The 229950-nt window shown below is 61.5% G+C and carries 216 protein-coding genes, 12 pseudogenes and 1 riboswitch (1 of these 229 only partly in view); of the genes and pseudogenes, 130 read left to right on the top strand and 98 right to left on the bottom strand.

Annotated features, from left to right (window positions below):
- From EFR00_RS08045 to EFR00_RS07975, 15 genes are all read left to right on the top strand, one after another.
- A protein-coding gene (locus tag EFR00_RS08045) for a TRAP transporter substrate-binding protein (RefSeq protein ID WP_077989611.1) crosses the window boundary here: on the top strand, positions 1–521 show its 3' portion. It extends 487 nt beyond the left edge of the window; only the last 521 of its 1008 coding nucleotides appear in the window; its start codon lies beyond the left edge, outside the window; its stop codon occupies positions 519–521.
- Positions 522–547: 26 nt separating this feature from the next.
- On the top strand, positions 548–1078 hold the full coding sequence (locus EFR00_RS08040; RefSeq protein WP_077989612.1) for a TRAP transporter small permease: 531 nt from the start codon (positions 548–550) through the stop codon (positions 1076–1078).
- Positions 1075–2334 carry a TRAP transporter large permease subunit gene (locus EFR00_RS08035; protein WP_077989613.1) on the top strand — a complete coding sequence of 420 codons (1260 nt, stop codon included), beginning with the start codon at positions 1075–1077 and terminating at the stop codon, positions 2332–2334. Before EFR00_RS08040 ends, EFR00_RS08035 begins: the two co-directional genes overlap by 4 nt.
- A gap of 10 nt (positions 2335–2344) precedes the next feature.
- Positions 2345–3847 carry a sugar ABC transporter ATP-binding protein gene (locus tag EFR00_RS08030; RefSeq protein ID WP_077989614.1) on the top strand — a complete coding sequence of 501 codons (1503 nt, stop codon included), beginning with the start codon at positions 2345–2347 and terminating at the stop codon, positions 3845–3847.
- Positions 3844–4854 (top strand): ABC transporter permease, encoded by a 1011-nt coding sequence (locus EFR00_RS08025; protein WP_077989615.1) that lies wholly within the window; start codon positions 3844–3846, stop codon positions 4852–4854. The genes EFR00_RS08030 and EFR00_RS08025 overlap by 4 nt, the downstream gene beginning before the upstream one ends.
- 40 nt (positions 4855–4894) lie before the next feature.
- Complete coding sequence (locus EFR00_RS08020; RefSeq protein WP_040111660.1) at positions 4895–5872, top strand: substrate-binding domain-containing protein; 978 nt, start codon at positions 4895–4897, stop codon at positions 5870–5872.
- 65 nt (positions 5873–5937) lie between these two features.
- Entirely contained in the window at positions 5938–6831 is an 894-nt protein-coding gene (locus EFR00_RS08015) for an amidohydrolase family protein (RefSeq protein ID WP_077989616.1), read from the top strand.
- A 259-nt stretch (positions 6832–7090) separates the two neighbouring features.
- Positions 7091–8224 carry a transporter substrate-binding domain-containing protein gene (locus EFR00_RS08010; RefSeq protein WP_077989770.1) on the top strand — a complete coding sequence of 378 codons (1134 nt, stop codon included), beginning with the start codon at positions 7091–7093 and terminating at the stop codon, positions 8222–8224.
- Between the two features lies 1 nt (position 8225).
- On the top strand, positions 8226–8849 hold the full coding sequence (locus EFR00_RS08005; RefSeq protein WP_077989617.1) for an ANTAR domain-containing response regulator: 624 nt from the start codon (positions 8226–8228) through the stop codon (positions 8847–8849).
- A 188-nt stretch (positions 8850–9037) separates the two neighbouring features.
- Positions 9038–9883, top strand: a complete 846-nt coding sequence (locus EFR00_RS08000; RefSeq protein ID WP_077989618.1) for a nitrilase family protein — start codon at positions 9038–9040, stop codon at positions 9881–9883.
- 30 nt (positions 9884–9913) lie between these two features.
- Positions 9914–11062: a substrate-binding protein gene (locus EFR00_RS07995; RefSeq protein ID WP_077989619.1), complete on the top strand. Its 1149-nt coding sequence runs from the start codon at positions 9914–9916 to the stop codon at positions 11060–11062.
- Between the two features lie 50 nt (positions 11063–11112).
- Positions 11113–11946 (top strand): branched-chain amino acid ABC transporter permease, encoded by an 834-nt coding sequence (locus EFR00_RS07990; RefSeq protein ID WP_077989620.1) that lies wholly within the window; start codon positions 11113–11115, stop codon positions 11944–11946.
- Entirely contained in the window at positions 11933–13696 is a 1764-nt protein-coding gene (locus tag EFR00_RS07985; protein ID WP_077989621.1) for a branched-chain amino acid ABC transporter ATP-binding protein/permease, read from the top strand. Before EFR00_RS07990 ends, EFR00_RS07985 begins: the two co-directional genes overlap by 14 nt.
- Positions 13689–14396 carry an ABC transporter ATP-binding protein gene (locus tag EFR00_RS07980; RefSeq protein ID WP_077989622.1) on the top strand — a complete coding sequence of 236 codons (708 nt, stop codon included), beginning with the start codon at positions 13689–13691 and terminating at the stop codon, positions 14394–14396. The genes EFR00_RS07985 and EFR00_RS07980 overlap by 8 nt, the downstream gene beginning before the upstream one ends.
- Positions 14397–14409: 13 nt before the next feature.
- Positions 14410–15570: an amidase family protein gene (locus tag EFR00_RS07975; RefSeq protein ID WP_077989624.1), complete on the top strand. Its 1161-nt coding sequence runs from the start codon at positions 14410–14412 to the stop codon at positions 15568–15570.
- 29 nt (positions 15571–15599) lie between these two features.
- On the opposite strand, the gene EFR00_RS07970 is transcribed toward EFR00_RS07975, so the two are convergent.
- The 3 genes from EFR00_RS07970 to EFR00_RS07960 all read right to left on the bottom strand — a co-directional run bounded on the left by EFR00_RS07970 (position 15600) and on the right by EFR00_RS07960 (position 19407).
- Positions 15600–17594 carry a glycosyltransferase gene (locus tag EFR00_RS07970; RefSeq protein ID WP_077989625.1) on the bottom strand — a complete coding sequence of 665 codons (1995 nt, stop codon included), beginning with the start codon at positions 17592–17594 and terminating at the stop codon, positions 15600–15602.
- Positions 17576–18808: an HlyD family secretion protein gene (locus EFR00_RS07965; RefSeq protein ID WP_077989626.1), complete on the bottom strand. Its 1233-nt coding sequence runs from the start codon at positions 18806–18808 to the stop codon at positions 17576–17578. Before EFR00_RS07965 ends, EFR00_RS07970 begins: the two co-directional genes overlap by 19 nt.
- Before the next feature lie 398 nt (positions 18809–19206).
- Positions 19207–19407 (bottom strand): hypothetical protein, encoded by a 201-nt coding sequence (locus tag EFR00_RS07960; RefSeq protein ID WP_040111531.1) that lies wholly within the window; start codon positions 19405–19407, stop codon positions 19207–19209.
- Positions 19408–19931: 524 nt separating this feature from the next.
- Between EFR00_RS07960 and EFR00_RS07955 the strand changes: the two genes are divergently transcribed.
- Both EFR00_RS07955 and EFR00_RS07950 read left to right on the top strand, forming a co-directional pair.
- A complete protein-coding gene (locus tag EFR00_RS07955; protein WP_077989627.1) occupies positions 19932–21074 on the top strand; it encodes an AraC family transcriptional regulator in 1143 nt (380 codons plus the stop codon).
- Positions 21075–21262: 188 nt separating this feature from the next.
- Positions 21263–21454 (top strand): annotated as a pseudogene (locus EFR00_RS07950) (helix-turn-helix domain-containing protein); the annotation flags it as partial.
- Positions 21455–21543: 89 nt separating this feature from the next.
- On the opposite strand, the gene EFR00_RS07945 reads toward EFR00_RS07950, so the two are convergent.
- On the bottom strand, positions 21544–22140 hold the full coding sequence (locus EFR00_RS07945) for a TetR/AcrR family transcriptional regulator (RefSeq protein WP_077989629.1): 597 nt from the start codon (positions 22138–22140) through the stop codon (positions 21544–21546).
- Between the two features lie 118 nt (positions 22141–22258).
- Between EFR00_RS07945 and EFR00_RS07940 the strand changes: the two genes are divergently transcribed.
- Positions 22259–23482: an MFS transporter gene (locus EFR00_RS07940; RefSeq protein ID WP_009991029.1), complete on the top strand. Its 1224-nt coding sequence runs from the start codon at positions 22259–22261 to the stop codon at positions 23480–23482.
- A 98-nt stretch (positions 23483–23580) separates the two neighbouring features.
- On the opposite strand, the gene EFR00_RS07935 is transcribed toward EFR00_RS07940, so the two are convergent.
- Positions 23581–23988 carry a carboxymuconolactone decarboxylase family protein gene (locus EFR00_RS07935; protein ID WP_040141237.1) on the bottom strand — a complete coding sequence of 136 codons (408 nt, stop codon included), beginning with the start codon at positions 23986–23988 and terminating at the stop codon, positions 23581–23583.
- 298 nt (positions 23989–24286) lie between these two features.
- Between EFR00_RS07935 and EFR00_RS07930 the strand changes: the two genes are divergently transcribed.
- A complete protein-coding gene (locus tag EFR00_RS07930; RefSeq protein WP_009983708.1) occupies positions 24287–25216 on the top strand; it encodes a TauD/TfdA dioxygenase family protein in 930 nt (309 codons plus the stop codon).
- A gap of 46 nt (positions 25217–25262) precedes the next feature.
- Here EFR00_RS07930 and aspA read toward each other — a convergent pair whose 3' ends face one another.
- From aspA to EFR00_RS07900, 6 genes and pseudogenes are all read right to left on the bottom strand, one after another.
- Positions 25263–26690 carry an aspartate ammonia-lyase gene (gene aspA / locus EFR00_RS07925; RefSeq protein ID WP_077989630.1) on the bottom strand — a complete coding sequence of 476 codons (1428 nt, stop codon included), beginning with the start codon at positions 26688–26690 and terminating at the stop codon, positions 25263–25265.
- Positions 26691–26790: 100 nt separating this feature from the next.
- Positions 26791–27888 carry an asparaginase gene (locus EFR00_RS07920; protein ID WP_077989631.1) on the bottom strand — a complete coding sequence of 366 codons (1098 nt, stop codon included), beginning with the start codon at positions 27886–27888 and terminating at the stop codon, positions 26791–26793.
- Between the two features lie 62 nt (positions 27889–27950).
- Entirely contained in the window at positions 27951–29423 is a 1473-nt protein-coding gene (locus tag EFR00_RS07915; RefSeq protein ID WP_077989632.1) for an amino acid permease, read from the bottom strand.
- A gap of 232 nt (positions 29424–29655) precedes the next feature.
- A complete protein-coding gene (locus tag EFR00_RS07910) occupies positions 29656–30363 on the bottom strand; it encodes a FadR/GntR family transcriptional regulator (protein WP_077989633.1) in 708 nt (235 codons plus the stop codon).
- Between the two features lie 51 nt (positions 30364–30414).
- Entirely contained in the window at positions 30415–31134 is a 720-nt protein-coding gene (locus EFR00_RS07905) for a FadR/GntR family transcriptional regulator (protein ID WP_077989771.1), read from the bottom strand.
- A gap of 72 nt (positions 31135–31206) precedes the next feature.
- Positions 31207–31491 (bottom strand): annotated as a pseudogene (locus tag EFR00_RS07900) (cupin domain-containing protein); the annotation flags it as partial.
- Between the two features lie 3 nt (positions 31492–31494).
- Here EFR00_RS07900 and EFR00_RS07895 point away from each other — a divergent pair.
- A pseudogene (locus EFR00_RS07895) lies at positions 31495–31702 on the top strand (ISNCY family transposase); the annotation flags it as partial.
- A 174-nt stretch (positions 31703–31876) separates the two neighbouring features.
- Here EFR00_RS07895 and EFR00_RS07890 read toward each other — a convergent pair.
- Both EFR00_RS07890 and EFR00_RS07885 read right to left on the bottom strand, forming a co-directional pair.
- Entirely contained in the window at positions 31877–34831 is a 2955-nt protein-coding gene (locus EFR00_RS07890; RefSeq protein ID WP_245435258.1) for an autotransporter family protein, read from the bottom strand.
- A gap of 28 nt (positions 34832–34859) precedes the next feature.
- Positions 34860–35300 (bottom strand): hypothetical protein, encoded by a 441-nt coding sequence (locus EFR00_RS07885; protein ID WP_077989635.1) that lies wholly within the window; start codon positions 35298–35300, stop codon positions 34860–34862.
- Between the two features lie 218 nt (positions 35301–35518).
- Here EFR00_RS07885 and EFR00_RS33295 point away from each other — a divergent pair, with 218 nt between their 5' ends.
- Positions 35519–35680, top strand: a complete 162-nt coding sequence (locus tag EFR00_RS33295) for a hypothetical protein (RefSeq protein WP_208655944.1) — start codon at positions 35519–35521, stop codon at positions 35678–35680.
- 125 nt (positions 35681–35805) lie between these two features.
- On the opposite strand, the gene EFR00_RS07875 is transcribed toward EFR00_RS33295, so the two are convergent.
- From EFR00_RS07875 to EFR00_RS07845, 7 genes are all read right to left on the bottom strand, one after another.
- Positions 35806–36627: a bifunctional allantoicase/(S)-ureidoglycine aminohydrolase gene (locus tag EFR00_RS07875; protein WP_077989636.1), complete on the bottom strand. Its 822-nt coding sequence runs from the start codon at positions 36625–36627 to the stop codon at positions 35806–35808.
- A gap of 79 nt (positions 36628–36706) precedes the next feature.
- A complete protein-coding gene (locus tag EFR00_RS07870; RefSeq protein ID WP_077989637.1) occupies positions 36707–38542 on the bottom strand; it encodes an ABC transporter ATP-binding protein in 1836 nt (611 codons plus the stop codon).
- A 34-nt stretch (positions 38543–38576) separates the two neighbouring features.
- On the bottom strand, positions 38577–39773 hold the full coding sequence (locus EFR00_RS07865; RefSeq protein WP_009993394.1) for an aminotransferase class V-fold PLP-dependent enzyme: 1197 nt from the start codon (positions 39771–39773) through the stop codon (positions 38577–38579).
- A gap of 70 nt (positions 39774–39843) precedes the next feature.
- Complete coding sequence (locus EFR00_RS07860) at positions 39844–40356, bottom strand: RidA family protein (protein WP_037144659.1); 513 nt, start codon at positions 40354–40356, stop codon at positions 39844–39846.
- Between the two features lie 54 nt (positions 40357–40410).
- Positions 40411–41280, bottom strand: a complete 870-nt coding sequence (locus EFR00_RS07855; RefSeq protein ID WP_077989638.1) for an ABC transporter permease — start codon at positions 41278–41280, stop codon at positions 40411–40413.
- Complete coding sequence (locus EFR00_RS07850) at positions 41280–42221, bottom strand: ABC transporter permease (RefSeq protein WP_077989639.1); 942 nt, start codon at positions 42219–42221, stop codon at positions 41280–41282. Before EFR00_RS07850 ends, EFR00_RS07855 begins: the two co-directional genes overlap by 1 nt.
- Positions 42222–42302: 81 nt before the next feature.
- Positions 42303–43829, bottom strand: coding sequence for an ABC transporter substrate-binding protein (locus EFR00_RS07845; protein WP_077989640.1), 1527 nt, complete (start codon positions 43827–43829; stop codon positions 42303–42305).
- Positions 43830–44059: 230 nt separating this feature from the next.
- On the opposite strand from EFR00_RS07845, the gene EFR00_RS07840 reads away from it, so the two are divergent.
- The 12 genes from EFR00_RS07840 to EFR00_RS07785 all read left to right on the top strand — a co-directional run bounded on the left by EFR00_RS07840 (position 44060) and on the right by EFR00_RS07785 (position 54944).
- Positions 44060–44644 (top strand): DUF1349 domain-containing protein, encoded by a 585-nt coding sequence (locus tag EFR00_RS07840; protein WP_077989641.1) that lies wholly within the window; start codon positions 44060–44062, stop codon positions 44642–44644.
- Between the two features lie 95 nt (positions 44645–44739).
- Positions 44740–44836: riboswitch (TPP riboswitch) on the top strand.
- A 42-nt stretch (positions 44837–44878) separates the two neighbouring features.
- A complete protein-coding gene (gene thiM, locus EFR00_RS07835) occupies positions 44879–45682 on the top strand; it encodes a hydroxyethylthiazole kinase (protein WP_077989642.1) in 804 nt (267 codons plus the stop codon).
- On the top strand, positions 45679–46314 hold the full coding sequence (gene thiE / locus EFR00_RS07830; RefSeq protein ID WP_077989643.1) for a thiamine phosphate synthase: 636 nt from the start codon (positions 45679–45681) through the stop codon (positions 46312–46314). Before thiM ends, thiE begins: the two co-directional genes overlap by 4 nt.
- Complete coding sequence (thiD, locus tag EFR00_RS07825; RefSeq protein WP_077989644.1) at positions 46311–47144, top strand: bifunctional hydroxymethylpyrimidine kinase/phosphomethylpyrimidine kinase; 834 nt, start codon at positions 46311–46313, stop codon at positions 47142–47144. The genes thiE and thiD overlap by 4 nt, the downstream gene beginning before the upstream one ends.
- Positions 47145–47366: 222 nt before the next feature.
- Positions 47367–47846 (top strand): GNAT family N-acetyltransferase, encoded by a 480-nt coding sequence (locus tag EFR00_RS07820; protein WP_077989645.1) that lies wholly within the window; start codon positions 47367–47369, stop codon positions 47844–47846.
- Between the two features lie 24 nt (positions 47847–47870).
- Positions 47871–48893 carry a glycoside hydrolase family 3 N-terminal domain-containing protein gene (locus EFR00_RS07815; protein ID WP_077989646.1) on the top strand — a complete coding sequence of 341 codons (1023 nt, stop codon included), beginning with the start codon at positions 47871–47873 and terminating at the stop codon, positions 48891–48893.
- Positions 48894–48936: 43 nt separating this feature from the next.
- Positions 48937–50583, top strand: coding sequence for an ABC transporter substrate-binding protein (locus EFR00_RS07810; protein WP_077989647.1), 1647 nt, complete (start codon positions 48937–48939; stop codon positions 50581–50583).
- Positions 50584–50639: 56 nt separating this feature from the next.
- Complete coding sequence (locus EFR00_RS07805; RefSeq protein ID WP_077989648.1) at positions 50640–51617, top strand: ABC transporter permease; 978 nt, start codon at positions 50640–50642, stop codon at positions 51615–51617.
- 1 nt (position 51618) lies between these two features.
- Positions 51619–52497: an ABC transporter permease gene (locus EFR00_RS07800; protein ID WP_077989649.1), complete on the top strand. Its 879-nt coding sequence runs from the start codon at positions 51619–51621 to the stop codon at positions 52495–52497.
- Positions 52494–53297: an ABC transporter ATP-binding protein gene (locus EFR00_RS07795; RefSeq protein WP_077989650.1), complete on the top strand. Its 804-nt coding sequence runs from the start codon at positions 52494–52496 to the stop codon at positions 53295–53297. Before EFR00_RS07800 ends, EFR00_RS07795 begins: the two co-directional genes overlap by 4 nt.
- Positions 53294–54193 carry an ABC transporter ATP-binding protein gene (locus EFR00_RS07790; protein ID WP_077989651.1) on the top strand — a complete coding sequence of 300 codons (900 nt, stop codon included), beginning with the start codon at positions 53294–53296 and terminating at the stop codon, positions 54191–54193. Before EFR00_RS07795 ends, EFR00_RS07790 begins: the two co-directional genes overlap by 4 nt.
- Positions 54194–54263: 70 nt before the next feature.
- Positions 54264–54944 (top strand): spermidine synthase, encoded by a 681-nt coding sequence (locus EFR00_RS07785; protein ID WP_077989652.1) that lies wholly within the window; start codon positions 54264–54266, stop codon positions 54942–54944.
- Between the two features lie 6 nt (positions 54945–54950).
- Here EFR00_RS07785 and EFR00_RS07780 read toward each other — a convergent pair whose 3' ends face one another.
- From EFR00_RS07780 to EFR00_RS07770, 3 genes are all read right to left on the bottom strand, one after another.
- Complete coding sequence (locus EFR00_RS07780; RefSeq protein ID WP_077989653.1) at positions 54951–55745, bottom strand: HpcH/HpaI aldolase family protein; 795 nt, start codon at positions 55743–55745, stop codon at positions 54951–54953.
- Positions 55746–55800: 55 nt separating this feature from the next.
- Positions 55801–56001, bottom strand: coding sequence for a hypothetical protein (locus tag EFR00_RS07775; protein ID WP_010032807.1), 201 nt, complete (start codon positions 55999–56001; stop codon positions 55801–55803).
- A gap of 90 nt (positions 56002–56091) precedes the next feature.
- Positions 56092–56997: a choline sulfate utilization transcriptional regulator gene (locus EFR00_RS07770; protein WP_077989654.1), complete on the bottom strand. Its 906-nt coding sequence runs from the start codon at positions 56995–56997 to the stop codon at positions 56092–56094.
- Positions 56998–57091: 94 nt separating this feature from the next.
- On the opposite strand from EFR00_RS07770, the gene betC reads away from it, so the two are divergent.
- Positions 57092–58606 (top strand): choline-sulfatase, encoded by a 1515-nt coding sequence (betC, locus tag EFR00_RS07765; protein WP_077989655.1) that lies wholly within the window; start codon positions 57092–57094, stop codon positions 58604–58606.
- A gap of 15 nt (positions 58607–58621) precedes the next feature.
- Here betC and EFR00_RS07760 read toward each other — a convergent pair whose 3' ends face one another.
- Complete coding sequence (locus EFR00_RS07760) at positions 58622–59482, bottom strand: sugar phosphate isomerase/epimerase family protein (protein WP_077989656.1); 861 nt, start codon at positions 59480–59482, stop codon at positions 58622–58624.
- 66 nt (positions 59483–59548) lie between these two features.
- On the bottom strand, positions 59549–60919 hold the full coding sequence (locus EFR00_RS07755; protein WP_077989657.1) for an amidase: 1371 nt from the start codon (positions 60917–60919) through the stop codon (positions 59549–59551).
- 270 nt (positions 60920–61189) lie between these two features.
- On the opposite strand from EFR00_RS07755, the gene EFR00_RS07750 reads away from it, so the two are divergent.
- On the top strand, positions 61190–61468 hold the full coding sequence (locus EFR00_RS07750; protein ID WP_170961481.1) for a hypothetical protein: 279 nt from the start codon (positions 61190–61192) through the stop codon (positions 61466–61468).
- A gap of 90 nt (positions 61469–61558) precedes the next feature.
- Positions 61559–61996 carry a DUF1810 domain-containing protein gene (locus tag EFR00_RS07745; RefSeq protein WP_077989658.1) on the top strand — a complete coding sequence of 146 codons (438 nt, stop codon included), beginning with the start codon at positions 61559–61561 and terminating at the stop codon, positions 61994–61996.
- Here EFR00_RS07745 and EFR00_RS07740 read toward each other — a convergent pair.
- A complete protein-coding gene (locus tag EFR00_RS07740; protein WP_077989659.1) occupies positions 61980–62177 on the bottom strand; it encodes a hypothetical protein in 198 nt (65 codons plus the stop codon). The two genes, EFR00_RS07745 and EFR00_RS07740, sit on opposite strands and share 17 nt — an antisense overlap.
- Before the next feature lie 65 nt (positions 62178–62242).
- Positions 62243–62866 carry a TetR/AcrR family transcriptional regulator gene (locus tag EFR00_RS07735; protein ID WP_009994566.1) on the bottom strand — a complete coding sequence of 208 codons (624 nt, stop codon included), beginning with the start codon at positions 62864–62866 and terminating at the stop codon, positions 62243–62245.
- A gap of 129 nt (positions 62867–62995) precedes the next feature.
- Here EFR00_RS07735 and EFR00_RS07730 point away from each other — a divergent pair, with 129 nt between their 5' ends.
- Positions 62996–63211: a hypothetical protein gene (locus EFR00_RS07730; RefSeq protein ID WP_009994565.1), complete on the top strand. Its 216-nt coding sequence runs from the start codon at positions 62996–62998 to the stop codon at positions 63209–63211.
- Positions 63212–63264: 53 nt separating this feature from the next.
- Here the strand turns inward: EFR00_RS07730 and EFR00_RS07725 are convergent, their stop codons facing one another.
- Complete coding sequence (locus EFR00_RS07725; protein WP_077989660.1) at positions 63265–63792, bottom strand: winged helix DNA-binding protein; 528 nt, start codon at positions 63790–63792, stop codon at positions 63265–63267.
- Positions 63793–63880: 88 nt separating this feature from the next.
- Between EFR00_RS07725 and EFR00_RS07720 the strand changes: the two genes are divergently transcribed.
- Positions 63881–67492: a hydantoinase B/oxoprolinase family protein gene (locus tag EFR00_RS07720; RefSeq protein WP_077989661.1), complete on the top strand. Its 3612-nt coding sequence runs from the start codon at positions 63881–63883 to the stop codon at positions 67490–67492.
- Positions 67493–67582: 90 nt separating this feature from the next.
- Here EFR00_RS07720 and EFR00_RS07715 read toward each other — a convergent pair whose 3' ends face one another.
- The gene (locus EFR00_RS07715; RefSeq protein WP_077989662.1) at positions 67583–68440 is read right to left on the bottom strand and encodes an SDR family oxidoreductase; all 858 of its coding nucleotides are present in this window, start codon (positions 68438–68440) and stop codon (positions 67583–67585) included.
- Positions 68441–69122: 682 nt separating this feature from the next.
- Between EFR00_RS07715 and EFR00_RS07705 the strand changes: the two genes are divergently transcribed.
- A complete protein-coding gene (locus EFR00_RS07705; RefSeq protein WP_040111482.1) occupies positions 69123–69962 on the top strand; it encodes an IclR family transcriptional regulator in 840 nt (279 codons plus the stop codon).
- A 64-nt stretch (positions 69963–70026) separates the two neighbouring features.
- Positions 70027–70275 (top strand): FitA-like ribbon-helix-helix domain-containing protein, encoded by a 249-nt coding sequence (locus EFR00_RS07700; protein WP_077989663.1) that lies wholly within the window; start codon positions 70027–70029, stop codon positions 70273–70275.
- 65 nt (positions 70276–70340) lie between these two features.
- Here the strand turns inward: EFR00_RS07700 and EFR00_RS07695 are convergent, their stop codons facing one another.
- A complete protein-coding gene (locus tag EFR00_RS07695; protein WP_077989664.1) occupies positions 70341–71549 on the bottom strand; it encodes an amidohydrolase/deacetylase family metallohydrolase in 1209 nt (402 codons plus the stop codon).
- Between the two features lie 261 nt (positions 71550–71810).
- Entirely contained in the window at positions 71811–72677 is an 867-nt protein-coding gene (locus EFR00_RS07690) for a sigma-70 family RNA polymerase sigma factor (protein ID WP_077989665.1), read from the bottom strand.
- A gap of 108 nt (positions 72678–72785) precedes the next feature.
- On the opposite strand from EFR00_RS07690, the gene EFR00_RS07685 reads away from it, so the two are divergent.
- Entirely contained in the window at positions 72786–73244 is a 459-nt protein-coding gene (locus EFR00_RS07685) for a carboxymuconolactone decarboxylase family protein (protein ID WP_077989666.1), read from the top strand.
- A 60-nt stretch (positions 73245–73304) separates the two neighbouring features.
- Here EFR00_RS07685 and rhaI read toward each other — a convergent pair whose 3' ends face one another.
- Positions 73305–74597 carry an L-rhamnose catabolism isomerase gene (gene rhaI, locus EFR00_RS07680; RefSeq protein ID WP_077989667.1) on the bottom strand — a complete coding sequence of 431 codons (1293 nt, stop codon included), beginning with the start codon at positions 74595–74597 and terminating at the stop codon, positions 73305–73307.
- 77 nt (positions 74598–74674) lie between these two features.
- Between rhaI and EFR00_RS07675 the strand changes: the two genes are divergently transcribed.
- On the top strand, positions 74675–74833 hold the full coding sequence (locus tag EFR00_RS07675) for a YqaE/Pmp3 family membrane protein (protein WP_003547831.1): 159 nt from the start codon (positions 74675–74677) through the stop codon (positions 74831–74833).
- Between the two features lies 1 nt (position 74834).
- Here the strand turns inward: EFR00_RS07675 and EFR00_RS07670 are convergent, their stop codons facing one another.
- Positions 74835–76931 (bottom strand): bifunctional rhamnulose-1-phosphate aldolase/short-chain dehydrogenase, encoded by a 2097-nt coding sequence (locus EFR00_RS07670; protein WP_077989668.1) that lies wholly within the window; start codon positions 76929–76931, stop codon positions 74835–74837.
- Positions 76932–77128: 197 nt separating this feature from the next.
- On the opposite strand from EFR00_RS07670, the gene EFR00_RS07665 reads away from it, so the two are divergent.
- From EFR00_RS07665 to fhuB, 13 genes are all read left to right on the top strand, one after another.
- Positions 77129–77941 (top strand): DeoR/GlpR family DNA-binding transcription regulator, encoded by an 813-nt coding sequence (locus EFR00_RS07665; RefSeq protein ID WP_011428144.1) that lies wholly within the window; start codon positions 77129–77131, stop codon positions 77939–77941.
- A gap of 46 nt (positions 77942–77987) precedes the next feature.
- Entirely contained in the window at positions 77988–78983 is a 996-nt protein-coding gene (gene rhaS, locus EFR00_RS07660; protein WP_077989669.1) for a rhamnose ABC transporter substrate-binding protein, read from the top strand.
- Positions 78984–79055: 72 nt separating this feature from the next.
- On the top strand, positions 79056–80591 hold the full coding sequence (locus tag EFR00_RS07655; RefSeq protein WP_077989670.1) for a sugar ABC transporter ATP-binding protein: 1536 nt from the start codon (positions 79056–79058) through the stop codon (positions 80589–80591).
- Between the two features lie 9 nt (positions 80592–80600).
- Positions 80601–81602, top strand: coding sequence for an ABC transporter permease (locus EFR00_RS07650; protein WP_077989671.1), 1002 nt, complete (start codon positions 80601–80603; stop codon positions 81600–81602).
- Positions 81599–82609, top strand: a complete 1011-nt coding sequence (locus EFR00_RS07645) for an ABC transporter permease (protein ID WP_009994056.1) — start codon at positions 81599–81601, stop codon at positions 82607–82609. The genes EFR00_RS07650 and EFR00_RS07645 overlap by 4 nt, the downstream gene beginning before the upstream one ends.
- Positions 82606–82926 carry an L-rhamnose mutarotase gene (gene rhaM, locus EFR00_RS07640; protein ID WP_040111472.1) on the top strand — a complete coding sequence of 107 codons (321 nt, stop codon included), beginning with the start codon at positions 82606–82608 and terminating at the stop codon, positions 82924–82926. The genes EFR00_RS07645 and rhaM overlap by 4 nt, the downstream gene beginning before the upstream one ends.
- Positions 82923–84302: an FGGY-family carbohydrate kinase gene (locus tag EFR00_RS07635; protein ID WP_077989672.1), complete on the top strand. Its 1380-nt coding sequence runs from the start codon at positions 82923–82925 to the stop codon at positions 84300–84302. Before rhaM ends, EFR00_RS07635 begins: the two co-directional genes overlap by 4 nt.
- Positions 84303–84390: 88 nt before the next feature.
- Entirely contained in the window at positions 84391–85149 is a 759-nt protein-coding gene (locus tag EFR00_RS07630) for a fumarylacetoacetate hydrolase family protein (RefSeq protein WP_009992196.1), read from the top strand.
- A gap of 130 nt (positions 85150–85279) precedes the next feature.
- Positions 85280–86164 carry a helix-turn-helix domain-containing protein gene (locus EFR00_RS07625; RefSeq protein WP_077989772.1) on the top strand — a complete coding sequence of 295 codons (885 nt, stop codon included), beginning with the start codon at positions 85280–85282 and terminating at the stop codon, positions 86162–86164.
- A gap of 160 nt (positions 86165–86324) precedes the next feature.
- Positions 86325–88490: a TonB-dependent siderophore receptor gene (locus EFR00_RS07620; protein WP_077989673.1), complete on the top strand. Its 2166-nt coding sequence runs from the start codon at positions 86325–86327 to the stop codon at positions 88488–88490.
- 94 nt (positions 88491–88584) lie between these two features.
- Positions 88585–89364 carry an ABC transporter ATP-binding protein gene (locus tag EFR00_RS07615; RefSeq protein WP_077989674.1) on the top strand — a complete coding sequence of 260 codons (780 nt, stop codon included), beginning with the start codon at positions 88585–88587 and terminating at the stop codon, positions 89362–89364.
- Between the two features lie 2 nt (positions 89365–89366).
- Positions 89367–90353 carry an ABC transporter substrate-binding protein gene (locus EFR00_RS07610; RefSeq protein ID WP_077989675.1) on the top strand — a complete coding sequence of 329 codons (987 nt, stop codon included), beginning with the start codon at positions 89367–89369 and terminating at the stop codon, positions 90351–90353.
- Positions 90244–92220: a Fe(3+)-hydroxamate ABC transporter permease FhuB gene (gene fhuB, locus EFR00_RS07605; RefSeq protein WP_077989773.1), complete on the top strand. Its 1977-nt coding sequence runs from the start codon at positions 90244–90246 to the stop codon at positions 92218–92220. The genes EFR00_RS07610 and fhuB overlap by 110 nt, the downstream gene beginning before the upstream one ends.
- Positions 92221–92704: 484 nt before the next feature.
- Here the strand turns inward: fhuB and mmsB are convergent, their stop codons facing one another.
- The 7 genes from mmsB to EFR00_RS07570 form a co-directional block, all read right to left on the bottom strand.
- Positions 92705–93586, bottom strand: coding sequence for a 3-hydroxyisobutyrate dehydrogenase (mmsB, locus tag EFR00_RS07600; protein WP_077989676.1), 882 nt, complete (start codon positions 93584–93586; stop codon positions 92705–92707).
- Between the two features lie 9 nt (positions 93587–93595).
- A complete protein-coding gene (locus EFR00_RS07595; RefSeq protein WP_077989677.1) occupies positions 93596–95191 on the bottom strand; it encodes a GMC family oxidoreductase in 1596 nt (531 codons plus the stop codon).
- A gap of 131 nt (positions 95192–95322) precedes the next feature.
- The gene (locus tag EFR00_RS07590) at positions 95323–96312 is read right to left on the bottom strand and encodes a branched-chain amino acid ABC transporter permease (RefSeq protein ID WP_009990055.1); all 990 of its coding nucleotides are present in this window, start codon (positions 96310–96312) and stop codon (positions 95323–95325) included.
- 1 nt (position 96313) lies between these two features.
- Positions 96314–97201, bottom strand: a complete 888-nt coding sequence (locus EFR00_RS07585) for a branched-chain amino acid ABC transporter permease (RefSeq protein ID WP_040111461.1) — start codon at positions 97199–97201, stop codon at positions 96314–96316.
- 4 nt (positions 97202–97205) lie between these two features.
- Positions 97206–97907 carry an ABC transporter ATP-binding protein gene (locus tag EFR00_RS07580; RefSeq protein WP_077989678.1) on the bottom strand — a complete coding sequence of 234 codons (702 nt, stop codon included), beginning with the start codon at positions 97905–97907 and terminating at the stop codon, positions 97206–97208.
- On the bottom strand, positions 97907–98689 hold the full coding sequence (locus EFR00_RS07575) for an ABC transporter ATP-binding protein (RefSeq protein ID WP_040111459.1): 783 nt from the start codon (positions 98687–98689) through the stop codon (positions 97907–97909). Before EFR00_RS07575 ends, EFR00_RS07580 begins: the two co-directional genes overlap by 1 nt.
- A 5-nt stretch (positions 98690–98694) precedes the next feature.
- Positions 98695–99900, bottom strand: coding sequence for an ABC transporter substrate-binding protein (locus tag EFR00_RS07570; protein ID WP_040141129.1), 1206 nt, complete (start codon positions 99898–99900; stop codon positions 98695–98697).
- A 174-nt stretch (positions 99901–100074) separates the two neighbouring features.
- Here EFR00_RS07570 and EFR00_RS07565 point away from each other — a divergent pair, with 174 nt between their 5' ends.
- Positions 100075–101025 carry a LysR family transcriptional regulator gene (locus EFR00_RS07565; protein ID WP_040111457.1) on the top strand — a complete coding sequence of 317 codons (951 nt, stop codon included), beginning with the start codon at positions 100075–100077 and terminating at the stop codon, positions 101023–101025.
- On the opposite strand, the gene EFR00_RS07560 is transcribed toward EFR00_RS07565, so the two are convergent.
- Positions 101026–101364, bottom strand: coding sequence for a cupin domain-containing protein (locus EFR00_RS07560; protein ID WP_003594586.1), 339 nt, complete (start codon positions 101362–101364; stop codon positions 101026–101028). It abuts the gene before it with no gap.
- A gap of 173 nt (positions 101365–101537) precedes the next feature.
- On the opposite strand from EFR00_RS07560, the pseudogene EFR00_RS07555 reads away from it, so the two are divergent.
- The 4 genes and pseudogenes from EFR00_RS07555 (at position 101538) to EFR00_RS07540 (ending at position 105161) form a co-directional block, all read left to right on the top strand.
- A pseudogene (locus tag EFR00_RS07555) lies at positions 101538–102663 on the top strand (acyl-CoA dehydrogenase).
- Between the two features lie 90 nt (positions 102664–102753).
- The gene (locus tag EFR00_RS07550) at positions 102754–103194 is read left to right on the top strand and encodes a DUF4126 family protein (protein WP_077989679.1); all 441 of its coding nucleotides are present in this window, start codon (positions 102754–102756) and stop codon (positions 103192–103194) included.
- Positions 103191–104552: an FAD-containing oxidoreductase gene (locus tag EFR00_RS07545; protein ID WP_077989680.1), complete on the top strand. Its 1362-nt coding sequence runs from the start codon at positions 103191–103193 to the stop codon at positions 104550–104552. The genes EFR00_RS07550 and EFR00_RS07545 overlap by 4 nt, the downstream gene beginning before the upstream one ends.
- 39 nt (positions 104553–104591) lie before the next feature.
- The gene (locus EFR00_RS07540) at positions 104592–105161 is read left to right on the top strand and encodes a DedA family protein (RefSeq protein WP_077989681.1); all 570 of its coding nucleotides are present in this window, start codon (positions 104592–104594) and stop codon (positions 105159–105161) included.
- Positions 105162–105179: 18 nt separating this feature from the next.
- Here the strand turns inward: EFR00_RS07540 and EFR00_RS07535 are convergent, their stop codons facing one another.
- Positions 105180–106223: an NAD(P)-dependent alcohol dehydrogenase gene (locus EFR00_RS07535; protein ID WP_077989682.1), complete on the bottom strand. Its 1044-nt coding sequence runs from the start codon at positions 106221–106223 to the stop codon at positions 105180–105182.
- A 295-nt stretch (positions 106224–106518) separates the two neighbouring features.
- Here EFR00_RS07535 and EFR00_RS07530 point away from each other — a divergent pair, with 295 nt between their 5' ends.
- The 8 genes from EFR00_RS07530 to EFR00_RS07490 all read left to right on the top strand — a co-directional run bounded on the left by EFR00_RS07530 (position 106519) and on the right by EFR00_RS07490 (position 115993).
- Positions 106519–106881, top strand: a complete 363-nt coding sequence (locus EFR00_RS07530) for a copper resistance CopC family protein (protein ID WP_040141436.1) — start codon at positions 106519–106521, stop codon at positions 106879–106881.
- A 298-nt stretch (positions 106882–107179) separates the two neighbouring features.
- On the top strand, positions 107180–107269 hold the full coding sequence (locus EFR00_RS07520) for a K(+)-transporting ATPase subunit F (RefSeq protein ID WP_003547774.1): 90 nt from the start codon (positions 107180–107182) through the stop codon (positions 107267–107269).
- 69 nt (positions 107270–107338) lie between these two features.
- Positions 107339–109042 carry a potassium-transporting ATPase subunit KdpA gene (gene kdpA, locus EFR00_RS07515; RefSeq protein ID WP_077989684.1) on the top strand — a complete coding sequence of 568 codons (1704 nt, stop codon included), beginning with the start codon at positions 107339–107341 and terminating at the stop codon, positions 109040–109042.
- A 63-nt stretch (positions 109043–109105) separates the two neighbouring features.
- Positions 109106–111166 (top strand): potassium-transporting ATPase subunit KdpB, encoded by a 2061-nt coding sequence (kdpB, locus tag EFR00_RS07510; RefSeq protein WP_077989685.1) that lies wholly within the window; start codon positions 109106–109108, stop codon positions 111164–111166.
- A 60-nt stretch (positions 111167–111226) separates the two neighbouring features.
- On the top strand, positions 111227–111796 hold the full coding sequence (gene kdpC, locus EFR00_RS07505; protein ID WP_009990983.1) for a potassium-transporting ATPase subunit KdpC: 570 nt from the start codon (positions 111227–111229) through the stop codon (positions 111794–111796).
- Between the two features lie 291 nt (positions 111797–112087).
- A complete protein-coding gene (locus EFR00_RS07500) occupies positions 112088–114796 on the top strand; it encodes a sensor histidine kinase (RefSeq protein WP_077989686.1) in 2709 nt (902 codons plus the stop codon).
- Entirely contained in the window at positions 114793–115485 is a 693-nt protein-coding gene (locus EFR00_RS07495) for a response regulator transcription factor (protein ID WP_040141106.1), read from the top strand. The genes EFR00_RS07500 and EFR00_RS07495 overlap by 4 nt, the downstream gene beginning before the upstream one ends.
- A 52-nt stretch (positions 115486–115537) precedes the next feature.
- Positions 115538–115993, top strand: a complete 456-nt coding sequence (locus EFR00_RS07490) for a PTS sugar transporter subunit IIA (RefSeq protein WP_077989687.1) — start codon at positions 115538–115540, stop codon at positions 115991–115993.
- A gap of 49 nt (positions 115994–116042) precedes the next feature.
- Here the strand turns inward: EFR00_RS07490 and EFR00_RS07485 are convergent, their stop codons facing one another.
- Entirely contained in the window at positions 116043–117059 is a 1017-nt protein-coding gene (locus tag EFR00_RS07485) for a porin (RefSeq protein WP_077989688.1), read from the bottom strand.
- A gap of 359 nt (positions 117060–117418) precedes the next feature.
- Here EFR00_RS07485 and EFR00_RS07480 point away from each other — a divergent pair, with 359 nt between their 5' ends.
- The 5 genes from EFR00_RS07480 (at position 117419) to EFR00_RS07460 (ending at position 122268) form a co-directional block, all read left to right on the top strand.
- Positions 117419–118444 carry a sulfate ABC transporter substrate-binding protein gene (locus EFR00_RS07480; RefSeq protein WP_077989689.1) on the top strand — a complete coding sequence of 342 codons (1026 nt, stop codon included), beginning with the start codon at positions 117419–117421 and terminating at the stop codon, positions 118442–118444.
- 8 nt (positions 118445–118452) lie between these two features.
- Positions 118453–119310: a sulfate ABC transporter permease subunit CysT gene (gene cysT / locus EFR00_RS07475; RefSeq protein ID WP_040111444.1), complete on the top strand. Its 858-nt coding sequence runs from the start codon at positions 118453–118455 to the stop codon at positions 119308–119310.
- Positions 119300–120172 (top strand): sulfate ABC transporter permease subunit CysW, encoded by an 873-nt coding sequence (cysW, locus tag EFR00_RS07470; protein WP_040141098.1) that lies wholly within the window; start codon positions 119300–119302, stop codon positions 120170–120172. The genes cysT and cysW overlap by 11 nt, the downstream gene beginning before the upstream one ends.
- Positions 120173–120182: 10 nt before the next feature.
- Positions 120183–121223: a sulfate/molybdate ABC transporter ATP-binding protein gene (locus EFR00_RS07465; protein ID WP_040111442.1), complete on the top strand. Its 1041-nt coding sequence runs from the start codon at positions 120183–120185 to the stop codon at positions 121221–121223.
- 229 nt (positions 121224–121452) lie between these two features.
- Complete coding sequence (locus EFR00_RS07460) at positions 121453–122268, top strand: cell wall hydrolase (RefSeq protein ID WP_040111441.1); 816 nt, start codon at positions 121453–121455, stop codon at positions 122266–122268.
- Positions 122269–122301: 33 nt separating this feature from the next.
- On the opposite strand, the gene pepT is transcribed toward EFR00_RS07460, so the two are convergent.
- The 4 genes from pepT to EFR00_RS07440 form a co-directional block, all read right to left on the bottom strand.
- Positions 122302–123534 carry a peptidase T gene (pepT, locus tag EFR00_RS07455; protein WP_077989774.1) on the bottom strand — a complete coding sequence of 411 codons (1233 nt, stop codon included), beginning with the start codon at positions 123532–123534 and terminating at the stop codon, positions 122302–122304.
- Positions 123535–123629: 95 nt separating this feature from the next.
- Complete coding sequence (locus tag EFR00_RS07450) at positions 123630–124688, bottom strand: ABC transporter ATP-binding protein (protein ID WP_077989690.1); 1059 nt, start codon at positions 124686–124688, stop codon at positions 123630–123632.
- Between the two features lie 4 nt (positions 124689–124692).
- Positions 124693–125523, bottom strand: coding sequence for a carbohydrate ABC transporter permease (locus EFR00_RS07445; RefSeq protein ID WP_040111438.1), 831 nt, complete (start codon positions 125521–125523; stop codon positions 124693–124695).
- Positions 125524–125527: 4 nt separating this feature from the next.
- Positions 125528–126463, bottom strand: coding sequence for a carbohydrate ABC transporter permease (locus tag EFR00_RS07440; RefSeq protein WP_077989691.1), 936 nt, complete (start codon positions 126461–126463; stop codon positions 125528–125530).
- 40 nt (positions 126464–126503) lie between these two features.
- Here EFR00_RS07440 and EFR00_RS34185 point away from each other — a divergent pair.
- A pseudogene (locus tag EFR00_RS34185) lies at positions 126504–126643 on the top strand (endonuclease domain-containing protein); the annotation flags it as partial.
- Between the two features lie 25 nt (positions 126644–126668).
- On the opposite strand, the gene EFR00_RS07435 reads toward EFR00_RS34185, so the two are convergent.
- The 7 genes from EFR00_RS07435 to EFR00_RS07405 form a co-directional block, all read right to left on the bottom strand.
- Positions 126669–127928, bottom strand: a complete 1260-nt coding sequence (locus tag EFR00_RS07435; protein ID WP_077989692.1) for an ABC transporter substrate-binding protein — start codon at positions 127926–127928, stop codon at positions 126669–126671.
- Between the two features lie 33 nt (positions 127929–127961).
- A complete protein-coding gene (locus tag EFR00_RS07430) occupies positions 127962–129131 on the bottom strand; it encodes a PLP-dependent transferase (protein ID WP_077989693.1) in 1170 nt (389 codons plus the stop codon).
- Complete coding sequence (locus EFR00_RS07425) at positions 129128–129850, bottom strand: FadR/GntR family transcriptional regulator (RefSeq protein ID WP_077989694.1); 723 nt, start codon at positions 129848–129850, stop codon at positions 129128–129130. Before EFR00_RS07425 ends, EFR00_RS07430 begins: the two co-directional genes overlap by 4 nt.
- 190 nt (positions 129851–130040) lie before the next feature.
- Complete coding sequence (locus tag EFR00_RS07420; RefSeq protein ID WP_077989695.1) at positions 130041–131699, bottom strand: ABC transporter permease; 1659 nt, start codon at positions 131697–131699, stop codon at positions 130041–130043.
- Positions 131700–131754: 55 nt separating this feature from the next.
- Positions 131755–132750, bottom strand: a complete 996-nt coding sequence (locus EFR00_RS07415; protein WP_086156565.1) for an extracellular solute-binding protein — start codon at positions 132748–132750, stop codon at positions 131755–131757.
- 162 nt (positions 132751–132912) lie between these two features.
- A complete protein-coding gene (locus tag EFR00_RS07410; RefSeq protein ID WP_077989696.1) occupies positions 132913–133944 on the bottom strand; it encodes an ABC transporter ATP-binding protein in 1032 nt (343 codons plus the stop codon).
- A 254-nt stretch (positions 133945–134198) separates the two neighbouring features.
- Positions 134199–134717, bottom strand: coding sequence for a Spy/CpxP family protein refolding chaperone (locus EFR00_RS07405; RefSeq protein ID WP_009990332.1), 519 nt, complete (start codon positions 134715–134717; stop codon positions 134199–134201).
- A gap of 85 nt (positions 134718–134802) precedes the next feature.
- Here EFR00_RS07405 and EFR00_RS07400 point away from each other — a divergent pair, with 85 nt between their 5' ends.
- The gene (locus tag EFR00_RS07400) at positions 134803–135342 is read left to right on the top strand and encodes a Crp/Fnr family transcriptional regulator (RefSeq protein ID WP_225887905.1); all 540 of its coding nucleotides are present in this window, start codon (positions 134803–134805) and stop codon (positions 135340–135342) included.
- A gap of 72 nt (positions 135343–135414) precedes the next feature.
- Here EFR00_RS07400 and EFR00_RS07395 read toward each other — a convergent pair whose 3' ends face one another.
- Positions 135415–136089, bottom strand: coding sequence for an adenylate/guanylate cyclase domain-containing protein (locus tag EFR00_RS07395; protein ID WP_077989698.1), 675 nt, complete (start codon positions 136087–136089; stop codon positions 135415–135417).
- Between the two features lie 166 nt (positions 136090–136255).
- Complete coding sequence (locus EFR00_RS07390; RefSeq protein ID WP_077989776.1) at positions 136256–136696, bottom strand: YqaA family protein; 441 nt, start codon at positions 136694–136696, stop codon at positions 136256–136258.
- 149 nt (positions 136697–136845) lie between these two features.
- Here EFR00_RS07390 and EFR00_RS07385 point away from each other — a divergent pair, with 149 nt between their 5' ends.
- The 8 genes from EFR00_RS07385 to EFR00_RS07350 all read left to right on the top strand — a co-directional run bounded on the left by EFR00_RS07385 (position 136846) and on the right by EFR00_RS07350 (position 142459).
- Positions 136846–137253, top strand: a complete 408-nt coding sequence (locus EFR00_RS07385) for a hypothetical protein (protein ID WP_179363945.1) — start codon at positions 136846–136848, stop codon at positions 137251–137253.
- 92 nt (positions 137254–137345) lie between these two features.
- On the top strand, positions 137346–137573 hold the full coding sequence (locus EFR00_RS07380) for a hypothetical protein (RefSeq protein WP_077989699.1): 228 nt from the start codon (positions 137346–137348) through the stop codon (positions 137571–137573).
- Complete coding sequence (locus EFR00_RS07375) at positions 137570–139036, top strand: TolC family protein (RefSeq protein ID WP_077989700.1); 1467 nt, start codon at positions 137570–137572, stop codon at positions 139034–139036. Before EFR00_RS07380 ends, EFR00_RS07375 begins: the two co-directional genes overlap by 4 nt.
- Before the next feature lie 14 nt (positions 139037–139050).
- Positions 139051–140397 (top strand): multicopper oxidase family protein, encoded by a 1347-nt coding sequence (locus EFR00_RS07370; protein WP_077989701.1) that lies wholly within the window; start codon positions 139051–139053, stop codon positions 140395–140397.
- A gap of 34 nt (positions 140398–140431) precedes the next feature.
- The gene (locus EFR00_RS07365) at positions 140432–140911 is read left to right on the top strand and encodes a cupredoxin domain-containing protein (protein WP_077989702.1); all 480 of its coding nucleotides are present in this window, start codon (positions 140432–140434) and stop codon (positions 140909–140911) included.
- A gap of 22 nt (positions 140912–140933) precedes the next feature.
- Entirely contained in the window at positions 140934–141221 is a 288-nt protein-coding gene (locus tag EFR00_RS07360) for a copper-binding protein (protein ID WP_077989703.1), read from the top strand.
- 55 nt (positions 141222–141276) lie between these two features.
- Positions 141277–141735, top strand: coding sequence for a DUF411 domain-containing protein (locus tag EFR00_RS07355; RefSeq protein WP_077989704.1), 459 nt, complete (start codon positions 141277–141279; stop codon positions 141733–141735).
- A 76-nt stretch (positions 141736–141811) separates the two neighbouring features.
- The gene (locus tag EFR00_RS07350; RefSeq protein WP_225887903.1) at positions 141812–142459 is read left to right on the top strand and encodes a hypothetical protein; all 648 of its coding nucleotides are present in this window, start codon (positions 141812–141814) and stop codon (positions 142457–142459) included.
- Positions 142460–142587: 128 nt separating this feature from the next.
- On the opposite strand, the gene EFR00_RS07345 is transcribed toward EFR00_RS07350, so the two are convergent.
- Together EFR00_RS07345 and EFR00_RS07340 are read right to left on the bottom strand one after the other, a co-directional pair.
- Positions 142588–143403, bottom strand: a complete 816-nt coding sequence (locus EFR00_RS07345) for an endonuclease/exonuclease/phosphatase family protein (RefSeq protein ID WP_077989777.1) — start codon at positions 143401–143403, stop codon at positions 142588–142590.
- 94 nt (positions 143404–143497) lie between these two features.
- Positions 143498–144961 (bottom strand): phospholipase D-like domain-containing protein, encoded by a 1464-nt coding sequence (locus EFR00_RS07340; RefSeq protein WP_040111651.1) that lies wholly within the window; start codon positions 144959–144961, stop codon positions 143498–143500.
- A 167-nt stretch (positions 144962–145128) separates the two neighbouring features.
- On the opposite strand from EFR00_RS07340, the gene EFR00_RS07335 reads away from it, so the two are divergent.
- The 5 genes and pseudogenes from EFR00_RS07335 to EFR00_RS07315 all read left to right on the top strand — a co-directional run bounded on the left by EFR00_RS07335 (position 145129) and on the right by EFR00_RS07315 (position 149543).
- Positions 145129–145770: a UdgX family uracil-DNA binding protein gene (locus EFR00_RS07335; protein ID WP_077989778.1), complete on the top strand. Its 642-nt coding sequence runs from the start codon at positions 145129–145131 to the stop codon at positions 145768–145770.
- Positions 145771–145912: 142 nt separating this feature from the next.
- Positions 145913–146188 (top strand): DUF2934 domain-containing protein, encoded by a 276-nt coding sequence (locus EFR00_RS07330; protein WP_009993120.1) that lies wholly within the window; start codon positions 145913–145915, stop codon positions 146186–146188.
- Positions 146189–146327: 139 nt separating this feature from the next.
- Entirely contained in the window at positions 146328–146510 is a 183-nt protein-coding gene (locus tag EFR00_RS07325) for a hypothetical protein (RefSeq protein ID WP_009993121.1), read from the top strand.
- Between the two features lie 9 nt (positions 146511–146519).
- A complete protein-coding gene (locus EFR00_RS07320; RefSeq protein WP_009993124.1) occupies positions 146520–146693 on the top strand; it encodes a hypothetical protein in 174 nt (57 codons plus the stop codon).
- Positions 146694–146912: 219 nt separating this feature from the next.
- Positions 146913–149543, top strand: a pseudogene (locus EFR00_RS07315) (hybrid sensor histidine kinase/response regulator).
- Here the strand turns inward: EFR00_RS07315 and EFR00_RS07310 are convergent.
- On the bottom strand, positions 149515–149907 hold the full coding sequence (locus tag EFR00_RS07310; RefSeq protein WP_009990880.1) for a hypothetical protein: 393 nt from the start codon (positions 149905–149907) through the stop codon (positions 149515–149517). The pseudogene EFR00_RS07315 and the gene EFR00_RS07310 overlap by 29 nt on opposite strands.
- Positions 149908–150081: 174 nt before the next feature.
- Between EFR00_RS07310 and EFR00_RS07305 the strand changes: the two genes are divergently transcribed.
- The 3 genes from EFR00_RS07305 to EFR00_RS07295 are packed head-to-tail and all read left to right on the top strand — an operon-like array spanning position 150082 to position 151470.
- Positions 150082–150396 (top strand): plasmid stabilization protein, encoded by a 315-nt coding sequence (locus EFR00_RS07305; RefSeq protein WP_077989706.1) that lies wholly within the window; start codon positions 150082–150084, stop codon positions 150394–150396.
- Positions 150397–150447: 51 nt separating this feature from the next.
- Positions 150448–150738, top strand: a complete 291-nt coding sequence (locus EFR00_RS07300) for a DUF3175 domain-containing protein (protein WP_077989707.1) — start codon at positions 150448–150450, stop codon at positions 150736–150738.
- A gap of 6 nt (positions 150739–150744) precedes the next feature.
- Complete coding sequence (locus tag EFR00_RS07295; RefSeq protein WP_077989708.1) at positions 150745–151470, top strand: glutathione S-transferase; 726 nt, start codon at positions 150745–150747, stop codon at positions 151468–151470.
- Positions 151471–151479: 9 nt separating this feature from the next.
- Here the strand turns inward: EFR00_RS07295 and ligD are convergent.
- The 11 genes and pseudogenes from ligD to EFR00_RS07235 all read right to left on the bottom strand — a co-directional run bounded on the left by ligD (position 151480) and on the right by EFR00_RS07235 (position 163205).
- Positions 151480–152358 (bottom strand): annotated as a pseudogene (ligD, locus tag EFR00_RS07290) (non-homologous end-joining DNA ligase).
- Positions 152355–153362, bottom strand: coding sequence for a DNA topoisomerase IB (locus EFR00_RS07285; RefSeq protein WP_077989709.1), 1008 nt, complete (start codon positions 153360–153362; stop codon positions 152355–152357). The pseudogene ligD and the gene EFR00_RS07285 overlap by 4 nt, the downstream one beginning before the upstream one ends.
- Before the next feature lie 15 nt (positions 153363–153377).
- The gene (glgX, locus tag EFR00_RS07280; protein WP_077989710.1) at positions 153378–155534 is read right to left on the bottom strand and encodes a glycogen debranching protein GlgX; all 2157 of its coding nucleotides are present in this window, start codon (positions 155532–155534) and stop codon (positions 153378–153380) included.
- 100 nt (positions 155535–155634) lie between these two features.
- Complete coding sequence (locus EFR00_RS07275) at positions 155635–156429, bottom strand: SDR family NAD(P)-dependent oxidoreductase (RefSeq protein WP_077989711.1); 795 nt, start codon at positions 156427–156429, stop codon at positions 155635–155637.
- A gap of 150 nt (positions 156430–156579) precedes the next feature.
- Entirely contained in the window at positions 156580–158496 is a 1917-nt protein-coding gene (locus EFR00_RS07265) for a bifunctional sugar phosphate isomerase/epimerase/4-hydroxyphenylpyruvate dioxygenase family protein (RefSeq protein ID WP_077989712.1), read from the bottom strand.
- A gap of 23 nt (positions 158497–158519) precedes the next feature.
- Positions 158520–158969, bottom strand: a complete 450-nt coding sequence (aroQ, locus tag EFR00_RS07260) for a type II 3-dehydroquinate dehydratase (RefSeq protein WP_077989713.1) — start codon at positions 158967–158969, stop codon at positions 158520–158522.
- 1 nt (position 158970) lies between these two features.
- Positions 158971–160080 carry a Gfo/Idh/MocA family protein gene (locus tag EFR00_RS07255; RefSeq protein WP_077989779.1) on the bottom strand — a complete coding sequence of 370 codons (1110 nt, stop codon included), beginning with the start codon at positions 160078–160080 and terminating at the stop codon, positions 158971–158973.
- 123 nt (positions 160081–160203) lie between these two features.
- Complete coding sequence (locus EFR00_RS07250; RefSeq protein ID WP_164519062.1) at positions 160204–160965, bottom strand: amino acid ABC transporter ATP-binding protein; 762 nt, start codon at positions 160963–160965, stop codon at positions 160204–160206.
- Between the two features lie 31 nt (positions 160966–160996).
- Positions 160997–161839, bottom strand: coding sequence for a transporter substrate-binding domain-containing protein (locus EFR00_RS07245; protein WP_040111410.1), 843 nt, complete (start codon positions 161837–161839; stop codon positions 160997–160999).
- A gap of 41 nt (positions 161840–161880) precedes the next feature.
- On the bottom strand, positions 161881–162531 hold the full coding sequence (locus tag EFR00_RS07240; protein ID WP_040141044.1) for an amino acid ABC transporter permease: 651 nt from the start codon (positions 162529–162531) through the stop codon (positions 161881–161883).
- Between the two features lie 5 nt (positions 162532–162536).
- The gene (locus tag EFR00_RS07235; RefSeq protein WP_040111647.1) at positions 162537–163205 is read right to left on the bottom strand and encodes an amino acid ABC transporter permease; all 669 of its coding nucleotides are present in this window, start codon (positions 163203–163205) and stop codon (positions 162537–162539) included.
- Positions 163206–163604: 399 nt separating this feature from the next.
- Here EFR00_RS07235 and EFR00_RS07230 point away from each other — a divergent pair, with 399 nt between their 5' ends.
- The gene (locus EFR00_RS07230; RefSeq protein WP_051649946.1) at positions 163605–164312 is read left to right on the top strand and encodes a TetR/AcrR family transcriptional regulator; all 708 of its coding nucleotides are present in this window, start codon (positions 163605–163607) and stop codon (positions 164310–164312) included.
- 42 nt (positions 164313–164354) lie between these two features.
- Here EFR00_RS07230 and EFR00_RS07225 read toward each other — a convergent pair whose 3' ends face one another.
- The 5 genes from EFR00_RS07225 to EFR00_RS07205 form a co-directional block, all read right to left on the bottom strand.
- Positions 164355–165569, bottom strand: coding sequence for an MFS transporter (locus EFR00_RS07225; protein ID WP_077989714.1), 1215 nt, complete (start codon positions 165567–165569; stop codon positions 164355–164357).
- 126 nt (positions 165570–165695) lie between these two features.
- Positions 165696–166178, bottom strand: a complete 483-nt coding sequence (locus EFR00_RS07220) for a GNAT family N-acetyltransferase (protein ID WP_077989715.1) — start codon at positions 166176–166178, stop codon at positions 165696–165698.
- A gap of 43 nt (positions 166179–166221) precedes the next feature.
- A complete protein-coding gene (gene pcaF, locus EFR00_RS07215) occupies positions 166222–167427 on the bottom strand; it encodes a 3-oxoadipyl-CoA thiolase (protein WP_077989716.1) in 1206 nt (401 codons plus the stop codon).
- A gap of 10 nt (positions 167428–167437) precedes the next feature.
- Positions 167438–168127 (bottom strand): CoA transferase subunit B, encoded by a 690-nt coding sequence (locus tag EFR00_RS07210; protein ID WP_040141038.1) that lies wholly within the window; start codon positions 168125–168127, stop codon positions 167438–167440.
- The gene (locus EFR00_RS07205; protein ID WP_077989717.1) at positions 168124–168831 is read right to left on the bottom strand and encodes a 3-oxoacid CoA-transferase subunit A; all 708 of its coding nucleotides are present in this window, start codon (positions 168829–168831) and stop codon (positions 168124–168126) included. Before EFR00_RS07205 ends, EFR00_RS07210 begins: the two co-directional genes overlap by 4 nt.
- 129 nt (positions 168832–168960) lie before the next feature.
- Between EFR00_RS07205 and EFR00_RS07200 the strand changes: the two genes are divergently transcribed.
- A complete protein-coding gene (locus tag EFR00_RS07200) occupies positions 168961–169719 on the top strand; it encodes an IclR family transcriptional regulator domain-containing protein (RefSeq protein WP_077989718.1) in 759 nt (252 codons plus the stop codon).
- A gap of 52 nt (positions 169720–169771) precedes the next feature.
- Here EFR00_RS07200 and EFR00_RS07195 read toward each other — a convergent pair whose 3' ends face one another.
- Positions 169772–171316 (bottom strand): acid phosphatase, encoded by a 1545-nt coding sequence (locus tag EFR00_RS07195; RefSeq protein WP_077989719.1) that lies wholly within the window; start codon positions 171314–171316, stop codon positions 169772–169774.
- Positions 171317–171512: 196 nt separating this feature from the next.
- Between EFR00_RS07195 and EFR00_RS07190 the strand changes: the two genes are divergently transcribed.
- Positions 171513–172796 (top strand): cytochrome-c peroxidase, encoded by a 1284-nt coding sequence (locus EFR00_RS07190; RefSeq protein ID WP_077989720.1) that lies wholly within the window; start codon positions 171513–171515, stop codon positions 172794–172796.
- Positions 172797–172853: 57 nt separating this feature from the next.
- Here EFR00_RS07190 and EFR00_RS07185 read toward each other — a convergent pair whose 3' ends face one another.
- The 3 genes from EFR00_RS07185 to EFR00_RS07175 form a co-directional block, all read right to left on the bottom strand.
- Positions 172854–173534: a hypothetical protein gene (locus tag EFR00_RS07185; protein ID WP_077989721.1), complete on the bottom strand. Its 681-nt coding sequence runs from the start codon at positions 173532–173534 to the stop codon at positions 172854–172856.
- 46 nt (positions 173535–173580) lie between these two features.
- The gene (locus EFR00_RS34180; RefSeq protein ID WP_106795862.1) at positions 173581–173736 is read right to left on the bottom strand and encodes an Imm8 family immunity protein; all 156 of its coding nucleotides are present in this window, start codon (positions 173734–173736) and stop codon (positions 173581–173583) included.
- A gap of 302 nt (positions 173737–174038) precedes the next feature.
- A complete protein-coding gene (locus EFR00_RS07175) occupies positions 174039–174323 on the bottom strand; it encodes an immunity 53 family protein (protein WP_077989722.1) in 285 nt (94 codons plus the stop codon).
- 321 nt (positions 174324–174644) lie between these two features.
- On the opposite strand from EFR00_RS07175, the gene EFR00_RS07170 reads away from it, so the two are divergent.
- The 8 genes from EFR00_RS07170 (at position 174645) to EFR00_RS07135 (ending at position 184431) form a co-directional block, all read left to right on the top strand.
- Positions 174645–175571 carry an ArsR/SmtB family transcription factor gene (locus tag EFR00_RS07170; RefSeq protein ID WP_179363833.1) on the top strand — a complete coding sequence of 309 codons (927 nt, stop codon included), beginning with the start codon at positions 174645–174647 and terminating at the stop codon, positions 175569–175571.
- A 210-nt stretch (positions 175572–175781) separates the two neighbouring features.
- Complete coding sequence (gene arfA, locus EFR00_RS07165; RefSeq protein WP_077989723.1) at positions 175782–177290, top strand: arabinosylfuranosidase ArfA; 1509 nt, start codon at positions 175782–175784, stop codon at positions 177288–177290.
- A 183-nt stretch (positions 177291–177473) separates the two neighbouring features.
- Complete coding sequence (locus tag EFR00_RS07160) at positions 177474–179378, top strand: ABC transporter substrate-binding protein (RefSeq protein WP_077989781.1); 1905 nt, start codon at positions 177474–177476, stop codon at positions 179376–179378.
- Between the two features lie 117 nt (positions 179379–179495).
- The gene (locus EFR00_RS07155) at positions 179496–180500 is read left to right on the top strand and encodes an ABC transporter permease (RefSeq protein WP_040111397.1); all 1005 of its coding nucleotides are present in this window, start codon (positions 179496–179498) and stop codon (positions 180498–180500) included.
- A gap of 2 nt (positions 180501–180502) precedes the next feature.
- Positions 180503–181360, top strand: a complete 858-nt coding sequence (locus tag EFR00_RS07150) for an ABC transporter permease (protein WP_077989724.1) — start codon at positions 180503–180505, stop codon at positions 181358–181360.
- 1 nt (position 181361) lies between these two features.
- Positions 181362–182351 (top strand): ABC transporter ATP-binding protein, encoded by a 990-nt coding sequence (locus tag EFR00_RS07145; RefSeq protein WP_077989725.1) that lies wholly within the window; start codon positions 181362–181364, stop codon positions 182349–182351.
- Between the two features lie 47 nt (positions 182352–182398).
- Positions 182399–183157, top strand: a complete 759-nt coding sequence (locus EFR00_RS07140; RefSeq protein WP_077989782.1) for an ABC transporter ATP-binding protein — start codon at positions 182399–182401, stop codon at positions 183155–183157.
- A gap of 572 nt (positions 183158–183729) precedes the next feature.
- Positions 183730–184431 carry a DUF2971 domain-containing protein gene (locus EFR00_RS07135; RefSeq protein WP_020923070.1) on the top strand — a complete coding sequence of 234 codons (702 nt, stop codon included), beginning with the start codon at positions 183730–183732 and terminating at the stop codon, positions 184429–184431.
- Between the two features lie 126 nt (positions 184432–184557).
- Here EFR00_RS07135 and EFR00_RS07130 read toward each other — a convergent pair whose 3' ends face one another.
- The 8 genes from EFR00_RS07130 to EFR00_RS07095 all read right to left on the bottom strand — a co-directional run bounded on the left by EFR00_RS07130 (position 184558) and on the right by EFR00_RS07095 (position 193281).
- A complete protein-coding gene (locus EFR00_RS07130; protein WP_077989726.1) occupies positions 184558–185922 on the bottom strand; it encodes a PIN domain-containing protein in 1365 nt (454 codons plus the stop codon).
- Positions 185923–185966: 44 nt separating this feature from the next.
- The gene (locus EFR00_RS07125; protein ID WP_077989727.1) at positions 185967–186551 is read right to left on the bottom strand and encodes a hypothetical protein; all 585 of its coding nucleotides are present in this window, start codon (positions 186549–186551) and stop codon (positions 185967–185969) included.
- The gene (locus EFR00_RS07120; RefSeq protein ID WP_041679066.1) at positions 186532–187104 is read right to left on the bottom strand and encodes a hypothetical protein; all 573 of its coding nucleotides are present in this window, start codon (positions 187102–187104) and stop codon (positions 186532–186534) included. The genes EFR00_RS07125 and EFR00_RS07120 overlap by 20 nt, the downstream gene beginning before the upstream one ends.
- A gap of 309 nt (positions 187105–187413) precedes the next feature.
- Positions 187414–189258 carry an ATP-binding protein gene (locus tag EFR00_RS07115; RefSeq protein WP_077989728.1) on the bottom strand — a complete coding sequence of 615 codons (1845 nt, stop codon included), beginning with the start codon at positions 189256–189258 and terminating at the stop codon, positions 187414–187416.
- A 52-nt stretch (positions 189259–189310) separates the two neighbouring features.
- Positions 189311–189817, bottom strand: a complete 507-nt coding sequence (locus EFR00_RS07110; protein ID WP_051252118.1) for an ABC-three component system middle component 5 — start codon at positions 189815–189817, stop codon at positions 189311–189313.
- Positions 189814–191013, bottom strand: coding sequence for an ABC-three component system protein (locus tag EFR00_RS07105; RefSeq protein ID WP_077989729.1), 1200 nt, complete (start codon positions 191011–191013; stop codon positions 189814–189816). The genes EFR00_RS07110 and EFR00_RS07105 overlap by 4 nt, the downstream gene beginning before the upstream one ends.
- A gap of 487 nt (positions 191014–191500) precedes the next feature.
- Positions 191501–192331, bottom strand: a complete 831-nt coding sequence (locus tag EFR00_RS07100; protein ID WP_089152696.1) for a GGDEF domain-containing protein — start codon at positions 192329–192331, stop codon at positions 191501–191503.
- 23 nt (positions 192332–192354) lie between these two features.
- The gene (locus tag EFR00_RS07095) at positions 192355–193281 is read right to left on the bottom strand and encodes an AraC family transcriptional regulator (protein ID WP_077989731.1); all 927 of its coding nucleotides are present in this window, start codon (positions 193279–193281) and stop codon (positions 192355–192357) included.
- A gap of 243 nt (positions 193282–193524) precedes the next feature.
- Here EFR00_RS07095 and EFR00_RS07090 point away from each other — a divergent pair, with 243 nt between their 5' ends.
- The 11 genes and pseudogenes from EFR00_RS07090 to EFR00_RS33485 all read left to right on the top strand — a co-directional run.
- Positions 193525–194955, top strand: coding sequence for an extracellular solute-binding protein (locus EFR00_RS07090; RefSeq protein WP_077989732.1), 1431 nt, complete (start codon positions 193525–193527; stop codon positions 194953–194955).
- A gap of 126 nt (positions 194956–195081) precedes the next feature.
- Positions 195082–195960, top strand: coding sequence for a carbohydrate ABC transporter permease (locus EFR00_RS07085; protein ID WP_077989733.1), 879 nt, complete (start codon positions 195082–195084; stop codon positions 195958–195960).
- Positions 195957–196790 carry a carbohydrate ABC transporter permease gene (locus EFR00_RS07080; protein WP_077989734.1) on the top strand — a complete coding sequence of 278 codons (834 nt, stop codon included), beginning with the start codon at positions 195957–195959 and terminating at the stop codon, positions 196788–196790. Before EFR00_RS07085 ends, EFR00_RS07080 begins: the two co-directional genes overlap by 4 nt.
- Positions 196791–196794: 4 nt before the next feature.
- A complete protein-coding gene (locus EFR00_RS07075) occupies positions 196795–196998 on the top strand; it encodes a DUF2160 family membrane protein (protein WP_207241065.1) in 204 nt (67 codons plus the stop codon).
- Between the two features lie 4 nt (positions 196999–197002).
- The gene (locus tag EFR00_RS07070; protein ID WP_077989735.1) at positions 197003–198043 is read left to right on the top strand and encodes an NAD(P)-dependent alcohol dehydrogenase; all 1041 of its coding nucleotides are present in this window, start codon (positions 197003–197005) and stop codon (positions 198041–198043) included.
- A 97-nt stretch (positions 198044–198140) separates the two neighbouring features.
- Positions 198141–198254 (top strand): annotated as a pseudogene (locus EFR00_RS33285) (SDR family oxidoreductase); the annotation flags it as partial.
- Between the two features lie 47 nt (positions 198255–198301).
- Positions 198302–199372 (top strand): ABC transporter ATP-binding protein, encoded by a 1071-nt coding sequence (locus EFR00_RS07060; RefSeq protein WP_077989737.1) that lies wholly within the window; start codon positions 198302–198304, stop codon positions 199370–199372.
- Between the two features lie 25 nt (positions 199373–199397).
- Entirely contained in the window at positions 199398–200126 is a 729-nt protein-coding gene (locus EFR00_RS07055) for an SDR family oxidoreductase (RefSeq protein ID WP_077989738.1), read from the top strand.
- A 23-nt stretch (positions 200127–200149) separates the two neighbouring features.
- A complete protein-coding gene (locus EFR00_RS07050) occupies positions 200150–200878 on the top strand; it encodes an SDR family oxidoreductase (RefSeq protein WP_077989739.1) in 729 nt (242 codons plus the stop codon).
- Between the two features lie 71 nt (positions 200879–200949).
- Positions 200950–201391: pseudogene (locus EFR00_RS07045) on the top strand (adenylate/guanylate cyclase domain-containing protein); the annotation flags it as partial.
- Positions 201366–201529 (top strand): annotated as a pseudogene (locus EFR00_RS33485) (ABC transporter ATP-binding protein); the annotation flags it as partial. The pseudogenes EFR00_RS07045 and EFR00_RS33485, both read left to right, overlap by 26 nt.
- 72 nt (positions 201530–201601) lie before the next feature.
- On the opposite strand, the gene ssuD reads toward EFR00_RS33485, so the two are convergent.
- Genes ssuD through EFR00_RS07020 form a run of 4 tightly spaced genes read right to left on the bottom strand, consistent with a single transcriptional unit; the run spans position 201602 to position 206810 of the window.
- Positions 201602–202771 carry an FMNH2-dependent alkanesulfonate monooxygenase gene (gene ssuD, locus EFR00_RS07035; protein WP_086156561.1) on the bottom strand — a complete coding sequence of 390 codons (1170 nt, stop codon included), beginning with the start codon at positions 202769–202771 and terminating at the stop codon, positions 201602–201604.
- 60 nt (positions 202772–202831) lie between these two features.
- Positions 202832–204094, bottom strand: coding sequence for an SfnB family sulfur acquisition oxidoreductase (locus tag EFR00_RS07030; protein ID WP_077989740.1), 1263 nt, complete (start codon positions 204092–204094; stop codon positions 202832–202834).
- A gap of 6 nt (positions 204095–204100) precedes the next feature.
- Positions 204101–205369, bottom strand: a complete 1269-nt coding sequence (locus tag EFR00_RS07025) for an SfnB family sulfur acquisition oxidoreductase (protein ID WP_077989741.1) — start codon at positions 205367–205369, stop codon at positions 204101–204103.
- Between the two features lie 31 nt (positions 205370–205400).
- Positions 205401–206810: an LLM class flavin-dependent oxidoreductase gene (locus tag EFR00_RS07020; RefSeq protein WP_077989742.1), complete on the bottom strand. Its 1410-nt coding sequence runs from the start codon at positions 206808–206810 to the stop codon at positions 205401–205403.
- Between the two features lie 386 nt (positions 206811–207196).
- On the opposite strand from EFR00_RS07020, the gene EFR00_RS07015 reads away from it, so the two are divergent.
- The 12 genes from EFR00_RS07015 to EFR00_RS06960 all read left to right on the top strand — a co-directional run bounded on the left by EFR00_RS07015 (position 207197) and on the right by EFR00_RS06960 (position 221227).
- Positions 207197–208537, top strand: a complete 1341-nt coding sequence (locus tag EFR00_RS07015) for an ABC transporter substrate-binding protein (RefSeq protein WP_077989784.1) — start codon at positions 207197–207199, stop codon at positions 208535–208537.
- 116 nt (positions 208538–208653) lie between these two features.
- Positions 208654–209595, top strand: a complete 942-nt coding sequence (locus tag EFR00_RS07010) for a carbohydrate ABC transporter permease (RefSeq protein WP_179363832.1) — start codon at positions 208654–208656, stop codon at positions 209593–209595.
- Positions 209592–210407 carry a carbohydrate ABC transporter permease gene (locus EFR00_RS07005; protein ID WP_077989744.1) on the top strand — a complete coding sequence of 272 codons (816 nt, stop codon included), beginning with the start codon at positions 209592–209594 and terminating at the stop codon, positions 210405–210407. The genes EFR00_RS07010 and EFR00_RS07005 overlap by 4 nt, the downstream gene beginning before the upstream one ends.
- Positions 210408–210468: 61 nt before the next feature.
- Positions 210469–210816 (top strand): ArsR/SmtB family transcription factor, encoded by a 348-nt coding sequence (locus EFR00_RS07000; RefSeq protein ID WP_077989785.1) that lies wholly within the window; start codon positions 210469–210471, stop codon positions 210814–210816.
- Positions 210809–211312, top strand: coding sequence for an SRPBCC family protein (locus EFR00_RS06995; protein ID WP_009993786.1), 504 nt, complete (start codon positions 210809–210811; stop codon positions 211310–211312). Before EFR00_RS07000 ends, EFR00_RS06995 begins: the two co-directional genes overlap by 8 nt.
- A gap of 125 nt (positions 211313–211437) precedes the next feature.
- Positions 211438–214047, top strand: coding sequence for an AMP-binding protein (locus tag EFR00_RS06990; RefSeq protein WP_077989745.1), 2610 nt, complete (start codon positions 211438–211440; stop codon positions 214045–214047).
- Between the two features lie 108 nt (positions 214048–214155).
- Positions 214156–217152: an ATP-binding protein gene (locus tag EFR00_RS06985; RefSeq protein ID WP_077989746.1), complete on the top strand. Its 2997-nt coding sequence runs from the start codon at positions 214156–214158 to the stop codon at positions 217150–217152.
- A gap of 9 nt (positions 217153–217161) precedes the next feature.
- Positions 217162–218319, top strand: a complete 1158-nt coding sequence (locus tag EFR00_RS06980) for a YcaO-like family protein (protein WP_077989747.1) — start codon at positions 217162–217164, stop codon at positions 218317–218319.
- A complete protein-coding gene (locus EFR00_RS06975) occupies positions 218309–219073 on the top strand; it encodes a TfuA-like protein (protein WP_077989748.1) in 765 nt (254 codons plus the stop codon). Before EFR00_RS06980 ends, EFR00_RS06975 begins: the two co-directional genes overlap by 11 nt.
- Positions 219074–219115: 42 nt before the next feature.
- The gene (locus EFR00_RS06970) at positions 219116–220336 is read left to right on the top strand and encodes a gluzincin family metallopeptidase (RefSeq protein WP_077989749.1); all 1221 of its coding nucleotides are present in this window, start codon (positions 219116–219118) and stop codon (positions 220334–220336) included.
- A 19-nt stretch (positions 220337–220355) separates the two neighbouring features.
- Entirely contained in the window at positions 220356–220829 is a 474-nt protein-coding gene (locus tag EFR00_RS06965) for a hypothetical protein (protein WP_077989750.1), read from the top strand.
- Between the two features lie 29 nt (positions 220830–220858).
- Positions 220859–221227 carry a hypothetical protein gene (locus tag EFR00_RS06960; protein ID WP_077989751.1) on the top strand — a complete coding sequence of 123 codons (369 nt, stop codon included), beginning with the start codon at positions 220859–220861 and terminating at the stop codon, positions 221225–221227.
- Between the two features lie 22 nt (positions 221228–221249).
- On the opposite strand, the gene EFR00_RS06955 is transcribed toward EFR00_RS06960, so the two are convergent.
- The 5 genes and pseudogenes from EFR00_RS06955 to EFR00_RS33480 form a co-directional block, all read right to left on the bottom strand.
- Positions 221250–222146, bottom strand: coding sequence for a sensor domain-containing diguanylate cyclase (locus EFR00_RS06955; protein ID WP_009986653.1), 897 nt, complete (start codon positions 222144–222146; stop codon positions 221250–221252).
- A 129-nt stretch (positions 222147–222275) separates the two neighbouring features.
- Positions 222276–222770: a GNAT family N-acetyltransferase gene (locus EFR00_RS06950; RefSeq protein WP_077989752.1), complete on the bottom strand. Its 495-nt coding sequence runs from the start codon at positions 222768–222770 to the stop codon at positions 222276–222278.
- A complete protein-coding gene (locus EFR00_RS06945; RefSeq protein ID WP_077989753.1) occupies positions 222767–223063 on the bottom strand; it encodes a type II toxin-antitoxin system TacA family antitoxin in 297 nt (98 codons plus the stop codon). Before EFR00_RS06945 ends, EFR00_RS06950 begins: the two co-directional genes overlap by 4 nt.
- Positions 223064–223169: 106 nt before the next feature.
- Positions 223170–225287, bottom strand: coding sequence for a carboxy terminal-processing peptidase (locus EFR00_RS06940; RefSeq protein WP_077989754.1), 2118 nt, complete (start codon positions 225285–225287; stop codon positions 223170–223172).
- Positions 225288–225414: 127 nt separating this feature from the next.
- A pseudogene (locus EFR00_RS33480) lies at positions 225415–225651 on the bottom strand (hypothetical protein); the annotation flags it as partial.
- Here EFR00_RS33480 and EFR00_RS34030 point away from each other — a divergent pair.
- From EFR00_RS34030 to EFR00_RS06905, 4 genes are all read left to right on the top strand, one after another.
- Positions 225595–226050, top strand: a complete 456-nt coding sequence (locus EFR00_RS34030) for a hypothetical protein (RefSeq protein ID WP_164519060.1) — start codon at positions 225595–225597, stop codon at positions 226048–226050. The pseudogene EFR00_RS33480 and the gene EFR00_RS34030 overlap by 57 nt on opposite strands.
- A gap of 766 nt (positions 226051–226816) precedes the next feature.
- Positions 226817–227590 carry a hypothetical protein gene (locus EFR00_RS06925; protein WP_077989756.1) on the top strand — a complete coding sequence of 258 codons (774 nt, stop codon included), beginning with the start codon at positions 226817–226819 and terminating at the stop codon, positions 227588–227590.
- Positions 227591–228137: 547 nt separating this feature from the next.
- Positions 228138–228404, top strand: a complete 267-nt coding sequence (locus EFR00_RS06910) for a DUF1488 family protein (protein WP_009992482.1) — start codon at positions 228138–228140, stop codon at positions 228402–228404.
- Between the two features lie 38 nt (positions 228405–228442).
- A complete protein-coding gene (locus tag EFR00_RS06905) occupies positions 228443–228709 on the top strand; it encodes a BON domain-containing protein (RefSeq protein WP_009992481.1) in 267 nt (88 codons plus the stop codon).
- On the opposite strand, the gene EFR00_RS06900 is transcribed toward EFR00_RS06905, so the two are convergent.
- Entirely contained in the window at positions 228704–228997 is a 294-nt protein-coding gene (locus tag EFR00_RS06900) for a hypothetical protein (RefSeq protein WP_077989757.1), read from the bottom strand. The two genes, EFR00_RS06905 and EFR00_RS06900, sit on opposite strands and share 6 nt — an antisense overlap.
- A gap of 454 nt (positions 228998–229451) precedes the next feature.
- On the opposite strand from EFR00_RS06900, the gene EFR00_RS06895 reads away from it, so the two are divergent.
- The gene (locus tag EFR00_RS06895; protein ID WP_009996326.1) at positions 229452–229817 is read left to right on the top strand and encodes a hypothetical protein; all 366 of its coding nucleotides are present in this window, start codon (positions 229452–229454) and stop codon (positions 229815–229817) included.
- Positions 229818–229841: 24 nt separating this feature from the next.
- Here EFR00_RS06895 and EFR00_RS06890 read toward each other — a convergent pair.
- A pseudogene (locus EFR00_RS06890) lies at positions 229842–229950 on the bottom strand (IS5/IS1182 family transposase); the annotation flags it as partial.

Genomic DNA, 229950 nt, shown 5'->3' with positions numbered 1-229950 from the left:
AGCGGAAGGTGACTTCGCCTGCTGAGCTGGCGGGCATGAAAATCAGGACGCCGGCCGATCCGATGACCATCGATATCTTCCAGGCATTGGGAGCAGGCACTGAACAAATCGCCTTCGGCGAGCTCTACATCGCCCTGCAGCAGGGCGTTGTCGACGGGCAGGAGAATCCGCTCGCCAATATCGAAAGCTCGAAACTTCACGAGGTCAACAAATACATCAGCCTGACCGCCCACAAATGGGAATCCACACCGTTCCTGATGTCGAAGATCGCTGAGGCCCGCTTGGGGTCTGATTTAGAGGCGGTCAAGGCCGCGGCAAAGGAGGCGGGTGCTCTGCAGCGGAAGCTCTCGAGCGAGAAGGCCGCTGAAGTGCTCGAGAACTTCAAGAAGAACTCCGCCGTCGAGGTGGTGGACGTCGACCACGACGCTTTCGTCAAGGCAACCGCGTCCGTCGCGGACACCTGGAAGAAGAAGCCTTTCGGCGATTTTGTCACCCAGGTGGAAGCGGCTGCGAGGGGCTGAGGCTCCTCTCACGATCCGGAGGCCCCATGAGCAGGTTTTATTCAGCCGTCGATCTGGTCGCCGGTATCATCGTCTTATTCGCCCGTTTGGTGATCATCGTCAGCGGCATCGCGCTGACGGTGGTCACCACGGCCAACGTCGTGGCTCGATACGTTTCGGCGAGCGGGGGACTGTCGTTCGCCCAGGAGCTGCCGATGCTGATGTTCCCTTGGTTCATCATCGCGGGGATCATCATCGCGGCCCATGCGGGTGGGCACATGGCCGTCGAATGGCTCTACGAAAAGCTCGACGGCAGTGCTCGGACGTCGGCCCTGATCGTCGCGAACGCGATCAGCGTCGTCGCATTTCTGGTGCTGGCATACCAGGCGACCATGGTGGCCGAGATCGCCGGGGCTGAGCGCAGCCCCGTTCTGCAGCTTCCGAACAGCATCGGCTACTACTCGCTGTCGATCGGCGCGGTGCTGGTGTCCATCGTCACCATCGCCGCGACCGTCCGCGTTCTCCGCCTGGGCTGGGATCACCGCCTCGAGATCAAGCCCGAGGAGATCGCGCTATGACACTCGTCATGATCATTTCCTTCTGCATCCTCATGGTCCTCGCCGTTCCCGTCGGCTATGGGCTGATCATTGCAGCGGGGCTTGGAGTCCTGTTCAACGGTTACGTTCCGCTCTCGGTGGTCGCCCAGCAGGTCTACGACCAGACCCAGTCCTTCCCGATGCTGGCGCTTCCGTTCTTCATGCTTGCAGGCACGCTGATGCTTGGCGGCGAGTTGGGGCGTCAGCTCCTTGAACTCGCCTCGCGCGCGATGCAGCGGTGGCGGGGCGGGCCGCTCTCGACCACGGTCGTATCCTCGGTCGTGTTCGGCGGCGTATCCGGCTCGGCGGTGGCGAATGCGAGCGCGCTCGGCTCCGTTCTCATCCCCTGGCAGAAGAAGCACGGGTTTCCGCCGGCGCTCTGCGCCGCCAACAACGCGACCTCCGCTGTCATCGACGTCCTCATCCCGCCTTCGATTCCGATGATCCTTTACGCTCTGATCAGCGGCGTCAGCGTTGGCGACCTGTTCATCTCCGGCATTGTTCCGGGGCTGATCATGGCGGCGAGCTTCGTGTTCGTCTGCTGGTACGTGTCAGTAAGGCGAGGGTATGCCATTGCGGCCGTGAAGGTCCGCAAGCGCGAACTGGCGCGGCTGGCAGTGCAAAGTTTCCCGGCAATCCTGCTGCCGATCCTGATCATCGTCTTTCTGCGATCCGGCCTGGCGACGCCGACAGAGGTCTCGGTCCTGTCGGTCGTCTACTCGCTGCTGCTCAGCATCCTCTTCTACCGTGACCTGACCTGGAAACGCTTCTGCGAGAACATGGTGGAGGCGGGCGTCGCGACGGGCGTCGTCATGCTCGTGATCATGGGCAGCGCGGCGGTCGGCTGGGTGCTGACATTCGATCAGGCTCCGCAGCACATGGCCGAATGGGTTTCGACGCACATCTCCAGTCCGATCGTCATCATTCTGATGATGAACCTGATCATGCTGGTGGTCGGCATGCCGCTCGATATGCCGCCGGCGATCCTCCTGCTCGGGCCGATCTTCGTTCCTCTGGCCGATTCCATCGGTCTCGACCGGGTCCAGCTTGGACTGATGATGGTGATCAACCTCGGGATCGGGCTTTACACGCCGCCGATCGGCACGACCCTGTTCATCTCGTCGTCGATCGCAAAGGCGCCGCTGGGAACGACGACCAACGAACTATGGCCGTATTTCGGCATGGCCATGCTCCTCCTCCTCGCAGTCAGCTTCGTGCCCGCGCTGACGATCTACTGAGGAGCGTTCGATGAGTGAAACGTCGAAGAACATCATCACCGTCCGAGGACTTACAAAGTCCTACGGTGCAACCTCGGTCCTCAAAGGCGTCGACTTCTCCGTTGCGCGAGGGGAGGTTCATGCGTTGCTTGGCGGCAACGGGGCCGGCAAGTCGACGATGATCAAGATCATCACGGGCGCGGCCGCGCGCAACGATGGAGAGATCCGCTTCTTCGACAGCGAGGGCAGCGAACGGAGCGAAGCCGAGGGCAGGGCGAAGGTCGCGGTCGTGCACCAGGAACTTGCGCTCCTGCCGCATCTGACTGTCGCCGAAAACATTATCCTGCCGCATCACCGGAGAGGTGCGGCCGTGTTTCGGCGTACGACCGCAGCGGGACAGGCCTACGACGCGCTGCGGATGATCGATCAGGACTTTGCCGCCAGGTCCTTACACAGCCTGGTTGGGAGCCTCAGCCTCCACGAAGCTCAGATGGTTGAAATCGCCAGGGCTCTTTCATCGGGTGCGGAATTGATCCTCCTCGACGAGCCGACTGCCAATCTCACAGCTCTAGAGACAGAGAGGCTGTTTGCGGTCCTGAGGCGGCTGACCCGGGATACCGGTCTGTCGGTCGTGTTCGTCTCGCACCGAATGAAGGAGATCAGGCAGATCGCCAATGTCTGCACGATCATCCGCGACGGCCGCACAGTGGTCGACCGCCAGCCGATGGAAGAGCTGACGGACGCCGGCATCATCGAAAGGATGGGGCAGGTGGCAGCCTCTCATGCACCGCAACGGGCGCCGCGGCCCGACTACCGGTCGGACGCCTCCGCTGCGACGGACACTATTGCCATCGAGGAGGCAGGTTTCAGACTGGAACTGCTGCCGGGCACCGTGCTCGGCGTGGCCGGCGCACCGGCTGGACCGGCGGCACTGATCGAAGCGCTGACAGGCGCCGCCCGGAAGAAGCGATGGACGGTTGCGCGTGCGGGATGGCCGGACCAGCTCCGATCGCCGCGCAAAGCCGCCCGCCTGGGAGCGGGATATGTGACCGGCGATCGGGCACACAAGGGCGTCCTCCACAGTCTTCCGATCATCGATAACGTGATGGCGTCTCGCCGTGTGACCAGAGGCGCGCTCCTCGCCGGCGGCTCTGAAGGGGGCGAATGCCTCGATCTGCTGAAGGCCTTGAAGGTGAAGGCCGGTTCCGTCTGGGATCTGCCGAGCACGCTGAGCGGTGGCACCCAGCAGAAGCTGCTGCTTGCCCGCTGGCTGGGCGTGCCCTCCCGGCTGCTGGTCCTCGAGGAGCCGACCAGAGGCGTCGATATCGGAACCAAGCGTGAGATCTATCAACTCATCAGACAGATGGCCGCGTCCGGGACAGTGATCATCTGGTGGTCCACCGAAAATGTCGAACTGCTGGAAGTCTGCGACCGCGTCATTGCCTTCGACACCGAGGGACGGTGTGCCGGCGTGCTGGACCGCGATGACTTCAGTGAAGAGAAACTTGTTACCTTGACTGGAATGGCCGCATGACTGGGACCAGGGCACACATCGCGCCGACTAAGGCGCCGGCAAAACAAATCAGACAGAGAGAAAGCCTTTTTAGCGCCTACAGGACCGAGATTGCGATCGCTCTGGCCATCGTGCTGCTGGCCCTTGCGGTCGGCTCGCAGGTTCCCCAGGCGCTCACCTGGGGCAACTTCGCCAATATCACGCAGGCCGGTGCGCCTCTTATCATCATGTCGCTGGGCGTCCTGCTCGTCGTTATCACCGGCGGTATCGACCTATCCGTCGGCTCGGTCTTCTCCTTGACCGGCATGGTGACCGCGCAGGCGATGGCAAATGGATTTGGCGGAATCTCGGCAAGCCTGATCGGTCTCGTCGTCGGACTTGTTTTCGGATCGATCAACGGCTTCCTCGTCACGATCGCCGGCCTGGCGCCGTTCGTCGTAACCCTCATCACCTTTGCCGTTGCCGGCTCGCTCGCTTTCATCGTTACCAACGGGCGCTCGATGCCGATTGGCGATCCGGACTTCTGGCTCCTCAACAGCGGCAGCCTGATACCGGGCGTTCCAAATTACATCCTCTTCTGCGTGATCCTCCTGATCGCGATCGAGCTGTTCCTGAAGAAGATGGTGGCGGGCCGCTGGTTCTATGCCGTCGGCAGCAGTTCGACGGCAGCCTATCTGCTCGGCATCCCGGTCAAGCGCACGAAATTCATGGCCTATGTCGCGTCTTCGTTGCTCGCGTCGTTCTCCGGCCTCCTGACGATCTCCTACATTCTCAACGCGGAATCCACGGCGGGATCAAGCCTGATGCTCCAGGCCATAGCGGCGGTCGTAATCGGCGGTGCAAGCCTGCTCGGCGGCACGGGCACCGCGGTCGGCGCGGTACTGGGGGCTCTGATGATCACCGTCATCCAGAACGGCGTCAATCTCATCGGCATCAACAGCTTCTGGCAGGGGTCGGTCACCGGCGCCGCCATTCTCATCGCGGTCCTCATCGACCGCTTCAGCAAGTCGCGGCGGGGGGCCGTTTGACATCAACCCGGCAAAGCCGGTCTTTGGAGGAGGAATGAAAATGAAAAGCACGAAACACGCAGTGAGGTTGATTGCCGGCGTTGCAATGGTGGCCCTTTCACTTTCGGCTGCCGCCCAAGCTGAGGAAAAGAAGACCGTGGCGTACCTGGCGCCGTCGCTTGACATCTCCTACTGGCAGTGGGTCGGCTACGGCGTGAAGGAGAAGGCCAAGGAACTCGGCATGGACTATGTCGAGTACACGTCGGAAAATTCGCCGGCCAAGCAGATGGACAATGCCCGCACCGCCGTGACCAAGGGCGTCGATGCGATCGTGATCGGCCCCGTGAGCTCGACGAGCACGCCGCCGCTTCTCGCCTACTTGAAATCGCAAAACATCCCGATCGCGTTCGCCGGCATCGGCCCGCAGCCCGGCCAGACCGACTACACGTCGTCGGTTACGGCAAACAATTACGAGACCGGCAAGGCGCAGGGCGAATTCGTCTGCAAGCTTGCCAAGGACCGCGGCGGCAACCAGGTCGGCATGCTCTCATTGCCGCAGGATCGCGAGAATGCCCAGAAATATCTGAAGGGGGCGGAAGAGGCGTTCAAGGCGAGCGGCTGCGATCTGGCGCAGATGCTGGAGACCAGGGGGCTTACCGTCAACGAGGCGGTCACGCAGGCCAATGACATGCTCACCGCCCATCCTGATATCAAGGCCATTTACGGCATGTATGATGAGGCCGGGACAGGTGCCGCGAAAGTGCTTCAAACCCGCGGTCTTACCGGCAAGGTCGGCATTGCGGTTGCAGACGGCAGCCCGACGACGATCTCGCTGCTGAAGTCGAACGCGATCCAGGGCATCTTCTTCCAGGAGGCGGTCGGACAAGGAATCGACGGGACTCAGCAGGTGTTCAACGCGCTTTCCGGTGCGCCGGTCAAGAAAGACCTCGCTCTCGTGATGCCGCTGGTGACGGCCGATAAGGTCGACGCGCCGGAAGCGAAGGCCGTCATCGCACGGGTGTTCCCGCCCGCCAACTAAGGTGGTTCGGACGCCGGCTGTTCTGGCCGGCGTCCTTTTCGGCAATCTCTTGAAGGGCCGCAGGCATGAAAGACCTCCCGATCATCGATCCGCATTTTCATCTGTGGGATCTCGACAACAACTATTATCCGTGGCTGTCGGACGGCGTGAAACCGTCTGCCTTCGGCGACTATACCGCCATCAACAAGACCTACCTCATCGACGACTTTCTGGCCGACGCCAAAAATCAGAACCTCGTAAAGGCAGTCCATCTTGACGTTGGATACGATCCTGAGGATCCGGCCGGTGAGACGCGGTGGCTGCAGGGCGTGGCCGACAAGCATGGTTTTCCTCACGGCATCGTCGGATATGCGGACCTCCGCAAGCCCGACGTCGCCGATCTGCTCGACGAGCACATGTCGTACGCGAACTTCCGCGGCATCCGGCAGTCGATGAACTATCACCAGGATCCCGCCAAGACCTATCTTACCGAAGCTGGCGTTAGCCGCACGCCGGAATGGCGCAGGGGCTTCAAGGAACTTGCCCGACGGGATCTCAGTTTCGACCTTCAGCTCTACTACTGGCAGATGGAAGAATTTCTCGATCTCGCCCGCGATTTTCCCGACGTGCAGATCATCCTGAACCACACAGGCATGCAGGTTGACGGCCCAAGCCATTTCGAGGGGTGGCGAAGTGGGATGCGCATGCTTGCGCAGGCACCCAATGTGGCCTGCAAAATCTCAGGCCTCGGAATGGGCGACTGGACCTGGACGGTCGAAAGCATCAGACCCTATGTGGAGGAGGCGCTTGCAACGTTCGGTGTCGAGAGGTGCATGTTCGCTTCGAACTTCCCGGTCGACAAGCTGTTCGGCAGCTACGACAAGATCATGGACGCTTTCAAGGTGATCACGGCGAACTATACCGGCGACGAGCAGCTTGCCCTTTTTCATCATAACGCCGCTCGCCTATACCGGATTTGATGCAGGTGTATGAGAATGGGGAGCGGCCATAGATAGGGGTCGATGGTTTCCGACATTCGTTGGGTTGCACTCAGCAAAATTTGTACCGCGATTTCCGGGCCGGATTCCGATGTCGTCCCGTCTCCGTCCATTGGAACAGCAACCTGCGTGGTACCCGCTTGCAGCATCCCATTAAAAAGCACTAAGGGTATGGAAGTCGAAGGCGTGGAACTGAGGCATTCACCGCTTTCGAACCTCCAACATGTCGGAAAAGGCAAAGATGACAAGCTCCGAATGGCGGGTGGGAGTGCTGTTTTCCAGAAGCGGAATTAGCGAAGTCACGGAAACCGAGCACTTTCTTGGCACTGCGCTTGCGATCGAGGAAGTCAATGCGGCCGGGGGCGTGCTTGGCAAGCCCATTGTCCCGATCGCCTATGATCCAGGCGGGGACCAAACCGCTTATCGCAATCTGGCACGGCGCCTGCTGGCGGACGATGACGTCAACATCATTTTCGGTGGCTCGATGTCGGCCAGCCGGAAGGCCGTGCTGCCGATCGTCGAGCGGCACAATGGACTGCTGTTTTATCCGTCGATGTATGAAGGTTTCGAATATTCGGAGAATGTGGTGTATACCGGCGCCACCCTCAATCAGAATACTTTCGCGCTCGCAGAATACCTTCTCCGCCACCATGGACGCCGGATCCTCTTCGTCGGCGCGGATTATATTTATCCGCGCGAATCCAATCGGGTGATGCGCGATGTGGTAGAAGCAAAGGGCGGCGAAGTCGTCAGCGAGCGATACCTTCCTCTTCATGCCGACGAACAAACCTTGCGTTCGGTTATTTCCGATATCGTCCGTCTTCAGCCCGACGCCATTTTCTCGACGATCGTCGGCAGGCCTGCGCAGCGCTTTTACCGCATGTATGCCGAAGCCGGAATCGATCGCAAGAAGGTTCCGATCGCCAGCCTGACCATGGCCGAGAGCGAGATTCGTGAGATCGGCGCCGACGCTTGCACCGGTCATATTCTTTCGGCGACGTATTTCCAGACGGTCGAGAACGAGGCGAATGAGCGCTTCGTAAGCGCATTCAAAGCCCGTTTCGGCCAGGAGTTCACCACGAGCGTCTGGTCGCAGCCGGCCTATGCTCAAGTTCACCTCTTCGCCCGTGCGCTTGCCCGGGCCGGCTCGCTCGATACCCATCGGATTTCCGAAGAAATTCTCCTGGAAGACTTTCTTGCTCCAGAGGGCCGGATCAACTTCGACACCGATACCCGTCATCTCTGGCTGCATCCCCGCATCGGCGTGGCGCGGGCCGACGGGCTTTTCGACATTGCCTGGCAGGCGCCCGGCCCCGTCCGGCCGGATCCGTATCTGACGGCGTCGCGGTTCGAAGACGTTTGGTTGGAGGCCTGAGATGGCAGGACCGAGCAGGATCGTTCAGGATCTGCGGCGCGCACGCGTTCTGGTCGTCCATCCGCGCGACGAGGACGGCAACGTGCTGATCGCTCACCTCAAGCGCCTTGGCTGCGAGGTCCGGGCGACCTGGCCGCTTCCGCCATCCTTGCCTCCCGACATAGACACCGTCTTCCTGCATATCGAGGATGTGCATGTCGAGCACGCGCTTGAGATCATCGACCTCCAGCAGACGGCAATCATCGCCATCGTGACATATGAGAGCCCGACCGCCCTCCAGGCCATCATCGATCTCAACGCTCACGGCGTGATCAGCAAACCGCTGCGGCCACTCGGCATCCTGACGCAATTTGCGCTTGCACGCTATCGCCAAAGCTACGAAAAACGGCTCGCCGGCAAGGTGCAAAAACTTGAGGAAACGTTGAAAAGCCGTCGGCTTGTGGAAAAAGCGGTTTCAGCGCTGCGGGCCATGAACGGTCTCGACGAGGAGGCGGCCTACAAGCTCTTGCGCGATCAGGCGACGTCGAAGCGCGTTCCGATGGCGACGATCGCCGAATCCATCATTGCCGCGCAAGACACGATGAAAAGCCTCGGACTTTCCATCGGTGCAAAAAATCAGCCTTAAGTAGCAGCATTTGAACGCTTCGAAAATGCCTGCTAAAGCGGCTTGACGGTTACATTCTTTCGTGCAAGCCTAAAGATAACGAGCGGGTTTGCTCAGCGGCAGGGCTGCCGCATTCACATCATGGCTATGTAGCCTCTGGTCCACGGATTGAATTCCGTGCCAGAGGTTTTTTGCGTTTGGAGACTAGATTGAGCTTCAAGACCTCAACCGCGCGGACGGTAACCGTCGCAACCGTCCAGTTCGAACCGATCGTCGGTGATCGCGGCCATAATCTTGCGGCCATAGAGCGGTTGGCGAGAGCGGCGAAGGCCAAGGGCGCGGAGATCGTCGTTCTGCCGGAACTCGCCGATAGCGGCTACAGCTTCCGTGACAGCGAAGAGGTTGCCGCATTGGCCGGCCCGGTGCCCGGCGGCCCGAGTGCCGAGACGCTCCGCCGCCTTGCCGAGGAGCTTGGCCTTTACCTCGTCAGCGGCATTGCCGAGCAGGATGGCGACCGGTTTTATAACAGCGCTCTCCTCTGCGGTCCCGAGGGATATATCGGCAAATACCGCAAGCTCCATCTGTGGAACAACGAAAACCGTCTCTTCGAAAAAGGTGATCTTGGGCTGCCGGTATTCGACCTGCCCTTCGGCCGCATCGGCATCGCCATCTGCTACGATGGCTGGTTTCCGGAAACATTTCGCGAGTTGGCGCTGGCCGGCGCGGAACTGGTCTGCGTGCCCACCAACTGGGTGCCGATGGCGAGTGCGGAAAGTGCGGCCGAACCGATGGCGAATATCCTGCACAAGGCGGCCGCCCATACCAATGGTCTTTACATCGCCTGCGCCGACCGGATCGGCGTCGAGCGCGGCCAGTCCTTCATTGGCCGCAGCCTTATCGTCGGCCCGCAAGGCTGGCCGATATCCGGTCCGGCCAGCGCCGATCGCGAGGAAATCCTCCTTGCGCAAATCGATCTGTCGCGCGTGACGGAGACCCGCACGCTCAACAGCTTCAATCATCTGCTCGGCGACCGCCGAGCCGATGTCTACGGGTAACATCGACCCACTCAAGAAAGGGGAACAAAAATGCAAATGAAAACCATCATCCTGACACTGGCATCCGCGGCATTCGCCACGGCAGCTTTCGCCGAGGATCCGATCAAGATCGGCGTGCCGGTCGGGCTATCGGGCGCAAACAGCGTGGTTGCGCCGTCCGTCGTCCAGGCTGCGGAACTCGCCGTCGAAGAAATCAATGCCAAAGGCGGCGTTCTCGGTCGGCCATTGGAACTCGAGATCGCCGACGACGCATCAGGTGCTGCCGGCGCGCAAAAGGCCTTCGATTCCCTGGTTTTCCAGAAGGAGGTCAACGTCATCATCTCCATGGAGACGAGCGCTGCGCGCAATGCCGGACTGCCGATCGTTTCCAAAGGTGACGTGCCATACATCTACACGTCGTTCTACGAAGGCAAATCCTGCAACGCCAATCTTTTCGTCGATGCCTGGGTTCCAGAACAGCAGGTGCCGCCTGTCGTCGACAATTTCATCGGCAAACAGGGTGCAAAGAAGTTCTTCCTGATCGGATCGGATTATGCCTTCGGGCGCGGCATGCTGACCTTCGCCAAGGCCTATATCGAAAAAGCCGGCGGAGCGGTCGTCGGCGAAGAATATCTGCCGATGGACGGCAGCGACTGGACGGCCATCATTTCCAAGGTCCGCTCCTCCGGCGCCGATGCCATCATCACCTCAACGGCCGGCGGCGCACCGAACGTGACCTTGACCAAGCAGCTGCGCTCATCTGGCGTCACCCTGCCTTACGGCAATCTCGCGGTCGACGAAGGCACCGCCAAGAGCATGGGCGCGGATGCCAAGGACATCTTTCTCTCCGCATCCTACGTCACCGGCATCGATAGCCCCGAGAACAAGGCCTTTCTCTCGGCCATGGAAAAGAAGTTCGGCAAGGAACTGCGCACGCCGAACGACCTTTCCGTGCCGCAATATGAGGCGATCTACCTTTACAAGGCAGCCGTCGAGAAGGCCGGCAGCACCGATACGGCGGACGTGCTCAAAGCCCTTCCCGACGTCTCCTTCACCGGTCCGCGCGGCAAGATCTCGATGAACAAGCAGCACCATGCGCCGCTGACTATGTATCTTGGGCAGGTGAGGGACGACGGCAGCGTAGCGGTCGTCGATAGCTTCAAGGACGTCGATCCCGGCGATCAGTGCCCGAATCTCTGAAACCAGCGTGGCGGGGCAGGCGCCCCGCCTCCAGCATCGGAGTTCTAGAAATGACGCTCTTTCTCGATATCGTCAGCACTGCGGCCATTCTCTTCATCGTTGCCGCCGGGCTGCTCGCGATCTTCGGCGTGCTGAAGATCATCAATTTCGCGCATGGCGCATGGCTGACGATCGGGGCTTACTGCGCTGTCGTGGTCAGCGGGTTCGGCCTCAATCCTTGGCTTGCCATTCCCTTCGCCTTCCTGGTCGGAGCGATCCTCGGCGGTGTTGCCGAACGGTTCATCGTACGGCCGCTCTATCGCCGCCCGCTCGATGCCATTCTTGCAACCTGGGGCCTTGGCATCGTCATCGGCCAGCTGATCACGCTCTGGTTTGGCCGTGACGTGCAGTTCACGCCGGCGCTCTTGCCCGGCACCTTCGATCTCCTCGGCACCGGCTACTCGTCCTATCGTCTTTTCGCCATCGTCGCGGCGCTCGCCCTGGGTCTCGGCTTCACCTTGCTGCTCGATGGCACAAGGCTTGGTCTTTCAGCCCGGGCAGTCATCATGAACGAAACGCTGGCGCGCGGACTCGGTATCGATACCGAAAAAGTGCGGCTCGCGACCTTCATGATCGGCACTGGCCTTGCGGCCCTTGCCGGCGTGCTGCTCGCGCCGCTGACCAGCGTCGATCCCAATATGGGCGTCGCCTGGCTGACCGGCGCCTTCATGCTGGTGATGGTCGCAGGCTCTTCCTTTGCCGCGCTTGCCGCCGCCTGCCTCATCTTCGGGGCCGCTCAGGTGCTCGTCAGCATCTATCTCAGTCCAATTCTCGGCGGCATCACCGTGGCCGTCCTCTGCGCCGTCACACTGCGCATACGTCCGAAAGGATTTGCCCGTGCCTAATCGATCGAAACTCCGGCTTGTCCTGCTTCTGGCGTTGGCGCTCGCAGCTCTCCTGCTGATCGTCTTCGGACCGATGTTTCTCGGCCGCTTCAGCCTCAACGTACTGACGCGTTCGATGATCTACGCCATGCTGGCGATCACCGTCGACTTGCTCTGGGGCTATACGGGCGTTCTCACCTTCGGGCAGGCGGCATTTTTCGGCGTCGGCGCCTATGCCACGGCCATGGTTCTCACGCATATCGGCGCAAGCCCAGGGCTTTTCATCGTCGCTCTTGCCGCCGCCATCTTCGTTCCGCTCCTGCTTGGCCTCGCCGTCGGCTGGCTGTCGTTCTATCACGGATCGACACCGCTCTATGCCACCGTGGTCTCGCTCGTGGTGCCGATCGTCGTCACCCAACTCGTCTTTTCCGGCGGCACCTGGACCGGTTCGTCGAGCGGCCTTGTCGGTTACGAAACCCTCCCGCTCGGGCTTCCCGGCTATTTCCGCCTGTCGGGCGCCTGCCTGCTGGTGCTGGCCGCTCTTGCCATCGTATTTGTCCGCTCGGACGCCGGCCGTCTGCTCATCGCCATCCGCGACAACGAAGCCCGCGTCGCCTATCTCGGCATGAACCCGGCCCGGTTGAAAATAGTCCTGACCGGCGTTCTCGCCGGCGTATGCGGCTTGGCGGGCTTCCTCTATGCCAACGCATCCGGTGTCGTCGCGCCAGAGAATACCGGTTTCGTTTTCGGAACCGAACTCGTCGTCTGGACGGCGCTCGGTGGCCGGGGAACGATTATCGGACCCTTGTTCGGTGCAATCGGCATCGATTATCTGAGCGCCAGTCTTTCGGGCGATCTGCCCTTCCTCTGGCAACTGATCGTCGGGGCGCTCTTCGTCATCATGATCATCCTTTTGCCGGGCGGCCTAGCCTCGCTTGTGAGACGTTTCCTGCAGTCCGCAAACTCCAGCAACACGCTGACGTCCTTACCCACCCGCATCGTCAACAAGGAGGCTGCCTCGGCAGGCAAAAGCCTTCTGTCGATCCGCGGTCTCGGCAAGTCCTATGGCAGCCTCTCCGTCCTCAAGGGCATCGACCTTGAGATCGGCGCTGGAGAACTGGTCAGCCTGGTCGGCCCGAACGGCGCCGGCAAGACCACGCTGATGCGTTGTCTGTCGGACGGTACCGAGCAGATCGAAGGTCAAGTGGATATCATCGGCACGAATATCGCCGGTCGTGCACCCGAACGGATCGTCGCGCTCGGCGTCGGCCGCAAATTCCAGGTCGCCAGCATCTTCGACAGCATGACCGTCGGCGAATGCCTGAAGATGGCGCGTCTCAGCCGCGAGACACCCAACCCGATGCGATCGGCTGCCGAGATCATGCTGCCGGCAGCGGCGGCCGAAATCCTGACGCTGACCGGCATGGCCGATATGCTGGAAAAGCCGGTCTCGCTGCTGTCGCATGGTCAAAGGCAGGCTCTCGAACTGGCGATGGTCGTCGCTCTGGAGCCACGCATCATTCTTCTCGACGAGCCGACCGCGGGTCTTACCAAGACCGAGCGCATGACCATCGGCACCATACTCAAAAAGCTGACGGACCAGATGGGTTTCGCCGCCATCCTGGTCGAACACGATCTGGATTTCGTGCGCGAAATATCGAGCCGCATCGTGGTCCTTCACCAGGGCAAGCTCGTTCTCGACGGCACGGTGAATGACGTGGTCAATTCCGAAACGGTTCGCACCATCTACGCAGGAGGCGCTCATGGCTGAGGCGTTCAAACTCAAGCTCAGCGGCGTATCGAGCGGATATGGCGCGGTCGATGTCGTCAACGGCGTGTCGCTCGCCATCCGGCCCGGCGAGATCTTCACCCTCATGGGGAAAAACGGCATGGGCAAAACCACGCTGCTGAAGACGATCCTCGGCTTCTTGCGTGTCGGCAAAGGCAAGATCGAGGTCGATGGTGCCCCTATCACCGACAGAAAGCCCGCCGAGCTGATCGCTTCCGGCATTGGCTATGCCCCTCAGGAACTGCCGCTGTTCCAGGATCTCTCGATCCGCGACAATCTGCGCCTGGCGCTTAAAGGCGATCGGGATCTGGCACCCGCCCTGGAGCGGGTCTACGGCTATTTCCCGTTCCTGAAGGACCGGCTGGCGCAGAAGGCCGGCACGCTTTCGGGCGGGGAGCAGAAGATGCTGATCCTCGCCCGGGCGCTGATGCTGCAGCCAAAGCTGCTGCTGATCGACGAAATCTCCGAAGGCCTGCAGCCCTCCGTCGTCCAGAACATCGCCAAGGCGTTGAGGGACGACCGCGAGAAACGCGGCACGACCATCCTGCTGGTCGAACAGAACCTGGATTTCGCCCTTTCGGTGGCGGACCGCTGGGCGATTCTCAAACTCGGGGCAATCGAAGACGAAAACCTCAATCGTCCAGAGAGCCGCGCTCGTGTGCTGCAGCATCTGAAGATTTAGGGAGCCGGGGCAAATGCAGGATCGGTGGAATGCATTCATGCCCTATCCGGATGCAGATGTCGGGCACGCGGCAACCGGTCCGCTTTCCCACTTGCGCCTGGCGGTCAAGGACCTTTTCGATGTTGCCGGATATCCGACCGCGGCCGGTAGTGCCGCGGTGCTCGCCGCCTCCGGCATCAAGCCATTGACGGCGCCCCTGGTCCAGAAACTTCTCGATGCCGGCGCCTGTTTCGTCGGCAAAACCAAAACGGACGAGCTTGCCTATTCGCTGATCGGCGGCAACATCCATTTCGGGATGCCGATCAATCCACGCGATCCCACCCTCATTCCCGGCGGATCGTCGTCGGGCTCAGCCGTCGCGGTCGCCGCTGACCTTGCGGATATCGGCCTTGGAACCGACACATCCGGCTCCATCCGGCTGCCTGCCGCCGTCAATGGCCTCATCGGCTGGCGGCCGACCCATGGAAGCCTCGACGACAAGGCATTGCGTCCGCTGGCGCCAAGCTTCGATGCGCCGGGCTTCGTGACGAGAAGCCTGGAAGCAATGTCCGAGGTCATGAGCGTCGTCGGCACGCCAGCGGCAAATGACCAACCCCAATCTATTGTCATTGCCGAGGATATCTTCGAAACCATCGACAACAGCGTCGCCGACAAAATGGTCGCCAGCCTCAGATCGGCGGGCATGCCTATTCGCAGGACAGGTGCGATCTCCTCGTTCAGCCTTGCGGATCTTGCTTTGGCGTTCACCACCATTCTCCAAAGTGAGGCCTGGGAAAGCAATAAAACGCTCTTCGAGCAGGCCCCGGAGGCCATTGCGCCCGATATTGCCGCGCGCCTTTGGTCAGGATCTCGCCTCGGCGACGGGCAAGTGCGCGAGGCGCGTGCGATTGCCAAGCACTTTTCCCAAGAGATCGACCGATTGCTCGGCGAAAATCTAGTCCTCGCTCTTCCGACCTTGGCCATGAGCCCGCCAAATCGCGATGCCGAACCGGAAAGTCTTGCCGCATTTCGTTCCGCCTGTATCAAGCTTCTGTGTCTCTCGGGCCTTAGCGGCTGCCCACAGTTGGCCTTTCCAATTGCCAATTGCGCGGGAAACGGTTCGCTTTCCCTATTGGGCGTAAGGGGCGGCGATAGCACGCTTATGAATGTGGCCAGGCGACTAAGCGCTGAGTAAAGACAGGACGAACGCTCTCATGAGCCGCGCTACAACGTGCGCGTTCGCCCGAATGACCGCAACAGCAGATTGATAGAGACGGCAACCTTGTCGATGTCGCGAATGTCCCGCGAATATCGGCCAGTGTAGAGCTTGATAATCATGCTGTCGCGCGCTGCGCCGCTGAGTTCGAAATAGAGGTGCAGGTAATAGGCTTGCTTGTCGCCGCTGCGACTGATGCTACTCCGTCGTTGGGTGACCTGTCGGAGCTCTGCTTGGATCGGGGCGAAGCCGGCGAATTTCAGCGTCACCGATTTGGATTGAAATCTGGCCATGCTGGGGACTGCAACGACCGCCTTGTCCAGTGCCAGGCTGACGATTTGGCCGGGGACATCGTCTACGACAGCGGGTTCATCGAGCTTGAACGCATGAAACAGCCGCCGGGGTTTCTCGAAGCAGATGAGCGACGCGATGAGCAGGACGAGGATATTGATCCCTGACCAGCAGGCCGCAACCGGCGAAAACTGGCCTTGTACATGCGACGTTTCCGGTACGATGTTGAGCAGCAGACCGAGGACGGTGATCGTCATTATGCTTGCGATCCAGGCGAAGCTGTAGCGGTCAAAATGGTTCGCCTCGTTGCCACTGCCCTTTGGCGTCACCCTGAACGGCTTGCCAAACGGTCTCACGAGGCTGGAGACCACGGTCGGCAACATGCGGAATGTCGCAAAGGTCCCGACGGCGCTGGAAACCACCGGCAGATAGCGCGTCGGCGTGATCCACAGCATAAGCAGAAAATACGCCGCCAGCAGCGGCACCTGATGCGAGACATAATCGGCTACGTCGGTGAAATAGAGCGGAAGCAGGCCGAACCAGAGATAGACGATGGGGACGAGCAAGATCGTGAAGCGGACCAGATACTGCACCAGCCATGATGCCGGCAGGAACATGATCCGTTGAAAGAGCGTCAATCCCGGGCCGCGCAGCGGGCCGTTGTACAGGTAGAGGGTTTGAATACCCCCCTGACACCACCGTTCGCGCTGCACAAAATAACCGGTCAGGTTTTCGGCGGCCAGTCCCATCGATAGCCGCTCGTTCAGATAGCGGGTCTTGTAGCCCTTATTGAGCATCGAAAGAGTGGTCAGCAGGTCTTCCGTGATCGACTCCGTCGGAAATCCGCCTATTGCGTCGATCGCCTTGCGGCGGGCGATCGAGCATGACCCGCAGCAGAAACTGACGTCCCAGGCGTCTCGGCTGGGGGCGATCTCGTCGAAGAACAAGCGCTGCTCATCCGGCCAGATATTCTCCAGGCCGAGGTTTGATTGCACCGGATCGACATTGAAGAAATGCTGAGGTGTCTGAACGATGCCGATGCTTTCATCGGAAAAGAAGGGCAGCGTCCGGCGAAGGAAATGTCGATAGGGAACAAAATCAGCGTCGAAGATCGCAATAAACTCGCCCGAGCTGACCTTTAGCCCATTGTTCATATTGCCTGCTTTGGCATGGCTGTTGTCGCCGCGCGTGACGTGGATGACGTTCTTTTCCTCGCAATAGGCCTTCAGCCAGTCGCGGCGTTGATCGTCAAGCACATACACATTCAATTTGTCGGCAGGATAATCCAGCGAGCGGGCACCGATGATGGTTCGCTCGAGCACGTCGAGCGGCTCGTTATAGGTGGGAATGAAAACATCGACGGTCGGCAGCTCACGCTTGTCGCGCGCGAAGAAAACACGGCCCAGCCTGTCCGCTTCGGCGCTCCGGTCGACATAGCGGCTCATCAATATAAGAAAAAGGATGACTTCGAAGCAGGCCAGAACCTCGACGATGAAGAGGATCCAGACCCAGTAGATGCTCGGACCGTCACTGGGATAGGGAAGCACTGTCTCCGTCAAGCGCCAGAACATGTATCGCAATGCGAATGCTGCGACGAACGCGCAGGTCACCGCCCTTGTCCAGCTGTGATCGCGCGACCAATTGAACGGCCCCAGGAAAAAGAAGGCCAAAACGACAAAGGTCGGAACCAGCGCTACAAGATACTGAACCACAGGCTTTTGACCCAGTTGGATAGGTTGATGCCGCGTTTGGAAAACCGTACCTGCACTGTGCGCCCCACCTGGCAGGAGTTGGCAAAGTCGTTGTTCATGAAGGATGGATCGAGGCGAACCCGAATGCGGGCATTGCGTTGAGTCGACGGCGGCAAACTGGCGGCAAAGGAATCGGCCTCGACCGAAGCCGAATTGCCTCTGACCGAAATGACCGTGCCCTTGAAGATATCGCTGCGGCCAAACAAGCGCACCTGCGCAACAAGTCCCGGGTAGATCTCGTCGTAATTGACCTCGGGAACAAGGATATCCACGAACAGCTCTCGACAATCGAGGAGGCGCATCAGTTCGTCATTCAGCACGACGTTCGAACCGCTGACGATACTCCTGGTCCAGACAACGCCATCGAACGGCGCGGTTGCCGTTGCGGATTCAAGGCTGTTGACACGGTCTGCCTCTTTGACCAGCTGTTTTTGAACTTCGGTCGCTCGTGTCTCATTTTCCGCTATGCGCGAGTTCAAGTCGTTGATGCGAACGACAACCTCGTCCTCACGCTGCCGCGAATAGGGCACATCATTCTGTCCGTCGCCGAAGACAAAGATACCCTGGCGAACCGCATTGAGCCTCTGTTCCAATTGATCGACAGTCAAGTTGCTGATTTCGACCTCGCCGCCGGTCGCAGCCCCGGCGGCACGCGCGGCATCAACCAGCCTCTGCGTCAGAATGCCCTTAGACTCGAGCTGCACCCGGCGGCTCAGGTCGACCTGCGCGACCAGATCCTGGGCTTGCGACACTTCGACTTTTTTCCTGAGAATTTCGACTTCGCGTTCGAGATTGGCAATGGTGGTCTGCTTGTAGACTTCCAATCTGGCAGACAATTCCTCGCGTAGGGCGGTGAGTTCCTCCCGTTCCTTTTTAAGGGCGGCGACGCGGTCAAGCGCCGTGTTGCGATCTGCCTCGAGCGAAGCGAGGATTGCGCGATTGACACGCGTATTTCTGATTTCTGCGAGGGCTTGTCCCGCTTTGACCGGGCTGCCGGCCTTGAGGGGTTCTTCCGCAATCGTGCCGTCGATCGGGGCATTAACGACAGCAAACCGCGCATTCACCGTGCCATCAAGGCTGGTAAAGCCGGTAATCGTCGGCAATGAGACGACCGCCACGAGTGTCAGCAACAGCAGGCCGACAACGATGCGCGTGATGCGATGGTTCCAGATCATGTTGGCATCCGAAGGTATCGCTTTGCAGCCATCCGTCCCCATCGAGCCGGCACAAACGGATGCAACTCATTCTTGTAATTTAGCGCATCGAAAATTATAGACAAGTGATGGTCGTAAAGCTGCGGCAGAAACGGTTCAGCTCCGGATGAAACGCCGCCGACGGCAGGTCTGGCACCGCATCGATGCGGCGCAGGGAAACATGGTCAAGCCATCGGCGGCGCCGCGACCGACGGGATGGGGTGATGGAAATCACGGCGCGGCGCGACACTGCTGCCATTCTCATTGAGACAGAAACAGCATAATTCCGCGAGCTTTTCTAATGCGCATCGCATGAAACTTGCTTCATGCGATGCGCATCAGTTAGCCCGGAACCGCCCCTCACTTCCGGGCGACATGCATTAATGCGGTCGAAGCTTCTTGGTCGCGATCAGCATGACGAGATCTTCGGAGGCATCTGCAAGCTCCAATGCCAATTCCGCAGCCGACCATCCACGTTTCTGCAAGCTGACGAGCATTTCCACCATCGCGACTTCGACTTCTCGTCTGCAGTTCGAAATCGGCTTCATTTCGATTTGTTTCTCATCACATGCGGTGGTCATCTTAGCCTCCGTTCTGCCATTGGAAAGGCAGCGTTACAAAATTCACCAGTGAGTGGATATGGTTAGGGTTGCGCGCACGCCGGGTCATTACGCATTGACACAGATGACCTCGGCTGCGCGCAACCCTTCGCGCGCTCTCATTGGCCGATGCCGGCCTCAGCAGCGTCTCGCATGAAGGTGAGCAGGGGAACCCGCACGATTGCCGGTGGGAGTTTTCTGGCGCCTGACGATGCTCGCGCAAAGCGCGCACGATTATGGTCCCGATAGTTCACGACTATCCTCCTCTGCTTGCATATTTTGTTTTGATTAGCGTCGTTTCACGGTGACAGTGCTCTGAAACTACATCGCACCGGCAAGTGAGAATTTTGGAATTTCCGAACGTCTTTCGGAACTAACCATTGCTAATTTAAATACAGGAGCAGGAGGCAATTGTCGTTATCGCCGCATCCTGAAAATTATCGGTCCGTCCATTTCTGCTCGTTACGGAATATGATAAGTAGCTTATGCACGTGCTGGAGGAGTGGATGGCTACGGAGTCTGGAGACAAGCCCGCTGCCGGACAGGAATGGCCGGCCCACCTGGAGCGTCGACGCTGGCCGCGCGAACCGTCCCCGCAGAAAGAACATCGGGCGGACGTTCCGCCTGCACTGGCGCCCTTGCGATTTTCGACGCAAGACCTGCCGCCGAAAGAACAGTTCCAGTCCTGGCGCTCACACATGGCGCCGCTAGTCGACGTTCATCTGCCGGACGGAAAATCGGAGGACGACGGTTTTCTTGCGGAACAGACCGGCTGGCATCTCGGCGAAATTCTCATCGTCCAGCAGCGCACGCAGGCCTGCAGCTATATTCGCGATCAGGCCATGCTGCGATCGAGCCCGATCGATCATTGGAACGTCGGCGTACTGCGCAGCGGCCGGGCCTGGACCGAGGCCAATCGGCATGTAACAGAGACCGGCCCGGGTGAGATATTTTTCAGGTCTCTTGGTTATCCCTACCGCGGGCGCATGACCGATTCAGCCGCGGTGCTCGTCTTCCTGCCCTATGAACTGTTGACCCGTGATGCCTCTCTTCTGCAGAACGCCAACAACATCGCCCTTTCCGGCAGCCTGGCCGAATTGCTCGTCAGCTACATCAACGGCCTGGAAGCGAACCTCAGCAATTTGACGGTGGAGGAGGTGCCGCGGATCATACGAACGATCGGCGATATGGTCGTTGCATGCGCTGCCTCGTCCACAAGTTTGGATCGCGGTCAGGAACAGAGCAATATGGGGCTGATGGAGCGGGCGCATCGCTATATTCACCTCAATCTCCATTCAGATAGTTTGACGCCTGACGTCATGTGCCGTGCACTGGGCATCTCGCGGACGCGGCTCTACCAATTGTTCGAAACAAGCGGGGGCGTCTTCAACTACATTCGCAAACGTCGATTGCTGCAGGCCTATGCGGACCTTACCAACCCAACCGACATCAGGCCGATCTCGGAGATTGCCGAGGCCGCCGGCTTCGACGTTGCAGCCAATTTCACGCGCGCCTTCAGCCATGAATTCGGCCTCAGCCCGCGCGAGGTCCGAAAGACCATAGCAACCGAGCACCCGGCCATCCCCGCGACACGTTCCATGCGACGTTTCGGGACAACCATCGGCGATTGGCTGACGCTCGCGCGTTGATGCGGAGACGCACCAATATTGTCGAATATTTTTCAATGCGTTATGCAGCTGCGTTTGCTTAACGCGTTCTAGTTCCATAAGACAGATTACGCCGCTTTGCAATTGTAGCCGCAAAGTTAGAATGTCCTGATTCTGCAAAGTAAGAATGTCACTCTCTCCCCGTTTTCGATGACGGCGGAGATTTGTGGATGGGATTGATAGCGATGAGCGAGCGCGACCTGCAGCGGATCGAGGTTCTGTCGAAGGTGATCGCCGGCCGGATGACGCTGGTGCCTGCGGCGCATGTGCTTGATCTGAGCGAGCGCCAGGTGCGGCGGCTGTTGGATCGCATCAGCACCGACGGCGCGGCCTCGATCCGCCATAAGGCGATCGGCCGACCCTTCGCTTCGAAAGATGACTTGGTGATCAATGCCAGCGAACGGGCGATAGCGGGTTCGTTGCCGTGCACCAACGATTCGACAGCGTCGGCTTAGTCAAACTTATTGGCGCGCAGGCCTTCCAAAAAGGTTCGAAAACTCTCTACAGCCCGCTTCGCGATGGCATCCGGATTTTCGGCATTAGCGATCCATTGCGCCGCACTGCTGCTCGCGGCGTTGATCAGGCGAGCACCGGCTTCAGGGTCGATATCGGCGATGACCCCTTCTTGTTTCAAGATCTCGAGACTTTGGGCAACCGCGGCGATGCAGCCGTTTGCATTCGGCCACTGCGATGGATCACCGAGGACGGCCGGCCCATCACGAAACATGATGCGCTGAAGTTCCGGCTCCAGAGCCATTAGGACGTAACCAATATTCTCATCCACGAAGCCCTGCCAGCGCGTCGATGCCATAGAAGAGATCTCGCACAGTCGGGCCGTCATCTCGCTGTCGATCTCGGCTACAACGGCCGCGAACAGTCCTTTCTTGTCGCCGAAGTGATGATAAAGAGCGCCGCGCGTCAGTCCGGCTTTACCTGTAAAGTCGTCCATGGAAGCTTCGGCGTAACCAGAGGCACCAAATGCTCTTCTGCCTGCAGCCAAGAGCTTAGCCCGAGTCTCGGCAACCATTTCATTACGTGATCTGCGCACAGGTCCTCCATTCATTCTCATACGCACCGTATGTTAATTGACATACGGCGTGCATTTGATTACACGTTTGCATACGCCACGTATGTACGTGACGTTAGCTCTAACACGGAACACGCCGATGCATAATCCATATGTAGAAATTTTCCGCGCGCCCGGCACCAAAAGCTTTTCCGCTGCAGGTTTCTTCGCCCGCCTTCCAATAGCGATGGCGCCGATCGGCATCGTCGCCATGCTTTCTCAGACTCATGGAGAATATTGGCTCGCCGGCGCTGTCTCCGCGACCTTTGCGTTGACCAACGCCGTGATCTCCCCGCAGATTTCGCGGCAGGTGGATCAGCTGGGCCAACGGGCCGTCCTCATCCCCACCACCATCGTCTCGGTGATCGCATTCGGGACGCTGATCGCGGCCGCAAACCAGGATTGGCCTTCGTGGACGCTGTTCCTCTCAGCACTCTTTGCTGCAACAATGCCCAGTATTCCAGCAATGCTGCGTGCTCGATGGACGGAGATCTTTCGCGACAGACCTGAGCTTAATACAGCCTTCGCCTTTGAATCCGCTGCGGACGAACTTGTCTATATCGCTGGCGCGTCGCTTTCTGTCGGCCTGGCCGTCTCGCTGTTCCCGGAGGCGGGCATGATCGTGAGTACTCTCTTCATGGCGCTCGGCAGTTTTGCCTTTCTCGTGCAGCGGTCAACAGAACCGAAAGTGCGCCCGGTCGACATGGGCACCAACCATCGGTCGGCAATCTGGTTGCGCCCGGTCCAGATTATCACGCTCGCGTTGGTCTTTGTCGGCTCTACCTTCGCCACGGCTGAGGTCAGCGCTGTTGCAATTACCAAAGAGCTCGGGCGGCCTGAAGCTGCCAGCCTCGTCATCGGCGTTTATGCCATTGGCTCTTTCATGGTTGGCCTCATAATCGGAGCAATAAACCCCAAGCTGGCCCTCCAGCGCCAACTGCTAATCGCCGTCGGCGTGCTTGCGCTCACCGCTCTACCACTTCTCGTCGCCAGCAGTTCTGTCTGGTTCCTTGCCTTCGCAGTCTTCGTGAGCGGCATCGCCATCTCACCCGTCTTCATCACCGCCTTCGGGCTCATCGAGCGCCGCGTGCCGGAATCGATGCTGACGGAAGGTGTGACCTGGGTTATGACCGGCATTGGGATCGGTATGGCGCTCGGCGCCTTCGTCTCCGGCTGGGTGGTCGACACTTACGGCCCGAGCAATGGTTTTTGGGTTTCGGTCGCAGCCAGCTTGTCTGCAGTACTGATCGTAGGCACGGGTCAGCAGAGTCTCACTGGAGACCGAGCAGTGGCGCCGCTCCCGCTCACGCAACCTGCAGAGTGATACAACCGCGTTCCCCATCTTCGCTTTCGTTCGCCGCGGGTAGAAGTACGCCTTGCGGCGAGCAGTCGCACGCCTTGATGCGAATCGTCCGTTGTTTCCTATCCCACCTCGAATTCCGGGTCGGGTGGAACCTGCATGGCGAGAGCGAGATGATTTGTCTGCGCGGCAAGCCCGATGATCGTGAGGAGTTCGCCATGTTGGGCATCGGTCATCCCTCGCGCTCGGGCGGCTGCGGTGTGGGATTGAATGCAGTACTGGCAGGCATTGGCCGTCGATACCGCTATGTAGATCATCTCGCGCGTCAACGGATCGATGGCGCCTTCGACCGTCATGACCGATTTGAGCGTCTCCCATACGCGCTTGAGGTTTGCGGGGTCGTTTGCAAGAGCACGCCAGAAATTGTTGATGAAATCGGTCTTGCGTGTCGCCCTGATGTCGTCGAACACGGCTTGCACGGCCGGAATGGCTGCGGCCTCTTGATCCGACAGAAGTTTCACTGTTGCCATCGAAAGTTCCTTTCCGGGCGCCGACCTACGGCCTCAAACATGATGTTGCTCGGCGATCCCGCGCCGCCGGCGGAAGATACGGAGAAACGGCAGCGGCCGCCAGCCTCCCGCCAGGCGAGGAAATCGAAGCGGCTGTTTCACGAAAATAGGCAAAATTAGAAATTATTGTCTACAGATTTTGTAGATTATGCGGTTCCATAGCCCTGTCGACTTCAGCGCTGAGATTTTGAACGCCCAATGGATGCATCCTTGGGTGCATGTGACCTGCCGACTTCTTCCAAATCAACAGGAGATTTCCATGAGCAATCCGGTTCTCGTCAATCAGATCATTCCCGAGTCCGATATCGTCCCGCTGACCGGCCGTGTTGGCGCCGAAATCAAAGGTATCCGCCTCGGCGGAGAGCTTTCGGATGCAACGGTGTCCGCCATCAACCAGCTTCTCCTGAAGCACAAGGTGATCTTCTTCCGCGATCAGGGACATCTTGACGATCCAGAACAGGAGGCTTTCGCACGCCGCCTCGGCGACCTCGTGCCGCATCCAACCCAGGGACCGATCGCCGGCACGGCTTCCATCCTCAATCTCGATTCCAGCCGCGGCGGCGGCAGAGCCGACCAGTGGCACACCGACGTCACCTTCGTCGACGCCTATCCCAAATTCTCCGTGCTTCGCGGCGTCGTCATTCCGGCGGCCGGCGGCGACACGATCTGGTCCAACACCCATGCCGCATATGAAAGTCTGGCGGCGCCGCTGAAACTGCTCGCGGACAATTTATGGGCCATTCACAGCAACGCCTATGACTATGCAGCCGTGCGCCCTCGCGCCACCGCCGAAGAGAAGAAGCATTTCGAGGAAGTTTTCACCTCGACGATCTACGAAACCGAGCATCCTGTTGTGCGTGTCCATCCGGAAACCGGGGAAAGATCGCTGCTGCTCGGCAACTTCGTCCAGCGCCTTGTCGGCCTGTCGAAGAGCGACTCGGCGAGACTCTACGAGGTGTTCCAGTCTTACGTCACCGCTCCGGAAAATACCGTGCGCTGGCGCTGGAGAGCCGGCGACGTGGCGATCTGGGACAATCGCGCCACGCAGCACTATGCCGTCAACGATTATGGCGACCAGCACCGCGTCGTGCGCCGCGCCACCGTCGATGGTGACGTTCCCGTCAGCATCGACGGCCGCCGCAGCGTAACCCACGTCAAGGCTGCCAAGCCGCAAGCAAAGGCGGCGTGATCGCGCACATATGAGTGTCGCCCGGAAGCAAAATGCGCCGCATGCCTTACGAGAAGGACAGCTTCTCGCTCGGCCGGGTCAGCGTTTCCGGGCGCAGCACCGCATCGAGATGCTCCTTCTGCATCAACCCGCGTTCGAGAAGGATTTCATAGACCCCCCGTCCCGAATGATGCGCTTCCAGCGCAACCTCGGTGGCATTGCGGTAGCCGATATAGGGGTTGAGCGCCGTCACGATGCCGATCGATTGCTCGACCATGTGCCGCAGCCTTTCGCGGTTGGCGGTAATGCCTCGAATGCAATTCGCCTCGAGCGTCAGGCAGGCATTGGTCAGATGGCTCAGGCTGCGATAGAGGCTGTAGAAGATCACCGGCTCGAAGGCGTTCAGCTGCAGCTGGCCGGCCTCCGCCGCCATGGTGATCGTCACGTCATTGCCGATCACTTCGAAGGCGACCTGGTTGACGACCTCCGGGATAACAGGATTGACCTTGCCGGGCATGATCGAGGAGCCGGCCTGGCGCGCCGGCAGATTGATCTCGTTGAAGCCGGCGCGCGGCCCCGAGGACAGCAGCCGCAGATCGTTGCAGGTCTTGGAAAGCTTGACCGCCACACGCTTGAGAACGCCCGAAAGCTGCACGAAGGAGCCGCAATCCTGCGTCGCCTCCACCAGATCAGGTGACGTCACCAGATCGACGCCGACGATTTCGGACAGGCGCTCGCGCACCAGCGCCGCATAGCGAGGATGGGCGGTGATGCCGGTGCCGATCGCAGTCGCGCCGAGATTGATCTCGCGGATCAACGAGACCGCTTCGGAAAGGCGCGCCTCGTCCTCCGCCAGCATCAGCGCGTAGGTTCCGAATTCCTGCCCGAGCGTCATCGGCACGGCGTCCTGCAATTGGGTACGGCCCATCTTGAGGACGTCGGCGAACTCGACCGCCTTGGCCTCGAATGCCCGGCGCAGGATCGCCATGGCGTCGACCAGACGGTGAACGCCGATCCATGCGGCAAGCTTCAACGCCGTCGGATAGACGTCGTTGGTGGATTGCGAGAGATTGACGTGCTCGTTCGGATGCAGGTGCTGGTAGTCGCCGCGGCGATGGCCGAGGATTTCGAGCGCCCGGTTGGCAATCACCTCGTTGGCGTTCATGTTGGTCGAGGTTCCCGCCCCGCCCTGGATCAGATCGACGACAAACTGGTCGTGCAGCGCTCCGTCGCGGATTTCGATACAGGCCGCAATGATGGCGTCGGCCCGCTCCCGATCCAGAAGGCCGAGGCTAACATTGGCCTCAGCCGCCGCCTGCTTGATCGCCGCCAGCGATGCGATCAGATCCGCCGATTCTTTCAGGGTCTGACCGGTAATCGGAAAATTCTCGACCGCGCGCAGCGTATGCACGCCGTAATAGGCCGAGGCCGGTACGTCGCGATCGCCGATCAGGTCGTGCTCAACGCGGATAGCAGTCATATCGGATGTCGTCATGGCAGGAACTTTCGAAAGGGGCGCTGCAAGCACGCATTGCGGCGACGGGATGAAGAAGAGGATGGGCGCAGACGCGGCGGAATGGCCGCGTCCGGAGGTGTCATCGGGCCAGAGCGGCAGGACGAGGATCGTCCTCGTGCGGCTTCGATCCGCGCAGCTTGAATGGAAAAGACACGCCGCCTGTTGTAACACCCATCGTGTTCACGCGCGGGGGATGATGGAACGGCGCGAGCCGGCTTCGGATCTCAGGCGAACCGATGCCGAGCCGCTCGAGGAGCTCCGTCACGACGGCGTAAAGGATTTCAAGATTGCCGTCCTCGATCTTGACCGAGATGCCGAGCGCCCCGTCCGTTCCCAATCGCCGGGTTTCATCCGAGGCCCGCACACCGATCGCGTAGCTGGCATCGGCTCCAAGCTTGCCGATGAGGGCACCGTTGAATGCGCGCATCAGCAGCGTGCAGTAGCGTCCCTCGCCCGCAACCATGTCAGGATGGCGCGCCATTGCCTGGAAGATGCGGGCAAGTGCCGGCCCCCGCGTCGACGAAGCCTCGCCCGCCTCTTCCCCGTCGGCTGCCGCGGCAAGCTTGGCATAGATGCGGGCCAGGCGGTCCAGGGCAAAGGCGGGGGTCGGGAGATTGCATCCGTCGATCCCCCATTCGACCTCCCGGGCGTCCAGATCGCAGAGTTCGGCGAGCGTGCGCTTGACCCGCCCCTGCATCGGATGATCCGGCAGGTGGTAGTCCTCCATGCCTGCCCCGATCGCCCGGGCGCCGGCAAGCATGCCGACGTGCTTGCCCGAACAATTGCTGCAGACTGCCGTCGGGATAAAGTCCTGCTTGATCCAGACGCGGTTGACCGTTTCCGACAGCGAAGGATGGCCGCCGCAGCGAAGGTCGGCCTCCTCGGCCTTGATCTTCGACAGCATGGTTCGCGTGCGCGCGATATGCCGCTCTTCGCTGCTGTGGGACGCGCACATCAGCGCAATATCCGCATCATCGAAGCCGAAACGCTCGACACCCTCCGTCTCCAGGATGGCAAGCGCCTGGGCCGGCTTGGCGGCGGAGCGGGCAAGCGTCAGGCGCGCCGGATTTCCGAGCGTGTAGAGCAGCCTGCCCTTGGCATCGACGACCGCCGCGTGGACGCGGTGCCTGTTCTCGACGATCCCGCCACGATCGGTGACGACGAAATCCTCACTCATGTCTCTCTCCATTCATGCCGCACCCCGGCGGCGACTGCGCCGCCGGAGAAAGCTTGGGTGTATCAGGCGAGATCGAAACCGCCGCGATCCTCGCCCTGTTCGGCGGCGAGCATGTGGATGCGCTCACGCATCAAGAGCCAGCCGACCACCAGCGCCGGAATGATCAGGGCCAGAGAAGCGACCGTGTAGGTTCCGACCGGATAGTCGAGAGCCATCAGGATCACGACGACGGCAAGGAAGCCCAGGGTCAGCACGCCGGTATAGGGCGCGCCGAACATTCGGAATTCAGGCCGCGCCAGCTTGCCCTGCCGCGACAGCTGCCACAGCTTGAGCTGGCAGAGCACGATCACCCCCCATGCGGCGATGATGCCGAGGGCGGCGACATTCAGGCCGATCTCGAAGGCTTCTGCCGGAACGACGGCGTTCAGCACGACGCCGAAGGCGGTCACGACAGCCGTCACCGCAATGCCGACATAGGGCACGCCGGAGCGGTTCATTTTCGCCAGTGCGGCCGGCGCCGAGCCTGATATCGCCATGGAATGCAGGATGCGGCCGGTCGAATAGAGGCCGGCATTGAGCGACGACAGGACGGCGGTCAGCACCACGAGGTTCATGACGACGTCGGCGCCCTGGATGCCGATCTTGCCGAAGAAGGTCACGAACGGGCTCTCGCCGCCCTTATAGGCGGTATAAGGCAGCAGCAGCGACAGCAGCAGGACCGAGCCGACATAGAAGACCACGAGGCGCAGCACGACCGTGCGGATCGCCCGCGGCATGACCTTGCGGGCATTTTCGGTTTCACCGGCGGCGGTGCCGATCAGCTCGATCGAGGCATAGGCGAAGACCACGCCCTGAATCACCACCAGGGCCGGCAGGATGCTGTTCGGGAACATGCCACCGAAATCGGTGATCGTGCTGATGCCCGGAACATGGCCGTCGATCGGCGTGCCGGTGACGACGAAGTAGACGCCGACGATCAGGAAGACGAGGAGGGCGAGGACCTTGACGAGGCTGAACCAGAATTCCAGTTCACCGAAGACCTTCACCGACAGGAGGTTCATCGAGAGGACGAGGACCAGCGCCACCAGCGCAAACACCCACTGATCGATCATGGCGATCCAGGGGACATAGGCCTTGAAGAAATTCATGTAGAGGGCGACCGCGGTGACGTCGGCGACCGCCGTCATCGCCCAGGTCAGCCAATACATCCAGCCGACCGCGAAGGCGAGCTTTTCGCCGTAAAATTCCCGGGCATAGGAGACGAACGAGCCCGAGGTCGGGCGATGGACGATCAGTTCGCCGAGAGCCCTCAGAACGAGGAAGGCGAAGAAGCCGCACAGGGCATAGACCAGCACAAGTGCCGGACCGGCAGCGGCAAGCCGGCCGCCGGCACCGAGAAACAGCCCCGTGCCGATGGCGCCGCCGATGGCGATCATCTGGATCTGCCGCGGCTTCAGCGCCTTGTGGTAGCCGAGATCCTCCTCGGCAAAGACCTGGCCCTCGGCCTCGCTTCTGTTGGATTGCATCACTGTCATTTCTCCTCCCTATCCGCGGTCGGCAACCTCCAGGCCGCTCCTCCGCGAGATGCCATAAAGATGTTAATCTGCTATGCGGTCTGACAGGTTTGGCGATTAAAAGGAAAACTACCCTTCAGTCAAGGATTTTCCTGCTGCTATCTCAGGATGCATATCCACCGCCTGTGGAAAGCCAGTCTTTGGCGGCTGGATGACGTCGCTTCTTTACGCTTTCGTTCAAGGCGCGACAGACTTAGCGCGGCTCGGCGCCGATGATGCGGCTGACCGCCGCCTCGACCTTCTTGAGATGAATTTCCATCGCCGCCTCGGCCTCGGCCTCCGCGCCTTTGCGGATGGCTTCGACGATGGCGCGATGCTCTTCGTTCGATTCCTCACGCCGTGGGCCAAACGCAGTCAGCAGGCCGGATTGCTGCGCCATCGCCTCGCGGACGTCATCGACAATGTCGCGGAAGACGGCATTCTTCGATGCCTCGGCGATCAGCCCGTGAAAATCCGAATCGAGGCGCACCCAGGCCCCGGTATCTTCTTCCTGCTCCATCCGGTCGCACAGCTGAAGCAACCGGGACAGCTCATCGTCAGTTCGGCGTAGCGCCGCCCAGCCGGCAGCCGATACCTCGACGAAGGCGCGCGCCTCCATCAGATCCCGCGCCGAATAATCACCGTAACGGATATCTCCGTCGCCGGCGGCGGCGAGCACATAGGTTCCGCTCCCGGTCCGCGTCTCCGTCAGTCCCAAAATCTGCAGCGAGCGTAGCGCTTCCCGCACGATCGGGCGGCTCACGCCGTATTTTGCGGCGAGCTTCGCTTCCGACGGCAGCTTGGAGCCGGCGGCAAAGCGGCCGGAAAGAATGAGATTGCGCAACTCCTCGAAGACCAGTTCCGAGGCACTTTTTCGGCTGAGGATCGCGGAGTCGGATAACCAGTTTTCTAGATCGTTCATCGCTTTGCATTCGATCGGCAGCGCAGCCGGATCTCCGGATGCAAATTGACATCATACCTTCAGCGCAGATCGCTTTTCATCGGCAATCCCGATGATGGACCGTTTTACCTCCAGCAGGTGTTCCGCCATGGCGGCGCGCGCATCCGCCTCGCTGCCTGCGGCGATCGCCTCCAGAATCCGGCGGTGCTCGGCGTTGGAGGCTTTGCGCCGGCCGCGAACATGCTCCACCAGTTCCGACTGCGTCGAAAGTGCCCCGCGGACATCGGCGACGACTTTCCGGAAGATCGCATTTCCCGAGGCTTCGGCGATTTCGCCATGAAACTCCGCGTCCATCCGCACCCATGTCTGGACGTCCTCCTCGTCGTCCATCCGGTCGCACAAGGATGAGAGCGACGCCAGCTGTGCGTGCGAGCGCCGCAGTGCGGCCCATCCGGCAGCCGGGATCTCGATGCAGGGGCGCGCCTCCATGAGATCGCGGGCGGAATAGGCGCCGCCGCCGAGCTGCCGCGCCGGGCTCTCCGAAACGACGAAAGTGCCCCGCCCCGTCCTGGTTTGCGTGAACCCCAGCGTCTGCAGCGAGCGAAGCGCCTCACGCACGATGGCCCGGCTGATGCCGTAGCGTTCGGCGAGCTGCACCTCCGAGGGAAGACGGGTGCCGAGAGCCAGTTTCCGATCGATAATGGCCGTGCGGACATCTTCGAAGACCGCTTGGGCAGCGTTTCTCCGGCTTATCTCTTTCTTCTCCGACAGCCATGAATCCATATCCTGCATCGAGAGACGATGCGGGCATTCGAAAGAGCTGTCAAGCAACCGGACAGGTGTGCGATACTGCCTACCAGAGCTTCATATGTTGACATCCTTGTAGAGGAGGTAACGGAAGCGGCCGGGGCCACCGGCGTAGCAGGCCTGCGGGCAGAAGGCGCGCACCCACATGAAATCGCCGGCCTCGACCTCCACCCAGTCCTAGTTGAGGCGATAGACGGCCTTGCCTTCCACCACATAGAGGCCATGCTCCATGACATGGGTTTCCATGAAGGGGATCACCGCGCCCGGCTCCAGCATGACGATATTGACGTGCATGTCGAAGCGCACATCCGCAGGGTCGTTGAAGCGGGTGGTGCCCCAGCGACGGCGATCACCGAGAACAAGCGGCTCAGCGACGTTCTGGCTTTATCAAGGAGCGCCAGGAGCAACAGTCAAGTCCAGTGGTGAAGACCAACAGCGAGAAGAGCGGCTATGTGCGACGGGCTCATGGTCCGGGACGAGGGAGGATTTCATGACCAATCCGGCGACGATCGAACGCCTTAAAGCAGCGCTTGCAAAGCTTGATGCTGCCGACCCCACGCCAATCTGTTCCACGTTTCCCCGCCACGCCTCTCCTCTCACCATCATCGAATGTTGCGCTCAACGGCGAATGAACCTGTGGACAAAAAACGCTGGGGCTTAACCACCGATGGGCGGTTTCACCATAGATCCGTGGCCGTCAGGTTCACAGTTCCGTCGGGACATGTCCTTAGAACTTCACCCGGAACCCGGCAGTCCCAGTGAGGCTGTAGCTGTCCGCGAAGTTGGACAGGCTGGTGTTGATGGAAACCTCGCCATACAGGGAATATTTGTCGTCATTCCAGTTATAGCTGCCGCCCGCGCCGATACCACCCCAGGTGCGGTCGCTCTCGTTGGCAAAGTCCACGCCTGATACTCCAACCTCCGTCCCGTCAAGGAACTCGTAATAAAGATTGGCAATGCCATAAAGAAGCGCGCGGGTCGTCGTTCCTGAAGCGCCCTCCCAGGTATTTTCATAATCCGCCGAAAGTCCAAGACGGCCCTTAAGGCTTTCGCCTCTCCCGAGAGAAACATTGGCGCCGAAGGGATCCGTGAAGTTATCAAAATCGACATTGGAATATGCGAGCTGAGCTTGCGGGGTAAGCGTCCAGCTCTGGTTCAACGCAAATCTTTCACCGGTTTCCAAGCTGAAGGCGTAGCCGAAACCGCCATTCCCTCTCGAGAGCCCACCCAGGAAGTCGGAAGACAGGTCACTATCATACCATGTCGCCTGCGCCTGCCCGTCAAGATAGAAACCATTCTGGCCATACCAGGTCAGCGTAGCGCCAACGCCATAGCCGTCGGTATTGACCGTGCCATCGCCGAAGACGGAGGACACATCTGCGGACGCTTTGCCGTACTGAGCCGTGATGCCTCCCATGAGTGTGCCGCTGCCGCTTTCGTAAAGCTGCTTATCCAAGCCGCCTTGGAACTTCCATGTATCCAAATCGTAATCAGCGGAACTCGTTGACGTTCTCGGGTCAAAGCTTTGATGTGCGCCTTCGACGCGTGCCCACACGCCGCCTCCCTCGACGAGGGTCGGTCCGCCCTCAGACGGCTGCGGGGCCGGCTCGATCGTTCCAGGGCCGTCACCCTGGGACAGCGTTCCGTTGCCAGCTCCTGACCAATAGCGGTTTCCAAGACGCTGTTGCAGCGTTGGCAGCCCGTTCAGGCCCAGCAATGTCTGCGCGTAGGCCTCGTAAACGGGAACACCGGGTTGGTAGAGCGGCGATGATGCGGCGTCAGCCGCATCGCCTAAAGCGGAACGCAGATACCAATCACCATCGTTTGGCGTTGCGATGCCATTCTTGTAGAGCCGGTAGGCATAGGCGCCGCCGACAACGGCTTCTTCGCCCTGAAAGAGATAGTCTCCGTCAAGGGCAAAGCTGCCGGCGGAAGAGCCAGCAACATCGATCACCCGTATCCCTTCCACAGTCAGCGCTCCCTTGCCGCCAACATTGTTCACGACAAGCGTCGTCAATCCTGACGTGTTACCCGCAACCACAAGCCGGTCGGTCGTTGACGCGTCATTGCCCAGCGCCGTATTCAATCGTAAAGTGCCACCCGCGCCCACATAGTTACCGCTGACAGTCAGTGTTGCTCCCGGGGCGCCTCCCACAATGACCGATCCGGCATTGGTGAGCACGCTAAGGGTCTGATCGAATCCGGCCGCATCGAGGGTCCCGCCAGCAAGCACAGAAGTCGACGAAGTGGAGCTAAAGGCGTTCGTGGTCCCAGCCGCAAGCGTTCCAGCCTCGACCGTCGTTGCACCTGAATATGTATTCTGTGCGGTCAGAATTGTCGTTCCGCCGCCGATCTGCCTGACGTTACCCAAGCCGGATATCACGCCGTCGAAATTCATGCTGTCCGAGCGATTGAATGCAAGTGAACCGTCGTTGGCAACATCTCCGACAATAGAGCCCGACGTGCCGCCATTGCCGAGCTGCAGTGTCCCGGCGTTGATGGTGGTTCCGCCAGTGTAGGTATTGTTGCCGGCGAGGACCGTGGTGCCCGAACCGTTCTGTTCCACGGCACCCGAACCGGAAATAATCCCGGGCACTAAAAAAGCGTCCGAGCGGTTGAACGCGAGGAGACCGTTGTTCAACACATTGCCAGAGATCGAGCCGCTCGTTCCGCCGTTTCCAAGCTGGAGGGTGCCTGCTGAGATCACGGTACCACCAGCATAATCGCTGTTGCCCGTCAGGACCAGAGACCCTGATCCCGTCTTCGTAAGTCCGCCGGGCCCGGTTATACCCTGTGCCAAGGTCGAATCGAAGGCCTGTGTATTAATCGTGCCGCCCCCGACATTCAAAGTCACTGCGCGACTGGCCGATAAGTCGCAACTGCTGTTGAGTTGCAAGGTGCCGCCATTGAAACTGACACCGCCCGTCGAAGCACCCAGGGCATTGTCGGCGCCGACCGCGACAACGCCGCCATTGATAAAGGTTCCTCCGGAATAGGTATTGCCCGCCGCGACCGAGGGATCGAGCGTAAGGGTGCCCGCTCCGGTCTTTTCGACGGCACCGGTTCCGACGATCTGACCGACATAGGTGCCATTATCGGGCTGAGTAAACCGGACAAGGCCGTTATTGGTGATGTTGGCGATATTGTTTGCGGGAACAAGCTGCGTCGGGAGAGCCTGCGCACGCGCTTCCAATATGCCGGCAGGATCGATGATAACCTGCCCGGTATAGTTGCTGTTCGTCCCCGTCAGGACAAGCGTGCCGTTCTGAACCGTAGCGACCGTGACGCCGGTAATGGTACCTGTCAGCGTCCACCTTCCGAGATCGTTTTTAATGAGGCTTTCAAACCCGGTGAAGTTGCCGGCCATGGACGATTGCCCATCGCCGCTGAGGAAGATCGCGTCAGTCCCGCCGCCGCCGGTAAAATTGCCAGTGACACTCGATCCGGTATAGAGGCGCAAGATATCATTGCCATTGGCTAGATTGATACTGCCTCGAATTATGCCTTTGTTGGTGAAGTCGAGCGCTCCGGCGCCCGATCCACCGATGACGGTGCTGGTTGTTCCGTTGCCCGCTTCGATAATTCCGGTTTCATTGTTGATGACCGTGTTCAGGCCGGACGTGTTCTGCGACCAGATAGCGACAGCATTGTTCGCATCGATTAGGCCATTGTTGGTAAGCACATTGCCAGTGCCCTGGAAATTTACGGCTTCAGCACTGTTCTGCGACCCAAGGGCAAGTAGCTGCCCCCCCCTGCTCAATCGTCACCGTACCATTGTTGTTGACCTCAATGGCGTTCCCACCCGTGTTGTAATTGCCAAGGGTGGAGACTGCCGTCGCGCTAACAAGGCCCCCACCGGAAATGGTGATCACCGCGCCGTTGCGCAGGCTGATACCATTCATGTCGCCGACGGCAATCTGCGCGCCGGCTCCAACATTGACGGTGATGTTGTCTCCAGCAGCAGAATTGCCGGCGCCGACCGTGGTTGTATAAGGATTGGGAGCAGTCGTGTCGCAGCTGATGACACCCCCAAAGGTGACGCAGTCGGCAAACGCCATCGCCGGCGCCAGGAATGAGCCTCCGATGAATACGGCAGCGAAGATCGACAAACGGGAGGTGCACGAAGCAAAGGCGGAATGAAGTTCCTGCATTCATTATCTCCAAATCTTTTTCACTATCCTTAAACTAGGACGGGCAAAATGCCTGTGTTCGATCGGCAACAAGGAAAAAAAAATTAAAACCACCACGGGCAGATATGCAGGATTAACGATCACAGGTGGTCTGGCAGGCACATTGCGGGCGCGGCGAGTTCTCTTTGAGCCGCTGACCAAACGCCCACAGGTCGCTGCAGAGAAGGCCTAATGTCATGATGATGCGCGATCGCGACGAGCTTCAGCGCGTGCTGAGCCCGCTCGATTTCAAACGAGCCCTGCACAGAACGAATATCAGGCAGCAGCTTCGCTTTGAGCTCGGCGCCAAACCGACGCTGGTCAAAAGTTATGGATTTCATCGTATCAAGGCCGCCCGATGATTGGGTGCAACAGCGAACGACCATTTCTCTGCTGCCGGCCGATTGGCTGCGCCTCTCCCTCTCACGGATCAGCGAAAAGAGGCCCGGGAGCAGCCCATTCGCTCCCAGCGCGAACCGCACCGATGCTACCAGAGCTTCATATGCCGGTTGACATCCTTGTAGAGGAGGTAGCGGAAGCGGCCGGGGCCGCCGGCGTAACAGGCCTGCGGGCAGAAGGCGCGCAGCCACATGAAATCGCCGGCCTCGACCTCGACCCAGTCCTGGTTGAGGCGATAGACGGCCTTGCCCTCCAGCACATAGAGACCGTGCTCCATCACATGGGTTTCCATGAAGGGGATCACCGCCCCTGGTTCCAGCGTGACGATATTGACGTGCATGTCGTAGCGCACATCGGCCGGATCGATGAAGCGGGTCGTGCCCCAGCGGCCGTCGGTGTCGGGCATGGCCCGGATCGGATGGTCGTCCTCATGCGTGACGATCGCCGGCGGCGGCTCCAGCCCCTCGACCTCCTGAAAGGCCTTTCTGACCCAGTGGAAGATTGCTGCGGCCGAGCCGTCATTCTTCAGACGCCAAGCCGAACCGGCGGGAATATAGACGAAGGAGCCGGCGCGCAGCGTATGGCCGACACCTTCGAGCTCCACCGTCATGCCGCCTTCGACGACGAAGACCACTGCCTCGGCCCGCTTGTCCGGCTCCGGCCGGTCGCTTCCGCCGCCCGGCTGAACCTCCACCACATATTGCGAGAAGGTCTCGGAGAAGCCGGAAAGCGGACGGGAGAGAACCCATGCCCGCGTTCCGGTCCAATGCGGAAGGAGGCTGGTGACGATATCGCTCATGACGCCGCGCGGGATGACCGCGTAAGCCGTGGTGAAAACCGCCCTGCCGGAAAGCAGCTGGGTCTGCGGCGGCAGGCCGCCGAGCTTCGAAAAATAATCTGTCTTGTTCATCGATGCGGCTTTCCAGGCAGGTGTCTCTGCATCTGCTTTATGCGCCGCCGGCCCGTTAGGCAACTCCCAACGCCTTTCGCTACCGGTCGGCCATCACCAGATGGCCCGGCCCGACTTCACGATAGAAGGTGGCCGGAGGCTGGTAGTCCACGGCACGCATCGGGCTCTTGATCTCGTCATTCGCCACCATGCGTTTTTCGTGGCGGCGGTCGGGATCGGGCACCGGCACGGCGGCGATGAGTTTCCGGGTATAGGGGTGCTGCGGATTTTCGAAGACGGCGGCGCGTGGGCCGATCTCCACGATTTCGCCGAGATACATCACCGCCACGCGGTGGCTGACGCGCTCGACCACCGCCATGTCGTGCGAAATGAACAGGAAGGCGAGGTTGAGGCTCTGCTGCAGGTCGAGCATCAGGTTGATGACCTGCGCCTTGATCGAAACATCGAGCGCCGACACGCTTTCGTCGGCGACGATGACCTTCGGCTGCAAAGCGAGCGCCCGGGCGATGCAGATGCGCTGGCGCTGGCCGCCGGAAAATTCATGCGGGTAGCGCGAAGCCATATCTGGGGAGAGGCCGACTTTGACCAGCAGGTCGGCGACGACGTCCCTCGCCTGCTGCGAATTGCCCATCCGGTGTTCGAGATAGGGCTCGGCGATCGCAGCACCGACGGTCATCCGCGGATTGAGGCTGGCGAAGGGATCCTGGAAGATCATCTGCACGGATTTGCGCATCTCGCGCAGATCCTTCCTGTCGAGGCCGACCACCTCCCTGCCCTCGACGAGAACGGAACCCGCCTGCGGCTCGATGAGGCGCATGATGGCGCGCCCGGTCGTCGATTTGCCGCAGCCGGATTCACCGACGAGCGACAGCGTTTCGCCGGCATGAAGATCGAAGGAGACGTTTTCGACCGCATGCACCCGGCTGGTCAGCCGGCCGAACAGGCCGGAATGGATGTCGAAACGCTTGGTGAGGTTCTTGACCTCAAGCACCGGCCTCGCGGCGACGGTATCGGCGGCCTCGGCCGGTATGTCCGATTCGCCCGTCGCCGTATTGACCACCGGAAAACGCAGCGGCCGCTGACGGCCCTGCATCGAGCCGAGAACCGGCACGGCCGACAGCAGCGCCCTGGTGTAAGGATGTTTGCCGCGGTGAAAAATATCGGCGGTGGGGCCGCTCTCGACCTGTTCGCCGCGATACATCACCACCGTCCTGTCGGCGATCTCGGCGACGACGCCCATGTCGTGGGTGATGAAGAGAACCGAAGTCCCCTCCTCTTCCTGCAGCATCTTGATGAGATCGAGGATCTGGCCCTGGATCGTCACGTCGAGCGCCGTCGTCGGCTCGTCGGCGATCAAGAGTTTCGGCCGGCTGGCAAGCGCCATGGCGATCATCACCCGCTGGCGCATGCCGCCGGAGAAACGATGCGGATATTCGTCGAAGCGCGTGGCGGCCGAGGGAATGCGGACCTTTTCCAGGAGCCTGATCGTCTCGGCCCTGGCATCGGCCTTGTTCATCGCGGAATGGCAGAGCAGCGCTTCGGATATCTGGTCGCCGATGGTGAAGAGCGGATTGAGCGATGTCATCGGCTCCTGGAAGATCATCGCCACCTCATTACCGCGCACCTGCCGCATGGCCTGTTCCGGCAGGGCCAGCAGGTCGCGCCCTCCGAGCATGACGCGGCCCTCGATGCGGCTGACCTCCGCCTGCAGCAGCCGCATGATCGACAGCGACGTCACGCTCTTGCCCGAGCCGGATTCGCCGACGATCGCCACGGTTTCGCCGGGCGCCACGGTGAAGGAAACGTCGCGCACGACAGGCTTCCAGGCGCCGTCGACCAGAAAGGACGTCGTCAGCCCCTCGACGGAAAGAACGGGGATGGCGGTCTCGATCGATTGTGCTTGGACGCTGCCCATGTCGGCTCCTGTTGCGGCGGATGAGAACGGCGGATCAGTCCGGCCAGCGCAGCAAGCCGTCGAAGCGATGCCTGCTGCGGTTTTCGATCGGGGTTGCGATGATCTCGTTGGAAGCGCGCGCCTTGTCGAGTTCCTCGGCCAGGCGGTTTGCGACGATGACCTCCTGGCCCGGATGCAGGTTGCACGGGTCGAGATAGAAGTAGCGGTGCTCCACTTCATGGTCGCGCACGATGATCGGCGGGTTGCCCCTTGCCAGCGCATCGGCGAGATCCCAGGCGGTGATATGCGCCTGTTCGGGATCGACGATCAGGCGCAGCCGGTCGAGCGGATTGTTGGTCGGGTCGGGTTCGATCAGCGCGGTGATGCCGGGGCGACCGTCAAGCGTGCGTTTCCACAGATTGAGATAGCCGGTCTCGCGCTCCCGGATGCCGGCATGGTCGCGGCTTTCCCAGGCTTCCAGCGCCGCCATGACGCCGAAGATGCTTTCCTTGCCGACCTTCATGCCGCGGCCGATGCCCATATTCTGCAGGAATGCATGGCGCACCAATTCCTTGCGGCCGGCGACGATGCCCGAGGTCGGGCCGCCGAGGAACTTGTGGCCGGAATAGAGCGCGATATCAGCCCCTTGCTCCAGGAAAATCCTCAGATCATATTCCGACGCCGCATCGACGATCACAGGCACGCCCTTGGCATGGGCGATCTCGACGAATTCCTTGAGGTTCAGCAGGCCGTAATCGACGACATGATGGGAGACGACATAGACGGCGGCGGCGGTCTTGTCGGTGATCGCCTTCTCCATGTGGAAACGGTGCGTCGAGGTCGCCTGCCCCACCAGCACGACCTTGCCGCCGGCAAGCCGGATCGCTTGATCGACCGGCGCGCCGTAGCTCACCACATGGCCCATCTGCACCAGCACCTCGTTTTTCTCGGGCACGGCATCCGGCAGCTTCTCGATCGCCAGCAGATCATCGCCGGTAATGGCGCCGGCGACAGCGAGAGAAATGCCGGCCGAGCAGGAGGCGGTGACGAAGCCGGCCTCGCCGCCGGTCAGCCGGGCGATGACGCTGCTTGCTTTGCGCTGCAGGTCGTTGATCTCGACGAAGTGCGGCAGGATCGCGGTCATCGCGGCGATCGCCTCCGGCACGACGATCGAGGCGCCGAGGCTGGTCATCGTGCCGGATACGTTGATGACGGGGCGAAGGCCGAGCGAAGGTCTGATGTCATTGGGCATGAAGGTCTCCGGAAGTCTGGGGCGAGGAACGGGCCGTGGGTGGCAGCTGCTCCAAATATGCAAGCTCTCGTCAGCCATTCAAGGCGACGATCGCCTCGATCTCGACGGTGATGTTGCCGGGCAGCGAGCCGAAGCCGACGGCCGAGCGGGCATGTTCGCCGGCCGCGCCAAATACCGCGATCAGCAGATCCGAGCAGCCGTTGATGACGCTCGGATGATCCTCGAACTCAGGCACGGCATTGACCATGCCGAGCAGCTTGACCACCCGCTTGACGCGGGAGAGATCGCCGAGCGCCTCCTGCATGACGGCAAGCAGGTTGATGCCCGTCAACCGCGCATGCCGGTAGGCCTCCTCGACACCGACGCCGCCGCCGACCTTGCCCGCATGCAGGAAGCCGTCGGCCTCGCGCGGCCCCTGGCCGGAGAGGTAGAGCATATTGCCCTCCACCACATGCGTCACGAAATTGGCGATCGGCGGCGGCGGCGGCGGCAGCTTGATGCCGAGGGCGGCTAACCGTTGGTAAGGCGAGTTCTCGACCTTGCCGGCGGCGTTGGGAAATTGATTCACGCAAACTCCTGTCATGCGAATTTTGGATTGGCGAATTTGGTTTCGGATTGGCCGATTTAGGTCGGCGGATTAAAGGTCCTTACGAAGTCTCGGATCGAGCATGTCCCTGAGGCCGTCGCCGACCATCTGCAGCGACAGCACCGAAAGGATGATGGCGACACCGGGAAACAGCGTCATCCAGTCGGCCTGGCCGATATATTGCCGGCCGGCGGCGATCATTGTTCCCCAGGTCGGGATTTCCGGGCTGACGCCGAGGCCGAGGAAGGAGAGGCCGGCTTCGGCGAGCATGGCGCTGGCGAAAAGGAAGGTGGCCTGCACCAGGATCGGCGAGAGCAGGTTACGCAGCACATGCCGCGTCATGATGTGGAACGTCGAAATGCCGAGCGCCTTCGCCGCCTCGACATAGGGCAATTCGCGAATGACCAGTGTCGAGGCGCGGACGATGCGGGCAAGGCGCGGGGAATAGACGATCGACAGCGCGATGATGACTGTTGTCAAGGAGGGCCCGAGGGCAGCGACGAGGGCGATGGCCAGCAGAATATCCGGAAAGGCCATCATCGCGTCGATCAGACGGGCGATCGGCGTATCGAGCTTCTGGAAGAAGCCGGCCAGCAGGCCGAGGGTGACGCCGATCGCCGCCGACAGGCTGACGACGGCCGCACCGACGAGCAGCGACAGGCGGCCGGCAAAGATCGTGCGCGAGAAGACGTCGCGGCCGAACTCGTCGGTGCCAAAGAAGAAGGTGCCGCTTGGCGGCTTCAGCCGGTTGACGATCGAAAGCTTGGACGGCGAATAGGGCGCGACAACGGGCGCGAAGACCGCCAGCAGCACGAAGATCGTCAGGATCAGCAGGCCGAAGGCCACCGTCTTGCGCTTGAGCAGGCGGCGGACGAATTTGCTGCCTTCGCTCTCGGCGGGCTTGATTGCGATATCGGCCATCAGTAGCGCACCCTCGGATCGACCAGCAGGTAGAGCATGTCGATCGCAAAATTGATCAGCACATAGAGCGCGGCGATGACGAGCAGCGCCCCCTGGATGACGGGATAGTCGCGGCGCAGCACCGCCGAGACGACGAGATTGCCGACGCCCGGCAGGCCGAAGACCGTTTCGGTGACGACGGCGCCCGAAATCAGCACCGCCGCCGTTAGGCCGAGCACCGTCAGGATCGGGATCAGCGCATTCTTCAGCGCGTGCTTGAGGATGACCTTGCGCTCGACCAGCCCCTTGGCCCGGGCCGTGCGGATATAATCGTCACCGAGCACGTCGAGCATCGAGGCACGGGTGAAACGCAGGATCAGCGCCGAGGAGACGATGCCGAGCGCAAAGGCCGGCAGCGTCAGATGATACATCCGGTCCGCGAAGGTCGAGCCCGGCCCGCCATAACCCGAAACCGGGAAGAGATTGAACCGGACGGCGAAGAACTGCATCAGGATGAGGCCGAGCCAGAAGCTTGGAATGCTGGCGGCAAACATGGCGAGCGTCGTTGCCGCCTGGTCGACGAAAGAGCCGCGCCGATAGGCGGCATAGATGCCGATCGGCAGCGCAATGATGCTGGCGATAGCCAGCGAAAATAGCGTCAGGAAGAAGGTCGGCTCGGCGCGGTCGAGCAGCGCCGACGTCACAGGCATGTTGAGAAAGATCGACTGGCCGAGATCGCCCTTCAGCAGTTGGCCGATATAATAGACATATTGCAGGCCGAGCGACTGATCGAGGCCGAGCCTGCTTCTGAGATCAGCAATATCCTGCGGCGTCGCGTCCGGCCCGAGCATGACGGCGGCCGGATCTCCCGGTGTCACGCGCACGATGACGAAGACGATCGTGACGACGAGGAACATCACGACGATCATGCCGACCAGGCGCTGGAGGATGTAACGGATCATCAATGCTGGCCTTCGAGCCCTTGCAAATACGGCAGAAAAAACCGGCGCCGAACCCCGGAGGGCCGGCACCGGCGGCGATGCTTACTTCTTGATCGAAGCATTCCAGAAATACGGCCACGGGGCCGGATCGACACCTTCGAGCTTGACCGATTTCGCCGAGACGGCGTTGAAATCGCCGATCTTCATGAAGGGCGCGTCTGTATAAACAGCCTTCTGAACATCGGCCCAGAGCGCCACGCGCTTCTTCGGATCGACTTCCGAAGTGAAGGCATCGACGGCGGCCTTGCGGGCCGGCGTGTCCCACCAGCCGGGAGAGCTGGTCGAGAGCGAGCCGATCAGCGCCGGCTCCGGCAGGAAGGGGCTGTGGGTGATATAGATATCCCAGAGCTTCGGATCGGTACGGCGCTGCGTCAGCGTCGCCCAGTCCACCACCTGCATATCGACGGTGAAGCCGGCAAGCTTCAGATATTCGGCGGCGACCTGCGCCATCTTGTAGTGGAATTCGTACTGGCGGCTGGTCAGGATGCGGATCGGCTCGCCATTGTAGCCGGCCTTCTTGGCGGCAGCCGCCGCCCCTTCCGGATCGGCGACATTATAGGCGCCTTCGGCGCCGGCATCGGTCGACCAGGAGAAGGTTTTCGGGTAGATGGCGCCGTCGAGCGCATAGAAATCTGTGCTGCCGAAAGCGGCGGCCAGCATGTCTTCCATGCTGAGCGCCCGGCGGATCGCCTTGCGAACCTCGACATTCCCGGCAACACCTTCCTTCGTGTTGAAGACGAAAACAGGATAACCGAAGGGCTTCAGCATGACCGGCTGCGAGGCAGTCGAAGCCTTCAGCTTGTCGTAGGACTCGACCGGGATCGAATCGACATAATCATACTGGCCGGAAACGGCGGCCTCGACCCGGGTGTTCGGATCCGGCACCGGCACGAAGCGGATTTCGTCGAGATATTGATGGCGGGCGCCGCCATACCCATTGCTGTCGCCTTCGCGCGACTTATAGCCGTCGAAGCGGACGAGCTGGATATACTGGTCGGCCTTGCGCTCCTTCAGCATATAGGGACCGGTGCCGATGAACTCCTTCATCGGTTCGTCCTGCTTTTCCGAGGGGATGATGATCGCCGCGGAATTGTTGAAGGCGAGCAGCGAGGTCAGCGGCGCATAGGGCTGCTTCAGCGTGATCGTCACGGTCGCGGGATCGGCAGCAGCGATCTTGTCGATGAAGCCGGCCACCTGCTTGCCGCGCGAGGCGATCTTCATCCAGCGGCCGAGCGAAGCAACGACATCCTCCGAGGTCATGTCGCTATTGTCGTGGAACTTGATGCCGGTCCTGAGCTTGATCGTATAGGTTTTGCCGTCGGCGCTGATCTCGGGCAGGCTTTCGGCGAGAAGCGGCGTGACGTTCCAGCTCTTGTCGAAGGTGTAGAGCGTCTCGAAAATATGCTGGGTGACGATGCCGACGAGATCCGCCGTCGACGACATCGGATCGAGCGTCGGCGGCTCGCCGATCGTCGCGACATTGATGACGCCGCCCTTCTCCTCAGCAAGCAGGGTCGAAGGCAAGGCGACGAGCGCAGTGCCGAGCAGGAATGCGACAAGCGGTTTCATATGAAGGCTCCCGGTTAAGTTCCACAATTATGTAATTCATGTTTTTGTAACAGAATAAGAGATGAAATGATCGTGTCAAGCGGAAGCCGTGGATTATGTCGTGAGACGAGCGTCGCAACGGCGAAAACAGCGCCGCACCATCGGCGGCGGCTAGCCGTCAACGACAAGCTTGCGCATGATGCGGGCGCGAAGAATCGGCAGCGGCAGAGCTTCAACAAAGCGAGGATGGAATGCGCATCGATTTCAACGACGGAAAATGGCTGAACGAACCGGAAAGCTGGCACGCCGACGCAACCGGCCTGACGCTGACAACAGACGAAAAGACCGATTTCTGGCGGGAGACCTATTACGGCTTCACCCGCGACAGCGGCCACTTCCTCGCCTTTCCCACGCCCGATAGCTTCACCGCCCAGATCCGCGTACAAGGCGAGTTCCGCACCCTCTACGACCAGGCCGGCCTGATGGTCCGCCTCGACGAAAGCCGCTGGGTCAAAACAGGCGTCGAATTCACCGACGGCGAAGCCTTCCTCAGCACCGTCGTCACCGACGGCCAATCCGACTGGTCGGTCTCGCAACCCTTCAAGGAAATCGAAGATTTCCACATCCGCGTTACCCTGGCGGCCGGCGCCCTTCGCATCCAGGCCTCCCCCGACGGCCACCGCTGGCCGCTGCTGCGGCTAGCGCCCTTCCCGATCGCTGACCGATACGAGGTTGGGCCGACCGCCTGCACGCCGGAGCGCAGCGGATTGACGGTGCGGTTTTCGGAGTTTTCGATTGGGCCGGCGATTACGACGGATCTGCATGATTTGAGTTGAGGAACGCTGTGATCCGTTCAACCAGCTTTGTCGGAAAGCGGGCGAAACGTCATTTTCGGGATGACAGCCGCGTCCTTCTCTGCGAAAAAGAGCGCGATGAGAGACAGGGGCGTTCGTCGATAGACGGGCTGAGAAGAACCCTTCGAACCTGAACCGGATAATGCCGGCGGAGGGAGTCGCTCGGGGCATCGCCGTAGACGCCGCCCCGCGCCTGCCCCGCCTGAAAGGGGCGCCATGCAGAGCAAGACCACCTCGGGAGCCATGCTGGAGGCGATGCGCGAAAAGCCGCCGCTCGTCCACTGCATCACCAATTACGTCGCCATGAACATCGCCGCCAATGTTCTGCTTGCATCCGGCGCTTCGCCCGCCATGGTGCACGCGGCTGAGGAAGCCGGCGATTTCGCCGGCATCGCGAGCGCGCTGACCGTCAATATCGGCACGCTGTCGACGCAATGGCTCGACGGCATGCGGGCGGCGGCGAAGGCCGCGGCCTCAGCCGGCAAACCCTGGGTGCTCGATCCGGTGGCGCATTATGCGACGGCCTTTCGCCGCCAAGCGGTTGCCGATCTGCTGGCGCTGAAGCCCACGATCATCCGCGGCAATGCTTCCGAGATCATCGCGCTTGCCGGCGGGGAGAGCCGCGGCCAGGGCGTCGACAGTCGCGATCCGGTCGAGCAGGCGGAGGATTCGGCCCGCCGGCTCGCGGAGCGGCAGCAGGCCATCGTCGCCGTCACCGGAGCCGTCGATTTCGTGACCGACGGTGCCAGGGCGGTGCGCATCAAGGGTGGATCGGTGCTGATGCCGCAGGTCACCGCGCTCGGCTGCTCGCTCACCTGCCTCGTTGGCGCCTTCGCCGCCACAGCGCCCGAGGATCTGTTCGGGGCGACGGTCGCTGCGCTTGCGATCTTTGCCGTCGCCGGCGAAGATGCCGCGCTCGGCGCGGCCGGTCCCGGCTCCTTTGCCTGGCGCTTCCTCGATGCGCTGGCGGCGCTCGACGGCGAAGCGCTGGATGCGAGGGCCAGGGTATCGATCGCATGAAGGCTCTCGACCTTTCGCTCTATCTCGTCCTCGATCCGGATCTCTGCGCCCCTATCGGCATGGTCGAGACTGCCCGGCTTGCCGTTGCCGGTGGTGCGACGATCGTGCAGCTGCGCGACAAACGGGCCGGCACGCCGGAGATGATCGAGACCGGCCGCGCCTTGAAGCGGGCGCTCGATGGCACCGGCGCCCGCCTCATCGTCAACGACGACGTCGAGGCGGCGATCGCCATCGGCGCCGACGGGTTGCATATCGGCCAGGAGGACCTGAACGCGCGCGCCGCGCGGGAGATGATCGGTCCCGACATGATCCTCGGCCTCTCGGTCGAAACCGAGGCGCTCGCCGCCGCCGTCGATCCGGGTCTCGTCGATTATACGGGCGTCGGCCCGGTGTTTGCGACGCCGACCAAGGCCGACCACAAGCAGCCGATCGGCTTTGATGGTCTCGCCAGACTGGTGCAGCTCTCGCCGGTGCCGTCCGTCGCCATCGGCGGGCTGAAGGCGGATCATGTGGCCGAAGTCTTTGCCGCCGGCGCCAAGGGGCTTGCCGTCGTCTCAGCCGTCTGCGGCACGCCGGATCCTGCGGCAGCTACACGCCGCATCGCTGCAGAAATCCGAAAGGTTCACACATGATCCGTAACGTCCTCTCCATCGCCGGCTCCGATCCCTCAGGCGGCGCCGGCATCCAGGCCGATCTCAAGGCCTTTTCCGCCCGCGGCGTCTACGGCATGGCGGTGCTGACCGCGCTGACGGCGCAGAACACCCAAGGGGTCAGCGGCGTGCATCTGGTGCCGCCGCCATTCGTCGCCGACCAGATCGATGCCGTCTTTGCCGATGTGCGCGTTGATGCCGTTAAGATCGGCATGATCGCCAATGCCGCCATCGCCGAGGCCGTCGCCGCCGCACTTTCTAGAGCTCTGACCGCAGCAACCGCCAACGGGCGCAGCATTCCTGTCGTCCTCGATCCCGTTATGATCGCCAAAGGCGGTGCCGCCCTGCTCGCACCCGAAGCGGTTGACGTGCTGACCCTGCGGCTGCTGCCGCTTGCCACGCTGCTGACGCCGAACCTGCCGGAGGCCGCCGCGCTGCTGCACCAACCGGTCGCGAGGAACCGGTCTGAGATGGCCGCGCAGGCCGAACAGCTGCGCGCGCTCGGCCCGGCCGCGGTACTGGTGAAGGGCGGCCATCTCGATAGCGACGACAGCCCCGACGTGCTGGCCGCCGCCGACGGCCTGCACTGGTTCGAAGCTCAGCGGGTGCCGACAAAGAATACCCATGGCACCGGCTGTACGCTGTCGAGCGCGCTGGCGGCCGAGCTTGCCAAGGGCGCTTCGGCGCGGGAGGCGGTGGCTGTTGCCAAGGACTATCTCGCCGGCGCCGTCGCAGCATCAGGAAGCCTTACCGTCGGCTCCGGCCACGGCCCGGTGCAGCATTTTCATGCACTCTGGAAAGACGCCGAATAGGTCCCCTCACAGAGACGCAGACATCGCGACTACGATGGAAAACGGCGCCGCCTCCCGGGCCGTTTTTGCATTGCGCCACCTTGCATTGAAACCGCGGCCGTGGGTCGACGGCCGCGGGGCGCGATTTGAAATAGCCTGTTGACAAGACGGGTGAGATGGCCAAGTCTATGACATTAAAAGGGGATATGTTCCGCAATAACGGAATAAGAGGAGGAATGTCGGGTGCCAGACCTGCTTGTGAGCCTGTATTCCGCAAAGCTTGCCGAGCTGAAACAGAGAGCCGAGAACGTCGGCGCCGCCATTCGCCCGGCACTCCCCCCGGAACTGCATCTCGTCGTCAACTGGGTTCGCGAACGGTTCAGCGAGAACTGGGCAAGCGAGGTCTCGGTCGCCTTCTCCCGCCAGCCCGTCGCTTGCCTGATCGCCGTCGAAGGTCGAGAACTGCTCGGCTTTGCCTGCTACGACACGACGGCCCGCGGCTTCTTCGGACCGACCGGCGTTGACCCGCAAGCGCGCGGCAAGGGCATCGGGCTCGCGCTGTTTTCCGCCTGCCTTGAGACAATGAAGGCGCTCGGCCATGCCTATGCCTTCATCGGCGATGCCGGTCCCATCGATTTTTACGCCAGGACCGCAAGCGCCATCACCATCCCGGCCCCCGACAAGGGCATCTACGAAGGCATGCTGAGAAGCATGCCGCAATGACCATCTGATACCGGAGCACTAGACTTGTCCTCGACCCCGCTCGCCCTTTTTGTCGGCCTTCCCAATCCGGTTCTTTCGGATGATGAATTTGCGCTCTTTCGCGAGACCAATCCGCTCGGCCTCTTCGTCGGCCGGCGCAATCAGCGCGAGCCGGAGCAGACCAAGCGGCTGATCGAACGCTTTCGCGAAGCCGTCGGCCGCGACGACGCCCTCGTCTTCACCGACCAGGAGGGCGGCCGCGTCCAGCATCTCGATGCCGGCCCCTGGCCGCTCTTCCGCAGCGTCGGCCAGTTTGCCGAACTGGCGCGCCGCGATTTCGAGCTCGGCAAACGAGCCCTGCGCCTTTCCTCCCAGGCCATGGGCGCGATGATGACGGAACTTGGCCTTTCCAGCGGCTGCTCGCCCGTGCTCGACCTCGTCTTCGAGACGACGAGCGCGGTGATCGGCGCCCGCTCCTTCGGCCCGGATCCCGATGTCATCGCCGCCCTCGGCCGCGAGGTGGTCGACGGCCTGCTCGAGACCGGCAACATGCCTGTGATGAAACACATTCCCGGCCATGGCCGGGCGACGCTCGATTCCCACAAGGAGCGTCCGGTCGTCGACGCCAGCCGCGAGACGCTCGCTGCCACCGATTTCAAGCCCTTCATCGCGCTGAATGACACACCCTGGGCGATGGTCGCCCATGTCGTCTACTCGGCCTATGACAGGGAATTGCCGGCGTCCGTCTCGCCGATCATGCACGACGTGATCCGCAAGGACTTGGGTTACGAGGGCGTGCTGATCTCCGACTGCATCTTCATGCAGTCGCTCTCCGGCACCCTGCCGGAACGCGTCAAACAGGTGCTCGACGCCGGCTTCGACATCGCGCTCCACAGCCATGGCGACGTCAGGGAAAGCGAAGCAGCCGCCAAGGCGGCGCGCCCGTTGACCGCCGCCGCACTGCAGCGGATCGCCGCCGGCAAGGCCCGTCTCGGCAATCTCAAGATCGACTATCGGGCCGCCCATGCCGAAGTCGAAGACATATTTGCAAGCGCGCTGGTCTCCTGACTGGCGCGCCAACTCTCACCGTATAAAAGAAGGGGAATAAAACATGAAAAAATATCTTCTTATCGCCGCCGCGCTGTCGCTGCTTTCCGGCTCTGCCATGGCGCAGACGATCCTGACGGCCAATATCGAACCGGCGACGACCTGGGTTCGCAACTTCAACCCGTTCAACCAGACATCGGCGCGCCAGTCGACGCTCGATTTCATCTACGAGCCGCTGGTTATTTTCAACCGCTTCGACAGCAACAAGCCGGTCTATCGCCTGGCCGAAAGCTTCAAACTTTCTGACGACCTGAAGAGCATCGAATTCAAGCTGCGCCCCGACCTGAAATGGTCTGATGGCAAGCCGCTGACCTCAGCCGACGTCAAGTTCACCTATGATTACCTGAAGAAATTCCCGGCGCTCGACTTCGTCAGCATCTGGACCTTCGTCACCGACGTCCAGGCCGTCGACGGCCAGACGGTGCGTTTCACGCTCGCCAATCCGAGCTCGCTCGCCGCCGAGCAGATCTCGCAGCTGCCGATCGTCCCCGAACATGTCTGGAAGGATGTCGCCGACCCGGTCACCTTCGCCAACGAAAACCCGGTCGGCAGCGGCCCGCTGACCGAGGTGCCGCGTTTCACCGGTCAGACCTACGATCAGTGCCGCAATCCCAACTACTGGGACAATGAGCACCTGAAGGTCGATTGCATCCGTTTCCCGCAGCTTGCCGACAACAACCAGATCCTGACGGCAACGGCCGACGGCACGCTCGATTGGGGCGTCTCCTTCATCCCCGATATTGATAATGTCTATGTCTCCAAGGATCCGGAACATTTCCACTACTGGTATTCGCCGAGCAGCATGGTCGCCTTCCTGTTCAACCTGGAAACCGCGAACGAGAACAACAAGAAGGCCTTCAACGATGTGAAGTTTCGCCGTGCGCTCGGCATGGCGCTCGACCGCAAGACGATGATCGACGTCGCCGGCTACGGCTATCCGACGCTGAACGAAGATCCCGGCCTGATGGGCGAGCTTTACAAAAGCTGGGCGGATCCGTCGGTCAAGGCCGATTTCGGCAAGTTCGCGACGTATGACGCCGACGCCGCCAAGGCGCTGCTCGACGAAGCCGGCTACAAGGACAAGGACGGCGACGGCTTCCGCGACAATCCCGACGGTACGAAGATCTCCTTCTCGATCATCGTTCCGAATTCCTGGACGGACTGGGTCGACACCGTCAACATCGCCGTCGAAGGCATGCAGGCGGTCGGCATCGACGCCAAGATCGAAACGCCGGAGGAAGCCGTCTGGACAGGCAACCTCATCAACGGCAGCTTCGATGCGGCGATCAACAGCCTGCCGGCCTCGGCCTCGCCCTATTATCCCTACAAGCGCGCCTTCAGCGCCTCGGACAAGGGCAAGACCCGCTTCACCGCCCAGCGCTGGTTCAATCCCGATGTCGAGAAGCTCGTCGTCGAATTCACCCATACCGCCGACCTCGCCAAGCAGAAGGACGCGATGAACAAGGCGCAGCGCATCGTCGCCGAAAACATGCCTGTCATTCCGGTGTTCAACAATCCGAACTGGTACCAGTACAACACCAAGCGCTTCACCGGCTGGTCGACCAAGGAAAACCCCTTCGTCAATCCGTCGATTTCGCGCACCAATCCGGCACGCCTGTTGAACCTGCTCGCTCTCGAGCCGGTCAAGTAAGGCATTGATCCCGGGAGCGGTGCTTTCAACGCCGCTCCCGCCACGACGGAGTTTCCATGGCTTTCCTGCTTCGCCGTCTCGTCTTCTATATGGCGGCCTTCATCGCGGCAGCGACGATCAATTTCTTCCTGCCCCGGCTGATGCCGGGCGATCCCGTGCAGATCATGTTTGCGAGCGCCGGCACTGAACTGCCGCCGGAAAGCCTGCAGGCGCTGAAGCTCACCTTCGGCTTCGTCGACGGGCCGCTCTGGCAGCAATATCTCACCTATCTCGGCAGCATCTTCACCGGCGATCTCGGCCGCTCGATCAAATATTTCCCGCTACCGGTCACCTCGGTGCTCGGCCATGCCCTCGTCTGGACGGTCGGCCTGATGGGAACGGCAACGATCATCAGCTTCGCGCTCGGCACCTTGCTCGGCATCGTCGCCGCCTGGCGCCGCGGCAGCAGGTTCGACGTTATCGTCTCCGTCGGCGCGATTTTTGCGACCTCGGTGCCGGCCGTCGTTACCTCCTTGATCGTGCTCTTCATCTTCGGCTTCACGCTCGGCTGGTTCCCGAACGGATATGCCGCCGATCCCTCGCTCGATCCCGCCCTCAGCCTGCAATATATCGGCAGCGTCGCCTATCACGGCATCCTGCCGATGGTGACGCTCTGCACCGTGCTGATCGGCGGCTTCACCGTCACCATGCGCAACAACATGATCAACCTGCTCGGCGAAGACTATATCGTCATGGCCCGCGCCAAGGGCCTGTCCGACCGGCATGTCATGCTCTGGTATGCGGCGCGCAACGCGCTGCTGCCGACGGTCTCCAGCCTTGCCATCGCCATCGGCACCATTCTGGGCGGCTCACTGGTGACAGAGGTCGTCTACAATTATCCTGGCCTCGGCAATATTCTCTACCAAGCGATCCTCGCCCGCGATTACCCGGTCATCCAGGGCCAGCTGCTGATCATGACCGCGACCATGCTGATCGCCAATTTCATCGTCGACGTCAGCTATGTCATGCTCGACCCGCGGCTGAAGGGAGCGTGAGATGAAGACCCTGCTTCGCAACCGCAAGGCGCTCACCGGCCTCGTCATCATCGCTTTCATCGTCATCGTTGCGATTGCAGCGCCGCTGCTGTCCCAATACGATCCCGCCGCCCGCACCGGGCGGCCGCACCAGCCGCCAACGCTCGATCATCTGCTCGGCACGACCCGCATCGGCCAGGATGTCTTCGCCCGCCTGCTCTACGGCGCCCGCACCTCGCTCGCCGTCGGCTTCGGCGCCGGTCTGCTGATCACCCTCGTCGGCACCGCGCTCGGCATCATCGCGGGCTATCGCGGCGGCAAGACCGACGAGATCATCAGCTTCTTCACAAATATGGTGCTGGTCGTTCCCAACCTGCCGCTGCTGCTGGTGCTCGCCGCATTCATCGGCCAAGCGAGCCCGCTGGTCATTGCGCTCATCCTCGGCGCCACCTCCTGGGCCTGGGGCGCCCGCGTCACACGCGCCGAGACGCTTTCCGTCAAACACAAGGATTTCGTCAAATCGGCCGAGATGATGGGCGAGCCGCAATGGCGCATCATGACATTCGAGATCTTCCCCAATGTGATATCGATCGTCGGCATCAATTTCATCGGCAGCGTCATCTTCGCTATCATCACCGAGGCGACGCTGGAATTTCTCGGCCTCGGCGATCCCCGCGCGATCTCCTGGGGCACGATGCTCTACAATGCTCAGAAGGCCTCGGCGCTTTCGGTCGGCGCCTGGTGGGATATTCTCACCCCCTGCTTCGCGCTCGCCTTCCTCGGCATCGGAATGTCACTCCTGAACTTCGCCGTCGACGAGATCGCCAATCCAAGGCTGCGTACCGGCAATCATCTGAAGCGCTGGTCGCTGCTCGTCCGTTCCGGGGAGGGCCGCCTGTGACGCAGCCGCTGCTCTCGGTGAGAAAGCTCTCGATCGACTATATCGGCGAGGAGAAGGATTTTCGCGCCGTCGACGATGTCAGCTTCGATGTGGCGCCCGGCGAGGTCTTCGGCCTTGCCGGCGAATCCGGCTGCGGCAAGAGCACCATCGCCTTCGCCATCAGCCGCCTGCACAGGCCGCCGGCGCTGATCCGCAAGGAGAGCCGCATCCTGCTCGACGGCCGCGACGTGCTCAGCCTCGACCGGCAGGCGCTTGCCGCCTTCCGCTGGCGCGAAGTCGCCATGGTATTCCAGAGCGCCATGAATTCGCTGAACCCGGTGCTGCGCATCGAGGCGCAATTTTATGACGTGTTGCGGACCCATAAAGGCATGAGCCGTGCGCAAGCCCGCGAGCGCACCGCCGAGATGCTGACTCTCGTGGACATCGCGCCGGATCGCATGCGCGATTATCCGCATCAGTTTTCCGGCGGCATGCGCCAGCGCATCGTCATCGCCATCTGCATGGCGCTCGACCCGAAGCTCGTCATCATGGACGAGCCGACGACGGCGCTCGACGTCGTCGTCCAGCGTGAAATCCTGCAGCGCATCAACGAGCTGCGCCGCAGCTTCGGCTTCTCCGTCCTCTTCATCACCCACGATCTCGGGCTGATGGTGCAGTTCTGCGACCGCATCGGCATCATGCTGTCCGGCAGATTGGTGGAGCAAAACACAGCCGAAGCGATCTACCGAACGCCGCGGCACGCATACACGAAGAAGCTGTGGGCTTCCTTCCCCTCGCTGCATGGAGGCGTGTTGCTATGAGCGAAGCCATCCTTGCGCTCGACACGGTGACAAAGACCTTCGGCCACGGTGCATCTGTCGTTTATGCTGCCCGCTCCATCTCGTTTTCGCTGCGCGCTGGCCGGGCGCTGGCGCTCGTCGGCGAATCCGGCAGCGGCAAGACCACCTGCGCCCGCATGGCGATGCGCGAATATCTGCCGAGATCGGGCCGCATCCTCTACAAGGGCCGGCCGGTCGAGACGGCGAATTCCGCTGAAATCGCCCGCTACCGCCGCTCCGTGCAGATGATCTTCCAGGATCCCTTCGCTTCGCTGAACCCCGCCCATACCATCGCGCACCATCTCCGTCGGCCGCTGAAACTGCATCGCCCCGATATCAAGGGGATTGAAATCGACGCGACGATCCGCGAACTGCTGGAGCGCGTCAGGCTCGATCCCGATCTCGTCGCGCCGAAATATCCGCATGAACTCTCCGGGGGCCAGCGCCAACGCGTCAACATCGCCCGCGCCCTTGCCGTCAAACCGGAAGTGATCGTGGCGGACGAACCGACCTCGATGCTCGATGTCTCCGTGCGCCTCGGCGTGCTCAACCTGTTGAACGAGATGAAGCGGGAGATGAATCTCGGTCTGCTCTACATCACCCATGATATCGCCACCGCCCGTTATGTCGCCGAGGACATCGCCGTGATGTATGCCGGCCAGATCGTCGAATGGGGCAGCACCGCCCGAGTGATCGACAATCCGCTGCATCCCTATACCAGGCTGCTGCTCTCGGCCGTGCCCGATCCCGACGTCCGTTTCGACGATCCGAAGGCGCGCCTGAGGCCCGACGAGGTCGAGGATATCCGCCGCCGTTCGGCCGCACCGCAGGACGCTGTCGCCGAGGTGGAGCCGTGTCATTTTATGCGGATGGTCTGACGCCGGTTTGCTGGTTTCGCTCATCTGCCTGTGCTAGGGGAGCCTTTCTTCATTTGAAGGCGAAACTGTCATGCTGCCCTGGATCCAACTCGATTCCGCGACCATTCCCGGCGAAGGCGGCGAGTTGCGCCTGAAGCAGCGCGGCGGCGAGTTCTCGATCATGCTCGGCGCCAACGAGCTGATGAACAGCCGTCTCAGCGGCTCGGAAGAAGCTCTTGCCACGCTTTCCTGGGAGCGGATCAAGACGCATCCGAAGCCGAAGGTGCTGATCGGCGGGCTCGGCATGGGTTTCACCCTGCGCGCCGCTCTTGCCGTCCTTCCCGAAGATGCCGGTGTCACCGTCGCCGAACTGGTGCCAGCCGTCGTCGCCTGGGCGCGCGGGCCGATGGCCGAGGTGTTCAAGGGCTGCCTCGACGATCCCCGCGTCGGCATCCATCAGGGGGATGTCGGCGAGGCAATCCGCGCCGGCAAGAACGCTTATGACGCGATCCTGCTCGATGTCGACAACGGCCCGGACGGGTTGACCCGCAAATTTAACGACCGGCTCTACGATTTCGCCGGGCTGCGCGCCGCCCGCGACGCGCTTCGCTCCGGCGGCGTGCTCGCCGTCTGGTCGTCCGGCCCCGATACGGATTTCACCCGCCGCCTCAAGGACAGCGGCTTTTCCGTCGAAGCGGTCAACACCCGCGCCAACGGCAAACGCGGCGGCGCCCGCCACGTCATCTGGCTGGCGATCAAGCCGGCCCGCTGACGAAGATCAGCTGCCCGAAGCGATCCTGCGGGCGGCATTGATGGCGCGGCGGGCACCGGCGCGCAGCTGTATGGTCTCGGCGCCGGCGGTGACCAGATCAAAGCCGAACTTCAGCAGTTCGCCGGCCCGCTCGCCATCGCCGGCATAGGCGCAGGCGAATTTGCCATGGGCGCGGCAGCGCGCAACCGCGTGCTGCATGGCGCTGTCGATCTCGGCCGCATTCGGCGCCACCTGATCGCCGTTCGACAGAGCGATCGAAAGGTCGGCCGGGCCGACAAAAATACCGTCGATGCCGGTTACACCAAGAATGCCGTCGATCGCGTCGAGCGCCGCGCGGGTCTCGATCATGGCGATAGCGACGGTGAGCTCGTTGGCAGTCTTCAGATAGGCGTCCGCCGCCAGACCGCTATGATTCAGCGCCAGGGACGGTCCCCAGCTGCGCTCGCCGAGCGGCGGATATTTCGTCGTCCTGACCAGGGCTCGTGCATCCTCGGCCGAATTGATCATCGGCGCAATGACACCGGAGGCCCCGGCATCAAGCAGCCGCGATGCGGAGGCAAAATCGCCGACCGGAATGCGCGCGATGGCCGGCTTGCCGGCAAGACGCGCCTGAGCAACGGCATTTGCCGCCGACTGCATGTCCCACATGCCGTGCTGCATATCCAAGACGACGGCGTCGAAAGCTTCCTGCGCCAGATGGTTGACGAGCATGGCGTCGGGGATACCGACCCAGGCCGAGATCATACCGGCCTGGTGCTTCCTGATGCGGTCGGCAAAACCGTCGATTTCAGCTGCGCTCATGCCATTCTCCTCATTCGACAGGCCGTCAGCGGCCGGTTGCCGCCAAGCGGCCAATTCATCCTCTGCGGCGAAGCCGCGAGATGCTGACCATCACGACGATGCCTGCCGCCGCCAGAATGGCGCCCCAGAGCATCCAGATCTTTTGGGCAATCATGAAACTCGATGCCGGATAGGGAAAATAGCCGCTTCCCTGCCCGATCCAGATCAGCCCGAATACGACCATAAGCAGGCCGACGACATATCCGATGGTTCGCATGCTTTAGTCACCTCCGCTAGGGATTCGGCCCACAATGTCGATCGCCATCGCCGATGACAAGGCTTCTTCCGAGGAGAAATGCAACCGTCGCTAATCATTCTTCTTCACCTCATCCGACAGCCATGTGCTGAGCCTTTCGCTGTGGACGTTTGGAGATCGCGGAGGCACCAGCCAGTAACCGCGGTCTCGAGCCTCCAGCGACGGGCCGGCTTCCAGCAGCATGCCTGCCGAAAGCAGTGTGTCGACGAGCCCCATCCAGCCGAGCGCCACGCCCTGCTCGCTCAGCGCGGACTGAACGACCAATGAATAAGTATTGAAGCTGATATCACCGCGGCCGGCATGGGCGCCGCGCAGGATGGAGAATTCGGCAAAATACGTGCGCCAGTCGAACCAGGGCGATGGCAGCGGTGCGTCGAGATGGATCAGCCTCGCCCCGGCCAATTGCCCTGGATCGTCGAAGGGTCCGTTGCGATCGAGGAATCCCCGCGTGCAGACGGGCACGACCCTCTCCGGCAACAGAAGGGTGCCGACGGCTTCGAACTCCGTCCGCGTACCGAAAACGACCGCGACATCGGCTTCGTCGCGAAATCCGGCCGCAAGCCTCTGCGTCGCGACGATCTGTATGTCCGTTTCCGGATGCAGACGTCGAAAGCCATCCATGCGGGGAATCAGCCAAAGCGCCGAGAAAGCATAGTCGGTCCTGAGCCTGACGACCGGCCTCTCGGCTTCGACACGGAAACTGCGGGCGAGCGCATCGATGTCGCCGACCGCCTTGGCAGCGACCGCGAGAAGGCGCTCGCCTTCCGCGGTCAGTTCGACGCCGCGATGCTGGCGGCGAAGCAGGTTGACGCCGAACTGCTGCTCCAGCCGGCGGATCTGGTAGCTCACAGCAGGCTGGGTCAGCCCGAGAAGCGTTGCAGCCGCCGAAAAACTCCCGAGCCGTGCAACTTCGACGAAGAGGCGCATCCATCCGAGCTCAGGTGGGTGATCTGACATAGAAATACCTTTGAGCGGCCATCGAAAAAAGCTGTCTTTACAGCTCTCACAATAGGCGCTTCAATAAAATCTTCAAATAGCAAAGGGAAATGACATGGGGCGCCCGAACATCCTCATCCTGATGGTGGATCAGCTGAATGGAACCTTCTTTCCCGATGGTCCCGCCGATTTTCTTCACGCGCCGCACCTGAAATCACTGGCCGGCCGCTCCGTGCGTTTCGCCAACACCTATACGGCAAGCCCGCTCTGCGCGCCGGCGCGAGCCTCCTTCATGTCCGGGCAATTGCCGAGCCGGACGCGCGTCTATGACAATGCGGCGGAATTTGCCTCCGATATCCCGACCTATGCCCACCATCTGCGCGCGGCCGGATACCAGACGGCGCTTTCGGGCAAGATGCACTTCGTCGGCCCCGACCAGCTTCACGGTTTCGAAGAACGCCTGACGACGGATATCTATCCAGCCGATTTCGGCTGGACGCCCGATTACAACAAGCCCGGCGAGCGCATCGACTGGTGGTATCACAACCTCGGTTCGGTGACCGGCGCCGGTGTGGCCGAAATCACCAATCAGATGGAATATGACGACGAGGTCGCATATCACGCCACGCGCAAGCTCTATGATCTCTCGCGCGGCCATGACGAGCGTCCCTGGTGCCTGACCGTCAGCTTCACCCATCCGCACGATCCTTATGTCGCGCGCCGCAAATTCTGGGATCTCTATGAGGACTGCCCGGCCCTCGACCCGGCGGTCGCGGCAATCCCCTTCGAGCGGCAGGATCCTCATTCTCAGCGCCTGATGAAAGCGTGCGACCACGATGCGTTCGACATCAGCCAAGAGCAGATCAGGCGGGCAAGACGCGGCTATTTCGCCAATATCTCCTATGTCGACGACAAGATCGGCGAGCTTCTCGGTGTGCTGGAACGCAGCCGTATGGCCGAGAACACCATCATCCTTTTCGTGTCCGACCATGGCGACATGCTTGGCGATCGCGGCCTCTGGTTCAAGATGAACTTCTTCGAAGGATCGTCCCGCGTGCCGCTGATGATCGCAGCCCCCGGCTGGACGCCGAAGCGCATCGACCAGCCCGTCTCTACCCTCGATGTGACGCCGACGCTTGCCGGTCTGGCCGGCATCGATATCGCGTCGCTGAAGCCGTGGACTGAAGGCCAGGATCTCGCAAGCCTTGCGAAGGGCACCGGCAGCCGCGGCCCGGTACCGATGGAATATGCCGCCGAAGGCTCCGAGGCGCCGCTCGTCTGCATCAGGGACGGCCGATACAAGCTCTCGCTCTGCGAAAAGGACCCGCCGATGCTGTTCGATCTCGAGGCAGATCCGCAAGAGCGCGAAAATCTGGCAGCCGACCTGGCCCATGCCGAAATTCTGGCAGAGCTTGTCGAGCAGGCGAGCCGGCGCTGGAACCTTGCCGCTTTCGACGCGGCCGTGCGCGAAAGCCAGGCCCGCCGCTGGGTGGTCTACGCGGCGCTGCGCAACGGCGCCTATTACCCATGGGATTATCAGCCGCTGCAGAAAGCATCGGAGCGCTATATGCGCAACCACATGGATCTGAACGTGCTGGAGGAAAGCCAGCGGTTCCCGCGCCAGGAATAACGGGAACGCTCCGGTTCAAGCCGTTCGGCGCGCCGGCGCGTCGCGCAGAAAATCCTCGATGAAGGTCTTTTGCAGCAGGATGCCGTCCCATTCGTCAGCGAAGAAGGTCGAATCGTAGATCAACGTGAAGGGGCCGGCATAACCGGCCCTTTCGCACATCTCCAGGCACATGCGGTAATCGTCTGCATCGAGACCGCCGGCATTGTAATCGGCCTTGGCGTGGCAGATTTCCGCCCGGCGCATGATATCGGCCAGACCGGCATATTTCGCAGGTGCCGACCAGTTGTCGAGGTCGCCGTTGAGCCCGACCTTGCCATCCAGCCGGTCGAGCAGCCAGTTCATTTCGACCGGCGACGGTAAGAGGTCGAACCAGTTCTCGACGACGATACGCACGCCGCTGCCTTCCGCCTTCTCGGCCAGCCAGTTGAGCTGGCGGGCCGCACGGTCAAGGTTTTCCTCAGTCGGCTTCTGCTTGCCGGCGATGACACGCATTCTCTGCGCCCCAAGGGCCGCCGCGATGCCGATCCACTCCGCGATCCAGCCGATGTCGCGCTCGGCCGTCCCGGCATGGCTGGGATCGCCGTCCTCGACGAGCAGTGTCTGGAATAGCACGTTCGACGCCGTCATCGCGTCGCTGAGTTCGCTAAGATAGGCGGGATCGAGGCTCGGCAGATGGAAGGAGCAGATCTCCAGCCGGTTGATGTCGCGCGCCGCCAGCATCGCCGGCACGTCGATCAGTGCCGCGCCGCCGGGACCGTAGGGTTCCTTCGGCGCCGCGCTTTTGTCGGGATCCGGGCTATAGGCATGGACGGCACCGAGCAAACGATGCAGCGACCATGTCGAAACCGCGAAGCGTCCGTTTTGCAAAAGCTGCATCTGCCGTCCTCCCAGGATCTCCTGTTGCCATCAATGGCAATAAACGCCTGTCGGTTCAATTGTCGATCAGGCGAAATCGCCGCGGATGATCGACTCGGCGGCAAGAGCCGCCCCGAGCAGCGCCTCGTCGCGGCGCGCTGTTGCCGACAACAACAGGCCGACCGGCATGCCGGCCTCGCCCGTGCCGCAGGGGACGGAGACGCCGCACCAGTCGAGGAAATTGCCGAACATCGTATTGCGCAACGTCTTGTTGTTCGTGGCAAAAAAGAGCTCGTCATCCTGTTCCAGCGGCGCGATCGGCGGCGCCACATGGGCGACGGTCGGAAAGGCGATCAGTCGGTCGCCGACCAGGCGGTCGACATCGGCGATCAGCCGGCGACGAGCCTCGAGAATCGACATGTAATGCGGCGCCGTCGTCCTCGCTCCCAAGCGGGTGCGCAGGACGACGCGATGATCCATGCGGTCCGCTTCCGGACCTGACAGCCGCTCCTGATGAAGGGCATAGGCTTCCGCAGTCACCAGCGGGCCGTACGTCGTCAGCAGATCGATGATTGCGTCGAAAGCGGGGATGGTGATGCGCAAAACCCGAACACCTGCCCTTTGAAGGCGCTCCAGGGCCGCTTCGAAGGCGACGACGACACCCGGTTCGGCCCCATCGAAGACGATGTTTTCAGGCACGAGCAATTCCTGCCCCTGCAAGCGCCGCTCAGCGACAGCGGGCGCCGTCAGGCCGCGCATCGCCGCATCGATCCAGACCGCATCCTTGACGGTGCGGCAGAGCGGCCCCAACGAATCCAGGCTTTTCGCCAGCGGATAGACACCGTCCATCGCATGGCGGCCGCGTGTCGCCTTGTAGCCGACGATGCCGTTGAGGGCGGCGGGAATGCGCACCGACCCACCGGTATCCGTGCCCATCGCGACCGGGACCAATCCAGCGGCGACGGCCACACCGGCGCCGGAGGAGGAGCCGCCGGGGATGCGCGGGCGGTCGGAACTGCGCGAATTGACCGGCGTGCCGTAATGCGGATTGATGCCGAGGCCGGAGAAGGCGAACTCGCTCATATTGGTGCGGCCGATGGCGATCATGCCGGCATTCCCCAGCAAATCGACGACGGCTGCATCCCGCACGGCCGGCGCATCCCCTGCCAGGACAACAGAGCCTGCCGTCGTCGTCACCCCTTCGATATCGAAAAGATCTTTCCAGGCGATGGGAATACCGTCCAGCAATCCGAGCGAGCGCCCTTCGCGCAAGCGCAAGGAAGCGGCGCGCGCTTCCTTCATCGCCCGCTCTTCGAACAGCGTGGTGAAGACGGCCTTGTCGACGTAATTCGCGATGGCCTCGAAGACGGCCTCTGCCACATCGACCGGATCGGCTGCGCCGCCTTGAATGAGGACGGAAAGCTGGGCGACCGTCATGGCGCCGAAGGATTTGCTCATGGGACCATCCAGAGGAAATATCCCTCCGGATTACCGCGGATCATTTCGACGAGCCAGAGCTTCACGATATTTTGCATCGATTAGTTCGATTTTTTGAACACTGCGTTTGCAGATCGCCCCTTCAATTGCCGCGATTGAAGACACACATGATGCTCGCATTTGGAGTAGGATGCGGCGCGGGGGTGTGAGTTTACTCTCGGGACGCGACTCTGCATGTGTTGCAGGAGTAATTAGATGACAGATTGTGAAACTTTAAGCCGTCACCAAGATATGGTGACCGTCCACGTGAAAGAGGACGAAACGGCCGGCGCCGGCGAGCGCGATTATGCGGAACATGTCAGTGCCCAGAAACTGTCGGGTTTTGAGCGCGTTGTCGTTGTCGGCGCATTGCTTGTCTTGAGCTTTGCGGGTTTTGCCGCATATTCTTCCGGCAATACCGATCCGATGACGACATCGGCGATTGCCGCCCCAGCCGGCGATAACACGCCGCATCATCCGCCTTACGGCCATTGCCGCGACAGCAGCCCCTACGCTGAAAGGGTCTGCTGACAGCCCAGCTACTTCGCCGGGCTGAAAGCTTCGCCGGGCATGGAACCCCTTGGCCCAGGCTGCAAGACAGCAGGAAAAGGGAAAAGAACCATGGCCGGTGAAATCGACTTTAACCTCGACCGCTTCGTCGAAGCCCAGAACGGCATCTACCAACAGGCGCTCTCCGAGCTCAAAGCCGGGCGCAAGACGTCCCACTGGATGTGGTTCATCTTCCCGCAGATATCAGGTCTCGGCACGTCGGCGATGGCGGAGAAATATGCGATCCGTTCGGCCGAGGAAGCCGCTGCCTATCTCGCCCACCCCATTCTTTCAAGCCGGCTGCTGCGCTGCGTCGAGGCGATTTTATCGGTCGACGGCCGATCGGCGCATGACATCCTCGGCTCGCCCGATGACTTCAAGCTGCGCTCATCGATGACGCTGTTTGCCGCGATCAGCGATCACGGCTCGCCTTTCCACCGGGCGATCGAGCGTTTCTATCAGGGACAATTCGACGAGCGGACGATAGAAATCCTCAGCGCCAGGGAGTAGCCGCTCTGTTCTCCAGGGCGGCGATCTCGTCGGAGACCTCGCTCAATCGCTGACGCAGATCGCTGTCAGTGCCGTCATCGACCTCTTCCTCGCCGAAACAATAGCGCGCATCGTGAAGCTCCAGCTTGGCTTCGAGCTCGGCGCGTCTGGTATATAGGCGCTTGAGATAGACGTAGTTCATCTCTGCCTCCACATCGCCTTCCGGTGATGGAAAAACGGCATGGAGGCGGTAAGGTTCCCCGGAGGTCAGGTGAAAGAGGCGATCGCCGCCCTGCAGGCCTTGGCGAAATGACCGCAACAGCTGGCGGCACCCATCGCCTGGCGGCTGACTCGCGCGCCTTCGAGCAGCAGCGTCAGCGTATCGGCAAGAAGTTGAGGTTCGCGCGCACCGGCTGCCGAACAGAGCGCAGCCAGGCGATCGCGCTGTTCAGCCTTGTGCCGCTCGATCATCTCGTGGGCGGGATGGCCCTCGCCCTTGAGTTCGATGGCGGCATTGGCGAGATCGCAGCCGGCGGGCTCGCCGTTCAGACACTGCGCCCGCATCTCGACCCAGACGTCCAGCTGGGCGCTGGGATCGCCGGGATGGGCCGCCTCCAGATCCCGCCAGATGGCATCCGCCTTTTCGGACGCGCGGCGCAGCGTCTCGCAGACGAGCTCGTCCTTCGAGCCAAAATGCCGGTAAAGCGTCATCTTGTTGGTCGATGCCGCATCGGCGATGGCATCGACGCCGATGCCGCGAATGCCGTGTTCGCGGAAAAGCTCCGAGGCGGTCGAGACGATGCGCTCCCGCGGAGGGATGCGATCTTCTGGAACGGCGGCGGAGATTTCACTCGAAGTTTCTGATTTTTTTGCGGACGAAGTCCTTGACATCAATGTGACCGATCGGTAACAACTGCATTGTTACTTACCGGTAACACCACAGGCGGCCAAAGTCAATGCCGAGGGCTTGGCGGCTGCACAGTGGAACACGGGCAACCGCCCACGAAAGGAGGACAAGCCATGAGAAAGACCAGAGACGACCTGACCATATCCGAAGCCCTTCGCGACCCCCTGATCGCCATGGTATTGCGCGCCGACGGCGTGAAGCTTGAAGATTTCAAGCAACTCCTGGAGACGGCTGCCGGCAAACGCGAACCGCGCCCGACGCCGGTCGGCAAAATGATCGGAGCACTCGCAAGCCGCGCCAACCTGCCGGCGATGCCCTGCTTCGGCTGAAACAACTTTCTGAATACCGGGGGATCTCTCCCTGCCCCGGACAAGGGCTGTCGTCATAAAGAGGCGGCGGCCCTTGCTGCTTGGTCGTAGTGGCCGGAAAGCGCCCTGAGCGTCGCCGCCACTGCCGATGTCGCTGCCGGATCGAGCCCGAACCCCTTGACAGAATCCACCAGCAGCGCTTCCCGCACCGCCCGATATCTCAGGCAGGTTTCAAGCCCCTTGTCGGTGGCGGCGATCAACTTCTCCTTGCCCGCCCGCGTGCTTTTCACGAGACCGCGCTTTTCCAGTTTCTTGATCGCATAAATCACCAGATGCGTATCCTCGACGCCGAGCACGCTGCAGAGGTCGCTGAGCCGCTTCGGTCGCTGTCGGTGGGCCACCGAGTGCAGCACCAGAACGTCGATTGCGGCACAGCCCGGTTCGCCCGCCGCTGTCATGCAGCGCACCATCCAGCGGTCGAAGGCATTGCTCGCGAGGATCAGGCCGAATTCCAGCTCCGAGAGTACAGGAAGCGCGCCATCGGCCAGATGTGCCGAGGAGACGATCGGCCCGATCTCCTGTCGTCCATGCCCTTCCGCCATTATCAACACCTCCGCGATCCAAGAAGAGAACGTTGACATTTTATCGATAAATCGTCAATAAATTTTCAGTTCAACAGGAGGCCGGACGATGGGTGGACAGTGGGATTTCTGGATCGATCGCGGCGGCACGTTCACCGATATCGTCGCCCGGCGCCCTGACGGCTCACTCATTGCCCACAAGCTGCTCTCGGAAAATCCGGAAGCCTATCGCGACCCGGCGGTGCACGGCATTCGCGAGTTGCTCGGCCTCAAAGCCGATGATCCGGTCCCTTCCGAGCTCATCGGCGCGGTGAAGATGGGAACGACGGTCGCCACCAATGCGCTGTTGGAGCGCAAGGGCGACCCGACCCTCCTGGTGACGACCAAGGGTTTTCGCGACGCGCTGGAGATCGGCTACCAGGCGCGCGCCGATATCTTCGCCAAGAAGATCGTCAAGCCGGAACTGCTCTATGCCAATGTCATCGAGGCCGACGAGCGCGTGCTGGCCGACGGCACCGTGGAATGCCCGCTCGACGAGGAAAATTTGCGGCAAGCGCTGGTAGCTGCCTATTCCCAAGGGCTGCGCGTCGTCGCCATCGTCTTCATGCACGCCTATCGCTACCCCGAGCACGAGCAGCGGGCCGCCGCCATCGCGCGCGCGATCGGCTTCACCCAGATCTCCCCCTCGCATGTGGTTTCACCGCTGATCAAGCTCGTCGGCCGCGGTGATACCGCCGTCGTCGATGCCTATCTGTCTCCGGTTCTGAGGCGCTATGTCGATCAGGTCGCAGCCGAGCTCGGCGCTGTCGAGGGACAAGGCCCGAAGTTGATGTTCATGCAGTCCTCCGGCGGGCTGACCGACGCGCATCTCTTCCAGGGCAAGGACGCGATCCTCTCAGGCCCTGCAGGCGGGGTCATAGGTGCGGTCGAGGTCTCACGCATTGCCGGTTTCAACAGGATGATCGGCTTCGATATGGGCGGCACCTCGACCGACGTTTCGCATTACGACGGTGAATTGGAACGCGCCTTCGAGACTGAAGTGGCCGGCGTGCGGATGCGCGCGCCGATGATGAAGATCCACACCGTCGCCGCCGGCGGCGGCTCGATCCTGAGCTATGACGGCTCGCGCTTCCGCGTCGGCCCGGAATCGGCCGGCGCCACGCCCGGCCCGAAATCCTATCGCCGCGGCGGCCCGCTTGCCGTCACCGACGCCAACATCATGACCGGCAAGCTGCTGCCGGAATTCTTCCCTGAGATCTTCGGGCCGGAGCAGGACCAGCCGCTCGATGCCGAGGCGGTGCGCGCCGCCTTTGCCGAGATGGCAGAGACGATCGGCGGTGGGCGCACGGCGGAAGACGTCGCCGACGGCTTCCTCGCCATCGCCGTCGAGAACATGGCCAATGCCATCAAGAAGATCTCCGTCCAGCGCGGCTATGACGTTTCCGGCTATGCGCTCACCTGCTTCGGCGGCGCCGGCGGCCAGCATGCCTGTCTCGTCGCCGACAGCCTCGGCATGAAAACCGTGTTGATCCATCCGTTTTCCGGCATCCTCTCGGCCTATGGCATGGGGCTTGCCGACATCCGCGCCACGCGCCAGCGCGCAGTGCTGACGGAGATTGCCGAGGCGCTGGCGACGATTGGCGGCATCAGGGCTGAACTGGAGAAAGATGTCCGCGAGGAGTTGGCGCTGCAGGGCGTCGAGGCTGCCGATATGGAGATCGTCACCCGCCTGCACCTGCAATACAAGGGCACCGACACCGCCCTGCCGGTCGCCTTCGGGCCACAGGAAGAGATGGTGCAAGCCTTCGCCATCGCCCACAAGAAGCAGTTCGGCTTTATCTTCGAAGACCGTCCTGTTGTCGTCGACTCCATCGAAGTCGAGGGCATTGGGGGCGGCGCCAACATCGAGGAAACGGTGACACGGGCGGAAGCCTTCGTACCGCGAGCGCTGCGCACGACCCGCATCTTTTCCGGCGGTGCATGGCATGAGGCCGGTATCTTCGAACGCGGTGCACTGAAGCCTGGCGCCATCATCAAGGGCCCCGCGCTCGTCATCGAACCGCATCAGACGATCGTCGTCGAACCCGGCTGGCAGGCAAGGCTCACCGGCCACGACCATATCGTCCTCACCCGCGAAATCGCGCTGGCACGCAATGCCGCCATCGGCACGAATGCCGACCCCGTCATGCTCGAGGTCTTCAACAACCTCTTCATGGCGATCGCCGAGCAGATGGGTGTGACGCTGCAGAACACCGCCCATTCGGTCAACATCAAGGAACGGCTCGATTTCTCCTGCGCCGTCTTCCACCGCACCGGCGCGCTTGTCGCCAATGCGCCGCACATGCCGGTCCATCTCGGCTCCATGGACCGGTCGGTCGAAACGATCATCCGCCTCAACGAGGGCCACATCCGCCCGGGCGACGTCTTCGCGCTCAACGCTCCCTATAATGGCGGCACGCACCTGCCTGATATCACCGTCGTCACACCGGTTTTCGACGACGCGGGAAAAACCATCCTGTTTTACGTCGCCTCGCGCGGCCATCACGCCGATATCGGCGGCAAGGCGCCGGGCTCGATGACGCCGCGGGCAACCAAGGTCGACGAGGAAGGCGTGCTGATCGACAATTTCCTGCTGGTCGAAGAAGGTCGTTTTCGCGAAGCCGAATTCGCGGCGATGCTGAAGGATCATCCTTATCCCGCCCGCAACCGCGCCCAGAACCTCGCCGACGTGAAGGCGCAGATCGCCGCCAATGAAAAGGGCGTTTGGGAATTGCGCAAAATGGTCGCTCATTTCGGGCTCGACGTCGTCGAAGCCTATATGGGCCATGTCCAGGACAATGCCGAGGAGAGCGTTCGCCGGGTGATCGCCCGCTTGAGCGACAGCGAATTCACCTATCCCACCGATCAGGGCGCCGTCATCAAGGTGAACATCACCGTCGACAGGCAGGCGCGTGAGGCAACCGTCGATTTCACCGGCACGAGCGCGCAGCAGCCGACCAATTTCAATGCGCCGGAACCGGTGACGCGCGCCGCCGTGCTCTATGTATTCCGCGTCATGGTCGAGCAGCCGATCCCGATGAATGCCGGCTGCCTGCGGCCGATCCGGATCATCGTGCCGGAGGGTTCGATGCTTCGTCCGGTCTATCCGGCCGCCGTCGTCGCCGGCAATGTCGAGACCAGCCAGCATGTGACGAATGCCCTGTTCGGCGCGCTCGGAACGCTGGCGGCAGCTCAGGGCTCGATGAACAACCTGACCTTCGGCAATGCCGTCTATCAATATTACGAGACGATCTGCGCCGGCGGCCCGGCCGGCCGGCTCAACGACGGCACTGGTTTCGACGGCGCCGACGGCGTCCACACGCATATGACCAATTCGCGGCTGACCGACCCCGAGGTGCTGGAATTCCGTTTTCCTGTCGTACTCGAAGATTTCCACATCCGCCGCGGTTCCGGCGGCAAGGGACAGTATAGCGCCGGTGGCGGCACCGAGCGCACCATTCGGTTTTTGGAAATGATGGATTGCAGCATTCTCTCCTCGCATCGAACGATCCGGCCGTTCGGCCTGTTCGGCGGGGAAGACGGACAGCTGGGGAAAACCGAGATCCGTCGCGCGGACGGCACCGTCGAAAGGCTGGAAGGCTGCGACCAGTCGATGCTCGCCGCCGGGGACGCCGTGATCGTCACGACGCCGACCGGCGGCGGCTTCGGCAGGCCGCACTGAAGCGCGTCGCATCAGACCTGATCGACACGCTTCAGCTCCTCGTTTCATGCAGGTCTTTGACCCGGAACCGCCAATTCCGTCCGACCTGCATCACAGGATCGGCTTGCCGCCGGTGACCGCGATTGTCGTGCCGGAGACATAGCTCGACAAAGGATCGGCCAGCATCACGTAGGCTGTTGCAAGCTCGGCCGGCTGGCCCGGCCGTTTCATCGGCACCTGCTTGCCGAAATTGCTGACGCTTTCCTCAGGAAGCGTTGAGGGAATGAGCGGCGTCCAGATCGGCCCCGGCGCCACGGCGTTGGCGCGAATGCCTTTCTCGGCCAGAAGCTGGGCGAGGCCGGCGGTGAAATTCTGGATCGCCCCCTTGGTCGTCGCATAGGCGAGCAGTGTCGGATTCGGACTGTCGGAGTTGATCGAGGCCGTATTGATGATGGCGCTGCCGGGCTTCATATGGGGGACGGCCGCCTTGGTCAGGTAGAACATCGCGTGGATGTTGACTTTGAAGGTCAGTTCCCACTCCTCGTCGCTGATCTCGTCGATGCTCTTGAAGCTTGCCTGATGCGCGGCATTGTTGACGAGAATGTCGATACCGCCGAGCTCCTTGACCGCCGTGTCGACGATCTGCCGGCAATGAGCCGGATCCTGGATATCGCCGCTGACGAGCACGGCCTTGCGTCCGGCCTGTTCGACGAGCCGCTTCGTCTCGTCGGCATCCTCATCCTCGTCCAGATAGGAAATCACCAAGTCGGCGCCCTCCCTGGCATAGGCGATCGCCACCGCCCGGCCGATGCCGCTATCGCCGCCGGTGATGATCGCCCGCTTGCCCTTCAACCGTTCGGAACCGCGATAGCTTTTCTCGCCATGGTCGGGAACGGGATCCATCTGTGCGGTAAAACCCGGCATTGGCTGTTTCTGGGACGGGAAAGGCGGTGTCGGATAATTCGTCATCATGACCTCCTGGGTTCGGGGTCAAACTCAGGCTGCGGCTTGTTGTTCCAAGGGGGATTACGACGGCATGGTTTTCGGGTTGTAATGACCACATATTTCGAGAACGCATTAGGGCGCGTATCAATCTGGAGCAATCCGATGTCCCGTCCTCCGCGAATTGCTCGATCGCGTCGAAGCCGGCGAGACTTTCCAGATTGCGGGTCGGCAAGCCGGTAGCGCAACTCGTGCTATGAAGACATCGCAAAACCGATTGATGTCGAACGGCTGAAGCACTGGCCGCCTCGATGACGCCCGCTGCTGAGCCGGTCGATACCCCAACCTTCATTCGTATGCGCGACACAGATCGCCACTAATGTTCTCCGTCGAGACCTCGGTTCTCGTCGCCGGGACGGTGTCCGATTTCGAGTGCCGTCCCGCCCGAATGCAGAATCCTCCTCGACAGACACCCAATTGTGGTTGCAATGGCGGGGCAGTACACGTAATACCTGACGAGACACCGAAATTGCAACTGACAGATCAGTGGATACGGGGATGGTGGTGGCCGAAGTATAATCCTTGAGTTTCCCCAGGACTTCCATCGCTGGCGCACCCGTCTACAGGATCAACCTATAAAATGTTGCGATTTGCCACAGCGACGACTATCCCATAGTAATGTAACACGATCGCTGTCTTAATGAGGTGCATGGAATTGGACGGAAAGACATCACCCCCAGTTTACTCCGAAGATGAAGGCCATGCCGACGAAGCCGCCGGCAAGGGCGCGCGGCGCGCGCGCGTCAGCGGCATCGACCGCGCGCTCCAAGTGATCGATCATCTCTATGAGACGGGATCGCCCGCCGGCGTCTATGCCATTGCCAAGGCGGTGAAGGCACCGCTTTCGACCGTCTATGTCATCGTCGACGATCTCGTCGAGAAGAACATGCTGACACGCCAGGCGGACGGCTCTATCTGGCTCGGCGCCCGCCTTTATCACTACGGGCTCGCCTATGCCCGGTCGCTGGATTTCATGAGCATCGCCACGCACGAAATGCACGATCTCTGCCGCCAGGCCGGCGAAACCGTTCAGGTCTGCGGCCGCGACGGCGATTATATGCTGGTGCTTGCCATGGCCGACGGCCCGAGCCACTTCCAGGTGGCCTCGCGCGTCGGCACCCGGGTGCCGCTAAACTGGACAGCATCCGGCCGCCTGCTCGTCGGCCACCTGCCCGAGGAAGAGCGCATCGAGCTTTTCAAGCGCTGTGCCCGCTCGTCGCCGACCGGCCGCGCCGAGATCGATCCGGGCACGCTATCGGAAGCCGCCGCCAAGGCCTTCGAGGCCCGCCTGTCGATCCAGGCGGGGGAATCCGATTATGCGGTCGCCTGCATCGCCTCGCCGATCTGCGACCGCGACGGCCACTGCGTCGCCACCATTTCCATCGTGCTGCCGGAGCAGAAGGCTTTTTCCGACGAGAACCACTATACCGCGCATGTGCGCAATTCGGCGGAGCGGATCGAAAAGCTGATGGGCTGGCGCAATCGCTGAGGGTTTAAACCGGAGATAGGATTCTAAATTGCTGTCATCGACAGCGTCTGCGGGGAGTTTGGACATGGCCGTTCTGACCGTTCGAAATGTGCCCGTTGAAGTACATCGAGCATTGCGTCTGCGCGCGGCGATGAACGGTCGCAGCACCGAGGCGGAAATTCGTGACATCCTGGAAAATGTCGTTAATCCCAAGCAGCGCATTCGCATGGGGGATGCGTTGGCGGAGCTCGGTCGGCGGTCGGGACTTACCAGTGATGATTTCGCTGTATCTGGCCAGCGATGGGCACCCGCGGAGCCGTTCCAGTTTGAATGATCCCTGAACCACCAAACACCTCACGCCTATCGGACGGATTTCCGATAAATCCGGCGCCCTATATCCTACCGGTAGGAATAACCGTGGCTATGGCGCACGAGCTTGCGCGCTCGCGGCACGTAGCGGCTGGCAGCGAATGCCTCGGCGCCGATCACCGCGTAGCGCGGCTCGAACAGCTTGTTGAGGACCGAGACATCGCCGTTGGAATCCGTCGCCTCGAGGCCGGAATCGACGAGGTCGAAAATCGTGAATTCCGCCTGCGCGCCGACCGAAAGCAGGTTCTCCATCGACAGCTTGATGACCGATGCCGGCGCATGGGTGACGGCGTCAACCACCTTGTCGAAGGGCATGCCGACGCTGAGCAGCTTCGACATCGTCGTCGCCAGGTCCCAGACCGGAAAATTCATCGAATGGCCGTGCAGGTCGGTCGAGATCGAGAAGGGCAGCAGGCCGCGGGCGATCGCTGCTTCCGCCACCTTGAAAGAGAAGGAGGCGCCGCCATGGCCGATGTCGAGGCGGATGCCCTCCGAAGCGCAGCGCCCGGCGAGATTGAAGAGATCCTCGTCCTCCATAATGCTCGACCCGGCCTTGCCGTTGAAGCAGTGGGTGACGACGTCGCCGGGGCCGAGGATTTCGAGCACTTCATCATAAAGCGCCGGCGGCTCGCCGACATGCACCATCATCGGCACTTTGAGGATCTTGGCGATCTTCTTGCCGAGTTTGACCGGGGTCACACCCCAGGAACCGGTGATGACGTGGCTGGCGCGCACCTTAATGCCGACGATATGCTCGCTGTTTTCGGCATAGACTTCGAGGATGCGGTCGAGATCGATATCTCTGATGTCCCTCAGTTCAGCGACGCGGTTGCAGGCGACAAGACCAATCGAGCCGAGGTTCAGAAACGCCTTGATGCGCTCGCGCGAGGGCTCGATGATATATTCACGGAAACCGTGGAAATTCGCCTCGCCGGCCGACCCGGCATCGACAAGCGTCGTCACGCCGCGCTCGAGACCGCATTCAGAGGGGCGGATCGAAATGTCGGTGCCGCCATGCCAGATATGCACATGCAGGTCGATCCAGCCTGGCGAGATGAAGGCACCCTTGCCATCGATGCGCGTCACATCCTGGGAAACCGCGAGCGACGACCCGATCTCAGCGATCCTGCCCTCGCCATCAACGAGGATGTCGATCACCCTCTCGCCTGTACCCCCACCGAAAGCGACCGGTTTGACATTGGTAAGGAGAAGCGGCTTCTTCATCTGGTCGCCGGACATATATGTATTCCTTCCGAAGTCTGGGAATCGCTCCCTGCCCATCCGTCCAAGTCGCTATGGAGAGTGAGGGAAACTAGAGATGGCGGCTCATACAATCACACCTGAGCAATTCCGTAATTATGACATATGAGGCCGTATAATAGAATAAGGCCAAGCTCATGGCTGTCAAGGAATCTGTCACAGAAAATGACCCGACTCGCCACGGCGCAAACGCAGAGGCGCCCCGAAGCGAGCCGGTCTGGTTCCAACATCAGCGCGCTTTCAGTCCCGAAGGATCGAATAGTTGATCCGTTGCAGATGATCCGGATCGGCAACCGCGTCGATCGCAACAATCCTGTCATCGCCGATCGCCAGCGTCACCGCGACGCGAATCTGACCGCCAATATCAACGACAAATCCAACTTCGCCGTCCACGACGGCGATCTGCGCCGCCTGTGCCCGGCCCTTGAAGGCCTGGGCCACGTCGGCCGCGCCGCGCATTTCGCCAATGCCATATCGGGCCGCCGTCGCATCGGGCCGGAAGACGACGTCGGGCGCGAGCACAGCAAGCAACGCCTCCAGATCGCTGTTGCGGGAAGCGGCAAGAAAGGCCTCGGCGATCGTCCGCTTGCGGGCAAAATCGACCTCCGGCGCCTCGTCCACGCCCTGCACCCTTCGGCGCGCGCGGCTTGCGAGCTGTCGGGCGGCAGCGGATGAGCGGCCGATGATCGGCGCAATCTCATCGAACGGCAGATCGAACATGTCGTGCAGCACGAAAGCGACACGTTCGGCGGGCGCCAGCGTCTGCAGCACGACGAGCAGTGCCAGGCCGACGGAATCGGCGAAGGCTGCCTCGCGTTCCGGATCCTTCTCAGGATCGGCCAGCCCGGCATGAGCGGGCATATCCAGCGGCTCCTCGCGCCGGCTTTTGCGCGCCCGCAGGATGTCGAGGCAGATACGCGCCACGACCGTCGTCAGCCAACCGCCGAGATTTCCGACATCGCTCGTATCGGCCCGGCTCAACCGCAGCCAGGCCTCCTGAACGGCGTCCTCCGCCTCACTGCGGGAGCCGAGCATGCGATAGGCGGCGGCGCGCAAATGTGCCCGGTTCGCCTCAAATTCATCAGCCAGCCATATTTTTTCGTTCATCCGTCACATTCCTTCGCTGCGTTCCGTCAAACCTATGACGAATGGAAACCGGCCGATGTGACAGTGCCGGCGGATCGTCGACCCGCAAACGCATCAAGGAGACATATCATGCAGGAGAGAATGGGAAATCCCGCCCTCGCCCTTCCCGCGGCCATGCAGGCGCTGACGGCGCTCGGCAAAGTGCCGGCGGAGGCCGGCCTTTCACCGAAGCTGCTCGAACTCGTCAATCTGCGCGCCAGCCAGATCAACGGCTGCAGCGTCTGCATCGACGGGCATCCGCGCATCGCCAAGAAGCTCGGCGAGACCGATGAAAGGCTCTTCGCCGTCAGCGCCTGGCGCGACACGCCTTATTTCAGCGATGCCGAACGGGCAGCCCTCGCGCTAACCGAGGCCGTGACCCGCACCAGCGACCGCGCCGACCCGGTGCCGGACGATATCTGGGACGAGGCGACCCGGCATTATGACGGCAGGAGCCTTGCGGCCCTCGTCATCGCCATCGCCAATATCAATGTCTGGAACCGGCTGAACATCGCCACCCGCCAGATCGCCGGCGCCTGGAAGCCGTAAACGGCAATGGCCGGCAGCGCACCCGCGCTGCCGGCCATCCATTTATTTCAGTTTCGAAATTCAAATGATACCGCCGCCGCCGGCAACGGAGACCGGGCGCTCGGCCGCCACTTGTCTGCGGTAGCCGCTGGCGCGATAGGCGGCGACCGGATCGATCGCGCCGCCGGCCCTGCGCCGGGCTTCGGCGAGGATCGGCTCGACATCGGCGCGATAAGCCCGCTTCAGCGTTTCCGACGCCATCAGCGCGTCATTGTCCTGCTGGTAGCCGTCGAGCGCCTTGCGGTCGACGATCAGCGCCTGCGCATAGGCGCGGCGGATTTCGTTGGCGCTGTTGATCAGGCTTTCGATCGGGTCGGTGACATTGTGCGACTGGTCGATCATGTGAGCCGGATTGAAGTCGTTGACCCCGCGCTGCTCGGCATCGACCAGCTCGTTGAAGACCAGGAACAGCCGGTAAGGATCGATCGCGCCGGCGTCGAGATCGTCATCGCCATATTTCGAATCGTTAAAATGGAAGCCGCCGAGCTTGCCGAACTGGATCAGGCGAGCGACGATCATCTCGATATTGGTGTTCGGCGCATGGTGGCCGAGATCGACGAGGCAATGGGCCTTCGGACCGAGCGTCTGGGCGATCAGGTAGTTGGTGCCCCAATCCTGCACGATCGTCGAATAGAAGGCCGGCTCGTACATCTTGTGTTCAGTGAACAGCTTCCAATCGTCGGGCAGCGCCTTGTAGATATCGGCCATCGAGGCGAGGTAACGCTCGAATGCCCTCGTGAAGTTGCTCTGGCCGGGGAAGTTCGAGCCATCGCCGATCCAGACGGTCAGCGCCTTCGAGCCGATCGCCTTGCCGATCTCGATGCATTCGAGATTGTGCTCGACCGCCTGCGCCCGGGTCGCCGCGTCGGTGTGGCTGAGCGAGCCGTATTTGTAGGAATGGGCCTGCCCCGGGGCATCGGAAAAGGTGTTCGAATTCATCGCATCGAAGCCGAGACCGAGCGCGTCGCCCTTTGCCCTCAACTCCTTGGCATCCGCCTTGTCCCAGGGAATATGCAGCGAGACGTTTGGTGTCGCCTGCGTCAGCTGATTGATGACGGCGCAATCGTCGAGTTTGTCGAAGATTCCGCGCGGCTCGCCGGTGCCGGGGAAACGGGCAAAGCGGGTGCCGCCGGTGCCGACACCCCAGGAGGGAACGGCGACGAAGAACTCGGCGACCTTACGGGTAACTGCTTCGATATCAACGCCACGGCGCTCAAGCATCGCGCCCAGCGCCTCGTAATCGGCTTTCAACGCGGTTGCCCGCTTGTCGTTTTCTGTCGCGACCAGATCTGGCGCGATCCTAGATTCTGTCATCTATTCCTCCCTGGTCGCGAACCATAGGGCACGGTTCGCGTTCAAACGCTTACATGTCTTCAAACTAAGGAGCTACGATGGACGTTGTCCGCATTCTTCTTGCGATCATCCTGCCGCCCCTTGGCGTATTCCTGCAGGTCGGGATCGGCCTGCATTTCTGGCTCAACATATTGCTGACGCTTTGCGGCTATGTGCCGGGGATCATCCACGCAATATGGGTGATCCTACGGAAGTAGCTCAGCGCGTGAAGCTTTGGACGTTGCCGGCGTCGACATTGATGATGTTGCCGGTCGATTTTGCCGAAAGGTCCGAGGCGAGGAAGTAGATCGCCTCGGCGATATCTTCCGGAAACACGTTGAGTTTCAGCATCGACCGCTTGCGGTAATGTTCCTCGAGATCGTCCACCTCGATCTTCGACGAGGCGGCGCGCTGTTCGCGCCATTCGCCGCTCCAGATCTTCGATCCGCGCAGGACGGCGTCCGGGTTGACGGTGTTGACGCGGATGCCGGCATCGGCACCTTCCAGCGCCAGGCAGCGGGCGAGATGGATTTCGGCAGCCTTTGCGGTGCAATAGGCAGAGGCATTCGGCGAAGCGGCAAGGCCGTTTTTCGAGGCGACGAAGACGATGTTGCCGCCGAGCGCCTGACGGCGGAACAGGCGGAAGGCTTCGCGCGACACCAGGAAATAGCCGGTCGCCAGAATGTCGATATTGCGGTTCCAGGTCGCAAGCTCGGTGGCTTCGATCGGCGCGGAAGAGGCAATGCCGGCATTCGAGACGAGGATATCGATACCGCCGAATTCGACCGAGGCTTCCGCGAAGGAGGCGATCACCGCCTCTTCCTTGGTGACGTCGAGCCGGACGCTGCGCACCGCGTCGGCGCCGAACTTCTTGACGAAATCGGCCTCGGTGGCTTCAAGAGCCGCCTGGTCGATATCGGCAAGCACGACGCAGGCGCCCTCGCCGACGAGGCGCGCGGCCGTCGCCCTGCCGATGCCGCCGGCGCCGCCGGTGACGAAAGCCACCCGGCCAGCAAGGCTCTTCGGCTTCGGCATGCGCTGCAGCTTGGCCTCTTCGAGCAGCCAGTATTCGATATCGAAGGCCTCCTGCTCCGGCAGGCCCTGATATTCCGAGACCGTCGATGCCCCGCGCATGACGTTGATGGCGTTGACATAGAACTCGCTGGCGATGCGGGCCGTTGCCTTGTCGCGGGCAAAGGACAGCATGCCGACGCCGGGAACGAGGAAGATGACGGGATTGGCATCGCGCATGGCGGGCGAATTGTCATGCTTGCAGTCGTTGTAATAGCGTGCGTAGTCGGCGCGGTAATCTTCCAGCGCCTTGTCGAGGCCGGCAACGATCGCATCGACATCCGGCTTGGCGGGGTCGAAATCGACGATCAGCGGCCGGATCTTGGTGCGCAGGAAATGATCCGGGCAGCTGGTGCCGAGCGCGCCGAGCGGGCGCAAATCCCTGGAATTGACGAATTCGAGCACGGCGTCCTGATCGTCGAAATGACCGAGCTTGCGCTCCTGCTTGCCGATGCGGCCGCGGATCTCCGGCATCAGCCGGGCGGCGATGGCGCGGCGTTCGGCAACCGGCAGGCTTTCAGTGACCGCGCCGCCGAAAATTGTCTTGCCCTGGGTCTTTTCGGCGAACCAGACGATCGCCTTGTTGATGATGTCGAGCGTCAGCTCGTAGCAGGCCTTGGCGTCATCGGCCCAGGTGAAGAGGCCGTGGCTTTCGAGTACGACGCCCTTGGCATTCGGGTTCGCCTTGACGAAGGCTTCGAGATCGAGGCCGAGCTGAAAACCCGGACGGCGCCAGGGCAGCCAGCCGATCTCGTTGCCGAAAATCTCCCGCGTCAATTCTTTCGAATTCTTCGACGCGGCAATGGCGATGATGGCGTCGGGATGCATGTGGTCGACATGGGTGAAGGGAACGAAACCATGCAGCGGCGTGTCGATCGAGGCAGCGCGGCCGTTGAGATTGAAGGTGCAGTGCGGCAGGAAGCCGACCATGCGATCCTCGTCCTCGACACCCTTGTAGATGGACTTCAGCGATTCCAGCTTGTCCTGGTAGAGAGTCGCGAAACCGTCGAGCTTGATCGTACCGACGTCGCCACCCGATCCTTTGACCCAGAGCACCTTGACCTTGTCGCCGGTCAGAGGATCGGTTTCCATCACCTTCGCCGAGGTGTTGCCGCCGCCGTAATTGGTGATGCGCTTGTCGGCACCGAGCAGATTCGAGCGATAGAGCAGCTTGCCGGGCTCGTCGAGGCCCGCCGCGTAACCATCATCCCACCGGTTTTCCAGAAGCCGGACGTTCGCCGCCATGTCATCCTCCCATATCAGGCTTGTCGGGGGCGCAATCAGCGCGCCCTTTCGCTCACGGTATCGCGCATCGAAACCACGGTTGTCAATCGAAAACGATCAGATTCGATTGTGCTGCATCGCAATATGAAAATTTATGATCGTTTGTGATTGACAGTCTTTAACGGATGCGAAATAAATATGACAAGAGGAGGAGCCCAATGCACGAACGCGAACGTCATCGCATCATATTAAGCGCCGTTCAGGAAAAGTCGGTCGTGACGATCCAGGACATTTCCGAGCTGACGGAGGCTTCTGAAGCGACTATCAGGCGCGATATTGCGGCTCTTCATGTGCAGGGCAAGATCCGCCGTGTGCGCGGCGGCGCGGAAGCGGTGCATCCGCCGCAGCTCGGCAGCCTTGCCGGCCGGCCCTTTCGGGTTTCAGAATCGGTCAACATCGATAAAAAGCGCGCAATTGCACGTGCGGCGGTCGATCTCTGCGAGGCGGGCGACGCGATCATCATCAACGGCGGAACGACCACGTTCCAGATGGTGCATTACATGGCCGGCCATCGCATGCAGGTCATGACCAACTCTTTTGCCATCGCCGAACATCTGGTGAAGCATTCCAAAAACACGGTGACGGTGCCGGGCGGCGCGATCTATCGCGAGCAGAGCCTGATCCTGTCGCCTTTCGACAATGACGCCATTCGCAATTTCTATGCGCGGCGCATGTTCATCGGCGCGCAGGGCGTCGGCCCGCTTGGCATCATGGAGGCGGATGCGCTCGTCATCCAGAGCGAGCAGAAGCTGATGCACCAGGCCGATGAACTCGTCGTCATGGTCGATTCAAGCAAATTCAATCGCCGGTCGAGCCTCATTCTCTGCGCGCTCGACCGCGTGTCTGTGGTCATCACCGACGACGGGATTTCGGAAGAGGCGGCTCGCATGGTCGAAAATGCCGGCATCCGGCTCGTCGTCGCAAGCCCGGTGGCCCAGCTTGCCAAGGAGGATTCCTCGTCGGTCGCATGAGGCGCCGCCGAGGTGGGAAGTCTAATCTTAATGGGAGGAAAGTAACATGAAACTCGCAAAGACACTTGCGCTCGGCGCAGCGCTCGCCGTTGCCATGATGGCCGGCACGGCAACCGCCGCGGACATCAAGATCGGCCTCGTCGTGAAGTCGCTCGGCAACGGCTTCTTCGACGCCGCCAACAAGGGCGCCCAGGAAGCCGCCAAGGAACTCGGCGGCGTCGAGGTGATCTATACCGGCCCGACCTCGACGACGGCCGAAGGCCAGATCGAAGTCATCAACTCGCTGATCGCCCAGGGCGTCGATGCCATCGCCGTCTCGGCCAACGATCCGGACGCGCTCGTTCCGGCGCTGAAGAAGGCGACCCAGCGCGGCATCAAGGTCATCTCCTGGGATTCCGGCGTCGCCCCGGAAGGTCGCATCCTGCAGCTCAATCCTTCGTCCAACGAGCTGATCGGCAAGATGTGCCTGACGCTCGCCAAGAATCATCTGGAAGGCGGCAAGGGCGACTTCGCCATTCTGTCGGCCACGACTACCTCGACCAACCAGAACATCTGGATCGACCAGATGAAGAAGCAGCTCAAGGACTTCCCGGGCCTCAACCTCGTCACCACGGTTTACGGCGACGACCTCTCGGACAAGTCCTATCGTGAAGCCGAAGGCCTCTTGAAGTCGAACCCGAACGTCAAGGTCATCGTCGCTCCGACGACGGTCGGCGTTCTCGCCGCCTCCAAGGTCGTCGAAGACAAGGGCCTTGTCGGCAAGGTCTACGTCACCGGTCTCGGCCTGCCGTCCGAAATGGCCGGCGCGATCAAGTCCGGCGCCACGAAGGAATTCGCCATCTGGAACCCGATCGATCTCGGCTATTCCGCAACCCAGATCGCCTATCGCCTCGTCAAGGGCGAGACCGACGGCAAGCCGGGCAGCGAGATCAATGCCGGCCGCATGGGCAAGATCAAGGTCGGCGACAACGGCGAAGCCGCCATGGCCGATCCCTTCGTCTACAATGCTTCGAACATCGACCAGTTCTCCAAGGTCTTCTGATCCGGAGCCGACGCGTAGAACCCGGCGGCTCGATGCCGCCGGGATTTCCCTTTTGACACTGGTAGAAATCTGATGAACGCTGCCTTTCAACAACCCGTCACGGACAGCAAAACCGGCGATGCGCCCGCGATCCTGGAAATGCGCGGCATCTCGCAGATCTTTCCTGGTGTGAAGGCGCTCGACAATGTCAGCATCGCCCTCCATCCCGGCACGGTGACCGCACTGATCGGCGAAAACGGCGCCGGCAAGTCGACGCTCGTCAAGATCCTGACCGGCATCTACAGGCCGAACGAAGGCGAGATCCTCGTCGACGGCCAGCCGACGAGTTTCGCCAGCGCCCAGGCCGCGATCGACGCCGGCGTCACCGCCATTCATCAGGAAACCGTGCTTTTCGACGAACTGACGGTGGCCGAAAACATCTTTCTCGGCCATGCGCCGCGCACGCGCCTGCGCACCATCGACTGGCAGACGATGAACAGCCGCTCGAAGGCGCTGCTGACCGCGCTCGAAAGCAATATCGACCCGACGATCCGGCTCAAGGACCTCTCGATCGCGCAGCGTCACCTGGTGGCGATCGCGCGCGCTTTATCGATCGAGGCCCGCATCGTCATCATGGACGAGCCGACCGCCGCCCTTTCCCGCAAGGAGATCGACGATCTCTTCCGCATCGTCCGGGGTCTGAAGGAACAGGGCAAGGCGATCCTCTTCATCAGCCACAAGTTCGACGAGCTTTACGAGATCGCCGACGATTTCGTCGTCTTCCGCGACGGCCGCGCCGTCGGCCGGGGACGCCTCAAGGAAACGCCGCAGGACGAAATCGTTCGGATGATGGTCGGCCGCGACGTCGAGAATGTCTTCCCGAAGATCGATGTCGCCATTGGCGGCCCGGCGCTGGAAATCCGCAACTACAGCCACCGCACCGAATTCCGCGACATTTCCTTCACCCTGCGCAAGGGCGAGATTCTCGGAGTGTACGGCCTGATCGGCGCCGGCCGCTCGGAACTGTCGCAATCGCTCTTCGGTATCACCAAGCCGCTTTCCGGCACGATGATGCTCGAAGGCCGCGAGATCACCATCCATTCGCCGCAGGACGCGATCCGCGCCGGCATCGTCTACGTGCCGGAGGAGCGCGGCCGCCATGGCCTGGCGCTGCCGATGCCGATCTTTCAGAACATGACGCTGCCGTCGCTCGCCCGCACCTCGCGCCGCGGCTTCCTCCGGGCTGCGAACGAATTCGCGCTGGCCCGCAAATATGCCGAGCGGCTGGATCTGCGCGCCGCCGCGCTTTCCGTGCCAGTCGGCACGCTGTCGGGCGGCAATCAGCAGAAGGTCGTCATCGGCAAATGGCTGGCGACGGCGCCGAAGGTCATCATCCTCGACGAACCGACCAAGGGCATCGATATCGGCTCGAAAGCGGCCGTGCACGGCTTCATCAGCGAACTCGCCGCCGAAGGCCTGTCGATCATCATGGTCTCGTCCGAACTGCCGGAGATCATCGGCATGTCCGACCGTGTCCTCGTCATGAAAGAAGGCCTCTCGGCCGGAATTTTCGAACGCGCCGAACTGTCGCCGGAAGCGCTGGTGCGCGCCGCCACCGGCAATGCATGAGGTAGAAGCATGGCAAGACTGATCAGAAAACGCGAAACCCTGCTGTTCCTCATCATCGTCGTGATGATCGCGATCTTCTCGACGCGGGCAGCCGATTTCGCAACGCCGGACAATCTCGCCGGCATCTTCAACGATACCTCCATCCTGATCATCCTGGCGCTGGCGCAGATGACGGTGATCCTGACGAAATCGATCGACCTGTCGGTCGCCGCCAATCTCGCCTTCACAGGCATGGCGATCGCGATGATGAATGCCGCATATCCGGGCCTGCCGCTCGTCGTGCTCATCCTCACAGCGATCGTCATCGGCGCGGCACTCGGCACGATCAACGGCTTCCTCGTCTGGCGTCTTGAGATCCCGCCGATCGTCGTGACGCTCGGCACGCTCACCATCTATCGCGGCATGGCCTTCGTGCTCTCTGGCGGAGCCTGGGTCAACGCGCATCAGATGACGCCGACCTTCCTCGCCGTTCCCCGTACGCCGATCCTCGGCCTGCCGGTGCTGAGTTGGGTCGCGATCATTATCGTCGCGCTGATGTACATGCTGCTGCGCTACAGCCAATTCGGCCGCTCGGCCTATGCGACCGGCGGCAATCCGACCGCGGCGGTCTATGCCGGCATCGATACCGGCCGGACGAAATTCCTTGCCTTCGTCCTTTCGGGTGCCTTGGCGGGTCTTGCCAGCTATCTCTGGGTGTCACGTTATGCCGTCGCCTATGTCGATATCGCCAACGGTTTCGAACTCGACAGCGTTGCCGCCTGCGTCATTGGTGGCATTTCGATTGCCGGCGGCGTCGGCTCGGTCGCCGGCACGGTCCTCGGCGCGCTCTTCCTCGGCGTCATCAAGAATGCTCTGCCGGTCATCGGTATTTCACCCTTCACGCAGATGGCGATATCAGGCACCGTCATCATCCTCGCCGTCGCCTTCAACGCCCGACGCGAGCGCAACCGCGGCCGCATCATCCTGCGCGACCGCGCCGCAGCCGACACCAGAACGGAGGCCGCAGCATGAGCGCCGTTTCCATGCCGTCCGAAAAGCGCATCATCCCCGACCGCCTCGGCACACCTTTCCGCCGCATCATCGCAAGCTGGGAAGTGCTGCTCTTTGGCGTCGCCGTCCTGATCTTCATTTTCAATTCGCTGGCGTCGCCCTATTTCCTCGATGCCTGGAACCTCTCGGACGCGACCTTCAACTTCACCGAAAAGGCGATGATTGCCTTCGCCATGGCGCTGCTCGTCATCTCAGGCGAGATCGACCTCTCGGTTGCCGCGATCATCGCGCTCGCCTCGACGGCGATGGGAGCGGCAGCTCAAGCCGGCATCGGCACGCCCGGCCTTGTGCTGATCGGCATCGGCACCGGCCTTGCCTGCGGCATCTTCAACGGTGTGCTCGTCTCCGTGCTGAAACTGCCGTCGATCGTCGTCACTATCGGCACGATGAGCCTTTTCCGCGGCATTTCCTATATCGCGCTCGGCGACCAGGCCTATGGCAAATATCCCGCCGATTTCGCCTATTTCGGCCAGGGTTATGTCGTCTGGGTGTTCTCCTTCGAATTCGTGCTCTTCATCGTCGTGGCGATCCTCTTCGCCGTCCTGCTGCATGCGACGAATTTCGGCCGGCAGGTCTATGCGATCGGCAATAATGATTTCGCTGCCCGCTTCTCCGGCATCCCGGTCGAGCGCGTCAAATTCATCCTCTTCCTGCTGACCGGCATCATGAGCGGTGTCGCCGCGGTCTGCCTGACCTCGCGCCTCGGCTCGACCCGGCCTTCGATCGCCCAGGGCTGGGAACTCGAGGTCGTCACCATGGTGGTGCTCGGCGGGATTTCGATCCTCGGCGGCTCCGGCAGGATCGGCGGCGTCGTCATCGCCGCCTTCGTCATGGGCCTCGTCACCTTCGGCCTCGGCCTATTGAATGTGCCCGGCATCGTCATGTCGATCTTCATCGGCCTTCTCCTCATCATCACGATCGCCATCCCGATCATCGCCCGCCGCATCAAGCTCATGAGCTCCCGATGACATTGGAAAAACACGCCTTCAAGATGCAGCTCAACCCCGGCATGGAATCCGAATATCGCAAGCGGCATGACGAGATCTGGCCGGAACTGGTCGATCTCCTGCACCAGTCCGGCGCCAGCGACTATTCCATCCATCTCGACCGCGACACCAACACGCTGTTCGGCGTGTTGACGCGGCCGAAGGACCATACGATGGCGAGCCTGCCGGAACATCCCGTCATGAAGAAATGGTGGGCGCACATGGCCGACATTATGGCGACCAATCCCGATAATTCGCCGGTTCAAAGCGACCTCGTCACCCTTTTCCATATGCCATGACCGCCGCCCCCTATCGCCGCATCGCCGTTCTCGACATCGGCAAGACCAATGCCAAGGTCGTCGTTCTCGACAGCGGGACGGGCGCCGAGATCGCCGTCCTGAAACGGCCGAACATTACGATCAAAACCGGTCCCTACCCGCATTACGATATAGAGGCTCTCTGGTCCTTCGCGCTTGATGCCCTGAAGACGCTGGCGCGGGAACCCGGTTTCGACGCCATTTCAATCACGACCCATGGCGCCGCCGCCGCGCTGCTCGATCGGCACGGTCAGCTCGCCATGCCTGTCATCGACTACGAACACGAATATCCGCAAGCGATCCGCGATGCCTATACGGCCTTGCGCCCCTCCTTCGACGAGACCTTCTCGCCGCGCCTTTCGATGGGCCTCAATGTCGGCGCCCAGCTGCATTATCAGAGAACCGCCTTTCCCGCGGAATTCGCGGACGTGGCGACCATCCTCACCTATGCGCAATATTGGACGGCGCGGCTGACCGGTGTCGCCGCCAACGAGCTGACCTCGCTCGGCTGCCATACCGACCTCTGGAACCCGAAGATCGGCGGCTATTCCTCGCTCGTCGACAGGCTCGGCATCCGCGCGATGATGGCGCCTATCCGTTCCGCCTTCGATGCGCTCGGGCCGGTGCTGCCCGAGATTGCCGCGGAGCTTGGGCTCGCAGCCCCCGTGCCGGTCTATTGCGGCATTCACGATTCCAATGCCTCGCTGCTGCCGCATCTCGTCCATCGCGAGGCCCCCTTCGCCGTTGTCTCCACCGGCACCTGGGTGATCAATTTCGGCGTCGGCGGCGATCTCGATCACCTCGATGCCAAACGCGATGCGCTCGCCAATGTCGATGCCTATGGCCGGGCCGTCCCCTCCTCGCGTTTCATGGGTGGGCGGGAATTCGAAATCCTGTCGGCCGAAATCGGCCCTGTCGATGAAAAGGCGGCCCAGGCGGCGATCGGCCCTGTCATCGAAAAGGGCTTGATGCTGCTGCCCAACATCGCCCCCGGTTCCGGACCTTTTCCCGGAAAGACCAGCCGCTGGATCGGCGCGGAAGAGGCGAGCCGCCGGGAGCGGCATGCCGCCGCCTGCCTCTATCTCGCCTTGATGACCGATGCCTGCCTCGAACTGATCGGCGCCAAAGGTCCGGTCATCGTCGAAGGGCCCTTTGCCCTCAACGAAATCTATCTGAAGCTGCTGGCCGCCCTTGCCGGCCGCGCGGTCCTCGCTCTTCCCGGCTCGACCGGCACCAGCCAGGGTGCTGCCCTTCTCACCGGCATCCGGCCGGTATCCGGCGCCGAGACGCATGTTCGGCCGGCCGAAATCGCGGGGCTTTCCGCCTATCGCGATCGCTGGTACGCGGCGATGGAGTAAGAGCTTTTCCAACTTCGGCCCAAGACCCACTTGTTCATTGCTGCCCTGCCGTTAGTGTGCGCCTCGAAAATCAGCTCGAGGAGACAGCATGACAGAGGCATTCGATCCACGCGCCCTTGCCGCCAGACTGCACAGCCTGCGCCAAGCCGGCCGACAGGAGGAAACCGGCACTTTCACGCTGCCGGCCGATCTGCATCAGGCGATGGAGGCGCAGAATTTCCTGACTGCAGCCGACGGCATTTGCAGCAATGCCTGGAAGGTGACGGTCTCGCCGCAGGGTCAGGCGGTCACCGGTCCGCTGCATCCCTATGCCGAAGCCGCCTCGGGCGCGGGCATCCCCTGGTATCCGGGCATGAAGTTCGAAACCGAGATCGCCGTGCGCCTCGGCAAGGATCTGCCGATCCGCACCGGCACTGCCTATAACCGCGCCGAAGTGGTCGAGGCGATCTCCGCCGTCCATCTCGGCGCCGAGCTGCTGGTCAGTGCGGTCAGGGAAAGCGGCAGCATCTCCTTTCTGCTGTTTACATCAGACCGCCTCGGCAACAGCGGCTATGTGCTTGGCCCGAAGCTCGACGAAAGTGTTGTCGATACCGCCGGCGGTACGCCGCTCAAGGTCACCCATGCCGGCCGCACGATCTATGATGGTCCGGCGCAGCATCCGAAGGGCGACGTTCTCACCTGGCTCGTCGATTACGCCAATGACGGCCTGCGCCCGGAGACATCGCTGAAGGCAGGCGCGCTGATCACCACGGGCACGTTGAGCGGCGCGATCGAACTGACGGAGCCAGGCGAGATCGATATCCTCCTCGGCGACAGCCAGCTCCGTTTCGCAGTGACGAAGCCCTGATCGATCGCGGCTTTCCATTCCCGGATCCGGACCTCATTCGGTGATTGTCATCCGGTTCCGCCTGCTGTAATAAACTTGAGTATTAATTGAAGGTTTATCTTCGGCCGCTTGGCCGGAGGCGGAAATGGAAATGACGTTTCAACCGCGGATGCAGAACAAGATCCAGGGCTTCTCCGTCATTGGCGGCGTGCATCGCCGCCAATGGAACGGCATCGTCGCCGATGTCTGGGACGTCGAATGCGCCGCTTATGCCGGCGGCTATTATGTCTCACGGGATCCGCGGCTCTTCATCATGCTCGACAAACGCGGACCGGGCAATTCGCGCATCAAGCTGTCGCCGAAGGCCGAGGGCGCCGTCCAGGATGCGGAAAAGCGGCCGATCTCCTATGTACCGGCCGGCATGGAAGTCTGGGCCGATCTCACCGGCGTGCATTCGGTGCGCCACCTCGACGTCCATTTCGACGCCGACACGATCAGCCGCCGGCTGATGGAGGATATCGACCCGCGTCGTCTCGGAAGCCCGCAGCTTCTCTTCTCCGACGAGCGCCTGCTGGCGCTGGCGCAGCTGGTCGCGGCCGAATGCCTCAATCCGGAGCCGCTGCACGATCTCTATGGCGACGGCCTCGCGCTGGCGCTGATCATCGACGTGCTGAAGCTTTCCAAGGCCGTGCCGCGCAAACGCAGCAAGCTCGCCTCCTGGCAGCTTCGCCGCGCCACCGACTTCATCGAGCAAAACTGCCTGCGCAACATCCGCCTCGAGGAACTCGCCAGCCTGACCGGCCTGTCGCAATCGCATTTCAGCCATGCTTTCAAGGCTTCGACCGGCATCGCACCGCATCAGTGGCAGACCAATGCCCGGCTCGACAGGGCCAAGCGCCTGCTCGTCGACAGCGAATATGCCTTGACCGCGATCGCCGCCGAAACCGGCTTTGCCGATCAGGCGCATTTCACCCGCGTCTTCCGCAAGCATGTCGGCAGCACGCCGGCCTGCTGGAAAAAGGCCCAGCTTGCCTAATTGCAACGGTCATCGGGCAATTGTTTGCGAGCCGGAGAATTGCCCAAAAACGTTCAAATTTCCCCGATCCGGACAAGCCGAGCCGGTAAAATTGAGTTAAACGCTCACCTTATTAGGGCTTCGCCGCGCCAGCGTCGCGGCACGAGTGGGTAGACAAGACATGCGCGGGCAGACCAGGGGTCGCAATTTCAAGCTAAATCTGTGGGCAGGCGTTGCGATCGCCGGCCTGATGGCGGGCGCCGCCGCGGCGCAGGAGGCGACGTCGACGACGCTCGAATCGATCGTCATCCAGGGCGGCGGCGACACCGCGACCAGCCCCGTGAAAGGCTATGTCGCCAAGAACTCCTCCGCCGGCTCGAAGAGCGATACGCCGCTCAATGAAATCCCGCAGTCCGTCTCCGTCGTCGGCACCGAGGAAATGGACGATCGCGGCATCACCAACAAGATCGACGAGGCGTTGCTCTATACGCCGGGTGTCACCTCGCAGCCCTTTGGCAATGACGGCGACACCGACTGGTTCTATATCCGCGGCTTCGACGCCGGCCAGACCGGTGTCTTCTTCGACAATCTGACGCTTTTCAGCTACGGCTTCGGCGGGTTCCAGCTCGATCCCTTCATGCTGGAGCGCGTCGAAGTGCTGAAGGGCCCGGCTTCGGTACTTTACGGCGGCGCCAATCCCGGCGGCATCGTCAATCTCGTCCGCAAGCGCCCGCTCGACGAGCCGCTCTTCTATACGGAGATCGGCATCAACAGCAACGGCAACGGCAACGCATTCACCGGCTTCGATGTCTCCGACAAGATCGGCGCCAGCGGAGCGATGAGCTACCGCATCACCGGCAAGGTTGCGGGTGGCGACAATTATTCGGATTTTTCCGAGGATTTCCGCGGCTTCATCATGCCGCAGCTGACCATTTCGCCGGATGACGCCACCAGCCTGACGGTCTGGGGCAGCCTCGCCGGCCTCGATCAGGTGCATACCGGCAACGGCTTCTTCCCCTATGTCGGCACCGTCGAGGATGCGCCGTTCGGCAAGATCGACCGCGACGCCTTTTATGGCGAGCCCGACATCGACGACGGCAGCTATGTTCAGAAGATGGTCGGGGTCGAATTCGCGCATGAGTTCGACAACGGCATCAAGTTCTCCCAGAATCTCCGCTACGGCCGGCTCGACAAACATGAAATCGGCCCCTACCTGAACGGCTGGGTCGGCGGCGTGCCGACGGGTCCGGACTATCAGCTGGCGCGCATCGGTTTCGAGGGGCGCTCGGGCGTCGACACGTTCTCGATCGACAACCGGCTCGAAGGCGAGACCGACATCGGCGGCGCCACGCACAATCTTCTCGTCGGACTCGATTACACCTATTACCGTCTCGACAATTGGCAGGCCTGCTGCGGCTCCAATCCGATCAGTGCCACCGATCCCGTCTACGGCACGACGCAAGGCGCCAATTTCGTCTATGCCGATGGCATCGTCACCAAGAACCAGATCGGCGTTTATACCCAGGACCGCATCCATTTCGGTGATGGCTGGCTGCTGACGCTGAACGGCCGTTACGATTATGTCGATATCGACCAAGATGCCGTGATCGGCACGACCTTCAGCACCAACGACAGCGCCGTCAGCGGCCGCATCGGCCTTGCCTATGAGTTCGACAACGGCCTGACACCCTATGTCAGCGCCGCGACCTTCTTCAACCCGCTGATCGGCACCGGCGTATCCGGCGCGCTGAAGCCGGAGGAAGGCGAGCAGTTCGAAGGCGGCATCAAATATGAGCCGAGCTTCATCGACGGCTCGCTGACCGCGTCGGTCTTCCACATCACCAAGCGCAACAACACCGTCACCAATCCGGCGACCTTCGCCCAGAGCCAGCTCGGCGAAGTCGTCTCGCGCGGCGCCGAACTCGAAGGCAAGGTCAATATCAACGAGAACTGGAAGGTTCTCGCCTCGCTTGCCTATACGGATCTTGAGGTGACAGAGAATGAGGCCAACCCGGCCCTCGTCGGCAATTCACCTTATATCGTCCCGAAGGTGACCGCCTCGCTCTGGCTCGACTATACGCTGACGACGGGTGCCTTCGAAGGCATGAGCTTCGGCGCCGGCGTGCGCCATCAAGGCTGGTCCTGGGCCGATGAGGCCAATACCGAGAAGGTGCCGTCCGCAACCCTCGTCGATGCCGCGATCCGCTATGACAGGGAAGACTGGGGTGCCTCGCTCAACGTGACGAACCTCTTCGACAAGGAATATGTCAAGGGTTGCGGCGGCCTGACCGTCTGCGGTTATGGCGATGCCCGCACCGTCACCTTCAAGCTCAGCAGAAAGCGGTAAGTTGACAATCTCAGTTTAGTTTTGCAGGAACCTGCGGGGAAAGGGAGGGCATGCCCTCCCGAATCCATTTGCAGCGCCGAACCTGGAGCAGACCATGCCTTCGCCTTTTCTTGCCCTGTCGGGAATCGACTATGCCGTCGGGCCGAAATCCATTCTGCACGGTATCGACCTGACGCTCGAGCAAGGCCGCATCTACGGGCTGGTGGGGCCGAACGGGTCCGGCAAGAGCACGCTTTTGAAGATCATCGCCCGCCAGGTCGCGCCGAAAGCCGGCGCCGTCGCCTTCGACGGCAAACAGGCGGCCGACTGGGGCGCCCGCGAATTTGCCCGGCACGTCGCCTATATGCCGCAATTCACGCCGGCAACCGACGGGATGACCGTACGGGAACTGATAGCGCTCGGCCGTTTCCCCTGGCACGGCACGCTCGGCCGCTTCACGGCGACGGATCGCAACAAGGTCGACGAGGCGATCGTCCGCACCGAGCTCGAGGATTTCGCCGATCGTCTCGTCGCCAACATGTCCGGCGGCGAGCGCCAGCGCGCCTGGATCGCCATGATGCTCGCGCAGGATGCCCGCTGCCTGCTGCTCGACGAGCCGACCTCGGCGCTCGACCTCGCGCATCAGGCTAGCGTCCTCTCGCTGGTCAAGGAACTCAGCCACGAACGCGGGCTGACCGTCATCGTCGTGCTGCACGACATCAATCTGGCCGCGCGCTATTGCGATGCGATCATCGCGCTCAACCGCGGCCGGATCACCGCCGAAGGCACGCCCGCCGAGATCATGCAGACCGAGACGCTGCAGTCGATTTTCGGCGTCGGAATGGGCGTCTTTCCGCATCCGGTTCGCAACGAACCGGTGAGCTATCTGTTATAGGCATGGCCTTTCTGGCTTACTTCTCCCGCAGGCAATTTCTGACCGGTGCGGTGGCCTCGCTCTCCGCCCCCGCGCTGGTGCGGGCGGCGGAGGGCGTGCGCGTCGCCACGCTCGACTGGGCGCTGCTCGAAACCCTGCTGGCCATCGGCGCCAACGTCGTTGCGGCAACCGAATTGCGGCAGTTCCGCGAGGTCGCCGTCACACCTGACGTGCCGGCGACGGTGGCCGATCTCGGCCTCCGCGGCACGCCCAATTTCGAGGTGCTGCGGTTTGCACGACCGGAGCTGATCTTCAATTCGAACTTCTATGCCTGGGCCGACGGGCGCATGCGCCTGATTGCGCCGGTAGAGAGCCATGCGATCTACAAGCCCGGTGGAAGCCCCTTCGCGCTGGCCGAGCAGGTAACGCTTGCGCTCGGCGAGGGCCTGCAGCTTCCCGCCGCCAGGCAGTTGACCGAGGCGCTTTCAGCCCGGCTCGACCGCCACCGCTCTGTCTTTACGGCCGGCGACGGGCGGCCGGTCATCCCGATCAATCTCGGCGACGCCAGGCATTTCCGCGTCTTCGGCGCCGATAGCATGTTCGGTGAAGTGCTGAAACGCGTCGGCCTGACCAATGCCTGGCAGGGTGCGACCAGCTACTCGGCGGCGGCCCCCATCGGCATCGAGACATTGGCATCGATGCCCGACGCCTGGATCGTCATGATTCCCCCGCATCCGGCCGATGCTCTCGCTGCGCTCTCCAGCAGCGGCTTCTGGAATGCCTTGCCGGCCGTGCGCGAAAAGCGCGTGCTGATGCTCGGCTCGATCAATCCCTATGGCGCGCTGCCGGCCGCCGGCCGCTTTGCCGACCTGTTGGCGGAGGGGCTCGCCCATGCATGGAATGGTTTGCCGCGCCAGGCCCGCACGACGCGCGGGCGCGCCTGTCATCGGCATCATCTTCGCCACGCTCTGCATTGTCGCCTTCGCGCTCCTCATCGTGACGCGCCCTGAGGTCCCGCACGGCGCTGCCGATGCAGCCGCGCTGAATGGGATACTGTCCTGGCACGGCATCATGCCCCGCGCCGCGCTGGCCCTGATCGCCGGCGCCGCACTCGGCCTTTCCGGCGCATTGCTGCAGCGTGTGCTACGCAATCCGATCGCCGACGCCTCGACGCTCGGCATCGCCGCCGGCGCGGAACTGGCAATGACGGCGGCCATGAGCGTCTCGCCTCTGCTCATCGGTTTGCCGCGCGAGATGATCGCCTTTGGCGGCGGCATCGCGGCCGTCGCCATCGTGCTGGCTCTGAGCTGGCGGCGCGGGCTCGACCCAGTGACGGTGGCGCTTTCCGGCATGATCGTCAGCCTGATCGCATCGGCGCTCAGCGTCACGCTGATTCTTTCGCGCGGCGAATATGCCATGTCGATCTATATCTGGGGCGCCGGTTCGCTCAGCCAGCAGGATTGGCACAGCGTGCTCTCGCTTGGTCCCCGGCTTGTAATCGGTTTTGCCGCCGCCCTACTGCTGGTGCGGCCGCTGCGTATCCTCGCGCTCGACGACAGCGGCGCCAGAAGCCTCGGCCTTGCCCTGCATTCGACTCGCCTGGCGATCGTCGCCCTTGCCGTCTGGCTCGCCGCCTCGGTGACCTCAGAGGTCGGCATCATCGGCTTCCTCGGCCTCGCCGCACCCGCGATGGCAAGGCTTGCCGGCACGCGCAGCTCCGGCCGGCTGATGGTGGCCGCGCCGCTGACGGGCGCCGGCCTGCTCTTCCTGACCGATTGCCTCACCCAGGTCCTCGGCCCCGGTTTTACCGATCTCGCGCCCACGGGCGCCGCAACCGCCCTGCTCGGCGGCCCGCTGCTGCTCTTTCTGCTGCCGCGCGTGCACTCCGTTTCAGCCATTGCCGCCCGGCCGGCCGAAATGCTGAACAGGCTCGCAAAGCCGATCCGGGCGCTTGCTTTGCTCTTCACGGCCCTCCTCCTGCTCTTTGCCGTCGTTCTCACGTTCGGCCCGGCCGATAACGGCTGGCATGTGGCGACCGGCGCGCTGTTTGCCGACCTCCTGCCCTTCCGCCTGCCGCGCACGATGGTAGCCGCCGGCGCCGGCGCCATGCTGGCGGCGGCCGGCTTCATCATGCAAAGGATGACCGGCAATCCGATCGCCAGCCCCGAAGTGCTGGGCGTCAGCGGCGGCGCCGGCGCAGGCCTCACCGTGGCGCTCTTCCTCTTCGGCTTCCCCTCACCCGTCACCATGCTGCTTTCCATGGCGATCGGCGCACTGGCAGCCTTCCTCGCCATGATCGCCATTTCCGCCCAAGCGCAATTCTCGCCGGAACGCATGCTGCTTGCCGGCGTCGGCATCGGCGCCTTTGCCATGGCGATCGTGACGATGGTGCTCGCCCAGGGCGATATGCGCGGCTATATCCTGCTCACCTGGCTATCCGGTTCGACCAACCGCGCCGGGACCTTCGAAGTCTGGATGGCCGTCATCTCACTGGTCGTGCTGACCGCGCCTCTGCCTTTCCTCAGCCGCTGGCTGACGATCCTGCCGCTCGGAGCAGGCCTCGGTCGCGCTGTCGGCCTTCCTGTCGGGGCAAGCCGGCTGGTGCTCGCCATCCTCGCCGCGCTGATGACGGCGATCGCCTCGTTCCTCGTCGGCCCGCTCAGCCTCACCGGCCTCATCGCCCCGCATCTTGCCCGCCTTGCCGGCTTCCGCGCGCCGGGCCACCAGCTTGCCGCGAGCCTCATCTTCGGCGCCGGCGTATTGACAGCCGCGGACTGGCTGTCGCGGGTCGTCATCTATCCCTACCAGGTGCCGGTCGGCCTCTTCGCCGCGCTGATCGGCGGCCCCTATCTCATCTGGCTGCTGTCGCGAAAGTAGGTCCGCCAGAACGTCGTTCCATTCTCCCTCCTGTGCTCATCACAGGAATCTCTAGCGCGCCCAAGTCCTTAGCGCGGGAGACTCCCTGCGAGGCCTTTTGGGTTCATTCACCGCGCCGACGCGCCGTGGCTGGATTCCAGGCTCAAGGCCTGGAATGACGGAGGTGGGGGCGTGTTACCGCCAAACGAGCCGCCACGGTTTCGGGCGGCGGGCGGTGCTTTCGGTGCCCGTTATAGCGCCGGCTTCGACCCGGCACCGGGAGGCGTCATCCGCTACGCCGACAGCGAGTTTGGCGCAACGCAACCTCACCCTCCGTCATTCCAGGCCTTGAGCCTGGAATCCACAGCCCCGCCCTCCGTCCTGCTCGGCCTTGAGCCGAGCATCCACACCGCATCCTCCAGCAACAATGAGCAGCCTGAGGCCACAGGGTGAGGGAGGCGAAGGTCTGCCAGCACAACAAACATCGGCAGGTGTCGAACGTTGCTTACTTCCGCTCGTGGAACATCTCGATAATCGCGGAAAAATCCCGTCCGCCATTGCCCTGCTTCTCGAACAGCCCGTAGAGCTGCGCCGCCTCCGCACCCATCGGCGTCGAAGCGCCGCTCGCCAGTGCCGCCTCCTGCGACAGCTTGAGATCCTTCAGCATCAGCGCCGCCGAGAAACCCGGTTTGTAGCCGTTATTGGCGGGCGAGGTCGGCACCGGTCCGGGCACCGGGCAATAGGTATTGAGCGACCAGCATTGGCCGGACGACGTGGAGGCGACGTCGAACAGCGCCTGATGCGAGAGGCCGAGTTTTTCGGCAAGCACGAAGGCTTCGCATACGCCGACCATCGAGATGCCTAATATCATGTTGTTGCAGATCTTTGCCGCCTGGCCGGCGCCCGCCTCGCCGCAATGGACAATCCTCTTGCCCATGGCCTCGAGGATCGGCTTCGCCTTGGCGAAGGCCTCGTCCGAGCCGCCCGCCATGAAGGTCAACGTGCCGGCGCTCGCCCCGCCGGTGCCGCCGGAGACGGGCGCGTCGAGCGACAGGCAGCCTGCGGCCTTGGCCATCTCATGCGCCTTGCGGCTGCTGTCGACATCGATGGTGGAGCAATCGATCACCAGCGTGTCCTGCGCCGCCGTCTGCAGGATATCGGTCCAGGCCGTCAGCACGTGCCGGCCCTGCGGCAGCATTGTGATGACGATCTCCGCGTCCTTGACCGCCTGGCTGGCATGGCTTGCCGGCTTGACGCCGCTCGCCTCCGCCGCCTTCAGCACCGAGGCCGCGAGATCGAAACCGAGAACCTCGTGACCCCTCTTGACGAGATTGGCCGCCATCGGCCCGCCCATATTGCCAAGCCCGATGAATGCGATCCTTGCCATGGTCTTCTCCTATCGATTGTCTTCGAGGATCATCGCCGCCGCCTTTTCGGCGATCATGATCGTCGGCGAATTGGTGTTGCCCGAGGTGATCGACGGCATCACCGAGGCATCGGCGATCCTGAGCTTGCCGAGCGCCCGGAACCTCAGCCGCGGATCGACGACGCTGTCCCTGTCGGCGCCCATGCGGCAGGTGCCGACCGGATGGAAGATCGTCGTGCCGATATCGCCCGCCGCCCGCTCCAGATCGGCCTCGGTCTGATAGCTGGGGCCCGGCTTGAACTCCTCCGGCTTGAACCTCGCGAAGGACGGCTGCGCGACGATCTTGCGCGTCAACCGTATCGAACGGACAGCTATGTCACGATCGCGCTGCGTCGAGAGGTATTTCGGGCTGATCGTCGGCTGGGCGGCAAAATCCGGGCTCGACAGGTGCACCGAACCCCGGCTCTCCGGCCGCAGATTGCAGACGCTCGCCGTGATCGCCGGGAAAGGGTGGACGGGATCGCCGAACTTCTCCAGCGACACCGGCTGCACGTGATATTGCAAATCCGGCGTCTCCCGGTCCGGCCCGGAACGGGTGAAGATGCCGAGCTGGCTCGGCGCCATCGCCATCGGCCCGGAACGGCGGACGAGATATTCGAGCCCGATCGCTGCCTTGCCGATCAGCTTCGTCGCCTTCTCGTTCAGTGTCGGAACGCCGGTCACCTTATAGGCCAGGCGCAGCTGCAGATGGTCCTGCAGGTTCTCGCCAACACCCTTGACCTCGGTGACGACATCGACGCCCGCCCGCTGCAGCACATCGCCCCGGCCGATGCCGGAGAGTTCGAGAATATGCGGCGAGCCGATCGAACCGGCCGAAAGGATGGTTTCTCGGGCGGCATAAGCGCGTTTCGCCACGCCGTCGTGCTGGAATTCAACGCCGGCGACGGCCCCCTCCTCCACCAGCAGCCGCCGGACCTGCGCCTTGGTCAGCACGGTCAGGTTGGAGCGCTTGCGCGCCGGGCGCAGGAAGGCTTTCGAGGTGTTCCAGCGAATGCCGGAACGCTGGTTGACGTCGAAATAGCCGGAACCTTCATTGCTGCCGCGGTTGAAATCCGCCGTCTCCCGAATGCCGGCTTCTCTCGCCGCCTGCTGGAAGGCGTCGAGCACGGCCCAGCGCACGCGCGCCTTCTCGATGCGCCATTCGCCGCCGGCCCCATGCATCTCGTCGGCGCCGCGATAAAAATCCTCGGATTTGCGAAAGAACGGCAGGATATCGTCCCAGCCCCAGCCGGTGCAGCCCATCTGCCGCCAGAGATCGTAGTCGCGCGCCTGGCCGCGCATATAGATCATGCCGTTGATCGACGAGCAGCCGCCGAGCACCTTGCCGCGCGGATAGCTTAGCGCCCGGCCGTTCAATCCGGTTTCCGGCGCCGTGGTGAAGCACCAGTCGGTGCGCGGATTGTTGATGCAATAGAGATAGCCGACCGGGATATGAATCCAGTGGTAATTGTCGCTGCCGCCGGCTTCGAGCAGCAGCACCCTGCTCTTGCCGTCGGCAGAAAGCCGGTTGGCAAGCACACAGCCGGCGCTGCCTGCCCCGATGATGATGTAGTCGTAACGATCCATGTGCCCTGCACGAAGCCCCAGATGCCCCTGCCTCCCTCTCCCCGCGGGACGGGGAGAGGGAGAGTCGCATTGCCGCCGCCAATCTCTTTGCCGGGAAGGAAATCGTTCCTGGGAAAGAGAGGTCCGCCCGTTCAGCGGCGATAGACGAAGCCCAGTTTCCGCCCGAGCCGCGAAGCGTAGAATTCGCCGATGATGCCGCGGCGGAAGATCAGCACGCAGATCATGAAGACGACGCCGGTGATGATCGTCACCGGGAATTCCGACGTGGCGAGATAATTTTGCAGCGCCACGACAAGCCCCGCGCCGAAGAGCGGTCCGACCAGCGTTCCGATACCGCCGAGCAGCGTCATCAGGATCACCTCGCCCGACATCTGCCAGGCGACGTCGGTCAGGGTCGCGAACTGGAAGACCAGCGATTTCATCGCGCCCGCCAGCCCCGCCAGCGCTGCCGACATGACGAAGGCGCCGAGCTTGTAGCGCGCCACGGAGTAGCCGAGCGAAGTGGCGCGATTTTCGTTTTCACGGATCGATTTCAGGATCATGCCGAACGGCGAATTGATGAAGCGCCAGATGATCAGGATGCCGATGAGGAAAACGGCCAGCACGAAATAATACATGTTGGTCGAGTTGCTCAGGTCGATGAAGCCGAAGAGATGGCCGCGCGGCACCGACTGGATGCCGTCCTCGCCTTCGGTGAACTCCGCCTGCAGGCAGAAGAAAAAGAACATCTGCGACAGCGCCAGGGTAATCATTGCGAAGTAGATGCCCTGGCGGCGGATGGCGAAGAAGCCCATGACCAGTCCGAGAAGCGCCGCGCCGACGACGCCGATCAGGATGCCGAGTTCCGGCGGCAGGCCCCATGACTTCACCGTATAGGCGGTGAAATAGGCCGCACCGCCGAAGAAGGTGGCGTGGCCGAAGGACAGCAGGCCGGTATAGCCGAGCAGCAGATTGAAGGCGCAGGCGAAAAGCGCGAAGCAGAGCAGCTTCATCAGGAAGATCGGATAGAAGAAGAAGGGCGCCAGTAGCAGGAACAGCAGCCCGGCAAGCAGGAAGCCCGCCTGCACCGAAAGGGCGGTCCGGCTTTTTTCCGTTCGGATGGTTTCGGTGATGTCAGCCATGTCAAGCATCCCGGCCGAAGAGGCCCGCGGGCCTGATGAGAAGCACGATCGCCATGATGACGAAGATCACGGTGTTGGAGGCCTCGGGATAGAAGACCTTGGTCAGGCCCTCGGCGACGCCGAGCACATAACCGGTCACGATCGCGCCCATGATCGACCCCATGCCGCCGACCACGACGACGGCGAAGACGACGATGATCATATTCGAGCCCATCAGCGGCGAGACCTGGTAGATCGGTGCGGCCAGCACCCCGGCAAAGGCGGCAAGACCGGCACCGAGCGCGTAGGTGAAGGTCAAGAGCACCGGCACGTTGACGCCGAAGACCTGCACCAGCACGGCGTTTTCGGTGGCGGCCCGGAGATAGGCGCCGAGCTTGGTCTTCTCGATCAGCAGCCATGTGCCGAGGCAGACGACCAGCGAGACCACGACCACCCAGCCGCGATAGATCGGCAGGAACATGAAGCCGAGATTGGCCCCGCCGGCGAGCGCCGCCGGGGTCGCATAAGGCTGGCCGGACGAGCCGTAGAGATAGCGGAAGGTGCCTTCCACGGCGAGCGCCAGCCCGAAGGTGAAGAGCAGGCCGTAGAGCGGATCGAGATCGTAGAGCCGGCGCAGGAACAGCCGCTCGATGATCGCACCGGCAAGACCGACGATAACGGGCGCCAGGATCAGCGACGGCCAGTAGCCGATGCCGGCATAGGTGAGCAGCAGATAGGCGACGAAGGCGCCGAGCATATATTGCGCGCCATGGGCAAAGTTGATCACCCGCAGCAGGCCGAAAATGATGGCGAGGCCGAGGCTGAGCAGCGCATAGAAGGAGCCGTTGATCAGGCCGATCAAGAGCTGGCCGAGCAGCGCCTGCAGGGGAATGCCGAAGATCATCGTCATCTGGTCATACTCCCAGAACCTTGTGCAGCGTATCCATGCGCTGCGGCAGTTCGCCGACCGGGAATTCCGACACCATCTGGCCATGATCCATCAGATAGAAGCGATCGGCAATACGGCTGGCGAAGCGGAAATTCTGCTCGACGAGCAGGATCGTCATGCCGCGTCCTTTCAGCGTCTGCAGCACCTCGCCGATGCGCTGGACGATAACAGGGGCAAGCCCCTCGGTCGGCTCGTCGAGAATGAGCAGCCGGACACCGGTGCGCAGGATTCGGGCGATCGCCAGCATCTGCTGCTCGCCGCCGGAAAGCTTGGTTCCGGGGCTGCCGCGGCGCTCGTAGAGATTGGGAAAGAGCTCGTAAATTTCGTCGAGCGTCATGCCGCCCTTGGCCACGACAGGCGGCAGCAGCAGGTTCTCCGAGACGGTGAGCGTCGAGAAGATGCCGCGCTCCTCCGGCACGAAGCCGATGCCGCGATGCGCCGTATTGTGCAGCGGCACTTGCATCATGTCGCTGCCGGCAAAGCTGATCTTGCCCTTGCGGGCGCGCACGATGCCGGTGATGGTGCGCAGCGTCGTCGTCTTGCCGACGCCATTGCGGCCGAGAATCGTGATCGTCTCGCCTTCGGCCAGCCGCATATCGACGCCGTGCAGGATGTGGCTTTCGCCATACCAGGCGTTCAGTCCCTGGACTTCGAGGAGATCGGCCATCAATGCTCCTCCGTGCCCATATAGGCGACCCGCACGCGTTCGTCCTGGCTGACGGTGGCATAATCGCCCTCGGCGAGAATCTCGCCGCGCTGCAGCACCGTGACATGCTGGCAGATATTGGCGACGACGGAGAGATTGTGCTCTACCATCAACACCGCCCGGTCGCGGGCGACCTCGCGGATGATCGCCGAGACGACGCCGACATCCTCCAGCCCCATGCCGGCCATCGGCTCGTCGAGCAGCAGCACCTTCGGATCGAGCGCCAGCGTCGTGGCGATCTCCAGCACCCGCTTGCGGCCATAGGAAAGATCGGCGGCGATATGATCGCGCTCCTTGGAAAGCCCGACGCTGGCGAGCAGCTGCTCGGCGCGCTCGTTCAGCCGGTCGAGCGCCGAGAGCGGCCGCCAGAACTGGGTGGACAGATTGTTCGGCCGCTGCAACGCCACCCGCACATTGTCGAGAACGGACAGATGCGGAAAAACCGCCGAGATCTGGAAGGAGCGCACCAGCCCCATGCGCGCCACCTTATCGGGCGGCGTATACGTGATGTCGGTGCCCATTAGCGTGATGGTGCCCGCCGTCGGCTGCAGGAACTTCGTCAGCAGGTTGAAGACCGTGGTCTTGCCGGCGCCGTTCGGGCCGATCAGCGCATGCACGCTGGCGTCATGCACATCGAGATCGACGTCCTTGACGGCCGTGAAGCCGCCGAAATCGCGGCGCAGGCCGCGGGCGGATAGTACCACCCGCGGCTTTTCCTGCGTTTCAATCGCGGAAACCGCCATTTCGCTCACTTCACCAGATCGCAGCCGCTCTTGGCGGGATCGATATAGGCCTCCTTACCGGGAATGGTGGCAAGCACGTTGAAGTAATCCCACGGCTCCTTGCTTTCGGAAGGCTTCTTGACCTGCAGCAGGTACATGTCGTGAATCATGCGGCCATTGGCGCCGACCGTGCCGCCACGACCGAAGACGTCGTCAACCGGCATTTCATGCAAGAGTTTGGCAACGGCCTCCGTCTCGTCGGTGCCGGCCTTCTGCACCGCCTTCAGATATTGCGTCACCGCCGAATAGGTGCCGGTGTGGACCATGTTCGGCATCTTGCCGGTGCGGGCGAAGAACTTCTTGGCGAAGGCGCGGCTTTCGTCGTCGCGGTTCCAGTAAAAACCTTCGGTCAGCGTCAGGCCCTGCGCCGCCTCGAGGCCGAGGCCATGGACTTCGGCGAGCGTAAAGAGCAGCGCCGCCAGATGCTGGCCGCCCTGGGTGATGCCGAATTCGGCCGCCTGCTTGATGGCGTTCGAGGTATCGAGGCCGGCATTGGCAAGGCCGATCACCTTGGCGCCGGACGATTGCGCCTGCAGCAGGAAGGACGAAAAATCCTGGCTCGACAGCGGATGACGGACGGCGCCGACGACCGTGCCGCCGCTCGCCTTGACATAGTCGCTGGTCTGCTGCTCCAGCGAATAACCGAAGGCATAGTCGGCGGTCAGGAAGAACCAGCTGTCGCCGCCCTGCTTGACGAGCGCGCCGCCGGTGCCGACGGCGAGCGCATGCGTATCGTAGGCCCAGTGGAAGCCGTAGGGCGAGCAAGCCTTGCCGGTCAGATCGGTCGTCGCCGCACCGGTGACGATATCGATCTTCTTCTTTTCCTTGCCGATCGCCTGCACGGCGAGCGCCACGGAAGACGTCGTCAGTTCCATGATCGCATCCACCTGCTCGGTGTCATACCACTGGCGGGCGATGTTGGAGGCGATATCCGGTTTGTTCTGGTGGTCGGCATCGACGATCTCGACCGGCACACCAAGGACTTTGCCGCCAAAATCCTCGACCGCCATCTTGGCGGCTTCGACGGAAGATTTGCCGCCGAAGTCGGCATAGACACCCGACTGGTCGTTCAGAATGCCGATCTTGACCTTGCCGTCGGTCGCGCTCTGCGCGAGCACCGCCGTGCTGCTCGCCAGCAGAAATGCAACTGATGCAATGAGATTCTTACGCATATTATCTCCTCCCAGAGATTGGCCAGATTGCGGATCTGTTCAGATTTGGCCAACCGCACTCCTCAGAACGGCGGACCCTCACCTTACGATCAAGGAAATTCCGTGCTGAAGCAACGGGTGGTTTACAACTAATTCCAAACAGTATCTGTTCGTTTTTGAACAGAGGGGATCGTAATGAACAATCCACCGCAGTTTACTTGGGACGATCTTCAGTTTTTTCTAGCCGTCGCCCGCACGGGGCAGCTGTCGACGGCGGCCCGCCAGCTGCGCTCCAGCCATGCCACCGTCTCGCGGCGCATCGACCGGCTGGAATTCACCCTCAAGGTCAAGCTGTTCGAACGCAATCCGCGCGGTTACGTGCTGACCGCCATGGGCACACGTTTTGTCGAGACGGCCGAGAAGATGGAGCAGGAGACCGAGCGGCTGCGCGCCGATCTTGCCGACGGTTCGATGGCGCAACGCGGCCTGGTGCGCCTGAGCGCGCCGGAGGGTTTTGCCAATTTCTTCTTCGCCACCGTGCTGCACCGGTTTGCCGCCCAGCATCCGCATCTCTCGCTCGAGCTGGTGACGATCCAGCAGATCATGTCGCTGTCACGCAAGGAGGCCGATCTTTCCGTCGTGCTCGACGAGCCGAAGGGCGGGCCCTATTTCGCCGAAAAACTGACCGACTATCACCTGCAGATCTACGGCTCGCGCGACTATCTGGCCAAGGCGCCTGATATCACCTGCCGCGACGACCTGCTTGAGCATCCCTTCGTCAGCTATATCGAGGAGATGATTTTCGCGCCGGGTCTCGATTACCTCAGCGATGTGCATCCGCGCATCAAGCCGCAGTTCCAGAGTTCCAGCATCTTCGCGCAGCTGACCGCCACCCGAAACGGCCTCGGCCTCTGCATCCTTCCCTATTTCTTCGCCAGCCGCTACCCCGAGCTGGTGCGCGTGCTTCCCGCGGAGATCGACCTCAAGCGCCAATACTGGATCACCTGCCATCGCGACCTGAAACAGGCGCCGCGGGTACGCGCCGTTATCGACTTCCTGCGCACGGCGGTGCGCGGCGAGGATGCACGCTTCGTGCCGCCCTATGTCACACCAGCCGGACCGGCGCGGTCGGACGCCGAAACGTGACTATTTGAGGAACTCGGCCCGGTGCGGCGTGAACGTATCGATCAGCCGGCCTTTTTCCAGCGCTTTGACGCCATGGACGAGATTGGGGGGCACGATGAAACTGCCGCCCTGCCGCAGCACCTCAGTCCGCCCGTCGATCGTCACTTCGAAACTGCCCTCGGCGACATAACTCGCCTGGATGTGCGGATGCGAATGGGCCGCACCGACGGCGCCGCTTTCGAAGGCGACTTCCACCATCATCATCTCCGGCAGATAGGTCATGATGCGCCTGGTTACGCCGGGCTCGGGATTGACCCATTCGGCGCCTTCGGCCGATACGAACAGATCGCTTGACGACATTTCCGCCTCCTCATTCCAGAATCGAACGCGGGCAAAGTGGAGCATGCCGGCGCTTTTGAAAAGATGGCCCGCCCTGTCTTTTCGATAGGGCCGCCTTCTGTTGACGCGGTCGGCCGGCGGGTCTATGCGACCTTGAGCGAGCAAGCGTGACTAGTGGGTGAGGAGACGCCGACATGCAACATACGCGCGAGGTTTTCGACTGGGCCGACCCCTTCCGCCTGTTGGAGCAGCTGACCAACGAGGAGCGCATGGTGCAGGATACCGCCCATGCATATGCGCAGCAAAAGCTCGCGCCGCGTGTTCTCGAGGCCTTCCGCAGCGAAAAGACCGATCCGGCAATCTTCCGCGAAATGGGCGAACTCGGTCTGCTCGGGCCGACGATTTCTCCCGAATATGGCGGCGCCGGCCTCGGTTACACCGCCTATGGCCTGATCGCCCGCGAGATCGAGCGGGTCGACAGCGGTTACCGTTCGATGATGAGCGTGCAGTCCTCGCTGGTGATGGTGCCGATCGACACCTTCGGGTCCGAGGCACAGAAGCTGAAATACCTGCCGAAACTGGCCGCCGGCGAATGGATCGGCTGTTTCGGCCTGACCGAACCCGATCACGGCTCCGATCCCGGCTCGATGGCGACACGCGCCAGGAAGGTCGACGGCGGCTACAGCCTCACCGGCTCGAAGACCTGGATCTCGAATGCGCCGATCGCCGATGTCTTCGTCGTCTGGGCCAAGACCGAAGACGGCCTCATCCGCGGCTTCATCCTCGAAAAGGGCTGGAAGGGGCTTTCGGCGCCGGCCATCCACGGCAAGGTCGGCCTGCGCGCCTCGATCACCGGCGAAGTAGTGATGGACGCAGTCTTCGTACCGGAGGAAAACCTGCTGCCCGGCGTCACCGGCCTCAAGGGACCGTTCACCTGCCTCAACTCGGCCCGTTTCGGCATTGCCTGGGGCGCGCTCGGGGCTGCCGAAGATTGTTATGCCAGGGCACGGCAATATACGCTCGAGCGCAAGCAGTTCGGCCGGCCGCTCGCCGCCAACCAGCTCATCCAGAAGAAGCTCGCCGACATGGCGGCGGAGATCTCGCTCGGCCTGCAGGGCTGCCTGCGGCTCGGCCGCATGAAGGAGGAAGGCCATCCGCCGGTGGAGCTGACCTCGATCCTCAAGCGCAACAGCCGACGAATTCGGCATCGCCCGCCACCTCGTCAACCTCGAAGTGGTCAACACCTATGAGGGCACGCACGACATTCACGCGCTGATCATCGGCCGGGCGATCACCGGCATCGCCGCCTTTGCGAACTAAACCGTCGGTTCGGCTTGGCGAATTGCCACACGCCTGACAATGTGCAACCTTCCCTCTCGCGGCACGACGCCGGCAATGAGGGGATCGCGCATGTTTCTGCTGCTTGCATTGCTGATCGGTGTCATCTCGGGCCTTCGCACCATGACGGCGCCGGCCGCCGTCGCCTGGGGCGCGGCGCTCGGCTGGCTCGACGTCTCGCAGACGCCGCTTGCCTTCATGGGTTACCGCTGGACCCCGTGGATCTTCACGCTTCTCGCCATCGTTGAACTGGTCGCCGACCAGCTGCCGTCAACGCCATCGCGCAAGGTGCCCATGCAGTTCGCCGCCCGTATCGCCTCCGGGGCGCTTGTCGGCGCGACAATCGGCGCAGTCAGCAGTCTGCTCTTCGGCGGGCTGATCGCCGGCGTGATCGGCGCCGTCATCGGGACCTATGGTGGCGCCGCCGTCCGGGCCAGACTTGCCGCGTCCTTCGGCAGGGACCTGCCGGCCGCCGTCATCGGTGCGGCGCTGATCGTGGGGACCTTGTCATGAAAAGCTTCGACGCCATCGTCATCGGCGCCGGCCAGGCCGGTCCATTTCTTGCCGCCCGCATGGTCGAAAAGGGCATGAAGGTGGCGCTGATCGAGCGCAAATTCCTCGGCGGCACCTGCGTCAATACAGGCTGCATGCCGACGAAGACGCTGGTCGCCAGCGCCCGCGCCGCCCATGTCGCCAGAAGCGCTGCCGCCTACGGCGTCAATATCGGGGGCGATATTGCCATCGACATGAAAGTGGTCAGAGCCCGCGCCGAAACGGTGACGATGAATGCCCGCAACGGCCTGATCGGCTGGTTTGCCGGGATGGACGGCATGAGCGTGATCTATGGTCATGCCCGCTTCGAGGGTCCGAAGACCGTCAGCGTCAACGGCGAGTCCCTCAGCGCGCCGCGCATCTTCCTCAATGTCGGAGCCCGGCCCGTCGTTCCCAAGCTGCCTGGCATCGATGACATCGACTACCTCACCAGCACCTCGATCATTCGTCTCGACACGCTGCCGCGGCATTTGGCCGTTATCGGCGGCAGCTATATCGGGCTGGAATTCGCGCAGATGTATCGCCGCTTCGGCGCCGAAGTCAGCGTCATCGAGCACGGCCCGAAGCTTGCTTCGCGCGAGGACGAGGACATATCCGATGCTATCGCCGAGATCCTGCGTTCAGAAGGCATCGACGTCCATACCGATGCCGGCAACATTGCCTTCGCTGGAAACGGCAATGGCGTGAGCGTCACCGCCGGCTCGGCGAAGATCGATGCAAGTCACGTGCTGATCGCCACCGGCCGCAAGCCGAATACCGACGATCTCGACCTCGATGCCGCCGGCGTCGTCACCGACAAGCGAGGATACATCACGGTCGACGACAAGCTCGCCACCAATGTCGAGGGCATCTTTGCGCTCGGCGACTGCAACGGCCGCGGCGCCTTCACCCACACGTCCTACAATGATTTCGAGATCGCCGCCGCCAATCTGCTGGACGGCGACGACCGCAAGGTCTCGAACCGCATCCCCGCCTATGCGCTCTACATCGACCCGCCGCTCGGCCGCGTCGGCATGACGGAGAAGCAAGCGCGCGAGTCGGGGCGCAGGATCATGGTCTCGACCCGGCCGATGAGCCGCGTCGGCCGTGCCAACGAGCGCGGCGAGACCAAGGGCTTCATGAAGGTGATTGCCGACGCCGAAACCAAGGAGATTCTCGGCGCGGCGATATTGGGCATCGAGGGCGACGAGGTGATCCACGGCCTGATCGACGCGATGAATGCCGGCACAACCTATCCCACGCTGAAATGGTCGGTGCCGATCCATCCGACGGTATCGGAGCTGATCCCGACGCTGCTTGGCGATTTGAAGCCCGTTTGATCGTGACCTGACGCTTCGGGAAGGTGAGAGCGAGCCGTCATGTCTATCGAACTGCTGATCGAGAATTACGGCCTGTTGGCGATCTTCCTGGGTGCGGCCATTGAAGGCGAGACGGCCGCCTTCCTCGGCGGCGTGGTTGCTCATCGCGGGCTGCTGAGCTATTGGGCGGCGGCATCCGCGGCCGTGGCAGGATCCTTCGCCGGCGATCAGTTCTGGTTCTTCGCCGGCCGTTACGCCGCCCGATGGAGCTTCGTTCGCCGGCTGATGGAGAGACCGGCGCTTGCCCGCGTCACTCGGCTTCTCGAAACATATCCCACAGGCTTCATCCTTGCCTTTCGTTTCCTGGTCGGTTTGCGGACGATCAGCCCCGTCGTCATCGGCACGACTGGGATATCGACCGGGAAATTCGTCGTCCTGAATGCGGTAGCCGCACTGGTCTGGGGACAGCTTTTCACCACGCTCGGTTATCTCTTCGGGCACGGAATCCAGCAGACTTTGGGCCACCTCCCCCTTCACCGCCATCTGCTGATCGCGGTCGGAGCCGCGGCTGTTGTCGCAGCCGCCGCCCTTGTCTTCCGCAAGATGAAACCGAGTGCCAGGCACTTATAGAAGTGGTGCGGCGGCGCCCTACTCCATCACGATCTGCAGCTTCACGTCGCTCGGCCGGGCCTCGACGGCGCGATCGAAGGCCTTGATCGAATCCTCGAATGTGAAGGTCTCTGATATCAGCGGCTTCAGGTCGACGCGCCCCGAGCCGAGCAGCGCGATCGCGCGCTCATATTGATGGGCGTAACGGAACACCGTTTCGATGCGGATCTCCTTGGTCGTTGCCGTCGAGACGTCGAAACCGATCGAGTTGACCGGCAGGCCGACGGCGACGATGACGCCGCCCGGGCGCGGCAGCGCCATGATCGTCTCCCAAGCCTTCGGCGAACCGGAGCATTCGAAAACAACATCCGCACCCCAGCCGTCGGTCAAGCGGGCGACTTCCTCGATCAGGTTCTTCTCGCGGATATTGATCGGGATAACACCCTGGTACTGCGCGGCAATATCGAGCTTCGGCTGGGCGAGATCGGCGACGATCGCCCGGGCGCAGCCGCCGGCAAGGGCGGCGATCGCCACCATCGTGCCGATCGGCCCGGCGCCGAGGACGATGGCGGTATCGCCGGGCGCGATCTTTGCCTTACCAGCCGCCTGCATGCCGACGGCGAAGGGCTCGACCATGGCGCCTTCGGCAAAGCTGACATTGTCGGGCAGCTTGAACGTATAATTGGCGGGATGCACGACCTCCGGCGTCAGCACGCCATGCACCGGCGGTGTCGCCCAGAAACTGACGGCGGGATCGATATTATACAGGCCGAGCCGGCTTGCCTTGGAATTCGGATCGGGAATGCCGGGCTCCATGCAGACGCGGTCGCCGGCTTTCAGATGCGTGACGCCAGCCCCGACCTCGACCACCGTGCCGGCCGCCTCATGGCCGAGCACCATCGGCGCGTTTACGACGAAGGGACCGATCTTGCCGTGGGTATAATAATGCACGTCCGAGCCGCAAACGCCGACGGTATGAATCTTGATCTTGACCTGCCCCGGTCCTGTCTCCAGCGGCAGATCGATATCGCGAAGCGCAAGTTCATGCTGGCGCTCCAGCACCAGCGCACGGACTTTGGTCATGATCGGTTTCCTTCCCTTTTGCCCCCGCGATTCAGCGGGTGCCGTCGACACGGACTATAAGACCGTTAAAGGCGGCAATTCAATCGCGCCATGCAAGCTTTTGCTCAACATGTGATTAAATGCCCATTTTCTATAATCCGAAAGATTCAGGTTCGAAGACTGGTCGGGGCGCATTATCGCAAAATCTAAGGATCGAAATCATCCGCCGCAGCGTTATTATCGAAGCGTCGGCATGACGTCCCGGAAGCATGACGGGTCCGGGCACATGCGGATCGACACGATAAGGAAGACCATCATGAAGTCGATCGCGTCATTCTGTCTGTTCGCCTCCCTTCTCTTCACCGCAAGTGAAGCGTCTGCCGCCTTGGAACAAGCCGCGCTTCCGCCGCAGCAGCAGGAAGAAATGCTGGCGCCGGCCAACCTCGAGCTCACCTTCACCGGCCCGGTCGATCTTGCCCGTTCGACGGCCGTGCTGCTCGATGCCGAGGGTACGGCGCTTCCCACCGGCAAGCCGTTTCTCTCCGGCCCCGAGGGATCGATCTTCAAGATCCCTCTCGATCCTGCCATGGCGCCCGGCCTCTATACGCTCGACTGGCGCGTCCTATCGATGGACGGCCGCAGCGCCGAAGGCCAATACCAGTTTCGGGTCGATCCTTAGCCCGCTCGCCGAAAAGCATTTATAAGATTTTTATATTGATGGCCGTTCGGCCGTCTCGAACCTTTATGCCCTCCGGCTCCATATTCATGCCCGAGAGATCCAACGATCATCTCCACGCCAGAAAGCATGAAAGGCGGCCCTTCCCCGGGATGGCGCCCTTTGTCTTGTCTGACTCCAAGAAAGCAACAGGAGTCACGATCATGATGGATATCATTCTGCTCGGCACCGCGATCCTATTCTTCGCGCTGTGCTTTGCCTACACCAGAGCCTGTGACAGGCTGTGACCGGAGAAACGACGATGACCCTCGACTACGTCTTGAGCGGTGCCGTGACCGTGTTTCTTACCGTCTACCTCACCTACGCTCTGCTTCGCCCAGAACGCTTCTGAAAAGAACCGGCGCTTCCGAGGTCGCGCATTCGCGGCCGAGCAGCAGCCGGGTATTGAAAGTCTACCTCCATGACCCTCAACGGATGGCTTCAGATCCTGCTCTTTTGCGGGATCGTTCTTGCGCTCGTCAAACCGCTCGGCGGCTATATGACGCGTGTCTTCAGCGGCGAGCGTACGTTTCTGTCGCCAGTCCTCGTTCCCATCGAACGGGGGCTTTACCGCGCCGCCGGCACCAGCAAAGGCGAGGAGCAGCATTGGACCTCCTATGCCTTCGCCATGCTGATGTTCAATCTTCTCGGTGTCATCGTCCTTTACGCGCTGCAGCGGCTGCAGGCCGGCCTGCCCTATAATCCGGCCGGCATGGCGGCCATCCCGCCGGAGCTTTCCTTCAACACCGCCGTCAGCTTCGTCACCAACACGAACTGGCAGAATTACGGCGGCGAAAGCACCATGTCCTATCTCACCCAGATGGCCGGCTTCACCGTCCAGAACTTCGTCTCCGCAGCGACGGGGATCGCCATCGCGCTCGCCTTCATCCGCGTCTTCTCGCGCGCTTCAGGCAAGGCCATCGGCAATTTCTGGGTCGATATGACCAGGGCAACCTTCTATGTGCTGCTGCCGATCTCAATCGTGCTGACGCTGGTCTACGTCTATCTCGGCGTGCCGCAGACGCTTGGGCCTTACGTCAATGCGATGACGCTCGAAGGCGCGCAGCAGACGATCGCCGTCGGCCCCGTCGCCTCGCAGCTTGCGATCAAGATGCTCGGCACCAATGGCGGCGGCTTCTTCAACGCCAATTCCGCCCATCCGTTCGAAAACCCGGACGCGATCTCCAACCTCATCCAGATGGTCTCGATCTTCGCCATCGGCGCGGCGCTGACCAATGTCTTCGGCCGCATGGTCGGCAACCAGCGCCAGGGCTGGGCGATCCTTGCCACGATGGGCGTGCTGTTCCTCGCCGGCGTTATCGTCACCTATTGGGCGGAAGCCGCCGGCAATCCGCTGATGCATGCCTTCGGCATTCAGGGCGGCAATATGGAGGGCAAGGAGGTTCGCTTCGGCGTCGCCCTGTCGTCGCTGTTTGCCGTCATCACCACGGCCGCCTCCTGCGGCGCGGTCAACGCGATGCTTGGCAGCTTTACCGCGCTCGGCGGCCTCATTCCGCTGATCAACATGCAGCTCGGCGAAATCATCGTCGGCGGTGTCGGCGCCGGCTTCTACGGCATCCTGCTGTTCATCATCGTCGCCGTCTTTGTCGCCGGCCTGATGGTTGGCCGCACGCCGGAATATCTCGGCAAGAAGATCGAGGCGAAGGAAATGAAGATGGCCGTCCTCGCCATCCTCTGCCTGCCGCTCGCCATGCTGGTCTTCACCGCGATCGCCACGGTGCTGCCTTCCGCCGTCGCCTCGATCGGCACTGCCGGCCCGCACGGCTTCTCCGAAATCCTCTATGCCTATACCTCGGCTGCGGCCAATAACGGCTCGGCTTTCGGTGGCCTGACGGGCAATACGCCCTGGTACAATGTGACGCTCGGCATCGGCATGCTCGCCGGCCGCTTCCTGGTCATCATCCCGGCGCTCGCCATTGCCGGCTCGCTAATGGCCAAGAAGACGGTGCCGGCCTCGGCAGGCACTTTCCCGACAGACGGTCCGCTCTTCGTCGGCCTGCTCGTCGGCACGATCCTGATCGTCGGCGGCCTGACCTTCTTTCCGGCGCTGGCGCTCGGCCCTGTCGTCGAACACCTGGTCGCGATTGCCGGACAAACCTTCTGAGGCGATGCCCGACCCTGCATCGCCGTGGTCCTTCGCCATCCTCGTTTCAAGCTGGAGTCTCTTATGAGCCAGGCAACATCCGCGAGCATCGTCGATTCTCGTATCCTCATTCCGGCCGCCGGCGCCGCCTTCAAAAAGCTCGACCCGCGCGCACTCGCCAGAAACCCGGTCATGTTCGTGGTGGCCACGGTTTCGGTACTGACCACCGTGCTTTTCCTGCGCGACCTCGCCGCCGGCAACGGCAATCTCGGCTTCTCCTTCCAGATCAATCTCTGGCTCTGGTTCACCGTGCTGTTTGCCAATTTCGCCGAAGCTGTCGCCGAAGGCCGCGGCAAGGCGCAGGCCGATTCGCTGCGCAAGGCGCGCACCGAAACCCAGGCCAAGCTCTTGACCGGCAATAATGGCAGCGACTACCGCATGGTGCCGGGCACCAGCCTCAAGGTCGGCGATATCGTGCTCGTCGAAGCCGGCGACATCATTCCGTCCGACGGCGAGGTCATCGAAGGTGTCGCCTCCGTCAACGAAGCGGCAATCACCGGCGAATCCGCGCCCGTCATCCGCGAATCCGGCGGCGACCGTTCGGCCGTGACCGGCGGCACGCAGGTACTGTCCGACTGGATCCGCGTGCGCATCACCGCTGCCGCCGGCTCGACCTTCCTCGACCGGATGATTTCGCTGGTCGAAGGCGCTCAGCGCCAGAAGACACCGAACGAGATCGCGCTCAACATCCTGCTTGCCGGCATGACGCTGATCTTCGTGCTCGCCACCGCGACGATCCCGAGCTTTGCCATCTATGCCGGCGGCTCGATCCCGATCATCGTGCTCGTCGCCCTCTTCGTCACCCTGATTCCGACGACGATCGGCGCGCTGCTGTCGGCGATCGGCATTGCCGGCATGGACCGCCTCGTCCGCTTCAACGTGCTCGCCATGTCCGGCCGCGCAGTCGAGGCCGCCGGCGACGTCGACACGCTGCTGCTCGACAAAACCGGCACGATCACGCTCGGCAATCGCCAGGCGACGAGCTTCCGCCCGGTGCGCGGCGTATCCGAACAGGACCTCGCCGACGCCGCCCAGCTTGCCTCGCTTGCCGACGAAACGCCGGAGGGACGCTCCATCGTCGTGCTTGCCAAGGAGAAATATGCGATCCGCGGCCGCGACATGGCGAGCCTCAAGGCGACCTTCGTGCCTTTCACCGCCCAGACCCGCATGAGCGGCGTCGATCTCGAAGGCGCCTCGATCCGCAAGGGTGCGGTCGACACCGTGCTCGCCTATGTCGCCGGTGATGCGCCCTCGAAGAATGGCGGCGAGGTCGTCCGCGAGTTGCAGGCGATCGCCGACGAGGTCGCCAAATCGGGCGGCACGCCGCTCGCCGTTGCCCGCGACGGCCGGCTGCTCGGCATCATCCAGTTGAAGGATATCGTCAAGGGCGGCATCCGCGAACGCTTCACGGAGCTGCGCCGCATGGGCATCCGCACCGTGATGATCACAGGCGACAACCCGCTGACGGCGGCCGCCATCGCCGCCGAGGCCGGCGTCGACGATTTCCTCGCCCAGGCGACGCCGGAGATGAAACTGGCGCTGATGCGGGAGGAACAGGCCAACGGCAAGCTGGTCGCCATGTGCGGCGACGGCACCAACGATGCCCCGGCACTTGCCCAGGCCGATGTCGGAGTCGCCATGAACACCGGCACGGTTGCCGCCCGCGAGGCCGGCAATATGGTCGATCTCGACAGCGATCCGACCAAGCTCATCGAGATCGTCGAGATCGGCAAACAGCTTCTGATGACGCGCGGCGCGCTGACGACATTTTCGATCGCCAACGACATCGCCAAATACTTCGCCATCATCCCGGCGATGTTCCTGACCTTCTATCCGCAGCTCGGCGTGCTCAACGTCATGGGACTGTCGACGCCGCAAAGCGCCATCCTCTCGGCGATCATCTTCAACGCGTTGATCATCATCGCGCTGATCCCGTTGTCCTTGAAGGGCGTGCGCTACCGCCCGATCGGTGCCGGCGCGCTGCTGTCGCGCAACCTGCTGATCTACGGCCTCGGCGGCATCCTCGTCCCCTTCGTCGGCATCAAGGCGATCGACTTGGCCGTCGCAGCCCTCGGCCTCGCTTAGCGGAAGATCCGGTTTCTAACCGGAACCGGTCTCCGCCTGAACTCTCCAAGGAGCAGAACAATGTTGAAAGAATTGCGCCCCGCCGTCGTCATGATCGTCGCCACCACCGTGATCACCGGCCTTCTCTATCCGCTCGCCATGACCGGCGCGGCCCAGGCCCTGTTCCCCACCCAGGCGAACGGCAGCCTCGTCGAGAAAAACGGCCAGGTGATCGGCTCGACGCTGATCGGCCAGGCCTTTACCAGCGACAAATATTTCCACGGCCGACCCTCGGCTGCCGGCGACGGCTACAATGCCGCCGCCTCCGGCGGTTCCAACCTCGGCCCGACCAGCCAGAAACTGATCGACCGGGTCAAGGGCGACTATGAGGCGGCCAAGGCGGAAAACCCGACCGCCGAGGTGCCGGCCGATCTCGTCACCGCTTCGGGCAGCGGCCTCGATCCCGATATTTCGCCGGAGGCCGCCTACTTCCAGGTGGCCCGTGTCGCCAAGGCGCGGAGCCTTGACGAGGCCAAAGTGAAGGCGCTGGTCGACGGCGCCGTTCACCACCGCGAGCTCGGCCTTCTCGGCGAACCCACCGTCAATGTTCTGGCGTTGAACCAGAGGCTTGATGCTTCTATGACTGAGTGAGTTTGGCAAGGTGGGTGCGGGTTTGGCGACGAGGCCAACCCCGCTCTCCGTCATCCTCGGGCTTGACCCGAGGATCCATGCCCGTGGCTGCTGACCGATGCGGTATGGATGCTCGGGTCAAGCCCGAGCATGACGGGGGGCGGGTCGGCACAAGGAACTATTCACGGCTCAGTGCCCGGTTCTGGAAAGCCATCCACCAACTAAACCAACCTATGCCGACCCCCTGACGTGATGAGGGATCGGGAAGCTTGGCGCTTATCCAAGCACAGGCATCTGCAGAAAGAAACACGCATGCCAGACGACAACCGCGACCAGGCCGGCAGGCCCTCGCCCGATGCGCTCCTCGAAAAGGCCCGGGCGGAGACGCGCGGTCGTCTGAAGATCTTTCTCGGCGCTGCTCCCGGCGTCGGCAAGACCTATGAAATGCTGATCTCCGGCCGCGCCAAGATCGCCGACGGGCTCGATGTCGTCATCGGCGTCGTCGAAACCCACGGCCGCAAGGAGACGGAGGCGCTGGTCGCCGGTTTCGAGATCATCCCCCGCGTCGAAATCGACTACAAGGGCCGGGCGCTCGAGGAAATGGATCTCGACGGCATCCTCGCCCGCCGGCCCGATCTCGTTCTGGTCGACGAGCTCGCCCACACCAATGCCGAGGGCAGCCGCCATCCGAAACGCTACCTCGACGTCAAGGAATTGCTCGATCGCGGCATCGACGTCTATACGACACTGAACATCCAGCATGTCGAAAGCCTCAACGACGTCGTCTCGCAGATCACCCGCATCCGCGTGCGCGAGACGGTGCCGGATTCGATCATCGACCTGGCCGACGATGTCGAGATCATCGATCTGACGCCGGACGATCTGATCAAGCGGCTGCATGACGGCAAGGTCTATATGCCTCGCACCGCCGAACGGGCGCTGACCAATTATTTCACGCCGGGCAACCTGACGGCGCTCAGGGAGCTGGCACTGCGCAAGACCGCCCAGCGCGTCGACGACCAGCTGCTGACCCATATGCAGGCTCACGCCATCTCCGGCCCCTGGGCGGCGGGCGAACGCGTCCTCGTCTCGGTCGATCACCACCCGCGCTCGGCCTCGCTGGTGCGCTACGCCGCCCGCATGGCCTCGCGCCTGCGCGCGCCCTGGGCGGCCGTCTATATCGAGACCAGCCGCTCGATCAACCTCAGCGAAGCCGAGCGCGATACGATCGCCTCGACACTGCGGCTTGCCGAACAGCTCGGCGGCGAGGCGATCACCATTCCCGGCCGCGAGGTGGCCGAAGAACTCGTCCGCCATGCCACCGCCAACAACGTCACCCACATCGTCATCGGCGCCCCGAAGAAGCCGACATGGCGTGACTGGTGGGCCCGCTCGATCACCGACGATCTGATCCGCAAGACCGGCGAGATCAGCGTCCACGTCATATCGGGCAACGAGAAGGACGGCACCACCGCGCGCGGCATCAAGGCCGCCGCCACCGCGCCGCAGCTGGATATCAAAGCCTATCTGCTGGCGACCATCTATGTCGCCATCGCGCTCGGCATCAGCATCGTGCTCGACCAGGTGCTTGATGTGCGCAACCTCGCGCTGGTGTTTCTGATGGCGGTGCTGACCTCCGCCGTGCTCCACGGCCTGCGGCCGGCGCTCTACAGCTGCATTCTAGGCGCGCTGTCCTTCAACTTCTTCTTCCTGCCGCCGCGCTACACGCTGACGATCAGCGATCCGGAAAGCGTGCTCGCCTTCTTCTTCTTCCTGGGCGTCGCCATCATCGCCAGCAATCTGACCGCGACCGTGCAGCGCCAGGCGGCGGCCGCCCGGCAGCGGGCGCGCACGACCGAAGACCTCTATCTCTTTTCGAAGAAGCTTGCCGGCACCGGCACGCTTGACGACGTGCTCTGGGCGACCGCCTTCCAGCTCGCCTCGATGCTGAAGGTTCGCGTCGTGCTGCTGCTCCCCGAGGAAGGCAGCATCGCCGTCAAGGCCGGTTATCCGCCCGATGATACGCTCGACGACGCCGATATCGCCGCCGCCCGCTGGGCCTGGGAGCACAATCACGCCGCTGGCCGCGGCGCCGATACCCTGCCCGGCGCAAAGCGCCTTTACGTGCCGCTCAGAACCGGGCGCGCCGCCGTCGGCGTCATCGGCCTCGACAGCGATCGCCGTGACGGGCCGCTGCTGACGCCCGAGCAGCAGCGGCTGCTCGGCGCGCTGGCCGACCAGGCCGCCCTTGCCATCGAACGCGTCCAGCTCGTCGCCGATGTCGACCGGGCAAGGCTTGCGGCCGAGGCCGACCGGCTGCGTTCGGCCCTGCTCACCTCGATCTCGCATGATCTGAAGACGCCGCTCGCCGCCATCCTCGGCGCCGCCGGCACGCTGCGCGATTACTTCGCCTCGATGCCGGAGGAGGATCGCGCCGAGTTGCTTTCCACCGTCGTCGACGAATCGGAGCGCCTCAACCGTTTCATCGCCAATCTGCTCGACATGACCAAGATCGAGTCCGGGGCAATGGAGCCGAACTCTGCGCCGCACTATGCCGGCGATATCGTCGGCACGGCGCTCGCCCGCGCCGCAAAGATCCTCGAGCACCACAAGACCGAGATGAGCATCCCCGCCGAGCTGCCGATGGTGCGGGTTGATCCGGTGCTGTTCGAGCAGGTGATCTTCAACCTGCTCGACAATGCCGCCAAATACGCGCCCGAGGGATCGGTGATCCAGATCGAAGGCTGGGCCGATGCCGACAATGTCGTTGTGCAGGTTTCGGACGAGGGCCCCGGCATCCCGCCGGCCGACCTTGACCGCATCTTCGATACCTTCTACCGGGTGCGCAAGGGCGACCGGGTGCGCGCCGGCACCGGGCTTGGCCTGTCCATCTGCCGCGGCTTCATCGAGGCGATGGGCGGCACGATCACGGCCGGCAACCGACGGGGCCGGCCGGGCGCCGTCTTCACCATCCACCTGCCGAAACCCACCGACATTCCGAAACTGGATGAACTCAAATGACCGGTTCAGCCGTCAAAATTCTCGTCGTCGACGACGAGCCGCCGATCCGCAAGCTGCTCCGCGTCGGCCTGACCGCGCAGGGCTACGAGGTGCAGGAGGCGCCGAACGCCGAAAGCGCCCGCCGGTCGGTCACGGGCGACATGCCCGACCTCGTCGTGCTCGACCTTGGCCTGCCCGACACGCCGGGCCATGACCTCCTGCAGGAGTGGCGCGACGCAGGGCTTGCGATGCCTGTTGTCATCCTGTCCAGCCGCACCGACGAAGCCGGCATCGTCAAGGCGCTGGAAAGCGGCGCCGACGATTACGTCACCAAGCCTTTCGGCATCAACGAGCTCGGTGCCCGCATCCGCGTGGCGCTGCGCCACCGGCTGCAGCAACAGGGGGAAAAGGCGATCTTCCAGACCGGCGGGCTGTCGATCGATCTCGTCAAGCGCATCGTTAAGGTCGATGGTGTGGAACTAAAACTGTCGCCGAAGGAATACGACATCCTGCGCGTGCTCGCCCAGCATGCGGGCAAGGTGCTGACACACCAGTTTCTATTGAAGCAGGTATGGGGGCCGGCGGCCGACGTGCAATATCTGCGCGTTTACATCAGGCAGCTGCGGCAAAAGGTCGAGAAAATTCCGGATCAGCCGCACTATATAACCACCGAGACCGGCGTCGGCTACCGGCTCAGAGAACCGGACTGACATCCCTGCCCTTCCCATTGACGACCTTCGAGCCGACTATATCGAGAATGACATGAACCTTCCCAACATCATCCGGCCGGAACACACTTTCATCGGCGTGTCGGCTCCGACGAAATGGCGGGCGCTGCAGACCATCGCGGACAAGGCAGCCATGGCCCTTTCCGTCGACGCGCAGATCATTCTGAAGGCGCTCGAAACCCGTGAAAAGCTCGGCTCCACCGGGATCGGTAACGGCATCGCCATTCCGCATGCGGCGATCGACGGCATGAGCAGCCCGCGCGGTCTTCTCCTCCGCTTTTCCCGGCCGCTGGATTTCGAGGCGATCGACGATATCCCGGCCGACATCGCCGTCGTGCTGCTTTTCGGGGAGAACAACCGCGGCGAATATCTGAACGTGCTGTCGGCTATCGCGCGGCGGCTGCAATCGGACGGCGTGCTCGCCTCCATGCGCAAGGCAAGGACGGCCGACGAATTCTATTCCGACTTCATCGCCGATTCCGGGGTATGAAAAAGGCGCGGCCCGAAGGCCGCGCCCGGTCGTCTGCAACGAGACGATCTTAGAAATCGCGCTGGAAGCGCAGGAAGCCGAACACTTCGTCGTCGCCTTCGTCCTCATCGTGATATTGCACGCTGAGCTTCGAACGCAGGTCTTCGACGATCTGGTAGTCGATCGTGACACCGGTTGTGTAGGCGCTGCCGCCGGTGAAGCCATTGCCGTCAGCTTCGAGAGCGATGTTTTCGAAGTACTGGAAGCCGGGGGTGACCGACCACTTGTCGTTGATCTTCAGAGCGTATTCGGCTGCGATCGTCCATTCGGACTCTTCGTAGTAGTAGTTGGCGCCGCTTGCCCAGATGCCGGCGATGCCGAGGGTGCCCGGGCCGATGTCGGCATAGATGATACCGCGGACAGCAACTTCACTGGTGTCGGTGTCATAACCGGCAAGCAGGTAAGCGCTGACGGCGCCGGCCTTGTAGGAGACCTGGCCTGCGACACCGAAGTTGTTCGGGCCTTCGCCCGGCTTGGTGGCGTAGTCTTCTTCCAGTTCGTCGACCGAAATGCCGGCCGCGAAAGCGCCAGCCTCGTACTGATAACGGATCGAGTTGTGGGTCGTCTCGTTGCTGGCGAGCGTATCGGTCTCGCCGCTCATGTCGTCATCCCACCAGCTGTAGAGTTTACCAGCGCGGAAGCCGGCAATGTCGATATAGCCTTCATCCAGCAGCGCTTCCTGATCGGAGGCGTTGTCGGCATTGTAACGCAGCGTCATGACGCCGGTCAGCGTGCCGAACTCGGTGTCGTTCTTGGCCTGGAAGGTGACCTGACCGCGCGTCCAGAAGTTTACATCGGAATCGCCGGAGATCTGGTCACCGAAGCGCACTTCGGTACGGATGTAACCGCCGATCGTAAGGCATGTTTCCGTTCCCGGAATATAAAAATAGCCGGTGCCGTAGGCGTCGCAAACGCGAACATATTCCACAGGCTCGGGTTCCGCCGCCACGATGGCGTCGGCTGCGTGTGCTCCGGAGGCCGCGGCAAGGGCGGCAACGGAGGCAAAAAGGATAGTTCTGATATTCATTTTAAGTGGCCCTAACAGGTTTGGAATGCGAGGCGCATTTCAAGGGATGCCCCCACGTAGCGGCCGGCAAATACGACCGCACCGCCGCCATATAGGAATCCGCAAGTGTCATCGCGGCAAAATCCAGGCAGAAATCAGCACTGCCGCCGTCGCTTGTGGAGGAACTGTGGCAGAAAAAACACGGTTCTGCGGCGGGATGGGGGCGAGCGAACGATTGGCCGCGGCCAACTTCGGCGGGTCCATTTCCAAATCGGCCTGTAAATGGAATGACATTCTAACAGACCCACCAAATCTGAAAGACATTTCGTTTCATTATACGACTGACTTGATAGAGTTAAGGCACAAACAGGAGGGTCCCAATGCAGACAAAACGGTTCACCCGGCTTCTCGCGGCCGCGGTCATGGCAGGCAGCTTCGTGGTCGGGAGCATTGCTCCCGTTTTCGCAGATCAGGCGCTGCTTAACGTTTCCTATGATCCGACCCGCGAATTGTACAAGGATTTCAATGCCGCCTTTGCCGCCAAGTGGCAGAAGGACAATGGGGAAACCGTGACGATCAAGGCCTCGCACGGCGGTTCCGGCGCCCAGGCCCGTTCGGTGATCGACGGCCTCGACGCCGACGTCGTCACGCTGGCGCTCGAGGGCGATATCGATGCGATCGCTAAGGCGACCGGCAAGATCCCCGCCGACTGGAAAACCAAGTTCCCGAACAACTCGACGCCCTATACCTCGACGATCGTCTTCCTGGTTCGCAAGGGCAACCCGAAGGGCATCAAGGATTGGGCCGACCTGGTCAAGGACGACGTGCAGGTGATCACGCCGAACCCGAAGACCTCGGGCGGTGCTCGCTGGAACTTCCTCGCCGCCTGGGCATGGGCCAAGCAGGCCAATGGCGGCGACGACGCCAAGGCGCAAGACTATGTGACGAAACTGCTGCAGCATGTTCCGGTCCTCGATACCGGTGCCCGCGGCGCCACGACCACCTTCGTTCAGCGCGGCCTCGGCGACGTGCTGCTCGCCTGGGAAAACGAAGCCTATCTTTCGCTCGAAGAACTCGGCCCCGACCAGTTCGAGATCGTGACGCCGTCATTCTCGATCCGCGCCGACCCGCCGGTCGCGATCGTCGACGGCAATGTAGACAAGAAGGGCACGCGCAAGGTCGCCGAAGCCTATCTCAACTATCTCTATTCGGACGAAGGCCAGAAGATCGCCGCCAAGCATTATTACCGGCCGATCAAGCCCGAAGCTGCCGATCCGGCCGACATTGCCCGCTTTCCGAAGCTGACGCTTGCCACCATCGACGATTTCGGCGGCTGGAAGGAAGCGCAGCCGAAATTCTTCGGTGACGGCGGCGTATTTGACCAAATCTACAAGCTGGCCCAATAATAGACTTCATGAAAGCACATAGCCCCACGCGGTGGCGGTTCAGGCGGCCGAGCGTTATTCCGGGTTTCGGAATGGCGCTCGGCCTTAGCTTGACCTGGCTCACCCTTCTGATCCTCATTCCGCTCTCCGGCCTTGCCGTCCGGTCGAGCGCGCTCGGCTGGGAGAAATTCTGGTCGATCGCGCTCGATCCGCGCACGCTGAATGCGCTGCGCATCAGCTTCGGCAGCGCCTTCATCGCCGCGATCGTCAATGCCGTCTTCGGCATCATCCTCGCCTGGGTGCTGGTGCGCTACCGCTTCCCCGGCAAGCGCGTCATCGATGCGATGGTCGACTTGCCCTTCGCACTGCCGACCGCGGTTGCCGGCATCGCGCTGACGACGCTCTATGCGCCGAACGGCTGGGTTGGCCAATTCCTGACGCCGCTCGGTATCAAGATCGCCTTCACGCCGGCCGGCATCGTCGTGGCGCTGATCTTCGTCGGCCTGCCCTTCGTCGTGCGCACCGTGCAGCCGGTGATGGAGGAAATCGACAAGGAGGTCGAGGAGGCCGCCGCGACGCTCGGCGCCAACCGCTTCCAGACGATTTTCCGCGTCCTGCTGCCGGGGCTGGCGCCGGCCGTGCTCACCGGTTTCGCGCTCGCCTTTGCCCGCGGCGTCGGCGAATATGGTTCGGTCATCTTCATCGCCGGCAACCTGCCGTTCAAATCGGAGATCGCGCCGCTGCTGATCATCATCAAACTCGAAGAATATAATTACGCGGCGGCGACCGGCATTGCAGCGATCATGCTGATCCTCTCCTTCGCCATGCTGCTGGTCATCAACCTCATCCAGAGCTGGAGCAGGCGGAGGTACGGCTATGGCGCTTGATACGACCGGACAATCCGTCAAGCTGCGATCGGTGACGACTGAACACCGGATCGCGCGCTACAGCCTGATCACCCTTTCGCTGGTCTTCCTGCTGCTGATCCTGCTGCTGCCGCTTGCCGCCGTCTTCGTCGAGGCCTTCCGCAAGGGAGCCGGCCCCTTCATCGAAGCGCTGCAGGATGCCGAAACCTTTTCGGCGATCCGGCTGACGCTGATCGTCGCCGGCGTCAGCGTGCCGCTCAACCTCGTCTTCGGGATCGCCGCCGCCTGGGCGATCGCCAAATTCGAGTTCAAGGGCAAGGCGTTTCTCACGACGCTGATCGACCTGCCCTTCTCCGTCTCCCCCGTCATCTCAGGCCTGGTCTTCGTGCTTCTGTTCGGCGCCAACACCTGGCTTGGCCAGTGGCTCAGCGCCAACGACATCAAGATCCTGTTCGCCGTGCCCGGACTGATCCTCGCGACGATGTTCGTCACCTTCCCCTTCGTCGCCCGCGAACTGATCCCGCTGATGCAGGAACAGGGAACGGCCGACGAGGAGGCAGCCCTTTCGCTCGGCGCCAGCGGCTGGCAGACCTTCTGGCATGTGACGCTGCCGAACATCAAATGGGGCTTGCTCTACGGCGTGCTGCTGTGCAACGCCCGCGCCATGGGCGAGTTCGGCGCCGTTTCGGTGGTCTCGGGCCATATTCGCGGCCAGACCAACACCATGCCGCTGCAGGTCGAGATTCTCTATAACGAATATAATTTCACCGGCGCTTTTGCCGTGGCCACGCTTTTGGCCTTGCTCGCGCTCGTGACTCTTGTTTTGAAGACGCTGCTGGAAATGCGGTACAGCGCGGAAATTTCCGCCAGCCGGCGGCACTGAAGGATTTGCAATGGAAGTACGCGTTCAAAACATTCGCAAGGAATTCGAGCGATTTCCGGCACTGCACGATGTCTCGCTCGGCATCCGCTCCGGCGAGCTGATCGCCCTGCTCGGTCCTTCGGGTTCCGGCAAGACGACATTGCTGCGCCTGATCGCCGGCCTGGAAAGCCCCACGGAGGGGCAGATCTTCTTCGGCGACGAGGACGCCTCGAAGAAATCAGTGCAGCAGCGCAATATCGGCTTCGTCTTCCAGCACTATGCTCTGTTCCGCTACATGACGGTGCTCGACAACGTCTCCTTCGGGTTGAGGGTCAGAAAAGGCGCACGGCGTCCTGCCAAGGCCGACATCCGCCGGCGGGCGTTGGAGCTGCTCGACCTCGTGCAGCTTTCCGGCCTTGAAACACGTTATCCCGCGCAGCTTTCCGGCGGCCAACGCCAGCGCGTGGCGCTCGCCCGCGCCATGGCCGTCGAGCCGAACGTGCTGCTGCTTGATGAACCCTTCGGCGCGCTCGACGCTCAGGTGCGCAAGGACCTGCGCAAATGGCTGCGCGAAATCCACGACCGCACCGGCCACACGACCGTCTTCGTCACGCACGACCAGGACGAGGCGCTGGAGCTTGCCGACCGCGTCGTCGTCATGAGCCAGGGCGCGATCGAACAGGTCGGCACGCCTGACGAGGTCTACGACAACCCTAACTCGCCCTTCGTCTTCGGCTTCATCGGCCAGTCGAATTGCCTGCAGGTCGAAATCGCAGACGGCGACATCCGCTTCGAAGGCCGCTCGCTCGGCCTCAATGCCGAGGGTGAGCCCGATGGGCCTGCGCAGCTCTACTTCCGCCCGCATGACGTCAGGCTCTGCGAATCGGCGGAAAACTGCATTGTCGGGCAACCGGTCTCCAGCCGCCGCGTGGCCGGCACGCGCCATATCGAACTCGATATCGGCAACGATCGCCCGCACATCGAAATCGAGCTGCCGCCGAGCGAGGCCGACCGGCTCGATCGCCACCGGGTGGCGTTTAAGCCGACCCGCTGGAAGCTGTTTCGCAGCTGACCGGATCAGGGGAAAAGAGGGCGGCCGCAGTTTGCGCTGCTGCATAATTCGTTAAATTTTCGGAATTATGCAGCAGTCAATCGGAGACTCGCCGACGAGATCGCTTGTGGCGAGAGTCGATTTTGGTATTTGTTATCTCTGGTTGTTTGTATTTCAGTCATATGACGAGTAAAAGTTTTTTCGCGTTAATCATAAAGGGCTGGACTAATCCCATAGGAGGCACTTGGCGTTGAGGGCGGAGATTTCCTTTGGAAAATCCCTGATCGGGATTTTATTCGTAGGACTGGCGGCCGCGGGCTGCACCACAACACCGAAGCCGGCGACGACGGCGGCCAAGACCAAGGTTCAACCGACGAAAGTCGCTTTCAATTATACGGCAAAAGATCGCGATTGCCTGAAGCGTGCGATGTATTTCGAATCGCGGCATTCCGATGAAGACGGCTATCTCGCCGTCGGCACCGTCGTCATGAACAGGCTGACGTCCGGCGCCTATCCTCAATCGATCTGTGGTGTCGTCGCCCAGGAGCGGCAGTTTGCGCCCGGCGTCATGACCCGCGAGGTCAAGCCGCAGGCTGAACCTGAGCTTGCCACCGCGGCCGATGCGATCCTGCTGAAGGGCGCGCGCCATCCGGCGGTGAAGGATGCGATGTTCTTCCACACCGACGGGCTGAAATTCCCCTACGACAACATGCATTATGTGACGGTCGCCGGCGGCAACGCCTTCTACGAGAAGCGCGACTCCAACGGCATGCTCGAAACGCCGCCGCCGCTGCCCTCCTATGAAGTGGCGATGAATTACGTCCCCGGCGAAAGCATGCTGCCGCCGCAATTTGAGGCGCTGATCCCCTCGGCCGTCCCCGTTCCTTTGCCGGCGCCTGATCCCATGGCCACGGCGAGCACGGCACCGATGCGGATAACGGCGCCGGTGACCCAGCCGGAAACCTCGATCGTGCCTGAGCCGGGCATGCCGGTCGCCATTCCCACGCCCCGCCCCGCCTATGACAGCGTTATGTTGCGCGGAAGCGTTGCGGCGAACGGCGGCTAACCCGCCATTGTGATGTCTCCGCGAAAGAGCGCCTTAAGCGCGCTCTTCCCAGACCCGCGCAAGCTCAACGATGGTTTTGACGGCCTTTTCCATATCCTGGCGGCTCACCCATTCGAGCGGCGAATGGAAGGCATGGCCGCCGGCGAAGATGTTCGGGCACGGCAGGCCCATGAAGGAGAGGCGCGAGCCGTCCGTTCCGCCGCGGATGCTGCCGCGCACCGGCGTCATGCCGGCCCGGCGCACGGCTTCAAGCGCGTTTTCGACGATCTCCGGGTGACCGTCGAGCACCACCTTCATGTTGCGATACTGCTCCGTCACCTCAAAATGAAAGCTCGAGCCGGGATAGGCAGCCATGACCTCCTTGACGATAGCTTCGAGCATGGCCTCCTTTTCAATCAGCCCCTCCTCGGTAAAATCGCGGATGATAAAGCTCAGCGACGCCTTTTCCATCGAGCCGGTCACGCCGACCGGATGAATGAAGCCCTGCTTTCCCTCGGTGGTCTCCGGTGCCACGTCCTTCGGCAGCCTATCGATGATGGCGCCGGCGATCTTGATGGCGTTTTCCATGCGGTCCTTGGCGAAGCCCGGATGGATCGCCACGCCTGAGATGCCGATCTCGACGCCGTCGGCCGAAAAGGTCTCGTCCTCGATATGGCCGGCCGTCTCGCCGTCCATCGTATAGGCGAAGTCGGCGCCGAGTTTCTTCAAATCGACCTTGTTGACGCCGCGGCCGACCTCCTCGTCGGGCGTGAACAGGATCTTGATCGTCCCGTGCCGGATATCGGGATTGTCGACGAGGATCTGGGCCGCGGTCATGATTTCCGCCAGCCCGGCCTTGTCGTCGGCGCCGAGCAATGTCGTGCCGTCAGTGGTGACGATGTCATTGCCGATCTGATTGTTGAGCTCGGGATGCTCGGCGACGCGGATCACCCGGCTTGGATCGCCTGACAGTTCGATATCGCCGCCGGCATAGTTCCGGACGATCTGCGGCTTGACTTTGGCGCCTGTGAAATCGGGCGCCGTATCCATATGCGAGCAGAAACAGATGACCGGCACCGGCTTGTCGCTATTTCCAGGAATGGTCGCATAGACATAACCGTGTTCGTCCAGATGCGCGTCCGCAAGGCCGATCTTCAAAAGTTCATCGACCAGGAGCCGGCCGAGATCTTTCTGCTTTTCGGTGGTCGGCTGCGTCGACGAGGCGGGATCGGATTGGGTGTCGATCACGACGTAACGGAGAAAGCGGTCGAGAACAGTGTCGGTCATATCAATCCAATCCAGCGAGATCACCCCAGTGGTATAGCCCGCACGGCCGACGCGGCAAAAGATTTTTCCGCCCGCAGCGGGTGAGGATTGACCGTTCAGCCGACACGCTTTCCTTCGGCATCGAACACATGCAGGTACTGGGGCGGAAAAGCCACGTTGACCGTCGGGCCTGCCTTCAGCGCCTCGCGGTCCAATGTGAAGATCTTGAACGGCAGGCCGTGCAGGGCAAGGTGCAGGATAATGCCGAAGCCGGTAGGTTCGACGAGCTCGACGTCGGTGGCAAGCCCCGCGCCGTCATTCGTCATCGGCACATGCTCCGGCCTGATGCCGAGCGTCACCTTGGCACCATCCGCCAGCGGCAGCGGCTTTGCAAGCGGCACGACCGTGCCGTCCTTCAGCCTCACACCACCTGCTTCATAGGTGGCGTCGAGAAAATTCATCCCCGGCGAACCGATGAAGCCGGCGACGAAGAGATTGGCGGGGCGGTCATAGAGTTCCAACGGGCTGCCGACCTGCTGGACGACCCCGCCATGCATGGCGACGATCCGGTCCGCCAGCGTCATCGCCTCGATCTGGTCATGGGTGACATAGATCGAGGTCGCCTTCAGCTCGCTGTGCAGTTTCTTGATTTCGGCCCGCATCTGTTCGCGCAGCCGCGCATCGAGGTTGGACAGCGGCTCGTCGAACAGAAATGCCTTCGGCTGGCGCACAATGGCGCGGCCCATGGCGACGCGCTGGCGCTGGCCGCCGGAAAGCGCCTTCGGCCTGCGTTCGAGCAGCGGATCGAGGCCGAGCTTGGCGGCGGCTGCGGAGACGGCACTGGCGATCTTCTCCTTGGCCGTCTTCCGCAGCCTCAGGCTGTAGCTCATATTACCGGCGACATTCATATGCGGATAGAGCGCATAGGACTGGAAGACCATGGCGATGTCGCGGTCTTTCGGATGCCGCTCGTTTACTCTGGCGCCGGCAATACGGATTTCACCCGATGTGACATCCTCCAGCCCGGCAATCATGCGCAAGAGCGTGGACTTGCCGCAGCCGGAGGGGCCAACCAGCACGACGAATTCGCCGTCCCGGATTTCGAGGTCGACGCCGTGCAGCACCTGCACATGGCCATAGGCTTTGCGGATATTCTGGATATCGATCGATGCCATTTGTTTAACCCTTGACCGCGCCGGCCGTCAGGCCCTGGACGAGATAACGCTGGATGAGCAGGAAAAAGAGGCCGGCCGGAATGAGCGCCATGACGCCCGCCGCCATCATCTGCCCGAAATCCACCGAGAATTTCGAGACGAAGGTGAGAAGCCCGACCGGAAAGGTCGCTGCATCGTTGCCGTTGATCAGCATCAGCGCGAAGAGCAGCTCGCTCCAGGCGGCGGTGAAGACGAAGCCGAGGGTGGCGGCGATGCCAGGCAGCGTCAGCGGCAATATGATCTGCCGGAAGGCGGTGAATTGCGTCGCCCCGTCGATCATCGCCGCCTCTTCCAAATCCTTGGGGATTCCGTCGAAGAAGGACTGCATCAGGAAGGTGGCGAAAGGCACGTTGAAGGCGGTGTAGACGATGACGAGGCCGGTCAGGCTGTTGGTCAGATGTAAGGGCGACAGAATCTTGAAGATCGGCGCGACTAGCATCACTAGCGGGAACATCTGGGTGAGCAGCATCAAGGCGACGATCCAGTATTTCGCCCGGAAATTGAAGCGCGACAGGGCATAGCCGGAGAGCGAGGCGCAGACCGTCACCGTTACCGCCGTCGAGGCCGAGACGATCAGGCTGTTCTTGAAGAAGGTCGGAAAGGCGCTGTGCTGCAGCACGAAGGCATAGTGATCCCAGCTCGTGCGCGACGGCCACATGCGCACGCCTTCGCTATAAAGCAGGTCATTCGGCGTGACCGAGACCTTCAGCAGCCAGAACAGCGGAAAGAGCGCGAAGGCGATGTAGCAGAGGATCGCCAGGCGGTGCGCGATGGTGGGAACGGCGGATCGTCTCATCGGCTCAATCCTTGTTCAGCAGTGTCTGCCGCAGCAGGATGATCAGCATCGAATAGGTCAAGAGCAGTGCCAGCAGCACCAGTGCGATCGCCGAGGCATAACCGAAATCGAGCCGCTTGAACGCCGTTGTGAAGATATAGCTGGCGACGATCTGCGTGCGGTCTGCCGGCCCGCCATTGGTCATGACGACGATCAGATCGGCGAAATTGGAGATCCAGACGGTGCGCAGGAGCACGGTGATGGCGATGGTCGGCGCCAGAAACGGCAGGGTGATCGAGCGGAAACGCTGGAACCAGCCGGCGCCGTCGATCGACGCCGCCTCGTAAAGGTCGCGCGGGATCGCCTGAAGGGCGGCCAGCAGCGTGATGGCGAAGAAGGGAATGCCCCACCAGACATTGGCAACGATCGGCCCCCACATCGCATAGTTGGGGTCGGAAAGGATATTGCCCGGCTCATGCATCAGCCCGAGCGCAAAAAGCCAGTGCGGAATCGGCCCGATGACGGGATTGAACAGCCAGGCCCAGTTGAGGCCGGCGAGAAAGGACGGCACAGCCCAGGGCAGGAAGACCAGCGCCTGGGCGATCGCCCGGCCCTTAAACGGCTTGTCGAGCAGCAGCGCCAGGATGAGCCCGAAGACGAACTGCAGGACGACGGAGGCGCCGGTCCACCAGAGCGTGTTCCTCAGCGCCCCGTAGAAGGCGGCATCCGTAGAAAGCTCGCGGAAATGATCGAGCCCGACGAAACCGCCGGAAAAGGGATTGAGCAGCTGGATATCGCGAAAGGCGTAGGAGAGACCCAATGTCAGCGGCACCAGCATGACCGCGATGATCAGGATCAGTGACGGGGCGCTGTAGAGATAGGGCTCCGAAGCATCGGCAAGACGACGCAGCCACGGCCTGCGGTCGCGACGCATGTCGAGCATATCGGCGGAAATGGTCATCGGATTGCAGTTTCCATCGTCTTACCGGTTCGAAATCGTGATGTTTCTGAATGGAGAGACCGGAGCCCCCTCATCCGACCCTACGGGCCACCTTCTCCCCGCTGGGGAGAAGGGGAATGCGGCGCCGCCACGAGTCTCTTCTCCCCAGCGGGGAGAAGGTGCCGGCAGGCGGATGAGGGGCTTCAATCGCAAAGCCCCCTATCTTTTACTTCTTACTCAGAAACTTCTGCTGCGCCTTGGTCAGATAGTCTGCCCACTGGTCCGCCAGATCCTTGGCCGAGATATCGCCGAGCAAGGCCTGCTGCGAGGTCTTGATCGCCAGCGAATCCTTGAAGAAGGCGAATTCCTCGAGATAGGTCGGCATCACAGTCGGCACCGTGTTCGGGTCCGCCAGTTCCTCGAACCAGCCCTTGAACTGATCACCGGCGTAGAAGGGATCCTTCTCGGCCGACGTATAGGCCGGCAGGGCGCCGATGCGCTTGTTCCATTCGAGATTGCCTTCCGGCCCCTCGAGGGTGGCGATCAGCTTCCAGGAGAGATCCTTGTTGGCGCTGGTCGAAAACATCGACCAGCCGCCGTAACCGATGGTCGGGAAGGACTTGCCGTCGGGCCCCTTCGGCAGCGGCGCGACGCCGAAATCCTCCTTCTTCATGCGCTCGGCGATGGCGATCAGCGCATCCGGATCCTGGTCGAGGAAGGCGCAGGTGCCGGAATAGAAGCCGGCGACGACTTCATTGAAGCCCCAGTTGACGCTGTCCTTCGGCGCATAACCTTTCTTGTAGAGGTCGACCATCCATTCGATGCCCTTGGACCAGCCGGGGCTGTTCATCGTTGAGGTGCCGTCCTCGTTAAAGTACTTGTTCGAGCCGGCCATCGTGGCGGCAAAGATCATCCAGCCGTTGAGGCCGCCCGGCCCGCCGCGCATGCAGTAGCCATATTTGCCCGGCAGCTTCGAGACCTTTTCCGAAGCGGCAGTGAATTCGTCCAGCGTCTTCGGCGGCTCGGCGACGCCGGCTTCGGCGAGCAACTTCTTGTTGTAGAACATCGCCCTCAAATAGAAGCCGTATGGCAGCATATAGGCGGTATTCTTGACGTCGCGGCCGAGTTCGAGGGCGCGCGGCGTCAGCTCCTTGGTGTGCTCCCACTTTTCGAGATAGGGCTCGAGGCTTTCGAGCATGCCGTTATTGGCATAGAGCGACAACCAGGTATCGGGCATCTCCATCACATCGGGCACGTCGCCCGCCGACACCATGGTCGCGAACTTCTGGAAGGCTTCGTTCCAGGGCAGCGAGATGATGTCGACCTTGGTGCCGGGGTTGGCGGCCTCGAACTTGCCGACAATCGATTTCAGCGTTTCGGTGCGCTCCGGGCTGGTGATGACTTCGACGAGCTTCAGCGTGGTATCGGCAAAGGCCGTGCCAGCCATCATCGAAGCGAAGAGCGTCGAGATTATTAGTTTTTTCATGCTCAGTTCCCCCTTTTCGGTTTCTCTCGGGTTTCAGGATTCCGAGGCGGCCAGCGCCTCCTCGATGTCTCTCCACAGCGCCTCGGTTCCTTCGAGGCCGACATGGAGGCGTACGGATCGCGCATGGATGCCGAAGGTTTGCGCGGAATTCGGCTGTGCCTTCTGTTGCAGCACCACCTCGCCCGGTACGATCAGGCTTTCATGCCCACCCCAGCTTACTCCCAATTTGAAGAGCTTGAGATGGTCGGCGAAGGCGCGGATGTCGACGCCCTCGCGGAAGATGAAGGAAAACAGGCCCGAGGTGCCTTTGAGCCCGGCGGGCAGACGGTTGGCGAGCCCGGGATGGCAGACCGTCTCGACCACCTCGAGCCGCTGCAGGCGCCTGGCGATTTCCAGCGCCGAGGCCTCATGCGCCTTCATGCGCAGCGGCAGCGTGCGCAGGCCGCGGATCAGCAGCCAGGCGTCGAAGGGCGAAAGCTTGCCGCCGAGATAGGGATAGGCCTCGGCCTTGATGCGGGCGATCATTTCCTTCGAACCGGCGACCACGCCCGCCACCACATCGCTGTGGCCACCGAGATATTTCGAGGCCGAATGGATGACGAGATCGACGCCGAGCGTCAGCGGCCGCTGGAAAAACGGGCTTGCCCAGCTGTTGTCGATCATCGAGAGGACGCCGTGCCGCCTGGCAAGGGCTGCGAGCGCACCGACGTCATGCGCCTCCATCACCCAGCTCGTCGGGCTTTCCAGGTAGAGGAGTTTGGCACCGGGCAACGCCGCGGCGACCGCCTCCTCGTCGCGCCCGTCGACATAGGTCACCTCGATCTTCATCCGCTTCAGGATGGTGCCGAACAGGCGGAAGGCATCGGGATAGACATGTTTGACGGCGACGATGCGATCGCCCGGCTCGACGAAGCTCAAAACCGCCGATGAGATCGCCGCCATGCCGCTCGCAAAACCCAGCGCATCCTCCGCGCCCTCGAGCTTGGCCAGCATCTCCTCGAAAGCGCGCACCGTCGGGTTCAGCCCGCGCGTATAGGTCGGCCGCACCTTCTCGCCGCGATAGACGGTAATCATCTCGTCATAATCGGAAAAGGTGAAAAGCGAGGTCTGGAAAATCGGCGGCACGACGGCGTCGGCGAAATTGCCGTCGTCGTGGGCTGTGATGAGGGAGGCAAGATCGAACGGGTCTGCGCCACTGCTCATTTGGACATTTCCTTGATGTCTTCTTCGACGATGTCGAGAATTTTCAATGTTTCCGCCCGCGCCGCCTCGGCATCCCCGGCGGCAATGGCGTTAAAAAGGGTGCGGTGAAAGGGAAAGGACCGGCGGGCGAAATCCTGCCGGTCGAAGGGATGCTCCCAGAAGCGCTCGAAGGTTTCGCGCATCTGCTCGAGCAGCTGGCGAAACAGCGGATTGTGAGTGGCGTCGTAGACGGCGAGATGGAAGGCCAGATCCTCCGGTCCCGAGGTGCCCTTCTCCAGGTGCACCCGCTCCATCGCGTTGAGTTTTTCCTCGATGACGATGAGGTCCTTGGCCGTGCGCCGCCGCGCCGCTACCATGCCCGCCTCGCATTCGATGCCACGGCGAACCTGCAGCGTCTGCAGCAGCGCGTCGCGCAGGTGCGCCGCATCGAAAGACAGCGGCATGTGGATCGTCGCCCTGGAAACGGGCTTCAACAGATAGGTGCCGCTGCCCTTGCGCGTCTCGATGACGCCGAGCGCCTGGAAATGCCGGATCGCCTCGCGAATGGTCGAACGCCCGACGGCAAGTGCGGCCATCAGTTCACGCTCGGCCGGCAGCCGGTCCCCCGCCTGCAGCCGCGCTTCTTCGACATAATCCGCCAAGGCATCGGTCACCTGCCGCGCCCGATCCATGACGGGAAGCGGCCGGATCACCGGCCTGTCGCTACGATTTGCCTTCATGGTTCCCCATTTTCTTCTAGGCAGTCGTCAAATTGGTCTGACATCTTAGCATTTCGCAAACGGCGGGAGTCGTCAAGTCGGCGACGTCGATTTCTGGAAATCGCGCACGTCTCATCAATCTCGGAAGCGATCTTCCGCCGCCCTGACCGTCGTTCTGACTGAGCTTTGCCTGAAGGTCGTGGTCGGCCGGCTAGCGGATGCGTCCGATCCGCGACAGCAGAATGGCCGGCAGAATGCCGATCAGCACAATGGCGAGCGCGGCAATCGAGGCCTCTTCGTAAGTGCCTCTCGCAGCCTCGCCATAAAGATGGGTTGCGAAAGTCTCGACATTGAGAGGCCGCAGGAGGAGCGTCGCCGGCAACTCTTTCACACAATCGACGAAGACCAGCAGGGCGGCAGCCGAGATTGCCGCCTTCGAGAGCGGCAAATGCACGTATCGCAGCGTGCCTGCGGTCGACTGCCCCAGCGAACGCGAAGCATGATCAAGCGACAGGGAAATGCGCGAGAGACCGGCTTCTATGCCGCCGGCGGAGATGGCCAGAAACCGCACGATAAGCGCATATATGACGGCAGCGCCCGATCCCATAAGGAGCAGGCCAGTTGACACGCCAAACAGGGAAAGCGCGGCGCGATCGATAAACTGATCGAACCCGGCAAGAACGGTTAGCACGCCGATGGCGACCACGGTCCCGGGAGCAGCGTAACCCATTGTCGAACAGCGCAGGAGCCAGGAGGACGGCTGTCCCGGGCGCAGGCGGGTCGCGTAGGCAGCGAGAAGCCCAAGGATGACGGTCGCCGTTGTCGCCAAAGTAGCGATAACCAGCGTATTCACGGCCTCATCGATGATGCGGGGGGATATGCCGGCGAAGCGATAGCGTTTTGCCGCTTCGATCAGGAGATAGAGCGCGGGCGCGGCGAAGCCGAGGATGACCGGCAGAAGACCGCCGAGAAATAGCAGTATGCCTTTTGGCAAGGACACCCGCCGCGGCTGGAAACGCCGCATCCGGCGAACATCGATCGAGTAGCGCTGCTTGCGTCGCGCCCATCGCTCCACCGCAACAATCGCGACGACGATGAGAAGAAGGGCAAGGGCGATCTGCGCCGCTCCCGACAAATCGGAGCGGGTGATCCAGGTCGTGTAGATGGAAACGGTGATCGTCCGGACACCGAGGAACTCGGCGGCGCCGATATCGTTCAAGGTTTCCATCAGAGCAAGGCTGATACCCACGGCAACGGCCGGGCGGGCGAGCGGCAGGGCGATCTGCCAGAAGACCGCGCGGCGAGATGTGCCCAGCGTGCGGGCCGCATCGACGAGATTACCGGATTGGGTGAGGAACATCGCGCGGGTTGGGATGTAGACATAGGGATAGAGCACGATTCCGAGAAGCAGGATGCAGCCGGCCATGGAACGGACGTCCGGAAGGCGAAACTGGCGCGGGCTCTCGTAGCCGAGCAGCCAGCGCACGGCATCCTGCACCGGACCGATCGGATGCAGTATATCCAGATAGGCATAGGCGACGATGTAGGTCGGAACGGCAAGCGGCAGAAGCAGCATCCATTCCAGAGCACGCCTGCCGGGAAAATCATAGGCCGTCACCAGCCATGCCGTCGTCGTGCCGACCACAGCAGTGATGACCCCGACGCCGGCAAGGAGGATGACGGTGTCGACAAGCGCGACGGGAAGGACGGTCGAGAAAAGATGCCCCCAAAGACCCGCCGAGCCCTTCGAGGCTTCGAAAAGCAATCCCCCGATCGGCAGAATGGCAATGAGGGCGATCGTAGCGGCAATTGCCAGCCATGCGCTGCCAGGGCGCTTTGCAGAGCGGGCGGGCGCCTGGCTGGGAAACATCACTCGATCCATTCTCGGGAAGGAAGGCGCCTTTGATCGGCGCCTTCCTTGTTCTTTAGTTGTCGAAGCCGACCTTGTCCACGAGTTCGCTCGCCTGCTTGCGATGGCTGACGATCTCGGACAAGGGCTTGCTGTCTATCTTCAGTTCGCCAAAGGATGCGATGATCGGATCGGCAGCGACGCCCGCCTTCACAGGATATTCGTAATTGGCTTCGGCATAGATCTTCTGCGCTTCGTCAGAGACGAGATATTCGAGAAGTTTGACGGCTTCAGCCTTGTTCGGTGAATGCTTGGCGATTGCCGCACCGCTGATATTCACTTGCGTCCCGCCGTTCTTGAAGGTCGGCAGAACGACCTTAATGGCGTCGCCCCATTTGACCTGCTCTTCACCACCCTTGCCGGATCGCATCAGGCCAACATAATAGGAGTTGGCGATACCGATATCGCAAATACCCCCGAGGATATCCTTGGCCGCATCGCGATCGCCGCCGGCTGCCTTACGGCCGAGGTTGTCCTTGACGCCCTTCAGCCATTTCTCGGTTTCTGCCGCGCCGTAGTGGGCGATGTAGTCAGCAAACAGTGCCGTATTATAGGGGTGTTGGCCCGAGCGTATGCAGATCTTGCCCTTCCACTTGGGATCGGCAAGCTCCTCGTAGTTGAATGTACTGATGTCAAGATCCTTGGCCGCGTAGAGCACGCGGGCGCGCATCGAAAGTGCAAACCAGTTGCCCTTGGCATCGCGCAGCTGCTCCGGGATAGCCGATTTCAGAACAGCTGATTCGACCGGTTGCGTTACGCCTTTATCGACCAGATCGACGAGGTTGCCGGCATCGACGGCCATCAGGATGTCGGCTGGCGAGCTGGCACCCTCGAAGGCGACACGCTCTGCGAGGCCATCCTTCAGGAAAATGGTATTGACCTTCGTACCGGTCGATTTGGTGAACGCCTCCAGAAGAGGTGCGATCAGAGCCGGTTCTCTCGTCGTGTAAAGGTTGATTTCTGCGGCGGCAGCGATGCCGGGCGACATCAGCGCCGAAGCAGCAAGCAGCATGGATGTAAGGATAGAGCGCGAATTCATTATGTGTCCCTCCGCGAATGAATGCGCATTGCTTGCAGCAGTTCATGACCCTGAAAGTCAAGTTTTCCCTGGAGCTTGAGGCCGGATATCACGGAAACTTGATTAGGTCAGCAGAATGCGCTCGCAGGTGAGCTGTCAAAAAGCCAGAAGCCGCTCGGGGAGGATTGAGATCTGAATATTCTCGGCGTCAGCGGGCAGCCGCTCCAATGCTCTCGCCTTAAGCGGCACCCCGAGGCCATCGACCTTCAACGTGATCTGCTCGAATTCACCGTGCAAAACGCGGTTTTCGATACGAGCGGGGATTCCCGAGCCCGGTGACAGCGCAATGGCATGCGGCCGGATATAGACGGTCACGGAGCTTGCCGGCGGACGATCGAGCGTATAGGCGAAGTTACCGATCGCGGTCTCGATCCATCCGCCACGGTAAATGCCGGGAACTTTGCTGGACGCGCAAAAAAACTCTGCCGCATAGGCATTCGTCGGACGGTCGTGCAGATCATAGGCGGAGCCGGACTGGACGATTTCACCTGCCCGCATCAGGACCACCTGGTCGCCGACGGAAAGTGCTTCCTGGGGATCATGCGTCACGATGATCACCGTCGTGCCAAGAACCCTCAACAGGTTCAAGGTGTCGCTGCGAATCTTCCCGCGCAGACCCTGATCCAGATTGGAAAAGGGCTCGTCCATCAGGACGATGCTCGGCCGGGGGGCCAGGGCGCGGGCAAGCGCCACACGCTGCTGCTCACCGCCGGAAAGCGTGTGCGGATAGCGATGCGTCAGATGTTCGATTCCGACTTTGCTGATCATCTCCTCTGCCAGCGCGGCAGCTTCGCCCTTCGGATGTCGCTTGAGCCCAAAGAGGATATTGTCCCGTACAGTCAGATGCGGAAAGAGAGCATAGTCCTGGAAGACGAAGCCGACGCCACGCGCCTCCGGATCGACGAAAGTGGCCGAACTTGCAACCTCGCGACCTTCCAGGAAGATGCGACCGGATTCCGGTATCTCGACACCGGCAATCATGCGCAGGAGCGTAGACTTGCCGCAACCGGAATGGCCCACGAGCGAAACCGCGTTTCCGCGGCGAATATGAAGAGAAAGATCGCGCACGGCTGGAGTGATGCCAAAGCGGCGGGTAACATTTTCCAGTTGTACTGCGATTTCGCTCATTTCAGCTTTCATGCTCGCCGGCGGGTTCCAGTGCAAGTCCTGGAACATCCATAGATCATAGGGACGCGAATTGGGACAAGCGCGATCTGTCCCTCAAGTGCGGCGAGATATTCGCTGTCTCGTGCTTCACACGCTCCCAGATGGTTAGAGTGACGCCGGCTGGCATCGCGGGCCGGAAGGCGGGGGAGACCCCACCGCTCTGCTGGAACGACTCAGCCGGTCATGCGCGCAGTCAACTCAACCTGATCTCGCTGTCATTTCGAATATCCGCGGTGCTCGTCATAGATTGCGATCTGGCCGGGGTCGAGAACCTGTGTCACCTCCAGATGCGCCGCGAGGTGGATGAACCTCAGCCGCGACCGGCTCGCCTCAGCCTTGGCGACAAGTTCTCCAAGTGCCGTTTCCGAAATGGTCCTGCTTCTGAACGCGGCATCGAGTTTCCGCTCGGCGTCGACGAAGATCCTGCCTTCCGCAGACGCTCGGGCCTGCATCAGGTCGAAAACCTGCTGCACCTTCTGGAGCTGGTCGTCGGTGAGGCCGATTTGATTTTTCATTTCCAGCACGTGTGAAGGACCCGGATAGCCGTTGAGTTCGACCGGCTTCGCCAAACCCCAGCCGCCACCTCTGGTCAGTTCGTCGACATCCGCCTCCGATAACGACTTGATCTCCCTTCCCGCCTCCTCAGCGTATCGGGAAGTGGCGTGGTGCTGCCCGTCGGCCAGCGCCTGAGTCGTGAGAATGGCGAAGGTAAAGCTGAGAAGCAGGGACTTCATCAAGAGTGTTCCGGTTGACGATGGACCGTCACTATTGCTTGCCGTCGCACCGTAGAACATGATCCAAATCATTTCTGCCACTCTCATGGATCACATTCGCAGCCTCTCGACCGGAAGAAGAACATTCGGAGCGGGCCAGCACGTCTTCAATCAGGGCGACGAGGTCGGAAGCCTGTATCTCGTGGAGTCCGGCATCGTCCATCTTGTTCGGTATCAGCCCGACGGCAACGTCGCGGTGCTGCAGCGTGCTTCGTCAGGACTGATCCTCGCGGAAGCCTCGGTCTTCTCCAGCGTCTATCATTGTGACGCCGTCGCCGTCACCGAGGTCGAGGCGACCTCGGTTCCAATTCCCTTGATCAGACGTGCGCTTCGCAGCAACCCGGACTTCGCCGATGACTGGGCCTCCTATCTTTCCCACCAACTCCAGCAGACACGCAAGCGCGCGGAAATCGCCAATCTGAAGACCGTTGCCGCTCGTCTCGAATCCTGGCTTGCATGGAACGACGGCGTGCTGCCGTCGAAGGGCGAATGGAGGGCGCTGGCGGAGGATATCGGAGTATCGCCGGAAGCGCTCTATCGGGAACTGTCGAAACGGCGCCGTTCGTTTGTGCGGGACCGGGCTTGACCTTCCCATTGGTTGGAAGCCCGGGGCGGCGGAGCACCAGGCAAAACAGGTCCACCGCCGAAGGCCTAGGCGTCACCGCGGCAACTCATAGGTCTGCGGTGAACGTCGATACGCTCCTTCACACTGCGGCGAACAAAACCACGGCCCATCGGGGGCGGCGCGCCTGTAGGATGAATAGGGTGCATGCATCTTGCACACCGGATCGATCCAGGCCGGGTCAGCCGACGGAGCGAGCTCGATCTCGAAGAGAGGGACTTCATCGGCTACCGATCTAAGCGCCACCATTCCGAGATCGCGCACCAGGATGCCTCGGGCGGCGGCCGCCTCAGCAATGGGTCGGGTGGCAAGCAACTGACCCGGCGAAGCGAGCGCAGCGATTCGCGCTGCGATATTGACAGTCGATCCAAAGAGATCGCCTGCTCTGCAAATGACAGGCCCATGGTTCAGGCCTGCCCGAGTGAGCGGGAGACGCGGTTCTTTGCGGCATGCCTGCAACAGCGTTCCGAGTACCTGAATCGCAGTTTCCGGCTCGGGAAACGAGAGCATTGCCTCGTCTCCGATCCATTTGATCGGAGGCGCATAGCCACTCAAGGCGTCGCGCACCATGTTCTCGAACACCTCAAGCACATCGAGCGCGGCCGCGTCACCATAAACATCCGCAATCGCGCTGAATCCGGCGATATCTATGAATGCGACGGTGGCCGGCGTTTTCGCCGCATCCTCTCGCTGCCGCGCATGGCTCTGCATCACCGCTCCTATTGACGCTTGTTGGCTCCATCAAAGAGCTCGAACCAAGGCACCCTGGAAAGCTACGAATATCGTCCACCGATTATCGAAGATATCGGGATCGAACTCAACATGACAGCGGCAATCCGACGTCGAGCCAGACCGGATGCTGCTGCCGCGCCGGGAGTCAGCTGGCAATCTGTAGAGTCGCTAGTGTCAGCACGATGTAGCGTCCCGTTTTCGCGACGAATACCAGGATCGTGAAGGCTAGCAGCGGCTCCTTGAGCACGCCGGCGACAACCGTGAGAGCGTCTCCAAACACCGGCATCCAGGAAAGCAGCAGCGTCCACTTGCCGTATTTCCTGTACCAGCGGGACGAACGTTCCAACGCTTTCTCGCCCACTGGAAACCAGCGCCGACCCCGGAACCGTTCGATGCCGCGCCCGAGAAACCAGTTGACGATGCTTCCAAGCGTGTTTCCGACGCTGGCGACGGCGAGCAGGACCAGGACTGGGAACTTGCCCGTGAGAAGAAGGCCGACCAGCACGGGCTCCGACTGCATCGGCAGTATCGTCGCCGCACCGAAGGCGGCAGTGAACAGGCCCGTGTAGGATGCAAGATCAATCATCATCAAAAAAGAACGGCTCCTATTGACCTTGCCACCGTTGGAAGGCCCAGCTTGTGCACCACCTGATGATCGCCACATAAAGGCCGCGAACATCAATGACACAAGAGTCGCAGTTGAAATCGGACAGCTTTGCATGTAGTCCGAGGAGCATGGGCAAGATGTACCGGATCACGTTGAGCAGATTGCTCGTGATGATGCGGCTGGTGATCATCGTATCACTGGCGGGGTACTCGCTGTCGAACGCCAACGCGGCGATGCATGGCTCCTCGTTTCCCGAGATCAAAGTCGTGTCCACGAACGTGATGCCTTCCCATGAAGGTCACGACATGGCGGCGGTGGCCGATCATGATCATTCGCATGGCGACATGTCTCATGATGGCGATGGCGCGTCGAAGCTCGTCAAGCAGGAATGCTGCAAGGACTTCTGCGGCGGCTTTGGCATCATCTGCGAAGGCCCCGACGTCGGCGGACCCGTCGTGACCTCGATCCGGCAGTTCGCCGACGATCGTACGACCCTCGGCGAACTGCCGGCTCTCCATCGTCCCCCGAATATCTGATTAGAGACGCACCCGCGTGATCGGGTCCATGTCGGTCGCCAGCCTGAACCTAGGCGGGTGCCGTAGGCCATCTCTTATTCGGAAAATTCATAATGAAACCCTCGCTTTTCGTGGTGGGGCTGCCGCTTGTTGTCGGCGGCTGCGCATCCACGCTTCCTCCCGACGTGGTGGCTTTTCCCGCCGCGATCCAAGAGCCGTCTCCCCGCCCGGTCGCATACCGGTCGCCGGTCTCGGGCTACGTCGCCAGGCAGCCGGTCGATCCAAAGCCATGGCGCAGACAGAACGATCTGCAGTCTCCTGAAAAGGGAGAGGCCTCATGATCGGCCTCGGAAAATTCGTCACGGTGCTGACGTTCCCGCTGATCCTGAGCGGCTGCGTCACAGGCGCCGAATATTCAAGCGAGCAAGCTGGTTTTGCTTCCGTTGCCGACAAGACGGCGATTGTGACCACGAAGCAGACGGTCTGGATACAAAACCAGAGCCAAGCCCGCTCGGCGGCTGTGCAGGTCAAAAGCCTGCTCGCGCAAAAGAAGCCGCTCGGCGTCGAGACGGCGGTCCAGATCGCCCTCTTGAACAACAAGGGCCTGCAGGCCGCCTACGCCGATCTCGGCGACAGCGCCGCCGACGCCTGGCAGTCGACAATGTTCATCAACCCGACCGTTTCCATCGGCACGACGGGAATAGGCACCCCGGAACTTGAGGCCTTCAAGACCATCGAGGGGATGATCACGACGAACGTCCTGGCGCTCGCGACGAGTAACCGGGATATCGCGATCGCCGACACCCGCTTCCGCCAGGCGCAGTTGACAGCGGCCGTGAGAACGCTGCAGGTCGCCGCCGACGCGCGGCGTGCCTGGATCGGTGCGGTGGCGGCCTGGGAGAATGTCGGCCAGCTTCAGCGAGCCCAGGCTGCGGCTGACGCCGCTTCGGAGCTCGCGGAGAAGCTGGGCGAGACAGGCGCGATGGCCAAGGGCGCCCAGGCCCGCGAGCACGTCTTCGTCGCCGAACTTGCCGGAGAGACGGCGAAGGCCCGCCTGGCGGCGCGGCTTGCCAAGGAGGAGCTGACCCGGCTCATGGGCCTGTGGGGCTCGGACCTTGATTACCAGGTTCCGAACGGCCTGCCGCCGCTACCGAAATCCATTGTCAAACGGGACACTATCGAGGCCGAGGCTCTTAAGAACCGCATCGACCTTCAGGTCGCGAAGCTCGAACTCGAAGCCACCGCCAGATCGTACGGCCTCACCGAGGCGACACGCTATGTCACCGACCTCGAAATCCTGACCGGCTTTGAAACGGAACGGGAAATTGAGGACGACGAGAAGAAGACGGAAACGACAGCCCAGGTCGAACTGGAATTCGCCATTCCGATCTTCGACACCGGCAAGGCCCGGATGCGCAAGGCCGAGCTGGCCTACATGCGGGCCGCGAACCTGCTTGCAGAAAAGGCCGTCAACGTCCGCTCGGAGGCGAGGTCCGCCTACGAGGCCTATCGCTCGAACTACGACATCGCCCGGCACTACCGCAACAGCGTCGTGCCGCTGCGCACCAAGGTCGAGGAGGAATCCCTGCTGACCTACAACGGCATGATCTCGAACACTTTCGAGCTGCTGACCGACACGCGCGACAAGATCAACTCCATCCTGCTCTCCGTCAACGCAAAGCGCGACTTCTGGCTCGCCGAAGCCAATCTCGCGCCAGCGATCTATGGCGGCGGCGCGACGACCGCATCGGCAGAGACCGAAGTCGCCGCTGCCCCCGAAGGCGGCGGTGGCGGCGGCCATTGAGAAAGGAACTCACCATGTTCAACAGACGACAACTGTTCGGTGCCAGCGCTGCCCTGCTGGCGGCGGGCGCCTGGACCAAGACGTCGGCCATGGGCCTGCCCGACGCGCCGACAATGGACTCGGCGGACATGCAGCCGCCGCTCCATCCGACCTCGGGACCGGACTATCAGCCGGTGGTCACCCTCAACGGCTGGACCCTGCCCCACCGGATGAACAACGGCGTCAAGGAGTTCCATCTCGTCGCCGAGCCGGTCGAACGCGAGACGGCCGAGGGCATGACGGCCTATCTCTGGGGCTACAATGGCCAATCGCCGGGACCGACGATCGAGGCCGTCGAAGGCGACCGCGTCCGCATATTTGTGACGAACAAGCTGCCGGAGCACACGACGATCCACTGGCACGGCATGATCTTGCCGTCCGGCATGGATGGCGTCGGCGGCCTCACGCAGCCGCACATCCCGGTTGGGAAGACTTACGTCTACGAGTTCGACCTCGTGAAATCAGGCACCTTCATGTACCACCCGCATTCCGACGAAATGGTGCAGATGGCGATGGGCATGATGGGTTTCTTCGTTGTCCATCCGAAGGATCCGACGTTCATGCCCGTCGACCGCGACTTCGTCTTCCTGCTCAACGCCTACGACATTGACCCGGGCTCCTACGTGCCGCGCGTCATGGAGATGACCGACTTCAACATGTGGTGCTGGAACAGCCGCGTGTTTCCGGGCATCAGCCCGCTGGTCGTCTCGAAGAACGACAGGGTGCGGGTCCGCGTCGGCAATCTGACGATGACCAACCATCCCGTCCACATGCATGGCTACGACTTCGAGGTGACATGCACGGATGGCGGATGGGTGCGCCCGGAAGCACGCTGGCCGGAGGTCAGCATCGACATCCCGGTCGGTGCGATGCGGGCCTATGAGTTCGACGCCAAGTACCTCGGCGACTGGGCGATCCACTGCCACAAGTCGCATCACACGATGAACGCCATGGGTCACGACATCCCGACCTTCATTGGCGCTGACAAGTCGAAGGTCGCCGAGAAGATCAGGAAGTTGCAGCCGGAATATATGCCAATGGGCACCAAGGGCATGGCCGACATGGGCGTAATGGAAATGCCCATCCCCGAGAACACTGTTCCGATGATGACCGGCTGGGGCAAGTACGGCCCCATCGAAATGGGCGGCATGTTCTCGGTCGTGAAGGTCCGCGAGGGCATCTCGGCGGACGATTACGCCGATCCGGGCTGGTACGAAAACCCGCCCGGAACGCAAGCCTGGGAGTGGACCGGCGACCTGCCGGACGCGACCAAGGCCAATGACGCGAAAACGCAAATCACCCCGAAGCCCGTCAAAGGATGACGGCCCATACCTCCCAACTGCAAAGGAACCGAAAATGAAGAAACTCCTAATCGCAGCCGCGCTCGCGGCCTTCGCAACGCCCGCCCTCGCCTCCGGGAACCATGCAGGCGGCCACGGTGAAAAAATGGCGGCCGGAGAACCAGGCGACAAGGCAAAGGCGACCCAGACGATCCGCGTCACGATGAAGGAAACCGATGACGGGAAGATGTTGTTCACGCCCGCGGCCTTCAAAGTCCGCAAGGGGCAGACGGTCAAGATCGAGATCAAGAACGCCGGAACCATCGACCATGAATTCGTGCTCGACCAGGAGGACAAGATCCTCGAGCACAAGAAGGTCATGGAGAAGTTCCCGGAAATGGAACATGCCGACGCCAATTCGATCCGCCTTCCGGCCGGCCAGTCGGGCGAGATCGTCTGGAAGTTCACCACGGACGGTGAATTCAAGTTCGCCTGCCTGATTCCCGGCCACTACGAAGCCGGGATGCACGGCGACGTCAGTGTCGCCGGAAAGTAATCGAAACCAAGGAGCCACGAAGATGAAAACTGCAATGATCAAAATCGGTGTCGCCGCCCTGCTCTCCGCCAGCGGGGCCCTCGGGGCTTTCGCCCAGGAATTCACCAAGGGCGTCGTCAACAAGGTAGATGCCAAGGCGAAGAAGGTCACCATCAAGCATGAAGACCTGAAGAACCTCGACATGCCAGCGATGACGATGGTCTTCCGCGTCGAAGACCCGGCTCTGCTCGAAAAGCTGAAGGAAGGATCGAACATCGATTTCGTTGCCGAACGCGTGAATGGCAAGCTGACCGTCACCGAAGTAAAATAATGTGCGGCTGCCGCCCGGACCCAGCCGGGCGGCAGCACTTCAAGGAGTGGAGGCCATGCACAGAAGAAGCTTTATCGCGATGGCGGCGTCCGTGCTCGCGCTCCCCGGCAGACGGGCCAGCGCCGGCCCGGCGAAGATGACGGTCTACAAGGATCCGAACTGTGGCTGCTGCCATGAATGGTCGAAGGCGATGGCGGCGGCAGGCTTTTCTGTCGACGCCCGCGACACCGACGACCTCGCAGCGGTCAAGGCGCGGCTGGCTGTGCCCGCCGATTTGGAGGGCTGCCACACCGCCGTTGTCGAGAAATACTACCTCGAGGGACACGTGCCGCTCGCGGCCGTCCAGCGACTGTTGCGGGAGCGGCCGCCGCTAAGCGGGCTGGCCGTGCCGGGCATGCCGCCCGGCTCATTGGGAATGGGCGAGGACCCGCAGACGTCATATGACGTCCATGCGATCCCCTCAGGGGCCGGCGAAAGTTACGTGTTCATGGAAGTCCGCCCCGGCAAGGGTTGACCTGCAGAGGGCGAGCCAGTCCGCCTCGAAGCCCCCGCCTCAACAAGAGTTCAGATTCGCGCGCTCAAGTTTCCGCATGGCTGGCTTCGCTTGTGCCTTTCAGCGTGCCATGAGATGTTCCGGCGCGAGAAATGGCCCCGGACAGAAGCATGCGCGACTATGTGAAAAGCAAGGACTTTCACCGGCATATGCGGTCGCTGCTGGCCTCGCGATTTCAGGAACTCGGCTGGGAATCGCAAGCGGCCGCAGGTGCAGTTTTGTCCGTGGCAGAAGGGTTTTCTCGTTGCAGGTATCCCAATATTCGAACAGCCTGATCGGCGCCAAATTTACCATCAACATGACCGAGGGCTCCGGCGCCGCCAGCGACACCCGGATATTGCGTCACCTGAACGACGCGGATCGAACCGCTGGCAAAGCTGTGGAAGAGCGCATCTTCGCGCGCCTTCCCAGGCCGGATCCCGATCCAGACGTAGACGTCGTCGGCGACCACGGCCAAACCGTATCGGTGAAACTCGGCGATCTGGCGAAGGCAAACCCCAGACAATGGGATGGCACCTTCGACGTCTGGCTGCCGTACTTCAGCAAAACCGATCTCGACGATTGGGCTGCCTTTCTCCTGCCGCGCCTGGACCGGCTGGTCGCGCCATCCTCGCCTGAAATGACCGATCCGTTGCTATGGGCTCAGCGGTTTCGCGGACTCGTCGTTTTTTTTCGCTCGAAATAAGCGATGTGCCCCGACGTTCACACCCGTCTCACGCGGCCGAACAAATGCCTCCACCGATCAACGACCGCGCTCCGTCCCGTGCGGCTGCCCCTTCATCCGAATAGACACCGCGGACGCGACAGGTTTTTCTAACCGGCCACCGGCTTCAGATCCACCAGCGCCTTGATCGGCAAATGGTCCGAGGCGATGCGCGCCAGCGGCGTGTCATGCGCTTCCACCTCGGTGATGATCCCCTTGCGGTTGGCGATGATGCGGTCGAGGGCGAGCAGCGGCAAGCCGGCGGGAAAGCTGGGGACTGCGGGCGGCAGCTCTCCGAAGGCGGATTGGAAGGTGTTGAGCGAGGAGCGGTCGCCGAGCCGCCATTCGTTGAGGTCGCCGAGCAGGATGGTCGGCATTTCGTGCCTGTCCTTGATCAGCTCGACCAGTGTGTGGGCCTGCTGGGCTCTGTTGTGGCGCAGCAGGCCGAAATGCGCGGCGATGATGCGCAGCACCCCACCCGCTTCGAGCTCGATCTCGGCGACGAGGGCGCCGCGCGGCTCCAGCCCCGGCAGCTTGACTTGGTGCACGTCGTGCACCAGCCCTTTCTTGAAGAGCACGACATTGCCGTGCCAGCCATGCGCCTTGGCCATTCCGGCGACCGGCACCGGGATCAGCCCCGTCTCCCGCTCCAGCCGGCCTAGGTCGAGGATACCCGTGCGCTCCCCAAAACGCGTGTCGGCCTCCTGCAGCGCGATGACATCGGCACCGATTTCGTGAATCACCCGGCTCGTGCGTTCGGGATCGAAGCGGCGGTCGGTGCCGACGCATTTGTGAACATTGTAGGAGGCGATCAGCGTTCCCGCGCTGCGCGGCCGTATCTCGGTATAGGCCGGATCAAGCCGCTTTTTCCTGCTTCTGATCGAGGCGAGAATACTGGCGGGAAGACTGTCTTTCCTGGCGTGCATCGGGCGGCGCATTTGTTCCGTTGATCAAAGGGCTACTCATTCCGCAGTATAGTCGGCCGAGCCGAACTTGCCACGTTAGAACGCAAAAAATCCGTCAGAGATAGGGCGAACCGAGCCATAGCACCTTCTCGATGAGCCGCACCGGGAAGGGCCGCGCGCGCAAGCCCTCGAGCGTCACCAGCGTCGCCCCTTTCAGGGTTTCCTCGATATGCTCGTCGATCTCGGCGGCAAAACCCTCGTTCAGCACCTCGAGATCGACCTCGAAATTCAGTCTCAGCGAGCGCGGGTCGAGGTTGGAAGAACCGACATAGGCCCACGTGCCGTCGATCGTCAGCAATTTTGAATGGCTGAAGCTGCCGGTCGAGCGCCAGATGCGGCAGTAGTTCTTGAGGATCTGATCGAATTGCGCCGTCATCGCCCGGTCGACCAGCATGAGGTTATTGACGTCAGGCACGATGATATCGACTTCGACGCCGCGGCGCGCCGCCGTCACCAGGGCACTGATCAGTTCGCGGTCCGGCAGGAAATAGGGCGACATGATGCGGATCGATTGGCGCGCGATGGAAAAAGCGCCCATCAGCATCTTGTGGTTGGTTTCGACGCTGCGATCCGGCCCGGAAGCGACGACGCGCATCAGGATGGGATCGCCGGGGTTGCGCTGCGGCGGTTCGATGCGCCAGGCTTCGCCGTTCAACAACTCCCCAGTGGTGAAGCGCCAGTCTTCGGCGGCAAGGTCGAAGAGGTCGGCGACGACAGGGCCGGTGACGCTGAAATGCGTATCGTGGGCGAAGCTCTCGCCCGTTGCCTCCTCGCTGAAGCCCGCCCTGATATTCATCCCGCCCGTCAGCGCAATACGGCCGTCGACGATCAGGATCTTGCGGTGGGTGCGCAGATTGGCATAGGGCAGCCGCAAGCCCATGATGACGTTGCCGTTGAAGACGGCGACGGTGACGCCGCCATCCTTGAGATAGCCGAGAATGCTCGGCACTGAATAGCGTGCCCCAACGGCATCGATCAGCACCCGCACCGCCACGCCGCGCTTGACCGCCGCAATCAGCGCGTCGGCGATGCGCAGCCCGATGGCGTCGCGGTCGAAAATATAGGTTTCGAGCAGGATGCTGCGGCTCGCCCCGTCGACGGCTGATTTCATCGCCGCATAGGCCTCATCGCCGGTCTCCAGCATGTCGATCGCATTGCCCGAGGTCAGCGGGTTGCGGGTCACCCGGTCGCCCAGCGTCTGCAGCGCCGCAAAACGGCGGCCGAACTGGCTGATCACCGTCTCGGCCTCGGCGTCAAACGTTTCCAGCTCGTCGACACCGGGCGCAAGCAGCAGGGCATCGCGGCGAATGCTCAGCGATTTGCGGCGGATGCGGTTGATGCCGGCAATTGCGTAAAGCAGCGCGCCGACGATCGGAGACAGGATGATGACACCGACCCAGCCGATCGCGGCGCGCACCTCCTCCTTGGTCATGGCGGCATGGATCGCCGCCGCGGCTCCCATGGCGATCGAAACGACAAAGAGGATATGCGGCCAGTAGGTCGACAGGAGATAGAACATCGCAGGCCAATATAACCGCGAAACGGCGGCGTTCAATTGCGCCTGCTCTCTCCTATGGCGCGAAATTTTTCGCCCGCCGCCATTCTTCCGCCGCCGGCGGCGGCTCGGCGGCCGGGGAACAATCCCCGTTGCAAGCGATTGATCCCCAGGAGATGAGGATCGCGATCATGAACATCGCCGCAAACGTCGGCCCGGCCTTGACCCTCGAAGTCGCCGATGCGGACAGCATTGCCGAGCTCCGCCATCAGGCCGAAGGCTGCACCCGCTGCGATCTCTACAGGAATGCCACCCAGACTGTCTTCGGCGAAGGCCCTGACCAGGCCGAGATCGTTCTTGTCGGTGAGCAACCGGGTGACCGGGAAGATATCGCCGGCAGGCCGTTTGTCGGCCCGGCCGGCCATCTCCTCGACCGCTGTCTTGAAGAAGCCGGTCTCAATCGCGAGCGCTGCTACGTCACCAATGCGGTCAAGCACTTCAAGTTCACGCCGCGCGGCAAACGGCGCCTGCATGCCAAACCCAATGCCGGCGAGATCCGGCGTTGCGCTTGGTGGCTCGGCGCCGAACTCAACATCCTGCAGCCGAAGCTCGTCGTGGCGCTGGGCGCAAGCGCGCTTTACGCGCTGCTTGGACCGAAGGCAAAACTGACGCCGGAGCGCGGCCATATCCTGCAGCCGAGGAACCATCCGCCCGTTCTCGTCACCATCCATCCTTCCTTTCTCCTGCGCATCCGTGACGAAATGGAGAGGCACCGACAGCGCGAGGCGTTCGTATCAGATCTGCACAAGGCGACGGAATTTCAGCTGCGATGAACGCGGATTCTCAACCCTGATATGCTGGAACGCGAAATATTTACGGTTGCAGGCCGATTTCGCTTGAAACAGCGGCCCTCGTCTGGAACCATCCAGGCAGTATCGCGTTCGAACGACGGCATTATGTGACTGGAGATCAGCGATGGCAGAAACTCGGGAAGAGTGGATCAAAAAACGTGCATACGCCCTCTGGGAAGAAGAGGGCTATCCGACAGGGCGAGATTCCATTCATTGGGAACAGGCACGCCACGAACGCGAAGCGCTCGAAGGCTCTGCTGCCTCTTCCAATGGCAAAGAGGCCAAGCCCAAGGCCAAGCGCACCGTGACGACCACGAAGCTTGCCGCAACAGGCGCCAAGACGAACGGCGTCGTCACGCCGGCGCCCAAGCGGACTGCGAGCCGCAAGACGGCATCCTGAACACAGGAATACCGATCACCTCGATGAAAGGGGCGTCGTTGCGACGCCCTTCGGGGTTTCTTTGTCATACGCCTGAATTAGTTGTGTTTTATGGAAGTTCAGAGGTGGGCTTTTCCATGCGGGGGTGAATAGAAGCCGGATGACGCTGCAAGCTTTGAGGCTTCCCAAAAAAGTTGATCCCTCGCCCGATCGCCGGGAGCAAAACCAGACCGAGACTGTTGATGGCGAAACCGGGGAGAACGCCATGAACGACGGCGTGGCCGGGATTCTCTCCTTTGCCTTTTTCGCAGCCTGCGGCCGCGCCTTCACCGTGGTCGGGTGAGGTATGGAGATGTCGCTCCTGCTCGTCGCCGCGCTGCTCTATCTCGGTCTGGCGCTTGGATTGATCCTTGTCGTCGACAAGCTCGTCGGACTGGTTTTCCGCGACCCCCGCAGGCCGATGCAACTGCCCTCCTTCGACATTGGCCGCGCCCTCGCGGCGTCGCAAAAATTCTACCGAAAATAACCGCTCGGGGACGGCCCGCGTCACCTTGCAAAAGATTGAACTCGCAGCGGTTAATGATATTTCGACACTCCCCTTTCCCTGCCTTCGCAAACCGCTATCTTGACGGTTGGACGAGCTGGACCCCTGCAGCCGCACCTCTTTTAGAAGTGCGAAGGCGGCTGCAGGACTTTCAATTGCTGCCGCCACACCGGCGCGGCGGGCGACAAGAAAGCGTTTTGGATGCGAAGCTTCGGCAAGGGCTGGCCGAGAGGCGGCGGCGAAATCGGCGAATTGCTGCGGCATCCGGCCTTTGAAGCCGTCGGTCTCGGACCGGCTGAAAGCTGGCCTGCTTCTCTCAAACATATCGCCGAAATGGTATTGAATTCGCGCCAGCCGAAATTCGTCGCCTGGGGTCCGGATCTCTCCTTCCTCTACAATGACGCCTACGTGCCTGTGTTCCCCGAGCGGCATCCCGCCGCGCTCGGGAGACCCTTCCGCGAAGTCTGGGCGGATATCTGGGAGCAATTCTCGCCGATCGTTGCCAGCACGCTCAGCGGCAGCCCGCAGCTCTTCAAAGAGCTGCGCATTCCGATGCGCCGCGACGGCCGTACCGAGGACACATGGTTCACCTTTTCCTATACGCCGCTGCGCGACGATGACGGCACCATCGCCGGCATCCTCTGCGCGACCCTCGACGTCACCGACCAGGTGGCGGCCAAGCGCGGCGAGAAGCTGGCGCTTGAAGAGCTGCGCGCCAAGTCGGAGGCGCTTGCCGTCGTCAATCGGGCGGGTGCGGCGATCACCATCGAGCCCGATGTCGAACGCCTCACCCAGATCGTCGTCGATGCCGGCGTGACGCTCACCGGCGCCGAATTCGGGGCGTTCTTCTACAATGTCGATGATGGCGGGGGCGGCAGCTACATGCTCTACGCACTCTCCGGCGTCGACCGGAAGAATTTCGAAAAGTTCCCGATGCCGCGCAACACCAAGGTCTTCGCGCCGACCTTCGACGGCGAAGGTATCGTGCGCTCCGACGATATCCTGCTCGACCCGCGCTACGGGCAGAGCGCGCCGCATTTTGGCATGCCGAAGGGGCATCTGCCGGTCAGGAGCTATCTTGCCGTGCCGGTGAAATCGCGCGACGGCAGCGTCATCGGCGGCCTGTTCTTCGGCCACGCCGAACCCGGGCGTTTTTCGCAGGCCGCCGAGGCGAGCCTTGTCAGCCTCGCCGGCCAATCGGCCGTCGCGATCGACAATATCCGGCTCTTCCGTGCCGCCAAGGTCGAAATCGACCAGCGCCGCGACATGGAAGATCAATTGCGCAAACTCAACGAAATGCTCGAGGTCCGCGTCGCGGCCGAGATCGCCGAACGCCAGCAGGCCGAAGCGGCGCTTCAGCAAGCGCAGAAGATGGAATCGATCGGCAAGCTCACCGGCGGCGTCGCGCATGACTTCAACAATCTGCTGCAGGTGATCTCGGGCAATCTGCAGCTTCTCGGCAAGGACGTGGCGGAAAACGGCCGGGCCAAGGAGCGCATTGCCAATGCGCTTGTCGCCGTCGAACGCGGTTCGCGGCTGGCCAGTCAGCTGCTCGCCTTCGGCCGCCGCCAGCCTCTGGAACCGAAGGTGATCAATATCGGCCGCCTCGTCACCGGCATGGACGATATGCTGCGCCGCGCGCTCGGCGAAAGAGATCGAGGTCGAGACCGTCGTCTCCGGAGGCCTTTGGAATAGGTCGGCAACGCCTTCCTCGACGATTCCTACAGCCGCACCCATCCTGAAGTGAAGGCCGGCCAATATGTCGTGCTGGCTGTCACCGATACCGGCTCCGGCATGACTGAGGCGGTCAAGGAGCAGGCCTTCGAGCCCTTCTTCTCGACGAAGCCCGAAGGCAAGGGCTCCGGTCTCGGCCTGTCGATGGTCTACGGCTTCGTCAAGCAGTCGGGCGGCCATGTAAAGATCTACAGCCAGACCGGCCAGGGCACGACCGTCAAGCTCTACCTCGCCCGCTCGTTCCGCAGCGAGGATCGCGTCACCGCCGCCGACAACGTGCCGGCAACCGGCGGGACCGAAACCATCCTTGTCGCCGAGGATGACGAGGGCGTTCGCACCACCGTCGTCGAGATGCTGTCGGATCTCGGCTATTACGTCTTAAAGGCAAAGGATGCGCAAAGCGCGCTGACCGTTGTCGAGAGCGGCGCCCATATCGACCTGCTCTTTACCGATGTCGTCATGCCCGGACCGTTGAAGAGCCCGGAGCTTGCGCGTATGGCGCGCGCGCGTCTGCCCGATATCGCCGTGCTCTACACATCCGGCTATACGGAAGACTCGATCGTCCATGGCGGCAGGCTCGATCCCGGGCTGGAACTGCTCTCCAAGCCCTATACGCGCGAGGAGCTGGCCCGCAAGATCCGCCACGTGCTCGCCACCCGGCCGCAAGCCGGCCGAGCGGCAGCCGATGCAGCTCGCCCCAATTCAAAACCCGCTGGTCCAAGACATGCCGAGACTGCCGGAAAGCTGAAGCTGCTGCTCGTAGAAGACGATGCCTTCATCCGCATGGATACCGCCGAGATCCTGCAAGATCTCGGCTATGACGTCATCGAGGCCGAAAGCGGCGAAGCGGGGGCGGATATCCTTGGCCATACCGTCGTCGACATCGTCGTCGTCGATCTCGGGCTACCCGGCATGCCGGGATCGGCCTTTGCCGCCAGGGCTAGGGAGGCTCTTCCCTCGGTCGGTCTGGTCTTTGCCACCGGCGACAGCGACCTGCCAGTCGCCAATCGTCTCTCCGGCTCGGTGCTGCTGACGAAACCCTTCAACAGCGCCGCGCTTGAGCGGGCGGTTAAAACCGCGCTGCAGCAGCGGCCCTGAAGCCGTCGAACTCCGGATATTTGCCCAGGAGATCGGCCTCGCTGGTGCAGCTGTCGTCGCGCGCCGTCAATTTGATCGAAATCGCGGCGGCGGAGTCGAGGCGGCCGCCGTCATGACGGCCGCCATCGTGATGGTTGGCACCATCGTGATAAACGGGAATGCGCGCGCCGCTCTGGCTGACCAGCACGGCATCACGGCTGAACCCCCTCTGCAGCAGCCAGTCGCGCGGCGCCATCAGGCGGATGCCGACCTCGTAGGATTGTCCCCTCCCTTCCTTGAGGCTGACGGTATAGGTGACCGGCGATACCTGGCCGTTCACGTCGATTACGCCGTTTCCGTCGGCTTGGACGAGGTGTTTTTCCATGTTCTCGGCTCCTTGCTATATATGGCTTATGCAGGCTTTCCCTTCGAAAACCGGGCAAAAACGGCTTTTGTTCCGAAATCCGGAGCCTGCCCCTCAGGGAACTTTTGCACTCCGCGCCGGTTGGATTCTCCTCACAAACGCACTGCATCGCTTTGCAAAAACAGGGAGGCGAAGATGCCGCGAGGAGACAAATCCGAGTATACCGACAAGCAGAAGCGCAAGGCCGAGCATATCGAGGAAAGCTATGAGGATCGCGGCGTTTCCGAGAAGGAAGCCGAACGGCGTGCCTGGGCGACGGTCAACAAGGAAAGCGGCGGCGGCAACAAGTCCGGGTCCGGCCGCGGCAAGAAGGACACGCATGAATCCTCCGAAAAGGGCGGCCGCGCCGGCGGCGCTGCATCGGCAGCCCGCTCGAAAGAGGAACGGTCCGCCTCGGCCAAGAAGGCGGCTGCGACACGCAAGCGCAACGAACACCACAGCCACCACTGACGATGGGCGCGGCGGCCCTGCCGCCGGCTGCAGCCGCAAAGGGATTTCGACATGGCCAAATCGAAGAAGAAATGGTCGCAGAGCGTCACCGAAAACAGCAACGCGATGGACCTGAAGGAAGGCGTGTTCAAATCGGACGATCCGAAGAAGATCGCCCGCTCGGTCAAGCATTCGGCCGAGGAGAGTGATCGCCGCAAGTCCAGCCCCTTCCGCGCGGCCATGTCGATGCTGACCTTCTACATCAACCGCGCCGGCGAGCAGTTATCGAAAAAACGGCGCGGCACCCTTGAAAAGGCCAAGGACGAACTGCGAAAAGACTTCGGTCGTAAACCGAAGGATTAAGCTGAGATGGCCTATGAGCTTTATTATTGGGACGGCATTCAGGGTCGCGGTGAATTCGTCCGGCTTGCGCTGGAGGAATCCGGCGCCGATTACGTCGACATCACCCGTGAGCCGGGCCGCGGCAGCGGCGCCATGTTCGACATCATGCAAAGCCAAAGCGAAGCGCATATTCCCTTCGCGCCGCCCTTCCTGAAGGATGGCGATCTGATTATCCCGCATGTCGCCAACATCCTGTTTTATCTCGGCCCGAGACTGGGGCTTGCCCCCGGGAATGAGGGCCTTCGTCATGTCGCCAACGGCCTGCAGCTCACCATTACCGATTTCATCGCCGAGGTGCACGACACGCATCACCCGATCGACATGTCACGATATTACGAAGAGCAGAAGCAGGAGGCGAAGGCCCGCTCGGCAGCCTTTATCGGCCAGCGCATCCCGAAGTACCTTGGCTATTTCGAGCGTGTGCTGCGGCAAAACCCTGATGGTTCCGGCTATGTCGTCGGCGACGCGCTGACCTATGTCGACCTTTCGCTTTTCCAGGTGATAGAGGGCCTGACCTATGCCTTCCCGAAGGCCATGGCCAAACGCAAGGCCGATTACCCCACCCTTCTGACCCTGCATGCCGCGGTGGCAAAGCGACCGAACATCGCCCGCTATCTTGCCTCCCCTCGCCGCCTGCCCTTCAATGAGGAGGGTATTTTCAGGCATTATCCCGAGCTCGACAGCGCGGAATGAGCGGGCCATTCATTGCAGCGGCACGGCCGCATCGAAGAAATCGCCCCAGGGGTCGCGCGGCCGGGTCTCCAGCCGCTGCGGCACATTGGCGAGGGTGAAGGCGGCCGGACCGCTGAGTTCCTTCAGATCGGACCAATCGAGCGGCATCGACACCGGGGCACCCGGCCGCGCCCTGGTCGAATAGGGTGCGACCGCCGTGCTGCCGCGGCCGTTGCGGAGATAATCGATATAGATATGCCCGCCGCGTTTTGCCTTCGTCGCCGTTGCGAGATATTTCTCCGGCGCATCGGCCGACATGCTTTCGGCAAGCGAATGGGCGAAATCCTTGACCTCGGCCCAGCCGGCCTTCGGCGCAAGCGGTGTTACCACATGCAGCCCCTTGCCGCCTGATGTCTTGACGAAGGCTGCAAGGCCTCGGGCTTCCAGCCGCGCCTTCACGTCAAGTGCCGCCGATATCACCGCGCTTCAGACCACGTCCTCGCCGGGGTCGAGATCCATGATGATCATATCGGGTGTTTCCCAATGGTCGGTCGTCGTGCCCCAGGGGTGAATTTCAAGCGCCGCCGATTGCACAAGGGCGACAAGCCCGTCGAAACCGGAAATGCGCAGCAGTTTCTCGCCGTCCGCGTCCTGTGGATCGGCGATCTCCTCGATATGGGGATTCATGCCTTTCCAGCCATGTTTCTGGAAAAACCGCTGGTGGCTTTTTATTCCAGCCGGCAGGCGCAAAAGTGCCAGCGGCCGATTGACGAGATAGGGCGCCATGAAGGGCCAGACGGCGGCGTAATATTCCGACAGATTCCGCTTAGTCACGCCCTCGTCCGGCCAGTAAAGCCGGTCGGGATGGGTCAGGGATACGTCCGATGCCGGCGGGTTTGCGGGGTTCATTCCTCGATCTCGCGTGTCAGGAAATCAAGTAGCCTGTTTTCTTCCGCCCGCAAGCCCCGCAGCGGCTCGTTGCCACCCTCGATCAAAGGATGGTCATTGCCGGCAAGCGCGATGATTGCCGGATGGATATAGCTCGAGCGTGAGATTGCCGGCGTATTGTGCAGCGCTTCGGCCGCAGCCTCCGACATGTCCTTCACCGTCGGCCGGCCACCGGCGACAATTTTTTCGCGGGCCGCACCGAAGGCCGCCAACGATCCGGCCCAAGTGCGGAATGTCTTAGCGGAAATCGGAATGCCCGATATCTCGGTCAGATAGGCATTCAGCCGGCCGGAATCGACCGGTTTCAGCGCGCCGCTTTCATCCTTCCAGACGAAAAGCTGACGGCCGGGCAGGTCGGCGATCTCTTCCAGGATCTTCTGCAGCCTGGGATGCTTGAGGCTGCGCTGGACGCGCTTGCCGCCCTTGGCGCGGAATTTCAGCTCGATCCGCCCGTCGACGATCTTCAGGTGCCGCTTCAATAGCGTCGTTGCACCATAGGTGCCGTTCTCCCTGACATAAGCCTGGTTGCCGACCCGCAGATGCGCCTCGTCGAGCAGCGTCGTCAGTGCCGCCAGCACGCCGTTGACATCTTCCGTACCGGTGTCGAGATGGCGCAGCACGGTGCGGCGGATCTTCGGCAATGCCCGGCCGAATTCGATCAGCTGGTGGAATTTTCCGGCGCTGCGGAAGGATTGCCAGTCCTTGTGATAGCGATATTGCTTGCGCCCGCGCGCATCGATGCCGGTCGCCTGGAGGTGGCCGTTCTCGTAGAGACAGATCCAGACATTCTCATAGGCCGGCGGCAGGCCGAGCGCGCCGATGCGCGCCCGCTGCAACTCATCGGAAAGCGTCGTACCGTCCGGCATGACATAGCTGAAGCCCTTGCCTTTCCTTCGTCTGCGGATGCCCGGTTCGGTATCGCTGACATAGATGAGGCCAAGTTCGGTGATGACTTCGGCATTCATGCTGTTGACGACCTGCTATTTGCCGCGACGGCCGAACTGGAACCACCGGCGGCGCTGGGCTTTGCTCGCCCCCTCTGGAGGCTGGGTCTGGCCTTTCGGCGCAAAGACAGCCAGGCTCTGGGTGTAGACCATGACCGGATTGTCCTGATTGTGCACGTCGAAGGCCCCGGTCTCCGCGCCGGTGTCGAGAACCCGTGACCACTCAGTCAACCCGTTCACCTCCGGCAGATGCACTTGGCAATCACCGCCAGCGTTGAAGACGAGGAAAAGATCGTCCATCGTCTCGGTATCCGGCGCATGCGCGCTTTTCGAGAGGTAGACGCCGAGCACCTGCAATCCGTCGTCGTTCCAGGCCACATCATCCATGAAACCACCGTCCGGCTTGTACCAGGCGATTTCGATGCGCCCATCCTCACTCGTATCTCCGGTCAGGAACCGCTCCTGCCGGAGCACGGGATGGGCTTTGCGGAAGGCGACAGCCTGCCGGCAGAAATCGAGAAAGGGATCCTCGAGCCCGTCCCAACCCGTCCAGCCGATCTCGTTGTCCTGGCAATAGGCGTTGTTGTTGCCGCCCTGGCTGTTACCGAGCTCGTCGCCGGCCAGGATCATCGGCACGCCCTGGGACAGCATCAGCGTCGCCATCATGTTGCGGCGACGGCGTGCCCGAGCCGCATTGATATCGGCATTATCGGTGGCGCCCTCCACACCCATATTGTCGGAATGATTGTCCGAATGGCCGTCCCGGCCGTCCTCGCCGTTCGCCTCGTTATGCTTGCCGTCGAAGGAGACGGTGTCCATCAGGGTGAAGCCGTCGTGGGCTGACAGAAGATTGATCGAGGAGGTTGCCCCCCGGTCCGAATGGTTGAATTGCAGCGCCGAGCCGGTGATGCGCGCCGCCAGTTCCGACACCATGCCGCCGTCGCCTTTCCAGAACCGGCGCACGTCGTCGCGGAACTTGTCGTTCCATTCGCGAAAAGGGTGCGGGAAACCGCCGACCTGATACCCGCCTTCGCCGATATCCCAGGGTTCGGCGATCAGCTTGACGCCCGACAGGATTGGATCCTGACGGATAGCGCCGAAGAACAGACCCTGTCGATCGAACTCCAGGTCCTGACGGCCGAGCGTGCTGGCGAGATCGAAGCGGAAGCCGTCGATGTGCATGACCCCCACCCAATAGCGCAGGCTATCGAGCACCATGCGCATCACCATGGGATTGGCAACGTTCAACGTATTGCCGGTGCCCGTCGTGTCGAAGGTATGGCGCGGGTCGTCTGGAGAGAGGATGTAGTAGCTCGCATTGTCGAGCCCGCGGAAGGACAGCGTCGGCCCCTTCTCGCTGCCCTCGGCTGTGTGGTTGTAGACCACATCCATGATGACCTCGATGCCCGCGGCATGGAACCGCTTCACCATGGTCTTGATTTCGGTGATCCTGTCATTGGAGAGATAACGCGTCTGCGGCGCAAAAAAGCCGAGCGTCTGGTAGCCCCAGTAGTTCCTCAGCTTTTTTTCCAGCAGATAACGATCGTCGAGGAAGTACTGGATCGGCAAGAGCTCGATTGCCGAAATGCCGAGCTTGACGAGATGGTCGACGATCGGATCGCTGCACATGCCGAGAAAGGTGCCGCGCAACCGGTCGGGCACCTTCGGATGCGTCATCGTCAGGCCGCGCACATGCGCCTCGTAGATGATGGTGTCGGGCCAGGGGCGGCGGATCGCCTCTTCACCCGCCCAGTCGAAATCAGGATCCTGCACCACGCTCTTGACCATGAAGGGTGCGCTGTCGCGCTCATCGAAGGAAAGATCGTCCTCGCCGATCCGGTAGCCGAACAGCGCGTCGTCCCATTTCAGGTCCCCCGTTACCTGCTTGGCATAGGGATCGAGCAGCAGCTTGTTCGGATTGAAGCGATGGCCGGCCTGCGGGTCGTAGGGCCCGTGGGCGCGATAACCGTAGACCGTGCCGGGGCCGAGGCCGGCAATATAGCCCGACCAGATATCGCCCTCGCGTTTGGGCAGCGGCAGCCGCGCGATCTCGTTCTTTCCGTCGGGGGAGAAGAGGCAAAGCTCGATCTGTTCCGCATGGGCTGAGAAGACGGCGAAGTGGGTGCCTGAACCAATATATTCCGCCCCGAGCTCCGGTTTGAGGAAGTCGAGTTCCGAAAATGAAAAGCTCATGGTGCCCCGCTTGAAAATATGGCCAAGCGGGAAACGTGACGGCGGTTCGAAAGTTCCCTGCGGCGGGGCAAAAGGAAAGAGGCCCCTCCGGAGAGTATGGCTAGGGCATCAGCTGGCCGCCATTGACCTCGATGATCTGGCCCGTGATGTAGCCGGACAGCGTCGGCGAGGCGAGAAACAGATAGGCGCCGACGCAATCCTCGGAGGTGCCGACGAAACCCATCGGGATCGACTTGCGCTGCAGCTCCATCTGCTCGTCATTGGTATAACGCTCGTGGAAAGGTGTCGCGATGACGCCCGGCGCCACGGCGTTCACACGGATCCGGTCGGCGACGAATTCCTTGGCATGGCCGCGCGTGATCGTCGAGACGAAACCCTTCGACGCCGCATAGAGGATCGCGCCATTGCCGCCGCCGTTGCGCGCCGCGATCGAGGTGGTGTTGATGATGAAGCCGCCCTGCTTTTTCAGCCAGGGATGGGCCGCACGCGTCGCAGCCAGCACCGAGCGGGCGTTGAGATCCATGACAGCCGCATAATGCGCATCGGTATATTCCGAAGTCGGCTTGCGCCCCAGCATGCCGCCGGCATTGTTGATCAACCCGTCGAGATGGCCGAAGGTCTTCGCCGTCTCCTCGACGACCCGCTCCGTCTCGCCTTCCCGCGACACGTCGCCCTGGATCAGATGCACGGTACCGCCGACCGCCCGGATCTCCTCGGCGAGCGTCTCCGCCGGTTCACGGCTGGCGTTGTAATGCACGCCGACCTTGGCGCCTTGTGCCGCAAAGGCGCGGGCGAGCGCCGCACCGATGCCGGTCGAGGCGCCGGTGATCAGCACGGCTTTCCCAGATAGATCCGGCAGTTTGATCGATGCGAGCAATTGAGCAAGTTCTGTCATGGCTATGAAGCCTCCCGAGAAACCAAGGACATAGGTGATGAAACAGGCACGGGAAGTCTATCAGCCGAAATCGGCGAAGAGCAACGCACGAAAAGGCGAGAATTGCATGAGAGGTCCGACCGACACCGCCATGCACTGCCGGTGGGAAATTCAGGGGTGCAAGTCACGGCGAACCTTCGCGACCGCCGGCAGTCCCGGCGGCCTTAAATGTTTCCTCAGCGCGGCAATCCTGAAGATGGCATTGGCGGCGCCATAGCCGCGGTAACCGCGCCGCTCGACGATCTCGAAGAACAGTCCCTCTCCATGGGTCGGGCTGTAGAGCTGGAAATATTCGCCGGCCTCGTCGCGGTCATAGAGGATGTTGTTGGCCTTGAGGCGTTCGGCGAATTCGGCATCGAGGCCGAAGCGGGCTTCGAGATCGTCATAATAGTTCGGCGAGATCGAAAGCGAGACGAAGCCGTTGGCGGCAAGGGCGGCGGCGGTCGCGAAGATGTCGTCGGTCCTGAAGGCGAGATGCTGGATGCCGGAGCCGAAGGTCTCGGCGATGAAGCGGCCGGCGAGCGTGTTGCGGTTTTCCGCCCCGTTCATGGTGATGCGCAGCGAGCCTTCTACATTCTCCACCACCTGGCTACGGACGATGCCGGAGGGATCGACGATATCGACCATCGGCGTCTTCTCGGCCTCGACGAGCGAGGTGTAGAAGAGCAGCCAGGTCAGCAGTTCCTCGTACTTCATCGTCTGCGCCATATGGTCGATCGACTGCAGCCCGGCCGGCTGCAGCGCGGCATCGTCGTCGATCGCATCGAATTCGATCTCCCAGATGCGGGCAAGCTCGCTCTGTCGGTCGAGGAAATAGAGGACACCGCCACCAACGCCACGCACCGCCGGCATCTCGATCTCGCCGGCATCGGGCGCTTGCTCGAAGGGTTCGGCCCCGAGTGCGACGGCGCGCTGCAGCGCCGCCTTGGCATCGTCGACCATCAGCCCGGCGGCATAGGCCGAGGTGCCGTGCACGGCATAGGAGGCGCTGGCAAAACCCTTGCGTTCGGTGTTGACGACGAGATTGATCGCGCCCTGGCGAAAGACCGTCACCTGCTTGCTCTTGTGCCTGGCCGCCTTACGGAAGCCGAGGCTTGAAAACAGCGCCTCGAGCGCCGCCGCCTCGTCCTCGTCGGCGGTGAACTCGATGAAGGCGATGCCCTCGACCTTGGCGCGCGGCGGCATCACCGGCACCGGCAGGGCGCTCTCCGGCTGCTGGCGCTTGACCTGATCGCCGAGATAGATCAGCGAGCGGCGGCCATCGACGGCAATGGCATTGGCAGATCCGCCGCGGAACTGGTCGTTGAAGATCTCCAGCGACAGATAGCCGTCATAACCGGTGGCGGCGACCGCCTTCATGAAGTCGAGCACCGGCAGGTCGCCTTCACCCGGCATGTTGCGGAAGTGCCGGCTCCAGTAGAGCAGATCCATGTCGATCAGCGGCGCATCGGCGAGCTGGATGATGAAGATCTTCTCCTTCGGGATCGAGCGGATCGAGTTGACGTCGATCTTGCGCGACAGCGTATGAAAACTGTCGAGGATCAGGCCGATATTCGGATGATCGGCCCGCCGGACGATCTCCCAGGCATCGCGGTGATCGTTGATGTGACGGCCCCAGGCAAGTGCCTCGTAGCCGACGCGCAGGCCGCGCCTGGCGGCGCGCTCACCGAGTTCGTGAAAATCGGCCGCCGCCCGGTCGAGACCGCCGAGAGCGGCCGGCGAGACGTTCGAACAGACCAGCACCAGGTCGGTGCCCATCTCCTGCATGATGTCGAACTTGCGCTCCGCCCGGTCGAAGGTACGGCTGCGCAACGGCTCCGGCATGCCTTCGAAGTCGCGGAACGGCTGAAACAGCGTGATCTCCATGCCGAGATCGCGCACCATGCGGCCGACCTCCTTCGGGCTCTCGTCGAAGATCAGCAAATCATTCTCGAAAATCTCCACCCCGTCGAAACCGGCCTTGGCGATTGCCTCCAGCTTGTCGCTGAGGTCGCCGCTCAGCGAGACGGTCGCTATCGATGTCTTCATCGGCGTGATCCTTCCGATACGCGTCAAGTCGTCATCGTCTTGGCGACGAGCCGCGCGGCCGCCTCGAGTGCGAGCTCATAGCCATCCGGCCCGAGGCCGCAGATCACACCGGTCGCCGCAAAGGAAATGTAGGAGTGGTGGCGAAAACTCTCGCGCCGATGCACGTTGGTGATGTGCAGCTCGATGATCGGGCCCTCGAAGGTCTTCAGCGCATCATGGATCGCAAGCGATGTATGGGTATAGGCGCCGGCATTAATGACGATGGCGTCGGCGGCGTGGCGGGCCTCATGGATCCAGTCGATCAAGGCACCCTCGTGATTGGACTGCCGGAAGACGACCCCATGCTTTTGCCCTGCAGGGCTTCCATGACACATGGTTTCGATATCCGCGAGCGTCGTCCTGCCGTAAATATGCGGCTCCCGCTGGCCGAGCAGATTGAGGTTGGACCCATTGAGAACGAAGATCGGTTTCATGTCAGGATGCTTTCCTTGGATTCGTATCTTGGGAGGCCGGTGGGTATTTCCCGGCGGCGAGCGCCTCGTAACGATTATCGAGATCGATCCTCCTTCCCGATGCGGCAGCCTCGGCCACGGCAAGCGTCGCGATCAGCGTTCGCGCGCCATCCTCGACGGTGAGCAAGGATTCCGCCTTGCCGAGGACGACATCGCGGAAATGGTCGAGCTGGGCGCGGTAAGGATCGATGGAGCTTGCAAAAAGCCGCTGCGACTGGATCGGCCTGTTCCAGTTCTGGCCGCCATCCGCCTGCGCCCAATGGACCAGGCTCGGGAATTCCAGCGAACCGCGACTGCCGACGAAGCGGTAGCTGCTTTCTCCGCTGAACGGAAATTCGACCGCTTCACCGACGCCCTGTTCGGTCGTCCAGGGCGAAACAGCACTGTCGCTCGCAAAGACGGTACCGATGCAGCCTGCGTCGAATTCGAGCAGGGCGCCGGCCGTATCCTCGACTGGAAATTGCCGCTGGCGGCTTGAGGAGATGGCGCTGACGCCGCGGATCTCGCCGGCCGTGTAGCGCAGGAAATCGATCTCGTGGATGAGGTTGATCAGGATCGGACCGCCGCCCGACTGGGTGCGCCACGGCGCGATACGGAAATAATCATCCGGCTTGTAGGCCGCCCAGATGGCGGAGACCCCGACAAGATTGCCGATCAATCCGTCCCCGAGCAGGCGCCTCAGCGTCTTGACCTGATCGTGATGGCGGCGGTGGTGGCCGACAAGTGTCCGGACCTTGTTTGCGCGCACCTCCAGAAGCAGATCGGCAGCACTTTCGAGCGTATCTGTGACCGGCTTTTCGATCAGCATATCGATCCCGAGACGTGCGCATTCTATGCCGATCGACGCATGGCTCTGATTGGGCGAAGCAATGATGACCGCCTGCGGCCGCGCCTGGTCGAGCAATGATCTGTAATCCTCGAAGACCGCGATGCCGGGATATTGCGCCGAGACTGCATCGCGATCGAGGTCGGCGATGCCGGCAAGCTCGAAATCGGGATGCTCGATGGTCTTCTTGATGTGCTTGCGGCCGATCAGGCCCGCGCCGATGACGCCGATGGATATATTTGTCATGCTTTCAACCATTCCGTTTCAGTCACATGAAGTCTGCAGGCGCGCGCGAGGCGACAGTCTGCCAACGGCTTTTTCGAGATATTTCGAGCGCGTGTCGCCGTCGAAGCAAAGGCCTCGTCCCGCTCAGTGCCCGAGAATCTGTCCGAGAAAGGCGCGGGTGCGCTCGTTCCGGGGTGCGGTGAAGAATTCCTCGGGAGGCGCCTCCTCGATGATTTCGCCGTTCGCCATGAAGATCACGCGATCGGCCACAGCGCGTGCAAAGCCCATTTCGTGGGTCACGCAGATCATCGTTCGCCCTTCGCCGGCGAGCGAGACCATGGTGTCGAGCACCTCCTTGACCATTTCGGGATCGAGGGCGGAAGTCGGCTCGTCGAAGAGCATCACCTTGGGATCCATGCAGAGCGCGCGGGCAATCGCCACGCGCTGCTGCTGGCCGCCGGAAAGCTGCGCCGGATATTTATGCATCTGATCGGAGATGCGCACACGCTCGAGATAGGCGCGCGCGACCTCTTCCGCCTGCGTCGCCTTCATCCCACGCACCTTCATCGGCGCAAGCATGCAGTTCCTCAGAACCGTCATGTGTGGGAAGAGATTGAACTGCTGGAAGACCATACCGACCTCACGCCGGATAGCGTCGATCGAGGCGCCGGATTTCAACTCGATGCCATCGACGACAACCCGGCCGCCGGCAAAGTTCTCGAGATAGTTGATGCAGCGGATAAGTGTAGATTTCCCTGAGCCGGACGGACCGCAGAGAACGACCTTCTCGCCCTGCCTCACCGTCAGGTTGATGCTCTTCAGAGCATGGAAGGCGCCGTAATACTTGTCCACGGCTTCCATGACGATCATTGGATCGGCAGTGGCATTGTCCGTAATTTTCGCCATCGTATTCACGGCGTCTTCCTCATCTGCTTGGTTATTGAACGGCGAACGGGATGTCAGGCAGCGAATCCGGGAAGTCGGGCGTGTCCTGGCCAAGCCATTTCTGGTAGATCTTCTCGAGGCGGCCGTCGGCGCGAACCTTGTCGATGAAGGCGTTCAACTCTTCGACGAACTGCTTTTGGCCCGGGCGCACGGAAATGCCGTTATATTGCCGGTTGAACTGCAGTTTCTTTTCGAATTTGAAGTCAGGCGCGATCTTGGCGATGCTGAGGAAGTAAGTGTTGTTGGCACCGAGTGCGTCGACCTGACCGGAAAGAAAGGCCTGGATGGCGGTGGCATCGTCATCGAAGCGCTGGATCGTCGCCCCTTGCGGAGCATTCTTGGTCACCTGCGTATCCTGTGCCGAGGAGCGGGCAACTGCAATCCGCAGGCCCTTGAGGTCTTCCGGCGCCTTGATGTTTGTCTCCGGCTTGGCGAGCAGTATGATGTCGATCGCCGAATAGGGCTTGGTGAACTGCACCACCTTGGCGCGGTCGGGATACATGCCCATCACGGCAATCAGCGCATCGACCTTGTTGGTCATCAAGGTCGGTATACGGTTGGCGACGGCAACGCGGTTGAACTCGACCGGCACCCCGATCTCCTCGCCGAGAAGCTTGGCGAAATCGGCATCGAAGCCGGCGCTCTGATTGCTTTCGTCGACGAACCCCCACGGCGGATTCTCGCCCTGAATGCCGATCACGATCTTGCCGTTCGCCTTCAGCTCCGCAAAGCTCTGCGCATCGGCCTGGCCGGCGCCGAATGCGACGAAAAGGCCAAGGCCGATTGCCCCCACAGCCCCCCAGGCTTTCCTCAACATATTGGTATTCTTGATCATTAGGCTTCCTCCTTGCCCTTTAGCGTGATCCCCTGCGCGCGTTAGCGGGCGCTCGCAAAGCGTTTTTCCAGCTGGAAACTGAAGTGCGACAGCGGCCAGCACAGCGCGAAGTAAAGCGCGCCGACGAGGCCGAAGACGATAAGCGGTTGATAGGTCGCGTTGGACACGATCTGGCCTGCGCGCGTCAGCTCGGTGAAGCCGATGATTGCGGCAAGCGACGTGCCCTTGACCAGTTGCACAAGGAAGCCGACGGTGCTCGGCAGCGAAATCCGCAGCGCCTGCGGCAGGATGACGTAGACGATACGGCTCCGGTATCCGAGCCCGAGCGCCCTGGCCGCCTCGTCCTGCCCCTTCGGCAGCGCCATGATGGTGCTGCGCCAGATTTCGCCGAGATAGGCGCTCGCATGCAGCGTCAGGCCGGCGGCCACCGCGATCCAGGCATTGACCGTGATGCCGATCAGCGGCAGGCCGTAATAAATCACAAAGAGCTGCATCAGCAGCGGCGTGCCCTGAAAGACGATGATGAAGGCTGCCGCAGCGCCTCGCAGCGCCTGCAACGGCGCGGTGCGGATCAGGGCGATGCAGAGCCCGCCGCCGGCGCCGCAGACAAAGGCGATGGCTGCGAGCAGGATCGTCCAGCGGAAAGCTTCGAGCAGGATGATGATCTGGTTGAGGCCGAGTGTCTGAACCATTGCCGTCACCGTGTCGGATAGGAGAGAAGGCCGCGCTCGATTGCGGCGAAGAGGCCCGTCAGCATGGCGGACATTCCGAGGTAAAGTCCGGTCAGGGTCAGGTAGACCTCAAAGCTGCGAAAGGTCGTCGATTCCAGCTCCTGACCAATGCTGGCCAGCTCCATTGCCGATATCGAGGCGACCACGCTGGAGGTCAGCATCAACAGGATGAACTGGCTTGCGAGTGCGGGAAAGCTGACGCGCAACGCCGGCCGCAGGATGATGTAGCGGAACACCTGGAAACCGTTCAGGCCGAGCGCGCGGCCTGCCTCGACCTGGCCCTGGTGGATCGATTCCACCCCGCCGCGGATGATCTCGGCGGCATAAGCGCCGCCGTTAAGACCGAGTGCCACGACAGCGGCCGTATCGGGCGCCAGTCTGACGCCGATCGACGGCAGGCCGAGATAGATGAAAAAGGCCTGAACCGGAAAGGGGGTATTGCGGATGATCTCGATGAAACCTTTCACGAGCCAGACAAACGGCCCGAACCCGGTCCGGCGCAGGGCAACACAGAGAAGGCCGATGGCAAAGCCCATCGCCATTGCCTTGGTCGAGATCGCAAGCGTCAGCCAGCATCCATAGAGAAGCCGAGGCCACGCGTCGAAAATGACGCTGAAGTCGAATTGATAGCTCACCGTGAGCCCCTCCCGAGCCGCAAGCGCCTTCTCCATCCCAGGCGCCTGCGTCCAAATGTTCATCTTGGTACAAAGATAGTCAGATGATCGAATATCTGTCAACTCCTCGGCCAGGTTAACTGATTTGCCCTATAATCCGATTTAATTCAGGGATTTATGCGCGTGTCTTGTTAATTTTGAGTTTTGTTTTGTACATTTTTTTGGACCGGCAGCGATAATTTTGTCACTCCTAAAATGTTCGAACTGGTTCAAAATTGCGAAAGATGCTGCAGGAGAATCCAGCACTCAAAGGAATTGGATCGGAGGAGAGCTTTCGGAATGTTCGGGGACGACCATACTTGCAAAGCGGGCCAAAGGTCGCGATAAGGGCGATTACATTTGGCTGGTCAGTGAGGAACCATGGCTGAAAGTGGGGGTAAATCCGCCAAGTCGCAAGCGACGCAAAAATATCAGCGGCAGCAGCGCTCCAACGATCCCGATCAGACCCGCGCCGATATTCTCGAGGCAGCGGAGGACCAGTTCGCCCGGCGCGGTTTCGCCGGCACGACGATCGACAGCATCGCGCAGAAGACCCGCCGCAGCAAGCGAATGATCTATTACTATTTCAATTCGAAGGCGAAGCTCTACGTCGCCGTGCTCGAAAATGCCTATGCGCGCATCCGCGTCGCCGAGGCGAAGGTCAATCTCGGGGAGGACGATCCCCGCCAGTCGCTGAAGAACCTCGTGGACTTCTGCTTCGATTTTCACTTCGATCATCCCACATATGTCAAATTGATCGTCAGTGAAAATCTCAACGAAGCAAAGTACCTGACGGCTTCTTCGCTGGTCGGCGAACTGCACCGGCCGATTCTGCAACGCATCGATCAATGCCTGCGTCTCGGATATCAGAAGGAACTTTTCCATCAGGTCGTTACGCCGATGGAAATCCATATGACGCTGAGCGGCCTCTGCTTCTTCAACGTTTCAAACCGCGCAACGTTCTCGGCGATCTTCGACGTCGACATGACGTCCGCGGCCGCCCGGCGCGCCCGCAAGCAGCAGATCCTGCTGACGATCCTCGGGCGGCTGAACACGACGATGCAAGGCTTCGTGTCGGATTTCTCCTAATGATCGATCCTCGGGCGACCTATGCTCCCAGGATTCGCCAACTCACGAAGACACTCCGAACGCCGGCTGCGGCTTATCGCGAGCCAGCGGCGGGAACGCCAGCGCTACCGCCGCCGCACCCAGCCCGACCATGGCGGAGCCGATGAACAGCCAGGAATAATTGGCGAAAGTGTCGAAGATCCAGCCGCCGATCAGGGGGCCGAAGGCCATGCCGAGGCTGGAGAGCATCGTCGCCGCACCGAGCACGGTGCCGATGATGCGCTGGCCGAAATATTCCCGCGCCAGGACCGCATAGAGCGGCATCACGCCGCCATAGGCACTGCCGAAAATGATGGCGAGTGCGTAGAATTCGCCGAGTTGGCTGACGAACAGGTAGGTCGCGAGTGCCGCCGCCTGCACCAGCAAGCCGGCGACGAGCACCGGCTTCACGCCGATCCGGTCGGCAAGGCTGCCATAAAGCAGCCGGCCGCCTAGCCCCGCCAGGCCCTCGACGCTGTAGATGCTGACGGCGGCCATCGGAGCGACGCCGCAGATCGTCGCATAGTTCACCATGTGGAAGATCGGCCCGGAATGGGCCGCACAACAGGCAAAGAAGGTCAGGCCGAGTACGATGAATTGCGGCGATCGGAAGACCTTCGACAGCTGAGGCCGGGCGCCTTTCACGGCAAACTCGGTGCCGGCATCGGCGGTCTCGGCAGGCGCGCGCCGGACCAGCAGGGCAGCCGGCAGCAGCAGCACCCATACGGCAACGCCGATGATCAACATCGCGGGCCGCCATTCATAGGCGGAAATCAGCCAGCGCGCGAATGGCGAGATCGTCATCGGCGCGACGCCCATGCCGGCGGAAACGAGCGACACGGCAAGCCCGCGATTGACGTCGAACCAGGCGGTCGTCGCCGCGATCATCGGCGCGAAAAAGGCGCTGGCGGCCAATCCGACGAGCATGCCGTAGGTCAGCTGGAACTGCGTGAGCGTCTCGGCACGGCTCGCCAGCACCAGCGCCAGACCGAGCAGCACGGATCCGAACATCACCACGATCCGCGGACCAAAGCGGTCGCTGGCTGCACCCCAGAGGAAGCCGCCGAAACCCATGACGATGAAGTTCAGCGTCATCGCGCTGGCAATGCCGACATGCGACCAGCCGGTGGCGCTCGCGATCGGCTCCTGGAAAATCGCCAGCGAGAACATTGCGCCGATTGCCACGCAGGACATCAAAGCGCCGACGGCGACGATGACCCAACGATAGGGAACTCTCATGGCTTCCAACCTCCATGCCGACAGTGATCGCGACGATGCGGCCGGCTTGCCGCATCTCGCCTACGATCAATGACGTTTGGAGCGCTGCGATTTCGACACCGCCCTCAGATCTTTTTCCGTACGGTCCTACAGAGTTCGAAACATCACCAGTGCGTCGACATAACCTTGCGTGGGATGGAGGAAGACGCCGGGAAGCCGGCCGACGATGTCGAAGCCGAGCGATTGCCAGAGCTCAACGGCGCGGCGATTGCTGCTGACGACGAAGTTGAACTGCATAGCCCGGAAGCCCCTGGTGCGGGCATGCTCCAGCGAATGTTCATGCATGCGGCGGGCGACGCCACGGCCGCCGGCTGCGGGATCGGTCATATAGCCGCAATTGCAGACATGGCGCCCGCCGCCGGCCTGATTGGCCTTGATGTAATAGGTGCCGAGGATGCCGCCGCCCTCTTCCGCGACGAAGGTCTCGCGGTCCGGCCCCATCCAGTAGGCGAGCGCATCGGCTTCCGAGAGATCGCGGTCGAGCGCATAGGTCTCGCCGGCACGGATCGTCGGGCCGATGATCCTCCAGATGGCACTTCGGTCGTCGCTGTTTGCAGGTCGGATCAGCATGCCAGGTTTCTATCGAAGCTGGCCGCGGCGCGCAACGGCGCGCTCAAACCCTTTCGAGCGCGATCGCGATCCCTTGCCCGACACCGATGCACATGGTCGACAGCGAATATCGACCGCCGGTCTCTTGAAGCTCGAGCGCCGCCGTGCCGGTGATGCGAGCGCCTGACATGCCCAAGGGATGGCCGAGCGCGATGGCGCCGCCATTGCGGTTGACCCGCTCGTCGTCATCGGCAATGCCGAGCGCGCGCAGCACCGCCAGCCCCTGGCTGGCAAAGGCCTCGTTGAGCTCGATGACATCGAACTTTTCCTGGGTCATGCCGAGCCGGGCCATCAGCTTGCGCGAGGCGGGAATCGGCCCGACGCCCATCACCCGTGGCGGAACGGCGGCCGAGGCGCCGCCGAGGATGCGGGCGATCGGCGTCAGGCGGTATTTTCGCGCCGCGGCTTCCGAAGCGACGATCAGTGCGGCCGCGCCATCGTTGACGCCGGAGGCATTGCCTGCCGTCACCGTGCCGCCTTCCCTCTTGAAAGGTGTGGCGAGTTTCGCCAGCGCTTCCATCGTCGTCGCGCGCGGATGCTCATCCTTGTCGACGACAACCGGATCGCCCTTGCGTTGCGGGATGGTCACCGAGGTGATCTCCTTCGCCAGCCTTCCGCTTGCCTGCGCCGCCGCTGCCTTCGCCTGGCTGCGCACCGCAAAGGCATCCTGGTCCTCGCGGCTGACATGATAGTCCTCGGCGACGTTCTCACCGGTCTCCGGCATGGAATCGACGCCATATTGCTTCTTCATCAGCGGGTTGACGAAACGCCAGCCGATCGTGGTGTCGTGGATCTCGGCGGCCCGGGAAAAGGCCGTCTCGGCCTTCGGCATGACGAAGGGCGCCCGTGACATGCTTTCGACCCCGCCAGCTATCATCAGCTCCGCCTCGCCGGCGCGGATGACGCGGGCCGCAGTGATCACCGCATCCATGCCGGAGCCGCAGAGCCGGTTGATCGTCGTGCCCGGAACGGCAATCGGCAGACCAGCGAGCAGCGCCGACATGCGCGACACATTGCGGTTGTCCTCGCCCGCCTGGTTGGCGCAGCCGAAAATCACGTCGTCGACGGCTTCCCAGTCGACCGCGCCGTTGCGCTCCATCAGCGCCTTCAGCGGGACGGCGCCGAGATCATCGGCGCGCACCTGCGAAAGCGCGCCGGCGAAACGGCCGATCGGCGTTCTGACATAGTCGCAGATAAAAGCTTCGGTCATGGCTTTCCCTTCAGAGCTTCGGAACGATGAGGTCGGCAACCGGCCCCTCGATATGCAGCCGCGCGCCGGTCATCGCCTGCAATTCCTCCTCAGACATCGCAGCCAGCTTCTCACGCAGGACGAAACGTCCGTCGACGATGTCGATGACGGCGTGGCTGGTGTAGACGCGGGTGATGCAGGCCACACCGGTCAGCGGGAAGCTGCACTTTTCCACCAGCTTCGGCTCGCCCGTCTTGGTGACGTGCTCGGTGATGACGCAGACCTGCTTGGCGCCGTGCACCAGATCCATGGCGCCGCCGACAGCAGGCACGCCCTTGCTGCCCACCCGCCAGTTGGCGAGGTCGCCGTTCTCGGCAACCTGATAGGCGCCGAGGATGGCAACGTCGAGATGGCCGCCGCGCACCATGGCGAAGCTGTCGGCGTGATGGAAGAAGGCAGCACCCGGCTTCAGCGTCACCGCCTTCTTGCCGGCGTTGATGAGGTCCCAGTCTTCCTCGCCCTCGGCCGGCGGCTCGCCGAAATTCAGGATGCCGTTTTCGGTATGAAAGATCGCCTGGCGGCCGGGCGGCTGATAGCGGGCGACCATTTCGGGAAAGCCGATGCCGAGGTTCACATAGGCGCCGTCGGCGATATCCTGGGCGGCGCGCCAGGCGATCTGCGCGTTGGAAAGCTTGATGTCTTCTCTGGTATCGACGGTCATACGTAGGCCACTCCGGCTCGAATGAGCTCTTCTTCCTGCTGCGGATTGGCAACGGCGACGACGTGGTCGACGAAGATGCCGGGGGTCACCACATGCTCGGGATCGATGCCGCCGGCCAGCACGATCGACGAGACCTGGGCGATGGTCTTTTGCGCCGCCATGCACATCAGCGGATTGAAGTTGCGGCCGGCCTTTTTGTAGGTGAGGTTGCCGTGGACATCACCGATCTCGCCTTTGACGATCGCGAAATCCGCCTTCAGCCAGCGCTCCTGCACGTAATGACGGCCGTCGAATTCGGCGATGACCTTGCCCTCCGCCAGTTCGGTGCCATAGGCTGTCGGCGTGTAAAAAGCCGGAATGCCTGCCCCGCCGGCGCGGATGCGTTCGGCAAGCGTTCCCTGCGGCACCAGTTCCAGCTCGATCTCGCCGGCCAGATATTTTTCGGTGAAGGCGCGCGGGTCCGACGAGCGCGGGAACGAGCAGATCATTTTCCGGACCAGGCCGGCATCAATCATTGCAGCGATGCCGATGCGGCCGTTGCCGGCATTGTTGTTGATGACAGTCAAGTTTTTTGGAGCCTTGTCGATCAAGGCATGGATCAGTTCGATCGGCGCGCCGGAGCCGCCGAAACCACCGATCATGACGGTCGCACCGTCGCCGATCTCGGAGACGGCCTCTGCCGTGCTCGCGACTGTCTTGTCCATTGGGATCTCCTCAGCCCGTCCTGACATCAGGGATAAAACGCGGCCGCTGGCGGGGCAAGGGATTTTGTGCGCTATTTGACATTTGTTCGTATATCGCACAAAATGAAACAAACCGAGGGGAGACTCAATATGCGCGAAACCGATTTCGTCAGCGGCTTTGCCCGCGGCCTGAAAGTCATCGAGGCCTTCGGCGAGACGCGGCAGCGGCTGTCGATCGCCGAGGCCTCGAAGCTCACCGATCTCGACCGCGCCACGGTGCGCCGTTCGCTGCTGACGCTCGCCGAGCTCGGTTATGCCGATTATGACGGCAAGTTCTTCACCCTGACGCCGAAGATCCTCAGGCTCGGCCATGCCTATCTCGCCGCCACCCCGCTGCCGGCGCTCTTGCAGCCGCATCTCGACCATCTCTCGGAAAGAGCCGGCCAAAGCGCCTCGGCCTCGGTGCTCGACGGCACCGAGATCGTCTATATCTCCCGTGCCTCGCAGCGCCGCGTCATGTCGATCAACCTCACCCCGGGCAGTCGCCTGCCGGCCTATTGCGCCTCGATGGGCCGGGTGCTGCTGGCCGCCCTTCCCGAAAGCGAGGCTCGCGCCGTTCTCGCCCGCAGCGAATTGAAGCAGAACACTGCGAAGACCAAGACCGACCCAGAGGAGCTCATCGCCGAGTTCCGCCGCGTGCGCGCCGAAGGTTACGCCATCATCGATCAGGAGCTGGAAATCGGTCTCTGCTCGATCGCCGTTCCCGTTGAAAACGATCGCGGCGAAACCGTCGCGGCGATCAATATCGGCGCGCCGGCCGCCCTCGTCCCGGCGGCGGAGATGAAGGCGCGCTATCTGCCATTGCTGAAGGAAACGCAGGCCGCATTGCGGCTGCTCCTGCATCGGTGAGGGTGCGGGCGAGGTAGCGGCCCCGTTCGGCGCCGGGGGCCGCTTCCGGTCGTCAATGCGTCAGGTCGAGCGCGGCAGTGAGGTCCCCCATCGCGGGACGGCCATTGTCGGCCAGCGCCTTGTCGCGAGCGACGATGCCCGGCAGCACCGGCAGATCGTAGCGCGCGGTGATCAGGCGGATGATCGACGTCGTGTCGTACTGGGTATGATCGACCGTGCCGCCTTTGGCGAAGGGCGAGATGATGAAGGCCGGAATGCGGTTGCCCGGCCCCCAGCGATCGGCCTTCGGCGGCGCGACGTGATCCCAGAAGCCGCCATTCTCGTCATAGGTGACGATGACGAGCATATGGCCCCATTGCGGGCTCTTCTCCAGATGCGAGACGATATCGGCAAGATGCTGGTCACCGCTCGAGACGTCGGCGTAACCGCCATGTTCATTGAGGTTGCCTTGCGGCTTATAGAAGGAAACCGCCGGCAGCTTGCCTGCGTCGATATCCCTGAGGAAGGCCTCGCCGGCAAGGCCGCCATCCTTCAGATGCTCGGCGCGTGCCGGCGTGCCGGGCGCGAAATTGGCGAAATAGTTGAAGGGCTGATGGTGGAACTGGAAATTCGGCACCGGGGTGGCGTTCTTGCCGTCAAGGGCTGCCTGCCAGGCGCCGCTATACCAGGCCCAGCTGATGCCTTTCTGCGACAGCAGGTCGCCGATGGTCACCGCATGCTGCGGCGGCAGCGTTGTCGCCGCCGCCGGATCGGCATAGGCCGGGTCACCGTCCTTGGCCGGCGGATTGGCGCTCGGCTGGTAGGGCGGCTGCATGGTGTTGACGGCGTAGAAGTCCGGCGTCAGCGTGCCATCGGAAACGAATTTCGGGGCGCCGTCCAGCGCCGATTTCGGAGCGTTCTCCGCCACGGTCAAGGAAACGCCATCGGCATCGACCTTGGCGATCACAGGCCTGGCCGGGCTCTTGTCGGCATCCGGATAATAGGGCGCGCAGGCGCAGACCAGGGCGAAGTGGTTGAGGAAGGAGCCGCCGAAGGCGCCTTGGAAGAAATTGTCGGCAAGCACGTATTTCTTCGCTACCTGCCACATCGGCAAGATGGACCCGTCATAATGGCCCATGACCAGGCTGCCGGCATCGGCCCAGGCGACGAACTTGTCGTTCTTGCCGCCGTCGATCTGCATCTGCTCCTGATAGAAGCGGTGCCAGAGATCGCGGGTGATGACCGACGGTGCCTGCGCGAAACCCTGGGGATCGTCGATCGCGAAAGCGGCATTTGCGAGATGGGCCGATTGCGCCTCGGTGATGGCAGGCGTTACACCCTTGGCGGTCAGCCCGCCCCAGGCCGGCGGCAATTCGGCAAGCGGCTTGCCGTCGCGATCGAGCTGGCGGGCCTGCTCGGCGCTGACATTGGTAAGACCATCGGCGCCGGGAAAGCCGCCATAGAGATTATCGAAGCTGCGGTTTTCGGCATAGATGACGACGATATTGTCGATCTTGTCGTAACCGGCAGGCGCCGCAAGGGCCGCCGTCGCCATGGCGAGCGGCACGATCGCCGATCCGGCGAGACAGATTGATTTGAGGAGCTTCAGTCTTTTCACGGCTATGGCCTCATGGCTAGGGGGCGTTGGCTAGAGGGAGCGGAGACCGCTCGGGCGCATCGACGCTAGTCCCGCCGTCTATCAACTTTGTGACGTCGGGCTTGCCGCGATGTCGCAGGAGAGGCTCCGTCATCAATTTGTTGCAACGAGGTTCGATCATAGTGGGACCCAGCGCTAAGCTATTGGAATCCCTATCATGACAACAAAGACGTTCAGGCTCCTGCGCCCCGGTCTGGCGATCGGCATCGGTGCGGCAGCACTCTGTCTGGCCATTCTGCCGCTGCGGCAAAGCAGCGCGGCGGCCGGTGTGCATCCCGGCCCGATGTCGCGCGCCGAAGCCTTTGCCCGGGCCGAAACGCTGGCCGCGCTCGGCCGCAAGATATTCTTCGACCCGTCGCTGTCGACCTCAGGGTCGCAGGCATGCTCCTCCTGCCACGACCCGGCGCACGCCTTCGGCCCGGCATCGGCCGCGCCGGTTCAAACGGGCGGCAAGGATATGAAGCAGCCCGGGCTGCGCGCCGTGCCGGCGCTGCGTTATCTGCAGGCGGTGCCGTCCTTCAGCGAGCACTTTTACGATTCCGAGGACGAGGGTGACGAAAGCGTCGACAACGGCCCGACCGGCGGGCTGACCTGGGACGGCCGGGTCGATCACGGCGCTGACCAAGCGAAGATCCCGCTGCTCTCGCCCTTCGAGATGGGCAACAAGGATGCAGCCGATGTGGCGGCCAAGCTGCGCAAGGCGCCCTACGCCGGCGACATCAGGGCGGCGTTCGGCGAAACGGTGTTCGACAATCCCGATGACACTTTCGACGCCGCCGCCGAGGCGCTAGCCACCTTCGAGCAAAGCGGCCCGGACTTCTATCCCTATTCCAGCCCCTACGACGCCTTTCTCGCCGGCAAGACGACGTTGAGCGCGCAGGAACTGCGCGGCCGCCAGCTGTTCGAGGATCCTGCAAAGGGCAACTGTTCGAGCTGCCATCTCAGCGAACCCACCAATGACGGCGAGCCGCCGCAATTTTCCGACTTCGGATTTTTCGGCCTCGCCGTCCCTCGCAACATGGCGATCCCGGCCAATACAGACCCCAGCTATTACGATCTCGGCCTCTGCGGCCCGCAGCGTACCGATCTTGCCGGACACAGCGAATATTGCGGCCTGTTCCGCACGCCGACGCTGCGCAATGTCGCGCTGAAGAAGAGCTTCTTCCACAACGGCTATTTTCACACACTGCGCGACGTCGTCTCCTTCTACGCCACCCGCGACAGCGACCCCGGCCGCTGGTATCCCAAAAATGCCGGCGGCACGATCCGCAAGTATGACGACTTGCCGCAGGCCTATTGGGCCAACCTCAACCAGGATCCGCCCTTCGGCAGGAAACCGGGCGAAGCGCCTGCGCTGACCGACCCCGAAATCGACGACATCGTCGCCTTTCTTGGGACGCTGACCGATGCCGATCTGCAGCCGGAGGTGAGTGGGCATTGAAGCAATCGCTGAATGGCAAGGTTACCGGAAAATTTGCCGAAATATCAGAGGATAAGCTCATCTTTCTTGCCATCTGGCGAGGCGATCACGCAGCGTCAGCGAAAATTCAACGATATCGAATATAAAGCTGTCCTCTCCGGGAAAGTCTGTCCTGATCTGATGGATCTGCTTACCTTCGCGGAGGCGACGAATGATATCGAGGCCTCGAACGGCACGTCTTAGGCTAGATTCGTTCCAAAAATCATTGCTGAGGGGGTTGGCGAACCGAGGCTCGCGGCGACCGGCTCCAGTCGCGACCATCCGGGAAAAGTCCTCAAACGTCTCATCGGATGTACGGGTGGCCCATCCAATGACGGCCGACCTCACGTAGAGATCTGTGTCTAACAGGCACTTGGTTAGCGCCTTCGCCACCGCTTGTTCATAGTAGGCTGAATTTTCGACATATTCGACGAACGCCCGGCGACAGGCTGGGAGGGCGTCATCAGCGAGCATTGTTGCAGCTACATTCAAGCCCTCAACCTCTCGCCCCAATTCACTGATATAGTTTGCGCCGCGGAGACGGTCATGCGAATTCTCTGAAAGAAGAAGGTTGATGAGAGGCTCTAAGTCAATTCCTTGCCGCCACCTTTTGAGAAGAGATTGGGTGGCCTCATACTTATTTTCATGACTGGAATTCCTCTGCTGGGTGAGGCTCAGAAGTTCGAGAGTTGATCGCCGAGACAAATCGTCGCTGTTCATCGTTGGCCCCAGTCCTTGCCATTACACCTCCTGGCACATGAAACGATCAATCGTTAAGCCTTCGAATTTCTGCTTCGCTATACATGCCTTCGTATTCCCATGAGAAATATCTTCGAAGATTTATTTTGCAGCCATACCAGGTATCGGCGTCGCAATTGGCAATTATTGAGAGAATATTCTCCTTGAATTTGCCGTAGCTTATATGTGTCCATCAAAATCGTCTTCGTATTTCCCCCCAGAGTGTTCTTCAGCCCCTCTGTAATAACTATACATTAAAAGGCATCTGCCGCCGCAGAGCCGGCTAGTCCAATCTCTAACGATAGTTGAAACTTCACCCTGGCGGGATCCGGAGCTTCATAACCCTGCTCCTTGAGAAGATCGATTTCCCAGAATGGACCAGGCAAGTCGGCCGAGGTAAGGCTGCGCGGCACGAGGGTTATTTTTGTTCCAGTCGGCATTGACATTCAATTCCTTGCAAAGCCGCCCTCATGCTCTCAGCGGCGACTATTCCGTCCAAGCGAGGAAACATTCAATCATCTCATTGAGGTTCATTGGCCCGCCGAATGCTTCGAAAGCTTGATCATTTCTGCGAGCAACAAACCAGTCATGCTGCGATCTTTCAACTCGGATCTCCGGAAATTCCTTGTCCTGAAGGCCCGTTCCCGCGAGATCGGCTTTCATCGACCAACCAGGATTGTCGATGGTATCGATTTTGATTCCACGGTCCTCATGCCATTGGCCTACGGATTTGCGCTCGAACCAGGCGCACAGCCTTGAAATCGAATCCATAGCGATCTGCCCTCCGATCTACTACGCCGTCAGGGCGTATAAATTGTTCAAAAAATTCCTGTTTGGATATGCATTGCCCGGCGAACTTGGTGTAAGGCAGCGCAACGACCGCGTGATCAGTTCACGTTCATCTTCTGTCATTTGAGCCGCCCTGTGATCGGAGACCGGTGTAGCTCTACCATATCGACATATCTCTGAGATTTGCGAGCTAATCGTTGATAGCGGATGGATAACGCTACGAAAGCGCACAAATCCTGCAGCGCCCCCTCTTGATGTATCATAATTTCCGATATACATCATTTCATCGGAATCATTGGGGAAATGATGGAACGTTCGTTTTTGACGATTGCCGCCGGCGAGAACAGTGAGGCGATCCGCGCACTTTCTGCCCCGGCGCGGATCGAGATTCTCAAGCTGCTCTGCGCCAAGGGGCCGATGAATATCAACGATATCGCGCGGGCTTTGTCCCTCCCCCAGTCCACGGTCGCAACCGGCATTCAGATTTTGGAAGACGCACGGCTTGTCGACTCGCAGCTGGCAAAAGCGCGGAAGGGGAACCAGAAGATCTGCTCGGCGATCTACAGCGAAATCCTGATCAGCTTCGAGGAAAGTGCGGCCCAGCGAGCCAATAATATCATCGAAGTCGAGATGCCGGTGGGGCTCTATACCAGCTGCGACGTGCATGCGCCGTGCGGCCTTTGCTCCAGCGAGAGCGTCATCGGGCCCCTCGACGTGCCCGATTATTTCCTTGATCCGCAGCGCATGCAGGCCGGGCTCGTTTGGTTCGGCCGGGGCTATGTCGAGTATAAATTCCCCAACAATGCCAAGGTGTTGAACAAGGATATCCGCGCCATTGAATTTTCGCTGGAGCTGTCGTCCGAGGTCCCCGGCACCAATCCGGATTGGCCTTCCGACATCACGCTCTGGGTCAACGGCATGGCGATCGGAACCTGGACATCGCCCGGCGATTACGGCGACAAGCGCGGCGCCTTCACGCCTGCCTGGTGGAAGCTCGAGGGCTCGCAATACGGAATGATGAAGACCTGGCGGATCTCGACGCGCGGCACCTTCATCGACGGCGTCGCCGCGTCGAACGTGACGCTCAGCGATCTGGCGCTCGGCCAGCATTCGTCCATTCGGCTCAGGGTCGGCATCGCCGAGAATGCCGGCCACACCGGCGGGGTGAACATTTTCGGCCGAGGCTTCGGGAATCACGGCCGCGACATCATCATGCGGCTGCATGTCTGAGAAAATTAATATCGGATATCTTGATTTAAAAACCTCATTTATTTCCGGTTTTAGCAACGACTAAATTTAGTCAAATACTTGTTGTATAACGTATTTCTCTCGTTCTTGCATTAGTATGATTAAATCCGGAACTCGGTTGACAGAACGACATTCCTGATATCAAGTTAGGGGCAAGAAAACAAAATTCCTGATACATAAAGGGAGGATCCGTTGAAGACGAGTGTCGTTGCCCACCGCGATTTTCGCATCTCGACCATTGACGCCAGGCTCTACAGCTCGTTTCTCGAGCATCTCGGCAGGGCGATCTACGGCGGCATCTACGAGCCCGGACATCCGACAGCCGACGAAGACGGCTTTCGCCGCGACGTGCTCGAGCTGGTGCGCGAGCTCGACACGCCCTACTGCCGCTATCCCGGCGGCAACTTCGTCTCGGCCTATAATTGGGAAGACGGCGTGGGCCCGCGGTCGGAGCGCCCGGTTCGCCTCGATCTTGCCTGGCGCACCCGCGAAGCCAACCAAATCGGCGTCAACGAATTCGTCGACTGGTGCAAGAAGGCCAATACCAAGCCGATGCTCGCGGTCAATCTCGGCTCGCGCGGCCTCGATGCCGCCCGCAATTTCCTGGAATATTGCAATCATCCGGGCGGCACCTACTGGTCGGACCTGCGCCGCAAGCACGGCTGGTCCAATCCGCACGACGTGAAACTGTGGTGCCTCGGCAACGAGATGGACGGGCCCTGGCAGGTCGGCCACAAATCGGCCTATGAATATGGCCGGCTGGCGGACGAGACGGCGAAGGCCATGCGCGGCTTCGACAAGTCGCTCGAACTCGTCGTCTGCGGCTCCTCCAATTCCGACATGAAGACCTATCCGCAGTGGGAGGCCGAGGTTCTCGAGCAGTGCTATGACAGCGCCGACTACATCTCGCTGCATATGTATTTCGCCAACCGGGAGAAGAACACGCTGAACTACCTCGCCCGGGCGACGAAGCTCGACCGCTACATCACCACGATCGGCGGCGTGATCGACTACATCAAGGCGAAGAAGCGCTCGAAGAAGACGATCGGCATTTCCTTCGACGAATGGAACGTCTGGTATCATTCCAACCAGCAGGACAAGGAGATCCTGGCGCGCGACGAGTGGCCGGATGCGCCGCATCTGCTCGAAGACGTCTATAATTTCGAGGACGTGCTGCAGGTCGGCGGCATCCTCAACACCTTCATCCGCCGCTCCGACCGGGTGCGCATCGCCTGCATCGCCCAGCTCGTCAACGTCATTGCCCCTATTATGACCGAGGACGGCGGTGCCGCCTGGCGCCAGACGATCTATTATCCCTTCTATTACGCCTCCCGCTATGGCCGCGGCGCGGCACTGCAGCTCGTCGTCGACGGCCCGACCTATGACAGCGACGAGGAGAACGAGGTTCCCTATCTCGACGTCTCGGCCGTCCATTCCGAGGATGGCAGAACGCTGACCTTCTTTGCCGTCAATCGCCATCCGGATACGGCACTCGATCTCGACGTGCGGCTGGAAGGTTTTGGCGGCGCCCGGCTGATCGAGCAGGTGGAAATGACCCATGGCGATCTCGAAGCCGTCAACACGGCGCGGCGGCCGGAGACGGTGGTGCCTGTAAAGGTCGAGAGCGCAAAAATCGAGGACGGACGGGTGCGCGCGCCGCTGAAGCCTCTGTCCTATAATGTGATCCGGCTGTCGGTGTGACAGCCGCCGCCGGGCAATCGGCCCGGCCGAGAGTGTTCGGTTCCCTGCGAGGAGGCAGGTGGCCGGAGGGATGGTTCGCCGAAGCTCAAGGGCTCGCAAGCCCGGCTTCTGCGAACCGACAACCGCGACTTGCCCATGCGTGCCTTCGCGGCCGCCGCATCGTCGCTTTCAAGGGAGGAGTTCATGCAAAAGTGGAAGAGGTTTGCATTCGGCTTCGTGCTGGCCACGCTCGGCCTGACCGCAGTGGCCGGAGCTCAGGAATACACCTCCTTGCCGCGCAAGGAGACGCTCATCGTCGAAAATCCGGAAGGGACGATCAAGAATCCCGGCTGGTTCAACATCTGGGTCAATGGCGGCGGCGGGGTCTCGACCGGCCTGCAGCAGCTGACCATGGATACGCTCTGGTATATCGACCCCGAACAGGGGCTTGGCGGCGCGGCCTGGGACAATTCGCTCGCCGCCGACAAGCCGCAATATAATGCCGACTTCACCGAAATGACCGTGAAGCTGCGCAAGGGGCTCTATTGGAGCGACGGCGTGGAATTCACGGCCGACGACGTGGTCTACACCGTCAAAACGCAGATGGACCATCCCGGCATGGTCTGGAGCGCGGCCTTCTCGGTGCAGGTGGCAAGCGTCGAGGCGACCGATCCCCAGACCGTCGTGTTCAAGCTGAAGAAGCCGAATTCGCGCTTCCACGCCATCTTCACCGTGCGCTGGAACGGCGCCTGGATCATGCCGAAGCATGTGTTCGAGAAGGTGGAGGATCCTCTTCGCTATGATTTCGCCAACCCCGTCTCGCTCGGCGCCTACAAGCTGAAGGCCTATGATCCGCAGGGCAAATGGTACACCTGGGAGAAGCGCGACGACTGGCAGCGGACCTCGCTTGCCCGCTTCGGCGAGCCGGCTCCGAAATATGTGACCTACACCGATCCAGGCCCGCCGGATAAGCGCACGATCGCCCAGCTCGAGCACAATCTCGATATCATTCACGACAACACGCCGGAGGGCATGTTCACCCTCAAGGAGAAGTCGAAGACCATCGAAACCTGGTTCCCGGGCTTCCCCTTCGCCCATCCGGATCCGACACTGCCGGCGGTCATCTTCAACACCCAGGAAGCGCCGTTCGACAATGCCGACGTGCGCTGGGCGCTGGCGCTCCTGATCGACATCAAGGCCGTCGACATGGCGAGCTACCGCGGTGCGGCGACGCTTTCGGCACTCGGCGTGCCGCCGACGGCGGCCACGATGAAAGACTATCAGGCGCCGATGCAGGATTGGCTGAAGAATTTCGAGATCGATACCGGCAAGAGCAAGATCAAGCCCTATGACCCGACCGTCGGGCAACAGATCGCCGATCTCCTGCGCAAGCAGCCGAAGTTCAAGGACCAGATCCCGACCGATCCGGAGGCGATCACCGGTGCCTTCGGCTACGGCTGGTGGAAACCGGATCCGAAAGCGGCTGGCGAGCTGCTCGAAAAGGCCGGCTTCAAGAAATCCGGCGGCAAATGGCTGACCCCTGATGGACAACCCTTCAAGATCCGGATGACGGTCGAAGGCGACACACGCTCGGTCTTCACCCGCGCCGGCACGCTGATTGCCCAGCAATGGGCGGCCTTCGGCATCGACGCCAAGGCCGTTCCCGCCGCGAAACTTTGGCAGACGGCGCTGCAGCCCGGCGATTTCCAGGTGGCGATCGCCTGGAGCGTCGAAACCTGGGGCGGCGATCCCGACCTCTCCTTCTTCCTCGACAGCTGGCACTCGCAGTTCGTGGCGAAGAAGGGTGACGTCCAGCCGCCGCGCAACTGGCAGCGCTGGTCCAATCCGGAGCTCGACAAGATCATCGAGAGCATCCGCGGCATCAGCGCCGACGATCCGAAGGGCATGGAGCTCGGCAAGGATTATCTGAAGCTGGTCGCCAAAGAGATGCCGACGATCCCGCTGATGTCCTATAACGTCTTCACCTCGATGGATACGACCTATTGGACCGGTTATCCCACCATCAAGGACCCCTATACGGATCCGGTGCCGAACTGGGCCAATTCGAGGCTGATGATGGTCAAGCTGAAGCCGGCTCAATCGCAATAACCCTCCCAACGCCGGCGCGGAAGCCATCGCGCCGGCCCCCTCATCGGCGGGCATGCGCCCCAGCTGCCATGCTCGTCGATCCTTTCAAGAAAGGAAGCAGAGAGGAAGCTCCGCCTTATGACGCCCTATCTGATCTTTGTGCTGAAGCGGTTTGGTCAGTTCCTGCTCGTCGTCTTTCTCGGCGTGACGATCACCTTCTTCGTCACCCACCTGACCCCGATCGATCCGGTCGAAGAAAGCATAGGCGCCATCACGCAGATGGGTCAGTCCGATCCGAACGCGATCGAGCTGATGCGCCAGTCGCTGCGTGAACTATATGGAATGCAGGGTTCGATCTGGCAGCAATATCTGAATTTCTGGCTGCGGCTTGCGACCGGCGATCTCGGCCCCTCGCTCTCGGCCTTTCCGACCCCCGTTTCGACAATCATCCTGCGCTCGCTCCCCTGGACGATCGGGCTGATGACGGTCTCGACGCTGATCACCTTCGTGCTCGGCAACGCGATCGGCGCCCTTGCCGGCTATTACCGCAAGAACATGGTGCTGAAGGCCGTCAGCCTCGTCTTCATCGCGCTGCTGCCCATCCCCTATTATATCCTCGCCTTCGTGCTTCTCATCGTCTTCGGCTTCATCTGGCCGGTGCTGCCGATCAATGGCGGCTACGAGATGAACGCCAATCTGGACCTCTCCTTCGCGCTCGTCCTCGATATCCTCAAACACTCCATCCTGCCGGCCCTGTCGCTGATCCTTGTCGGCGCCGGCAGCTGGCTGATCGGCATGCGGGCGCTGGTTTCCAACATCATTACCGACGACTATGTCGTCTTCGCCGAGCTCGGCGGCGTGCCGAAGGGCAAGATCCTGCGCTCCTACATCGCCCGCAATGCGATGGTGCCGCAATTCACCGGCCTTGCCATGTCGCTCGGCGCGATTTTCAACGGCACCGTCATCACCGAAATCGTCTTCGGCTATCCCGGCATCGGCAATCTGCTGATCGAAGCGGTGCATGCCGGCGACTACAGCCTGGTGCTCGGCCTCAGCGCGCTCTCGATCGTCGGCGTCGCCGCCGCGGTCTTCATCATCGACGTGCTGAGCCCGCTGATCGATCCGCGCATCAAGGTGGAATAGCCATGTTTACCATCATCCGTGACCTCTCGCGCCACAACATGGAATTCCTCTGTGGCCTGCTGCTCTTCGCCGTCATCGTCGGCCTGGTGATCCTGTCCTATTTCTCGCCCTATGGCGCGACCGACATCTATCTGCTGCCGCCCGACATGCCGCCGGACGGCGAATATTGGCTCGGCACGACCTCGCGCGGCCAGGACGTGTTCTGGCAGCTGACGATCGGGCTGCGCAACACGCTCTATTTCGGCATCGGCGTCGCCTTTCTCTCGCGCATCATCTCGCTGGTCGTCGGCCTCGTCGCCGGTTATGCCGGCGGCGCTGTCGACCGGGTGCTGATGGCGATCAACGACAGTGTCATGGTGATCCCGCAATTTCCGCTGCTGATCCTTTTCTATTTCGTGCTGAAGGACAACATGACCTGGGTGGCGCTGATCGTCATCATGGCCTCGCTCGGCTGGTCCTATGATGCGCGTCTCATCCGCTCGGTGGCGCTCGGCCTGAAGAGCCGGCCCTTTACCACCCAGAGCGTCTATTCCGGCATGACGATGCGCAAGATCCTGGTCGAGGAGCACCTGCCCTATGTGCTGCCGATCGTCTTTGCCACGACGATGAACAACATGATCTGGTCGATCGGCATGGAGATCACGCTTTCGGTGCTCGGTTTCACCGATATCGAGACCCCGACCATGGGCATGATGATCTACTGGGCCAATGCGCATTCGGCGCTGATCTCGGGCATCTGGTGGTGGGTCGCCGCCCCCGTCGCCGTCATCGTCATTCTCTTCCTGGCGCTCTTCCTGCTGTCCATGTCGATGAACGAATACAATGATCCGCGCAGCCGGCTGAACCGGATGGGAAGTTAGCATGGAGAATCTGGTCGAAATCGACAATCTGAAAGCCTATTACCGCGCCTTCCTCTATGGCGTCGATCGCGAGGTGCGGGCCGTCGACGATATCAGCCTGACGATCCGCCGCGGCGAGGTCTATGGCGTCGCCGGTGAATCGAGCAGCGGCAAGACGACGCTGATCAAGACCATTGCCGGCGCCATCCGGCCGCCGCTCCGGGTCGTGTCGGGCAATGTCAAATTCCACTTCGGCGGCGGCACCCAGGACCTCTACGCGATGACGCCGGAGGAGCGCATGGCGCTGCGCTGGCGCCATCTTTCCTATATCATGCAGGGCTCGATGAACGTGCTCAATCCGGTGCGCCGGATCCGCCATTCCTTCACCGACTTCGCCTTCCGCCACATGACGGTGAGCAAGAGCATCTTCTTCGAAAAGGTCGCCGCCCACCTGCAGAGGCTGAAACTCGACCCGCAGCTGCTCGACGCCTATCCGCACGAACTCTCCGGCGGCATGCGCCAGCGCATGACCATTGCGCTCGCCACCATCCTGACGCCGGAATTCATCATCGCCGACGAGCCGACGACCGCGCTCGACGTGATCGTGCAGCGCGACGTGCTGACCATGATCCGCGACATCCAGCGCGAGATGGGCTCATCCTTCCTGTTCGTCACCCATGACATGGGCGTGCATGCGACGGTCTCCGACCGCATCGGCATCGTCTATGCCGGGCGGCTTGTCGAGGAGGCGCCGACGCCGAAGCTCTTCAGCCTGCCGCTCCACCCTTATACACAGCATCTCGTCGGCAGCCTGCCGAAGATCGGCGACCCGACGACGCGGCCGTCGCTGGAGGGGCGCCCGCCGAACCTCGCCATGCCGCCGGAAGGCTGCCGGTTTCACCCGCGCTGCCCGAAGCGGATGGATATCTGCTCGCAGAAGGTGCCGCCGCTCGTCACCGTCGAGCCTGGGCGGCGCGTGGCCTGTTTTGCAGTTACGGGAGATCAGGTTTGACTCTGCTTAGCCTCTCGCATGTGACGAAAATCTACCGCCAGGGCGGCATGCTCGGCCGGCGCCTGATCACCGCGGTCAAGGATGTCAGCTTCGAGATCGGCGACGAGCCGGAGATCCTGTCGATCGTCGGCGAATCCGGCTCGGGCAAATCGACGGTGGCGGCGATGATCCTCGGCCAGGTCGAACCGACCGAAGGCGAGCTGCAATTTGCCGGCAAGACCGTGGCGATCCACAGCCGGGCCGAACGCACGGCCTTCATGAAGGAGGTGCAGCCGGTGCTGCAGAACCCCTTCGAAGCCTTCAATCCGCTGAAGCGGGTGGACCGCTACCTCTTCGAGACCGCCCGCAACTTCTCCGCCTCCGGCAACCGGCCGGACCGGCGGGAGGTGGAGAAGATGGCCGATACCGCCCTCCACCATGTCGGCCTGACGCTGGAAGAGGTGAAGGGCCGCTTCCCCCACGAGCTCTCCGGCGGCCAGCTCCAGCGCGTCGCCATCGCCCGCGCGCTGATCCCCGAGCCGCGCTTGCTGGTGGCCGACGAACCGGTCTCGATGGTCGATGCGTCGCTACGCATGGCGATCGTCAACCTCTTCGGCCGGCTGAAAAACGAGCTCGGGCTTTCGATCATCTACATCACGCATGATCTGGCGACGGCTTATTACGTCAGCGACAATATTATCATCATGCGCAAGGGGGAGATTGTTGAACGGGGGCGGGCGCGAGCAGTGTTGGATGATCCGCAGCATGCGTATTCGCGGGCGCTGAAGGATGCGGTGCTGGCGGCGGAGTTTAGTGAGACGGTGTGAGTCGTGTGAGGAGAGGGGGTGGGCGCGAGCGCAGTGGGCGACGGAAAAGGGTGTTCATTCGTTCAAGTCAAGTAATCACAGCGACCGACAATTCGGCAGCCCTCGCAAGATCGACCCGCGGCCCTTGTCCTTCAATGCGACTAAATCACTGGTTATTGTGCGCTCTGTAGAATTTCAGAGGGTTAAGCGAATACAGAGCTCACAAGAGAAAACCCGTAGACCAAGGTGCAGGGAAATTTCAGAGCGAATATCGAGTTGAGATTTCCACGATACAGTGGTCGCGGGCGGGCGCCTATCAATCAAACGCGGCTCGCTGCCCAGCCCTACCTCCAGCCGCTTAAGAGTAGCCAGCGCATGGCGCGCGGATTTGCGGGTAATGCGCCGCAGGCGCTCAATGAAGCTAAACAGCGGCCTTCTAACAATGTTTGTCAAGGGACACTACAACGGCGCGCCGGCTGGCGAGATTGCCACTCAACGGAGAATACTATTCGCCCGCCAACCCGCCCGCGAGGTTAAGTTGAGGCAAGGTGGCCACGCTACCACGACAATGACGGTAAACGAGGCGGCAGATCATGGCAACAATCGAAACATATGCGCGGCCAACATGGCTTTATCGATATCGCTCCATTGGCGCCGGATTGTTGAAAGGCACCAAGGATGGTGCAAAGAAATTCGATGAGGAAATGGACGCTCTTATCAATGGATATATTTTCTGTGCTGAGTTCACGAAAATGAACGACCCGATGGAAGGTGTCTATAAATCCAGCCGAAAAGCATCTGAACATCCCGAATATGACGCATTCGTTGAACAACTCCGCAATGAAAAACTCGGATTGGGAATCGCTTCCTTTTCGGAAACCTGGAACAATCAACCTATGTGGGCACATTATGCCGATGGCTTCCACGGGATATGTGTATGTTACGCAATGTCGAGCCTGTTGAACGGGCTTGCCCAAGCAAATACCTTCTCTCGCGTAGCCTACGGTGACAAACCCCACTATCTTAATCTGCGGGCGCTTGAAGATGACCGCGCCCGCGCTCGCGCTGTCTTGTCTACGAAGCACCTAAACTGGTCGTACGAACGGGAATGGCGGCTTTTCTCTAGTCGAAAGGGAAAGGCAGCGCACGGGCCGGACGCGATCAAATCGATATACCTGGGAACAAGGATTCCCGAAGACATTCGAGACCGGATCTGTGCAAACCTACAGCCGTTGCACATCGAGATCCATCGAACGAAAATCAATGGCTATAAGGTGGTCAAACCGGAGAGCTGATCATAGTGGTTGCCGCGACGGCAAACTTGCCCAACCACTTCGTCCGACAACGCTACCGCCAGGATAAAGGGAAACAGGAGCTGCAAATCTCGCCAACTAGATCGAGCAATCTGGGCCACGCGAGCGTCAGAGATAGGCAACACTCGCTGCTGGGAGAACCGCTTCCACGCGCTCAAGATCGGCAAAAGTCCACTCCTTTTCCGCCGGCTCGATCCTCACCCGAAATTCCTTCGTGACGGGCTCATCAAGGTCCCTGGCTTCAAGATCGAATGTCAGCGTCAGATCAAGCGGGAGCACTCCTTCCGGGACAACAGCAATTTTGTCCGCATGACTTTTACCAACCCGGAACTCCCGGTTCGACAAGTTGGCTACACGGGGGTTTTTTTCATCGGGGACTATGTCCCATTGAAACGTGACCGCGCCGGGATACCTAATCTTTTGCAGCGCCATCCATGGTCTACCACCAAACCTAATGCGCGGATGTCTGGACTCGCCGAGCTGGGGCGGATCAGGAAATTTCAGCTCGAACTTGTCTAGGTCGTCCTGGTCCTCATCGTGATCGGCTTCCTCCTCGTACACATATAGACGTGCATCTCCTTTTAGGCGGATGGCAACGTCGGCGTTGGTTAGTGTCACCCGTCCGATGTTGATGATTTCGAACGGAATTTCGAGGGCAAGGGGTATGACGTTTAACTTTTCGTGAATTTCCGCTGCGTGCCGCTTCACCCTTTCAACGAAATTGGCATAGGCGGCCTCGTACACCGTCCAGTCAGCCAGCTTTGCCTTCCTGACCCCAAGAACTGCAGCAGCGCTATTCTCTGCCGGCCTTTTCAGCTTTGGATGTAAATCGAGGATCCTGCGGACAAGGTCCGCCTGTTGCTCCTCGGGCATCGGGCCCAGAAGGGGCCTTTGCAAGACAATCGGATCAGAAGGGCACCCGAGCTTCAACATCATCTTCGGACGATTATCCTCAAGCGTCCTGACTCTTCCGGTAAGCTCTCGAACCTTCTTTTGTTCGGGCGTTTCTTCCGCCGGAAGGCGAAAGGACGGCGGTGGCTGGATTGCAGTGACTCCGTATTTGGACGCCTTGATCCGCGGGCCGCTATCGTCCGAAACGAGAATCGCGTCTCCTTCTTCGATCACATGTGCTACCAAGCGGTCGTCGGGGTCATTCTGGTCCAGGACATGGTAATCATCCCAATTGTGAGCTCGCGGGAAAGCCAACTCAAGCGTCACACGGTAAGGGTTCTCTCGAAGGACCCGTTCACTCACTCGCGAGGCCTCATCAATAAGCTGTAGCGCCATCCGCGCCCGCTTCCGGCGGCGTTCCGTGCGATCAGTCTTGAGCTTGTCGAGCTCCTTCACTACATGGATTGAAACAAGGATGCGGATTTCCTTTGCCCGAGGAAGCACCGCGTGCCAATCCAGCGAATGAAGATCTTTCATCTCGATGAAAATGTTAGCATCTATAAAAACTCGCACAATGTCCACTTCGCACCTTCCGTGACCAATTTTCTGACGTGACTGACGGTGTCCTACGTCACTTGAAAATTACCGATTTCGCGCATCCGCGAGACGACATCGGACGCCGCCTTTTGCGCCTCGGCTCTGGTCAACCCGGATTTACGCAATTGACCGAAAACGCTCTTCAGGTAAATTTTCTCCCAATAGGAGCGAAAGCCGGTGTCCGGAATTTCAACGATCACTTTCGGCACCTCGAGGTCATGGAGCAACTTGTCGCCAGGTTTGCCTGGTTGAAGGTAAACGGCGCCAGCAGTTAGTATCTGATCAACCAATGCCCCCTGCTTTGTGATCTCGAATTCAATAATCGCGATGCGCTCGGCCGGCCTCAAAAAACGCAAGAATAAGGCAATGTGATCTAATCGCCCCTCTAACGCTCCCCACTGTACCGTAACGTCTCCCTCGACGAAGTTTTGATGCACGCGAACAAGCTCAGCGAGATCCGGCCGTTCAGTCGTGTCCAAGATTAGCAGCGGTATCAGCTTGCCATTGACCCGGCCAGCCGTGGCAATCACAGGGTCCGCGACAACTTTTACGATTTTTCCTTGATCAAACGTCTTAATATCTATCCTTGTATATTTACGCCGACCCAACCTCATCCCGGTACTCCTGCATCAGATTTGGTGCGATTGTCGTTTTTGCTTCGTGCGTGTCAGTGATTTCCAGCTCGTAACCGTCGATCGCCATACCTGAAAGGAGGTCTACTGGCGCCCTGAAGTGCAACCATCCTGAAACTACCTCGTGGGCTGGGACTTTGACCGGAAGCGACAGCATGTCGTCCTGTCCTCGGACAAAGCTCCCCGCGGCATCGCGATTGGCCGGAAGCTTCAGCGTCATGAGGACACGCTCCTTCGTGAGATAACGAACAGCCAGTTCGGCATTCGCGATGGCATTATTAGTGTCGCTCGGATTTCGTACTTGGACAAGAAGGCTGAACGCGCGGCCCGATCCATCGGTCTTTTGGAAGCCATGGCTCAGGTAGCACGTCAGCGCGGGGACTTTTCGGGCGTCCTGCTTGAGAGCGAGCCTCCTGTTTTGCCACGTGATGTATGCATTGAAAAGACCGAGAGCCAAGCTTGCAATGCTGAGCAAAAGACCTAGCATCGCAATAATTTTTGTAAAATCAAAGGCTCCAAAAGATAATCCGGCCATTAATGTCCTCCTTCGAAACCTTGTTAGATCTCAGTCGAGGATTGCAAGCTACCCCTCGTCGCAGTCGTCGTTTTGAAGGTGGTTTTGTTCATGCGAAGTTTCAACTCGCTCCTATGCCCCCGATATTGGACTCGACGAATGTCGCTGTATGTCAAAAGGGCAAATCGACAACGGCCAAGGCCCAATCATCTCGATCTTCATCGGCTCCAGTTGGGAAGCTTAGAGTTAATCAGTATGTCGTTAGAATCCGGCGAGCGCCAACCAAGGGGGAGGCATCTTACGTCCGTAGCGGTTCTGCGTTCGAGACAGTTAAATATTCGCCAACGTCTTCATTTCCCGCGTATAGTGAGGCCCAACGGTCAGTTTGCTCTGTTCGAGCGCTGGGTCTGGCATCGATGTCGTAAAGATTATTTGATGAGGAAACTTGGCGTTCTTCGATTCCTCTATCAGCATCTTTTGGTAGTTGTGGCTTCGTATTTGCTCCATCCCCTTGTCTTCGATGTTGTCCATCAGGAGAAATTTCGGATGCCAGAACTCGGCATCGTAGGAGGCAGCAAGCAGCAACGACAGGATGGACGTGTTCTTAAGAACGACGTTGCTGCTTTCAGCAAAATTCATCTTGCCGTCCACCAACATGGCGTCATCGCCAAAGTTGATCGAAAATGTGGTCGGATTCTCGAAGGCCTCCTGACGTTTCAGGTCGTTTTTCAGGACGCGCTTGCCGATCGTGCTGACCAGGTTCATCGCTTTCTCAACACGCGCGGTGGAGGACGCGTCTAGCCGCTTTATTTTCGCTTCTAGGATCGTTATGTCGCTATTGAGCTTTGCCCGCTGAGTCGAGAGCTCATCAATCCGTTGCAAGGTCGCACGCAGTTCTTCCATGTATTCGGCTTCTCGTTCGAGACCACCAAGCAATTTGTGCCGCTCTGCAAGATAGCTCTCGCGTGGGGAGTTGCTGACGTCGTAGCGCGACGAAAAATCTGCCATCGTGGACGAGTAGGCCCGGCGAAGAGCCCGCGTCTCACTTTGGAGTCGATCGGTCTCGGCCGCCTTCATTGCGAGGAGCTGTCTCGATTCCCTGATTTGAAGCTCGCTATCGACCTTTAACTCAAAATACCTGGATCGGGCTTTTTCCTCGTCGATTACCTCGTTGCAGACTAAACAGTGCTGGGTATTCTTGTCCGAAAGCGGCTTCAGGCATGCGGGGCAATACTGGAATTCAATACTACCCAACCTACTGGATAAATCCTCTGCGGCACTGAGCGCGATGAGCTGTTGTTCGAGATGTTCGACGAACTGGCGGAGTTCGGCCTGCTCGTCATCAAGGTCGCTCAAACGCTGCTCCGACACTTGGAGTTCGCCGGCCAGCTTCTGCAGTCGGCGGTGCATCACTTGGCGTTCGGCGACGAACTGCTTGGTTTGATCCTCGCCAACGGCCGCATCGACATTACGAATCTCGTTCGCGATCTGCCCCTTCCGTACATTCAGTTCGCTGAGACGCGTGTCTAGGATAGCGATAGAGGTCAATCCTTCAGCGCTGGGCAACGACATGACCGCTGCTTTGTAGAGCCGGTCTTTTTCCGCGTAGTCCGTCTTCAATTCTCTGAGTTGGATCAGGCTCTCGTAGAGCTCATATCCGTTTACCCCGATGACGAGCTGCCCGACAGTCTCGCGAATCTCGCGTGTATCGAAGCTCTCGAATCGAAAGAGCTTTCCCGGCGGTGTCTGCTGATCGGCGTAAAGCAATCGCAGCAGCTGGTGCATTGTAATGTTGGAATTCGCTGCGTTTGGCGCTTCCGGAATGCCTGCCGCCCGAAACATTATTTGCGTAAACGACAAATCGAGCCCACTGGCTGGGCGACGGATCGGTACTCGCTGCCATTCGTCAATTCCTTTGTCGAGTGAGGCTTCCAGGGAGCCGTAGTAGACAAGTATCGGTTCCTGTTTGCCTCCAACAGCGCGTTGAACGGTCAGGACCGATTGTTCTGTTTCGAGCTCGATACGAACTGCCGAGCAATTCTGCGCAGCATCTTTCCAGCGATCGAATTCGCCGCCGAGCCCGTAGAAGATGAAATCGGCGATCGTGGATTTTCCCGATCCGTTTTCACCTCTGATTATGTTGACGCCACGATGGAACCACTCATCGTAGGCCACATTTTTGCCTTGGGTTATACGGACCCGCTTGAGTGCAAAAAAAGAAACCACCCTAGGTACCGATCCTTCTTAGTCCCGTCATATCGCGCAGCCCTCCCTTACCTCGGCCGATCGTGACGTAGTCTGTCACAAGGAAATTCAGGATCTTCTCTTCTCCTGGCAAAACGAGCTGATCGCCCAGCTGAAATGCGAGATGCCGACCTTCTTCACTGAGGCGGTACTGGTCCTGATTAACGAGCTCCAGCTCGACTAAGCCCTTGCCAACAAGGTTATGCAGCGCTTGAGCCTGAATGCCGCCCATTTTGTTATAGAGAATTGGCGGAGATGGATATTGAATGAAGGTCTCGTCAGGTTTTGGAACCCGTAGCGCGGTAAAAATGCGTCGAACATCGGACGTCATATGAGTAAGATGCAGAAGGCTGGGATTAACGAAATAAAAGTCGGAAACGAACAGTCGGTCCCGGTTCGGCGCCTCTACTTTCCAGTGCGACAACAGCGCCAGGTAACGCCGAGCCGTGTCGAATAAATCCAGCTGCGCATACCACATACGATACGTCATGGCTTATCCCACCTGATATGGCAGCGCTCGGTGAGAAAATAAAGAGCGTTCATAATCGTCTTTGCTGTTGCATTGTCCGAAGCGTATTTCTGACTGAGCGGGTCAACGATCTCGGTCTGGATTGCGGCGGCGACCGTTGCTTCGTCAGCACCGCTACAGATCAGCGGGTGAAAAATTAGATTTTGAAAACGTTGTTCGATATCGGCCAACAAATTTTTGTAAACGGTTGATATCGATGTTTTCAAACCTGTGCGAAGAAACGGCCGCGCAAATTTGCTCTGGGAGTCATTCGCGAAGTCATACTGGTGCTCGCGGCCCGCAGCGACCATTTTGGACATAAGGTCCCGCCGGTCACCGGGGGACGGCTCATCGAGATTGTCATCGGCAAACTCTCCACGACCGGAAGGATCAGAAGAGCATGCCGCGGGCGCCAATTTGCGTAAGCGATGCCTGATGCTGGTATAGATCAGGCTGTTGCGGTCGCTCGGCTTGCAAATATTGATGTGATCAGCGTCGATCGGGATCGGCATCGCTCCATTGACGCCCGGATCCGCGCTTCTCTCATCAACGACAAGGAACGTTTTCTTGGTGAGATGTTTTTCGTGGTAGACGGCAACAGCCATCGACGTTCGCTGGCAATGTGCACGAAAGCTCTCGTTAAGTTCGGTTAGCTCGGCATTGTCCTTGATAAGTTTCTCGACGTGAACTGAGGTGAAACCGTGGACAAAGAATTTCAGCAAACCTGCCAAGCTGGATCCGCTATGCGGCGTGGCTATAAAGATGACGCCAACGCAGCGCTCACCAATCTTCCGCCAATCCTCGTCAGTTGATTCCCGTGCAGTCCTAAGTATCTGTTTGACCAGCAGCCCACCAAGGCTGTGGCAAATGAATATTATCGGCCGTCCGCCAAACTCGTAACTTGCTAGGGTTTCGAGCACGTTCTTGGCTCGGTCGTAAAGATTCATTTCCTTTTTCGCCCACTGGGCAAAGACGCTTGCGGGAAACCCGACTGTGTAGAGATTGAGCTGCGGCAGATCGCTGGCGAGCCAAGACGGCCAGTATCCACCTTCAGCCTCGCTCGATTCTTGATAAGTCCAAGTATCGACTGGATCCCCGGAAAGACCATGCACGAGGATTACATCGGTACTGCCGCCATTGGCTGCAATGGTAGCGAAAAAATTGGAAGTGACGGACATGGTTGAGACTCAAGTAGGCAAATTGCCTTTACAACCGTAAATTATCATCAAGATATTTCAAGTGTCCGCTATGCTAGATTCTATAAACCACGGAATTTTCCAACGCTTTGGTTAAGCTCGATAAATAGCCTAGCGTAGATGCGACTTCTCACCATGCGAGTTCCGGGCCCCGTCCTGATCGAAGTAGCTGGAAAGTGACACACAGCCGATCTGCTTTGCAGTTGTGTAGTCAACTTGGGCGGCATTCGGATGGGCACTTTGTCCTGGAGATTCTATGTTTGGCATATCACATCGCTTCTATGTTGAACGCGCATGAATCACGGGATCGACCAGCAGCCCCTCTGTCGTCACCAGCAGATCGGTCGCCTCCGTAGACGTCGGCTGCCGGCTGGCCATAGCCCTCGCAGAGGTAGGCGGCGGTGAACCTGATGGCCCTTCACACCGGGCTATCAGCAGGCGTTACCGCTCAAACCCTCCGCTGTTTGCCCTACGCCGCCCGCACCCTATCCCGACCGCCCATCTTCGCGTCATACAACGCCTGGTCCGCCCGCCGGTAAAGCTCAGAAGCACTGTCTGTCGGCACACCCGCGGCAATGCCGGCGGAACAGGTGTAGCTGAAGTCGGGCGAATCCGGCAGCGGCCGGGAGAAGCGGATCACCGTCAGCATGCGCTCGACCATGGCAAGGGCGTCCTCCGGGCCGGTGGCCGGCATGACGAGCAGGAATTCTTCGCCGCCGACCCGGCCGAAGCAATCGTTGCGGCGGACATTCTGGTGGATGCGGTGGGCGAAATCGCGCAGCACGAGATCGCCGGCGTGGTGGCCGAGCCGGTCGTTGATGCGTTTGAAATTGTCGATGTCGAAGACGGCGAGGCAGCCGCTGCTGCCATGCCGGGCGGCTTCAAGCATGTCTTCGACGCGCGCCATCACGAAGCGGCGGTTGGCGACGCCGGTGAGTTCGTCGGTGTAGGAGGCCTTGATTGCCTGGTCGCGATCCTGCCGGACAGTTCGGCCATGGACCTTGAGACGGGTAATGTCGCTGGCAATGCAGAGCATCCAGCCGTTCGTCTGCACCGCCTCGGTCATCCACAGCCAGCGGCCGTCGGCAAGATCCGTCTCGAAGGCGCGATAGCCGATCTTGCCGCGGCGCGACTGGGTGGAGCGCAGCCATTCCTCGAAATTATCGGTGCGGATGACGGTGCCGCGGCCGAGATCGAAATTGCGCCGCATCAGATCCGGCCAGAGCGGCGTTTCCTCCAGCTCGATGAAATAGGCCGAGCGGAAGGCGGAAGGAGAGAATACATCTTCCCTGCTCTTCAAATAGCATCGACTGATCGCTAGACTCACTGCACAGGCATTTGATCTGTCGCTGTCTGAGTTAACGGAACGGTTCTGCGGTTGGTGGACAGTTTCCGGTATTTTGTCGGTGTTAAGTTGTGGTGACGGAGAAACACCCGGTTGAAATTTGACAGATTGCGATAGCCGACCTCGAAGCAGATGTCGGTTATCGGCATGGAGGTATCGGTCAATAGCTGACCCGCCTTCCAGATTCGAAGCTTGTTGACGTGATCGGTGAAGCTGTGGCCGCTGTTTTTCTTGAAGAATCGCGAGAAAGCGCTGTCGCTCATGCCGACCATGCGAGCCATATCCGGCAACCGGATGTCCTCCGACAGATTGGCGAAGAGATAGGCGAAGACCTGTTGCAGGGCTTCGAGCGAACCGTAGCTCAGGTCCGGCACATAAGCCTCTGAAGACAGCGTATCGAACTCGTCAGTGTCCCGCAGCAGCGAGAGCAATGACAGGAAGGTCGAAAGCCGCACCGAGCCGGTCTGGAACTCCATGGCGAGTATCAGCGCCTCCGCCTGTTCCCGCGCCCGGCCCTTGAAGGAGAGCCCCCGCTTTGCGCGGGCGAGAAAGTCACGCAGCCCCGCCAGTTCCGGCAGGAAGGCCGAAGCCTGCTCCAGCTTGGCCGGCAGAAACTGGATGACGATGTCACGTCCTGGAATGCGCTCATCCGGTCCGAGCGGCGTCACCCAGTCGTGCGGCAGGTTGCTGCCGATGACGGAAATATGGCCCGGCGTGAACGCGCCGACGTGATCGCCTGCAAGCAGGACGCCGCTGGCGTTGGCAATGTAGTGGATCTCCACCTCCGGGTGGAAATTCCAGACGTTGCGCTCCCACGGATAGTCGTCGCGGCGCCAGAGGAACGACTCGTCCGCGCCGGTCAAGACATATTCAAATCTCGCGACCGTCGGCGAAACAACTGACATTGCGGACATCCTCCAGTGCTTCCCGCGATGCTCGCTGCGCTGACAATCAATATTGGATTGTGCAACGCACACAACATTTCATGGATATTTTCGGCATTTCGCGCATGAAAGTATCAGTATCGCGCAACGGCCGCGCTTGTGTCCACCCGTTCTTTCTACAAATATTGTGGTCCGTTGAGCGTGTCGGAGGAGAGTTTAGCACGCACAACCGGACCGATTCTGCGATCCAAATGGAGGAGAACAATGAACAGTTTCGTCAAAGCCGTGGGCGTCGGCTTCATTTCGCTTGGCCTTTGGAGCTCGACCGCCCTTGCTCAGGATTCCTGGTGGAAGACTGCCGCCCAGCCCTATCAGGGCGCGACCATCCGGGGCATCTCGGAATCGACCCCAGCGTCGAAATATGTCGAGCAGGTGCTCGGTCCCAAATTCACCGAAGAGACCGGCATCAAGGTCGAATTCGAGGCGACGTCCTGGGACCAGATGTACGACAAGGCGATCAAGGACATGGAGGCCAATACCGGCATCTATGACTTCGTCTATATCGAGCAGGACATCGTCTATACGTATCTGGCCCGCAACTTCCTGGTCGATATCACCAAGTCGCTCGCCGATAATGCGAAGATCGCTTCGCCGGACTTCAAGCCGGAGAATTTCACAACTTTCCTGAACTATTTCAAGGATCCGAAGTCGGGCAATGTCATGGGCGTCCCCATGGAAGCATTCATCAAGCCTTACCTCTACCGCAAGGATCTCTTCGATGATCCGGCGATCCAGAAAGCCTACAAGGATTCCACCGGTGCGGATCTGAAGCCCGCGACGACGCATGAAGAGTATACCCAGATCGCCAAGTTCTTCACCGAATACGGCGCAGACAAGGAACTCTGGGGAACCACCGTACAGGCCTCGTCGAGCCACCCCGCCGCCTTCTACGAATTCTTCGAGTCGGTCGCGCCGACCTTCGGCGTGTACAACTGGGGCATCGATGGCAAGACCTTCGCGGCCACCGAAGCCAACGGCGGCCAGATGAACTCCGCCGCCGCGAAAAAGGCACTCAACTACTGGGTCGGCCTGCTGAAATACGCGCCGCCGGAATCGACATCGTCCACCTGGGACGAGGTTGCCGGGACATTTGCCGCCGGCCGCGCAGCCCAAGGCCTCGTCTACGGTGAAAACGCTGCCTGGATCGCTACCGACGAAAGCAAATCGACGGTCGTCGGCAAGGTGGGCGTGTCATTGCCCCCGGTCGAGGCGGGTGTCATGGAAGCAGCCGAATCCGGCAAAGGATATATCGGCTATTACGATGGTGGCGCGTTCGGCATCCCGCATTCGTCCAAGAACAAGGACGCGTCGCTGCTGTTCCTGCAGTATATCGGGCAGGCTTCAGTGCAGACCGACTGGGCGCTGGCCGGCTCCCGCATCGTCATGAACTCGACCTACGACGATCCCAAGATCGTCGATCAGGACAAGAAGATGAACGGCTATTACACGCTGATGCGTGAGGACGGAAAGCTGTTCGCCGGAGCTCCGCCGTTCCCGTTCCACGCGCAAGTTCTGCAGGTTGTCGCGCCGTTCATCTACAAAGCGATCGTCGGTGAGATCAAGCCGGACGATGCGCTGGACCAGGCCGCCCCCGCAGCCGAAGCTGAACTCGTGAAGCTCGGCTACCGCAAGTAAAGACCGCACCTCCCAAGCGGTTGGCGGCCGCCTTCAGCAAGGTGGCCGCCCCTTTCCTGACTGCGGTTTGCGGGGATGCAGGCAGTCGGGCGAACAAGTGTCAAGGACGATCTGACGGAGCGCAGGATGAGACAATCCAACATCGGATGGCTGTTTCTAACACCAGCCACGATAATCCTGTTCGTCGTCGGGTTCGTTCCCTTCATCTACATTCTCTATGTCGGCTTCTTCGACTGGAACACCAACGCAGTCGACCCCACCCTGCGCTGGGCCGGCCTCCAGAATTATCGCAGCCTCGTTTTTGACACGACATTCCTGAACTCGCTTGCACGCACGCTGGTCTTTGCATTCTTCGTCGTCGTGAGCGAACTGTTGTTGGGCTACGTCCTGGCCCGCGCGCTGATGGCAGACCGCCTGTGGGGCCGGCAGTTCTTTCGCACGATCCACACACTGCCGATCGTTGTCGCGCCGATTGCAGTCGGCGCCACCTGGCGGCTGCTTTGCGTTCCGGGCTTGGGCATCGTGCCCTATTACCTGAAACTGTGGTTCGGCATCGACTACAACATCTCGACCAATGCCTATCACGCCTTCGCCACGGCGATCATCATGGACCTGTGGCACTGGACGCCGTTCGTGACACTGTCGCTCATGGCGGGACTGACCGCCTTGCCGAAAGAACCGCTCGAACAGGCGCAGATCGACGGCGGCAACAAGCTGCAGATTTTCTGGTACGTGATCGTTCCGATGTTGAAGCCGGTGCTGCTGACGACCGTCTTCATCCGGCTGATGGACGCGCTGCGCTCGGTCGACGAAATCTGGATGCTGACCAAGGGTGGTCCGGCTGAGGCCACCCGGTTCATCGGCCTTCATATCTGGATCAACGTCTTTCCGAAGACCGATTACGGCTACGGTGCGGCCATGTCGCTCCTGACGCTTTACGTCACTATCGTTCTGAGCTGGCTGCTGTTCGTCGCCATGACCGGCCGCAAGGGAGGCGCACAATGAAACGCTCCGGTATAGCCTCCTTCGTCCTTTGGATATGCCTGACCATTCTGACGCTGCTTCCGGTCTGGTGGATGCTGGTCGTTTCGATGCGCCCCCGCGTGAAGCTCTATTCGAAATCGTTCCTCATCGACGATCTTTACTGGAACAATTTCCTAGCGGTGCTGAACAGCTCGACCTTCCTGCAGTATCTCTGGAATTCGCTGATCGTGGCGACATCGAACGCAGCGCTGGTGTGCGCGCTCGGCCTGCTCGCGGCGTTCGGGCTGTCGCGTTACAAAATCGGCGGCGGCGACAACGTGTTTTTCTGGCTGATCACCAACCGCATGGCGCCGCCAGCCGTGTTTCTGCTGCCGCTCTTCCTGCTGTTCACCAAGTGGTTCGTGTTCGGCGATTTCATGCTGTTCGACACGAAGATTGGCCTGATCCTGCTCTATTGCGTCTTCAACCTGCCCTTCGCCGTCTGGCTCTTGAAGGGCATGCTCGACGGGATTCCGCTGGAGCTGGACGAAGCGGCGCGGGTCGATGGTGCGACCACCGGCCAGGTACTGTCCAACGTCATCCTGCCGCTGGCGCGGCCGGGATTGGCCGTCACCTTCATCCTGACCTGGATTTTCGCCTGGAACGAGTACCTGTTCGCAGCGACCCTAACGTCGTCGGCTAACGCCAGAACCGTGACGACAGCGCTCGCTGAATATGTCTCCGTCACCGGAACGAACTGGGGCGAGATGGCGGCGATGGCGTTCCTGACCACGCTCCCGGCCCTGATCGTGCTCGGCTTCGTCCAGAAACACATCGTGACCGGCCTCACGTTCGGCGCATTGAAAGGGTAAGATGATGGCTGGCGTTCAACCCCAGAAAACCCAACGCGACGGATTCCTGCCGATCCGAACCAACGGCTTCGACAGGGGCTTCATCTCGGTCGTGATCCTGATCCTGGTGCATCTTCTATGGATGCGCTTCCTCGAGGGCGTGTTGCCCCTATGGGTGGCGACGGTGCTCTGCCTGGCGCTGGCCGTATTCATTATCCGAAAGGGCTGAAGACATGAGATCGCTCGTCCTCGAACGCAAAGACGAACTGCGCATTCGCGACCTGGACCCGAAGGAGGCGCTCGGTCCCACCGACGTGCGCATCGCCATCAAGACCGTTGGCGTCTGCGGATCGGACGTTCACTATTACACGCACGGCGCGATCGGTCCGTTCGTTGTGCGCGAGCCGATGATCCTCGGCCACGAAGCCGCCGGCATCATCGAAGAGGTCGGCAGCGCGGTGCAGAACCTGAAAGTGGGCGACCGCGTTTGCATGGAGCCCGGCATTCCCGACCCTCAAAGTCGCGCGTCGCGGCTGGGTCTCTACAACCTCGATCCCGCAGTGCGCTTCTGGGCGACGCCGCCGGTGCATGGCGTGCTGAGACCGAGCGTGGTCCACCCGGCGGCCTTTACCTTTAAGCTTCCGGACAACGTTTCCTACGCCGCGGGCGCCATGGTCGAGCCGCTGGCCGTAGGTTTTCACGCAGTCTCCAAGGCGAGGCTGACGCCCGGGGCGATCGCGCTGGTCACGGGTGCCGGGCCGATCGGCATGGTGACAGCGATAGCGGCGCTGTCGGCTGGCTGCGCCAAAGTTATCGTTACCGACGTTGTCGACGAAAAGCTTGCCGTGGCGCGCAGCCTCGGCCCTGCCATCATCACCGTCAACGTGCGTTCGCAGGACCTGAAGAGTGTCATAGCCCGCCAAACCGACGGCTGGGGCGTCGATGTCGTCTTCGAATGTTCCGGCGCGGCCGAAGTGATCGCAGACACGGCGCACCATGGGTGCCCCGGCGGCGCGATCGTCTTTGTCGGCATGCCGGTGAAGCCGGTCCCGCTCGATGTCGTCATCGCCCAGACAAAGGAACTGCGCATCGAGCACGTGTTCCGCTACGCCCATGTTTACCCCCGCATCGTCGCGCTCTTGGGATCGAACCAGATCAATGTCGATGCGCTGATCACCGATACCTACGCCTTCGAGGATTCTGTCGAAGCGTTCGATTACGCCGTGCGACCGAAGCCGTCCTCCGTGAAGATCCAGATCGAGCTTGGGAAGTAGCATGTCCCTGCGGAAGCTGGATCTCACTGGAAGAGTGGCGGTCGTCACCGGCGCGGGGCGCAACATCTGCTATGCCTGCGCTGATGCCCTGTCGGAAGCGGGCATGGGCGAAGTCGAGGAAATTGCCTCTGTCGTCCTGTTCCTGGCCGATGCCGCCAGCCTGATGACCGGCAGCATCGTCGTTGCCGATGCAGGATACACCTCGTGGTGACGCTGCCCGCGGACCCGCCCCGACCACAACTGACTAAGGATTGACACATGGCGACGATCGAGCTCGACAAGGTCGACAAGCATTACGGCTCCTACCACGCACTGCGCGACATCTCGTTCGATATAGCCGACGGTGAGTTCGTCGTGCTGGTCGGTCCCTCCGGTTGCGGCAAATCCACGCTGCTGCGGTCGCTTGCCGGCCTGGAGGAGATCACCGGCGGCACGATCAAGCTTGGCGGAAATCGCGTCGACAACATCGCCGCCAAGGACCGTGACGTGGCAATGGTGTTCCAGAACTACGCGCTCTATCCGCACATGACCGTTCGGGAGAACATGGCCTTCGCACTGAAATTGCGCGGCGAGAATCTTGCCGATCGCAACGCCAAGGTCGACAAGGCTGCCGAGATGTTGCGGCTTACGCCCTATCTCGACCGATATCCGAAGGCGCTCTCCGGAGGCCAGCGACAGCGTGTCGCCATGGGGCGCGCGATGGTTCGCAGCCCAAAGGCGTTCTTTTTCGACGAGCCGCTGTCAAACCTGGACGCCGCGTTGCGGGTGGATATGCGCTCGGAGATCAAAGCTCTTCACCAGCGCCTCGGCGCGACTTCCGTGTATGTCACACATGACCAGATTGAAGCCATGACAATGGCGGACCGCATTGTCGTGCTTCGCGACGGCAAGGTGGAGCAGATCGGTGCGCCACTGGAGCTTTACGACAGGCCGGCAAATACCTTCGTCGCCGGCTTCATCGGATCGCCGGCGATGAACATGCTGCCGGCCACAATCGATCTCTCTTTGAACTCAGCGCGGCTCGCCGATGGGTCGGCTCTTCCCCTTCCACAAGGCACGCGGGCAACCAACGGCCAGGAGGTGATATACGGGGTCCGTCCTGACCAGTGGATATTGTCGAACGGCGATGCGGGCGTACCGGCGACTGTCGAGCTGATCGAGCCGACGGGGGCCGAAATTCTGCTGGCAGTCCAATTGGCGGGCAAGCGGGTCCTGTGCGCCTTTCGCGAGCGCCACGCGCTGAAGCCGGGCGACAGGATACGGCTCGACGTCAATCCCGCCGCGGCTCATGTGTTCGACAAGCAAACCGAGCAAAGACTCCCGTTCTGAGCAACAGGCATCGGAAGGATCAACCATGTCGGACTTTACAGGAAAAACGGTAATCATCACCGGTGCTGGCAAGGGCATCGGTCGCGCCTGCGTCGAACTGCTCGCCCACCGTGGCGCACGAATTGTAGCCCTGTCGCGTACCCAGGCCGATCTGGATGATCTTGCGGCAAAGTTCGGCGCGACGGTGATAGCAGTCGATCTCGCCGACAATGCAGCAGCACGCGCCGCCATGAAGAAGGCGGGGCTGGCAGACGCGCTGATCAACTGCGCGGGAACCAATGTGCTTGAAAGCGTCATCGATATGACCGAGGAGGGCTATGAGCAGGTCCTCGGCATCAACCTGCGGGCCGCGCTGATTTGTGCGCAGGAGTTCGCGCGGGCTCGCATTGCAAACGGAGGCGGCGGAACGATCGTGAATGTCACCTCGATCGCCGGACATCGGGGTTTCGTGGATCACGTGGCTTACGCCGCTTCGAAAGCGGGACTGGAAGGCGCGACACGTGTCATGGCCAAGGAACTCGGCGCCTACGGAATCCGGGTCAATGCAGTGGCGCCTACGGTGACCATGACGGAGCTTGCCGCCAAGGCTTGGTCCGAGCCTTCCAAACGTAACCCGATGATCGTTCGCCACCCGATGGCGCGTTTTGCAGAGGTCGACGATGTCGCGCGCTCGATCGCAGCGCTTATTTCAGAGGACGCCCCGATGATCACCGGCGCAGTCCTTCCAGTCGACGGCGGCTTCCTTGCTGTCTGAAAAACAAAAGGCGAGACAGGACAATGACTAAACCACTCGAAGGAAAGATCGCTGCGGTAACCGGCGCAGCTTCCGGTATCGGCCTGGCGACGACCCGTGCCCTGGTCGATGCCGGCGCCAAGGTCGTGATGGTCGACTACAACAGACAGGCGCTGGAAACCTACGCTGCCGAGTTCGGCGACGCCGTGGTCATGCAGGTCACCGATCTTCTGGACGCTGAAAGTTGTGCGGCCATGGTGCCGGAAATCCTGGCAAAAGTCGATCATCTCGACATCCTGCACTGCAATGCAGGGTCCTACATCGGCGGGGATCTTATTGATACCGATACCGCGGCAATCGATCGGATGCTGAACCTCAACGTGAACGCCGTCATGAAGAACGTCCGCGACATCGCTCCGCATATGATCGAGCGCGGGACCGGGGACATTTTGGTCACTTGCTCGGTCGCCGGCCATGCGCCAATCCAGTGGGAGCCGGTCTATTCCAGCTCCAAATGGGCGATTACCAGTTTCGTCCAGATCATGCGCCGGCAGCTGAAAAACCACGGCATCAGGGTCAGCCAGGTGTCGCCCGGCCCGGTTGTTTCCGCTCTGCTTGCCGATTGGCCCGCGGAAAACCTGGAGAAGGCAAAAGCCAATGGGAGTTTGATCGAGCCCTCAGAGGTCTCCGATGCCATCATCTTCATGCTGACCCGCCCGCGCAATGTCACGATCCGGGACATGATTGTCTTGCCGACAAATTTCGACGTGTAGGGAAGGAATACCAAGTCGTTGCCGGCGTGCCGCAGGACCGTCGCATCGAGTTCCGGATCGGTATCCATCTGGGCCAACCCGCGGCGGCAGCATCGCCGAAGCTGTCGATCGCCGTGCTGCCCTTCGTCAATATGAGCGGCGATGCCGAACAGGACTATTACGCCGACGGCATCTCGGAAGACATCGGCGCTGTCGAAGCTGTCGCAGCTCTTCGTCATCGCCCGCAATTCGTCGTTCATTTTCAAGCGCAAGAACGTCCATGTTCAGGAGGTCGGCACCAAGCTCGGCGGCGGCATGTGCTTGAGGGCAGCGTGCGCAAATCGGGGAACAGGCTCCGCATCACCGCGCAGCTCATCGACGCGACCACCGGCGGCCATCTCTGGGCGGAGCGGTTCGATCGCGACCTGACCGACATATTCGCGGTTCAGGACGATGTCACCCAGCAGATCGTCGACGCGCTGCGGTCAACTGACAGAGGGCTCACGCAGATCTCGCGACGGCCTATTACGTCACCGACAATATCGTCATCATGCGCAAGAGCGAAATCGTCGAGCGCGGCTAGGCGCGGACGGTGCTGGATAGTCCGCAGCGTCCGTATTCGCGGGCGCTGAGGATGCGGTGCTGGCGGCGGATTTCGGCGTGGCGGTGTAGGGCGCCGTGGAACATGCAGCGTAGCGCCGCCGCCCCCAGTCCTTTGAGACTGGAGGCGTTCGTTGTAATTCCTCAGGAGGCGGATGCGATCTTCACGTTCCCGCCATGTCCGCCTCCCCCAAAGACCCGGCGTTCGCCGAAAGAGGAGCGGATCTGCCCGTGGGGGCCCGGCAGGCCGATTTCGGGGAAGAGCAACTCGGAAACCCGGTAGGCTTCTTCCAGATGCGGATAGCCGGAGGCGATGACGGTATCAATCCCGAGCTCCTGATATTCCCTCAGTCGTTCCGCGATCGTCTTCGGAGATCCGACCAGCGCGGTTCCCGCGCCCGTGCGGACGAGACCAATCCCTGCCCAGAGATTGGGAGAGACTTCGAGCTTGTCGCGGCGCCCCTGATGCAGGGCGACCATGCGCGCCTGGCCGACCGAATCCGAGCTCTTCGCGAACACCTCCTGCGCTGCGGCAATCGTTTCGTCGGAAAGCTTGGAAATCAGCCGGTCGGCCGCGGCCCAGGCCTCCTCATCGGTCTCGCGAACGATGAAGTGGAGACGGATGCCGAAGGTGACGTGCTTGCCCTGCGCCGCGGCGGCCTTCCGGACCTTGGCAATCTTCTCTGCCACTTGCGCCGGCGGTTCGCCCCAGGTCAGGTACTTGTCGGTGATGCCGCCGGAAAACGCGATCGCAGCGTCGGACGATCCGCCGAAATAGAGCGGAGGGCGCGGTTCCTGTACGGGCGGCAGGCCAAGTCTCGCATCGATGGCCTTGATATACTTGCCGTCGAGGTTGGCCTTACCGGTCTCGACCAGCGAGTTGAACACCTGGAAGAACTCGCCGGCATGATCGTAGCGCTCGTCATGCGGCAGGAAAATGCCGTCACCGGCGAGCTCCTGGGCACTGCCGCCGACGACGATATTGATCAGCAGGCGGCCGTTGGAAACGCGGTCGAGCGTCGCGGCGAGGCGCGCATAATAGGCCGGCGATGCCGTGCCCGGCCGAATGGCCACCAGGAATTTCAGTCGCTCGGTATGGGCGGCGAGATCCGCGGCTAGAATGAAGGATTCCTCGCACGCCGCCCCCGTCGGGATAAGCACGCCGGAATATCCCAGCCGGTCGGCGGCCTTCGCGATCTCGCGAAAATAGCCGGGATCGGCCGGGCGGCTGAGATCGTCCGACCCCAGATACGCACCGTCACCGGACGAGGGGATGAACCATAGAAAGTCGAGAGGCTTGTCGATTGCCATTATTCCATTCCTGTCGAAACGCGGGAGCCGTCGCAGATAGTCGCGAGGTTGTGAATTCCGAAATCAGAGGGCGCCATGCCGCGGGGGCAGGATGCCGTTCAGATAGAAGTTTCCGATATGGTGGTATTTCCAGCGCACCGGATCATGCAGCGAATGCGTCCGGGCATTGCGCCAGAAGCGGTCGAGCCCATAGCTTTCGAGCGTCGAACGCGCGCCACCGAACTCGATAAGCTTGGTGGCGGCAAGCTGGGCCACTTCCGTCCCGAGCGCCTTGACCTCCGCGACAGCGATGGATGCCTCGGCTACGTTCGACGCCGTCGGTTCTGTGGTGGCGCGGTCGACGATCCGGCCGGCCCTTGCGAGCAGCGCATCGGCCGCATGCACTCTGATCGCCACATCGCCGACGCCGTGTATGGTGTGCGGATCCTCATAACCGTGCTCGATCGTCAGTTCAAAAAATGGCCGCGCATGGGCACGAACATAGGAAATCGTTTCCGCGAGCGCCCCGCGCGCGATGCCGACCTGCATGGCGGCATGGATGATCTGCGCGAAAGGACCCATCGGCGTCGGCTCTTCGAAGCTTCCATCATGGTCGACGATCTGGAACGGCGTCACCTCGACGTCATCGAAGGTCACGGTCCCGCTGCCCGTCGAACGCTGGCCGAAGGACGACCAGTCGTCGACGAAGTCGAGCCCCGGCGTCGCCCGGTCGATGAAGACCAAATGGACACGGCCGTTCGGTCCCTTCGCCACGGCGACGACGATATGGGCGAAGAGTGAGCCGGTCGCATAAAACTTCTGACCGTTCAGATAGAGCTTCCCGTCGCGCTCGGCGAAATGCGTCTTGAAGTCGACCGGGGTCTTCGTGCCGATCTCCGTGAAGGCGTTGCCAAGACGGTCACCTTCCAGCACGCGCCGGAAATAGTGCTGCTTCTGCTCCTCGCCGCCGGCCAGTCGCAGCGCCTCCACCATGTAGAAATGGTTTTGCGGGATCTGCCCGATCGATGAATCCGCAGCCGAGATGATGGCTGTGACCTCGGCCAGCGTCACCGCCGAGACGCCGGCGCCGCCATATTCTTTCGGGATGCTGATCGCCCAGAGACCGCTCTGCGAGAAGCGGTCGATCTCGGCGAGCGGAAGGCGTCGTTCGCGGTCCCGCTGGGCGGCACCGACCGCGAATTCCAGCGCAAGGTCCTTGGCGATCCGGATGGCCTCGGCATCATCCCGGACGACATGGGCCAAGCTCCGACGCGCGGCAATGTGCGGCGCAGGACGGCCGGCGGTGAGCGCGGCCTCCCGGTGCAGCTTGCGATCATTCGTGCTCATCTGGGCTCAGTTCCAGGCGTGACGCGGCGGATGGACGCCGTTCAGATAATAATTGCCGACATGGTAGTACTTCCAGCGCACGGGATCATGCAGCGTATGGACGCGTGCATTGCGCCAGTGGCGATCGAGCCCGTGCTCGGCGAGGGTCGAGCGCGTTCCTGCAAGTTCGAACAGCTTGTTCGTCGACAGGATCGCAATCTCCGTCGTCAGAACCTTGGATTCGCCTGTCTTGATCGTCGCTTCCGAGACCGCCTCCAGCGTCGGATTGGCGCGCGCGACGTCGATGGCGTGACCGGCGATCTCGAGCAACGCTTCGGCCGCATGCAGCTTGATCTTCAGGTCGCCGATCTGGGCGATGGTGAAGAGGTCTTCGCCGGCCGTCGCCTTGCCGCTGTCGATCCAGGGGCGGCTATATCTACTGACGAACTCGATCGTATCGTCGATCGTGCCCCGGGCGATGCCGACATCGATCGCCGACTGGATGATCTGCGAGACGGGGCCGCCGACCGTCGGATGGTCGAAAGAGGTGACCTTCAGCGCCCGCGCCTTCGGCACGCGCACGTTTTCGATCTTGACCGAACCCGACGCGGTGGTGCGCTGGCCGAAGCTCGACCAGTTGTTGGTGACGGTGAGACCCGGGGCATCGCGGTCGGCAAAGACGAGATAGCCCTGGCCGGTCTCATCGACACCGACGATCGGCACGATATGGGCAAGGAGCGCGCCAGTCGTATAAAATTTCTCTCCGTCGACGACCACGTCGTCGCCGTCATGAACGACCTTGGTCTCGAAATCGGCGACGGTCTTGCTCTTCAGTTCGGAAAAAGCGTTGCCGTATCGGATCCCTTCGAGCGCCCAGCCGAAGAACAGTTTCTTCTGCTCTTCCGTGCCGTCGAGATCGACGGTCGCGACGATCGCCAGATGGTTCTGGGTGATCTGCGCGATGGCCGGATCGGCTGCAGCGATGATGGCGATCACCTTGGCGAGCGTGGCATAGGAGACTTCCGGACCACCATAGGCTTTCGGCACGTTGATGCTCCAGAGACCGCTCTGCGAATAGGCGTCGAGCTCGGCGACCGGCAGCAGCCCCTCACGGTCACGCAGGGCCGCCCCGACCTTGAAGCTCGCGGCCAGCGTCTCGGCGATCTGGATCGCCTCCTCGTCGCTCCCGATCACATGCGCCGGCGTAACCGGGCGCGGACGGGGCGTGAAGGGATCGGTGGAATTGACGCGCGGGTGGACGCTGTAATCGATCGTGGTGTCGGTGATGCTTCCCATGGGAAAACCTCGTCGGGTTGAACTGGAATTTTCAGCTGGCATTGGCCAGCGTAATTGCCTGGTTGCGTTTGAAAGCTTCGATGTCGCGGTAACGGTCGGCCGGATGCGCCTTGGGCAGATAAGGCCCTTCGCCGAACAGCTTCTCCCGCAGCGTGCCGGCGCGATAACCGGTCGGATAGACGCCGCGCTTCTGCAGTTCCGGCACCAGATAGCCGACGATATCCTCGAAACTCTCGGGTGTTACGGCATAGGCAAGGTTGAAGCCGTCAACGTCGGTCTCCTCGACCCAGGCCTGGAGCTCGTCGGCGACGGTGGAGGGCGATCCCACGACCACCGGCCCCATGCCGCCGACACCGCCCCATTCGGCCAGCTCCCTGATCGTCCAGCGCTTGTTCGGATCGCCTTCCGAAAGGCTCTCGATCGCCGAATGGATAGCGTTGGTCTCGACCTTGCGCACGAGATCATCCGGTGCGTAGCGGGAAAAGTCGACGCCGGTCCAGCCGGACATGAAGACCAGCGAGCCGTCATAGGAAACGTAATCGAGATAGTCGCGGAATTTGGCGCGCGCCTTCTCGTCGGTCTCGTCCACGATGACCGTCATCAGATTGTAGATGCGGAACTTCGACGCATCGCGCCCGACGGCCGCCGCCCGCAGCCGGACATCGAGCACATAGTTCTTCAGGATCGTTCTGGTCTGCGCCGCGACGAAGACGCATTCCGCATGCTCCGCCGCGAATTGCTTGCCCGGCCCGGAAGCGCCGGCCTGGTAGAGCACCGGGGTGCGCTGCGGCGACGGCTCGGTCAGGGCGTAGCCCGGCACTTCGAAGAAGCGGCCCTTGTGGCCGATCTCGTGCACTTTCGAGGGATCGGTGAAGATGCGTTTCTCGCGGTCGCGTAGCACGGCACCGTCTTCCCAGGATCCCTCAAGGAGCTTGTAGATGACCTCCAGATATTCGCTCGCCACTTCGTAGCGGTTGTCATGCGCACGCAATCCGCCTTGCCCGATGTTCTTGGCGCCGCTCTCCAGATAGGAGGTCACGATATTCCAGCCGACGCGCCCCTTTGTCAGGTGGTCGGCGGTGGCAAGACGCCGTGCGAAGGGATAGGGGTGCTCAAACGAGATCGAGGCGGTGATGCCGATGCCGAGGTGTTCGGTGGCGAGCGCAATCGGGGCCGCGAGCTGGATCGGATCATTGACCGGAATCTGCGCCGCCTGGTGGATGGCGTGGTAATTGTTGCCCTTGTAAACATCGTAGTAGCCGATCACGTCGGCGACGAAGATGCCGTCGAAGACCCCGCTTTCGAGCGTCCTGGCAAGATCTTGCCAGTAGTCCAGATCCTTGTATTTCCAGGATTTGTCGCGGGGATGCGCCCAAAGGCCGGGCGACTGGTGGCCAACGCAGTTCATGTCGAAGGCGTTGAAATGTATCTGCTTGGTCATTCCTCGGTCCCATCCGGATTTCAGGCGTGGTTCCTGAAGCATCCCGATACGGCATCCATTTGACAGTTATTATATGTTTTTTATGGACTATTTCGTGGAAATTTTTTCTGACTTTGTTGATGGGCGGCTCTGGGCCTCGGTTATCACGCCTGACCGGCCTTATCCGACCGCGTCCGATCATGCCTTTCCGCTCGACCCGATTTCTTAAGTGAGACGTCGACGAACTTGGAAATAAATTCTATAAATTTTGTGTACTTTAAATTCCTGTTGGTTAACGGCAGGAGTTATCTGTCGAATGATCTCAACACGGCCGGCGCAGCTGCCACACGGAATATTGCTCCGTGGTCATTCCTGCGGCCGGCGCCGTCGCAACCGAGGATCAATTCATGTCCAACCCCATCATCGACCAAGCCTATCGCCGCCGCACGGTCTTGAAGACCATGCTGGCATCAGGAGCGCTCCCTCTTCTCTCATCGGGCGTCTTCTCCTCCGCCCTGGCCGCGGACAATCGGTTCGCCGGCCGCACCCTCAATCTCCTGATCATTCAGCCGCATGTCGTCACGGGCAAGAAGATCGCCGAGGATTTCGAAAAGCTGACGGGTGCGAAGGTCAACGTGACCGCCGTTCCCTACGACCAGGTCAGTGTCAAGGCGACCCTCGACTTTCAGTCCGGGGCCGGAGAATTCGACGTCATCGACTATTTCTATACCTACAAGGGCCAGCTCGCCGAGGACGGCGTGATCGAGGACGTGACCGACCTGATCGAGAAAGACAAGGCGGAAATCCAGCCTGACGACTTCATCCAGACGATCTATGACCAGTACACGCTGCATGACGGCCGTCGCTATGGCCTGCCTTATGATGGCGACAGCCACCTTCTGTTCTACAACAAGGAACTGTTCGATCGTTACGGTCTCAAGCCGCCAACGACCTGGGACGAATACACCGAAAACGCCAAGGTCATCACCGAGGCGGAATCCAGGAACGGGATCTACGGTGCTGCGGTCCTCGGCGCGAAGATCCCTGTCATCATCCTGTCGACCTATGCCAACCGCCTCACCGGTTTCGGCGGCAACTTCCTGAAGGCAGACGGCACCTCGGCCCTCGACAGCACCGAAGCCGTGGAAGCGCTGAAGTCGCTGCTCGCATCCGCACCGCATTCATTGCCGACGCCGCTCGAGACGCGCTTCGAGGAAGGTCTGCCCGCCTTCCTCAGCGGCAGGGCCGCCCAGATCGACTTCTGGACCGACCTCGGCGGTTATGCCCAGGATCCCAAGGGCTCGAAGATCGTGGACAAGTGGGGCGTCACCCGTATTCCCGTCGGCGGAGCCAACAAGACGCCGCGTCTTGCCTTCAACGCCGGCTTCGGCTTCGCAATCACCAGCGGCTCGAAGAACAAGGACGTCGCCTGGGAACTGATCAAGCTCGCGACCAGCAGGGACTACCACGAACAGCTGCTCACGCTGACCGGCTCCGGCATCGATCCCGACCGTCACTCCGGCCTCAACTCGGAGAAGTTCAAGGCCTTTCAGCCGCTCGTCCAGCCGCTGCTGGCAGACGGTGCACTGGAAAACAGCCTCGCCTGGCCGACCGCCGTCTATGCCCCAAAGCTGGAAAACGCGCTGACCGATGAACTCGCGCTGGCCCTTGCCGGGACCAAGAGTGCCGAACAGGCGATCGCCGATGCCCATAAGGCCTGGACGAACATCAATGAAGCCAATGGCTGATTATTGAGCCCCGGCCCACTTGGCCGACGTGGACTATGGGACCCGAAGGCGTGCCTCGCGGCAGAGCGGGGCACGCCTTTCGAGAGAAGAACAATGAAGACCACAGGCGCGATGACATGACTGCGATCGATTTTCCCCTCGCTCGACGACGGGCCGCCTCAGCGACGGCCGATCACGGCATTTCGGCACACCGGCTCGTCCGCTGGCTGTGGATCTCTCCGATCCTGCTCGGGCTCGCCGCGACCCTGGTCTACCCCACACTCTTCCTGGTGGCCCTTGCGCTCAGCAAGAGCACGCTCGGCAAACCCTTCCGCAGCTTTGTCGGATTGCAGCATGTGCGGGAGGTCCTCCAGGATCCGCTGTTTGTGACCTCTGTGACTAAGAGCATCGCCTATGCTTTCGTCACGGCGAGCATCCAACTGGTTGTCGGCTTCCTGATCGCCTTGCTCTTCACCCGGCTCCTGAAGGCCGGACGGTTCCTGGTAAGCCTGATCCTGCTGCCGCTGATGACGCCGCCGGTGATGGTCGGAGTCGCATGGAAGTTGATCCTCGCGCCGGCCGGAGGGCTCCTGAACGGTCTCCTCCTGAACTTTGGCATTGTCGACGCACCCGTGAGCTTCCTCGGCGATCCGGTCTTTGCCTGGTTCGCCATCGCGGTCGCCGATGTCTGGCAATGGACGCCCTTCGTCGTCATCCTCAGCTTCGCCGCCCTTTCGACCATTCCCGAAGGCGTCCACGAGGCTTCGATCATCGATGGAGCGTCACCTCTGCAACGCTTCTGGCACATCACGCTTCCGCTCGTGGCGGCGCCGCTCTCCTCGATCTATCTCCTGAAGCTCATCCTCTCCTTCAAGGTCTTCGACCTCGTCTATGTCCTGACGTTCGGCGGTCCGGGCTTTGCCACCACGACGACCGGCTTCTCCATCTATCGCCGCGCATTGGAACAGTTCGATGTCGCCCGCGCCGCTGCCGAGACCCTGATCTACAGTCTGGTGATTGGCGCAGTGCTCTGGCCGGTCATCCGCATCCACCAGCATCTCGAGAGGAAAGACGCATGAAGATCAGGCGTTCCGATATCCCGCTCATTGCCGCGATCGCACCGATCTTCGTCTTCTTCACCCTGCCGATCGCCTATCTCGTGTCGGTGTCCTTCAAGACCAAGGACGACGTGCTGAGCGGCCGTTTCCTGCCGACGAGCCCGACGCTCGACAATTGGCCGGCCGCTTTCGAGGCCGCCCATCTCTCAGGGTTCATCGCCAACTCCGTTGCCGTCTCGCTGCTCGCCAGTGCCATGACTTTGCTGCTTACCCTGCCGGCCGCCTACGCCGTGCTGCGGCTCGGCATCGGCGGCAAGTGGCTGGGTGATCTCACTCTGTCGAGCTACATGGCGCCGCCGATCGTGGCTCTCATTCCGCTGTTCTATCTTCTCAAGGCAACCGGGCTCCTCAACACCCATGCCGGCCTGGTGACGCTCTACGGCTTTGCCAATATCCCCGTCGCCTTCTGGCTTCTCACGCCGTTTATCCGGCGCATGCCGCTGGAGATCGAACAGGCGGCGGCACTCGACGGAGCCGGCCCTCTTCGGATCCTCGTCCATATCGTCGTACCGATCATTGTACCGGGCATCGTGGCGACGCTGATCATCGTCTCGGTCCTCGCCTATAACGAGTTCCTGTTTGCCTCCGCCTTCACCTTTTCCGATGAGACGCGCACGCTTCCTGTCGGCATCTCGCTTTTCCAGGGGGATCGGCTGGTCAATTTCGGCCAAATGGCAGCCGCCTCGCTCGCCGGCATCGCACCGGTCTATCTGGTGGCGCTCTTCCTGCAGCGCTATCTCGTGGCAGGGCTGGCCCATGGCGGCCTCAAATGATCACCGCAGACGGCTCGAAACGCTTGCGTTTCCCGCGCGAACAGGATACATACTGAACCAGATGGTTCAGTATGTAAGTCCTCCCCTCGATCTCTCGTTTGCGGCGCTGTCCGATGCGACCCGCCGCGGGATCATCGATCAGCTTGGGCGGGGGGACGCGTCGATCACCAGTCTCGCGGACACGTTCCAGATGACGCTGACCGGCATGAAGAAGCACGTCCAGGTTCTCGAGCGGGCGGGGCTCGTCGTCACGCAGAAGGTCGGGCGGGTGAGAACCTGCAAGCTCGGGAAACGCGGCCTCAAGGCGGAGGCCGAGTGGATCGAGGCGCATCGCAAGCTCTTCGAGGCCCGCTTCGAAGCATTGGACGAAATCATCAGCGAGATGCAACAGGAGGGAAGCGATGACTGAGCAGGTAAACGGTGCAGGTGGCGCGCAGTACCGCACATCGGTCGAGCGCAGAGGGGATCGCGAACTCCTGGTAACCAGGACATTCGATGCGCCGCCGGGCACGGTTTACAGGGCGTGGAGCCAGCCCGAGCTGTTCCAGCGCTGGTGGGTGCCGAAATCGGTGCCCGGCATTTCGCTCGTATCGTGCGAGATGGACGTCCGCACCGGCGGCAAATATCGGCTGGAATTCGGCGCCGGCGGTTCGGGCACCATGGCCTTCTATGGCAAGTATCTCGAGGTGGTGCCGAACCAGCGCATCGTCTGGACCAACGACGAAGGTGAAGAGGGCGCGATCACGACGGTGACCTTCGAGGACCAGAGCGGGAGGACACTCCTGACCTTCCACGAAGTCTATCCGTCCAAGGAGGCGCTTGAGGAAGCGCTGCAGGGCTCGGCGGTCGCATTGCCGGAGCAATTGGAGCAGCTCGACGAATTGCTTGCCAGCATAGGCAAGTAGCGCCGGTCGGGAATCCGCCTCGGGGAGCCAAAAGGCCCCATGGGCTATGTAGCCGTAAATTACTTGACTGCGATTATCAGGGATTATACGCGCTTCGGCCAGTTTCTGCCATTCGAAGCGCGAGCATGACCCCCGCCGACCTGTTTCCTGAAATCGCTCGCGCCGATCAGCGCCCGGCCCTTATCTTCGCCGACGGACGGACGCTCTCCTACGGCGACGTCAATGCCCGGACGCTGCGTTTTGCCGAGCGGCTGGGACGCGGGGATAAGCGGCTTGTGGCGATTTCGGCTGACGTTTCGGAACATGTGATCGTCGCCTATCTCGGCGCGCTGCGCGCCGGCCATGCAGTGGCGATGCTGCCGCCCTGCGATGACAGGCTGTGGCAAGAGTTTCTGGCTGCCTTTCGGCCTGATTTCACCTACCGCCCCGCCGGCGGCCGCTGGCGGCTCGTCCGGGAAAGCCGGCCCGGGCAACGCGACGCGCCGCTGCATCCGGATCTCGCATTGCTGCTGATGACCTCAGGCAGTTCCGGGCTCGCGAAAGCCGTGCGTCTTTCCTATGCCAATCTTGACGCCAATGCGCGCGCGATTGCCGGTTATCTCGAACTCTCCCCTGCCGACAGAACCGCGCTCGTCCTGCCGCTTCACTATTCCTACGGCCTCTCCGTCCTCCATTCCCACCTCGTTGCCGGCGGCAGCATCTTCATTCCAGGCGTCTCCGTGGTGAGCGAGGATTTTGCAAGACTGCTCGACGAAAGCGGCTGCACCAATCTTTCGGGCGTGCCCTATTCCTATGAGCTGATGGAAAGGACGCGCTTCCGAAGCCACGAGCTGAAGGCGCTGCGCTTCATGACAGTGGCCGGCGGGCGGCTGGCGCCCGAACTTATCCGCCTCTACCGCGACCATATGCGCGCAAACGGCGGCCGCTTCTTCGTCATGTACGGCCAGACCGAGGCGGCCGCCCGCATCGCCTTCGTGCCGCCGGAAAGCCTGGCCGACAATGAGGAGCGGATCGGCATCGCCATTCCCGGCGGCAGCCTCAGCCTCGTCGGCGATGACGGGCATCCGCTCGACCGACCTGACGTTGCCGGAGAGCTCGTCTATGCCGGCCCGAACGTGATGATGGGCTACGGCGCCGAGCGCGCCGATCTTCAGCGCGGCGCCGAGGTCGCGGCATTGAAGACCGGCGATATCGCCATGCGCGACGAGGACGGTTTCTTCCGGATTGTTGGCCGCAAGAGCCGTTTCGCCAAGGTCGCCGGGCTCCGGATCGGCTTCGACATCATGGAACAGGTTCTGGCCGAGGAGGGAATCGCGACTGCCGTTGTCGGTGACGATCACGGTCTGCAGGCCTATGTGACAGATGCCGCTTCCGCCGATCGGGCGCTCGGAATGCTCGTCGAGGCGAGCCATCTTCCGGCGAGCCTGGTCGCCGTCAGTGTGCGACGAGAGCTCCCGAGGCTTGCCTCCGGCAAGATCGACTATGCCGGCCTCCACGAGGAGATGCTGGCGACGCGCGAGACGAGACGAGCCGCGGCGGTCAGCGTGCTCGATGCCTATATCAGGGTCTTCTACCCCCACAATGTGAGCCGCAGCGACAGCTTCGTCTCGCTCGGCGGCGATTCCCTCCGCTTCCTGCAATTGACGATGGAACTCGACAGGCTTGGCATCGAGCTGCCGGAAGGCTGGGAGCAGACGGCCATCGCCGAGCTCGATATCGGCCCGCAGGTTGCACGGACTGACATCGCAGAGGTCAGGGCGCTGCCGACCGATTTGGTGCTGAGGGCGATCGCCATCCTGCTCGTCGTCACCCATCACGAAATGCTCTGGCCCATCCCCGGCGGATCGGGCGTGATGCTGCTCCTCGTCGGCTTCAGCCTGGCACGTTTCCAGTCGGGCCATTTCCTCGCCGGCAATTTTCGCCAGGCGCTGCGGCCGGCAATCAATGTTCTCTTTCCCTATTTTCTCATCGTTGCCGCCTATGGGCTCGCCTGGCGTACTGTTCCCTGGGCCTCGGTTACGCTGACCGGCAATTTCGGCTATGCCGAGCCGGAGCGCCACGAGATGCTTCCCTATCTCTACTGGTTCATCGAAGCCTATGCGCAGACGCTTCTGGTCTTCTCACTGATTTTCGCCGTGCCTGCGGTACGAAGGCTGGCGCGATCGCAACCCTTCGTCTTCTCGCTCGCCCTCCTGGCGCTGGCGGTCACAGCGCGGTTTTCGCTGCCGCTCCTCTTCGATGTCGGCAGGCGGCAGATTTTCACCATCTACTGGGGCCTGCATCTCGGCATGTTCGGCTGGTGCGCGGGCCTGGCCGGCAAGAAGACGCAACGGATCATCCTGACGGCGGTTGCCGCCGCCGTGCTCGGTTATCTCGCCTTCTGGGAAACGCTCTGGATCGGAACGACGGTCAAATATCTGACGATCTTCGCTGCATTTCTCGCCCTTCTCTACCTGCCGCGCATTCACTTGCCCGTGCGGCTGGGGCGTCTCGTGAGCCTGAGCGCCGTCTCGGCCTTTCCCACCTACCTGCTGCACCGTTTCGTGCCGGAACTGCTGATGCCGCAGACAGCGGCCGTGCTGCCGGTTCCCCTCTTTCATCTGCTGGCAATATCAGGTGGCCTGGCGCTCGGCGTCGTCGCCAACAAAATCGCGGCCGACCTTCGCAATCTGCTTGGCGGGATAGCAATGGCCCGCGGAACAGGCGGACGTACTGTCATGGCGGAGACTGCCTGAACCGCAAGCGAATAGCAGAATATATTAGCATCACCGCACGAAAAGCTTGCATGCAGGCATTAAATCGGATGTCCTGAACACGGCTTCAGTGGTGTTGGGCGCCCCGCTATGAAAACCCTCGACGCACGAATTCGGTTTACAGGTGAGCGGCGACAGGTCACGGCCCTATTCTATGACATTGTCGGTTCGACGGAGCTTTTGCTGCGCAGCGAACCGGAGAAATTCTTCCGATCGGTTTCGGCGTTACATCAGAGCGCCGAAACGATCATCCGGAAACACGGCGGATTTCTTCATCAGCGGCTCGGCGATGGCGGATGCTGCTTCTTCGGCTATCCCGAGCAATCCGAAGATGCCGCCGAAAGCGCGGTGCGGGCCTCGCTGGAGCTGCTGCGCATCGCGGCGGCCGGGGCCAAGGGCAAGGCGCGCACGCCCTTCCGGCTGAGGATCGGCGTTGCCACCGGCCTTGTCGTCTTCTCGACAGAAGGTGACGAGATCGTCGGCGCGGCGCCGGTTCTGGCGGCGCGCCTGCAAGCCGAGGCCGAGCCCAATTCAGTGCTTGTCGCCGATTCCACCGTTCAGCTGACACGGCACAAATTTGATTACGCCCTGTTGCGGGAGGCGAGGCTGAAAGGCTTTGTCGAGCCGATCGGGCTCTGGCGCCCGCAGGAGCGTGATCCTGCGGCCGGGGAACCGGCGCCATCTGCGGAGCCGGACCGGCCTATTCGCGGCAGGGAAAGAGAGCTTGCCGCTCTTGCGAGCGCCTGGAATTCGGCGCTCGAGAGCAAGGGCAGCCTGATCGCCGTGGTCGGCGAGGCGGGTATCGGCAAATCCCGGCTGGTCGGCGAATTCGCTCGAAATCTGCAGGCAACCCAGCATGAGGCCGTGGTCTTTCAGTGCGGCAGGCGGCTGGAGAGCCAGCCGCTGCATCCGTTCGTTTCGTTTCTCGAGCGGCTCGTCGGCGACGCTTCGGTTCTGAAGGATGGCAACATCAGCGCCTTCATGCGGGCGCTTCAGGCATCCGGCCGAGAGGTGGACGCAGCCGCGGTCGAGACGATCCTCGCATTCACCGCCGACCAATCTGCGGCGCCGTCGCGCAATATTCGTGTCTCCGATCTGGCCGGGCGCGCCTTCCGGCGCAAGGTCATCGAAGCGGCCGCCGGCGTGCTGACATGCAAAGCGCCCGACGTTCCGACGCTGCTCATTTTCGAGGATGTGCACTGGGCCGACGACATGACGCTGGAGCTGATCGACCGGCTGGGGGCGCTGGCGGTCGGGCTGCCGCTGCTCATCGTGCAGACATCGCGGATCAGACGATCCCTCGCGCTCGCAACCGAGATCGAGCTGTCGGGCCTGACCGCTGCTGCTGTTCGCGATCTCGTCGCCTCGATCTGGCGCGAGCATCCCCCGCCCGGCCTGTCGGATTTCGTTCTCGATCAATGCGATGGCATGCCGCTTTACGCCGAAGAGCTGACCAATTTCCTGCGTGAACGGCAGCCGCTCGGCAAGTCGCTGTCCGAGTGGAAAGGGCTGCTGCGGGAAGGCGGCGTCTCCTCGCTCAATGATCTGCTGTCCGCCCGACTGGCAGCGACCGGTTCGGCGCGGCGGGCGGCGCAATTTGCCAGCGTCATCGGCCGCGAATTCAGCATTTCGCTGCTAACCTACCTTCTCGAGGGCGTGAGCCGCCAGAAGGTCGAGACCGACATCGAGCGGCTTCTCGCTCAGGGCATCATCGAGCCCTCTTCCGTCACGCATGGCTCCTTTCAATTCCGGCACGTGCTGGCGCAGGAGGCGGCCTATGGCAGCCTATTGAGGAGCGACCGGCGTCGCATCCACAGGCGGATCGCCGATCGCCTGATCGGCGAGGCGAAGCCGAGCCTGCCGTCAGCGATCGCCGCCTGGCAATGTGCCGAGGCGGGCCTGCATGATGCAGCCGCCCGATTTGCCCTGGCGGCGGCGGAAGCCTGCGTGCTTCGCTCCGCCATGCGCGAGGCAAATGTCTCGCTGGAGCTCTGCGGGCGGGAGATCGACAGCCTGTCGCGGCGCCATCCCGACCGCACCGAGCTCGCCTTGAGCCTGTTCGAACTGCGAGGCGTCGTGGCGGCAGCCCTCGAGGGCGAGGGTTCGCAGAGCGCCCGCCGGGTCTATTCCCGCGCCATGCAGCTCCTGAAGAAACAGCCGCCGGCCGTTCGGATGAAACACTTCCCGGTCTATTGGGGATGGTGGTTCACGGCGCCGAATATTCTGACGCAGCAGTCGCGCGCGCGGGTTGTCGTCGGCGACATGCAGGCGGTCGAGGATCGGGAGACGAGGCTGCAGTCCTATCATTGCGGCTGGGCGACGAGCTTCCATGCCGGCGAGCACGCCTTCTGTCTCGATTGTGTCGCCAAGGGCCTCGATCTTTACGAGGCCGACAGCGCGGTGCGCAATCGCGCCTTCTTCGGCGGACATGACGCAAAGGTCTGCGGGCTGGGCGAGAGCGCCCTCTCCTACCTGCTGCTCAACGAAACCGGCGCCAGCGAGGATGCGATCCGAGAATGCCTGGAATGGGGGACGGCGACCGATCACGCCGGGAGCATGGTGCATGCGCTCTACTACGCCATGGTGCTTGCCCGCTGCCAGAGCCGATATGCCGAGGTCCACGCGCTGGGCGAACGGATGCTGTCGCTCGCCGAGCGGCACGGGCTGGCGGCAAGCCAGGCGCGAGCCAATATGTATTGCGGCTGGGCTGAGCTGATGAGCTCACACGCGGGACGCGGCGAGGCGCGCTTCGAGGCCGGTCTGCTGCTGCAGCAGCAATTGGGCACCGACGATAATTTTTCCATGCACAGCGACATGCATGCGCAGGTGCTGCAGCGGCTCGGCAAGCCTGCCGAAGCGCTGGCAATCGTCCAGAATGCCATCAATGTCGGGCGCAGCAGCGGCCAGTGGTTCTGGCTCGGCGAACTCTATCGCCTCAGCGCCAAACTGAAGGGCGATCTCAACGGTGCGCCGTCATCAATCAGAAGAGACCTCACGCGCGCGATCCAGATTGCCGAGGGACAAAAGGCCGCCTGGCTGGCCGAAAGGGCAAAGAGCAGCCTGGATGGACTGCTTGGCTCGAGATAGAGGGATGCGATGGACATAGGGATGCTCGATAACATCGCCGATATCCTCGCTGATACCGAGCCCCCCTCGCCTCCCGATCCCGGGCAGACGGTGCAGCATATCCTCGCGCGCAAAGCGGAATACGGCATCACCCGGCTTGGTTCGATCACCGGGCTCGACCGGATCGGCGTCCCGGTCGTCCAGGTCGTGCGGCCGCGCTCACGCTCCGTCACCGTCAGCCAGGGCAAGGGGCTGACCTTTCCCCTGGCGGCGATCTCGGGCCTGATGGAGTCGCTGGAAGGCTGGGCCTCGGAGCGGATTGAGCCGGAGCGTACCTTCATGGCAAGCCTGCGCGACATGAACTCCCGGGGAGACTGGTCGCATCTCGGCATCGGCCGCGACGAGGAGATTCTCTCCTGGATTGACGGGCTCGATCTCCTTTCGGGGGGGCAAATGGCGGTTCCGCTTGCCCTCGTCGATACCGCCTATCTCGTCCCGTCGCCGCATCCCCATTGGATCGCCCGCGACACGACGGGCCTCGCCGCCGGCACGAGCCTGCAAGGCGCCGTCCTGCATGCCTGCCTGGAAATTCTGGAACGGCAGGCGCGCTGCACGGCGATGAAGACGCCGCATTTCTTCGACCGCTTCCAGATCGATAGCCGGTCGGTGCAATCGGGAAGCGCCGGCTACATCATGCAGCGGCTCGCCCAAACAGGTTTTGTCGTCGGAATCTGGCAGATCCCGGCGCCGCACGCGTTGCCGGTCTATTGGTGTCACGTCATGGAAGATGCGAGCCAAGCCCCCTTTGCGCCTTTGCCGGCGGAAGGCTTCGGCTGCGATTTCAGCCATGATACGGCGCTGACAAGCGCATTGCTGGAAGCCTGCCAGTCCCGCCTCGGCGTCATCTCTGCGGCGCGCGACGATATCAGGACGGAGCTTTACGGCCATGCCGACGTGAGCGAACTGGCCGCGTGGCGCGAACAACTCGCAAAAGGCGGCCGCTCCTATGCCCCCGGTTCCGACGCCGGCGACCGGTCCCTACGGCCGGTCATCGAGGCGCTGAAGCTGGCGGGCGCGCATGCGGCCGCTCTTGTCGTTCTTCATTCCGATGATCGCGTCCCACTTCACGTCGTACGCGTCGTTGCGCCGCCGCTGGAAACCAATCCGGAGGCCGATCTTGCGCGATGACATCGTGGTTTTTCTCGGCCCGACCCTCTCCGAGACGCAAGCCCGGACCTATCTGGATGCGGTCTATCGTCCTCCCGTCGGCTGCGCGGATGTCGTGCGGGCCGTGGCCGAATATACGCCCGCGGCGATCGTGCTGATCGACGGCGTCTTCGGAGAGCTTCCGGCGGTCCGCCACCAGGAAATCCTCTGGGCGATGACCCGCGGCGTGCGCATCTACGGCGCCGCCAGCATCGGCGCGCTGCGGGCGGCCGAACTCGCGCCTGAGGGCATGATCGGCCATGGACTGATCTACCGCTGGTACGGGAGGCACCCGCTCGCCGACGATGCCGACGTGACGGTGCCGATGGCGCCCGCCGCACTCGGATCACGCGCATTGGGCGACGCCCTCATCGACATCAGGCTGACGCTCAAAGGAGCCGAACGCGCCGGCGTCATCGACAGACGCCTGCGATGCGATCTCGAAACGCTGGCGCGCGCGCTTCACTTCAGCGAACGATCATTCGCCAGGCTTCTGACGGCGGCCGAAAACAACCATGCCCCGGCCGGCGCGCTTCAAGCACTAAAGGCTTGGCTGAAAATTGGGGCTGCAAACCAGAAAAGGACCGATGCGGTAAATCTGCTCACATATCTGGCCAAGCAAAATATCAGCAGTCCGAATAAACCCATTCATCGCGAGTTTGAACTTACGGAATCATTCGCCAACGACATGGAATACTACAACATGCTCGGTACTGTCTTGTCGAAAGGCACGTAGTACTGGTATAGTCGACGATCGCTTGACGTTGGGCAACGAGCGGTGGGGGCAGCATTGGATGCCATCACGCATAACGAGGGCGCAGGACAAGGGGCAGCTGCAGAGCGGCCGCTTGGGACACGTTTCCTTGTCTTTCCCCAGCCATCCTTCATTCCCGGCTACGAAAAACCCGAAGTGGTGTGGATCGGACCTTCGGCAGGGCCGATCCTTGCGGGGCCGTCCGACGCCCGCATCTATGTGGCAAATCCGCTCGAGGCAAAATCGCCCTATGCCGCGCCTTATATTCCACCCTATCCCGGCCTGCTGCAGCCGCCGGCCGAGCCCGGCCCCGACGGCCATTTTGATCACATCGGGCCGGGCGCACCGGGCTTCCTTGCGACCCATAGCTATGCCTGCACCCGCCGCGTCCTCGACATCTGCGAGAGCTATCTCGGCCGCTCGATCGTCTGGTTCTTCCAGCCGACGCTGGAACGGCTGGAAATCGTTCCCTGCATCCCGCATTGGCAAAATGCCCAATCCGGCTTCGGCTTTCTCGAGCTCGGCGAAAGCGAGGAGCACGGCCGGGCATCCTGTTTCGCGCTGAATTTCGATGCGGTCGCCCATGAAATGGGCCACCTCATTCTGCTCAGCGAACTCGGCATCCTCGAAAGCGACGGATCGGGCTGCGATTTCTTTGCCTATCACGAAGCGATCGCCGATTTCATCTCGCTGCTCGGACTGCTGCACTTCGACACGGCGCTCGACCGACTGCTGCGCCGCACCGGCGGCAATCTGCTGCTGCACAACGAACTCGATAAATTCGCCGAGCTCAGCGACGAGAAGCAGGTCAGATCGCTCAACAATTCGCTTCGCATCGGCGATGTCAGCCAGGAAGTGCACGACCGGTCAAAACCCTTTGCAGCTGGCCTCTTCGACTGCCTAATCGAGGTCTACCAGTCGCTGCTGTTCGAGCGCGGACTTTCGGATATCGATCCGAGGCGCTTCAGCAATCTGCGCCAACAAATGGCGCCGGCGCTGATGGAAGAAGCACTGCACGGATCGGCAGCATCCTACGAGCTGATGCATTTCGCCGCGAAAGCCGCGCTGCAGGAGGCGCGCGACGTCATCGGCGAAGCGCTCATTCGCTCCTGGAAATACCTCGATCCCGACAGCCTGACCTTCGAAGCGGCGGCCCTGGCCTTCCTCGAGGCGGCGAGCCGCGGGCGCGGGATCTCCTATCTCGACCAGCTTGACGATTGCATGAGGTGGCGCGGCATTCTCTAACCAACGACGGGAGGCATCGATGACAGACGACAGCGTTCCAGCACCCTCACTTTCTGGGCGCCGCTATAAAGCGGATGAGGTTATACTTTACGGCATAGATTTGAATGATGCCAACGGCATCGCCCATCTGGATGTCGGGCTTGTGAGTAAAGCAGAGCTGCAAGTAAAGCTGCATGCCGGAAGAGTAACCGGCTACACAGTGCTTGCTTATGGCTACGCTTTCGAGGGCCATTGCTACAGGCTGGATTCAACCCGCATCTTTATTATCACCGGCCCAGAAGCCGAGGAGGCCAAGGGCTGCGGCTTTGACAAAGATCTGGGTTACAAAATGTGGCGGATCACCGCATCTGAACAAATCCTCGAAATCGCGACGGCCTTTGGTGACGCAAGGAGCCTCATTCTGGATTCGCAGTTACCAGGCAAGAGGTCGCCTAGTTCCTACGCCATCACCCTTAGAATGGCGCATCGCAATGGTCGCCTCAATAACGAGTAGGTCGAGTCTACAGCAACGGGAGGGCAATTATGCCATATAAGGTTGATGTTTACATTTCGAAAGCCTACGCATCGCTCACAGTGAAGGACTGGGTTAGCGATAGTCCCTGCGTGGACACTAAGACGGGTACGAAACTCGAGAAGGTTGCCGTAAATCACCCGACTACCTTCTATGTACTGATCGGGCATAGTAATGGCGTGGGCGGCGTCACCGTTTACGAGACGGTACCAAATGTCGATCCGGTGCCCTCCGATTACCAAATTCCGCTTGAACTCGATGAGGCCGGAAAAATCACGTTCCCCAAACCAATGCGCGCGTTGCAAAGCGATCTCGACAACCTTGACGCCACGGTGACGGCTTTAACGCAGCAAATCGCGGGCAATAAACGCGGGAAGTAGCGAGTCCCAACACACTGAGACCCTACGCCGCCCGCACCCTGTCCCGACCGCTCAGCTTGGCGTCATAGAGCGCCTGGTCGGCGCGCCGGTAAAGCTCCGAGGCGGTGTCGGTCGGCAGACTGGCGGCGATGCCGGCGGAGCAGGTGTAGCTGAAGTCGGGCGAGTCGGCGAGCGGCCGCGAGAAGCGGATCACCGTCAGCATGCGCTCGACTATGGCCAAGGCGTCTTCCGGGTCGGTCGACGGCATGACGAGAAGGAATTCTTCGCCGCCGACCCGGCCGAAACAGTCGTTGCGGCGAACATTCTGATGGATGCGATGGGCGAAATCGCGGAGGACGAGATCGCCGGCGTGGTGGCCGAGCCGATCGTTGATGCGCTTGAAATTGTCGATGTCGAAGACGGCGAGGCAGCCGCTGCCGCCGGTCCGGGCGGCGGCCAGCATGTCGTCGACGCGGGCCATGACGAAGCGGCGGTTGGCGACCCCGGTGAGTTCGTCGGTGTAGGACGCCTTGATCGCCTGATCGCGATCCTGCCGGACTGTCCTGCCCTGCGCTCTCAACCGGGTGATGTCGCTGGCGATGCACAGCATCCAGCCATTCTGCTGGACCGTCTCCGTCATCCACAGCCAGCGGCCGTCGCTGAGATCCGTCTCGAAGGCGCGATAGCCGATCTTTCCGCGGCGCGACTGGGTCGAGCGCAGCCACGCCTCGAAATCATCGGTCCGAAGGACCGTGCCCCGGTTCAGCTCGAAATTGCGCCGCATGAGATCCGGCCAGAGCGGCGTCTCATCCGGCTCGATGAAGTAGGCCGAACGAAAGGCGCTGTTGGCATATTGCAGCCGATCATCGCCGTCATAGACCGCAATCAGCGTTTCGGTTTGTGCGGAAAGGTTGAGAAGCTGTTCGACGCGCGCGTCCATACCGTACCCTGTCTGGTTGCCCTGGCATGACATGGCGCAGAAATCTTACGAGGAAAGGGCCGGTTGCGGCAAGCGAAGGCGCCACCCGTGATTACGGAAACGTCAACAAACAGCGCGTCGCGACCGGCTTCAGCGCAGCGCGCTGTTGAGATCATGCAACCCGACCATCAGCATCATGGGATCGGATGGCGAGGGCAGGAAGCCGACCGCCTCATAGAAGGCGCGCGCGCCGTCGGAAATCGCATGCACCAGCAGACCGCGGATTCCGAGGATTTCTGCGGCGTTGAGCAGGCGCAGGCCCGCATCGCGCACCAATGCCCTGCCGATACCGCGCCCCTGGTGGGATTGATCGATGGCGAGGCGGCCGAGCACGGCAACCGGAACCGGATCGGGCATGTTCCGCCGAAAACGGCCAGGCGCTTCCGGCTGCCGCACCGCCCCGGAGGCGAGCGCGTAATAGGCGATGACCCGGTTTCCCCGGCAGACGACGAAGGTGCGCGACGCGCCGCCTGCCTGATTGGCGCGGGCGCGGCGACGCAGCCACTCATCCAGTTCATCCACGCCGGAATTGAATTCGGCCAGCTCGTGATGATCGGCCAACGGCGCCGGCGGGCTGAAAGTCACGCTTCATCCCATGGCGCTTTGGTCAACATCGTCCGTTTCAGACGCTCATTGGGCTCAGCCGGCGCATCAAGGCGGGCAAGATATTCGGCATAGATCTCGGGGCTGACCGTGAATACGGTCCGGTCGAGCAACACCTCCTCGGCGCGCCGCTCCGAAGCCTCCAGCATGAAATCCGTGCGTGTCTTGCCAAGCAGCTCGGCGGCGCGGTCGATCAAATTGCGGGTCGCGGGCTTGATGCGCATATTCAGCGGCACGCTTGCCTCTGAATTTTTGTTTGTAGACGAGGCGGGCACGGGAAACTCCTGTCTGGAGCTTTACAAATAGCGTAACGACACCATCTTTACAAGCATCGTAAAGATATCGCCGTTACGCTATCCCTCGTTCGCGCGGGGCAGGCCCTTAGTTTCCCTTGGTCTTTCCCGTTTGTGTCGTCGCTGCGTTGACGCCGCCCTGCTGCAAATCCGCCTCGTCGCCAACAATGGCGGCCGCTTCGTCGAGCAGGACGTCCTTGGCCTTCTTGCGGGCGTTTTCCATGGCGATATCGGCGCTGAGGCTGCGCTCGTCTGATTGCAGGCCGTCATCCCCGGTCGGATCCTCGCCGTCGCTCGCCTCCGCCCGGTCCTTGAACCGCTTCTCGCGAGCCGCCGCTTCCTTGCGGCGTTCGGCTTCGTTCAGCGACACGACGCCTTTTTCGCGCTGCGCCTTCAGCTCGGCAATATCCTCGATCAGCCGCTGGAAATCCGGATCGCTCTTGACCCGCGCCTCATGACGGCTTTGCAGGGAAGGCAGCAAGGCCGTGACATCGCCTTCCGGCGTATATTTCGCCGGCTTGATCTCTGCCCAGGGCAGGGCATTGTCATAACTCGTCTCGCCGAAGCTGCTGGGATCAGAGAGCCCGGGCAGGCTGATATCGGGGGTGACGCCGCGCAGCTGCGTTGTGCCGCCATTGACCCGGAAGAACTGCGAAATCGTCACCTTCAGCTCGCCGAGCTCCGGCTTGCTGTTGTGAACCACCTCGTCGAGATCGACGACCGTCTGCACCGTGCCCTTGCCGAAGCTCGGTTCGCCGATGATGACGCCGCGCCCGTAATCCTGGATGGCCGCGGCAAAGATTTCCGATGCCGAGGCCGAACCGCGATTGATCAGCACGCCCATCGGGCCCGTCCAGGCGGGGGCTGAAAAATCCGCGCTCTTCACCACGATCTTGCCATTGCTGGCGCGCTGCTGAACGACCGGGCCCTTGCCGATGAAGAGGCCGGTGAGATCGATCGCTTCGTCCAGTGAGCCGCCGCCATTGTTGCGCAGATCGATGAGAACGCCGTCGACATTCTCCTGGCTCAGCTCGTCGAGAAGTTTGGCGACGTCGCGGCTGGCGCTCTTATAATCCTTGTCGCCTTTGTTCTTGGCGTCGAAATCCTCATAGAAGACTGGCAGGGTGATGATGCCGATCTTGCGCGTGGCGTCACCCGCCTTGACCGACAGCACCGTCTTCTTGGCGGCCTGCTTGTCGAGGCTGATCTTATCGCGCACCAGGCTGACGACGCGATGCGTGGCATCGGCGCCGGCATCGGCCGGCAGGATATCCAGGCGCACGACCGAGCCCTTCTTGCCGCGGATCATCTGCACGACTTCATCGAGGCGCGTGCCCACCACTTCCTTGATCGGCCCGTCCTTGCCCTGGCCGACGCCGGTGATGCGGTCGCCGACGGCAAGCTTGCCGGAGAGCTGCGCCGGGCCGCCGGGCACGAGCTCACGGATCGTCGTGTAATCGTCGCGCTCCTGCAGCACCGCGCCGATGCCGAACAGCGAAAGCTTCATCGAGACATTGAAATCGGCCGAGGCGGCCGCGCCGAAATAATCCGTGTGCGGATCGACCGCGTTCGAATAGGCATCCATGAACGACTGGAAAACATCGTCGCTCTTGAACTTGTAAGCGCGCTCGAGCGTGTTTTCATAACGCTTGTCGAGCGTTTCGCGAATGGCGGCATCGGTCTTGCCGCCGAGCTTCAGCCGCAGCCAGTCGCTCTTGACGCGCTTGCGCCAAAGCTCGTTGCTCTCGGCTTCCGACTGCGGCCAGGGCGCCTTCTCGCGCAGCACCGCATACTCTTCTTTCACGCTGAAATCGAAACCCTGCTTGAGCAGGCTGCGCGCATAGATCATGCGATCGGCAACGCGCTGCTCATAAGCATTGAAGATCGCAAACGGGATCTTCAGATCCTTCCGCTCGATCGCATCGTCGATCTTGCTGCGGTCCGCCATGAACTTGTCGATATCGGCCTGCAGGAAGAGCATGCGGTCGGGATCCAGCGACTTGATGAACCCATCCATCACCCGCGCCGACAAGGCGTCATCGAGCGCCACCGGCTTGTAGCTATAGCGCGACAGAAACTGCGCGCTCAACAAAGCCGCATCCGCCTGCCGCTCCAGCGGCTTCAAAACAGGCGGCGGTGCAACTTCAGCATATGCGGACGGCGCAATTGCAACAAATGCACCAAGAAAAACGTAGGCTATGCGCATTCAGCGTGGATCCAATTCTTATGCTGCTTTGTCGATGGGTGATTTAGGTGGCGCAATTATGGTATTTTGGCAAGCAGCTGGCAAACGGGATGCGTCTGGGGAGCCATTTTAATATTCGGCCGGGAGGCAGCCACATCTTACCGGCCATGGTGATACCGTGCTGCTCCTTGCGTCCCCCCGTCCGAATCGAGACTGCGCAGCAGTCCGCGCTCCAACAATGAGCCTAAGGTCGCCGACGTCACAAACTTGACCTTTTGCGGCCGCTCCCCAAATCGGTCGCTCTTGCGTCGGTGATGGAGGCATCGCGATGCGTCCATTTATTCGCCTCCCGTGGAAAGAGGTCGCCTTCTTTGGCGAGCTTCAAGCCTCTGATCTGGGCGGTGTCAGCGTGATTGTTTTCGCTGTTAGCCTGGCACTGGTAGAAATATCGGAAATTGTCGCCTACGGTCCCTCTGCTGCGCTCGAAGGATCCAGAGACAGCGGCCAAACAGGTCGCATTGGCACCACCGCCTCACGACTTCCGGCGCGTCAGCGGATATGCCTCGGCTTCATAGAGTTTGCGCATCTGCAAACCATCGAAGCGCGCCTCCTCGACTTCGAGCACGGATCCTCGAAGGAGAGAGGCCGGCATGTCCTCGATCGCAAAGCGAAGAGCTTCGGCGACGGAATCAAACCTTTTGTAAGCGAGGCTGCTTTTTCTCTTAATCGTCTTGCACGGGTAAAGCCCCGCGCCGGCACTATAGTCGAAAACGGCCATAACTGATCCTCACGATTGGAGCGATTGTCGAGGACAGTTGATCATCACCGTCCTGTCTGCGGTATCAACGAAAAAAAGAAGTCAGGCCAACCGTTCAGCAGACGCTGCTGCATCTTGGCGTATCTCTCGCCTCCGGGAACTTATCTGCTGAGGAATCCTGCCGGACGAACACATCCGAAACAAACCGCTCCAGCCAGTATGGCGAAATTCGCAACGTTCGCAAAATCAGGGTTTGCCAAGCAACCGACGCAGCCGGGAGGATCAGGTAGCCGAAAGGCTGAAAACGTGCAGTTTATGTAAGGGTTTGATCAGCCTCTTTCAAGGCACCACATGAATAGCAAACCTTGCTTGCCAAAGGCGGAAATGAAGCCCAGAGTGCGATGTCGGCGGCAACTGGTCAGGGCGCTGCCGCCTGAGGGACATGCGCGCGCCCTAGCCCCGACAAGAGGAGGACGCGATGACGTCCCGATCCTCACATGCCTGCTTCCTGCTTTATTTTCAGAAAATGCTCCTGAACGCCAACGGCGAAAGCAGGCACAATCCATGCAATCGGGAAGTCCATCGGGCCTTTCCGATGGTTCGCAAGAGACGGCAGCTTCATGGCTCGTCACTTGTCGGTCGTGAGATACGTCCGACGCCCATTTTTCCTGAGAAAGCTCCCGAGAAAAAGTAAGGCTCTGGTAGCTTCGCACCGTATCTGTCTTCCCTCTTTAACCATCAGCGTTGTATCTCGGATCTGGAGATCGCAGATGCAGGCCTTTGGAGACAACTCATGCGCCAATCATATTACAGAGCGCTGGCCCTCACGATGACCGTCCTCCTGCAAACTGCATCGGGACTCAGCTCCTCGGCGTTCGGCCAGACCGCAAGGCCGGTGCCTGAAAATGCTCAGGCAAGCCGCTACGGCTCCGGCTGGACATGCAACGGTGGTTTTCGAAGGCAGGATGACACCTGCTTCGAGGTGCAGCTTCCCGACAACGCGTTCCTGACGAACTCCTCCTTTGGCAATGGCTGGGATTGCCATTACGGCTTTCTCGAGAAGGGGGATCGGTGCCTCGCCGTCCAAATTCCGACCAATGCATATCTCGACCCATCTTCCGGCGACCGCTGGAGATGCCTGCGTGGATACCGTCAAACCAATGTGGGTTGCGACCTTATTAAGGTCCCGGAGAAAGCATTCCTGTCCGAAACCACCACAGGATCCGGCTGGGAATGCGAAAGAGGTTATCGCGCGACACAACAAGCATGCCTCAAGCTCGAACTCCCCGCCCACGCCTATCTGACAACCGGCGGAAATGAGTGGAGGTGCGATAGAGGCTTTGAAAAGAAGGATCAGGCGTGTGTCGCCGTCCAGGTTCCGGAGAATGCCATCTTCGTCGACACGCCCTACGGGCAAAAATGGAAATGCGACCGAGGCTTCCAGACGAGGAGCAATCAATGCCTGCAGGTCAAGCTTCCCGAAAACGCACATCTTAACTCGGCGGGCAACGGCTGGGACTGCAATCGTCCGTACCATCTTCGCAGTGGTGCCTGCATGAGCGATTAAAGATCAGCCGAAGTCCACTGTCCGGCGCCTCCCTCGCTCTCAAAATGGCTGATGATATCAGCCTGCACTTTTTTGCCTTTCGGAAAGCAACGACTGAACGCCTGGGACGGACCTGCAGACGCAGAGCGTCAGATCCCGAGGCTTATCGCCGGCAAGTTCGATGCAATCATCTGCAGCATGTCGGCGACGGCCAAGCCCGAGGAGATCATCGCCTTCAGCGATTCCTACAGAATTAAGCTTAGGTAAGCGCGCTTAATAGCGGGAACCATAGTCACCGCCTCAAGCGCAGACGGCTAGCCACCCGGCCTACATTGCAATTCGAATGCCGCGCCCCATATTTCTATAGGAGCGGAACTGCGAAGCTGCAGCCGTTTGCGGGAATTCAGGCGCCCCGCAGGAGGATGATGGTGTTTCTGCATCCGTAGCACACCGGCAGTTTGACCAGCCCTGCCGCGTCTTAGGCGAGACCGGCTACTCCGTCCCCAACAGCATGTTCTTGCTACAGTCCGAATGGATTGGGCATTACTGACCCTCCGGGAGCGAATGCGTGACACTGACCTTTCCCAATAAAAGCCGTAGTTTTGATGAGAGCCGGAATGCGGTCCGCTTCTCCGGTTATGACGGCATGTTCGAGGTGCGGTTTTTAGTCGAAGCTAACGCCTTGCGGACCGCGAGCCAGCCCGGCCGCTCCGAGGACGAGTGCCTGAGAGCCTTCGACATGGCGCGCGAGATCATTCTGGAAGCCGCCACCCATGCCTACGGCCGCGGCGGCAAAGACCGATACACCCTGACGGCGCAGGATATCCGCCGGTAGACTTTTACACCCGGCAATGCCGTGCAGGAGACGAACCCATGTCAGTCGACAGAAAACATCTCAGTGTCGCGGGCCGCGTGGCGACCCGCTGTCCCGACCAGGGCGATCTTGAATCGGCCGTCTACAGCGCGCTCGCCCATGCCGGCGATCTCGACCCCAGCTATATCTTCGTCACCGCGCGCGGCCGCGACATCACGCTGGCCGGATGGGTGCATTTGAAAGCGGAGGTGTCACGGGCTGAGGAGATTACACTGAGAACCAACGGCGTGCGCAAGGTTCACAATGAACTGTCGCCGGAATTATGAGGCAAGTCCGTCCGGCGTCGCGTTCGCAGCTGCCAAGAGATCAGCGAGGGCCATCGGCTCGATCCGGACGATCCTGCGCAAGCGGTTCCCCTCTGCAATCGACGGCAGATGAATGTAGGTCGCGACGCGGCGGTAGGCAAGCCACGACAGGCCTTCGATCGGCTCCTCATCCTGCTCGATCTTGTAGTCGCCTGCCGGATGCATCTCGCCAACAAGATCGGGAAGCGCGAAAGGGGCGGAGAAGTGGACGATGGTGTCCGTCGTGCGTGTGGATGATATGTCGGACATGGTGAAAGGCTCCAGTTGAAGGCGGTTAGCCAAGACCCGCTGAATACTTCCTTCCGGGCATTGGCATGGCGATCGGAATTCGGAGCGATGATAGTCCTCAGGTCTCTGACACGGACGAGAGCCACAGGGCCAAACGACGATAGGAGACTTCTACGCCCCAATTGCGTCACAACTGGGACGAAATCCTAAATTGAAGGTTTTATTCAGATTTACTGGTCAAATATAAAATATTATCCTGGATAAAATTAAATTAAACTAGCCGCAGAATAAAGCCGTCTTCGCCTTTTTATTGCGTTATTTTCCTGAAATACATAATCCAGCAAGTCCAAAGATCGGAATTTGCAGAATATATACACAACCTTCCCCAGCCTGCTCGACAAGCAGGAGGCCGGCCACGAAAGCGCGTCCCGCGCGAACGGCAGGCTCATGACTTCATGAAAAAAGAGGCATTCAAATGTCGAGACATAACAACGCCAAGTTCCTTACCGCCAGTGACCGCCACGACTTCGGCGCTAACGCAAAGCGACCGGACGGCAATCCCTCCGCGAAGGAATTGATCGCCTATGCCGTCGCCGCACGCACGGACCTCGCCGTGCCGGCCGAGGAAGCGCGCGCAGTTGAGGAACTGCGTGAAGCAAAGAACTTGCGGCATCGGTTCACAAAGCGCCGAAGCACTGAGGCCGATGATAAGAGTCTGGCTGTCCGGGATCTTCCTACGATGGGAGAACTCGAGCAGGCGCGGACCGATCACAGCAGGAAGATCGCCACCCGGGAAGCCGAGAGGCGTGCCGAGGAGCCTGACGAAAAAGCCGGCGAGTGAACGAGGACTAGGTCGTGTGGACAGTTATCTGATCCATAGCATTGTCGCCGCGATAGTGACGACGGCGAGGTAGTTTTCGGCGGTTTTCTCGAAGCGCGTCGCGACCCTTCTGAACTGCTTGAGTTTAGAAAAG

Source organism: Rhizobium sophoriradicis (genome assembly GCF_003939025.1).
GTDB classification, from domain to species: Bacteria; Pseudomonadota; Alphaproteobacteria; order Rhizobiales; family Rhizobiaceae; genus Rhizobium; species Rhizobium sophoriradicis.
Note: the sequence above shows the minus strand (reverse complement) of the source record. Positions and strands in the feature narration are given on the sequence as shown.

Coding starts and splice junctions, on each gene's coding strand:
- EFR00_RS08040 (WP_077989612.1), top strand. CDS start 548: ATGAGCAGGTTTTATTCAGCCGTCGATCTGGTCGCCGGTATCATCGTC.
- EFR00_RS08035 (WP_077989613.1), top strand. CDS start 1,075: ATGACACTCGTCATGATCATTTCCTTCTGCATCCTCATGGTCCTCGCC.
- EFR00_RS08030 (WP_077989614.1), top strand. CDS start 2,345: ATGAGTGAAACGTCGAAGAACATCATCACCGTCCGAGGACTTACAAAG.
- EFR00_RS08025 (WP_077989615.1), top strand. CDS start 3,844: ATGACTGGGACCAGGGCACACATCGCGCCGACTAAGGCGCCGGCAAAA.
- EFR00_RS08020 (WP_040111660.1), top strand. CDS start 4,895: ATGAAAAGCACGAAACACGCAGTGAGGTTGATTGCCGGCGTTGCAATG.
- EFR00_RS08015 (WP_077989616.1), top strand. CDS start 5,938: ATGAAAGACCTCCCGATCATCGATCCGCATTTTCATCTGTGGGATCTC.
- EFR00_RS08010 (WP_077989770.1), top strand. CDS start 7,091: ATGACAAGCTCCGAATGGCGGGTGGGAGTGCTGTTTTCCAGAAGCGGA.
- EFR00_RS08005 (WP_077989617.1), top strand. CDS start 8,226: ATGGCAGGACCGAGCAGGATCGTTCAGGATCTGCGGCGCGCACGCGTT.
- EFR00_RS07995 (WP_077989619.1), top strand. CDS start 9,914: ATGCAAATGAAAACCATCATCCTGACACTGGCATCCGCGGCATTCGCC.
- EFR00_RS07990 (WP_077989620.1), top strand. CDS start 11,113: ATGACGCTCTTTCTCGATATCGTCAGCACTGCGGCCATTCTCTTCATC.
- EFR00_RS07980 (WP_077989622.1), top strand. CDS start 13,689: ATGGCTGAGGCGTTCAAACTCAAGCTCAGCGGCGTATCGAGCGGATAT.
- EFR00_RS07975 (WP_077989624.1), top strand. CDS start 14,410: ATGCAGGATCGGTGGAATGCATTCATGCCCTATCCGGATGCAGATGTC.
- EFR00_RS07965 (WP_077989626.1), bottom strand. CDS start 18,808: ATGATCTGGAACCATCGCATCACGCGCATCGTTGTCGGCCTGCTGTTG.
- EFR00_RS07960 (WP_040111531.1), bottom strand. CDS start 19,407: ATGACCACCGCATGTGATGAGAAACAAATCGAAATGAAGCCGATTTCG.
- EFR00_RS07955 (WP_077989627.1), top strand. CDS start 19,932: ATGGCTACGGAGTCTGGAGACAAGCCCGCTGCCGGACAGGAATGGCCG.
- EFR00_RS07940 (WP_009991029.1), top strand. CDS start 22,259: ATGCATAATCCATATGTAGAAATTTTCCGCGCGCCCGGCACCAAAAGC.
- EFR00_RS07935 (WP_040141237.1), bottom strand. CDS start 23,988: ATGGCAACAGTGAAACTTCTGTCGGATCAAGAGGCCGCAGCCATTCCG.
- EFR00_RS07930 (WP_009983708.1), top strand. CDS start 24,287: ATGAGCAATCCGGTTCTCGTCAATCAGATCATTCCCGAGTCCGATATC.
- aspA (WP_077989630.1), bottom strand. CDS start 26,690: ATGACGACATCCGATATGACTGCTATCCGCGTTGAGCACGACCTGATC.
- EFR00_RS07920 (WP_077989631.1), bottom strand. CDS start 27,888: ATGAGTGAGGATTTCGTCGTCACCGATCGTGGCGGGATCGTCGAGAAC.
- EFR00_RS07915 (WP_077989632.1), bottom strand. CDS start 29,423: ATGACAGTGATGCAATCCAACAGAAGCGAGGCCGAGGGCCAGGTCTTT.
- EFR00_RS07910 (WP_077989633.1), bottom strand. CDS start 30,363: ATGAACGATCTAGAAAACTGGTTATCCGACTCCGCGATCCTCAGCCGA.
- EFR00_RS07905 (WP_077989771.1), bottom strand. CDS start 31,134: ATGCAGGATATGGATTCATGGCTGTCGGAGAAGAAAGAGATAAGCCGG.
- EFR00_RS07885 (WP_077989635.1), bottom strand. CDS start 35,300: ATGCAGGAACTTCATTCCGCCTTTGCTTCGTGCACCTCCCGTTTGTCG.
- EFR00_RS33295 (WP_208655944.1), top strand. CDS start 35,519: ATGATGCGCGATCGCGACGAGCTTCAGCGCGTGCTGAGCCCGCTCGAT.
- EFR00_RS07875 (WP_077989636.1), bottom strand. CDS start 36,627: ATGAACAAGACAGATTATTTTTCGAAGCTCGGCGGCCTGCCGCCGCAG.
- EFR00_RS07870 (WP_077989637.1), bottom strand. CDS start 38,542: ATGGGCAGCGTCCAAGCACAATCGATCGAGACCGCCATCCCCGTTCTT.
- EFR00_RS07865 (WP_009993394.1), bottom strand. CDS start 39,773: ATGCCCAATGACATCAGACCTTCGCTCGGCCTTCGCCCCGTCATCAAC.
- EFR00_RS07860 (WP_037144659.1), bottom strand. CDS start 40,356: ATGACAGGAGTTTGCGTGAATCAATTTCCCAACGCCGCCGGCAAGGTC.
- EFR00_RS07855 (WP_077989638.1), bottom strand. CDS start 41,280: ATGGCCGATATCGCAATCAAGCCCGCCGAGAGCGAAGGCAGCAAATTC.
- EFR00_RS07850 (WP_077989639.1), bottom strand. CDS start 42,221: ATGATCCGTTACATCCTCCAGCGCCTGGTCGGCATGATCGTCGTGATG.
- EFR00_RS07845 (WP_077989640.1), bottom strand. CDS start 43,829: ATGAAACCGCTTGTCGCATTCCTGCTCGGCACTGCGCTCGTCGCCTTG.
- EFR00_RS07840 (WP_077989641.1), top strand. CDS start 44,060: ATGCGCATCGATTTCAACGACGGAAAATGGCTGAACGAACCGGAAAGC.
- thiM (WP_077989642.1), top strand. CDS start 44,879: ATGCAGAGCAAGACCACCTCGGGAGCCATGCTGGAGGCGATGCGCGAA.
- thiE (WP_077989643.1), top strand. CDS start 45,679: ATGAAGGCTCTCGACCTTTCGCTCTATCTCGTCCTCGATCCGGATCTC.
- thiD (WP_077989644.1), top strand. CDS start 46,311: ATGATCCGTAACGTCCTCTCCATCGCCGGCTCCGATCCCTCAGGCGGC.
- EFR00_RS07810 (WP_077989647.1), top strand. CDS start 48,937: ATGAAAAAATATCTTCTTATCGCCGCCGCGCTGTCGCTGCTTTCCGGC.
- EFR00_RS07805 (WP_077989648.1), top strand. CDS start 50,640: ATGGCTTTCCTGCTTCGCCGTCTCGTCTTCTATATGGCGGCCTTCATC.
- EFR00_RS07800 (WP_077989649.1), top strand. CDS start 51,619: ATGAAGACCCTGCTTCGCAACCGCAAGGCGCTCACCGGCCTCGTCATC.
- EFR00_RS07790 (WP_077989651.1), top strand. CDS start 53,294: ATGAGCGAAGCCATCCTTGCGCTCGACACGGTGACAAAGACCTTCGGC.
- EFR00_RS07785 (WP_077989652.1), top strand. CDS start 54,264: ATGCTGCCCTGGATCCAACTCGATTCCGCGACCATTCCCGGCGAAGGC.
- EFR00_RS07780 (WP_077989653.1), bottom strand. CDS start 55,745: ATGAGCGCAGCTGAAATCGACGGTTTTGCCGACCGCATCAGGAAGCAC.
- EFR00_RS07775 (WP_010032807.1), bottom strand. CDS start 56,001: ATGCGAACCATCGGATATGTCGTCGGCCTGCTTATGGTCGTATTCGGG.
- EFR00_RS07770 (WP_077989654.1), bottom strand. CDS start 56,997: ATGTCAGATCACCCACCTGAGCTCGGATGGATGCGCCTCTTCGTCGAA.
- betC (WP_077989655.1), top strand. CDS start 57,092: ATGGGGCGCCCGAACATCCTCATCCTGATGGTGGATCAGCTGAATGGA.
- EFR00_RS07760 (WP_077989656.1), bottom strand. CDS start 59,482: ATGCAGCTTTTGCAAAACGGACGCTTCGCGGTTTCGACATGGTCGCTG.
- EFR00_RS07755 (WP_077989657.1), bottom strand. CDS start 60,919: ATGAGCAAATCCTTCGGCGCCATGACGGTCGCCCAGCTTTCCGTCCTC.
- EFR00_RS07750 (WP_170961481.1), top strand. CDS start 61,190: ATGGTGACCGTCCACGTGAAAGAGGACGAAACGGCCGGCGCCGGCGAG.
- EFR00_RS07745 (WP_077989658.1), top strand. CDS start 61,559: ATGGCCGGTGAAATCGACTTTAACCTCGACCGCTTCGTCGAAGCCCAG.
- EFR00_RS07740 (WP_077989659.1), bottom strand. CDS start 62,177: ATGAACTACGTCTATCTCAAGCGCCTATATACCAGACGCGCCGAGCTC.
- EFR00_RS07735 (WP_009994566.1), bottom strand. CDS start 62,866: ATGTCAAGGACTTCGTCCGCAAAAAAATCAGAAACTTCGAGTGAAATC.
- EFR00_RS07730 (WP_009994565.1), top strand. CDS start 62,996: ATGAGAAAGACCAGAGACGACCTGACCATATCCGAAGCCCTTCGCGAC.
- EFR00_RS07725 (WP_077989660.1), bottom strand. CDS start 63,792: ATGGCGGAAGGGCATGGACGACAGGAGATCGGGCCGATCGTCTCCTCG.
- EFR00_RS07720 (WP_077989661.1), top strand. CDS start 63,881: ATGGGTGGACAGTGGGATTTCTGGATCGATCGCGGCGGCACGTTCACC.
- EFR00_RS07715 (WP_077989662.1), bottom strand. CDS start 68,440: ATGACGAATTATCCGACACCGCCTTTCCCGTCCCAGAAACAGCCAATG.
- EFR00_RS07705 (WP_040111482.1), top strand. CDS start 69,123: ATGGAATTGGACGGAAAGACATCACCCCCAGTTTACTCCGAAGATGAA.
- EFR00_RS07700 (WP_077989663.1), top strand. CDS start 70,027: ATGGCCGTTCTGACCGTTCGAAATGTGCCCGTTGAAGTACATCGAGCA.
- EFR00_RS07695 (WP_077989664.1), bottom strand. CDS start 71,549: ATGTCCGGCGACCAGATGAAGAAGCCGCTTCTCCTTACCAATGTCAAA.
- EFR00_RS07690 (WP_077989665.1), bottom strand. CDS start 72,677: ATGAACGAAAAAATATGGCTGGCTGATGAATTTGAGGCGAACCGGGCA.
- EFR00_RS07685 (WP_077989666.1), top strand. CDS start 72,786: ATGCAGGAGAGAATGGGAAATCCCGCCCTCGCCCTTCCCGCGGCCATG.
- rhaI (WP_077989667.1), bottom strand. CDS start 74,597: ATGACAGAATCTAGGATCGCGCCAGATCTGGTCGCGACAGAAAACGAC.
- EFR00_RS07675 (WP_003547831.1), top strand. CDS start 74,675: ATGGACGTTGTCCGCATTCTTCTTGCGATCATCCTGCCGCCCCTTGGC.
- EFR00_RS07670 (WP_077989668.1), bottom strand. CDS start 76,931: ATGGCGGCGAACGTCCGGCTTCTGGAAAACCGGTGGGATGATGGTTAC.
- EFR00_RS07665 (WP_011428144.1), top strand. CDS start 77,129: ATGCACGAACGCGAACGTCATCGCATCATATTAAGCGCCGTTCAGGAA.
- rhaS (WP_077989669.1), top strand. CDS start 77,988: ATGAAACTCGCAAAGACACTTGCGCTCGGCGCAGCGCTCGCCGTTGCC.
- EFR00_RS07655 (WP_077989670.1), top strand. CDS start 79,056: ATGAACGCTGCCTTTCAACAACCCGTCACGGACAGCAAAACCGGCGAT.
- EFR00_RS07650 (WP_077989671.1), top strand. CDS start 80,601: ATGGCAAGACTGATCAGAAAACGCGAAACCCTGCTGTTCCTCATCATC.
- EFR00_RS07645 (WP_009994056.1), top strand. CDS start 81,599: ATGAGCGCCGTTTCCATGCCGTCCGAAAAGCGCATCATCCCCGACCGC.
- rhaM (WP_040111472.1), top strand. CDS start 82,606: ATGACATTGGAAAAACACGCCTTCAAGATGCAGCTCAACCCCGGCATG.
- EFR00_RS07635 (WP_077989672.1), top strand. CDS start 82,923: ATGACCGCCGCCCCCTATCGCCGCATCGCCGTTCTCGACATCGGCAAG.
- EFR00_RS07630 (WP_009992196.1), top strand. CDS start 84,391: ATGACAGAGGCATTCGATCCACGCGCCCTTGCCGCCAGACTGCACAGC.
- EFR00_RS07625 (WP_077989772.1), top strand. CDS start 85,280: ATGACGTTTCAACCGCGGATGCAGAACAAGATCCAGGGCTTCTCCGTC.
- EFR00_RS07620 (WP_077989673.1), top strand. CDS start 86,325: ATGCGCGGGCAGACCAGGGGTCGCAATTTCAAGCTAAATCTGTGGGCA.
- EFR00_RS07615 (WP_077989674.1), top strand. CDS start 88,585: ATGCCTTCGCCTTTTCTTGCCCTGTCGGGAATCGACTATGCCGTCGGG.
- EFR00_RS07610 (WP_077989675.1), top strand. CDS start 89,367: ATGGCCTTTCTGGCTTACTTCTCCCGCAGGCAATTTCTGACCGGTGCG.
- fhuB (WP_077989773.1), top strand. CDS start 90,244: ATGGTTTGCCGCGCCAGGCCCGCACGACGCGCGGGCGCGCCTGTCATC.
- mmsB (WP_077989676.1), bottom strand. CDS start 93,586: ATGGCAAGGATCGCATTCATCGGGCTTGGCAATATGGGCGGGCCGATG.
- EFR00_RS07595 (WP_077989677.1), bottom strand. CDS start 95,191: ATGGATCGTTACGACTACATCATCATCGGGGCAGGCAGCGCCGGCTGT.
- EFR00_RS07590 (WP_009990055.1), bottom strand. CDS start 96,312: ATGGCTGACATCACCGAAACCATCCGAACGGAAAAAAGCCGGACCGCC.
- EFR00_RS07585 (WP_040111461.1), bottom strand. CDS start 97,201: ATGACGATGATCTTCGGCATTCCCCTGCAGGCGCTGCTCGGCCAGCTC.
- EFR00_RS07580 (WP_077989678.1), bottom strand. CDS start 97,907: ATGGCCGATCTCCTCGAAGTCCAGGGACTGAACGCCTGGTATGGCGAA.
- EFR00_RS07575 (WP_040111459.1), bottom strand. CDS start 98,689: ATGGCGGTTTCCGCGATTGAAACGCAGGAAAAGCCGCGGGTGGTACTA.
- EFR00_RS07570 (WP_040141129.1), bottom strand. CDS start 99,900: ATGCGTAAGAATCTCATTGCATCAGTTGCATTTCTGCTGGCGAGCAGC.
- EFR00_RS07565 (WP_040111457.1), top strand. CDS start 100,075: ATGAACAATCCACCGCAGTTTACTTGGGACGATCTTCAGTTTTTTCTA.
- EFR00_RS07560 (WP_003594586.1), bottom strand. CDS start 101,364: ATGTCGTCAAGCGATCTGTTCGTATCGGCCGAAGGCGCCGAATGGGTC.
- EFR00_RS07550 (WP_077989679.1), top strand. CDS start 102,754: ATGTTTCTGCTGCTTGCATTGCTGATCGGTGTCATCTCGGGCCTTCGC.
- EFR00_RS07545 (WP_077989680.1), top strand. CDS start 103,191: ATGAAAAGCTTCGACGCCATCGTCATCGGCGCCGGCCAGGCCGGTCCA.
- EFR00_RS07540 (WP_077989681.1), top strand. CDS start 104,592: ATGTCTATCGAACTGCTGATCGAGAATTACGGCCTGTTGGCGATCTTC.
- EFR00_RS07535 (WP_077989682.1), bottom strand. CDS start 106,223: ATGACCAAAGTCCGTGCGCTGGTGCTGGAGCGCCAGCATGAACTTGCG.
- EFR00_RS07530 (WP_040141436.1), top strand. CDS start 106,519: ATGAAGTCGATCGCGTCATTCTGTCTGTTCGCCTCCCTTCTCTTCACC.
- EFR00_RS07520 (WP_003547774.1), top strand. CDS start 107,180: ATGACCCTCGACTACGTCTTGAGCGGTGCCGTGACCGTGTTTCTTACC.
- kdpA (WP_077989684.1), top strand. CDS start 107,339: ATGACCCTCAACGGATGGCTTCAGATCCTGCTCTTTTGCGGGATCGTT.
- kdpB (WP_077989685.1), top strand. CDS start 109,106: ATGAGCCAGGCAACATCCGCGAGCATCGTCGATTCTCGTATCCTCATT.
- kdpC (WP_009990983.1), top strand. CDS start 111,227: ATGTTGAAAGAATTGCGCCCCGCCGTCGTCATGATCGTCGCCACCACC.
- EFR00_RS07500 (WP_077989686.1), top strand. CDS start 112,088: ATGCCAGACGACAACCGCGACCAGGCCGGCAGGCCCTCGCCCGATGCG.
- EFR00_RS07495 (WP_040141106.1), top strand. CDS start 114,793: ATGACCGGTTCAGCCGTCAAAATTCTCGTCGTCGACGACGAGCCGCCG.
- EFR00_RS07490 (WP_077989687.1), top strand. CDS start 115,538: ATGAACCTTCCCAACATCATCCGGCCGGAACACACTTTCATCGGCGTG.
- EFR00_RS07485 (WP_077989688.1), bottom strand. CDS start 117,059: ATGAATATCAGAACTATCCTTTTTGCCTCCGTTGCCGCCCTTGCCGCG.
- EFR00_RS07480 (WP_077989689.1), top strand. CDS start 117,419: ATGCAGACAAAACGGTTCACCCGGCTTCTCGCGGCCGCGGTCATGGCA.
- cysT (WP_040111444.1), top strand. CDS start 118,453: ATGAAAGCACATAGCCCCACGCGGTGGCGGTTCAGGCGGCCGAGCGTT.
- cysW (WP_040141098.1), top strand. CDS start 119,300: ATGGCGCTTGATACGACCGGACAATCCGTCAAGCTGCGATCGGTGACG.
- EFR00_RS07465 (WP_040111442.1), top strand. CDS start 120,183: ATGGAAGTACGCGTTCAAAACATTCGCAAGGAATTCGAGCGATTTCCG.
- pepT (WP_077989774.1), bottom strand. CDS start 123,534: ATGACCGACACTGTTCTCGACCGCTTTCTCCGTTACGTCGTGATCGAC.
- EFR00_RS07450 (WP_077989690.1), bottom strand. CDS start 124,688: ATGGCATCGATCGATATCCAGAATATCCGCAAAGCCTATGGCCATGTG.
- EFR00_RS07445 (WP_040111438.1), bottom strand. CDS start 125,523: ATGAGACGATCCGCCGTTCCCACCATCGCGCACCGCCTGGCGATCCTC.
- EFR00_RS07440 (WP_077989691.1), bottom strand. CDS start 126,463: ATGACCATTTCCGCCGATATGCTCGACATGCGTCGCGACCGCAGGCCG.
- EFR00_RS07435 (WP_077989692.1), bottom strand. CDS start 127,928: ATGAAAAAACTAATAATCTCGACGCTCTTCGCTTCGATGATGGCTGGC.
- EFR00_RS07430 (WP_077989693.1), bottom strand. CDS start 129,131: ATGAGCAGTGGCGCAGACCCGTTCGATCTTGCCTCCCTCATCACAGCC.
- EFR00_RS07425 (WP_077989694.1), bottom strand. CDS start 129,850: ATGAAGGCAAATCGTAGCGACAGGCCGGTGATCCGGCCGCTTCCCGTC.
- EFR00_RS07420 (WP_077989695.1), bottom strand. CDS start 131,699: ATGTTTCCCAGCCAGGCGCCCGCCCGCTCTGCAAAGCGCCCTGGCAGC.
- EFR00_RS07415 (WP_086156565.1), bottom strand. CDS start 132,750: ATGCTGCTTGCTGCTTCGGCGCTGATGTCGCCCGGCATCGCTGCCGCC.
- EFR00_RS07410 (WP_077989696.1), bottom strand. CDS start 133,944: ATGAGCGAAATCGCAGTACAACTGGAAAATGTTACCCGCCGCTTTGGC.
- EFR00_RS07405 (WP_009990332.1), bottom strand. CDS start 134,717: ATGAAGTCCCTGCTTCTCAGCTTTACCTTCGCCATTCTCACGACTCAG.
- EFR00_RS07400 (WP_225887905.1), top strand. CDS start 134,803: ATGGATCACATTCGCAGCCTCTCGACCGGAAGAAGAACATTCGGAGCG.
- EFR00_RS07395 (WP_077989698.1), bottom strand. CDS start 136,089: ATGCAGAGCCATGCGCGGCAGCGAGAGGATGCGGCGAAAACGCCGGCC.
- EFR00_RS07390 (WP_077989776.1), bottom strand. CDS start 136,696: ATGATTGATCTTGCATCCTACACGGGCCTGTTCACTGCCGCCTTCGGT.
- EFR00_RS07385 (WP_179363945.1), top strand. CDS start 136,846: ATGGGCAAGATGTACCGGATCACGTTGAGCAGATTGCTCGTGATGATG.
- EFR00_RS07380 (WP_077989699.1), top strand. CDS start 137,346: ATGAAACCCTCGCTTTTCGTGGTGGGGCTGCCGCTTGTTGTCGGCGGC.
- EFR00_RS07375 (WP_077989700.1), top strand. CDS start 137,570: ATGATCGGCCTCGGAAAATTCGTCACGGTGCTGACGTTCCCGCTGATC.
- EFR00_RS07370 (WP_077989701.1), top strand. CDS start 139,051: ATGTTCAACAGACGACAACTGTTCGGTGCCAGCGCTGCCCTGCTGGCG.
- EFR00_RS07365 (WP_077989702.1), top strand. CDS start 140,432: ATGAAGAAACTCCTAATCGCAGCCGCGCTCGCGGCCTTCGCAACGCCC.
- EFR00_RS07360 (WP_077989703.1), top strand. CDS start 140,934: ATGAAAACTGCAATGATCAAAATCGGTGTCGCCGCCCTGCTCTCCGCC.
- EFR00_RS07355 (WP_077989704.1), top strand. CDS start 141,277: ATGCACAGAAGAAGCTTTATCGCGATGGCGGCGTCCGTGCTCGCGCTC.
- EFR00_RS07350 (WP_225887903.1), top strand. CDS start 141,812: ATGGCTGGCTTCGCTTGTGCCTTTCAGCGTGCCATGAGATGTTCCGGC.
- EFR00_RS07345 (WP_077989777.1), bottom strand. CDS start 143,403: ATGCACGCCAGGAAAGACAGTCTTCCCGCCAGTATTCTCGCCTCGATC.
- EFR00_RS07340 (WP_040111651.1), bottom strand. CDS start 144,961: ATGTTCTATCTCCTGTCGACCTACTGGCCGCATATCCTCTTTGTCGTT.
- EFR00_RS07335 (WP_077989778.1), top strand. CDS start 145,129: ATGAACATCGCCGCAAACGTCGGCCCGGCCTTGACCCTCGAAGTCGCC.
- EFR00_RS07330 (WP_009993120.1), top strand. CDS start 145,913: ATGGCAGAAACTCGGGAAGAGTGGATCAAAAAACGTGCATACGCCCTC.
- EFR00_RS07325 (WP_009993121.1), top strand. CDS start 146,328: ATGACGCTGCAAGCTTTGAGGCTTCCCAAAAAAGTTGATCCCTCGCCC.
- EFR00_RS07320 (WP_009993124.1), top strand. CDS start 146,520: ATGTCGCTCCTGCTCGTCGCCGCGCTGCTCTATCTCGGTCTGGCGCTT.
- EFR00_RS07310 (WP_009990880.1), bottom strand. CDS start 149,907: ATGGAAAAACACCTCGTCCAAGCCGACGGAAACGGCGTAATCGACGTG.
- EFR00_RS07305 (WP_077989706.1), top strand. CDS start 150,082: ATGCCGCGAGGAGACAAATCCGAGTATACCGACAAGCAGAAGCGCAAG.
- EFR00_RS07300 (WP_077989707.1), top strand. CDS start 150,448: ATGGCCAAATCGAAGAAGAAATGGTCGCAGAGCGTCACCGAAAACAGC.
- EFR00_RS07295 (WP_077989708.1), top strand. CDS start 150,745: ATGGCCTATGAGCTTTATTATTGGGACGGCATTCAGGGTCGCGGTGAA.
- EFR00_RS07285 (WP_077989709.1), bottom strand. CDS start 153,362: ATGAATGCCGAAGTCATCACCGAACTTGGCCTCATCTATGTCAGCGAT.
- glgX (WP_077989710.1), bottom strand. CDS start 155,534: ATGAGCTTTTCATTTTCGGAACTCGACTTCCTCAAACCGGAGCTCGGG.
- EFR00_RS07275 (WP_077989711.1), bottom strand. CDS start 156,429: ATGACAGAACTTGCTCAATTGCTCGCATCGATCAAACTGCCGGATCTA.
- EFR00_RS07265 (WP_077989712.1), bottom strand. CDS start 158,496: ATGAAGACATCGATAGCGACCGTCTCGCTGAGCGGCGACCTCAGCGAC.
- aroQ (WP_077989713.1), bottom strand. CDS start 158,969: ATGAAACCGATCTTCGTTCTCAATGGGTCCAACCTCAATCTGCTCGGC.
- EFR00_RS07255 (WP_077989779.1), bottom strand. CDS start 160,080: ATGACAAATATATCCATCGGCGTCATCGGCGCGGGCCTGATCGGCCGC.
- EFR00_RS07250 (WP_164519062.1), bottom strand. CDS start 160,965: ATGGCGAAAATTACGGACAATGCCACTGCCGATCCAATGATCGTCATG.
- EFR00_RS07245 (WP_040111410.1), bottom strand. CDS start 161,839: ATGATCAAGAATACCAATATGTTGAGGAAAGCCTGGGGGGCTGTGGGG.
- EFR00_RS07240 (WP_040141044.1), bottom strand. CDS start 162,531: ATGGTTCAGACACTCGGCCTCAACCAGATCATCATCCTGCTCGAAGCT.
- EFR00_RS07230 (WP_051649946.1), top strand. CDS start 163,605: ATGGCTGAAAGTGGGGGTAAATCCGCCAAGTCGCAAGCGACGCAAAAA.
- EFR00_RS07225 (WP_077989714.1), bottom strand. CDS start 165,569: ATGAGAGTTCCCTATCGTTGGGTCATCGTCGCCGTCGGCGCTTTGATG.
- EFR00_RS07220 (WP_077989715.1), bottom strand. CDS start 166,178: ATGCTGATCCGACCTGCAAACAGCGACGACCGAAGTGCCATCTGGAGG.
- pcaF (WP_077989716.1), bottom strand. CDS start 167,427: ATGACCGAAGCTTTTATCTGCGACTATGTCAGAACGCCGATCGGCCGT.
- EFR00_RS07210 (WP_040141038.1), bottom strand. CDS start 168,127: ATGACCGTCGATACCAGAGAAGACATCAAGCTTTCCAACGCGCAGATC.
- EFR00_RS07205 (WP_077989717.1), bottom strand. CDS start 168,831: ATGGACAAGACAGTCGCGAGCACGGCAGAGGCCGTCTCCGAGATCGGC.
- EFR00_RS07200 (WP_077989718.1), top strand. CDS start 168,961: ATGCGCGAAACCGATTTCGTCAGCGGCTTTGCCCGCGGCCTGAAAGTC.
- EFR00_RS07190 (WP_077989720.1), top strand. CDS start 171,513: ATGACAACAAAGACGTTCAGGCTCCTGCGCCCCGGTCTGGCGATCGGC.
- EFR00_RS07185 (WP_077989721.1), bottom strand. CDS start 173,534: ATGAACAGCGACGATTTGTCTCGGCGATCAACTCTCGAACTTCTGAGC.
- EFR00_RS07175 (WP_077989722.1), bottom strand. CDS start 174,323: ATGGATTCGATTTCAAGGCTGTGCGCCTGGTTCGAGCGCAAATCCGTA.
- EFR00_RS07170 (WP_179363833.1), top strand. CDS start 174,645: ATGATGGAACGTTCGTTTTTGACGATTGCCGCCGGCGAGAACAGTGAG.
- EFR00_RS07160 (WP_077989781.1), top strand. CDS start 177,474: ATGCAAAAGTGGAAGAGGTTTGCATTCGGCTTCGTGCTGGCCACGCTC.
- EFR00_RS07155 (WP_040111397.1), top strand. CDS start 179,496: ATGACGCCCTATCTGATCTTTGTGCTGAAGCGGTTTGGTCAGTTCCTG.
- EFR00_RS07150 (WP_077989724.1), top strand. CDS start 180,503: ATGTTTACCATCATCCGTGACCTCTCGCGCCACAACATGGAATTCCTC.
- EFR00_RS07145 (WP_077989725.1), top strand. CDS start 181,362: ATGGAGAATCTGGTCGAAATCGACAATCTGAAAGCCTATTACCGCGCC.
- EFR00_RS07140 (WP_077989782.1), top strand. CDS start 182,399: ATGCTCGGCCGGCGCCTGATCACCGCGGTCAAGGATGTCAGCTTCGAG.
- EFR00_RS07135 (WP_020923070.1), top strand. CDS start 183,730: ATGGCAACAATCGAAACATATGCGCGGCCAACATGGCTTTATCGATAT.
- EFR00_RS07125 (WP_077989727.1), bottom strand. CDS start 186,551: ATGAGGTTGGGTCGGCGTAAATATACAAGGATAGATATTAAGACGTTT.
- EFR00_RS07120 (WP_041679066.1), bottom strand. CDS start 187,104: ATGGCCGGATTATCTTTTGGAGCCTTTGATTTTACAAAAATTATTGCG.
- EFR00_RS07110 (WP_051252118.1), bottom strand. CDS start 189,817: ATGACGTATCGTATGTGGTATGCGCAGCTGGATTTATTCGACACGGCT.
- EFR00_RS07105 (WP_077989729.1), bottom strand. CDS start 191,013: ATGTCCGTCACTTCCAATTTTTTCGCTACCATTGCAGCCAATGGCGGC.
- EFR00_RS07095 (WP_077989731.1), bottom strand. CDS start 193,281: ATGTCAGTTGTTTCGCCGACGGTCGCGAGATTTGAATATGTCTTGACC.
- EFR00_RS07090 (WP_077989732.1), top strand. CDS start 193,525: ATGAACAGTTTCGTCAAAGCCGTGGGCGTCGGCTTCATTTCGCTTGGC.
- EFR00_RS07085 (WP_077989733.1), top strand. CDS start 195,082: ATGAGACAATCCAACATCGGATGGCTGTTTCTAACACCAGCCACGATA.
- EFR00_RS07080 (WP_077989734.1), top strand. CDS start 195,957: ATGAAACGCTCCGGTATAGCCTCCTTCGTCCTTTGGATATGCCTGACC.
- EFR00_RS07075 (WP_207241065.1), top strand. CDS start 196,795: ATGGCTGGCGTTCAACCCCAGAAAACCCAACGCGACGGATTCCTGCCG.
- EFR00_RS07070 (WP_077989735.1), top strand. CDS start 197,003: ATGAGATCGCTCGTCCTCGAACGCAAAGACGAACTGCGCATTCGCGAC.
- EFR00_RS07060 (WP_077989737.1), top strand. CDS start 198,302: ATGGCGACGATCGAGCTCGACAAGGTCGACAAGCATTACGGCTCCTAC.
- EFR00_RS07055 (WP_077989738.1), top strand. CDS start 199,398: ATGTCGGACTTTACAGGAAAAACGGTAATCATCACCGGTGCTGGCAAG.
- EFR00_RS07050 (WP_077989739.1), top strand. CDS start 200,150: ATGACTAAACCACTCGAAGGAAAGATCGCTGCGGTAACCGGCGCAGCT.
- EFR00_RS07030 (WP_077989740.1), bottom strand. CDS start 204,094: ATGAGCACGAATGATCGCAAGCTGCACCGGGAGGCCGCGCTCACCGCC.
- EFR00_RS07025 (WP_077989741.1), bottom strand. CDS start 205,369: ATGGGAAGCATCACCGACACCACGATCGATTACAGCGTCCACCCGCGC.
- EFR00_RS07020 (WP_077989742.1), bottom strand. CDS start 206,810: ATGACCAAGCAGATACATTTCAACGCCTTCGACATGAACTGCGTTGGC.
- EFR00_RS07015 (WP_077989784.1), top strand. CDS start 207,197: ATGTCCAACCCCATCATCGACCAAGCCTATCGCCGCCGCACGGTCTTG.
- EFR00_RS07010 (WP_179363832.1), top strand. CDS start 208,654: ATGACTGCGATCGATTTTCCCCTCGCTCGACGACGGGCCGCCTCAGCG.
- EFR00_RS07005 (WP_077989744.1), top strand. CDS start 209,592: ATGAAGATCAGGCGTTCCGATATCCCGCTCATTGCCGCGATCGCACCG.
- EFR00_RS07000 (WP_077989785.1), top strand. CDS start 210,469: ATGGTTCAGTATGTAAGTCCTCCCCTCGATCTCTCGTTTGCGGCGCTG.
- EFR00_RS06995 (WP_009993786.1), top strand. CDS start 210,809: ATGACTGAGCAGGTAAACGGTGCAGGTGGCGCGCAGTACCGCACATCG.
- EFR00_RS06990 (WP_077989745.1), top strand. CDS start 211,438: ATGACCCCCGCCGACCTGTTTCCTGAAATCGCTCGCGCCGATCAGCGC.
- EFR00_RS06985 (WP_077989746.1), top strand. CDS start 214,156: ATGAAAACCCTCGACGCACGAATTCGGTTTACAGGTGAGCGGCGACAG.
- EFR00_RS06980 (WP_077989747.1), top strand. CDS start 217,162: ATGGACATAGGGATGCTCGATAACATCGCCGATATCCTCGCTGATACC.
- EFR00_RS06965 (WP_077989750.1), top strand. CDS start 220,356: ATGACAGACGACAGCGTTCCAGCACCCTCACTTTCTGGGCGCCGCTAT.
- EFR00_RS06960 (WP_077989751.1), top strand. CDS start 220,859: ATGCCATATAAGGTTGATGTTTACATTTCGAAAGCCTACGCATCGCTC.
- EFR00_RS06955 (WP_009986653.1), bottom strand. CDS start 222,146: ATGGACGCGCGCGTCGAACAGCTTCTCAACCTTTCCGCACAAACCGAA.
- EFR00_RS06940 (WP_077989754.1), bottom strand. CDS start 225,287: ATGCGCATAGCCTACGTTTTTCTTGGTGCATTTGTTGCAATTGCGCCG.
- EFR00_RS34030 (WP_164519060.1), top strand. CDS start 225,595: ATGCGTCCATTTATTCGCCTCCCGTGGAAAGAGGTCGCCTTCTTTGGC.
- EFR00_RS06925 (WP_077989756.1), top strand. CDS start 226,817: ATGCGCCAATCATATTACAGAGCGCTGGCCCTCACGATGACCGTCCTC.
- EFR00_RS06905 (WP_009992481.1), top strand. CDS start 228,443: ATGTCAGTCGACAGAAAACATCTCAGTGTCGCGGGCCGCGTGGCGACC.
- EFR00_RS06900 (WP_077989757.1), bottom strand. CDS start 228,997: ATGTCCGACATATCATCCACACGCACGACGGACACCATCGTCCACTTC.
- EFR00_RS06895 (WP_009996326.1), top strand. CDS start 229,452: ATGTCGAGACATAACAACGCCAAGTTCCTTACCGCCAGTGACCGCCAC.